This is a genomic window from Halobellus marinus (assembly GCF_032113415.1).
GTDB classification, from domain to species: domain Archaea; phylum Halobacteriota; class Halobacteria; order Halobacteriales; family Haloferacaceae; genus Haloquadratum; species Haloquadratum marinus.
This window is the reverse complement of the sequence record NZ_CP134946.1, coordinates 3,334,997-3,563,421: the sequence shown is the minus strand read 5'-3', so window position 1 is coordinate 3,563,421 and position 228,425 is coordinate 3,334,997. Positions and strand designations below refer to the sequence as shown.

General features: G+C 62.3%; 214 protein-coding genes, 5 tRNA genes and 2 pseudogenes (1 of these 221 cut by a window edge). 102 read left to right on the top strand and 119 right to left on the bottom strand.

What is annotated here, in order from left to right; translation table 11 throughout:
• A protein-coding gene (locus tag RJT37_RS17640; protein ID WP_313686530.1) for a hypothetical protein crosses the window boundary here: on the bottom strand, window positions 1-662 show its 5' end (the start). It extends 1,876 nt beyond the left edge of the window; the window shows 662 of its 2,538 coding nt (coding positions 1-662); it begins with the start codon at window positions 660-662; its stop codon lies off the left edge, out of view.
• A gap of 623 nt (window positions 663-1,285) precedes the next feature.
• On the opposite strand from RJT37_RS17640, the gene RJT37_RS17635 reads away from it, so the two are divergent.
• Entirely contained in the window at window positions 1,286-2,158 is an 873-nt protein-coding gene (locus tag RJT37_RS17635) for a ParA family protein (protein ID WP_313686528.1), read from the top strand.
• Window positions 2,155-2,700 carry a DUF8115 family protein gene (locus RJT37_RS17630; RefSeq protein ID WP_313686527.1) on the top strand — a complete coding sequence of 182 codons (546 nt, stop codon included), beginning with the start codon at window positions 2,155-2,157 and terminating at the stop codon, window positions 2,698-2,700. Before RJT37_RS17635 ends, RJT37_RS17630 begins: the two co-directional genes overlap by 4 nt.
• Before the next feature lie 371 nt (window positions 2,701-3,071).
• Here the strand turns inward: RJT37_RS17630 and RJT37_RS17625 are convergent, their stop codons facing one another.
• The 5 genes from RJT37_RS17625 to RJT37_RS17605 form a co-directional block, all read right to left on the bottom strand.
• The gene (locus RJT37_RS17625; protein ID WP_313686525.1) at window positions 3,072-3,938 is read right to left on the bottom strand and encodes a hypothetical protein; all 867 of its coding nucleotides are present in this window, start codon (window positions 3,936-3,938) and stop codon (window positions 3,072-3,074) included.
• 136 nt (window positions 3,939-4,074) lie between these two features.
• A complete protein-coding gene (locus tag RJT37_RS17620) occupies window positions 4,075-6,936 on the bottom strand; it encodes a UvrD-helicase domain-containing protein (protein ID WP_313686523.1) in 2,862 nt (953 codons plus the stop codon).
• Window positions 6,933-9,527, bottom strand: coding sequence for a PD-(D/E)XK nuclease family protein (locus tag RJT37_RS17615; RefSeq protein WP_313686521.1), 2,595 nt, complete (start codon window positions 9,525-9,527; stop codon window positions 6,933-6,935). Before RJT37_RS17615 ends, RJT37_RS17620 begins: the two co-directional genes overlap by 4 nt.
• 114 nt (window positions 9,528-9,641) lie before the next feature.
• Window positions 9,642-10,832 carry an AAA family ATPase gene (locus tag RJT37_RS17610; RefSeq protein ID WP_313686519.1) on the bottom strand — a complete coding sequence of 397 codons (1,191 nt, stop codon included), beginning with the start codon at window positions 10,830-10,832 and terminating at the stop codon, window positions 9,642-9,644.
• Window positions 10,825-12,582: a DEAD/DEAH box helicase gene (locus RJT37_RS17605; protein WP_313686518.1), complete on the bottom strand. Its 1,758-nt coding sequence runs from the start codon at window positions 12,580-12,582 to the stop codon at window positions 10,825-10,827. The genes RJT37_RS17610 and RJT37_RS17605 overlap by 8 nt, the downstream gene beginning before the upstream one ends.
• A 131-nt stretch (window positions 12,583-12,713) precedes the next feature.
• Between RJT37_RS17605 and RJT37_RS17600 the strand changes: the two genes are divergently transcribed.
• From RJT37_RS17600 to RJT37_RS17590, 3 genes are all read left to right on the top strand, one after another.
• Window positions 12,714-13,946, top strand: coding sequence for an AAA family ATPase (locus RJT37_RS17600; protein ID WP_313686516.1), 1,233 nt, complete (start codon window positions 12,714-12,716; stop codon window positions 13,944-13,946).
• Window positions 13,939-15,735: a 5-methylcytosine restriction system specificity protein McrC gene (locus RJT37_RS17595; RefSeq protein ID WP_313686515.1), complete on the top strand. Its 1,797-nt coding sequence runs from the start codon at window positions 13,939-13,941 to the stop codon at window positions 15,733-15,735. Before RJT37_RS17600 ends, RJT37_RS17595 begins: the two co-directional genes overlap by 8 nt.
• A 378-nt stretch (window positions 15,736-16,113) precedes the next feature.
• Entirely contained in the window at window positions 16,114-16,425 is a 312-nt protein-coding gene (locus tag RJT37_RS17590) for a hypothetical protein (RefSeq protein WP_313686513.1), read from the top strand.
• A gap of 165 nt (window positions 16,426-16,590) precedes the next feature.
• Here RJT37_RS17590 and RJT37_RS17585 read toward each other — a convergent pair whose 3' ends face one another.
• From RJT37_RS17585 to RJT37_RS17575, 3 genes are read right to left on the bottom strand one after another with little or no spacing between them, the layout of a single operon-like run.
• On the bottom strand, window positions 16,591-16,986 hold the full coding sequence (locus RJT37_RS17585; RefSeq protein ID WP_313686512.1) for a DUF8076 family protein: 396 nt from the start codon (window positions 16,984-16,986) through the stop codon (window positions 16,591-16,593).
• Between the two features lie 42 nt (window positions 16,987-17,028).
• On the bottom strand, window positions 17,029-19,647 hold the full coding sequence (locus RJT37_RS17580; protein ID WP_313686510.1) for a DUF1156 domain-containing protein: 2,619 nt from the start codon (window positions 19,645-19,647) through the stop codon (window positions 17,029-17,031).
• 39 nt (window positions 19,648-19,686) lie between these two features.
• On the bottom strand, window positions 19,687-22,911 hold the full coding sequence (locus tag RJT37_RS17575; protein WP_313686508.1) for a DUF499 family protein: 3,225 nt from the start codon (window positions 22,909-22,911) through the stop codon (window positions 19,687-19,689).
• A gap of 226 nt (window positions 22,912-23,137) precedes the next feature.
• Between RJT37_RS17575 and RJT37_RS17570 the strand changes: the two genes are divergently transcribed.
• Window positions 23,138-24,376 carry a hypothetical protein gene (locus tag RJT37_RS17570; RefSeq protein ID WP_313686506.1) on the top strand — a complete coding sequence of 413 codons (1,239 nt, stop codon included), beginning with the start codon at window positions 23,138-23,140 and terminating at the stop codon, window positions 24,374-24,376.
• Between the two features lie 38 nt (window positions 24,377-24,414).
• Here RJT37_RS17570 and RJT37_RS17565 read toward each other — a convergent pair whose 3' ends face one another.
• Entirely contained in the window at window positions 24,415-27,081 is a 2,667-nt protein-coding gene (locus RJT37_RS17565) for a DUF1156 domain-containing protein (protein ID WP_313686504.1), read from the bottom strand.
• A gap of 106 nt (window positions 27,082-27,187) precedes the next feature.
• Here RJT37_RS17565 and RJT37_RS17560 point away from each other — a divergent pair, with 106 nt between their 5' ends.
• On the top strand, window positions 27,188-28,081 hold the full coding sequence (locus tag RJT37_RS17560) for a hypothetical protein (RefSeq protein ID WP_313686502.1): 894 nt from the start codon (window positions 27,188-27,190) through the stop codon (window positions 28,079-28,081).
• Between the two features lie 216 nt (window positions 28,082-28,297).
• On the opposite strand, the gene RJT37_RS17555 is transcribed toward RJT37_RS17560, so the two are convergent.
• Window positions 28,298-28,819 carry a DUF8009 family protein gene (locus RJT37_RS17555; protein ID WP_313686500.1) on the bottom strand — a complete coding sequence of 174 codons (522 nt, stop codon included), beginning with the start codon at window positions 28,817-28,819 and terminating at the stop codon, window positions 28,298-28,300.
• A gap of 528 nt (window positions 28,820-29,347) precedes the next feature.
• On the opposite strand from RJT37_RS17555, the gene RJT37_RS17550 reads away from it, so the two are divergent.
• The 3 genes from RJT37_RS17550 to RJT37_RS17540 all read left to right on the top strand — a co-directional run bounded on the left by RJT37_RS17550 (window position 29,348) and on the right by RJT37_RS17540 (window position 31,473).
• Complete coding sequence (locus RJT37_RS17550; protein WP_313686498.1) at window positions 29,348-30,226, top strand: hypothetical protein; 879 nt, start codon at window positions 29,348-29,350, stop codon at window positions 30,224-30,226.
• Window positions 30,227-30,229: 3 nt separating this feature from the next.
• Entirely contained in the window at window positions 30,230-31,096 is an 867-nt protein-coding gene (locus RJT37_RS17545) for an ATP-binding protein (protein ID WP_313686497.1), read from the top strand.
• Window positions 31,097-31,188: 92 nt separating this feature from the next.
• Window positions 31,189-31,473 carry a hypothetical protein gene (locus RJT37_RS17540; protein WP_313686495.1) on the top strand — a complete coding sequence of 95 codons (285 nt, stop codon included), beginning with the start codon at window positions 31,189-31,191 and terminating at the stop codon, window positions 31,471-31,473.
• A gap of 52 nt (window positions 31,474-31,525) precedes the next feature.
• Here the strand turns inward: RJT37_RS17540 and RJT37_RS17535 are convergent, their stop codons facing one another.
• On the bottom strand, window positions 31,526-32,080 hold the full coding sequence (locus RJT37_RS17535; RefSeq protein ID WP_313686492.1) for a hypothetical protein: 555 nt from the start codon (window positions 32,078-32,080) through the stop codon (window positions 31,526-31,528).
• Window positions 32,081-32,175: 95 nt separating this feature from the next.
• Between RJT37_RS17535 and RJT37_RS17530 the strand changes: the two genes are divergently transcribed.
• On the top strand, window positions 32,176-33,066 hold the full coding sequence (locus RJT37_RS17530) for a hypothetical protein (protein WP_313686490.1): 891 nt from the start codon (window positions 32,176-32,178) through the stop codon (window positions 33,064-33,066).
• A gap of 64 nt (window positions 33,067-33,130) precedes the next feature.
• Here RJT37_RS17530 and RJT37_RS17525 read toward each other — a convergent pair whose 3' ends face one another.
• Window positions 33,131-33,490: a hypothetical protein gene (locus RJT37_RS17525; protein ID WP_313686488.1), complete on the bottom strand. Its 360-nt coding sequence runs from the start codon at window positions 33,488-33,490 to the stop codon at window positions 33,131-33,133.
• A gap of 104 nt (window positions 33,491-33,594) precedes the next feature.
• Between RJT37_RS17525 and RJT37_RS17520 the strand changes: the two genes are divergently transcribed.
• Window positions 33,595-35,700 (top strand): DUF262 domain-containing protein, encoded by a 2,106-nt coding sequence (locus RJT37_RS17520; protein WP_313686486.1) that lies wholly within the window; start codon window positions 33,595-33,597, stop codon window positions 35,698-35,700.
• A gap of 594 nt (window positions 35,701-36,294) precedes the next feature.
• On the opposite strand, the gene RJT37_RS17515 is transcribed toward RJT37_RS17520, so the two are convergent.
• Complete coding sequence (locus RJT37_RS17515) at window positions 36,295-36,690, bottom strand: hypothetical protein (protein WP_313686484.1); 396 nt, start codon at window positions 36,688-36,690, stop codon at window positions 36,295-36,297.
• A 132-nt stretch (window positions 36,691-36,822) separates the two neighbouring features.
• Between RJT37_RS17515 and RJT37_RS17510 the strand changes: the two genes are divergently transcribed.
• The 3 genes from RJT37_RS17510 to RJT37_RS17500 all read left to right on the top strand — a co-directional run bounded on the left by RJT37_RS17510 (window position 36,823) and on the right by RJT37_RS17500 (window position 39,305).
• Window positions 36,823-37,053, top strand: a complete 231-nt coding sequence (locus RJT37_RS17510; protein WP_313686482.1) for a winged helix-turn-helix transcriptional regulator — start codon at window positions 36,823-36,825, stop codon at window positions 37,051-37,053.
• 123 nt (window positions 37,054-37,176) lie between these two features.
• The gene (locus RJT37_RS17505) at window positions 37,177-38,352 is read left to right on the top strand and encodes a hypothetical protein (RefSeq protein ID WP_313686480.1); all 1,176 of its coding nucleotides are present in this window, start codon (window positions 37,177-37,179) and stop codon (window positions 38,350-38,352) included.
• Between the two features lie 2 nt (window positions 38,353-38,354).
• Window positions 38,355-39,305 (top strand): hypothetical protein, encoded by a 951-nt coding sequence (locus tag RJT37_RS17500; RefSeq protein ID WP_313686478.1) that lies wholly within the window; start codon window positions 38,355-38,357, stop codon window positions 39,303-39,305.
• A 6-nt stretch (window positions 39,306-39,311) separates the two neighbouring features.
• Here the strand turns inward: RJT37_RS17500 and RJT37_RS17495 are convergent, their stop codons facing one another.
• From RJT37_RS17495 to RJT37_RS17485, 3 genes are all read right to left on the bottom strand, one after another.
• Window positions 39,312-39,533 (bottom strand): DUF8139 family protein, encoded by a 222-nt coding sequence (locus RJT37_RS17495; protein WP_313686476.1) that lies wholly within the window; start codon window positions 39,531-39,533, stop codon window positions 39,312-39,314.
• A gap of 31 nt (window positions 39,534-39,564) precedes the next feature.
• Window positions 39,565-40,215 carry a ribonuclease H-like domain-containing protein gene (locus tag RJT37_RS17490; protein WP_313686474.1) on the bottom strand — a complete coding sequence of 217 codons (651 nt, stop codon included), beginning with the start codon at window positions 40,213-40,215 and terminating at the stop codon, window positions 39,565-39,567.
• Between the two features lie 71 nt (window positions 40,216-40,286).
• Window positions 40,287-40,709, bottom strand: coding sequence for a hypothetical protein (locus RJT37_RS17485; RefSeq protein ID WP_313686472.1), 423 nt, complete (start codon window positions 40,707-40,709; stop codon window positions 40,287-40,289).
• 273 nt (window positions 40,710-40,982) lie between these two features.
• Between RJT37_RS17485 and RJT37_RS20810 the strand changes: the two genes are divergently transcribed.
• The 3 genes from RJT37_RS20810 to RJT37_RS17480 all read left to right on the top strand — a co-directional run bounded on the left by RJT37_RS20810 (window position 40,983) and on the right by RJT37_RS17480 (window position 42,326).
• Complete coding sequence (locus RJT37_RS20810; protein ID WP_465260722.1) at window positions 40,983-41,144, top strand: DUF7837 family putative zinc-binding protein; 162 nt, start codon at window positions 40,983-40,985, stop codon at window positions 41,142-41,144.
• Window positions 41,145-41,200: 56 nt separating this feature from the next.
• On the top strand, window positions 41,201-41,317 hold the full coding sequence (locus tag RJT37_RS20725) for a hypothetical protein (protein WP_390209143.1): 117 nt from the start codon (window positions 41,201-41,203) through the stop codon (window positions 41,315-41,317).
• Between the two features lie 139 nt (window positions 41,318-41,456).
• Window positions 41,457-42,326 carry a hypothetical protein gene (locus tag RJT37_RS17480; RefSeq protein WP_313686471.1) on the top strand — a complete coding sequence of 290 codons (870 nt, stop codon included), beginning with the start codon at window positions 41,457-41,459 and terminating at the stop codon, window positions 42,324-42,326.
• 48 nt (window positions 42,327-42,374) lie between these two features.
• On the opposite strand, the gene RJT37_RS17475 is transcribed toward RJT37_RS17480, so the two are convergent.
• Window positions 42,375-42,902, bottom strand: a complete 528-nt coding sequence (locus tag RJT37_RS17475) for a hypothetical protein (protein WP_313686469.1) — start codon at window positions 42,900-42,902, stop codon at window positions 42,375-42,377.
• Between the two features lie 120 nt (window positions 42,903-43,022).
• A pseudogene (locus tag RJT37_RS20555) lies at window positions 43,023-43,193 on the bottom strand (HNH endonuclease); the annotation flags it as partial.
• Between the two features lie 206 nt (window positions 43,194-43,399).
• Between RJT37_RS20555 and RJT37_RS17470 the strand changes: the two are divergent.
• Window positions 43,400-44,425, top strand: a complete 1,026-nt coding sequence (locus RJT37_RS17470; protein ID WP_313686467.1) for a PDDEXK family nuclease — start codon at window positions 43,400-43,402, stop codon at window positions 44,423-44,425.
• Window positions 44,426-44,437: 12 nt separating this feature from the next.
• Here RJT37_RS17470 and RJT37_RS17465 read toward each other — a convergent pair whose 3' ends face one another.
• Complete coding sequence (locus RJT37_RS17465; RefSeq protein WP_313686465.1) at window positions 44,438-45,286, bottom strand: CBS domain-containing protein; 849 nt, start codon at window positions 45,284-45,286, stop codon at window positions 44,438-44,440.
• Between the two features lie 120 nt (window positions 45,287-45,406).
• On the opposite strand from RJT37_RS17465, the gene RJT37_RS17460 reads away from it, so the two are divergent.
• Both RJT37_RS17460 and RJT37_RS17455 read left to right on the top strand, forming a co-directional pair.
• The gene (locus RJT37_RS17460) at window positions 45,407-45,763 is read left to right on the top strand and encodes a DUF8165 family protein (RefSeq protein WP_313686463.1); all 357 of its coding nucleotides are present in this window, start codon (window positions 45,407-45,409) and stop codon (window positions 45,761-45,763) included.
• A 395-nt stretch (window positions 45,764-46,158) separates the two neighbouring features.
• Window positions 46,159-47,511 carry a tRNA (N(6)-L-threonylcarbamoyladenosine(37)-C(2))-methylthiotransferase gene (locus tag RJT37_RS17455; protein WP_313686461.1) on the top strand — a complete coding sequence of 451 codons (1,353 nt, stop codon included), beginning with the start codon at window positions 46,159-46,161 and terminating at the stop codon, window positions 47,509-47,511.
• A 140-nt stretch (window positions 47,512-47,651) separates the two neighbouring features.
• Here the strand turns inward: RJT37_RS17455 and RJT37_RS17450 are convergent.
• The 5 genes and pseudogenes from RJT37_RS17450 to RJT37_RS17430 all read right to left on the bottom strand — a co-directional run.
• Window positions 47,652-48,455 (bottom strand): annotated as a pseudogene (locus tag RJT37_RS17450) (cation diffusion facilitator family transporter); the annotation flags it as partial.
• 488 nt (window positions 48,456-48,943) lie between these two features.
• Window positions 48,944-49,507, bottom strand: a complete 564-nt coding sequence (locus RJT37_RS17445; RefSeq protein WP_313686459.1) for an HIT family protein — start codon at window positions 49,505-49,507, stop codon at window positions 48,944-48,946.
• Between the two features lie 3 nt (window positions 49,508-49,510).
• Window positions 49,511-50,401 (bottom strand): type II methionyl aminopeptidase, encoded by an 891-nt coding sequence (gene map, locus RJT37_RS17440; RefSeq protein ID WP_313686457.1) that lies wholly within the window; start codon window positions 50,399-50,401, stop codon window positions 49,511-49,513.
• 82 nt (window positions 50,402-50,483) lie between these two features.
• On the bottom strand, window positions 50,484-51,131 hold the full coding sequence (locus RJT37_RS17435) for an alpha/beta hydrolase (protein WP_313686455.1): 648 nt from the start codon (window positions 51,129-51,131) through the stop codon (window positions 50,484-50,486).
• A gap of 8 nt (window positions 51,132-51,139) precedes the next feature.
• Window positions 51,140-52,219, bottom strand: coding sequence for a ring-cleaving dioxygenase (locus RJT37_RS17430; RefSeq protein ID WP_313686453.1), 1,080 nt, complete (start codon window positions 52,217-52,219; stop codon window positions 51,140-51,142).
• Between the two features lie 98 nt (window positions 52,220-52,317).
• Between RJT37_RS17430 and RJT37_RS17425 the strand changes: the two genes are divergently transcribed.
• Window positions 52,318-52,725: a winged helix-turn-helix transcriptional regulator gene (locus RJT37_RS17425; protein ID WP_313690038.1), complete on the top strand. Its 408-nt coding sequence runs from the start codon at window positions 52,318-52,320 to the stop codon at window positions 52,723-52,725.
• Window positions 52,726-52,775: 50 nt separating this feature from the next.
• Here RJT37_RS17425 and RJT37_RS17420 read toward each other — a convergent pair whose 3' ends face one another.
• Entirely contained in the window at window positions 52,776-53,426 is a 651-nt protein-coding gene (locus RJT37_RS17420; RefSeq protein WP_313686452.1) for a DsbA family oxidoreductase, read from the bottom strand.
• A 255-nt stretch (window positions 53,427-53,681) separates the two neighbouring features.
• On the opposite strand from RJT37_RS17420, the gene icd reads away from it, so the two are divergent.
• From icd to RJT37_RS17400, 4 genes are all read left to right on the top strand, one after another.
• A complete protein-coding gene (gene icd / locus RJT37_RS17415) occupies window positions 53,682-54,944 on the top strand; it encodes an isocitrate dehydrogenase (NADP(+)) (RefSeq protein WP_313686451.1) in 1,263 nt (420 codons plus the stop codon).
• Window positions 54,945-55,103: 159 nt separating this feature from the next.
• Complete coding sequence (locus RJT37_RS17410; protein ID WP_313686450.1) at window positions 55,104-56,399, top strand: nickel pincer cofactor-dependent isomerase, group 22; 1,296 nt, start codon at window positions 55,104-55,106, stop codon at window positions 56,397-56,399.
• A 67-nt stretch (window positions 56,400-56,466) separates the two neighbouring features.
• A complete protein-coding gene (locus RJT37_RS17405; protein ID WP_313686448.1) occupies window positions 56,467-56,997 on the top strand; it encodes a DUF5817 domain-containing protein in 531 nt (176 codons plus the stop codon).
• A 3-nt stretch (window positions 56,998-57,000) separates the two neighbouring features.
• Window positions 57,001-57,390: a hypothetical protein gene (locus RJT37_RS17400; RefSeq protein ID WP_313686446.1), complete on the top strand. Its 390-nt coding sequence runs from the start codon at window positions 57,001-57,003 to the stop codon at window positions 57,388-57,390.
• A 31-nt stretch (window positions 57,391-57,421) separates the two neighbouring features.
• On the opposite strand, the gene hmgA is transcribed toward RJT37_RS17400, so the two are convergent.
• The gene (gene hmgA / locus RJT37_RS17395; RefSeq protein WP_313686444.1) at window positions 57,422-58,669 is read right to left on the bottom strand and encodes a hydroxymethylglutaryl-CoA reductase (NADPH); all 1,248 of its coding nucleotides are present in this window, start codon (window positions 58,667-58,669) and stop codon (window positions 57,422-57,424) included.
• An 80-nt stretch (window positions 58,670-58,749) separates the two neighbouring features.
• The gene (locus tag RJT37_RS17390) at window positions 58,750-58,962 is read right to left on the bottom strand and encodes a hypothetical protein (protein WP_313686442.1); all 213 of its coding nucleotides are present in this window, start codon (window positions 58,960-58,962) and stop codon (window positions 58,750-58,752) included.
• A 178-nt stretch (window positions 58,963-59,140) separates the two neighbouring features.
• On the opposite strand from RJT37_RS17390, the gene pyrF reads away from it, so the two are divergent.
• Entirely contained in the window at window positions 59,141-59,953 is an 813-nt protein-coding gene (pyrF, locus tag RJT37_RS17385) for an orotidine-5'-phosphate decarboxylase (protein WP_313686440.1), read from the top strand.
• A gap of 96 nt (window positions 59,954-60,049) precedes the next feature.
• On the opposite strand, the gene RJT37_RS17380 is transcribed toward pyrF, so the two are convergent.
• A complete protein-coding gene (locus tag RJT37_RS17380; RefSeq protein ID WP_313686439.1) occupies window positions 60,050-60,238 on the bottom strand; it encodes a zinc finger HIT domain-containing protein in 189 nt (62 codons plus the stop codon).
• A gap of 116 nt (window positions 60,239-60,354) precedes the next feature.
• Here RJT37_RS17380 and RJT37_RS17375 point away from each other — a divergent pair, with 116 nt between their 5' ends.
• The 3 genes from RJT37_RS17375 to RJT37_RS17365 all read left to right on the top strand — a co-directional run bounded on the left by RJT37_RS17375 (window position 60,355) and on the right by RJT37_RS17365 (window position 61,282).
• Complete coding sequence (locus RJT37_RS17375; RefSeq protein WP_313686437.1) at window positions 60,355-60,603, top strand: glutaredoxin family protein; 249 nt, start codon at window positions 60,355-60,357, stop codon at window positions 60,601-60,603.
• Window positions 60,600-61,133, top strand: coding sequence for a cob(I)yrinic acid a,c-diamide adenosyltransferase (locus tag RJT37_RS17370; protein WP_313686435.1), 534 nt, complete (start codon window positions 60,600-60,602; stop codon window positions 61,131-61,133). Before RJT37_RS17375 ends, RJT37_RS17370 begins: the two co-directional genes overlap by 4 nt.
• 74 nt (window positions 61,134-61,207) lie before the next feature.
• Window positions 61,208-61,282, top strand: a tRNA-Val gene (locus RJT37_RS17365).
• 722 nt (window positions 61,283-62,004) lie between these two features.
• Here RJT37_RS17365 and RJT37_RS17360 read toward each other — a convergent pair.
• From RJT37_RS17360 to RJT37_RS17325, 8 genes are all read right to left on the bottom strand, one after another.
• Window positions 62,005-63,141, bottom strand: a complete 1,137-nt coding sequence (locus RJT37_RS17360; protein ID WP_313686433.1) for a Gfo/Idh/MocA family protein — start codon at window positions 63,139-63,141, stop codon at window positions 62,005-62,007.
• 4 nt (window positions 63,142-63,145) lie between these two features.
• Entirely contained in the window at window positions 63,146-64,114 is a 969-nt protein-coding gene (locus RJT37_RS17355; RefSeq protein ID WP_313686431.1) for a sugar phosphate isomerase/epimerase family protein, read from the bottom strand.
• A gap of 186 nt (window positions 64,115-64,300) precedes the next feature.
• Window positions 64,301-65,998, bottom strand: a complete 1,698-nt coding sequence (locus tag RJT37_RS17350) for an ABC transporter permease (protein WP_313686429.1) — start codon at window positions 65,996-65,998, stop codon at window positions 64,301-64,303.
• Window positions 65,999-66,004: 6 nt separating this feature from the next.
• Complete coding sequence (locus RJT37_RS17345; protein WP_313686427.1) at window positions 66,005-66,874, bottom strand: ATP-binding cassette domain-containing protein; 870 nt, start codon at window positions 66,872-66,874, stop codon at window positions 66,005-66,007.
• Between the two features lie 50 nt (window positions 66,875-66,924).
• Window positions 66,925-68,244, bottom strand: a complete 1,320-nt coding sequence (locus RJT37_RS17340) for a substrate-binding domain-containing protein (protein WP_313686425.1) — start codon at window positions 68,242-68,244, stop codon at window positions 66,925-66,927.
• A gap of 80 nt (window positions 68,245-68,324) precedes the next feature.
• Window positions 68,325-69,404, bottom strand: coding sequence for a D-xylose 1-dehydrogenase Gfo6 (gfo6, locus tag RJT37_RS17335; protein WP_313686423.1), 1,080 nt, complete (start codon window positions 69,402-69,404; stop codon window positions 68,325-68,327).
• A gap of 106 nt (window positions 69,405-69,510) precedes the next feature.
• Window positions 69,511-70,374 carry a fumarylacetoacetate hydrolase family protein gene (locus RJT37_RS17330; protein ID WP_313686421.1) on the bottom strand — a complete coding sequence of 288 codons (864 nt, stop codon included), beginning with the start codon at window positions 70,372-70,374 and terminating at the stop codon, window positions 69,511-69,513.
• Between the two features lie 227 nt (window positions 70,375-70,601).
• Window positions 70,602-71,837, bottom strand: a complete 1,236-nt coding sequence (locus tag RJT37_RS17325) for a mandelate racemase/muconate lactonizing enzyme family protein (RefSeq protein ID WP_313686419.1) — start codon at window positions 71,835-71,837, stop codon at window positions 70,602-70,604.
• A gap of 247 nt (window positions 71,838-72,084) precedes the next feature.
• On the opposite strand from RJT37_RS17325, the gene RJT37_RS17320 reads away from it, so the two are divergent.
• Window positions 72,085-72,849, top strand: coding sequence for an IclR family transcriptional regulator (locus tag RJT37_RS17320; RefSeq protein ID WP_345785398.1), 765 nt, complete (start codon window positions 72,085-72,087; stop codon window positions 72,847-72,849).
• Between the two features lie 941 nt (window positions 72,850-73,790).
• On the opposite strand, the gene RJT37_RS17315 is transcribed toward RJT37_RS17320, so the two are convergent.
• From RJT37_RS17315 to RJT37_RS17305, 3 genes are all read right to left on the bottom strand, one after another.
• Window positions 73,791-74,477 carry a peroxiredoxin gene (locus tag RJT37_RS17315; RefSeq protein ID WP_313686415.1) on the bottom strand — a complete coding sequence of 229 codons (687 nt, stop codon included), beginning with the start codon at window positions 74,475-74,477 and terminating at the stop codon, window positions 73,791-73,793.
• A 137-nt stretch (window positions 74,478-74,614) separates the two neighbouring features.
• The gene (locus RJT37_RS17310) at window positions 74,615-75,484 is read right to left on the bottom strand and encodes a sulfurtransferase (protein ID WP_313686413.1); all 870 of its coding nucleotides are present in this window, start codon (window positions 75,482-75,484) and stop codon (window positions 74,615-74,617) included.
• Window positions 75,485-75,536: 52 nt separating this feature from the next.
• A complete protein-coding gene (locus RJT37_RS17305) occupies window positions 75,537-76,289 on the bottom strand; it encodes a helix-turn-helix domain-containing protein (RefSeq protein ID WP_313686412.1) in 753 nt (250 codons plus the stop codon).
• An 83-nt stretch (window positions 76,290-76,372) separates the two neighbouring features.
• On the opposite strand from RJT37_RS17305, the gene RJT37_RS17300 reads away from it, so the two are divergent.
• Complete coding sequence (locus RJT37_RS17300; RefSeq protein ID WP_313686410.1) at window positions 76,373-76,612, top strand: hypothetical protein; 240 nt, start codon at window positions 76,373-76,375, stop codon at window positions 76,610-76,612.
• A gap of 353 nt (window positions 76,613-76,965) precedes the next feature.
• On the opposite strand, the gene RJT37_RS17295 is transcribed toward RJT37_RS17300, so the two are convergent.
• Complete coding sequence (locus tag RJT37_RS17295; protein WP_313686408.1) at window positions 76,966-77,967, bottom strand: cytochrome d ubiquinol oxidase subunit II; 1,002 nt, start codon at window positions 77,965-77,967, stop codon at window positions 76,966-76,968.
• On the bottom strand, window positions 77,960-79,387 hold the full coding sequence (locus tag RJT37_RS17290; RefSeq protein WP_313686406.1) for a cytochrome ubiquinol oxidase subunit I: 1,428 nt from the start codon (window positions 79,385-79,387) through the stop codon (window positions 77,960-77,962). Before RJT37_RS17290 ends, RJT37_RS17295 begins: the two co-directional genes overlap by 8 nt.
• A gap of 267 nt (window positions 79,388-79,654) precedes the next feature.
• Here RJT37_RS17290 and RJT37_RS17285 point away from each other — a divergent pair, with 267 nt between their 5' ends.
• From RJT37_RS17285 to RJT37_RS17265, 5 genes are all read left to right on the top strand, one after another.
• The gene (locus RJT37_RS17285; protein WP_313686404.1) at window positions 79,655-79,897 is read left to right on the top strand and encodes a sulfurtransferase TusA family protein; all 243 of its coding nucleotides are present in this window, start codon (window positions 79,655-79,657) and stop codon (window positions 79,895-79,897) included.
• Window positions 79,894-81,039, top strand: a complete 1,146-nt coding sequence (locus RJT37_RS17280; RefSeq protein WP_313686402.1) for an NAD(P)/FAD-dependent oxidoreductase — start codon at window positions 79,894-79,896, stop codon at window positions 81,037-81,039. The genes RJT37_RS17285 and RJT37_RS17280 overlap by 4 nt, the downstream gene beginning before the upstream one ends.
• Window positions 81,036-81,677 carry a helical membrane plugin domain-containing protein gene (locus RJT37_RS17275; RefSeq protein WP_313686400.1) on the top strand — a complete coding sequence of 214 codons (642 nt, stop codon included), beginning with the start codon at window positions 81,036-81,038 and terminating at the stop codon, window positions 81,675-81,677. The genes RJT37_RS17280 and RJT37_RS17275 overlap by 4 nt, the downstream gene beginning before the upstream one ends.
• A gap of 66 nt (window positions 81,678-81,743) precedes the next feature.
• Window positions 81,744-82,934, top strand: coding sequence for an NAD(P)/FAD-dependent oxidoreductase (locus RJT37_RS17270; RefSeq protein WP_313686399.1), 1,191 nt, complete (start codon window positions 81,744-81,746; stop codon window positions 82,932-82,934).
• Between the two features lie 2 nt (window positions 82,935-82,936).
• Window positions 82,937-83,869, top strand: coding sequence for a DUF1641 domain-containing protein (locus tag RJT37_RS17265; protein WP_313686397.1), 933 nt, complete (start codon window positions 82,937-82,939; stop codon window positions 83,867-83,869).
• A 4-nt stretch (window positions 83,870-83,873) separates the two neighbouring features.
• Here RJT37_RS17265 and RJT37_RS17260 read toward each other — a convergent pair whose 3' ends face one another.
• The 4 genes from RJT37_RS17260 to RJT37_RS17245 form a co-directional block, all read right to left on the bottom strand.
• On the bottom strand, window positions 83,874-85,205 hold the full coding sequence (locus tag RJT37_RS17260; RefSeq protein ID WP_313686395.1) for an amidase: 1,332 nt from the start codon (window positions 85,203-85,205) through the stop codon (window positions 83,874-83,876).
• Between the two features lie 49 nt (window positions 85,206-85,254).
• Window positions 85,255-87,657, bottom strand: coding sequence for a hypothetical protein (locus tag RJT37_RS17255; protein WP_390209145.1), 2,403 nt, complete (start codon window positions 87,655-87,657; stop codon window positions 85,255-85,257).
• Window positions 87,658-87,667: 10 nt separating this feature from the next.
• The gene (locus tag RJT37_RS17250; protein ID WP_313686393.1) at window positions 87,668-88,069 is read right to left on the bottom strand and encodes a DoxX family protein; all 402 of its coding nucleotides are present in this window, start codon (window positions 88,067-88,069) and stop codon (window positions 87,668-87,670) included.
• Window positions 88,070-88,195: 126 nt separating this feature from the next.
• Window positions 88,196-88,957 (bottom strand): hypothetical protein, encoded by a 762-nt coding sequence (locus RJT37_RS17245; protein WP_313686391.1) that lies wholly within the window; start codon window positions 88,955-88,957, stop codon window positions 88,196-88,198.
• A gap of 153 nt (window positions 88,958-89,110) precedes the next feature.
• On the opposite strand from RJT37_RS17245, the gene RJT37_RS17240 reads away from it, so the two are divergent.
• The gene (locus RJT37_RS17240; RefSeq protein ID WP_313686390.1) at window positions 89,111-89,602 is read left to right on the top strand and encodes an FKBP-type peptidyl-prolyl cis-trans isomerase; all 492 of its coding nucleotides are present in this window, start codon (window positions 89,111-89,113) and stop codon (window positions 89,600-89,602) included.
• Window positions 89,603-89,701: 99 nt separating this feature from the next.
• On the top strand, window positions 89,702-90,451 hold the full coding sequence (locus RJT37_RS17235; RefSeq protein WP_313686388.1) for a CRISPR-associated protein Cas4: 750 nt from the start codon (window positions 89,702-89,704) through the stop codon (window positions 90,449-90,451).
• Between the two features lie 18 nt (window positions 90,452-90,469).
• Here RJT37_RS17235 and RJT37_RS17230 read toward each other — a convergent pair whose 3' ends face one another.
• The 3 genes from RJT37_RS17230 to RJT37_RS17220 all read right to left on the bottom strand — a co-directional run bounded on the left by RJT37_RS17230 (window position 90,470) and on the right by RJT37_RS17220 (window position 91,996).
• Window positions 90,470-91,111, bottom strand: a complete 642-nt coding sequence (locus tag RJT37_RS17230; RefSeq protein ID WP_313686386.1) for an L-threonylcarbamoyladenylate synthase — start codon at window positions 91,109-91,111, stop codon at window positions 90,470-90,472.
• Window positions 91,112-91,217: 106 nt separating this feature from the next.
• Window positions 91,218-91,727: a redoxin domain-containing protein gene (locus tag RJT37_RS17225; protein WP_313686384.1), complete on the bottom strand. Its 510-nt coding sequence runs from the start codon at window positions 91,725-91,727 to the stop codon at window positions 91,218-91,220.
• Complete coding sequence (locus tag RJT37_RS17220) at window positions 91,727-91,996, bottom strand: glutathione S-transferase N-terminal domain-containing protein (RefSeq protein WP_313686382.1); 270 nt, start codon at window positions 91,994-91,996, stop codon at window positions 91,727-91,729. The genes RJT37_RS17225 and RJT37_RS17220 overlap by 1 nt, the downstream gene beginning before the upstream one ends.
• A 199-nt stretch (window positions 91,997-92,195) precedes the next feature.
• On the opposite strand from RJT37_RS17220, the gene RJT37_RS17215 reads away from it, so the two are divergent.
• Window positions 92,196-93,653: a hemolysin family protein gene (locus RJT37_RS17215; protein WP_390209146.1), complete on the top strand. Its 1,458-nt coding sequence runs from the start codon at window positions 92,196-92,198 to the stop codon at window positions 93,651-93,653.
• 37 nt (window positions 93,654-93,690) lie between these two features.
• On the opposite strand, the gene RJT37_RS17210 is transcribed toward RJT37_RS17215, so the two are convergent.
• Together RJT37_RS17210 and RJT37_RS17205 are read right to left on the bottom strand one after the other, a co-directional pair.
• Window positions 93,691-94,893, bottom strand: a complete 1,203-nt coding sequence (locus tag RJT37_RS17210; protein WP_313686380.1) for an inorganic phosphate transporter — start codon at window positions 94,891-94,893, stop codon at window positions 93,691-93,693.
• Window positions 94,894-94,899: 6 nt separating this feature from the next.
• A complete protein-coding gene (locus tag RJT37_RS17205; RefSeq protein WP_311170854.1) occupies window positions 94,900-95,148 on the bottom strand; it encodes a DUF7859 family protein in 249 nt (82 codons plus the stop codon).
• A gap of 159 nt (window positions 95,149-95,307) precedes the next feature.
• Here RJT37_RS17205 and RJT37_RS17200 point away from each other — a divergent pair, with 159 nt between their 5' ends.
• The gene (locus tag RJT37_RS17200) at window positions 95,308-96,156 is read left to right on the top strand and encodes an ArsR/SmtB family transcription factor (RefSeq protein ID WP_313686378.1); all 849 of its coding nucleotides are present in this window, start codon (window positions 95,308-95,310) and stop codon (window positions 96,154-96,156) included.
• Between the two features lie 354 nt (window positions 96,157-96,510).
• On the opposite strand, the gene RJT37_RS17195 is transcribed toward RJT37_RS17200, so the two are convergent.
• Window positions 96,511-97,029 carry a metallophosphoesterase gene (locus RJT37_RS17195; protein ID WP_313686376.1) on the bottom strand — a complete coding sequence of 173 codons (519 nt, stop codon included), beginning with the start codon at window positions 97,027-97,029 and terminating at the stop codon, window positions 96,511-96,513.
• 99 nt (window positions 97,030-97,128) lie between these two features.
• Between RJT37_RS17195 and RJT37_RS17190 the strand changes: the two genes are divergently transcribed.
• Entirely contained in the window at window positions 97,129-98,070 is a 942-nt protein-coding gene (locus RJT37_RS17190; protein WP_313686374.1) for a cation diffusion facilitator family transporter, read from the top strand.
• Window positions 98,071-98,123: 53 nt separating this feature from the next.
• Here the strand turns inward: RJT37_RS17190 and RJT37_RS17185 are convergent, their stop codons facing one another.
• The 6 genes from RJT37_RS17185 to RJT37_RS17160 form a co-directional block, all read right to left on the bottom strand.
• A complete protein-coding gene (locus RJT37_RS17185; protein WP_313686372.1) occupies window positions 98,124-99,155 on the bottom strand; it encodes a threonine aldolase family protein in 1,032 nt (343 codons plus the stop codon).
• 98 nt (window positions 99,156-99,253) lie between these two features.
• Complete coding sequence (locus RJT37_RS17180) at window positions 99,254-99,808, bottom strand: DoxX family membrane protein (RefSeq protein ID WP_313686370.1); 555 nt, start codon at window positions 99,806-99,808, stop codon at window positions 99,254-99,256.
• 224 nt (window positions 99,809-100,032) lie between these two features.
• Window positions 100,033-100,665, bottom strand: coding sequence for a DUF2238 domain-containing protein (locus RJT37_RS17175; RefSeq protein ID WP_313686368.1), 633 nt, complete (start codon window positions 100,663-100,665; stop codon window positions 100,033-100,035).
• Window positions 100,662-101,300, bottom strand: coding sequence for a hypothetical protein (locus tag RJT37_RS17170; RefSeq protein WP_313686366.1), 639 nt, complete (start codon window positions 101,298-101,300; stop codon window positions 100,662-100,664). Before RJT37_RS17170 ends, RJT37_RS17175 begins: the two co-directional genes overlap by 4 nt.
• 471 nt (window positions 101,301-101,771) lie before the next feature.
• Window positions 101,772-102,989: a nucleotidyltransferase domain-containing protein gene (locus RJT37_RS17165; protein ID WP_313686364.1), complete on the bottom strand. Its 1,218-nt coding sequence runs from the start codon at window positions 102,987-102,989 to the stop codon at window positions 101,772-101,774.
• Window positions 102,973-103,881, bottom strand: a complete 909-nt coding sequence (locus RJT37_RS17160) for a serine/threonine protein kinase (RefSeq protein ID WP_313686362.1) — start codon at window positions 103,879-103,881, stop codon at window positions 102,973-102,975. Before RJT37_RS17160 ends, RJT37_RS17165 begins: the two co-directional genes overlap by 17 nt.
• A 484-nt stretch (window positions 103,882-104,365) precedes the next feature.
• On the opposite strand from RJT37_RS17160, the gene RJT37_RS17155 reads away from it, so the two are divergent.
• Window positions 104,366-106,156, top strand: coding sequence for an ABC transporter ATP-binding protein (locus RJT37_RS17155; RefSeq protein ID WP_313686360.1), 1,791 nt, complete (start codon window positions 104,366-104,368; stop codon window positions 106,154-106,156).
• Between the two features lie 343 nt (window positions 106,157-106,499).
• Here RJT37_RS17155 and RJT37_RS17150 read toward each other — a convergent pair whose 3' ends face one another.
• A complete protein-coding gene (locus RJT37_RS17150; RefSeq protein WP_313686358.1) occupies window positions 106,500-106,937 on the bottom strand; it encodes a lasso peptide biosynthesis B2 protein in 438 nt (145 codons plus the stop codon).
• The gene (locus RJT37_RS17145) at window positions 106,918-107,214 is read right to left on the bottom strand and encodes a PqqD family peptide modification chaperone (RefSeq protein ID WP_313686356.1); all 297 of its coding nucleotides are present in this window, start codon (window positions 107,212-107,214) and stop codon (window positions 106,918-106,920) included. Before RJT37_RS17145 ends, RJT37_RS17150 begins: the two co-directional genes overlap by 20 nt.
• Window positions 107,215-107,502: 288 nt before the next feature.
• On the opposite strand from RJT37_RS17145, the gene RJT37_RS17140 reads away from it, so the two are divergent.
• Window positions 107,503-108,645 carry a GNAT family N-acetyltransferase gene (locus RJT37_RS17140; protein WP_313686355.1) on the top strand — a complete coding sequence of 381 codons (1,143 nt, stop codon included), beginning with the start codon at window positions 107,503-107,505 and terminating at the stop codon, window positions 108,643-108,645.
• 53 nt (window positions 108,646-108,698) lie between these two features.
• Here RJT37_RS17140 and RJT37_RS17135 read toward each other — a convergent pair whose 3' ends face one another.
• The 7 genes from RJT37_RS17135 to RJT37_RS17105 all read right to left on the bottom strand — a co-directional run bounded on the left by RJT37_RS17135 (window position 108,699) and on the right by RJT37_RS17105 (window position 115,409).
• Window positions 108,699-108,911, bottom strand: coding sequence for a hypothetical protein (locus RJT37_RS17135; RefSeq protein WP_313686353.1), 213 nt, complete (start codon window positions 108,909-108,911; stop codon window positions 108,699-108,701).
• A gap of 40 nt (window positions 108,912-108,951) precedes the next feature.
• Window positions 108,952-109,788 (bottom strand): beta-keto acid cleavage family enzyme, encoded by an 837-nt coding sequence (locus tag RJT37_RS17130; protein WP_313686351.1) that lies wholly within the window; start codon window positions 109,786-109,788, stop codon window positions 108,952-108,954.
• Window positions 109,789-109,978: 190 nt separating this feature from the next.
• Complete coding sequence (locus tag RJT37_RS17125) at window positions 109,979-110,089, bottom strand: lasso RiPP family leader peptide-containing protein (protein WP_313686349.1); 111 nt, start codon at window positions 110,087-110,089, stop codon at window positions 109,979-109,981.
• 937 nt (window positions 110,090-111,026) lie between these two features.
• A complete protein-coding gene (locus RJT37_RS17120; RefSeq protein WP_313686348.1) occupies window positions 111,027-111,245 on the bottom strand; it encodes a hypothetical protein in 219 nt (72 codons plus the stop codon).
• Between the two features lie 7 nt (window positions 111,246-111,252).
• Window positions 111,253-112,089, bottom strand: a complete 837-nt coding sequence (locus tag RJT37_RS17115) for a hypothetical protein (RefSeq protein ID WP_313686346.1) — start codon at window positions 112,087-112,089, stop codon at window positions 111,253-111,255.
• Between the two features lie 94 nt (window positions 112,090-112,183).
• Window positions 112,184-113,170, bottom strand: a complete 987-nt coding sequence (locus tag RJT37_RS17110; protein WP_313686344.1) for a DUF7983 family protein — start codon at window positions 113,168-113,170, stop codon at window positions 112,184-112,186.
• A 1,423-nt stretch (window positions 113,171-114,593) separates the two neighbouring features.
• Entirely contained in the window at window positions 114,594-115,409 is an 816-nt protein-coding gene (locus tag RJT37_RS17105; protein WP_313684617.1) for an IS5 family transposase, read from the bottom strand.
• A 1,004-nt stretch (window positions 115,410-116,413) separates the two neighbouring features.
• Here RJT37_RS17105 and RJT37_RS17100 point away from each other — a divergent pair.
• The 4 genes from RJT37_RS17100 to RJT37_RS17085 are packed head-to-tail and all read left to right on the top strand — an operon-like array spanning window position 116,414 to window position 122,902.
• Window positions 116,414-117,925, top strand: a complete 1,512-nt coding sequence (locus RJT37_RS17100) for a type I restriction-modification system subunit M (protein WP_313686343.1) — start codon at window positions 116,414-116,416, stop codon at window positions 117,923-117,925.
• A complete protein-coding gene (locus RJT37_RS17095) occupies window positions 117,918-119,237 on the top strand; it encodes a restriction endonuclease subunit S (RefSeq protein WP_313686341.1) in 1,320 nt (439 codons plus the stop codon). Before RJT37_RS17100 ends, RJT37_RS17095 begins: the two co-directional genes overlap by 8 nt.
• A complete protein-coding gene (locus tag RJT37_RS17090) occupies window positions 119,230-122,190 on the top strand; it encodes a type I restriction endonuclease subunit R (RefSeq protein ID WP_313686339.1) in 2,961 nt (986 codons plus the stop codon). Before RJT37_RS17095 ends, RJT37_RS17090 begins: the two co-directional genes overlap by 8 nt.
• The gene (locus RJT37_RS17085; RefSeq protein ID WP_313686337.1) at window positions 122,183-122,902 is read left to right on the top strand and encodes a M48 family metallopeptidase; all 720 of its coding nucleotides are present in this window, start codon (window positions 122,183-122,185) and stop codon (window positions 122,900-122,902) included. Before RJT37_RS17090 ends, RJT37_RS17085 begins: the two co-directional genes overlap by 8 nt.
• Before the next feature lie 1,348 nt (window positions 122,903-124,250).
• Here RJT37_RS17085 and RJT37_RS17080 read toward each other — a convergent pair.
• From RJT37_RS17080 to RJT37_RS17065, 4 genes are all read right to left on the bottom strand, one after another.
• On the bottom strand, window positions 124,251-125,027 hold the full coding sequence (locus RJT37_RS17080; RefSeq protein ID WP_313686335.1) for a hypothetical protein: 777 nt from the start codon (window positions 125,025-125,027) through the stop codon (window positions 124,251-124,253).
• A 118-nt stretch (window positions 125,028-125,145) separates the two neighbouring features.
• Window positions 125,146-125,286 carry a hypothetical protein gene (locus RJT37_RS17075; protein WP_313686333.1) on the bottom strand — a complete coding sequence of 47 codons (141 nt, stop codon included), beginning with the start codon at window positions 125,284-125,286 and terminating at the stop codon, window positions 125,146-125,148.
• Between the two features lie 191 nt (window positions 125,287-125,477).
• Window positions 125,478-126,587, bottom strand: a complete 1,110-nt coding sequence (locus RJT37_RS17070) for a tyrosine-type recombinase/integrase (RefSeq protein ID WP_313686331.1) — start codon at window positions 126,585-126,587, stop codon at window positions 125,478-125,480.
• A 53-nt stretch (window positions 126,588-126,640) separates the two neighbouring features.
• Window positions 126,641-126,713: transfer RNA gene (locus RJT37_RS17065), tRNA-His, on the bottom strand.
• A 193-nt stretch (window positions 126,714-126,906) separates the two neighbouring features.
• Here RJT37_RS17065 and RJT37_RS17060 point away from each other — a divergent pair.
• On the top strand, window positions 126,907-127,362 hold the full coding sequence (locus tag RJT37_RS17060) for a DUF5814 domain-containing protein (RefSeq protein ID WP_313686329.1): 456 nt from the start codon (window positions 126,907-126,909) through the stop codon (window positions 127,360-127,362).
• A 31-nt stretch (window positions 127,363-127,393) separates the two neighbouring features.
• On the opposite strand, the gene RJT37_RS17055 is transcribed toward RJT37_RS17060, so the two are convergent.
• The 3 genes from RJT37_RS17055 to RJT37_RS17045 form a co-directional block, all read right to left on the bottom strand.
• Window positions 127,394-127,807, bottom strand: a complete 414-nt coding sequence (locus RJT37_RS17055) for a DUF8146 domain-containing protein (RefSeq protein WP_313686327.1) — start codon at window positions 127,805-127,807, stop codon at window positions 127,394-127,396.
• A gap of 119 nt (window positions 127,808-127,926) precedes the next feature.
• Window positions 127,927-128,589: an RPA family protein gene (locus RJT37_RS17050; protein WP_313686325.1), complete on the bottom strand. Its 663-nt coding sequence runs from the start codon at window positions 128,587-128,589 to the stop codon at window positions 127,927-127,929.
• Between the two features lies 1 nt (window position 128,590).
• Complete coding sequence (locus tag RJT37_RS17045; RefSeq protein WP_313686323.1) at window positions 128,591-129,520, bottom strand: replication factor A; 930 nt, start codon at window positions 129,518-129,520, stop codon at window positions 128,591-128,593.
• A 230-nt stretch (window positions 129,521-129,750) separates the two neighbouring features.
• On the opposite strand from RJT37_RS17045, the gene RJT37_RS17040 reads away from it, so the two are divergent.
• Together RJT37_RS17040 and RJT37_RS17035 are read left to right on the top strand one after the other, a co-directional pair.
• Window positions 129,751-130,059: a DUF7091 family protein gene (locus tag RJT37_RS17040; RefSeq protein ID WP_313686321.1), complete on the top strand. Its 309-nt coding sequence runs from the start codon at window positions 129,751-129,753 to the stop codon at window positions 130,057-130,059.
• On the top strand, window positions 130,059-131,237 hold the full coding sequence (locus RJT37_RS17035) for a mannose-1-phosphate guanylyltransferase (RefSeq protein WP_313686319.1): 1,179 nt from the start codon (window positions 130,059-130,061) through the stop codon (window positions 131,235-131,237). The genes RJT37_RS17040 and RJT37_RS17035 overlap by 1 nt, the downstream gene beginning before the upstream one ends.
• Here RJT37_RS17035 and RJT37_RS17030 read toward each other — a convergent pair.
• Complete coding sequence (locus RJT37_RS17030) at window positions 131,234-131,737, bottom strand: Tfx family DNA-binding protein (protein ID WP_313686318.1); 504 nt, start codon at window positions 131,735-131,737, stop codon at window positions 131,234-131,236. The two genes, RJT37_RS17035 and RJT37_RS17030, sit on opposite strands and share 4 nt — an antisense overlap.
• 81 nt (window positions 131,738-131,818) lie before the next feature.
• Complete coding sequence (locus RJT37_RS17025; RefSeq protein ID WP_313686317.1) at window positions 131,819-132,289, bottom strand: TRAM domain-containing protein; 471 nt, start codon at window positions 132,287-132,289, stop codon at window positions 131,819-131,821.
• 263 nt (window positions 132,290-132,552) lie between these two features.
• Here RJT37_RS17025 and RJT37_RS17020 point away from each other — a divergent pair, with 263 nt between their 5' ends.
• Window positions 132,553-133,248: a hypothetical protein gene (locus RJT37_RS17020; protein WP_313686315.1), complete on the top strand. Its 696-nt coding sequence runs from the start codon at window positions 132,553-132,555 to the stop codon at window positions 133,246-133,248.
• Between the two features lie 99 nt (window positions 133,249-133,347).
• On the opposite strand, the gene RJT37_RS17015 is transcribed toward RJT37_RS17020, so the two are convergent.
• Window positions 133,348-134,343: a radical SAM protein gene (locus RJT37_RS17015; RefSeq protein WP_313686313.1), complete on the bottom strand. Its 996-nt coding sequence runs from the start codon at window positions 134,341-134,343 to the stop codon at window positions 133,348-133,350.
• A gap of 112 nt (window positions 134,344-134,455) precedes the next feature.
• On the opposite strand from RJT37_RS17015, the gene RJT37_RS17010 reads away from it, so the two are divergent.
• Window positions 134,456-135,601 carry a DUF373 family protein gene (locus RJT37_RS17010; protein WP_313686311.1) on the top strand — a complete coding sequence of 382 codons (1,146 nt, stop codon included), beginning with the start codon at window positions 134,456-134,458 and terminating at the stop codon, window positions 135,599-135,601.
• Between the two features lie 28 nt (window positions 135,602-135,629).
• Here RJT37_RS17010 and RJT37_RS17005 read toward each other — a convergent pair whose 3' ends face one another.
• Both RJT37_RS17005 and RJT37_RS17000 read right to left on the bottom strand, forming a co-directional pair.
• Entirely contained in the window at window positions 135,630-136,472 is an 843-nt protein-coding gene (locus RJT37_RS17005) for a polyprenyl synthetase family protein (protein ID WP_313686309.1), read from the bottom strand.
• A 150-nt stretch (window positions 136,473-136,622) separates the two neighbouring features.
• The gene (locus RJT37_RS17000; protein ID WP_313686308.1) at window positions 136,623-137,894 is read right to left on the bottom strand and encodes a helix-turn-helix transcriptional regulator; all 1,272 of its coding nucleotides are present in this window, start codon (window positions 137,892-137,894) and stop codon (window positions 136,623-136,625) included.
• Window positions 137,895-138,032: 138 nt separating this feature from the next.
• Between RJT37_RS17000 and RJT37_RS16995 the strand changes: the two genes are divergently transcribed.
• Both RJT37_RS16995 and RJT37_RS16990 read left to right on the top strand, forming a co-directional pair.
• Window positions 138,033-139,364 (top strand): DUF7096 domain-containing protein, encoded by a 1,332-nt coding sequence (locus tag RJT37_RS16995; protein WP_313686307.1) that lies wholly within the window; start codon window positions 138,033-138,035, stop codon window positions 139,362-139,364.
• Between the two features lie 87 nt (window positions 139,365-139,451).
• On the top strand, window positions 139,452-139,946 hold the full coding sequence (locus RJT37_RS16990) for a type IV pilin (protein ID WP_313686305.1): 495 nt from the start codon (window positions 139,452-139,454) through the stop codon (window positions 139,944-139,946).
• Between the two features lie 26 nt (window positions 139,947-139,972).
• Here RJT37_RS16990 and RJT37_RS16985 read toward each other — a convergent pair whose 3' ends face one another.
• Entirely contained in the window at window positions 139,973-140,596 is a 624-nt protein-coding gene (locus RJT37_RS16985) for a methyltransferase domain-containing protein (RefSeq protein WP_313686303.1), read from the bottom strand.
• A gap of 185 nt (window positions 140,597-140,781) precedes the next feature.
• On the opposite strand from RJT37_RS16985, the gene ahaH reads away from it, so the two are divergent.
• From ahaH to RJT37_RS16910, 15 genes are all read left to right on the top strand, one after another.
• On the top strand, window positions 140,782-141,114 hold the full coding sequence (ahaH, locus tag RJT37_RS16980) for an ATP synthase archaeal subunit H (RefSeq protein WP_313686301.1): 333 nt from the start codon (window positions 140,782-140,784) through the stop codon (window positions 141,112-141,114).
• Window positions 141,101-143,377: a V-type ATP synthase subunit I gene (locus RJT37_RS16975; RefSeq protein WP_313686299.1), complete on the top strand. Its 2,277-nt coding sequence runs from the start codon at window positions 141,101-141,103 to the stop codon at window positions 143,375-143,377. The genes ahaH and RJT37_RS16975 overlap by 14 nt, the downstream gene beginning before the upstream one ends.
• A gap of 251 nt (window positions 143,378-143,628) precedes the next feature.
• Window positions 143,629-143,868: a hypothetical protein gene (locus RJT37_RS16970; RefSeq protein WP_311170755.1), complete on the top strand. Its 240-nt coding sequence runs from the start codon at window positions 143,629-143,631 to the stop codon at window positions 143,866-143,868.
• Window positions 143,869-143,889: 21 nt separating this feature from the next.
• Window positions 143,890-144,471 (top strand): V-type ATP synthase subunit E, encoded by a 582-nt coding sequence (locus RJT37_RS16965; protein WP_313686297.1) that lies wholly within the window; start codon window positions 143,890-143,892, stop codon window positions 144,469-144,471.
• The gene (locus RJT37_RS16960) at window positions 144,468-145,514 is read left to right on the top strand and encodes a V-type ATP synthase subunit C (protein ID WP_313686296.1); all 1,047 of its coding nucleotides are present in this window, start codon (window positions 144,468-144,470) and stop codon (window positions 145,512-145,514) included. Before RJT37_RS16965 ends, RJT37_RS16960 begins: the two co-directional genes overlap by 4 nt.
• On the top strand, window positions 145,511-145,837 hold the full coding sequence (locus RJT37_RS16955) for a V-type ATP synthase subunit F (protein WP_311170752.1): 327 nt from the start codon (window positions 145,511-145,513) through the stop codon (window positions 145,835-145,837). The genes RJT37_RS16960 and RJT37_RS16955 overlap by 4 nt, the downstream gene beginning before the upstream one ends.
• 3 nt (window positions 145,838-145,840) lie before the next feature.
• Complete coding sequence (locus RJT37_RS16950; protein ID WP_313686294.1) at window positions 145,841-147,598, top strand: ATP synthase subunit A; 1,758 nt, start codon at window positions 145,841-145,843, stop codon at window positions 147,596-147,598.
• A gap of 1 nt (window position 147,599) precedes the next feature.
• On the top strand, window positions 147,600-149,024 hold the full coding sequence (locus tag RJT37_RS16945; RefSeq protein ID WP_313686292.1) for a V-type ATP synthase subunit B: 1,425 nt from the start codon (window positions 147,600-147,602) through the stop codon (window positions 149,022-149,024).
• A 131-nt stretch (window positions 149,025-149,155) separates the two neighbouring features.
• A complete protein-coding gene (locus RJT37_RS16940; protein WP_313686290.1) occupies window positions 149,156-150,913 on the top strand; it encodes a PAS domain-containing protein in 1,758 nt (585 codons plus the stop codon).
• A 176-nt stretch (window positions 150,914-151,089) separates the two neighbouring features.
• Window positions 151,090-151,785, top strand: coding sequence for a bacteriorhodopsin (locus RJT37_RS16935; RefSeq protein WP_345785396.1), 696 nt, complete (start codon window positions 151,090-151,092; stop codon window positions 151,783-151,785).
• A 97-nt stretch (window positions 151,786-151,882) separates the two neighbouring features.
• Window positions 151,883-152,698, top strand: coding sequence for a lycopene cyclase domain-containing protein (locus tag RJT37_RS16930; RefSeq protein ID WP_313686286.1), 816 nt, complete (start codon window positions 151,883-151,885; stop codon window positions 152,696-152,698).
• A gap of 4 nt (window positions 152,699-152,702) precedes the next feature.
• Window positions 152,703-153,818, top strand: coding sequence for a Brp/Blh family beta-carotene 15,15'-dioxygenase (locus RJT37_RS16925; RefSeq protein WP_313686284.1), 1,116 nt, complete (start codon window positions 152,703-152,705; stop codon window positions 153,816-153,818).
• A 34-nt stretch (window positions 153,819-153,852) separates the two neighbouring features.
• Window positions 153,853-154,536, top strand: coding sequence for a V-type ATP synthase subunit D (locus RJT37_RS16920; RefSeq protein WP_313686283.1), 684 nt, complete (start codon window positions 153,853-153,855; stop codon window positions 154,534-154,536).
• A gap of 164 nt (window positions 154,537-154,700) precedes the next feature.
• Window positions 154,701-154,773, top strand: a tRNA-Asp gene (locus RJT37_RS16915).
• A gap of 19 nt (window positions 154,774-154,792) precedes the next feature.
• Window positions 154,793-154,865 (top strand) — tRNA-Asp (locus RJT37_RS16910).
• 235 nt (window positions 154,866-155,100) lie between these two features.
• Here RJT37_RS16910 and RJT37_RS16905 read toward each other — a convergent pair.
• The 5 genes from RJT37_RS16905 to RJT37_RS16885 form a co-directional block, all read right to left on the bottom strand.
• Complete coding sequence (locus tag RJT37_RS16905; RefSeq protein WP_313686281.1) at window positions 155,101-155,457, bottom strand: hypothetical protein; 357 nt, start codon at window positions 155,455-155,457, stop codon at window positions 155,101-155,103.
• 91 nt (window positions 155,458-155,548) lie between these two features.
• Window positions 155,549-155,902, bottom strand: a complete 354-nt coding sequence (locus tag RJT37_RS16900; RefSeq protein WP_313690032.1) for a fluoride efflux transporter FluC — start codon at window positions 155,900-155,902, stop codon at window positions 155,549-155,551.
• 44 nt (window positions 155,903-155,946) lie between these two features.
• Window positions 155,947-156,288, bottom strand: coding sequence for a CrcB family protein (locus RJT37_RS16895; RefSeq protein ID WP_313686279.1), 342 nt, complete (start codon window positions 156,286-156,288; stop codon window positions 155,947-155,949).
• 189 nt (window positions 156,289-156,477) lie between these two features.
• On the bottom strand, window positions 156,478-156,825 hold the full coding sequence (locus RJT37_RS16890; protein WP_313686278.1) for a DUF5658 family protein: 348 nt from the start codon (window positions 156,823-156,825) through the stop codon (window positions 156,478-156,480).
• A 118-nt stretch (window positions 156,826-156,943) separates the two neighbouring features.
• On the bottom strand, window positions 156,944-158,095 hold the full coding sequence (locus RJT37_RS16885) for an ATP-binding protein (RefSeq protein ID WP_313686276.1): 1,152 nt from the start codon (window positions 158,093-158,095) through the stop codon (window positions 156,944-156,946).
• Between the two features lie 75 nt (window positions 158,096-158,170).
• Here RJT37_RS16885 and RJT37_RS16880 point away from each other — a divergent pair, with 75 nt between their 5' ends.
• Window positions 158,171-158,623 (top strand): carboxypeptidase-like regulatory domain-containing protein, encoded by a 453-nt coding sequence (locus tag RJT37_RS16880; protein ID WP_313686274.1) that lies wholly within the window; start codon window positions 158,171-158,173, stop codon window positions 158,621-158,623.
• Between the two features lie 47 nt (window positions 158,624-158,670).
• On the opposite strand, the gene RJT37_RS16875 is transcribed toward RJT37_RS16880, so the two are convergent.
• Window positions 158,671-159,948, bottom strand: coding sequence for a TiaS agmantine-binding domain-containing protein (locus RJT37_RS16875; RefSeq protein WP_313686272.1), 1,278 nt, complete (start codon window positions 159,946-159,948; stop codon window positions 158,671-158,673).
• Window positions 159,949-160,088: 140 nt separating this feature from the next.
• Here RJT37_RS16875 and RJT37_RS16870 point away from each other — a divergent pair, with 140 nt between their 5' ends.
• On the top strand, window positions 160,089-161,066 hold the full coding sequence (locus RJT37_RS16870; protein WP_313686270.1) for a transcriptional regulator: 978 nt from the start codon (window positions 160,089-160,091) through the stop codon (window positions 161,064-161,066).
• A gap of 81 nt (window positions 161,067-161,147) precedes the next feature.
• Here the strand turns inward: RJT37_RS16870 and RJT37_RS16865 are convergent, their stop codons facing one another.
• The 5 genes from RJT37_RS16865 to pyrE form a co-directional block, all read right to left on the bottom strand.
• Window positions 161,148-161,405 (bottom strand): glutathione S-transferase N-terminal domain-containing protein, encoded by a 258-nt coding sequence (locus tag RJT37_RS16865; protein WP_313686268.1) that lies wholly within the window; start codon window positions 161,403-161,405, stop codon window positions 161,148-161,150.
• Window positions 161,406-161,492: 87 nt separating this feature from the next.
• Window positions 161,493-162,887, bottom strand: a complete 1,395-nt coding sequence (locus RJT37_RS16860) for an aryl-sulfate sulfotransferase (RefSeq protein ID WP_313686267.1) — start codon at window positions 162,885-162,887, stop codon at window positions 161,493-161,495.
• 90 nt (window positions 162,888-162,977) lie between these two features.
• On the bottom strand, window positions 162,978-164,366 hold the full coding sequence (locus RJT37_RS16855) for an NCS2 family permease (protein WP_313686265.1): 1,389 nt from the start codon (window positions 164,364-164,366) through the stop codon (window positions 162,978-162,980).
• Between the two features lie 206 nt (window positions 164,367-164,572).
• On the bottom strand, window positions 164,573-165,289 hold the full coding sequence (locus RJT37_RS16850) for a phosphoribosyltransferase family protein (RefSeq protein ID WP_313686264.1): 717 nt from the start codon (window positions 165,287-165,289) through the stop codon (window positions 164,573-164,575).
• A 115-nt stretch (window positions 165,290-165,404) separates the two neighbouring features.
• Complete coding sequence (gene pyrE, locus RJT37_RS16845; protein WP_313686262.1) at window positions 165,405-165,941, bottom strand: orotate phosphoribosyltransferase; 537 nt, start codon at window positions 165,939-165,941, stop codon at window positions 165,405-165,407.
• Window positions 165,942-166,427: 486 nt separating this feature from the next.
• Between pyrE and RJT37_RS16840 the strand changes: the two genes are divergently transcribed.
• The 3 genes from RJT37_RS16840 (at window position 166,428) to RJT37_RS16830 (ending at window position 170,401) form a co-directional block, all read left to right on the top strand.
• On the top strand, window positions 166,428-167,228 hold the full coding sequence (locus tag RJT37_RS16840; RefSeq protein ID WP_313686260.1) for a UbiA family prenyltransferase: 801 nt from the start codon (window positions 166,428-166,430) through the stop codon (window positions 167,226-167,228).
• 91 nt (window positions 167,229-167,319) lie between these two features.
• The gene (locus tag RJT37_RS16835) at window positions 167,320-168,975 is read left to right on the top strand and encodes a histidine kinase N-terminal 7TM domain-containing protein (protein WP_313686259.1); all 1,656 of its coding nucleotides are present in this window, start codon (window positions 167,320-167,322) and stop codon (window positions 168,973-168,975) included.
• A 157-nt stretch (window positions 168,976-169,132) separates the two neighbouring features.
• Window positions 169,133-170,401 carry an RNA-guided endonuclease InsQ/TnpB family protein gene (locus RJT37_RS16830; protein ID WP_313690030.1) on the top strand — a complete coding sequence of 423 codons (1,269 nt, stop codon included), beginning with the start codon at window positions 169,133-169,135 and terminating at the stop codon, window positions 170,399-170,401.
• A gap of 152 nt (window positions 170,402-170,553) precedes the next feature.
• Here RJT37_RS16830 and RJT37_RS16825 read toward each other — a convergent pair whose 3' ends face one another.
• The gene (locus RJT37_RS16825; RefSeq protein WP_313686258.1) at window positions 170,554-171,096 is read right to left on the bottom strand and encodes a CDP-2,3-bis-(O-geranylgeranyl)-sn-glycerol synthase; all 543 of its coding nucleotides are present in this window, start codon (window positions 171,094-171,096) and stop codon (window positions 170,554-170,556) included.
• Window positions 171,097-171,199: 103 nt separating this feature from the next.
• Here RJT37_RS16825 and RJT37_RS16820 point away from each other — a divergent pair, with 103 nt between their 5' ends.
• Window positions 171,200-171,787, top strand: a complete 588-nt coding sequence (locus RJT37_RS16820; protein ID WP_313686256.1) for a DUF502 domain-containing protein — start codon at window positions 171,200-171,202, stop codon at window positions 171,785-171,787.
• A 214-nt stretch (window positions 171,788-172,001) separates the two neighbouring features.
• Here RJT37_RS16820 and RJT37_RS16815 read toward each other — a convergent pair whose 3' ends face one another.
• A complete protein-coding gene (locus RJT37_RS16815) occupies window positions 172,002-172,931 on the bottom strand; it encodes a branched-chain amino acid transaminase (RefSeq protein WP_313686254.1) in 930 nt (309 codons plus the stop codon).
• Window positions 172,932-173,017: 86 nt separating this feature from the next.
• Between RJT37_RS16815 and RJT37_RS16810 the strand changes: the two genes are divergently transcribed.
• Window positions 173,018-173,908, top strand: a complete 891-nt coding sequence (locus tag RJT37_RS16810; RefSeq protein WP_313686252.1) for an NAD-dependent epimerase/dehydratase family protein — start codon at window positions 173,018-173,020, stop codon at window positions 173,906-173,908.
• Here the strand turns inward: RJT37_RS16810 and ribB are convergent, their stop codons facing one another.
• Window positions 173,909-174,616, bottom strand: a complete 708-nt coding sequence (gene ribB / locus RJT37_RS16805; protein WP_313686250.1) for a 3,4-dihydroxy-2-butanone-4-phosphate synthase — start codon at window positions 174,614-174,616, stop codon at window positions 173,909-173,911.
• On the bottom strand, window positions 174,613-175,323 hold the full coding sequence (locus RJT37_RS16800) for a DUF120 domain-containing protein (protein WP_313686248.1): 711 nt from the start codon (window positions 175,321-175,323) through the stop codon (window positions 174,613-174,615). Before RJT37_RS16800 ends, ribB begins: the two co-directional genes overlap by 4 nt.
• 303 nt (window positions 175,324-175,626) lie before the next feature.
• On the opposite strand from RJT37_RS16800, the gene argS reads away from it, so the two are divergent.
• On the top strand, window positions 175,627-177,381 hold the full coding sequence (argS, locus tag RJT37_RS16795; protein ID WP_313686247.1) for an arginine--tRNA ligase: 1,755 nt from the start codon (window positions 175,627-175,629) through the stop codon (window positions 177,379-177,381).
• Window positions 177,382-177,414: 33 nt separating this feature from the next.
• Here argS and RJT37_RS16790 read toward each other — a convergent pair whose 3' ends face one another.
• Both RJT37_RS16790 and minD read right to left on the bottom strand, forming a co-directional pair.
• Complete coding sequence (locus RJT37_RS16790) at window positions 177,415-177,549, bottom strand: hypothetical protein (RefSeq protein ID WP_313686245.1); 135 nt, start codon at window positions 177,547-177,549, stop codon at window positions 177,415-177,417.
• 56 nt (window positions 177,550-177,605) lie between these two features.
• Window positions 177,606-179,234: a cell division ATPase MinD gene (minD, locus tag RJT37_RS16785; RefSeq protein ID WP_313686244.1), complete on the bottom strand. Its 1,629-nt coding sequence runs from the start codon at window positions 179,232-179,234 to the stop codon at window positions 177,606-177,608.
• A 209-nt stretch (window positions 179,235-179,443) separates the two neighbouring features.
• On the opposite strand from minD, the gene prf1 reads away from it, so the two are divergent.
• Entirely contained in the window at window positions 179,444-180,694 is a 1,251-nt protein-coding gene (gene prf1 / locus RJT37_RS16780) for a peptide chain release factor aRF-1 (protein WP_313686243.1), read from the top strand.
• A gap of 23 nt (window positions 180,695-180,717) precedes the next feature.
• Here prf1 and RJT37_RS16775 read toward each other — a convergent pair whose 3' ends face one another.
• Window positions 180,718-181,131 carry a DUF6276 family protein gene (locus tag RJT37_RS16775; RefSeq protein WP_313686241.1) on the bottom strand — a complete coding sequence of 138 codons (414 nt, stop codon included), beginning with the start codon at window positions 181,129-181,131 and terminating at the stop codon, window positions 180,718-180,720.
• Window positions 181,132-181,411: 280 nt separating this feature from the next.
• Between RJT37_RS16775 and RJT37_RS16770 the strand changes: the two genes are divergently transcribed.
• Window positions 181,412-182,161: a CPBP family intramembrane glutamic endopeptidase gene (locus RJT37_RS16770; RefSeq protein ID WP_313686239.1), complete on the top strand. Its 750-nt coding sequence runs from the start codon at window positions 181,412-181,414 to the stop codon at window positions 182,159-182,161.
• Window positions 182,162-182,223: 62 nt separating this feature from the next.
• On the opposite strand, the gene RJT37_RS16765 is transcribed toward RJT37_RS16770, so the two are convergent.
• Window positions 182,224-182,682: an NOB1 family endonuclease gene (locus tag RJT37_RS16765; RefSeq protein WP_311170704.1), complete on the bottom strand. Its 459-nt coding sequence runs from the start codon at window positions 182,680-182,682 to the stop codon at window positions 182,224-182,226.
• A gap of 15 nt (window positions 182,683-182,697) precedes the next feature.
• Entirely contained in the window at window positions 182,698-182,952 is a 255-nt protein-coding gene (locus RJT37_RS16760) for a PRC-barrel domain-containing protein (protein WP_311170703.1), read from the bottom strand.
• Between the two features lie 192 nt (window positions 182,953-183,144).
• Between RJT37_RS16760 and infB the strand changes: the two genes are divergently transcribed.
• The gene (gene infB / locus RJT37_RS16755) at window positions 183,145-184,959 is read left to right on the top strand and encodes a translation initiation factor IF-2 (protein ID WP_313686237.1); all 1,815 of its coding nucleotides are present in this window, start codon (window positions 183,145-183,147) and stop codon (window positions 184,957-184,959) included.
• Between the two features lie 58 nt (window positions 184,960-185,017).
• Here infB and RJT37_RS16750 read toward each other — a convergent pair whose 3' ends face one another.
• The 7 genes from RJT37_RS16750 to RJT37_RS16720 form a co-directional block, all read right to left on the bottom strand.
• A complete protein-coding gene (locus tag RJT37_RS16750) occupies window positions 185,018-185,317 on the bottom strand; it encodes a hypothetical protein (RefSeq protein ID WP_313686235.1) in 300 nt (99 codons plus the stop codon).
• Window positions 185,318-185,330: 13 nt separating this feature from the next.
• Window positions 185,331-185,711, bottom strand: a complete 381-nt coding sequence (locus tag RJT37_RS16745) for a DUF5811 family protein (RefSeq protein ID WP_311170700.1) — start codon at window positions 185,709-185,711, stop codon at window positions 185,331-185,333.
• Window positions 185,712-185,854: 143 nt separating this feature from the next.
• Window positions 185,855-186,445: a hypothetical protein gene (locus RJT37_RS16740; protein WP_313686234.1), complete on the bottom strand. Its 591-nt coding sequence runs from the start codon at window positions 186,443-186,445 to the stop codon at window positions 185,855-185,857.
• Window positions 186,446-186,648: 203 nt separating this feature from the next.
• A complete protein-coding gene (locus RJT37_RS16735; RefSeq protein ID WP_313690028.1) occupies window positions 186,649-188,340 on the bottom strand; it encodes a Na+/H+ antiporter NhaC family protein in 1,692 nt (563 codons plus the stop codon).
• 256 nt (window positions 188,341-188,596) lie between these two features.
• Window positions 188,597-189,067 carry a pyruvoyl-dependent arginine decarboxylase gene (locus RJT37_RS16730; protein ID WP_313686233.1) on the bottom strand — a complete coding sequence of 157 codons (471 nt, stop codon included), beginning with the start codon at window positions 189,065-189,067 and terminating at the stop codon, window positions 188,597-188,599.
• A gap of 94 nt (window positions 189,068-189,161) precedes the next feature.
• A complete protein-coding gene (gene pan2 / locus RJT37_RS16725) occupies window positions 189,162-190,391 on the bottom strand; it encodes a proteasome-activating nucleotidase Pan2 (protein ID WP_313686231.1) in 1,230 nt (409 codons plus the stop codon).
• A gap of 139 nt (window positions 190,392-190,530) precedes the next feature.
• On the bottom strand, window positions 190,531-190,998 hold the full coding sequence (locus RJT37_RS16720; protein WP_313686229.1) for a deoxyuridine 5'-triphosphate nucleotidohydrolase: 468 nt from the start codon (window positions 190,996-190,998) through the stop codon (window positions 190,531-190,533).
• 265 nt (window positions 190,999-191,263) lie between these two features.
• On the opposite strand from RJT37_RS16720, the gene RJT37_RS16715 reads away from it, so the two are divergent.
• The 10 genes from RJT37_RS16715 to RJT37_RS16670 all read left to right on the top strand — a co-directional run bounded on the left by RJT37_RS16715 (window position 191,264) and on the right by RJT37_RS16670 (window position 203,430).
• Entirely contained in the window at window positions 191,264-193,243 is a 1,980-nt protein-coding gene (locus RJT37_RS16715) for an aconitate hydratase (RefSeq protein ID WP_313686227.1), read from the top strand.
• 152 nt (window positions 193,244-193,395) lie between these two features.
• Complete coding sequence (locus RJT37_RS16710) at window positions 193,396-193,608, top strand: YgaP family membrane protein (protein ID WP_313686225.1); 213 nt, start codon at window positions 193,396-193,398, stop codon at window positions 193,606-193,608.
• Between the two features lie 592 nt (window positions 193,609-194,200).
• Window positions 194,201-195,730, top strand: a complete 1,530-nt coding sequence (locus RJT37_RS16705) for a class I adenylate-forming enzyme family protein (RefSeq protein ID WP_313686223.1) — start codon at window positions 194,201-194,203, stop codon at window positions 195,728-195,730.
• Between the two features lie 233 nt (window positions 195,731-195,963).
• Complete coding sequence (locus tag RJT37_RS16700) at window positions 195,964-197,316, top strand: hypothetical protein (protein WP_313686222.1); 1,353 nt, start codon at window positions 195,964-195,966, stop codon at window positions 197,314-197,316.
• A 200-nt stretch (window positions 197,317-197,516) separates the two neighbouring features.
• Window positions 197,517-198,473, top strand: a complete 957-nt coding sequence (locus RJT37_RS16695; RefSeq protein WP_313686220.1) for an NAD(P)-dependent oxidoreductase — start codon at window positions 197,517-197,519, stop codon at window positions 198,471-198,473.
• Window positions 198,474-199,138: 665 nt separating this feature from the next.
• On the top strand, window positions 199,139-199,900 hold the full coding sequence (locus RJT37_RS16690) for an IclR family transcriptional regulator (RefSeq protein WP_313686218.1): 762 nt from the start codon (window positions 199,139-199,141) through the stop codon (window positions 199,898-199,900).
• Window positions 199,901-200,095: 195 nt separating this feature from the next.
• Window positions 200,096-200,953: a methylenetetrahydrofolate reductase gene (locus RJT37_RS16685; protein WP_313686216.1), complete on the top strand. Its 858-nt coding sequence runs from the start codon at window positions 200,096-200,098 to the stop codon at window positions 200,951-200,953.
• A gap of 144 nt (window positions 200,954-201,097) precedes the next feature.
• A complete protein-coding gene (locus RJT37_RS16680) occupies window positions 201,098-201,460 on the top strand; it encodes a VOC family protein (protein WP_313686214.1) in 363 nt (120 codons plus the stop codon).
• Between the two features lie 123 nt (window positions 201,461-201,583).
• A complete protein-coding gene (locus RJT37_RS16675) occupies window positions 201,584-202,369 on the top strand; it encodes an HpcH/HpaI aldolase family protein (RefSeq protein WP_313686213.1) in 786 nt (261 codons plus the stop codon).
• A gap of 128 nt (window positions 202,370-202,497) precedes the next feature.
• Entirely contained in the window at window positions 202,498-203,430 is a 933-nt protein-coding gene (locus tag RJT37_RS16670; RefSeq protein WP_313686211.1) for a VOC family protein, read from the top strand.
• A 644-nt stretch (window positions 203,431-204,074) separates the two neighbouring features.
• On the opposite strand, the gene RJT37_RS16665 is transcribed toward RJT37_RS16670, so the two are convergent.
• From RJT37_RS16665 to RJT37_RS16635, 7 genes are all read right to left on the bottom strand, one after another.
• Window positions 204,075-204,147, bottom strand: a tRNA-Pro gene (locus tag RJT37_RS16665).
• Window positions 204,148-204,232: 85 nt separating this feature from the next.
• On the bottom strand, window positions 204,233-204,640 hold the full coding sequence (locus RJT37_RS16660) for a CHY zinc finger protein (RefSeq protein WP_313686210.1): 408 nt from the start codon (window positions 204,638-204,640) through the stop codon (window positions 204,233-204,235).
• Window positions 204,641-204,643: 3 nt separating this feature from the next.
• A complete protein-coding gene (trmY, locus tag RJT37_RS16655; protein WP_313686209.1) occupies window positions 204,644-205,240 on the bottom strand; it encodes a tRNA (pseudouridine(54)-N(1))-methyltransferase TrmY in 597 nt (198 codons plus the stop codon).
• A 92-nt stretch (window positions 205,241-205,332) separates the two neighbouring features.
• Window positions 205,333-206,316 carry a motility-associated ABC transporter substrate-binding family protein gene (locus RJT37_RS16650; protein ID WP_313686207.1) on the bottom strand — a complete coding sequence of 328 codons (984 nt, stop codon included), beginning with the start codon at window positions 206,314-206,316 and terminating at the stop codon, window positions 205,333-205,335.
• Complete coding sequence (locus tag RJT37_RS16645) at window positions 206,303-207,208, bottom strand: S49 family peptidase (protein WP_313686206.1); 906 nt, start codon at window positions 207,206-207,208, stop codon at window positions 206,303-206,305. The genes RJT37_RS16650 and RJT37_RS16645 overlap by 14 nt, the downstream gene beginning before the upstream one ends.
• 119 nt (window positions 207,209-207,327) lie before the next feature.
• On the bottom strand, window positions 207,328-208,095 hold the full coding sequence (locus RJT37_RS16640; RefSeq protein ID WP_313686204.1) for an ABC transporter permease: 768 nt from the start codon (window positions 208,093-208,095) through the stop codon (window positions 207,328-207,330).
• A complete protein-coding gene (locus RJT37_RS16635; protein ID WP_313686202.1) occupies window positions 208,092-209,048 on the bottom strand; it encodes an ABC transporter ATP-binding protein in 957 nt (318 codons plus the stop codon). The genes RJT37_RS16640 and RJT37_RS16635 overlap by 4 nt, the downstream gene beginning before the upstream one ends.
• Before the next feature lie 145 nt (window positions 209,049-209,193).
• On the opposite strand from RJT37_RS16635, the gene RJT37_RS16630 reads away from it, so the two are divergent.
• From RJT37_RS16630 to rnhB, 3 genes are all read left to right on the top strand, one after another.
• The gene (locus RJT37_RS16630; RefSeq protein ID WP_390209069.1) at window positions 209,194-209,754 is read left to right on the top strand and encodes a DUF4112 domain-containing protein; all 561 of its coding nucleotides are present in this window, start codon (window positions 209,194-209,196) and stop codon (window positions 209,752-209,754) included.
• Window positions 209,755-210,025: 271 nt separating this feature from the next.
• Window positions 210,026-211,390 (top strand): tRNA pseudouridine(54/55) synthase Pus10, encoded by a 1,365-nt coding sequence (locus RJT37_RS16625; RefSeq protein WP_313686201.1) that lies wholly within the window; start codon window positions 210,026-210,028, stop codon window positions 211,388-211,390.
• The gene (gene rnhB / locus RJT37_RS16620) at window positions 211,387-212,058 is read left to right on the top strand and encodes a ribonuclease HII (protein ID WP_313686200.1); all 672 of its coding nucleotides are present in this window, start codon (window positions 211,387-211,389) and stop codon (window positions 212,056-212,058) included. Before RJT37_RS16625 ends, rnhB begins: the two co-directional genes overlap by 4 nt.
• 255 nt (window positions 212,059-212,313) lie before the next feature.
• On the opposite strand, the gene RJT37_RS16615 is transcribed toward rnhB, so the two are convergent.
• The 5 genes from RJT37_RS16615 to RJT37_RS16595 form a co-directional block, all read right to left on the bottom strand.
• Window positions 212,314-212,553 (bottom strand): DUF7511 domain-containing protein, encoded by a 240-nt coding sequence (locus tag RJT37_RS16615; protein ID WP_313686198.1) that lies wholly within the window; start codon window positions 212,551-212,553, stop codon window positions 212,314-212,316.
• 265 nt (window positions 212,554-212,818) lie between these two features.
• The gene (locus tag RJT37_RS16610) at window positions 212,819-214,423 is read right to left on the bottom strand and encodes a preprotein translocase subunit SecD (RefSeq protein ID WP_313686197.1); all 1,605 of its coding nucleotides are present in this window, start codon (window positions 214,421-214,423) and stop codon (window positions 212,819-212,821) included.
• Window positions 214,423-215,304 carry a protein translocase subunit SecF gene (gene secF, locus RJT37_RS16605; protein ID WP_313686196.1) on the bottom strand — a complete coding sequence of 294 codons (882 nt, stop codon included), beginning with the start codon at window positions 215,302-215,304 and terminating at the stop codon, window positions 214,423-214,425. Before secF ends, RJT37_RS16610 begins: the two co-directional genes overlap by 1 nt.
• A gap of 70 nt (window positions 215,305-215,374) precedes the next feature.
• A complete protein-coding gene (locus RJT37_RS16600; protein WP_311170675.1) occupies window positions 215,375-215,866 on the bottom strand; it encodes a DUF5812 family protein in 492 nt (163 codons plus the stop codon).
• A 142-nt stretch (window positions 215,867-216,008) separates the two neighbouring features.
• Window positions 216,009-216,542 carry a DUF8056 family protein gene (locus RJT37_RS16595; protein ID WP_313686194.1) on the bottom strand — a complete coding sequence of 178 codons (534 nt, stop codon included), beginning with the start codon at window positions 216,540-216,542 and terminating at the stop codon, window positions 216,009-216,011.
• A 122-nt stretch (window positions 216,543-216,664) separates the two neighbouring features.
• Between RJT37_RS16595 and RJT37_RS16590 the strand changes: the two genes are divergently transcribed.
• The 8 genes from RJT37_RS16590 (at window position 216,665) to RJT37_RS16545 (ending at window position 228,358) form a co-directional block, all read left to right on the top strand.
• Window positions 216,665-217,957: a glucose-6-phosphate isomerase gene (locus RJT37_RS16590; RefSeq protein ID WP_313686192.1), complete on the top strand. Its 1,293-nt coding sequence runs from the start codon at window positions 216,665-216,667 to the stop codon at window positions 217,955-217,957.
• Between the two features lie 537 nt (window positions 217,958-218,494).
• Window positions 218,495-218,722: a DNA-directed RNA polymerase subunit H gene (locus RJT37_RS16585; RefSeq protein ID WP_313686190.1), complete on the top strand. Its 228-nt coding sequence runs from the start codon at window positions 218,495-218,497 to the stop codon at window positions 218,720-218,722.
• The gene (locus tag RJT37_RS16580; RefSeq protein WP_311170671.1) at window positions 218,719-220,287 is read left to right on the top strand and encodes a DNA-directed RNA polymerase subunit B''; all 1,569 of its coding nucleotides are present in this window, start codon (window positions 218,719-218,721) and stop codon (window positions 220,285-220,287) included. Before RJT37_RS16585 ends, RJT37_RS16580 begins: the two co-directional genes overlap by 4 nt.
• Window positions 220,288-220,290: 3 nt before the next feature.
• Window positions 220,291-222,120, top strand: coding sequence for a DNA-directed RNA polymerase subunit B (rpoB, locus tag RJT37_RS16575; protein WP_313686188.1), 1,830 nt, complete (start codon window positions 220,291-220,293; stop codon window positions 222,118-222,120).
• A gap of 15 nt (window positions 222,121-222,135) precedes the next feature.
• Complete coding sequence (locus RJT37_RS16570; RefSeq protein ID WP_313686186.1) at window positions 222,136-225,060, top strand: DNA-directed RNA polymerase subunit A'; 2,925 nt, start codon at window positions 222,136-222,138, stop codon at window positions 225,058-225,060.
• On the top strand, window positions 225,053-226,897 hold the full coding sequence (gene rpoA2, locus RJT37_RS20550) for a DNA-directed RNA polymerase subunit A'' (protein WP_345785373.1): 1,845 nt from the start codon (window positions 225,053-225,055) through the stop codon (window positions 226,895-226,897). The genes RJT37_RS16570 and rpoA2 overlap by 8 nt, the downstream gene beginning before the upstream one ends.
• Window positions 226,898-226,900: 3 nt before the next feature.
• Window positions 226,901-227,323 (top strand): NusA-like transcription termination signal-binding factor, encoded by a 423-nt coding sequence (locus RJT37_RS16550; protein WP_313686185.1) that lies wholly within the window; start codon window positions 226,901-226,903, stop codon window positions 227,321-227,323.
• Window positions 227,324-227,428: 105 nt separating this feature from the next.
• Complete coding sequence (locus RJT37_RS16545) at window positions 227,429-228,358, top strand: mechanosensitive ion channel family protein (protein ID WP_313686183.1); 930 nt, start codon at window positions 227,429-227,431, stop codon at window positions 228,356-228,358.
• The last annotated feature ends 67 nt before the right edge of the window (window positions 228,359-228,425 follow it).

Genomic DNA, 228,425 nt, shown 5'->3' with positions numbered 1-228,425 from the left:
GGGAGATGTTGCTGATGGTGGTCACGAAGCCAGGCTTGATTCTGTGGCGATGCAATGATGGTGAGATTGACCGTTTCTGCGAGCCAAGTTAGAAGCTGACAAATCTCACGGCGATGATCGGCTCGCTGGTCTTTGAACTGATCACCAATCCGCACACCGAGAGACTGTGTTACTGAAGCTGCATCGATCAGAGCAAGCGGCCCATGCTTGATTTCATCAAGTCGAAGAGACCAGCCGAGAACACTGTTCCCGGGTGAACCGAATTGGGTGGTGAGTGTGAAGGCGTGGTTGATCTTCTCAGGGACTGTGAGGGGACGACCGTCGTCTGCTGGGATATCTGATTGGTTGGACGCGATGTATGCAAGACTTCGAACGACGTCCGCATATGCGCCATTGAGAGCAGTTATCCCGTGATCATGCAGAGTTCTATTCCATTGCGATGGGGGATCACCAGAGATGAGATCAAAAACTGCCTTTACGAGATTGAGGCGGAATGTGGTAGTCGTTGCAATTTCTGACCAAATTTCGGAAGGTGATTGTGCCTGAAGAGTAACAATGTAATCCGTATCCTCGGGAGTTGATGTAGTGACCGAGACGTTGAATTCTGCGAACTGGTTGTCCGAATCCAGGGTGTTGGCGGATTCAGACTCAGTGTCTGACATCAAGTGAAGGGTAATTGCAGACTCTAGGTGAGGGCGTCCCACACCCCGGGGTGAGAGTAACATTTTTTAGGAAGGAATCGTCAGAGGATTCCCTTCCCGTGGCATCGAAGCGATTATCGACAAAGTCGTCCCTATCCCTACATTGATCGAGTCCTCAAGCGTTGAAACCAAATTCACCTACGCGAGGGAACCGGCGACAACACGTGAGAAAAAGCAGTCTGTCAGATCACACCCTTGGCAGAGACGACCTTGATCAATATCCCCTAACTCTCTCCCTCGCTGCTATGTACCACACTTTCCGTAGTTCTCTGAATATCGTTTCCGGAACTGTCTCTTCGTATGTCTGCACGTTCTATGAAAATTATGAACGGATAGTGTGAGTGTAGAAACTCGTTTATGGGATTCAAATCCCACGAATTCGGAGATTTGGGTTGATGATTTATAGGAATCCAAATACTTAGTCAAGGCAACAGTCGGTTAGGGGTTTCAGAAGATGAGTACCCGGGGCTAGGGTATATACCAGAGCCATCGATACACAAGTGCGGAATGAGAGCCATTCCGCTCGGCGGGACGATTGGTCCCCCAAGAGAGAAAGCAATCGGGAGTATCGGAGGTGAACCAATATGAAGGACACTCTACGAGCAGCGACCTTCCTCAACAAGGGCGGGGTCGGAAAAACGACAGTAGCCGCTCATATCGGCGTTGCGTGCGCTCGTCAGGGCCACGAAGTACTGCTCATTGATCTTGCTGGGAAGCAAGGGGATCTCGCAAAGCAGTTCGGTACGTGGGAACGCTACCAGCAACAAATCGAGAACGACGACGATTGGCCAAATATCACGACGGTATTCCAACCGGAGTGGCCATCGATAGTAGAGAAGCTAGGTGATGATGTCGTCGAGGAATTCATCATCCCAACTGAGGAACACGTCGATATCATGCCGGCGCATCCAGGCCTTGATGCACTGGACGCGGAGTTGGGAAACATCGATGATGCCAGCGAGCGCTACTCTCGATTCAATAATTTCCTTGATGAATACGTCGATCCGCTCCGCTACGATGTCATCCTAATCGATTTGCCGGGGGTCACAAACAACATCTCCTACAACGGGTTGTGGGCCGCGCAAAATGTCATCGCCCCAGTACAGCCTGCGACCTTCGGCATACAACAGCTGGGAGAGTTGGAAGAAGATCTCAAACGGATGCAGACGCAGCTTGACGCCGAAATTGAATTGACGATGGTTCTCCCAACAGAAGTCGATCTGCGTACTAAGCTCTCTGACAGATATCTTGAGACAATCAAGGAGGAATATCCAAACACAGTCGCACCATTAGCGGTTCCGGAGTCTCAGGACATTCGGAATGCGGCGGCTGACGGGCACACAGCGTTCCGCCTTGAAACGCCCTCAGAGACGGCCAAGAAAGCGCGTCGCGCGTTCATCCGAAACTCCGAGGAACTCATCCAGCGGTTGCAAGAACCCGAGAGGCAGGTAATATGACTGACGACCAAGATGAGATAGAAGAACTCCGGCAGGGAACAGAGATGGGTGACCGGCTGGCCAGCGCTGGTAGCGAAGGGCGTCCTGCGGAGAACGAGCAGGAGGGGGAAGATACAACTCCAACTGGTGAGACAGCAACAACGAACGATTCGACATCTGGCGAGGGTAGTATTACAGCCGAGGATCTCTCGTCGGAGCAGACAGAAACCGAACAACAGGAGAGGGAGAGTAACAGCGAGGCCGTAGAGGAGGATCTCGTGGTTGCGATCGATAACGCGTTCGACAATCTCGAAGAAAACGATCGGGCCTTGCACATCTGGAATGAGGATCTCGCGGCTGTCTTCGCTGTTCTGAAAGAGCGTCCCGGACGAAAAGAGCAGCTCGCCGAGAAGTTGGATGAGCAATCACAAGGAAATGTCGAAGTTGGCAGTCAAAGCGAATTGCTCGGGTACATATTGTGGGTCGGTTTGAAGGAAATTGAGCCAGGACTTGTTGAAGCGCTTCGGGAGGCAAAGACCCGTCGTGTTCGCCGTGAGCTATAGGATACCCTCTCGATAATCCGTTTGAGCTTTTGAGAGGATACTCACTCGTAATAATGAGAGAGTGTCCGATTGATTGATCGATAGATGTCTTGAGAGGATTAACGATAGGTATTCCAAGAGAGGTTCTGAGAGTTTCTCTCTGCTTCCGCGCAGCAGCGATGATTACCCAATCCGGTGTAAAATCAGGCGGTGTAAACCGTGTGTCCCGGTGTAATCGGGGTGATTTACACCGACGATTTCTTACACCGACCCTTTCAGAGTTACACCGATGGTTTCCGCATCCTCCGGACTCCTATCTCGAGGTAACATACCGCGCGTCTCGGTGTAACTCCCAATATTATAGGGGGACGTACAACGGGTACACGTGGTTGTCACTCACCGTCGTCGAGCAGCTGATCGTACAGTCGGAGAATGGTGTTGATTTGGTGGATGCCAGGGGTAGGACGATCAGCGCTCTCGACGCTGCGCCGGACGTACTCGTAAGCGTCCTGCATTGACCGTTGTTCAGGATTGAGTGGATAGTTGACGATGTCGCACTGGACGTCGTCGGCTTCGGTCCACAGGTTCAGGCACTCGTTGGCCAGCCGTCGATTTTGGAAGACGTAGTAGATGCAACGATTCGTCTGGGCCGCCTGCTGGTACTTCCGCCGGTAGGCGTCCCGGTTGTTGTGGTCGCAGAGGATTTCGATCCCCCACGCCGTCCCCTGCCGAACTGCGTGGATGTCGAGTTGGGGTTCGGATCCGTCACCGGGGTACATCTCGAAGCCGCTGAACCGCTTTGCTGGGAATGCGGACCTGACCAATTCGACGCCGCATCGGTGCTTCATTCCTTCATTGAGGTCACCAACGAGCCCGCCGCTGTAGTCGTACGCGTCGGGGACGTACTTTGCCCAGGGGTCATCGACACTAAGGTCGTCGTCAAGGAATTGCCGCGCGGCGCGGCTGGGTGCCCAGTTGATGCGCTTGCGGAAGAGCATCACGGGTTGGAGCCAGCCATCGGTGTAGAGCCACTCGTAGGCTGGCCGGTACGTGTCTTCCCAAGCATCGAGCTCCAGACCTTCGACGTTGCCTAACCGGATGCGGACGAGGTTTTCGATGTCGAGAGGGATCGTTTCGCCGAGTCGGTAGGCGGTGTTATTCCAGGAGACCTGGACGCCATTGTACCACCATCCGATCGCTCGGAGCACGGTGCGTTGTGGCTCGGAGAGGGCCGAGGGGTCCAATTCGTGGAGCGACACATTTCCATCGAGGTAACTCAGTACAAAAGAGTTTAGGGGTGTTAGACTCTCTACTGCACACTGACAGTGAGTACGACACACTGGCAGTGACGCTAAAACTAAGCATAAATTCAGTACGCACCCGCCATCGGTGACTTCACTTGCTCTCGATGCGGTCAGAAATGGCCGATATCGATAGGGGATTGATTTCCACCTGTGTGCCTCTTTGCGTATAGAGTATCGATGGCGTAATCGTCCGGTCTGGGTACAGTTCGTCGAGTGCGTGGTAATAGACACTCAGTTGCTTCCGGTATTCGTCCTCAGCGTGACGCCCGCGGTCTGTTTTATAATCGACAATATCGATTGAATCGGCGGTAATGTGTAGGAGGTCGATCACCCCGGAGAGCGTCACCCGTCCGTTCGTGGTTTCGAGCGGGAGATAGACGTTCTCCTCAGGGCGAAGTTCGCCGGACAGCGAGTCGATAAACGACTGTACGTGTTGCTCATCAGAGTTCTGCGGTTCGACTTCTTCTCCCAGTACGTACTGCTCAGCGAAGTCGTGAACCTGTGAGCCGAACTCCTTGCCTGCGCCCCCTTCAACTTCCTCGTAGACTGTCTCGTCCATCAACGAGTGTGGCGAGTAACTTCTTGGCCCAACCTGCTCAGGCAGGGACACGTCCAGCGTCTTCTGCTCGTCGTCTGTGATAGCGAAGTCAGGGACTTCGTCGCTACCAGCGTCAACCCCGACAGGTAGCTCAGTGAGGAACGTGTTCGGGTCGTTCCCGGCTGTGAACACGACGTGATTCTCGGCTCGGGTAATGGCGACGTAGAGAAGTCGGCGTTCCTCATCGTAGTTCTGCGACAAGCACTTCCTGATGACGTCTGTCTTCCAGTTGTCGTAGATGTAGGGTTGCCCGTGGGCTTCGGCGAAGGTTTTGCGCTGTCGGAGCCCAGCAGCGTCATCGTACATGATGGCCGGACTATCCCCTCCCGACGGCGGGAATCGTCCAGCGTTCATATTCGCAAGGATGACGATTGGGTGCTCCAGGCCCTTCGTCGCGTGAATCGTTTGGACAGTGACCGAATTGTCGCCTGCTCCCGTGTTCACCTCGTGCGTACTCCCCTGCTCGATACCTTGCGTGATGAATCGGATGAGGTCGCCCCGGGTGAGGGTCGTTGTTTCTCGAATAGATTCGACCGTATGCAGCAGAACATCTGCCCGGTCACCAGTGAACCCGTAGCGGTCGAACACTTGGCGCATGACGCCGCCGAGGGTCTCTGTCTCTGCGAGCTTGTCCCGGAAGGCGACCATCTCATCCGGATACGACTCAGTCTCGAGGATGTGCTCGGTTTCGTCGAGAGTATAGCCAGCCCGTTCGAGAACCGGCGCCCACCCACGATCTGCATTCGACTCGAGAATACGAAGCCACGCGAGCAGTAGTTTCGCTTGGTCAGTGCGGAACAGTTCGATACCACCTTCGTAAGCCATCGGGAGATCGTGCTCATCAGCCGTTGCCTGGAGTTCGCGGCCGAAGTCTCGAGTCCGCGTCAACACGGCGACGTCCCGGTATTCCGGATCCCGGAGGCTGCCATCGTCAGCTTTGACTTGGTAGTTGGAGTTCCCGACAATCTCATGGATTTTCGCCAAGATGGCCTCGTGTTCATCGTCGTGCTGGAGCGCTTCGATGGTCGAATTGTCGTGATCAGCCGTCGAATTCAGGTGGACGATCCGGTCGCGGACGTCGGCTTCATCGACCGAGTCATAGTTCGCGGCAGGCGTGACGAGTGCTTCTTCCGAGAAATCGAGGATGCTCTGGGTAGACCGATAGTTCTTCTCGAGTTCGATCGTTTGGACGGTGGACGTATCGTACGTGATGCGCTGGTGGTCGGTATTGAGGTCGGCTGCGAACTCATCCAAGCGATCGCGGAACTCCAGAATGTTCTCGACAGCAGCGTACTGGAACGAGTAGATACTCTGTTTCCAGTCACCGACGACACAGAGGTTGTCCGTGTCAGCAAGCAGAAGAGCGAGCTTGAACTGGATCTCGCTGGAGTCCTGAAACTCGTCGATCATCACGTACTCGAAGCTCAGCTGCTCCCGGAGCTGATGATCCTCACAGAGAAGAACGAACGCGAACAACTGGAGAAACCCGAAGTTGAGGTAGTTCCGTGACAGCGCGAATTCGAGATACTCATAGTAGAGGTCGTGGACGAACGCCTTCAGGTGCTCACGGTTGTCGTCGAACACACGCGCGGCGAGATCGTCAGGGACTTGCTTTCCATCACCACGAATTTCGTACTTCGGCGGGGCGTCCGGAAGATAGCACTTGTCTTGTCCATAACGGTAGAGCTTTGAGCGAAGCCGGGACTGCTTGTTCCCGCCGTTCCGCGGTTGATTCAGCTCGTCGAACTGCTGTTTGAACGCGTCAAAGTCACCATCCAAATGGGATTCCCCATCTCGGTACCAACCCTCGCTCGTTGGGAACACGCCCTTTGCCGCGAGTTGATTGATGAGATCCAATAGCTCTGGTGGGGAAGAAACCGTCCGAAGAATGTCTGTATACTCTGGGTGATCGTCGGTAAACTGCTCGAAGAACTCCTGGAACAGCGCTTCCTCGACGATGTCGTCCTCAATAATGCGGGTCGTACTCGGGATACGGTCGTCGATCCCGAGCCGCGTCGGCGCGTCGAACCCGTATTCTTGGAGGATGTCGTGGCAGAGACTATGGAACGTTTGGATCGGGGCATCCGCGAGTTCCGCCATGCTGTAGTCGCAGTGGCTGACGATACGGTCTTTCATCTCCGTCGCAGCATTGCGAGTGAACGTGATCAGAAGGATGTCCTCGGGGGAGGCAGTCGTCGAATCGAGAATATTCGCATAGCGACGGGTCACGGCGAACGTTTTCCCCGTCCCGGCGCCAGCATCGACCAGATACGTGCCTTCGACGTTGTTGATGAGCCGTTGTTGTTTCGTGTTCGGACTCGGGCTATCGTCGTAGTCGGTGGCACTGTCGCTCATCGGTCTCCCTCCAGGAGGAGATCCCGGTGATCGACGCGTCGATAATTTGGCTCGTCAAGTAAGTCTGCCACGGGGAAGCGTTCTCCCCCAGCGCGTCGGTCGTTTAGTTCCGTGAGCCGTTCTTCGACGAACTCCTCAAAGGCATCGAGGTCATCTTCGAAGTAGTTCTGATTCCGGATCCGCATCAAGTCCCGCATCGCTTGCTCGCAGCCGTTCTGAACGTACTTGTAATCGCCCACGACGTCTTGCATCCTCTCCGTGAACGTCTCCCCGAATTCTGAGGCGATGAGTGCGTCGCTCTCTCGCGTCGACGGGAACTCAGCAGCCTCGAAGACAGTCAGGTAATCGTCGTAGGTTGCTTGGGAGAGAGTCTTCTGACAATCGTTCGAACCGTCATCCCGCAACTGGGCAAAGGTCGCCTTGCGTTTGATGTACTCGACGTACGGTGTTGGATAGTACGTGATTGTCGTGAGCGTATCCTCGAGGTTTGCCTCTCCACGCACGATGTCATCGATGTTCTCCAGAAAGTGGACAAAGACGAACTCGAGTTGTTCGTCTGGTTGCCGCGACCGTTGATGGGTGAGATACAGCAGCGCTTGGAAATTCGGTGTATCAGAGAGGTCTTCGAGCGCCGAGTTTTTCACCACTTGCGAGGCGGACTTCTGAGACCCACTCTTGTAATCTACGAGTCGCGTCGCGGACTGAACAAGATCGATTTTCCCATCGATGCTGATTTCCTCATTATCGAACTCCCGTTCAGTAATATCGGCACCGATGGGACGGTCATACGCGTTGGCGAACGTATTCTCAGCCGTTTGGTGGTCATTGATGGTGAAGTCACCGACATCGGGTGCGTGTTCATCGAGGAATGCAATGAGATTCGATAACCCGGCTCGGAAGCGCGTCCGATGAACCTCGCGGTCCACGTCTCGAACGAACGGCTCCATCTCTTCGACCATCACGTCAACCAAGTCCTCGAGTTGGTCTGTCGAGACGGCGTCAGGATGGTGCACGTAGAACTCGGCGAAATCGTGGAAGAGATTCCCTTCGCGGAAGTAATCCTTGTCCGGTGACTCGACGAGGCGGTCGAAGAAGTAGTCACGTGGTGAATTCACATACGTACTGAGACTGGATTGACTGATCGTCGAGACGGTCTCCGGCTGGACAGCTGTCGAATCAGCTTCGAAGCCGGACTCGGTGTCCTCCCGGTCAACGGTGTATCGTTCGGCACCGAGGTCGGAGAATCGATTGAAGGACTCCTCGAGTAGTTCTTCGAAGTAGAGACACGGTGTGACTGGGTCACCACCGACGGTGTCCCGGACGAGGTAGTACTGTGCCGCGCCGTTCTGGAGCAACAACTGGAACTGTCGGAGATGTCGTTCGAACTCCGTCTCTCGATCGACCCACGGGCGGTGGGGCGGCGTTCGTGTCCAGTCGTCATCCAGTCCAAGATAGAACACGAGCGGGCGATCGACGTGCGTCGCCGAAGTCGCATCAGCGAGCAGTACCCCTTCGTTCTCGTGCTCGACGGGGACTTCATACGACTGAAGATAGAACTCGAGGTCGTCAACGCGGGCTTCGGTCACGGGTTGCGTGGCGATACCGAGCGTCTCCAGTTCCTCACGGAACGCCTCGAACTCTGCGCCCCCACGGAGTGACTCGTATTCAGTCAGTGATGTTTCAAACGTCCAGTCCCCCCGTTGGATTGCGGCGCACCAGTCACTGAACTCCTCTGCTTCTGGGGCATCGAGCCTGTGGAGGCGCTTCTCATCGTGGTTAATCCCAAGATCGAGACCAAGGTGTTCGAGTATAGGCTGGACATCGCCGACGCGAACGTCGCGGCCACGGAAGGCTGCCCGCAGAAGGCGCAGGAAGGTTCGATGATCGCGGTCATCAAGGAACCCAGGGCCACCGTAGAATGGGACGTCTTCAGCGTCGAGTGCGGACTCGACCAGCGCGGAGAACTCACTCCCGGCGTCGAGGACGACTGCGATATCGTCGGCGTTCTCCGGAGTGACCGTGTTGAGCAGAGCATCGATGATGTCCGCGGAGGTATCGAACAGACGGAACGGTGGGCGGTCGAACGTCTGGTCTGTGAATCGGTCAACTCGATCGTGGTCGTCGGGAAGAATCGATCGCTCAAGTTCTGTCAATTGTGGGTATCCGATAACGGCGACCTCCTTCGCCCCGTCGATGGTATAGTCCGTCAGGTGACGCGACGTCGTGTCGAGTTCTCGGACGTATTCGACGGCCTGCTCAACGCTCGCTGTGTTGAACTGTTCGTATTCGAGGATAGCGTCGGGGCGGCCAGTATACTCCCAGCAGTGGATAATCTCCTCGCCGAGGTACGCGGCCTGCTTCCAAGAGAGATCCGTTTCGTGGAGAAGTTCGAGAAAGACGGTTCGCTCTTCGACCTGTTCGCGGCGGCCAGCAGCAGCACGGCGGGGCGTCGTTGCGAAGTCGCCTAGTCGTGGCCGCTCAAGGTGACGGTTGAGGGCACTAGCAAGCGGCGCATCCGGCACAATGACGAGGTCGTAGCCGTGAACCTCCTCGTAGAGTTGCTGGAGGGGCTTTGCTTGCTTAATAGACACAAGAAATCAATCAGATGTTTGCAGTATAAGGCTGTCGCAGAACTGAGTGACATATGGCCATCGCGTATCCGACCATACGACAGTCATTTTAATAACCCCAACAACAATCCCATTCTACCTACACTGATAACATTGGATCCCTGTAGGCCCTATCTGGACAGGATTACCAGACGAGAGCTTCGATTGACAGTTGATGCAGGTGACGGTATCTAAACACCCGGCACCTGCTCCGTAGGGGACTCGCATGGTCTCGCTTCGCTTGGAGTTAGCCAATTGGAGCTCGATTTCCCCGCGTTCGTATGAGACAAGGGTAGCAGCTACTGGTTTCGTTCGAACTTCGAGCTGATGTCGGTGATAGATCTCACGTCGCTTGTCTTCGAACCCCTGTTGTTTTGACTCGAGGATATCCGATCGCTTCTCCTCTAGTTCCTCTATCTTCGCTTGGAGTTCTTCCCGCTTTTCGAGAGCCTCAACTCGGTCTTCGTGGGACGACGCGGTATCGACATCATCCGCGACGTTCTGGAGTTGATTCGTCACCGACTCTATCTCCTCCCGAAGGTCGCCGAGTTGTTGATTCTGTAGCTGTCGGTATTCATCAAACTCGGCATCGGCTGCACGCGAGGCCGACTCACGGAGGTCGTCAATAGCTCCACGAACATTATCGAGTGCGGTTTGTTGACACTCAGTGACAATCTCCTCAAACGTATTCACCTCGATAGACCCACTTACGGCATTCTCTTCCGGGGTTCCGTCTCTGGGTGCGTTCTTCGGATCATAGAAGGATTGTAGGATCGTTTCCGACATCTCAGCCAATTCCTCCTGCGACGAAGCATCGATGGTGACGGCCTCGAGGAACTGCGTTTGGTACTCGCTCACCGTTTCGACCCCGACCTGCACGACCGCGAATACCGCCTCACGGTCGTAATACGGAGTGAACTCAGCATCAACGACTTGGAGGTCGCTTTCTATAATCCAGTCAGGGTACTGGTACTCGCCTCCTGAGAGTTCGTCGGTAACTGATAACCGACCGACGGAGGCCATTGAGATGGCTTCGTCGAGTAACTGTTGAGCGAATTCACTCTCGGGGGCCGGAACGAACTCATTCTGCCCGCTGTTCTCACTGGGGTTGGCTTCGAGGACGACATCGAACTCGCTCCCGTCGCCGAACGTGACGTCGATGTGGCCGGGAAGGTTGACGTGCCATCGAGATCCGTCTTCGTGGACGGACGCGCCAATGGTTTGCAGATAGTCTCGGGTGAACGCAGTTAGTCTCGACTGCGTGACGGAGAGTGTGGCATCAGTCATCGGTCGCACCCAGGTCGAAGTTCTCGAAGACGGCGCTGTTGAAGTTCTCTACCTTCTCGGAGAGTTCCTGTTGTTCCTCGAGATCAACCGCCATCGCTTCGAAGTCATTTTCGAGGTCCGCTTCGGAGTCCGCGTTGACGAGCCGTTCGAAGATCTCCTCTTCGAATCCCTGCCCGGAGTCTTCGAGGCGCGTAAGAATCGTGCTCAGTTCTCCGACGGTCTGTTGGAACAGGTCGATCTTGTGGTACAACCGCTCCAGCACGTACTCCTCGATCGTCCCTTCAAGCGCCATGTTGAACACGAACACCTCTCGCTTCTGGCCAATGCGGTGAATCCGACCGATGCGCTGTTCTACCTTCATCGGGTTCCACGGGAGGTCGTAATTCACCATGATGTTGCAGAACTGGAGGTTTCGCCCCTCGCTCATCGCGTCCGTCGAGACGAGAACCCCGCCTTCCTCCCGGAACCGATCCACGATGTCTTCTTTTTCCTGACTTGAGTGTCCGCCGTGGAAGGCGTGGGTCGTGTACCCTTGTTCCTGAAGCGATTCCAAGACCTGCTGTTGGGTCGCCCGGAACTGCGTGAACACGATGACCCTCCCCATCTCGACGTGTTCACGGGCTTCCTCGACGATATCGAAGAGCCGCTCCTGTTTCGTGACTGTCTCGATGGCATCGATCTTCTCCAGAATCGTCTCTAGTTCGCTTCGATGCGTGAGTTTGTTATTCTCGTCTAGCTGTTTTCGAATCGTTTTCTCGAGGGCCGCAGGACTGCTCACGACCTCCTTTTGCAGCATCATCAGAACCAACTTCTGCCCCCGATCCTCGCTGTACGCCTCTCGGACGTAGTCCGTCACCGCGTCGTATAGTTCGCGCTCGCTATTGCTCGGCTGGAACGTGCGCGTATCGATCTCTCGGTTCGTGAAATCGATGTCAGTTTCGGCCCGCCGGTTCCGGATCATCACTTGGTGCAGACGCTGCTGTAGCTCGTCGCGGTTCACCAGTGTGTCCTGGCCGTTGTCCACGAAGTAGTGGTGGAACGTTTCCCGGCTGCCGAACAACCCAGGCCGCAGTAGGGAGACGATGTTATAGAGGTCGGTCAGCTCGTTTTGAATCGGGGTGGCCGTGAGGAAGAACGCGTAGTCGTAGGTGAGCTTGTCGATGAGTTCGTACCGATCGGTGTCCTCGTTTTTGACGTAGTGAGCTTCGTCCAGTACGAGGACGTCCCAGTTTCGGGAGAGGACGCTGTGGCGGTATCGGTCGCTTTTCGCCGTGTCGATGCTCGAGATGATGCGGTCGTGGGTGTCGAATCCCTGGAACTCGTCGTCGTAGTTACAGACGAAGTTGAGACCGAACTTTTCCCGGAGTTCACCCTGCCACTGCTTTGCGAGTTGGGCGGGCGTCAAGATGAGGACCGAATCGTCCGTCGCCCGGTAATGCATCTCCTTCAGAATCATTCCGACCTCGATGGTCTTGCCGAGCCCAACCTCGTCGGCGAGCAAGGCCTTCCCGCCCATCTCGAACAGCGCTCGATGGGCGGCGTCAACTTGGTGTTCGAGCAGCTTGACCTGCTCTTCATCGACGCTCGAGAGCGACCGGAGTTCTGTGTCCGGCTGTCCTGCATTCAGTCGGTTCGCAATGACAGTGAGACGGTGAAACGGGAATTCCGAGGGTTCAGCAGAGAATGCCTCCGAGATATCGTCGGGGGCCTCGTGTGTGACCTCGACATCGACGAGGTCCTCATCATCCATACCTGCATAGATACCTCAGACTGTCAAATGCGTTGTGCAGTATAGGGATGACCACACCGGGTGAATGCTTCGTCGAACCGGCTCCTGCTTCAGGGGGCATTTTATAAGACATCGGTGATACCTTCCCCGTAATGAGCAGCGGGAAGCCTCAGTTCAAGGACTACGACCGTCAAGAGGCGGAAGAATTCAGCGGGTTCATTCTCGGCGGCGCGGCTCAAGCGAAAGAATTCATCAACAAGACCAACGACCCCGACGCCATCCGGTACTTAGTCGAAAACCGGAATATCGACGTAGATGTCCCGGGAAGCGGGGGTGAAATCAAGGAAACGATCTTAACGTCTCAGACGGCTCCCCTCTCGGTTAAGCAGACGGTGGCACAGCGGAACGACACCCTTGGCGACATTCGGGTTCCAAACACCGTCCAGAAGAATGCCGAAACTGCCCTTGAGGTCGGCAAACCGATTGTCCTCTACGGCCCAACCGGCACTGGGAAGACCTACTTCGCAAAGCAACTCGCCCTGAAAACCTGTATCAACTACTCTATCTCTACGGCGACGCCCAGCTGGACGCCTGCGGACATCACCGGTAGTATCCAGCCCGAGACCGACGACGGCGATATTAACTATGTTCGGCAGGCAGGCTGTGTCTCCCAGGGCATTCAGAAAGCGAACGAGTATCACGACAACTGGGGCGTCATCATTGACGAGATAACGCGGGCGGACATCTCCCAAGTCTTCGGGCCTCTGTACACGGCTATTGAGGACTACGATCAAGCGATCTTCCGCGACGAAGAGGGGAACCGACTCACTCTCAACGACAATGTCAAGATCATCTGTACGATGAACATGTCGGACCGGACGGTCAACGAACTCGATAACGCGATTACCCGCCGGTTTGCGATGATAGAGCTGAGCCGCTACGAGGAAGAACAACGAGCGGACTTATTCGACGACTGGATCGGCGAACTCGGGCCGGACATCGATATTGACCAGGAACGGCTTCACGACCTCTTCGAGAGCCACCACGACGGTGTCAACAACGGAACGACGACCAGCGGCGAAGGCGGGATCATGGAGTTCGGACCGATGCACTACGTGGACGTCACGAAGTTCCTCAAGAGTGCCTGTGAGGAAGGCGGGCCGTACGAAGGCGAAGAAGCAACAGCAGTCGGGCAGGCGTTTTCGACCTACATCGCTCCCCGGCTCTTGAATAGCGCGTCGCTCCCCCAAATCAACCAACTGGCGACGCACTACGAGACGCTCGACGACCAGTTCGAGGCCTTCGACCTGTCCTCGGCGATCGACCTCGCAGCCAGGGAGGCCAAGGCCGAAGAGCGCGAGATGGGCGTCAGCGCCTATGAGTAACGCAGTTCGATGTGAGTACGGAACGGAACTCTGTTCCGTCCAGGAAAATCGGAAGCTGATCGTCGAGGGCTGTGACCCGGAGAGTCTCCGGGACGAACTCCGAGCAGCGAACTTCGTCCAAGAAGGTAGCCGGTACGTGAAGAAACGCCCGCGACTCCGTGCGGAAGCAGACGACGGCGATTCTGGGCCGCTTCACGTCCTCTCCGCCCGAATCGTAGAAAACTCGCTCCACGTCGAACCCTCCGACGTCGTTGGGATCGTCAAACTCGTGCCCGGGATGAGCGTTCAGGTCGAGCCGAAAATCGAGTGGGAGAACGTCATCCGGATGCTCCTCACGGTCTACGATATCGACCGCACACAGTCACACTACGGTATCCCGCTCGAGGAGCTGATTGCCGGCGAGATCGAAGCGTCCCAGCTCATCGCTATACTAGCGATCAACTACGTACACGGCGTCAAGACCATCACGAAGAAGGGCTTCATCCGGGACCTCAATATCCGACGACGGGACGGGTACGAGGGACTCGGATCGGTTGACGTCGCTCAGACGCTGATGAATCACGCGACGGGAAACCCGGAGCCGACGTGGGTGGAAACGGAGGTCGATTACGCGAACCCGGTGAACGAAGCCATTCACATGGCGGGGAAGCTCCTGCTACGATTGCTTCAGCAGGAGCGTGACGGTCACCAACATCCGCGACAGGATCTCCTGCTGTCGATGGTCCACCAACAGGTGAAGGAAATTGAGGACCGCGGGATTCAGAGCAGTCAGAAGCAACTCGGGGAGTATCGACGGCTTTCTCTGGCTGATCTTCCGCGGCAACGTCACTACTACCGTCGAGCGGTCCATACGTCGCAGTCGATTCTCTCATCAGCTCTCTTGGGGCAGACCGGTGGCGGCCCCGAGGAGTTACTCGTGGATTACGCGCTGAGCATGAACTCGCTATTTCAGGACTATACGCAACGAGTTCTCCGACGGGAACTCGAATCACTGCGAGCGATCGACCACTTGGACCGGCTGTCTGATGTCGAGTGCGAGGATGAACCCCGTCTCTACCCTTTCGAGGGGAATGCGGAAGCCGCGCACGAGCCCGATCATCTGTTGACCGACGGCGACGAAACGTTGGCCGTTCTCGACTCGAAGTACTACCGGCAAGGAAAGAATCCGGCAAACGATTCGGCCTCGCGGTCGCGGATGTTCGCCTACGCGTATCTCACCGACACCGACCGGATGGCCTTTCTCTGCCCACAGTACCACCGGGATCGCCTCCCGGTGACTAATACTGGTGGGGAAGTCGAGGTGATCTCCCCCGATGAGGAGTTCACCTGTGATAAGTACGAACGACTCACACGGGAGTACCTACTCGAATCGCTCGCGCTCAAATATCCTGAGCTCAGTGTGTTCAGCGCGGTGCAGCATAGCCATCTCTGCCTAGAAGACGTCTCTGAAGACAACCTCTCCGAGGTCTACGACACGACGGGACCGTTCGCAATCAGTAATCCAGCAACCTTCGCTGCCCGTGTGATCAACGACATCGCGTTCTCGACGTACGGACCAAACAAGCCGGACCTCGAAAATCAGGGCCAGTGGACGAAATCCCGCATCAAGGACGCATGCGGTAAGACGGACGAGGACGATCGGCCGCGCTATCCGCAACACGAGACGACGTGTGTCCCCGTCTATACGACTGATACAGCCGATGACCATGGCCGGGTGACCTTGTACTTTCTCCGGCAGGGGGAGGGGGGAGTCACTGTCTCGAAGGAAGGTCCCTGGGCACTAATGTGATGGTAACATGGGAAAGGGGGGTCTGCCAGATATCCTCGAATCGGGAGGGTTTCAACAGCCGTGCGACATACAGGTAGTGTATCTTGTCCGCAATCGAGATTCCTCTGAATTCAACCGAGATAACCTCCATTCGAATCTTAAAAATGTTATGCTCACCCCCGGGTGAGGAACATCCTCACTGAGAGATTACACGAAATTGGGGGTGATGGCAAGCAAACAATGCCACCGACCGAATAACCCTGCGTGGATCGACTCAAACACAAACATACCGAATTCGGGACTGAGGGCATCGAAATCCACGAACTTGAAGACCCACTCTCGAAGAGATTGGGATGATTGTGACAGACTCGGATGGCTCGCCGATCACGGGGCAAAAATATGAACGGCGACGAACCTGGGGTCAGCGATCAGGACTCCAACGCTGATCAGGTCATCTTCGAAGTGGAGACTCTGACACATGGGTCGTTCCGTGTCGGTTACTCCCCGGAGTCGGCAAAGGAACTGGCTCAAAAACTTGACCGTGCAACGACGTTCGTCGCCTGCCCGGACGGTCACGATATCATCACAATCAGTGGTGGCATCCCGAACGTAATGCCGCAATGCGATCGCTGTGGCCGTGAAGCAGTTGGTGTCGTTAAAATTGAGGTTGTAGCTGTTCCAGACGGCGACGATGGTGAGAGTATAGCATAACTCTCCTTCACCCATCTGTCGAAGTAAATACTCCGTTTGGGCCTTTATACTCCCAGGTCGCGGTTCATCGGCGCCAACGAAGGGAAGACAACCTACTGAGTCTTATCTCTACTCAGCAGACTGGTTCTGTCAAGCCTAAGTACCTCACAGTTTGTGAAAACTAGATTACACTCGAAACGTCGTTACGAGCCAGCCTGGTTCTCGCTGTTTCATCTGCCGGCCGAATACGGACTCTAGCGCGTGGAATTCTCCGTTTATTTCGACGTCAAATGAATCACCGACGTTCTGGAACTCGCCGTCAACTGCGAACTGAACGGTTGGCAGTGGTCGCTGGCCGTTGAGATAGTCCATCTCCTGTCGCATTGTATCGACGAGCGACTCACGCAGTTCCTCGTCTCCGGAGAGGACATCACCGAGTCCAACGACACAGATCTCCTGTGGCAGATCGTGGTTTTCGAGCTTCGCTATGAACTCCCCGACGGGAACCTGATAGTCGGCAGTTTCCCTTCTCCTTCGATCGACGATATTGTACATCCCCGCGACGGCGTCGATATCACTCATGGTGTCGTCCTCGAATTACGGAGGTATCAAAGTGCACCAAGGTTAGAAGAGGGCCTCGTAGCCCTCGTCTCCAGTCAGCCTCGCCAACTCCTCCGCGACGTCGATCATTTCCGAGGTCACGTCGAGGTCACGCTGTTCGTCAGGTGGCTTCACGTCTTGCGCGTCCCGATAGCGAAGTAACTGTACCCCTTCGAGCGGCGTCAATTCCTCTGTGGACCGTCCGCGGAGGTATTCGATTCGCTCTTCTGTACGCCAGTCCGTCAACTCGAAACCGTCGTCAGTAACGAACAAGCCGCGTCGACGAAGATCATCGGGGTCGATATCGGTCCCCCGACAGAACCGAGTCACGTCGTCGAGGGTGGGCTCGTCCATCTCGAGGAGGTCGAGGTAGATCTCGTCCGGTGTGACGTTCCCGGAGATGATGTCGTAGATCTCGCTGACGATCTCCGTCGCAGACATCACTGTTCCCCCGCGATGTACCTTCCCGTGGTGGTTCGAGTACTCGCGGAAACAGCGACCCATTTCGACGATGCTGATATCCCCCTCAGAGAGCGTCTGTCCGGCCTGAATCTTTTCGCGCGTCTCGCTCGCGGCCCGGTGAGCACGGCGGCGGAGCGACGACCAACTGATTGGCTCTCGGTCCGTCGCCGGACGAGCGACGACGACGACACTGAAGTTGAGTTCGTCGCCGACGACGAACTCGCTGAGGTTCGCGGAAATCGGATACGTCGCGGTAACGTCGAAGCCTTCGTCGCACAGTGATTCCAGAAGCGCCCCCCAGGTGTCCTCGTCGCCGTGTCGATACGTGAACACGAGAACACCGTCGTCCGATAGAACGTCGCGCATCCGCGAAAACGCACTTCTGAGTTTTGACTCGAACGAATCTGAATCCATCCCTTCTGCCGGGTTGGCGACGATGCTCTCCTCGCGCGGGGTTGTTTCAGGCGTGAATCCCTCGTATTCGTCACCGAGTAATAGACGCTGCCAGACGTAGAAGAAGTCCGATACCTCGGAGTAGACAACGTTGTCGTAGTACGGGGGATCGGTGATGATAGCGTCGTATTCCGACTCCAGATCCACGTCGTGCAGGTCGCCTTGATGGATCGTGTACTCGCCACCAACAGGCTTCTCAAAGGGGGCTGTCTCTTCGGTTTCACCGTTCTCTATGTATCGTTCCGTTGGTGACTGAGCGAACTCAACGGCGTCAACAACCTTGTCCCAGGTATTTCGGAACGTTCCGCGGCCGGCCCGCGTTCCCCAGACGTTGTTTTCCGTGTATTCGACCTCCGGGGTGAATGAGTTCTGCCTGAATATCCCCTCTATCTTGTTTCCGTTGACGTTGTAGATGGAGAAGTTGTTCTGAAACATCAGCGAATCCGAAAACGCCAGCAGGAGGTACTCCTTGACGGTCTGATCGTCTACCTCCTCGTCAATCGAACGGAGGAGCGTTGATAGACAGTAGAGCTGGCGGTCATTGAACATGTCCTCCCACGACTCGTATCCGTGGCGGAAGACGTCGTTCCCGCTGATCGACGACGACGTCGTAATCGCGCCCTCAGGGATGTCTCCCTGCGGAACATAGTCGGCGAGGGCATTTTCGCTCTCCCAACTATCTGCTGCTTGCTCGAAACGCTTGACGTCTTCGTCCCTTGCACGCTTGTAGCCCTTGTACGTCGGGCGATCCCTCCCCTCGTCCTCACATTCCGTACAGTAGTACTCGAGGGCGTAGAGTGACTCTGCGTACGACTGCCCGTCAGCTATCGCATCCACAATCGGATATTTGAGGCCGCAAGAGGGACAGCCGTAATTACCGCCCCGTGAGACAGGGCCGTTCTCCGGGACGTATTCGTTGCCGCAGTCCGAGCAGACTGTCTCAGTCTGGTAATCGTCTGTCAGGAAGACGTTCCCGCAGTCAGGGCAGTAAACGTGGTACCTGTCGCTGTTTTCGTACCGGCCCTTGGCGACACGGTAGTCCTTGAACAGCGGGACCGTTTCTCCGCAGGATGTGCAGTCGAGTTCCCTGACCCAGAACGCGTAGACGACATCAGCGACGTGGCTTTCGTCGTTGGGACACGCCGTCTTGTACTGCGACTGGAGCTCCTCGGCGACCGCATCTTGGACGTTCTCGAAGGCGTCTCGAAGCGCCTCGGGATCAACGGTGTGGGCTTCGAGTTCTTTCTTCGTGATGAACCACGCGACGGGATTGAGATCGACGCCAGTCACGTCCGCGTCGAATCGAATTGCTTCGAGGAGACTCGTCCCGCCACCCATGAACGGGTCCAAGACATCGGTGTCTTCGACACGGATGTCTTTGGAGTAGAGCTCCCACATAGCGTCGGAGTTAGCCAAATCGACGTTCTCGATCATCTCCGAGACATCGACAGTATCCGCGTCCCCGGACGTTTCGTCGAAGTCTGTGAGGTCGTGGTCCTTCTCGTCCGGGTCACGAACGGTGACTCGATCGGGGTCGGAGACGAGGGAGTACAGCGAAATTGCACGAAAGACACTGCCGAGCCGTCGAGCCCACCACTTGTGCATGGTCGTCAACGGCCGGTAGTGGAGTTTCGCCCGGCCTTCGCGGTCGGCAAGATCGTTCACTTGCTCGATGGGAAAGCCGCGCTCGATAGGGAGATCAGACCGCGAACCGTTCGAATCAGGCATGGGAAATGATGGGATCGGTTTCGTATTTAGGTGTTCGCGTCACTGGAATTGAATCGTGATATCGATACCATTAGCAGATTCTGGAATGTTCTCTAGGACATCAGCAATAGTTTCGTGAGATTGGCCATGCTCTAGCTTGAGGTCAGTATGTGATTTTTGGAACTCGGCAACAGCTTGCAGGGCTCCAGGAGCGCCCCCTCCTCCGTCGGTATTGAATGATATCGACCCGAATGTGACGGTCCCTGACTCGTGAGAGTCCTGCCACTCTTCTCTGAGTTCAGCTGGGTCGTCACCTTGATATTCGAACGTCCATCCTCCTGGTGGAATGAGGAACCCGGCACCGGGGAACCAATCATCGAGATCTTCCGACCTAGTCGAGTGAACAATGTAGTGTGGATCGCTCTCGCCGAGGTGATCGAGGAGGAAATGTTTTACCGCGTCCTCGTCGTGGTCAGGAGCACACTCCTTCTTGATATCGCCGACTTGGAACGTTTCTTCTTCGTCCAAACCTCGGATGTACTCTAAAATACGTTCTCCCACATCGTCAGGAATCATAGGCACGACGGTCACAGTCGTCGGGTGGCGCTTGCCAAGTGAACCGACATAATCGCTGTCTGTTTTCAGTTTGTACTCCTCGGATAGCAGGGTGTTTACAGCGCCATGGAATGCGCTTTTTGTGTCGTCTTGTGGAAGATACACTTCGGTGTCGTTGCGGATTGTCGTGAGAACCTGAGAGGTATCCGCCTCTCCCGCGGCGTCGATCGTTTCTCGGATGCGTTCGCCTACTTCGGTGGCACCGATCGTTTGAGCGTCGGAGACATCTCGGAGCTTTGCATCGGATCGTGCTTTTGAAACAATCTCGTTGCCACTCACGAGGACGTAGTGGTCTTCGTTGGCGAGCCGACCGACAGCCCGCATTATTGCATCGTGGGGGTCATCATCGACGAGCCAGACATCGGTCCTTGTCGATATATCGCGTTCGAAAGAACCGATATCGACTTCTGTCGTTTCACCACTGAACTCGCGCTGGAGCGCGGTCGTAATTTCGTCTACTGACCACTGTTCCACATCGTCTTTTAAGACGAGGGTCGTGTCGCGGTCGAGGTTCCGGAGGTCGTCGCTGAACTGACTCCCGTCATGGGCTAGCACGGGCTTGTCGTCCAGACCGTCCTCGACGGCGTTGGCGACCGCTCCCACGCTGCCCGGAATCGGGTACGTCGGGTCCATCAGGAACTGCTCGTAGATGTCTTCGACGGAGGTTTCCGAGCGACTGTCGAGACGGTCGCGGACGATGTCCCAGGCGTGCCGCTGGAGGTCGAACGGGTCCGCTTCGGCGGCGGCCGCGATGTTCCCGGCATCGAGTTCGTCCTCCGCGGCGACGAAGTTCTCAAGTGTCATCTCGGCAGCGTACTCGAACTCGTTGAGGAGGTCGTCGCCGTCGATGACCTCGCCGTACGCGCCCTCCAGGCGGTCGAGGAGGTCGTCCTCGTACTCGCCTTTGAGCTCCGCGATATCCTCGCGTATCTCCTCGCTCAGGTTCTGGTCGTCCTCACGGAGCCGCGCCCCGATGACCTCCCTGGCCTTGCTGAGGAACTTCTCCTGCTGGGATGTCGTCGAGATGGTCTTGCCGTTCTTCGGCTGGACGAACACGAGCGTGTTGCGCCACTGGCGGCCGGCGGGCTGGTTCTTGATGATCTCGGCGACGCTGTCGGCGTCCCACGGCCCGTTCTTCACGACGACCTTGACGTTCTGGCTGTCGGGGACGCTCTCAAGTTCGCCGTCCTCGTTGAAGCCGACCGCGTACGCGTTGGAGCCGAACAGGCGTTCGACCGTGTCGCCGATGAGCTCAATCGCCTCCCCCGGCTCGACGTCGCGGGCGGCGTTCCGGATCAGCGACCGCGGGTTCTCGTCCTCTCGGATGACGAAGCGGTCGTCGGACTGCCACAGGTGGTAAACCTCGCCCTGGAGGCGCTCGAGATCGACGATGATGTCGTTGACGCGGTCGCCGGCGTGGAACGTGCCGACGACGATGTCCGACGTCGTCGCGCCCTCGTCGAGGCCGGGCGTGAGCGAGTAGATGAGGACCGTGCTGAGGATGTCGCGGCCGTAGTCGATGTCCGCGTCGGTGAGGCGTTCGACGATGTCGTCGTAGCAGCGGTCGGGGCGGGCGTGTTCGACGTTGATGCGGGTGAGCTCGTCGTTGTATTCGACGGCGTCAACCTCACCGTGAGTGATGAGGTCGGTCTGCTGGTGACGGTCAACGAGAACCTTCGCAAAGAGATAGAGCATTCCCCGGGTCGCGCCCGACTCGGTCTCGGCGAAGTACCGCGTCTTGAGCGCGTCGATGAGCTCGGGGTGGAAGGGGTACGTCTCGTACATTTCGTCGCGGAGGCCGTCCGGGAGGTCAACATAGTCAGTCTCGGCGTAGGCTTCGATGTACTCGTCCACCAGATCGCGCATCTTCGACTGGTCGATGGAACCGGGCTCGACGAGGCGGTGGCGGAGGACTTCCCGGATATCGACCTGGTTGGACATGTTGACCTCGACGCGCTCCTGGCGGGACAGGATGTCGTGGACGTCGGAGCCCTCGCGCAGCACGGAGATAATAGCGAAGAGATTCGTGCGCGAGGTCGCTTCGAGCAGCGCCTGGAGGAATCCCTTGTTCGCGCTCTTGCGGCGCCCCTCGAGCGAGCCGAACCAGTCTTCGAGCTCGTCCACGAGGAACGCGACCGTCCGGTCGCCGACCGCGTCGGTAATCGTGTCAATGTCGGGGTAACCGCCGTCCTCGTACTCCGACTCGTCGAGGTCGTAATCAAGCGCTTCGAAGAGCGGCTCCCACAGGTATTCGTACTGCTCCTTCTGGAGAGAGACAACAATCGGGACGGCGTCGCGGGGGAGCGTGCCGTCGAGTCCTTCGATCCGACCGTCAGCCCACTCCTCGACCATTCCGGGCGAGTCGAAGCAGTGGTACATCGCCACCATCTGGTGGGACTTCCCCGTCCCATAGGGCCCGTACATCTCGTGGATGCGGATGTTATCCTCACCTTCGAGGGTATCGCGCAGGCGTTTCAGCGAGTCTTCGAGGCCCTCTGTCAGGAGCGTCCGGTCGAAGAACCGTTCCGCATCGGACTCGAGGGTTCCCGCGTCGCTCTCAACGTCGTAGAGGCGAATCTGGCCCTTGACGAGGCTATCCCCCTCCGTGAGTTCCCGACTGAGCGTCAGGGTCTCGTCGATTGTCGTTTCAGGAATGGCGTCCGCACTCATCGTTGTTCGGTAAGATGTGGCATCGCCTTATGAATGTGCGACATCTCGGCCCTCTATTTGAGAACAACGTCAATCACTTTGACCCCTGATTCACGCGACCCTCGACACTTGGTGTCGTATTGCTATCAGTAGATTCAACACGTTTCTGAGAGCCGTAGTACGCATGATCGCCCGGAATCATCTTCCAAACCCTCGCTGCAAATATGCTATTCTCCCGTCTAGTCAGATGATCATTCGACGATACCGATCGATCGAAAAACAAAGAGATCTCTACACGTTTTTTGAGGAAGGACTATTTTCCAAGCAGCTGACCGAGTTCAACGACGACAACGAAGGTGTCGTAGAAAATTTCCAGCGTGAAAGTACGTTTCGAGGGGCACTCGCAGCGGCCTCTTATCGTAAGCGACAACGACTAGATGAGGATGTAGACACAGCTTCCGACGAAGAGTTTGTAGAAGGAGCCAAAGAGTATCACAAGAACGCACGGAAGCAGCACTTCGCAAACTGTTGGCGCATGGGAACTGACGAAGATAATGACATATGGGAAAGATATACTCGGAGTCCGAATCTTGCCGAGGGGTGTGCCATTGAGACGACCGTTGGTGAGTTCTTATCTGGTCTACTATGGGAACCCATTGACCCAGACGATAATAACCCGGCGGGCGGATTAACCGAAACTCCAGAGTGGGATCTGGCAATTGAGAATCCCAACTGCGATATCAAAGTTGGCGCCTGCCGCTACCAACAACGCTGGAAAGATGAGAGCCTTCAACCGGCTGGATGGCCTGCTACAGTCTCCTTCTTCAAAGGCGAAGACTTCGACATCGAGAAAGAATTCCGTCTGGTATTCAATCCGTTTTCACCGAATATACAGGTTGATTTCGACGCAAAGGGGATTCCACAAGCCGAAGACCCGAACGCATCCCAAATTTGGAGGAAATTCATTGCCGCGACAAAATGGATGGCAAATAGAATTATCATGGCTCCCAACTCTGGAGCCAAGCAACGTGAGAAGGTTGAGAAGTGGGTGGAAGACTTCGGGATCGAGACGGGGGATGATCCAGACCCTGACTTGGAAATAGTCGAATCAAGCAGCTGCGTGTCTCAGACTTCGACTCACGAATATCTTGCAGAGATCGGTGGTCAGGATAATTATGACGGATCTGACCAGTACTTGAGCGAGGTTGCAGATGAATTTTTAGCTAAAAGAGACTGGCAAGAGTGGCCAATTGTGGATATCGTTCTGCTCCTCCGTGAGGAAGCGGGAGCACTAGTGGAAGGATACTGGTATCAGGATGAGAAATCCGCGTTCCAGTTATCCGAATACGGCCACGAGTTTCAGAATGTATGGGCTGCGCGGTTCAAAAACGAGGGCGATGACTACGAGACATGGAGAAATGAAAATGCGAGAGAATACGATAAAGAACAGGGTACACGGACACTATCCTTCACCGATATAGACTGATTGTCGATTGCGATAGTGGAAAGTCCGCTAACGGTGGGTCAGTTGTCGCTGAACTCCGCCAGCGAGGTATCGACGCCGATCATCTTCAGGTACGTCCCGTCGCCGGTCGCTTCGGCCAACCCTTCGCAGAGTTCCCGGAGTTCGTCCATGTCCCACTCTTCGAGGTATTCGCTGGTGGACTTCCCCTGTTCGAAGCGGTAGCGGAGGAAGTGCGCTTTGTCCAGCGTCGTGAGGTCGCCGTTGCCCTCTTCGACCTTGCTCTGGACGTAGGCCTGACGCTTCTCGTCGTCCCAATGGGTGAGGACGAAGTCGCCTCCCTCCATACGGAACAGCCGCATGTCCTTCATCTGCTCCTCCGACGCGTCCGACCGCTTGAGATGTTTGTTCAAGTCGTTGTACGTCGGATTTGGCTCCTCAAGCAGGTCTCGATAGATGTCCTGCTCGCCGCGGTCGTTGTCCTGGATGATGCCGTAGATCTCATCGACAACTTCCTTCGCAGACATCACCTCGCCGGCTCGGTGAACCTCGCCGTGATGCTTGGAGTACTCCTGAAAGCACTTCCCCATCTCGATGACGCCGATGTCTCCGCTTGCGAGTTCTCGGCTCTCTTCGAGCGTTTCACGGGTTTCTCTGGCAGTTCGGACGATACGGCGGCGTAGCGAGTCCCATGAGATTGGCTGTCGGCTTTCTGTTGGTCTAGCGACGATGACGATGTCGAAAGCAACTGACTCACCTGCGATAAACTTGTTCAGATCGGAATTTATCGGATACGTTGCTGTCACCTCGAAGTTATTCTCACAGAGCGATGCGAGAAGTTCTCCCCAGGATTCCTCGTCGCTATGATGATAGGTGAACGCGAGTGTTCCGTCCTCCTTAAGGGCTTGATTGATAACATTAAGCGCCTCTCCCATCTCGTGCTCGAAATCTTCCGCAGTCTTATCGAAATATGGATTTGTGACAATAGATTCAGCACGTGGAGTCTGGTCCCTGTCAAATCCGGCATACTCATCCTCAAGGAGGATCTTCTGCCAGACGAAGAAGTAGTCTGACAGCTCAGAATAAATGATATTATCATAATATGGTGGGTCAGTAATAACCGCATCAAATTCGTTTTCCGCCGTGATATTTCGCATATCATCCTGGTAGATCTCCGCATTTTCACCGATTGGCTGTGCAAATTTCGGCGTTTTGTGGGTTTCCCCTTCTGAGATATACCGCTCTGTTGGAGAATTAGCGTATTCAACAGCCTTCAGAACCATATCTCGCATATTAGAGAATGTTCCTGTTCCCGAAACAGTCCCCCAAACGTTGTTCTCGACAGGTTTGGTTGGAGGATCAAAAGCGTTAGACTTGAAAATGTTCGCAAGAAGATTTTTCCCAGCATTGTACACGACCATATTACAGTTATAGTTTAACGTTTCTGTAAATGTAAGTAGTAAATATTCGCGTGCGTTCTCATCATTTATATCGTCAATCGATTTGAGAAGGGTCGAAAGAGAAAGCAACTGCCTCTCATTAAACATATCTGTCCATTTCTCAATGCCGTGTTGGAAGACATCACTACCGTCTACGGATGAAGCCGCCGTTTTTGCACCCTCTGGAATTTTACCTGCGGGTACATATTCGTGTAAATCGGTTCGAGTATTCCAGTCCCGCTTTGCCTGCTCGAATAGACGTTTATCCTCTGACTCGGCCTGCTTATACCCTTTATATTCACTCTTGCCCAAGCCCTGTTCCTCACACGTTTCACAGTAGTATTCGATTGCATACATTCGGGTATTAGGTTTCCCCTGTTCTGCAATCGCATCTACAATAGATTCTTTCTGGCCACACTCGGGACAATTATAGTACCCACCACGAGAGACATGACCATTCTTCGGAATAAACTCGTGATGACACTCAGTACACTCACTCTCGTCTTGCCAATTATCCACAAGCGTAACAGCGCCACAGTCCGGGCAGAGGACGTTATACTTGGCGTCATTCTCATAGCGGCCAGCAGCGACACGGTAGTCCTTAAATAGAGGTACAGTATGACCGCAGGATACGCAATCGAGTTCTTTGACCCAGAAATTATACATCACGTCGGCTTCGTGGTCGCCATTCGGACAAGGGGTTTTGTAGTATTGCTTGATCTCATCAGCGACATCCTCCTTGACCTGATCGAAGGCTTCCTCTAGGTCTTCAACGTCAGTCTGACCAGCATCGAGTTGCTTCTTCGTGACGAACCATGCGACCGGATTCAGGTCTACGCCGACCGAATCAACGCCGAAACGTGACGCTTCAACGAGTGACGTCCCGCCGCCCATGAACGGGTCGAGAATCTTTTTATCCTTGATCCGGACGTCCTTCGGGTAGAAGTTCCACAACGACTCGGGATCGTCCATATCAACGTCGCCGATTGCCTCAACGAGGTCGTCTTTGTCCAGTCCGTTGTTTCCGAGCTGCTGATTCTCGCCCGGTTCGTAGACTTTGACATCGTCCGCATTCGTGTTCTCGTCGAGTAACGAGTACAGGGAGATAGCACGGAAGAGACAACCCGGCCTGCGCGCCCACCATTTGTGCATAGTGTAGATGGGGCGGTAATACTGCTTAGCCCGACTCTCCTTCTCGGCAATCTCGTTGACGCGTTCGATGGGAAATCCGCGTTCGATAGGGAGATCGGGACGGCCTTCTTCCCGGTCACTCTGTTCCTGCTGAGACATTAGCTGTCCCTCTCTATCCGGACGAGCCATATAAAAATGCGGAACAGCGCGGCGTCGAGACTTACCAAGCAGAAGAATAACGAACCGGAGGAGAGATTTTCGAGATATGACCTTCCCTGTAAACCCGACCGCGGACGATGTGTCTCCAGTGGATCTCTTGTTGGAACTCCCCTCTCGTGCTGCGCTCTGCCGAGCGCTCGCTGCGGCCGACATCGCAGACGAACTCGACAACGATGACGATCCCGAGCGGTTCCTCGATGAACTCTCACAAGTCGATCTTCGCCAGGCGGCCGCCCAAGCGCGCTACGCGGCTCCACAAACGGTCCACTACTTCGGACTACCCGGGCTGACAGACGTGTCTCCGTCCGAACTCGACGACCTTACCGAGTCAGGTGGGTTCGGCGGACAAGTACGTACTGTAGAAGAGCTGCACGACCGCGTGTATGTCGTCTGTAGCGTCCCGGAGGGCGGAACGCAGGCACAGCTCTCCGTGTCGGAGGACGCGCGCGTCACGACCGTCGCCACCTTCGATCCGGGAACGGACCTTCTCGCGGTCCGGGCCGACGACAGTGACCTCGCCGCGGGAACCGTCCAGGCTCTCCGGGATCACCCCGACCTGTCCGAGTGGACTTCCGTCTCGTTCCGCGACGACGGGTTTCGGGGGCGGTTCGAGGACGCCGCCGTCGCGGCGTACGAACAGCTGTCTCTCGCGGTGACGTCCGTCGGGGCCGGAACAGAGCGTATCGACGTCACCGGCGAGGAACGGGGTGATTCGGGGCGCGAGGACGTACGTGGGGACGAGGTAGTTGACGACCTGCTCTCCAGGAGTGACACCAAGCGGAGTACCGCACAGGTACGACTCAACCTCCGGACGGGCGATACGATCCCCTCAAACCCGAGTGTCCGCATCGACTTCGACGAGAGTTCCGTCGAGTTCCGCCAATGGGTTCCGGAACAGACCCTAATACAACTCGATAGCGTGATTCGGCAGGCAGAGTAACAGTAAGGGGTGGCAGGAGAGGTGGTTCCCAGGAAGCGGTTGGGTAGTCTACTTGCTTCTCAGGAAACAGTGGTTGATTCGACGATCCAGAATTCGATAGGTAGAGTGTATTTCAGTCCCTCTCTCAGGAAATTGTGGGGGTATATCTCAGATCGCAGGTAGAGATGTACTCCCCGTCTCCTAAAGTGCTGAACCAACCGTCTAAATCATGTCACTCTATGTTTCTTCCTCGCGGTACTCGACTGAGATGCCCGCGAGAGCCTGTTCAGTATATCCGCATCGGTTATCCGGTGTTATTTCGTCGGCGAGCCGCTTCCGTATTTGCCGATGATAATCTTCAAGCGCAAGGTCGTAGTTCTCTTCGACAGCTTCTTCATCAACCTCTTCGGGTGTGGAATCTCGTGCTTCAGCAGTTTTTCGGCTTATTTCTAACCAGTTTGGGTAGGCTATTCGTTTCCGGAAGCCCGCGTCTTCGTTGAGAAATGCGAATGGCGAGATGTGTAGTGGCTGCTCGATGTTGGATGGGTAGCGCGTTGCGGCCTCATTAAAGAACACATCGGCTTTGACACATCCTTCGAAAGGAGGCCAGACGCGAAGTACTTTGGATCCTTGCGACATCTGGCTTCCATCCGGCTCCTCTGCATATGAGATCGCCTCAATAACGTCCTCAGGATCGACGACAATTCGATCGATATCGCCGTATTTCTCTTTGAGTCTGTCTACTGGTTCGCTTGTCATAATCGTCGTGTTGTTTGTTTGGTGGACCTGAGGTCCGAAGTTATGTATCGACAAGATTGACTTAAACGTAAGCCCCGATTCATACAGAAATCCGCCTACTAACTGGTTTCGTGTTCATTGGATGTGCAAGAGAGCCAAAATCGAAGGGTAGTGCTAAGGTCGGTCACAATTCTCAGGTTGTGCTAAGATAGATGAATTCGCGGGATAGGAGCAAGAGAAAGCGAAGTTGGACATCAATGAAAGATCGGGAGGACTGGTGAGCAACTCAATACGAGAGGAGGATGAGTGGACCGTTGACAATTCCGGTTGAGAGGATTTGGATTACCAGTTTCGAGAAGTACTGGTCTGCTGGGAACCATCCACCGTTACGGGAAGTCGCTTTTCTGCATCCGATGGGCAAAACTCCCGGCATTTATACTAGTCTAACCACTATGATAATCTGAGAAATCCGGTCCCCTCGGGGCGTATGAATGTGCCCGGGTGCTGGAGACACCCGGACTGGGTTTCTCTGATGGAGCAGATCCACCCATGAGCAAACAGGCTTCGCGTCCGTTTGAATCCAACGGACCCCAGTCGCAGACGCATCGGAATCCAGCGACGTCGACGCCCTCGTCCGACATCGGGATAGTCCTCGAAGAAGCGATCGAACAGGACCGCTTCGAGGACGGAGACTGTGTTGCCCTGTGTCCGGGATGCGGCGAGACGGTCGCGCGGTACCACGAAGGACTCCCAGAGCCGTTCGTCCGATTCGAACCGGACTGCAACGATTGCCGCGTGACGCTCCGCCGCTGGTCAGTCGTCATCTCTCCATGGATCAGAAAAGCGGCACCGCCCACTGACGAACTCCAGGATGTCGTCCAGTCGTATTGGGAGCAGCAGCTGCGCGTCGGCGTCGTCGATGACACCCTGCCGCACACGCGGGAATTTTCGGACGAGGCGCAGGCTCTTGCCGAGGCGTGGGGCTGGGACTGGGAGGTCACGTGCCCGCTGTGTGCCCGCCCCGTGTCGCAGCTCAAGGAGGACTACCTCGGCTACCACCACTGGGAGTACGAGGCCGACGTCGGAACGAGCGTTTGCCACGATTGCCATGACTTCCTGCACGGCGACGATAACGGTGACCAGGCAAACAAACAGGACTGGCGGGCGAAGGAGCTCGGGTTGGCGGATTTCCGGGACCTCGCCGTCATCCGGCTGGCGCTCCGGGATCGCGCCGTCCACGAACCCGGCCTCGAAGAAGACGACCCAGCCTACGCTGAGCGCCTGCGCCGCCGGTACAACGTCCCGCTGAGCCCCGCGCGGATCACGAAACTCGTCGCGGACGTCCGGCACCAAACCGACGTCGCCGACACCCTCCAAGCGCACGGTCCCAGTCCCGAAATCAAGGTTCGCGGCATCTACCCCGTCTAAACTATGACAACAACGACATCCACAGCGACCGACAGCAGCGTCAGTAACCCGGATGACATCCTGCCGGGATCCGACATCGAACTGTCGTTCCCGTGGCGGTCCGCCCCGGAGCGCACGCTAGACGATGTCGGCGGGATGGAGAACCTCAAGCAGGAGCTGCGTCGTTCGGTCATCCGGCCGCTCGGCCCGAAGCGCGACGAATACGAGCGCTTCGGCATCGACGTCCCGAACTTGCTGTTCGGCGGGCCGCCGGGCACGGGCAAGACGTACTCCGCGACAGCGCTCGCCGGCGAACTGGGATACCCGTTCGTCGTGCTGACTGCTGGCCGGCTCCAGAGCCGCTGGGTCAACGAGAGTACGGACCATGTCCAGCGTCTCTTCCGCGAAGCAGCGCGAATCGGTGAGGAACACGGGCAAGCGGTCATCATCGCGGACGAACTGGACACGCTGCTCCCGCGTCGCGGCGGCGACGAAAAACACCAGGAAGACAACAAGGTCGTCACGGAGTTCTTGGCGTACCTCGAACGCACGGCCGAGAATAACACGCTCTTCATCGGCGCGACGAATCGCCCCGACGAACTTGACGAGGCAGTCATCCGGAATGGACGCATCGACCGCCGGTTCAAATTCACGGCGCCGAACAAGCCAACGCGAACCGCGATCCTGGAACAACAGCTCGCGGACCGCCCCGCTCGCGTCTCCTCCGAGGAGTTGTCACGACTTGCAGCGGAAACGGAGGGGGCGACAGCCGCCACGCTCACGACGATCGTGAATGAAGCTGCTCGGAACGCGGTTGAACAAGGCGCAGCCGCGATCGCCCAGACACACCTCGACGAAGCAGTCGCGGAACACTTCGTCGACGGAGACTAGATCGCCCCGATTGAAGCGGGGAAGCGACAATTCGAACTGAAATCCGCTGATATCCAGCGCTCCACCTTCGAAATTGCGAGGCCCGATTCACTATGACGACAAAACGACCCTCCGAGAACTCAGAGAAAGATGGTACTTCTCCGTCGCTGGCAGCTGTCGAAGCCTTCGACATCGCCCTCATAACTGGCACTTTCGTCGCCTTGGTCGTCACCTACGGCTCGATCAAGTGGGGTGGCCTCCACAGTCCCGTCGCTCTCGTCACAATCATCGTGGCAGATGCGGTCTTCGTGTTTTTCATCGTTCCCCACGCGACTGCCTATTGGCTCGACTGCGACATCGACGCGCTCCTCACCAGCGACGCGACACACCGGAGATAAACGCCTCGGAGATAGCGAAGGTCACAGTGTTACTGGTCATCGAGACCTCGATTTATCCGGGCCAGTCTGGTAGATAGTCAGCCAGGTACCGCCGGCCAACGAACAGGATGAGAGTTGCGACAATCCCGCCAACGATTCCTGAGATACCGACCGCGATGGAATAGAGGCCAGCGACGAGGATGTCTTGCCTTGCGATAAGAGGTGGTTGCATACCGTGGGCGTCGAGACCGAGAAAGAGCATCACGGCGAACGCGCCAATCAGGCCGATTCCTGCACCGAGAACGGTAATGAAGATCTCCAACCGGTTTCGGACGTGTCGTAGTAACGGATAGCGAACGGTGAGTGGTTCTTCGACCTCGGCGACCAGCCACCAAATCCGGTCCCGAGATGGTTTTCGCGTCTCAAGGATTCCCTCGTCAACGAGGTCGTACAGCCGTCGCCGTGTCTGCTTCAGTCCGATGTGCTCGAGTTTGTCGGCGATCTCCTTGGTCGTCAGGACCGGCTGGTCAGCCTCCGAGAACACTTCGATAATCGCTGGATCCTGCTCTTTCTGGTACGGGCTCGGCGAATGTCGTCGTGACGACGCGTCGGATTCTGATTCAGACATACCTGATGTCGGCGTAGCGACGTCTGAAACTCCCTTGTCGTCATAACGACAGTCGCGCACCCCTATAATTCACTCCCCGCGCTTCATCCACGTGGATGTCCGACTCAGCCACCGTGTCCCAGACGGACAGTACAGCACCCGTTCGATTAGTCCGACTCCCACAGATCGCCGCTGCCCGGAGTCCATCTTTCATCAGAGACATCCTCATCCTCTTCATCGCCCCCGCACTCATCCTGACCACGATCTTTGTCACGACGGATCCCGCGACGTTCGAATACGACATCGCCAACCCCGGTCTGTGGGGGATTTACCTGTCCAATCTCTCGCACCGATCCTGGCTACACCTCGGGAGCAATCTCGTCGGCTTCTTCCTCATCGGCGGTCTCGAATACCTGCTCCTCACTGCCGCCGGCTATCGAGCCCACTATATCGGCGTGTTCCTCCTCTGTCTCCTCGTCGTCCCATTGTTCAGTCACCTGTTCCTCCAATTCGTCCTCATTCATCAACCTCTCTTCCACAGCTACGAGGCCGTCGGCTTCAGTGAGCCGATCGCTGCGATGGCGGCCTATCTCCCGCTCGCACTCACGACGTACTGTACCCGCGTAAGCGAATTCGAATGGCCGTTCTTCACCGCGCTCCTGATTTACTCAGGCGGCATCGCTTGGGCGATCAACCAGCTCTTCGGAACTGACCTCAGCACGATTCTCATCGGGATGTTGGGCGTCGTCGGGGTTTCCCTCATTGGGATTCACCTGTACCGCACGCGCACAGTTGACTCCTTGGAGCGACGCGAGTACGTTGTCACCAGTCTGTTCGCGCTCCTAACGTTCGGGACCGCCCTCGTCAGTCTATTCCCTGGCTCGAATGTTGGCACGATGGTCGGGCATCTCGCTGGCTTCTTCCCCGGATTCCTCCTCGCGTTGTTCATCTTGTGGGGATTCACGATCGCTAAGCCTGGTCACGAATACGCCCTCGAGGAGAAGTGATCGGTTTGGAGAGATTAGGCCTCCGGAATCCCGTTCTCTACTCAGAGACTGTCATTTGAGTGTCTCACCCGGAGTCGTTACTATTTTCGCTAGTCTCGATTGTCGTGACTTCTCCCAGTCGGGCTGTTGTCTCTTCATTTGTTTGGTCATATGCTGATGCTACTGGCTGATCCCAAGACCGGGGGGCGTCTTCCTCGGCGCTAATCACGATGTGACTAGTTGAGAGGTCGTTTTGCTCGACCGTCGTGCGGGTGAGTTCTAAATAGACTGCGAGGTATCCGGATTCCATAAAACCCTGATTCAGTTCGCACTTCTGGCGGGCAGTATCAATGACAGTCCCTTCGTATCGATAGTCATCAACGATGGCCGTGATGGCATCCCCGACGTCGAGGTCGGTTAGTTGCTCCCCGAGCGCATTGCTCATACGCGAGATACGGACGCGATGAATCAACAGTGTAGGGGGTGAATCATCCCTACTGGACTCCCCTCAAGCCAAACAACCAACAGGGCCCAATTTGATAATGGGGTATGGAAACACGAACCGTTTCCTTGGATTCGCTGTTCAAGGACGGCCTCTTCGACATCCCCGGGTACCAACGGAGCTATTCATGGGAGCGATCACAACTTCAGGATCTCTTCGAGGACTTACTGTATCTGCCCGAAGACACGACGCACTTCTTCGGAAACGTAATTCTCGATAGTCAGGACAGACAATTTCGCACGGACCGTGGTCGCCGATTTGAGGTCTTCGACGTTGTCGATGGCCAACAACGGCTGACATCAGCGCTGCTGTTCCTCTATGTGGCCTCCGAATACGATGATGTCGTCGCGGAGACGCTGGCGGAAGACAATCTTGTCTTTCCGGTGACTGAACGACCGCGACTACTTCCGCAGGATCAGGATACGGAGTATTTCCGGGACTGTCTGTTCGGGAGCGCGGATATCGAGACGAAGACGCCGTCGCAGAATCGCCTCCGGGCGGCCTACGAGTACTTCGAGAGCGAGTTTGCAGACCTCCCGGAGGACACGTCGGTACGTGACCTAGTAGAGCGGTTGCGGTATGATGTTCGCGTTAATGTCGTTGAGATTGATGCGGAAGCTGAGGCAGCGTCGATTTTCGAGAGCCTGAACGACCGGGGGAAGCCACTTTCTACGCTCGACAAAACGAAGAGCTTCCTCATGTACATGGATGACCGGTCGAGCGAGACGGGAGCGCTTGAGACCAAAATCAAGCAACGGTTCGGGAGTATCTACCGCGAGTTGTTCATTCTCTCGACCGGGCACGAACGTGTCGGTGACTTCGACGAGGACAGCTTCCAGCGCTTCCACTGGGGGATGTACGATGGGTACGACTCCGATACGTATTTCCAGAGCTTCGAGACGCTGAAGACGCGCCTCCGGGAGCAATACCGGGCTGGTGACTACGAGGCGGTGCAAGAGGAGATCGACAGCTACGTGCAGGATCTACGAGAGGCAGCATCGGCGTTCGCGGCTATCTTCGAGCCGGACAAGCATTCCGCGGAGGTTGAAGCGTCGTTGCGCCGGCTCTTGGAACTCGGTCGGTTAGCGAATATCTTGCCCGTGCTCATGGCGTCGTATCTGCGATTCGGTGATGAGGACGAGAAGCTGACTGCGATCATTGATGCGTGTGAAACGCTCGTGTTCCGGATGTACGCGATTGATAGCCGCCGGGCCGATACAGGTCGTGGCCGGTTAGTTCGTCTCGCTCACGATATTCATACGAAGCCATCGCTGGACCACGAAGACATCGTGTCTCGACTGGACGCGATTACGAATCGGTATACGTCGGATGAACGGTTTGAGCGGAATCTCCGGGACCCCGAATTCTATCAGACGAACTCCAGCCAGGATATCAAGTACCTCCTCTATTATTACGGCCAACAACTGGAACAGGAGATCGGCGAGGAGGTGCTCAAGAATCTCGCACAGATTCTCTCGAGTGAATTCTCGGTTGAGCACATCTTAGCGCGGCAACTTGACGACGCGTATATTCCCGCTGATCTGGAGGACGAGTTCGACGACTACGTGCATCGATTGGGGAATCTGACGATCGCCAGTCGGTACTGGAATAGCTCGTACGGGAATCTCCCGTTCGACGAGAAGAAGCACGCCGGCGAGGGACGAGAGAAGGACTACGCGTCGTCAGCGCTCCGCGTCCAGCGCGAACTGGTCGAGTACGATCAATTCGACAGGGCGGCGATCCAAGAGCGGCAGAATGCGCTTGTCGAATTTGCGCTTCAGGAATGGGCAATCACGCCCCCGGAACCCGAAGAACCGGAAGCTGATCATCCCGAAGAGGTGGCTGGGCACGTTCCGTCTGATTTCTTCGAGCGGTTGACAGCGAAGCAGGATGCCTTCCTTCGGATCTTGTGGAGCGAAGACGATTGGGTTCGTAATGAGGAAATCCTTCGCCGGATGGAGGAGGAGTACGGACTCTCAACGAATGGGAGTGGCACGACGTCAGGTCTCTTAGCCGGACTAACTCGGAAGCATTCAGAGGAGTTCCGCCGGTCGATTATCAAGGCGAACTGGGCGGATGACCAGTACCAGTTCCGGTTAAATCTTGACGACGAGCAAGAACAGCTGTTCACCGAAGCCTTCGGTGAACGGTAATAGCGACATCGGTGCAGCACCTCGTTAGTACCAGAGATTGAGACTATCAGTGACCGGAAACTCGGTGTGTGCGTCGTCGTGCTATACTCTCACAGCTACATAATCCGGGCGAAGGAGTACCGGTAGCCCAGGGAAAGTAGATAGACCTGTGACTAATCGGTGTGTATGTCCTGCTGCGGAAGCGTCACTCGTCTGTGTTGAGTTCGTACGTCAGGACATCGGCAGCTGCAATATCTACGTCTCGTTCCGCGAGAACCGTGTCTTGCTCCTCTTCTGTCATTGCTCCCCAGCTGATCGTGCCGTCCTCCATTTGGTGCTTGTCAAGGATGTCGTTATACGCCTCGAGGGGCTCACGGCTTGAGAGCGCGTGAACTTGGTATCCGTCTCGGTGTCGTTCTTGTACGACAAGGAGCAAACGCCCGTGGTTGTCGGTTGTGGGGCTGATTTCGGCGTACTGTTCTGGAGGAATATCTTGTCTCTGCGTCATGGTTGGAGGGGGTTGTTGTGTTAGTCTCGTGCCGTGGCGCGTCCCGAGGGTGACCTGGGTCGCGGCCGCGGGTTCACGGACCACCGGGACGTGAGTGTCCCGGAGCGTCACTCTTCGACGCTGTACTCGTCGGGGATTACGCTGCGTGGGATGACCATCATGTCCGCGGTAGCGGTGCTGAGTCCGTGTTTGCGCGCTGTGGCGTTGTGAGCGAGCCGCATCGCATCGACGGCCTCCTGACTTGCATCAACTTGGTCCTTGCATACGTCCCAATCATCGGGGTCCACGCTCACGATGGCGATGTCGTCATCGACGTGCTCCGGGTCGGTCCAGCTGAGGAGTTCGCCGACACCGTCGGCGATCCATTCGGCGACCGCGTTCGCGGCGCCCTGCATTCGCGTCGCCTTGATGTGTCCTGGTTTTACGTCCGTGATTTTCCGGGTAGGGATTGGTTGTGGTGCGTCGGTTGGGTGGATGTCACCCCGAGAGTTGGGTTGGCTCATTACATTCTATCGTAGTCCACCCGAATGTAAATACCTTTGTCGGACCTACCAAAGGTTTAAATAATTTCTACCAATTAAATACCCATTGGTAGATTAGACAAAGGTCTGCGAAGCCGGTCCATACTAATAGATATGCCAGAACGAAAACGAGCAGAAAGCGGAGAGTACACTCCTGAATACGATGACGAAGACATCCTCCAGTTACTCCCGGAGGACGACTACGTCACGATCCCGGGGCTACTCGACGGGGCGGATATTCCGAGAAGTACCTTGAACTATCATTTGAATCGGTTAGCTGAGGAGGGGAAAGTGATCAAGCGGAAGCCGAGTTCGAACGTCGTCCTCTGGTCGCGCGCGGAATGACCGACTACGCATATGTAAGACAATCGTGAATAATCTTATTGTCAATCACGGTGGCACGTCTAAACCAGAATCGTAGCATAAAACGGTTGCCGACAAAACCATCACACACGGAGCACCCCCAGTATGGACTTTGACCCCGCCGACTTCGAGGGTAAATCAAAACGCGATATTCTCCATAACCTCGTCGAATACGTCGTGAAAACCGACGAGGATATGGATGAGAAAGAAACACGGAGTGGGGGAGATACCGACCTTAATATCTATCTCTGCGACAACCAAGGATTCGAGATTGGGGACCTCGATTACTGGGTGCACCAACTCACCGAGGACGACCGTATCACCGGTCACGCTGCGAACTTCGCCAAAGAACACACCTTCTCCGAGGATATCGCCGATGACGATATCTCGATCGTCACCATCACTACCCCGGAGAAAGGTCGTGAAGACGAATTCCTCTTCGTCACCACGAACGGGCCGAGTGGAGAGGAAGACTATCTATGGGTTCTCACAACCGTACATTCCGATTGGCGAGACAAAACCATCGAACGGCTGTTAGACTATTTGCCAAGCATTGAACGCCTCTACCTCTCAGCAGACGACCTTGAGGACCTCACCGGCGATATCAGCGATTCACGCGTGTCCGGATTTACCGCGAAGTACCACGCTCCGAACCGGGAACGCGATGCAACACTTCGATTCACCGGCGCCGAACCGGGTGACTTAGAGAAAGCTGAGGAAGCGTTCGATGCGAAGCCCACACGCATCGACTTTGACCAAACGAACTCTCCGAGCACGGCGATACAGGGAGCGAACACAAACAACGGCCGGATCTCGATGCGCTCCGTTCGAGACGGGTCAGAACCGAAGGCCGTCGAAACCTTGCTCGGGATTACAGAAGGTTACCAGGAACTTGATCGTGCGCGTTTCGACGTCGAATTCCCGCCAGAACTCGACGCGCTGGATAACGGGTTCTCCGTGAATGGATTCACCGCTGTGGAGCTCACCAATCCGGATCGGGACGATGCCACGCCGGAAGAGCTCGTTGAGGAGCTTGAGGCACGCGTACTGAACGGGAACCGGTACCGGCATGGTATCCGGGATGGCGGAACGAAACTCCGCGTGTGGGACACTGAGCACGACGAGACATTCGACGTCGCTCTAGAGCCACCAGATATCGTGTTGTATGCACGTGATTCGACAACCGCTCTGAGTCTTCGTGAATTCGTGCGCGAAGTCTACGAGGAGCTTGATTCGACGTACTCGCTGCAAAAACGGCAGAATCCGGTGGCCGTCCAGTAGATATGACGATGACAGCTGGGGAGCGGCAACGGCGCGAAGTAAACACCTACAACCTGTTTTATTCAGCTGTCACCGCGCGTGCCGACCCCCCACTGTCGTCTCGCGGCGTCCGTATTCCGGTGATGTTCCCTGTCTTCGAAGACGAATCCGAAGGACGTGATATCGAAGCAGAGCCAGATATCGTGTTGTACGACGGATCAACGTGTGCGCTGTGCGAAATCAAGAGCGGGCACAATATCAATGAGCGCGATATCAGGCAGATGAAGGAGTGCGACAAGGTGACGATCGAGACCGCCGAGGAGGAACTGAAGAATGCGCAGGTCCGGGAGAAAACGGAATATGACGGCTCTGTGACCGCGGTGGAGTCAGTGATTGTCTACCAGGATATGGACGAGGAGTTCGTGGAGGAGACGCGGAGTGAGTCCGCGGATTTCCGTGACGCGCTTACCCGAGTCACCGAACACGCTGTCTTGATGACGCAGGATTACGGCGGTGACCTTCGGGTGCTCGCTGGAGAGTTCGACGACGATGGTGCGATGCAATCAGCGCTTCGCGCCGGTGTCTCGCTCCCGGAGAATCCGCCGGATGAAATTATGCTCACGGAGGGGATGGAACCGGAGATTCTGGCGGTTGCTGTGACGGATATTTGGGGTGAGCAGGCGTTGGATCACGACGATGGCGTGGTGGTTTCGCGGGAAGAGATACGTGACCATTTCGCGCCGCGGCATAACGTGAACCCCGGTGATTTAGACTTAGTCTTTGACTTTCTGGAGGATATCGATGCGTGCGAAGAGATTGGAACGCATCGATATGAATTCCGACGGGAACACATGGGCGCGATTCTTGGAGTAGAAGAAATGGTGATGGAGCAGCGCGTAGAGGATTACTTCCGAGAGGATGACCAAGAGACGTTCGAGTCGTTCACCGACGAAAATGAGGGAGGTGCTGGGTAATAGCGGCTATTTTGGTCGTAGGTCGCGCCAGCGGAAATCCATCCGGTCACCATTCTCGACTTCGACGCGGTATAGCACGTCGTCGCGCTCGTCTCCAGTCTCCTCGCCGGCGTCATCTCCGAGGACTTCCACGACCGTCGCGTGCCGCCCGTGCCAGCGGTCAAAGTCAGGGTCCGTCTCATCGGGAATATCGACTCGAACCGTGTCACCCTCAGAGAATCGCTGCATACGCGTACGGTGGCAGGCGGGGTCCTAATCGTCACCGGTCGAGATTGTCGTGTAGCCGGAAGAGCGGCTCAATGTCCGCGCGGATGTAGTTCTCCAGAGTATTCCGCAGTTGTGGTGCTCTGTCTCCGAGGTCAGCGAGCCCGCTGCGATGCGTGAGCCATTTCTGCGCCAGCCGCGGGATGTCACCATTCCCAATCGTTTCCCCGTTCCAGCTGAATGCGGGCGGTCGGGCGCCGGTGTGCTCTTCGACGGCGTCCTCTAGGGACATACGGTAGCCGTGTTGGGAGATGATGTCGTGCATCAAATCGCGGTGATACGACGGGCGCTGAAGCGCAACGTGGACGGCTTCCGGGAGGGTCTCGTCGCCGACTGCATCGGCGAGAATCTGTGCACGGCCGCGGATGTGCCGCAGATCAAAGTTCACACCGTTGTACGTGATTAGTTCGTCGGCGTGACGTTCGGTGAGCCAGTACACGAGCTCGCAGAGAAGTTCGTATTCATCCCCGTCTTCGATGCCGGAACGCCAAAGGACGTCTATTTCGATGTCGCTGTCGGGTGTGAGGCGATGCCCAACGCCGACCGCAACGAGCTGGAAGTCCCGCGAGTCCATGAAATCGACGTTTTCCCCGTCACCGAGGTTCGGGCTGATCGTTTCGATGTCGAGCGCTACTGTCCCTGTCATAGCGGATCACCAAAGTCGCAGGAATCTCTCACTTATGAACGGTTGGCATTTCGGGCGGCCCCCGGTCACGGCTACGGATGCTCAACGACTACGACGCGCCGATCTTCGCCTTGGTATTGGTCGCGTGCGTGGTCGAATGCGACGGTCGGATCAGACTCGGCGACGCGGCGCGCTGCGTGCAGGTAGATGCGGTGCGTCCACGAGCGGGCGTTGGCCCAGATTTCGCGGTCGGTGCAGAGATTCTCCCATTCGGGGAGGGGGAGGACGTACACGAGCATACCGTTATAGTAGGCGACGGGCCCGGTTGTGTCGAGTTCATGGAAGTCGCGCTGGAAGGCATGGTGGATTCGCGCGACGGCTTCGCGGAGTTCGTCGCGGCCCTTGCGTCCGGGGTTTTCGTCGTAGGCGTCGAGCGTAGCAGCAACGGCATTGTCGAGTGGTCCGGGGATGCCGTGGTCGTCGAGTGCTTTTCCGGAGTTTCTATCGCGCTGCATAGGTCCGTCGACGGGACAGGTTATGCGTAGATATGAACGCTCGGAGTTTCGAGAGATCCTCTTGTACTTGACGACTGGTGGATCGTGGCCTAATTTGCTCTGAAGGAAACACTCCCGACAGAAGACAGGGGTGATACGGCTAACTTCGAGTGGTTTCACTTTCAGCGCGGTTGGCTGGCCTATTTATCCCAGCCGGTACAAGTCCACATTCAGAGGGTGCAAACCCTCAACAAGTCACACGCTCGTTCCCTCTCTACTATCCAGAGGCTAAACATGGCAGCAACGTCCCCATCCGCAACAGATCTCGGAACATGCCCCGACTGCGGCGAAACAATCCGACGGATTGACGTCCTCATTGAATACGAGACAACGGACGGACAGCCCGCTGTCTGGGCAGAATGCCCGAACTGTAACACTGTCGTCCACCCAACCTGACGGCTATCGTTCACACGATCGTTCCCGCCGGTCGGAGCAGTGACTTTCTCCACGCGATGCTCGACTTCGTAGGCCAGGTGTGCACAGCGCGCTCCCCCGATTGCGACGACTGTCCGTTACGGCGACACTGTGAGTTCCCGAATCCCACTGGAGATGTCCCTGCGCGCGAGTGATGTTTATTTAATCCCCAAGACTGGTGCCAGAACGTCTGCATAACTTCAGTCATTCGTCAATAACGCCTCTGCGGACTCGAGTTCCGCGTAGAACCCCTCTCCTCAAATTTCATTACGTGGACGGCACTCATTTGAACCGATGAAGGCTATCGACCTCTATCTGCGCCCCCTGAGCGATTTTCATACGGGGACACTACCGTACGTGGAAGAGAAAGCAACGAGCGTCGAGGAGATAGAGGTCGAAACATCGGAAATTAGCATCGATCAGCAGAGCGAGATCCCGCTCAAAACCCCCGATGGAATCAAAAACCAAACCGTCCCCCACTCAGACCGCCACTGGTGGGCTGTCGTAGCAGAGGGGTGGTTCGATCACCTTGATAAGCCACTCCGACACTACGGCGACATCGTCGATTTCGTCACGACGTTGAATCTCTGTACTGACGACCCTGTAGTCTTTGCTCAGAATCCGGGGCGCGTTGTCAGCGGATATCACGAGGTCGATGAACGCGGTCGGTTCAATTACAAGGACCATCTTTCAGCGGGGGCATTGGGAATCCAGTCCGCACTGACGAAGGAGGTCCCCGACCGCGTTACGATCACTGGCGACGTTCCGAACGTCTACGAAAGAGTCCGTGCAGTTCGGGAGTCCGAAGCCGCATCTAATCCACAGGTCGATATGATGATAGCGCTTCATATGTACGACGACGCCCTGACCGGAACGCGGTGGACCTGTATTGCGAACCTCTTCTACGTCTGCGAGAATGTCTTGTGTTCCGGTTATAGCACGAGTCCCGAACACCGGATCGTAGAAGAAACTGATCTCGATCACGACGAAGCGGAGGCGTGGGGCAGTATGGTTAATCGACTGAAACACCCAGATACACCTAGCGACTCGGAAGAGCCCCCGACGACGTTACTGGAGATGATTGACGAGGGAACTTCCATTCCAACAGTTGCTAAGATGCGGCGTGCTGCGAACGCGGCACTGACCGCGAATATGAACGAGTAGCAGTGAGGTATCGAGAAAATATGTTTACAGAGCGTGTGTCTTCTATACTTAACAGCCCTGTACCTGATTTGTAATCGAATTGGTCACCTCAACAGAAGTATCACTCTTTTCTATGAATCTGTCTTCGAGTTCATTCAATTTCTGCCGAGTGGATCGAAAGTCGGTCCAGATATCCTCCTCGGGAACATTCAGTGTCGCCCCGCACTCGTCGCAGGTGCCATCTTCCCGAGCGATACCGACAGCACAGTTGGGACAAGATGCTTGGCGCGTAACCCCAAGTATGTCTATGATTTCTTCAGTTTGCTCAAGCCATTCAACGGCAAGTTCTAGTAGCTCCCTGTGGATACTGACGTAACGTTCGACGAGTTCCGCTAGTTTATCGTCTCGACGGTATAGTGGTTCGAAGTTCTCGAGTTGATTGAGATTCGACTTCAGCCGCGGGCTCCCCTGACGAAGGCTTTCTGCGTGTTCAGACAGTTTATCGAGCGTCCTCTCATCAGGTGCAACAGTCACGCCGTCAAGTGTTTGTGCTAATGTCGTCAGGTCATCAAAGAACTCTCCGGCTACTCTTCCCATGATATTGAGCGCTTCCTGTGTATCAGTGGCCTCAGCAACGGACTCTCGTGTGGATACAGTAGGAGCATCTGCCTCCGTGTGGATTGCTCGATGACAATGTTCGCACAAAGTAACAAGATTGGAAGTAGCGTGGTTGCCGCCACTATTAATCGGTACTATGTGATGCGCGTGCAATTCGGTGTCGCCCTTAGGTCCGCCAGATTGTCCACAGTTTGCGCACGTAAAATCATCCCGCCGATAGACACGTTTCCGGCGTTGATCCCAGTCGCTTGGATACCTTTCAGACGACATATGTTGTTTCTAGATTTAGATTATGTCTACTTCTTGCGGTTCAATGATTCGAACCAATTGTATGATTTCATGCGGGGAAAACCCCCTATATCGGTTATGCTGTTTGCGTCAGTATTGATTCCATCTGCTTGTGATGGCAGGACGCACTCACAAAGAGGTTGGGGCACCACACAGGCGTTATTACGACTCCGCGAAAATCACGGCCTATGAATATTGACTCAGCGGTTGAACGATTGCGAGCGGCGGAGAGGGATATGAGGGAAGATCCGCCGGAATCTATTGAACACAAAGACTCTGTTCTCGACGAATACCGCCCTCTCTTCCAGTCTGAGGAGATCGGGAGTCTCACCGAACAGGAGTTCAAAGAGTTCCTCCTATACGAGAACAACCGTCACTGGACCGGTCTCCATCGGAAACGCTCCATGATGACGGAGGACATGGAACAGCTCAGAGACGGATTGCAGACGCTCATAGATGAGGAGCAAGATCTTTCGTCGCGTGTCCAGGCCACCAAGGAGAAAGTCGATGGCATGGGGAAAGCGACGATCTCTGCGATTCTCGTGACTGCCTATCCCGGGAAATACGGTGTCTGGAACAACCGCTCGGAAGAGGCTCTCAAACAGTTGGACATCTGGCCTGATTTCGAGTACGGGAGCGATTTCGGTCAGCGATATGAGCGAGTGAACGAAGTTCTACTGGGCCTCAGCAATGAATTAGACCTCGATCTCTGGGATCTCGACGCGCTCCTCGGATATCTTGTAGAAATTGAGGAGGACCCCCGCGAGATGCGAGAGGATACGGAATCTACTGGAGAATTCGTCAAAGAGCGGCACCTCCAACAGTATCTCGTCAATCACTGGGATCAAATGGAACTCTCCGAGGAGTGGGAGATCTATAGCGATGCGGACGATCCAGAAGCCGGGGTCGAGTTCTCAACCGGTATCGGCCGACCGGATATACTGCTCGTGCATACGTCGAAAGAACTTGTCTGTGTCCTCGAATTGAAGAAAGGCAGTACCAGTGATCGAGCGGTGGGCCAACTTCTGCGTTATGTTGGCTGGGTTGATGAGCACCTCGAAGATCTGGAAGGCGTGAGCACTGACGCCGACGTTGAGGGGCGGCTCGTCGTGAGTGAACCATCGGAGAAACTCGAATATGCGATTTCCGCGGTTCCTGAGTTAACGATGTATGAATACGAGATGGAGGTCATTCTGAACCAACCGTCCTGGTGAACCGTTGCAATATTAGGGATCAGAATGTGATTGCGTGCCTTGTTGCTGAGTTGCTCCGGGATCGTACCCTGCGTCTTGTAGGTGGGTGAGGGCGTCGTTGATGGTTTCGAGCGTGTTGAGGAGGTTTTCTGTCGTACGGCCGCTGCTGAGGAAGTCGTTGCTGTCGGTGTTTTCGACGAGGAGGTTTGCGTGTGCGACGTCGTTGCGGAGTTCGGTCACTCCGTGGAGCCGAGACTCGGCAGCGCCTTTGGTGGAGAAGCCGCAGGTTTCCCAGCAGGCTTCGACACTGGTGACGATGGTTTCGAGGGTCGAAAATTGTGCGTAGTGGATTTCGTCTAAGGCGACGTTGGCGGCTTCCGCGTCTTCGTATCGGTCTTTGATGCCGTCGAGTTCCTCTGGCGTGACAGGGGCTTTTTTCCAGTCGGGCTTTTGATCGATGATGAGTTCGCGGAGGTGTTCTTCGAGGTAGGTGATGCGGTCAAAGAGGTAGATGCGTGCCGGGGAGGTGTTGAGGTCGGCTCGAGTGAGGATGCCGGTGACGTGGTTGTGGCCACCGAGGAAGTAGACAGGGTGCTCGATGAGGGCATCGAGGACGGCGGGGAATGCGGCGTCGCCGCTGATCATGTAGTCGATGGTCAGCGGGGTGATATAGTCGTCGAGGGTATCGCCGTCGTCGTCCGTGGTGACGTCGTCTGTGTGCAGGAACCCGACTGGGTCGTCTGCGTCGTAGATGGGGGCAGCGTCGTAGCCGTTCTCATCGAGCCACGCGGCGGCGACGTCTGGTGATGTGTCGCGGTCGAGGGACTCCACCGAGTGCGTGGCGAGTTCGGCCGCTGTGCACTCATACAAATCGCGGGGCATACCGACAGGTGAGGCGGCTGGGATGGTCAAGCTGTGGGAGCGAGAGCCGTTGGAGTCGAGAAGCATAGGGGCTATCCACCACAGGTTTAATGCGTGATGAGAATATATTTACTTTTAGTTATGCTCGAAGGGCATTTCGGGTCGGCGGGGGCGAGTATCGACTACGGGAATGCGGATGGGCTATTCCCCGTCGATGAACTCGATGCAACCGTGCTCCAGCATCGTGATGCCCAGCTCGCACTCGACGACATCGATGCCGCAGACGTCATCGTTATCGCCCCGACGAGCCTCGCTACCAGTTACTTCCTCACTCAGCACGCACTCACTGCGATTCTCGTCGATAGTCTCCCATCGACGGTTCAGGCACAACTCGGCGAGGAGGTTGAGGCTTCCCTCGACACTTACGACCTCATTCAGATCGGGAAGTGGAACACTGACAGCCCGAACCACTCAATTGCCGAATTTACAGACGCCTGACCTACGGTCACACTCGACAGTATCAGGAGTTCCCGTCATCAATAGTTTCCTCGCTCTCTGGGACAGCATTCGTTTCCTCAAGAACGTCCGGTTGGGAACCGCCAAGAGCATAGTTCTTCGTTCCGTCATTTTCTGCTGCCGTCAAGAATTATGACCCGACTGATCGGAGACGTCTTGACTTCGTTGCCTACGCCGACTGTCTATGTATACTATTTCTACATAGTATCCCGATGATGCGCCAGATGTTCAACTGACCCGGAGACGGGCCACCTTTTTCGACCGTCGAACGTCGGTAGATCGCCCATCGATTCCGAGCAGCCCCAGCCTCGGCGATCGGATCGCCGCCGAGAACCACCGTGTTTTTGCCCGCTGGTCTGGTAGAACCCACAGACCGAATGGCCCGATACCACATCGAGACGTACGGCTGTACCTCCAACCGCGGCGAGAGCCGGCAGATAGAGAGCGCGCTCCGCGATGCCGGCCACTACCCCGTGGAGGGACCGGAGGATGCCGACGTCGCCATTATGAACACCTGCACGGTGGTCGAGAAGACGGAGCAGAATATGCTCCGCCGGGCCAAAGAACTCGAATCTGACACGGCAGATCTCATCATCACCGGCTGTATGGCGCTCGCGCAGGGCGAGGAGTTCCGCGAGGAGGAAATCGACGCGCAGATCCTCCACTGGGACGACGTGCCCGCAGCGGTGACGAACGGCGAGTGTCCGACGCCCGGTCCGGGGACCGAACCCGTCTTAGACGGCGTCGTCGGGATCCTGCCGATCGCCCGCGGCTGTCTGTCGAACTGCTCGTACTGCATCACGAAGTTCGCGACCGGCCGCGTCGACTCCCCGCCGGTCGAGGAGAACGTCGAGAAGGCCCGCGCGCTCGTCCACGCCGGCGCGAAGGAACTCCGAATCACCGGCCAGGACACTGGTGTGTACGGCTGGGATACGGGCGAGCGGAAGCTCCCCGAGCTGCTCGATCGGATCTGTACAGAGATTGACGGCGACTTCCGAGTCCGACTGGGGATGGCAAACCCCGGTGGTGTCCACGGGATCCGCGAGAAGTTGGCTGATGTCTTCGCCCGCCACGACGAACTGTACAACTTCATCCACCTACCAGTCCAGTCGGGGTCGGACGAGGTGTTAGAGGAGATGCGCCGGCAGCACCGCGTCGAGAAATTCAGGGAGATCGTCGAGACGTTCGATTCGCGGCTGGACTACTGGACGCTCTCGACCGACTTCATCGTGGGGTTCCCCACGGAGACCGCCGAAGATCACGAACGGAGTATGGAGCTATTCCGCGAAATTCGACCGGAAAAGGTCAACATCACGCGCTTCTCGAAGCGCCCCGGCACCGACGCTGCCGACCTGAAGGGTCTCGGTGGAACGGTGAAGAAAGAGCGCTCGAAGGAGATGTCCGACCTGAAGATGGACGTTGTCGCCGAGGCCTACGAGTCGATGGTCGGCGAGACCCGCCGGGTGATGGCCGTCCGGGAGGGAACCGGCGACTCGATGAAGTGTCGCGACGGGGCCTACCGGCAGGTCATCGTCCGAAACGCGAGCGACCACGGGATCGATCCCGGGGACTTCCTGACCGTCGAGGTGACGAGCCACCAGACGGTCTACGCGTTCGGCGAGCCGCTCGAGTCAGTCGCGTCCGCGTCGGCATCGGCTACCTCCTCGTCTGCGGCGGACGGGGAGACGGAGTCGGCCGCCGTCGAGCGCCCGTCGGTGGACTCCGACTGAGAGACGTCGCCGCGATCCCGCGCGATGGCCGTGCCGATGAGCCGATCGGCCTCCGAATCCTCCTTCCACTCGCCGAGTTCCTTCGGATCCACGTGGACGAACACGTCGTCGATCTCCGGCATCTCCCGGATCGACTCGACGACCGCGGATTCGATGTCGTGGGCCTCGAAGAGGGTCATATCACCCTCCACCTCGATGTGGAGGCTCACGTCGACCTCCGGCCCGACGTAGTGGGCCACGACGTCGTGGGCGCCGCGGACCTGTGGGTGTTCGAGCGCGCGTTCGAGGATCTGAGAGCGGAGCTCCTCCGGCGGCGCCGCGCCGACGAGGTAGTTCACGTTGTCGCGGACGATCTCGTAGCCGGTGTAGAAGATGCCGATGGAGACGACCCCGGCGGCGATCGGGTCGAGGATCGGTGCGCCGAAGGAGGCACCAAGCACACCGACGAGCGCCGCACCGGCGGTGAGGATGTCGTTGCGGTTGTCCAAGGCAGCGGCGACGACCGCCGGCGAGTGCCGTTCCTCGCCGACCCGGAGACAGTACCGATAGAGGCCGTACTTCGCGACCGCTGTCCCGGCCAAGACGGCCACGCCCGCCACACCCGCCTCGACGCCGTAGGTCCCGTTCAGCACCGAGGTGACGGCGTTCCAGAGGACGGCCGCGCCCGCGGCGAAGACGCCGACAGCGACGAAAAGCGAGACGAACGGTTCGATCCGCTCGTGGCCGTGGGGGTGCTCGAAGTCCGGCGGCTGGGTCGTCAGGTACAGCCCCGCGAGGATCACGAGGCTGTAGACGGAGTCGGCGAGGCTGTTGACCGCCTCCGACCCGACAGCGAGGCTCCCGGTGACCCACCAGACACCGCCTTTCGCGAGCACGAGCGCCAGGTTGACTGCGAAGATGACCGCGCCCACGCGGCGCACGACGCGCCTCCGGTCGTCGCTCATCGTCCGAGCGTACCGCTCCCAGGGCTAAGGCGCTTCGGTCGCGAGACGAGTACTGGTTAGTTTGGAGTGAAGTCGTGGAATGAGGGACAGGTATGTCCTCGGAAGCCCCCGCTCGCTCGACTCGGGGCGCTCGGGGCGCTCGCTGCGCTCCTCGCTCACTCCGTTCGCTGCGGTGCTTGCATCGCGCGCCGTCGTCGAGCGAGCGGCCCCTTCCATTCCCGCCCGGGCGGTTCGTCGACAGCCGTCGCTTGCCGAGGCTGATCCCGCACCGTCGGATCCGTATATTTCGTGGCGTACAGTCGGCACCCGCGTCGACGACGCCCCCTCGCAGCGTCGTCGCCATCGATCCCGCGCCGACGTGCCGAACAACCGCGGCCCGACGCGGGGTTGTCGTCAGATCACGGAGCATCTGGGCGCGGATTCGTATATAAACCTCGGGCTAAGGGGAACGGTGAGCTAAAGCGTATTTTCCAGAGATGCCTGCCGACTCAGCCGTCGAGATCGAGTCTGACTGCCCGCTCCGGGTCAGCGTCCTCGCTCGTCGCAGTCGCCGTCGGCAGTCCAGCGAACGCCTCGTGGAGGCGATCGTAGGTGTCTTCGAGCGCCTCGACGATCACCTGCGTCTCGCCGATCACGGGCATAAAGTTCGTATCGCCGCTCCAGCGCGGCACGAGGTGGGTGTGGACGTGGTCGTCGATCGACCCGCCCGCGGCGTCGCCGCCGAGGTTCTCGCCCGCGTTGATGCCATCCGGGCCGAGTGCGGCGTCCAGCGCGTCGATCGTCGCGATCTTCAGGCGGGCGTGATCCAGCAGTTCGGCGTCCGAGAGCGTCCCCCACTCGCCGGTGTGCTGGCGGGGGATGACCATCACGTGCCCGGGGCTGTAGGGATAGTTGTTCAAAATCACGAACGAGTGCTCGCTGCGGGCGACGATCCGGCTCTCGCGGTCCTCGTCGCGTTCGGGCAGCACGCAGAACGGACAGCCCTCGACGTTCTTTTCTTCGGGGTCGCGTTCGACCCACTCGATCCGCCAGGGTGCGAATACCTGCTCCATCGGCTATGCGGTCAGGATCTCACAGCCGTCTTCGGTGACCACGACGGTGTGTTCCGCCTGGGCGACGAGTTCCCCGTCGTCCTCCTTTAGCACCGGATACCCGTGAAGGACACCCTGCTGCGACAGGCGCTTGACCGCCATCTCCGCGCGCCCCGACTCCAGCCAGCGGGCGGCGAAGGGCAGCGTCCGGTACTTTTCGGTCACCTGTTCGAGGACCTGGCGGGCGGCCCGGTTCCGGACCGACCGGTCGTTTTCGAGGCTGTAGATCTCCTCCTTCGAGCCCTCGGTGACCTTCCCGCGGCCGGTCGTCGCGAACGGTTCGATCGCGACCACATCGCCGACTTCGAGTTCGACGCCGCGGTCGGTCCCGCGGTTCGGGATCGTCGGCCCGGTGTGGGCGTCCCACTGGGCGACGCCGTGGCCCGAGAGGTTCAGGATCGGCGTGTAGCCGTAGCCGCGGATCACGTCCTCGATAGCGGCGCCGACCTCGCCGGTCTCGACGCCCGGGGCGACCGCATCGAGCGCCGCGTCCAGCGCTTCCTCGGCGGCCTCCACGAGTTCGGGGTTGCCGGAGAGGTCGACGGTCACGGCGGCGTCGGCGATGTAGCCGTCGATGTGGACGCCGCAGTCCAGACAGACCATCTCCTCGCCGAACTCCGTGTCGTCGTCGCGCCCGGGCGAGGCGTGGGAGGCTTCCTCGTCGACGCTGATGTTCGCCGGGAAGGCGGGGCCGTCGGCACGGTCGTAGATCTGCTCCTCGGCGAACTCCGCGACCTCGAGGTGGGTTGCGCCCGGTTCGACCAGTTCGGCCGCCTCGTCGAGTACCTGCCGGAGAACCGACCCGGCCTCTCTGTACTTCTCCATCGTCTCCTCGTCGAGAGGTCCGTCGCTCATACCCGGATAGTCGGTCGAACGGCCCAAAGAGGTTCCGAAGGAGCCGTTGCCGTGCAGTAATGCGATCGAGGAGATCACCGCCTTACTCGGCGACGCTCGCGACGAGTTCGCGGAGGTACTCGATCTCTTCGGGAAAGATCCCGTGGCCGCGGCCGCTGTAGCGATCGAAGCGCACGTCGGCGTCAAGCCGCTCGAAGACGTCGACGGTCTCCTCGGCCCGCGACATCGGGATATGTGAGTCGTCGTCGCTGACGCCGAGGAAAAATGGCATTCCGTCGACGTCGCCGTCGTAGTCGAACTCGCGACCTTCCTCGCCGATCAGTCCGCCCGAGAGGAGAACGACGCCGCCGTACCGGCGCGGATCGCGCGCGACGAAGTCGGAGACCAGACACGCGCCCTGCGAGAAGCCGACGAGGATGACCTTCTCGGCGGGTAGCCCGCCCGACCGCGCTTCCTCGACCGCGCGGCCGAGATGCGACAGTGCCGAGTCGAGATGCGGCTGGTTCGCGTCGGTCGGCGCGAGAAAACGGTTAGGGTACCAGGTGCCGCGCTGTGCCTGCGGCGCGGCGTAGTGGACTCCCTCGCGATCGATCTCGGTTGCGAACTGGAGCATCCCGTCGGCGCGGGCGCCGCGGCCGTGGGCGAGCACGACCGCGAGGTCGGCCTCGTCCGGCGCGGCGCCAGCGGTTCGAATCGGCTGATCCCCGTGAGGGTCGTCGCCTCCGGGCATCCGATGGCTCATCGGTTCTTCCCCCCGTTGAGCGCGGTCGTGGCGCTCGCGGCGGTCGCCGATTCCTCGTCCGACGCGACCGTATCGCTCGCCGAAGCCGCCGCTTCACCGTCCGGTGCGTCCGTTCCGGGGTCGGCATCGACACCGGACTCGGGCGGATCGAGCGACGGCAGCGCGGCCTCGATCCCCTCACGTTCGTCCGCCAGCCACTCGGGGAGTTTGAGTGCCGAGCCGAGCGCGTCGACGTCCTCGTCGACAGTGAAGCCCGGCCCGTCGGTCGCGATCTCGAAGAGGATCCCGCCGGGCTCCCGGAAGTAGATCGACTGGAAGTACTGCCGGTCCTTCTGCGGTGTCACGAACTGGCCGGCCTCCGAGAGGCGGTCACGCCACTGCAGTTGCTCCGTTTCGTCTTCGGCACGGAACGCGACGTGGTGCACGGTACCGACGCCGGGACGGCCCCGCGGCGGGTGCCGGTGGAGGACGTCGACGACGGTTGCGTGATCGCCGGCGGCGACGTAGCGGACCCGCTCTCCACCGTCGTCCTCGCTTCCGACGCGGTCGAAACCGAGGATGTCGAGCACGTTCGCGGTCGCCTCGGGCTTCGCGGAGTGCAACGTGACGCCGAAGAACCCGCGGATCGCCCGGTCGTCGGGTACGGGGCCACCGGTCCAGGGCTCGATCGGCAAATCGTCAGGGTCGGTCTCGACGAGTTCCAGGGGCTGGCCGTCGGGATCCTCGAACGGCAGCACGCCCGCGCCGAAGCGCGTCAGGCGGTCGCCGACGGTCGCCGGCGAGGCTGCGAGCCGTTCGCTCCAGTAGTCGAGGCTGCCGTCGGGGACGGCAAAGGCTGTCGCGACCGCCTGTCCCCGGCCGGGGCGTCCCGGTCGTGCTCCTGCGAAGGGGAAGAAGGTGAAGGCGGTGCCCGGCGAGCCCGTCTCGTCGCCGTAGTAGAGGTGATACGTCGTCGTGTCGTCGAAGTTGACCGTCCGCTTGACGAACCGCAGGCCGAGTGTTCCGGTGTAGAAATCCAGGTTCGCCTGGGGGTCGCCCGCGACGGCCGTAACATGGTGGAGTCCGTTGGTTTGCATTGTTGGTAGAAGGCGTAATCGTAGTAACGCTCTGTTACCTACTATAGAGGCGAAACCATTTGTAGGTTCGCGGACGAAGGAGTCACCAGGTGACATCAGTGCCCCCAGAGACGTCCGACGTCGACGACGCGTGTTCGGTGATCGACTCGCTGGAACAGATCGGCTCGCAGTGGCGGCTGATCGTCCTCCACGACCTCCAGGAGGGCGAAAAGCGGTTCAACGAACTCAAACGCTCGACGGACGCCAGTTCCCGGACGCTCTCCCGCGTCCTCGACGACCTCCAGGACCTCGGGTTCGTCAACCGGCGGCTGGAGGAGGACGCGCCGGTCGCGACGTTCTACTCGCTGACGCCGAAGGGACGGTCGCTCTGCCCGGTGTTCGACGAGATCGAGGAGTGGGCCGACGAGTGGCTGGAGGCGACGCCGACGGGCGAGGATCCGGCCTCCGTCGCGACCGACGGCGGCGCTGAAGGTGATTCGTCGGCCGCAAGCGACGCCGAGGAGTGAGTGCCCGGGCCGTCGGAGAGCTGTTTTTCCGCCGATCGTGCCGGCGCTGCTCAGACGCCGTCGACGAGCCGCTGTAGCTGCTCGGGCGGCACGGCCCCGCGGGCGGCGCGGCCGTCGTAGACGAACGTGGGCACGCCCGTAATCTTCGCCTCACGGGCCTCGCGGAACTGTTCTCTGAGCGCCGCCCGGCGTTCCTCGTCCGCGAGGGCGTCGCGGACGTCAGACTCGTCGACGCCGACGTCGTCGGCGAGGTCGACCAGCACGTCCGCATCGCCGATGTCGCGGCCGTCGTGCCAGAGGGCCGCGAAGACGGCCTCGTCGAAGTCGAGCCAGGTCTCGTGATCGTATTGCTCCCGGACCGCGACCGAGACGAGCTGTGCGGGCAGGGAGTCGACCTCGGTCGCGAGGTCCAGTTCCATCTCGTCGGCGCCGTACTCCTCCTGCAGGCGCCGGACGTTCTTTTTCGCCTGCTCGTAGTACGACTCGTCTTTCCCGTCGTCGACGTCGTGGTCGATCGTGCCGTCCGGGTTTCGCTTGCCCGCACGGAGATCGTAGGGCTGCCAGTCGATCCGCAGTTCTTCCTCGCGTCCGTCCTGGTACTCCGCGAGCGATCGTCGCCCGAGATAGCAGAACGGACAGACGTAATCGGAGTAGATCGTGATCCGCTCGGTCGTCGACTCCGCGTCGGCGTCAGTCATCATCTCCCCGAAGGGGACCTGCGCACAAGAACCCCACCCGTCATACTGATTACTCTCACTTTTTACCGCCGAGCGCCATCCCCGGTGGCGGCGCTCGGCGGGAAGAGACGAGAGTAATCAGTATCAGTGTTCGTCCCGGACACGACCGGCGCGGTGTCGGCAGAAGCGTCAAAACCTCGCAGGCTGCCGCAAGAATTGCGCGCGCTCGGAGCGATAACGGCAGTAATTTAGTGCCGGTGCGGAAAGAGCCGGATGTTTATGAGCTACGACCAGATCGAAGTCCCCGACACAGGGGAGAAGATCACGCTCGCCGACGAGGAGACCGGGGAACTCGACGTGCCGGACACGCCGATCATCCCGATCATCCACGGGGACGGAATCGGCACCGACGTCGGCCCGGCCGCACAGAAGGTTCTCGACGCCGCCGCGGAGGCGACGGGCCGCTCTGTCGCGTGGATGCGCCTCTACGCCGGTGGGTCTGCTCGGGAGAAGTACGGCGAAAACCTCCCCGAGGACACGGTGCAGGCGATCCGTGAGCACCGCGCCGCGATCAAGGGGCCGCTCACGACGCCGGTCGGCGCCGGCTTCCGCTCGCTGAACGTCGCGCTCCGCAAGAAACTCGACCTCTATGCGAACGTTCGCCCGACCTATCACATCGACGGCGTTCCCTCGCCCGTCAAGAACCCCGGCGAGATGGATATGGTCACGTTCCGGGAGAACACCGAGGACGTCTACGCCGGCATCGAGTGGGAGGCCGGCACCGACGAGGTCCAGCAGGTAAAGCAGTTCGTCGAAGAGGAGATGGGCGAAGACGACGTGATCCACGACGGCCCCGTCGGCATCGGCGTCAAGCCGATCACCGAGTTCGGCACGAAGCGGCTGGTCCGTGAGGCCATCGATTACGCACTCGAGAACGACCGCGACACCGTCACGCTGGTCCACAAGGGGAACATCATGAAGTTCACCGAGGGCGCGTTCCGCGACTGGGGCTACGAGGTCGCCGACGAGGAGTACGGCGACGACGTGATCGTCGAGGACGAACTCTGGGAGGAGTACGACGGCGAGGCGCCCGAGGGGACGCTCGTCGTCAACGACCGCATCGCGGACAACATGCTCCAGCAACTCCTCACCCGGACGAGCGAGTACGACGTCATCGCGACGATGAACCTCAACGGGGACTACATGTCCGACGCCGCCGGCGCGCAGATCGGTGGTCTCGGCATCGCGCCGGGCGCGAACTACGGCCAGGGTCTCTGTCTGGCCGAGCCGGTCCACGGCTCCGCGCCCAAGTACGCGGGCGAGGACAAGGTGAACCCGACGGCGATGATCCTCTCGGGCCGGGAGCTGTTCGAGTACCTCGGCTGGAAGGACGCCGGACAACTCATCCGTGACGCCGTCGAGGAGACCATCTCCTCGGGGGAGGTCACCTACGACCTCCACCGACAGATCGAGGGCGGCACGAAGCTCTCGACCTCCGAGTTCGCCGAGGCGGTCGTCGAGAACATTCACGGTCTGGCCTGATTACTCGGGCGGCCCGGCAGGCCGCAGTGTTCTCCCGGATCGACTCATACTGTCGGCTGTCCCTATTTCAAGATATTCGCGACCCCGGGATCGCGAAATTCTTCACAGACCGACAGCCGACAGTATCACTTTTTTTGCCGCCGTCGCAGACGTACACGTATGGATTTTCCCGACGCCGAAACGGTCGATGCGGCGCTTCCGGACCCGCCGCTGCCGACGTTCGCGAGGGTGACCTACGATCCGGACACCCCGGAAGTGGACGACGTACGCGGTGCCAGCCGCGACGCGGTCGGGTCCCTGCCGCTCTCGGAGGTCCCCGCGGGCGGCACCATCGCCGTCGGAGTTGGCAGCCGTGGCATTCACGACATTGCACTGATCGCCAGGACCGTCGTCGCGGAGCTTTCGGCAGCCGGGTACGATCCGGTGGTCGTACCGGCGATGGGGAGCCACGGCGGCGCATCCGCCGAGGGACAGCGGCGGACGCTCGCGGGGCTCGGGCTCACCGAGGAGACACTCGGCTGCCCCATTGACGCCCGGATGGATACCGTCACCCTCGGCACGACTGATCGCGGTCAGTCGATCCCCATCGCAAAGGCGGCGCTGGAAGCCGACGGGATCGTGGTTATCAACCGCGTGAAGCCTCACACGAACTTCTCCGGAACGCTCGAGAGCGGCCTCTGCAAGATGCTCACCGTCGGGCTGGGCAAACAGGCTGGTGCACGGGCGTTCCACGAAGCGGCGATAAGCCACGGCTACGTCGAAACGATCGAGCGTGCGCTCGACGTGGTTCGATCGAACGCCCCCGTGATCGGCGGGGTCGGGATTGTCGAGAACTTCCACGATCGGCCGGCACACATCGAGGGCATCCCTGCTCCGGATCTGCCGGAGACCGAGGCGGGCCTCCTGCGGCGGGCGAAAGAGTACCTCCCGACGCTGCCGTTCGACGACCTCGACGTGCTTGTCGTCGAGGAGATCGGCAAGGACGTCTCAGGCTCGGGGATGGACACGAACGTGGTCGGCCGGTATCGGGTGCTGAACGCGGTGGAACCGGGGTCACCCGACATCGATCGGATCGTCGCGCTCGGGTTGACCGACGCGACCCACGGGAACGGTCACGGGATCGGACTCGCGGATCTGACGACGACCGACGTCGCCGCGGAGCTGGATCTCGATCAGATGTACACCAACGCACTGACGAGCGGGTCGCTCTCACGATCCGCAATCCCGGTTGCGCTCCCGTCTCCGTCCCACGCTCTCCGGGCCGCAGTCGGTTCTCTCGGTCAGTACCGTCCCGACGAGGCGCGACTCGCGTGGATTCAGGATACCGCGCGTCTGTCGTCGTTTCGGGTGTCGGAGGCACTCGTTTCCGAAGTCGGGGAGGCAGTCACGATCGATCAGCGCGAGAAACTTACCTTCGAGGAAGGCGAGGCAGCGTTCGTTCCGGTCGAGAGCTAACCGCGTGTGTGACACACGGGGTCCCCGGAGCCGAAGGTTCAAATCCGATGCCGCGGAACCAACGGGTATGTACGCCGTCGTCGGGTGCAGCGACTGCGAGCACCTGTGGCTCCTGAAGGATGCGCGGGCCGCCGAGACGGCTACGTGTCCGCGGTGCGGGAAGACGCACCGGACGAAGAAGCTCCGGCGGTTCGTCGAGGACGAAGACCGGGAGGCCGCCCGGCAGGCGCGGGCCGCGCTGCTCGCGAAACGCGGCGGCAACAGCGAGGCGTTCGCGGAGACGGCCCACGTCGCGGAGATGGAACGGGAACTCGACGAGCGCGGCGTCGACGACCGGGAGTACCTCGACGGCTCCGGCCTCGATCCCGACGCGGTCGAAGCCGCAGGCGAACGCGCGACGAGCGGACAGCCGAAATCGAAGAGTCGCAAAGAGATCGTCCGCGAGGCAGTTCGCACCCAGGAGTCACCGACGACGGAGTCGATCGTGGCCTACGCCGAGGAGCGCGGGGTCCCGGCCGAGAACGCACAGGACCTGCTGACGAAACTGACACGCCGCGGCGAGGTATCGGAGTCGAACGGTACCTATCGGTTGCTCTGATCAATGACTGGACAGCGACCCGTCCGCAATTCGGAACTCGTGGGCACGCTCACACGCGCCGTCGCCATCGGGTGCTTTGGAGCCGGTGCGATCGCGGCGGCAATCACCCAACAGCTCGTGCTCGCGGGCGCCGCGTTCCTCGCCGGTCACACCATTCTTGCGACCGTGGCGATGAGCGCGGACCGACGGCGTCGCGGCGTCGGCCTCTCTCTGGCCGGCGTCGGCTGGCTCTCGCTGTCGGTCGGGCTCGCTGCGCAGCGGGGAGCCGACGTGGCCATCCCGGAAACACCGGCCCTGCTCGTCGGGGGCGTGCTGGTCGCTCTCGGAACGATGCTCGTCGTCGGCGAATCGGGCGGAGGTACGGAGCGGGACGTCGACGAGCGTGTCGAATAGGGGCACGACGGCTGCTGAGGCAAAGCAGCAGTCAGCGGCCCAGATCCGCGTGCGCACTGGAGAGGTGCCGCGACGCCAGCGCCGACAGAAGCGAGAGTTCGCCCGCGAGCGCACCGACGGCGATGTACTCCGCGAGGGCATCGGCGTTCGATCCCGGCGGGTCGCCGCCGCCGCGGATGCCCAGCACGTCGAGCGCTTCGGACTGCGTCGGGAGTTTCGTCCCGCCGCCGACGGTGCCGACCTCCAGCGACGCGAGCGACACCGACAGGTAGAGGTCGCCGCCGGACGCCGCCGAGTCGGCGGACCCGGAGCCCCCCTCGCGGACCTCCGCGGTCGTGATGGCGTTTGCGCCCTCGACGACCTGCGCCTCGTCCTGCCCGGTCGCGAGGAACATCGCCGCGACGACGTTGGCGACGTGGGCGTTGAAGCCGAGGCTGCCGGCCTTCGCCGACCCGACGAGGTTCTTCCGGGTGTTGAGTTCGGAAATATCCTCCGGCGTCGTGTGCAGGCGCTCCTCGACGACCTCGCGGGGGATCGTCACGTCCGCCGTCACCGAGCGGCCGCGCCCCTCGACCGCGTTGATCGCGGCGGGCTTCTTGTCCGTACAGAGGTTCCCGGAGAGCGCGACGAGGTCCGCACCGGTCTCCCCCTCGACGACGTCGCAGGCGGCCTCCGTCGCGATAGTGGCCATATTCATCCCCATCGCGTCCTTCGTGTCGTAGCGGAACCGGAGGTACACCGAGTTGCCGACGACGTACGGCGTCACGTCGAGCAGTTCGCCGTGGCTCGTCGTCGACTCGGCGGCATCGACGAGTTCGCCTCTGTTGTCGCGGACCCACGAGACGAGCGCCTCTGCCTCGACGACGTCGGCGACGCGGAACACCGGCGCGCGCGTCATTCCGGATTTGAGCACGCGCGCACTCGCGCCGCCGGCCGCCGAGAGCGTCGAGCAGCCGCGGTTGACGCTCGCGAGCAGGGCCCCCTCCGTGGTCGCAAGCGGCAGGTACGTCTCGCCGCTCGCGGCGCCGCCATCGACCGTGACCGGTCCGGCGACGCCCAGCGGGACCTGGACGGTCCCGAGCATATTCTCGATGTTCGACTCGGCGCGATCGGCCGGGAAGCCGTACTCCCCGACGGTTGCAAGCGACGTGTCCGCCTGCGATTCGACCACCAGCCGGCGAGCCGTGGCGGCGACATCGGCGTCCGCGTGGTCGTCCAGTTCGTGGAGCCGTAGCTCCCCCTCCCGCACGCGCTCGGCGAGGATCGCGGCGTCAGTCATACGCCCTCCTTCCGGGGGCCGGGCCTAACGGTTTCCGGTTCGGACGGGCCCCGAGAGAGTCGGGACTGCGAGGGTTCGGCTCACTCCAGATAGCCGAGTCGTTCGAGTCGTTCGCGGGTGTCGGCCCCGATCTCGACTTCGTCGAGAACCTGGCGGCCGGCGTCCTCCCGTTCCTGCAACAGGAGGAGGAGTTGCCGGGCCGTCCTGAGTTTGAAGACGAGATCCGGGTCAGCAACGTCCTCCTGCACGCTTTCGACCAGCGTATCGATCGTCTCGTAGGTCGTCTCGCCCATACGGAGGATAGGATCCGGAACGGGATAACCGCTCCATACTTCGCCAGGATCCGGTAATCGCCGGGTGATTCTTGACGGAGCGCCGGAAGGACGGCGTGGGAGTTGGCGAAATCGCGAATTGGCGAGGTCGCTCGAACCGAAGGGAAACCTACTCGGTAGCGGGCAGCGAGATTCGGGTATGTCCGCACCCTTCTTCGACCGGCTCGGGGACCGAATCGACCGTATCGACAGCGTCGTCTCCGTCGGCCTCGACGCCGACCGCTCGCGGCTTCCCGATCACCTCCGGGACAGAGAGCTCCCGCAGTGGGCGTTCAACCGCCGGATCATCGACGCGACCCACGAACACGCCGCCTGTTACAAGCCGAACGCCGCGTTCTACGAGAGTCCCGAGGGCTGGCGGGCGCTCCGCGAAACCATCGCGTACGCGAAGGGAAAGGACGTCCCGGTGCTCCTGGACGCAAAGCGCGCTGATATCGGGAACACCACGCGCCAGTACGCACAGTTGCTCGACGACGTCGACGCGATCACGGTCAATCCGTATATGGGCCGTGATTCCCTGCAGCCGTTTCTGGATCGGGAGGAGAAAGGCGTGTTCGTGCTCTGTCGGACCTCGAACCCCGGTGGTGCCGACCTGCAGGATCTGGAACTCGCCTCGGGCGAGGCGGTCTACGAGCGGGTCGCGGCGCTCGCAGATCTGTGGAACCAACACGGCAACGTCGGCCTCGTCGTGGGCGCGACCGCGCCGGACGAACTGGAATCGATCCGCAAACAGGTCCCCGACCTGCCGTTCCTCGTGCCCGGGATCGGCGCACAGGGGGGTGACGCCGAAGCCGCAGTCGAACACGGACTCGCCGACGGCGTCGGCCTCGTCAACTCATCCCGCGGCATCATCTTCGCCGGCGAGGATCGGGGCGAGGAGTTCGCGAAGGCCGCTGGCGCCGCCGCCCGGAAACTGAAGAAGCGACTGAACCAGTACCGGACCGAATCGTAGTCACAACAGACAGCGGCTCGTCGGCACAGCTGCCTCCCAAGTTCTCCGGCTGTCGGCGGATCCGACTCGACACACCGGCGACGGAAGCCGACCCGATCATCTGAACTCGGGGACGTCTTCCTCGCCCTCGGCGAAGACATCGTTTTTCCCGTCCGGATCCGCACAGTGGACGCAGAGCCCCTTGTCCTGATCGAAGTGAACCGTACAAACGGCGGCGCCGCACCGGTGACAGACGTACTCGGCTTCGCGCCGTTCGCACACCTGACAGACACCGGTCACGCTCATAGGTGAGTGTACGCGACGCGCCCACTTGATTCGGTGGGGTAGATCGGCCGCGACGGGGACCAGCAGGCGCCCCCACCCCGCGGAACCCTCTTTGCTCCGGCGAGCCACCGGGGTGTATGCGCATCACGCTGTACGCGCTCGACGGCTGTCCGTACTGTGAGACCGTCCACGACGCCCTGCGGGCCCACGGGATCGAATACGAGACCGTGTGGGTCGAGGCGCTACACTCTAAACGCGACGAGGTCAAGCGCGTGAGCGGCCAGCGGTCCGTTCCTGTGCTGATCGACGAGGGACGCGGCGTCACGATGAACGAGAGCGAGAACATCGTCGAGTACGTCGAACAGACGCTCGCGGCGGAGCAATGAAGATCTACACCGGCCGCGGCGACGAGGGGATGACGGACCTGCGCGATATGTCGCGCGTCTCGAAGACCAGTCCCCGAATCGAGGCCTACGGCACCGTCGACGAGGCGAACGCGCTGCTCGGCACGGCCCGTCCGACCGGCTACGACGACGTCGACGAGACGCTCGAATCGGTCCAGAACCACCTCCACATCGTCCAGGCAGACTTCGCCAATCCCGATCCGGACGAGGACGATCCAGTCATCACCGAGTCCCACGTCGTGGAGATAGAGGACGCGATCGACGACGCGGAGGCGGAACTCGACCCGCTGACGTCCTTCATCCTGCCCGGCGGCAGCGAGGCGGGCGCGACCCTGCATCACGCGCGGGCGGTGGTCCGACGGGCGGAGCGACGCGCGGTCGAACTCGCGGCCGACGAGCCAGTGAACGCGGAGGCGATCCGGTATCTCAACCGGCTCTCGGACGCGCTGTTCGTGTTCGGCCGGCTGGTCAACGCCCGCGATGGCATCCCCGAGGAGTCCCCGTCGTACTGATGCCGCAGGAACTGGATGCCGGCAAGGTGGCGAAGAAGAACGCTTAAGTCCGGCGACGGGGAATTTCGGCGTGCGGGTCGGTGGTCTAGTCCGGTTATGACGGCTCCTTCACACGGAGCAGGCCGGCGGTTCGAATCCGCCCCGACCCATACGCGGTGCGTACAATCTCCAACAGTCCCATTTTACAAGCGGTATAGGTGAATAACCCGGGGCTTGACTGCGCCACAGCGTTTGCCGGTACACCGGTCATTTCGTGGTCGTACTTCTGCCGATACCGCGTCTGCGGCACGTGACTATACTGTCGGACGAAAGTCCTGATACGCCTGCTCGCTCGCAGCGAGGCGAGCGACTGTATCAACAGTTTCCGCCGACAGTATACCATCGGGCCTCCGACAGTTGAGCCGTGCTGCTCCTGTAAAAATAATTATTCCGATAGTATTGCAGATTCATAAATTGCCTGTTAATTTTGACGGGCCGTCGCGTCCGTAATTTCGGTACAGTATAACTATACAATAAGAGTGAAGTTTTGAGCATTTAAGCGGAGGGTTTAGTTTTTAATTAATAAATGCATCTAGATTTCGAATCTATAGTTTCTATACCAGAGAGGGGGCTACAACGAACGGCAGTCGTCTGATCGTGAATTAAGCGGTTATTAGCGGATTCGATGTCGAAAATCGTGTATCGAGCAACGACCGAGCCGAACCGAGGACGAACGCGTAGTGCCAAAGTAATAGATTTGAATTATACACAGGATATTGATATATGTCGGTTCTACCCACAACGAGGAGTCATAAGGACTACTCTCGTCTCTGCTTGCTGATTGCCGCCCACGGGAGCGGCGAGCGGCGGTAAATAGTAAGAAGAGTAATTATCAGAGAGAAACCCACTCGCCGCGATCGTCGCTGCGTTCGATGGCGTCGAGGATGCGTTGAACGGCCAGCCCAGCCTCGAAGTCCGGCGAGTGTGATTCGTCGGACGCCACCGCAGTGAGGAACTCGTAGTTCTCGTGGATGAGCGTGTGTTCCCAGCCGAGGACGTGCCCCGGCGGCCACCAGTGGTCGACGTAGGGATCGCCGGGATCGGTGACCATCACGGTCTCGAATCCGCGGCTGTCGCCGGTGTGGACTTCGAGCTCGTTGAGGCGTTCGAGGTCGAACCTGAGTGAGCCCTCCGAGCCGTTGATTTCGATGACGTTGCTGTTCTTGTGCCCGGCGGCGTACCGCGACGCCTCGAAGACACCCATAGCGCCGTTCCCGAACTCGACCTGGGCCGTGTAGGCGTCGTCGACCGTGACCGGCCGGGTCTCCACGGCGTCCTGACCCTCGGCGTCCAGCGCCGACCCGGACTCGCCCGGAACGGGGCGCTCGTCGACGAACGTTTTCAGGTGGCCGGAGACGCGCGTGATCTGTTCGTCGAGGAGGTACTGCGCGAGGTCTAGCGAGTGCGCCCCCAGATCCCCGAGCGCGCCCGAGCCGGCAATCTCCTCAGAGTTGCGCCAGCTCCAGGGCGCTGTCGGGTCGACGAGCCAGTCCTGCAGGTACTCCGCGCGGACGTGGTGGATGTCGCCGAGTTCCCCCTCGTCGATGAGCCGTCTGGCGTACTGGATGGCGGGCACGAACCGGTAATTGAACGCAACGCCGGCGGTGGCATCGCTGTCCCTGGCGGCCTCAGTCATCCGCTCTGCGTCCTCCAGAGTATGTGCGAGCGGTTTCTCACAGAAGACGTGGGTGTCTGCCTCGAGGGCGGCGATCGAGGGATCGGCGTGGACGTTGTTCGGTCCCAGGTTGTAGAAGACGTCCACCTCATCGACGACTTCCCGCCAGTCGGTCGCATAGCGATCGAATCCGAGCTGGTCGACGGCCTCGGACAGCGCCTCCTCGTCGCGTCCCACGAGCACGTCGCGTTCGACGGCCGGGGCATCCGGGAAGAACATCCCAAGCCGGGCGAGCGCGTTCGCGTGGGCCGTGCCGATGAACCGGTAGCCCAGGAAGCCTACTGACAGTGTCATCGAATCACGCCCAGTAGGCATCGCCGGGTTGCGTCTCGAACACTGCGCGCTGGAGGATATCGACCGCCTTCTCCAGGCCCTCACGGCCGGATGTCAGGGAGTCTTCGTGCTCGATGGAGAGTGCGCCCTCGTAACCGACCATCCTGAGCGTCGAGACCACCTCCTTCCAGTGGGCCTCGTCGTGGCCGTAGCCGATCGATCGGAACAGCCACGATCGGTTCGGCTCGTCCGTGTACGGGTTGGTGTCGAGGTAGCCCTTCACGCGGGCGTTGTGTTCGTAGAGCCCAGTATCCTTGGCGTGGAAGTGGTGAATCGCGTCGTGGTCGCCGAGGAAGCGGATCGCCTCTGTGACGTCGATCCCCTGCCAGTAGAGGTGTGAGGGATCGAAGTTCGCGCCGATACGTTCGTTGGTCGCCTCTCGGAGCCGGACCAGGCCCGTCGGTTCGTAGACCAGCATGTTCGGGTGCATCTCGAGGCAGATATTCACGTCGTGCTCCGCGGCGTGGTCGGCGAGATCCCTCCACCGTGGGATGGCGACCTCCTCCCACTGGTACTCCAGCGCCTCGGCGTGTTCGGGCGGCCAGGGAGCCGTAATCCAGTTCGGAACCTCGCCCGCCGGACTCCCCGCGGGCAGTCCCGAGAACGTGTTGACACTGTCGACGCCGAGTTGGTCAGCGAGGCGGACCGCTTCCCTGATTTCGGTGACCGCACGCTCAGCGCGTTCCTCGTCGGGATGAAGCGGGTTGTTGTGAGTCGACAGAGCGCTGATGCGGAGGTCGTGTTCGTCGACGAGGTCGAGAAGATCGGCCTGGGCCTCTTCGTCGTCGAGGAACTCCTCGCGAGGGAGGTGGTCCTCGCCGACGAATCCACCGCAACCGAACTCTACCGCGTCGACGCCGATCCCCGAGAGGTACGACAGCGCCTCGTCTACCGGTTCACCACCGAGCGCAACAGTCAGGACTCCAATGTCCATACGGTCGACAACGCTAGGATCTAAAATAAATCTAGGGCTATCGATCATCCAGATCCTGTTGGCCTCCGGCACGCTCACAGAAGCCGGCTCCGGGCGAGCCGTCACTGTGTCGGAGTTGGCTCGACGCTCGTCGGCAGAGACGGCTCGGAAAACGCCGGATCGCCGCGTCAGGCTCGAGCGGGGCTGTCACCCGGTCGATAGCCCGGCAGCGACGATGCCGGCAACGACGAGCCAAAACACCATAGCTGTGGCGACGACGATAAGGGACCGCGAGCGGGGGAGCTCGTGACGCTCTGCGACGCCGGCGTACATCGTCCATCCGATCACAAGCAAAATAGGCACGGATACGAAGAGAGCGGAGACGATCGGAGAGACGAGGAAGAAGATGTCGTAGCCGACCATCACGATCGGGATCGCAAACAGCGGCGCGGCGGCCAGCCCGTAGCAGACCGTGACGAGTGTGTCCTCGTAGTCACCGGGGCTATCGACGGCTTGGGCTGCAATCTCGATCGCGGCGTACGCCACCAGTGCCATCAACATCAAGAAGAGGTACACCTGTGCGACCGTTTCGGGCCAGCCGCCGAGCAGGAACAGTTTGAACTCCCGGACGCCGAGTCCCACCACCGAATCCACCGTCTGGTTCCCCAGGAGCCACGCGAGGACGTTCGTCGCCACGGCCGTGACGCCGACCGTCAGGACGAGGAATCCGAACATATCGTCGGTCGTCTTCTGTTCGGCTCGCGTCCGGAAGAACTCACGCGGCGACCGGACGAGATTCCCCAGCGGTTCGGCGTACCACGCCCGCAGGAGGTCGTAGCTGAACCCTTTCAGGATGACGTCGAGCCCGATAGCGGCGATGATGAAGCCGCCGGTGATGACCCCCTGCCAGCCGCTGACGTTCAGTCCGGCAAGCGCCAGGACGTTGTTGGCCGTCGCGAGCACGAGCGCGCCGAACAGGACGCCGACCATCGATCCCTCACCGCCGGTGAGTTTCGTCCCGCCGAGGACCACCGCGGCGATGACGACAAGCGCCAGCCCGCTCCCGGATCCCGAGGAGACGGACCCGAAGCGCCCGAGGAAGGCAAGCCCCGCAAACGCTGCTGTCAGTCCGGCGAGACCGAAACACCCCAGTTTGACGATCTCGGGGTCGATTCCAGTCGTCTCGACCGATTCGATGTTGTCGCCGGTCGCGCGGGCGTGGAGGCCGAAGCGCGTGTAATGCAGGATGTAGTGAAACACCGCGAGCAGAACGAAGATCCAGACGATCATGATGGAGAACTGGTCGAACGTCTTCACCTCGGCGTGAACGAACGGGACCTGGTACGTGATCGGCCCGCTCAAGATCGGCATATCGGCGAGGATGATCGGGCCGCCGAGCCACTTCAGCAGCCCCACGTCTCCGGCCGACGCCGTCGTGCCGCCGATCAGAATCCGGTGAACGCCGCGCAACAGGGTCAGCGTCCCGATCGTGACGATCAGCGACGGCAGTTTGAGTTTCGTCACGACCAGCCCCTGGGTGACGCCGAAGATGACGGAGAACACCAGCACGACCGTGACCACGAAAAGTGGGCTGAAACCGAACGCGTCGCCGCCGATCAGGATCGCACCGATTCCCGCCGCGACGCCGTACATCGACCCGACGGACAGGTCGAACTCCCCCGTGACCATCAAAAGCGCCACGCCGTATCCGATGATAGCCGTCGTGGACGCCGACCGGAGAATCCGGGCCATATTGTCCAGGAGGAGGAACCGCGAGGCGTCGATGTAGACGCCCACGAAGAAGATCGCGATGAGACCGACGAGGACGCTTCCCTCCCGCCGCTCGAAGATCTTGCTTGCAGTCGTTCTGAACCGCGTACCCAGGCCGGCTGATTCCGTCGCCATTCTGGATCAGCGCTCCCGCTCTCTGTGCATCCGTTCGACGATGTCGATGCGTTCGATGTCGTCTTCGTTGGTGTCGAGCACTTCGATAACCTCTCCGTCGCGCATAACGGCGATCCGGTCGGCCACGTCGACGACGACGTCGATCTTGTGTGAGATGAGGATCACCGACTTCTCGCCGTCCGGGATCCCCCTGACGAGGTCGATTATCTTGTCGGTTCCGGTCGTCGACACCTCCGACGTCGGTTCGTCGAGGATGATGATCGGCGGGTCCCTGATGAGCGCGCGGGCCACCGCGACGGCCTGTTTCTGCCCGCCGGAGAGTTCGTTCACCTTCGAACGGGGGTCGAAGTCGAACCCGATCTCCGCGAGCAGTTTCCGGCTCTCCTCGATCATATACTCCTCGTCCGTCCGGCGGAACAGCCACCCCTCCGGTCCGTCTTTGAGCGGTTCCATCCCGAGAAAGATGTTGTTCGCGGCGGTGGCGTTCGGACTCAGGTGCTGTTCCTGGTAGACGGTCGCGATGCCGGCGTCCATCGCGTCCTTCGAAGACGAGAAGAACTGCTTGGCCAGCCGTCCGTCCTGCCGGAGGTAGATCGATCCGGCCGTCGGCTGGAGGACGCCCGAGAGCATCCTGATGAACGTGGTCTTGCCCGCGCCGTTGTCGCCGGCGATCGCCAGGATCTCGCCGGCGTTGACATCGAGGCTGACGTCCCTGACGGCCTCGAGCGCCCCGAAGAACTTCGTGAGATCCTTCGTCCGGAGGACGACGTTCTCGTCGGTTCCCTCGACGGTCGGTTCCGAACCGCGTTCGGTCTCCTGCCGCGGGGATCCGACTCCGTCTAACTCCGATTCGCCGTCCGATTTTGATTCAGACATATATTGAGTAAGCTCGATAGTGCGTTGTCAGTGCGTTCGGACGGGCTGGTTCACTGCAGGAACTCGTAGTTGCTCTCCTGCCACTGCAGGAGCCCGTTGTCGCCGGCCCACGACCTGCGTTCGAGCGCGAAGGGGACGTTGTCGTCGTCCCAGACCGAGACGCCCCACTCGAGGTCCTTCATCTCGATGCCGCGTTCGAGATACATCCACGCCATCGGGATGTTCTGGAACCCCTGGCTGTAGGGGTCCTGGCCGACGGTGAAGTCGACGTTGCCCGCCTCGATCTGGTTCAGCAGCGGGCGCAACAGGTCGAATCCGCAGACGACCATCGGACCTTCGAGCTCGCCCGCTTCGAGGGCCTGTCCCGCCCCGACCGCACCCCAGAACGCCGAACAGACCACCGCGTCGATGTCTTCCCCGGAGATCGTGTTGACGATCTGGCTCTGGGCGTCCGCGATGCTCGGGGGCGGGTTGATGATCTGGTCGTTGTAGAGGCTCACCGACGGATCGCTCTGGGCCTTGAAATACCGCTCGGCGGTTCCGAGGTCGGCGGCGTCCTGGTTGACTCGTCTGGTGACCGAGGGGTTGTCGGGGAGTTCGTTCGTAATCAACACGGTGTACTCGTCCTTGTCGGGCATCTTCTCCTGCATCCGGTCGTAGGCCTCCGCGGCCATCGCGGCCCCGCCCCGTGCGTCCCGGATGCCGACGTGCGGAATGATCATCGGCTCGTCCCGGTAGGAGAACCCGACCTCATCGGTCATGTAGTCGTAGTTCCAGTCTCTGGTTGCCGGCGTCGAGTGGCCGTTGATGACGGCGATGTCGTTGTCCAAGGCGTTCTGGATGGCGTCGTTGTAGGCCTCGTTGTTGAGTACCGTCGTCACCAGGACGTCGCCGGGATCCATATTCGAGACGTTCTGTTCGATGAGACTCACCTGGTCCGGGATGCCACCGTCCGCGGGCGGCCCGGTGACCTGGCCGTCCCAGCCGAACACGTTGAGCGCGTCGTGGAACCCACAGGTCATCGGAATGAAGAACGGATTGTCGATGTTCTGGAGGACGAACACCGCCGTGCGCTCGTTCTGGCCCGACCCCTCGCGGGTCTTCGAAGGCTCCCAGCCGGGCGGGGCGACGGCCGGGTGGCGGGAGAACTCGAAGTCGAAGTCGACCGTCCCGTCGCCGCTCTGTCCGCCCCCGTCTCCACTGTCACCGTTCCCGCTCGTGGTCGTGTTCTCGTCGTCCTGCGTCTGACACCCGGCCAGTCCGAGCGCCGCACCCACTGCCCCCATCTGTTTGACGACGGTCCGGCGTGAGACGTTCGTCCCCACGTCGATCGAAATACTACCATCGGAACCTCCATCTGGTGATGGCATACCACACCATCATTAGAGAAAGTATATAAAAGTACCTGATGGATTCGGTCCCCGATTCTCCGCACGCGCGCCAGGTTACATCACCGCGATTGGATCTCCACTGTCTGGTCCCGTCGGTCGGCGTCGTAGACCGCCTCCATCGTCAGCATATCGACGAAGCCGTGTTCGGCATCCGGGTATGGTTCGGTTCCGGTCAGCAGACAGTGTGCGAAGTAGTCGAACTCCTCGGTCATCTGATCGACCTGCGGGAAGTCGACATCGTAACGTTCTCCGCCCACCGAAATCCGGAATCCGCGGTCCTGAGAGTTGTAGAACGCGGGTTCGATCACCACCTCTCCCTCTGTGCCAGTCACCCGGAAGTGGCTAGATTTGTAGGCTCCCTGGCTGGCGGTACACGCCGCGGAGACACCGTCGGGAAAGAGGAGGGTGAACACGGCGTGCTCGTCCCCGACGTCTTCGAACTCCGCCCGGTCGTGGGTCGTTCGTGCCTGAACCGCCACGGGATCTTTGTCGAGGACGAACCGCGCGGTGTTGATGGGGTACAGCCCGAGGTCCATCACCGTGGCGCCACCCGAGAGGTCGGGGTCCAGACGCCACTGGTCGGGGTCCGGGATCATCTCCAGCAGCGGCTGGGACATATTCGCGTGGACCTGTACCGGGTCACCGATGAGTCCCGCCGCGACGACTTCCCTGGCCCGGCGGACGGCAGGTTCGGTCTGCATCCGGTAGGCGATCATCACGTCGACGTCGCTGTCGGCTGTAAGGTCGACGATCTCGCTCGCCCGGTCGACGGTCGCCTCCATCGGTTTCTCACAGAGGACGTCCTTCCCGAGTCGAACTGCGGTCTCGACGAACGGCAGGTGCAGTGCGTTCGGCGTACAGACGTAGATCGCGTCGTAGGCCTCCGACGCTTCGCCGTTGTGGAACTCCTCGTACGTTATCGCGTGTTCGATCGTCGGAGCGAGACCAGTCGCCTCCCGCGCTTTCCCCATCGAACCGCTCACGAGGACAGTTGTATCGACGAACGCTGACTCCCGGACCGCAGGAATCGCCTGCTCCCGCGTCCACCAGCCGATACCGATCATCGCGACCCGCACGGTCCCCGGATCCTCCGCCGTTTGCCAGTCCCTGAGAGTGAAGTCTTCGAACGGGAACTCCATACCGAAACAGGAACGACCACTCACTTAAATACACACGCCAGCGGGTCACTGGGGTTAAGAACGGATACCAGTCAGACGCTGACGACGGGGTTCGAGAAGATATCAGTCAGACGCTGACGACGGGGTTCGAGAGGATACCGATGTTCTCGATCTCGATAGTCACGTGGTCGTCCGCCCGGAGGGAGAACCCTTCCTCGGGAACCAGCGACGTCCCCGTCAGCAACACCGCAAGGTCGGGGACCGTGTTGTGCCGAGTGTAATAGGAGACGAGATCCTCGCAGGTTCGGACCATCCCGGCAGTGTTCGTCGATCCGTCGTAGACTGTCTCCCCGTCGCGTGAGATCTGCATAGACATATCGAGCGTCTGCGGGTCCTGAATGTCCGTCGCGATGCAGGGACCGAGCGAACAGCAACGGTCGTACACCTTCGCTTGCGGCAGGTACAGTGGGTTTTCCCCCTCGATTGAGCGGCTGCTCACGTCGTTGCCGACCGTGTACCCGACCGGTTCGCCACGGAACAGGACCACCCCGAGTTCGGGCTCGGGGACGTTCCAGTCCGAGTCGGCCCGAATCCCGATGGCGTCGTCCGGGCCGACGGTCCGATCCCGGGTCGATTTGAAGAACAGTTCGGGCCGCTCGGCGTCGTAGACGTTGACGTACATCTCGGGCATACTGCTTTCTCCCCTGCGGGCCTCCTCGCTGATCTGATAGGTTACCCCTGCTGCCCAGACTTCATCGACATCGATCGGGAGACCGCACGTCTCTCTCACCTCCTCCGTCGAAAGCGTGTCGGCACCACTCAGATGTGGCTCGGCCACTTCGTCGGGCGTGCGGTCGGTGATTTCGGCGGTCCGGACGAGCGCTCCGAACGAGTCGAGATCCGGCTTCACGGACGTGAGATCGTAGGCGCCCGAGTCTGTCTCGACGGCCAGTATAGACTGCCCTCGTCGGCTGAGCTGATAATACCGCATACCCCCAACTCTCCGTATCAACATATGAAAGTTACGCCGACAGAGCGTGTGTACCCGGTCGGACGGACATAGCGCGTCCTGGGACAGCGTCCGAATCCGCGGGCCTGCGGTCTCAACGCTGTGTTACCTGCGTCGCGGTGACACCTGTTCGCACTTTCGAAGCGGCTAGTTCACGCGATTCTTCGGTTCCGGTGACGGAGTTTGTCACAGACTTGTGTCTGAGAGTCTCACGCCTCGTCGAACAGTTCCGCGCCTTCGACGAGGTTCGCCTCGACAGCGTCCAAATCGAGGGTCAAACCGAGACCGGGTTCGTCCGGGACCGCCATCCGGCCATCTTCGATGAGTCCCGACTCCTCGACGAGGTCTTCCCACCACCCGAGTTGGTAGGAGTGGAACTCGACGGCCAGGGCGTTCGGGATGGCCGCTCCGAGATGCGCACTCGCCATCGTCCCGATCGGCGAGGACACGTTGTGCATAGCGACGGGCACGTAGAACACGTCGGCAAGGTTCGCGATCTTCATTCCCTCGCGCAGTCCACCGACTTTCGGGATGTCCGGTGCGACGATGTCGACGGCCTCCTCGGTCAGCAGGCGGCGGGTCCCGTGAGTTCGGTAGACGTTCTCGCCGGTGGCGATCGGCGTCGCTGTCGACTGTGTGACGGTCCGCTGGACATCGTGGTTCTCGGGCGGGATCGGATCCTCGAGCCACCAGACGTCGTACGCTTCGAGTTCGCGGGCGAGCCGTCGGGCGCTCCCGGCGCTGTAGGACCAGTGGCAGTCGAACGCGACGTCCGCGCGGTCGCCGACTCGCTCTGTGACGGCCGCGACGATCTCGGCTTTGTGCTCGATCTCCGCCGGCCGCAGATGCCGGTTCACCCGGTCGGTCTCGTGGCCCGAGGGAACGTCGAGATCGAATTTCAGTGCGTCGTACCCGAGTTCCTCGACGACGCGCTCGGCCTCGGCGGCGTTGGTGGCCGGTTCCGCTTCGTCGCCCGCGTGACAGTCACAGTAGACCCGGACCGCGTCGCGGTACTTGCCCCCGAGCAACTGGTAGACCGGCACCTCGAGGAGTTTGCCCGCCGCGTCGTGGAGCGCGATCTCGACGCCGGAGATCGCCGAGATCACTTTCCCGGAGATCGATCCCTCACCCGACATCTTCTGCACGAGGTGTTCGTACAGTCGGTCGACGTCGAGGGGGTTCTCCCCGAGCAAAAACGGTTTCATTCGGTCGATGATGGCGGTGTCGCCGCCGCCCCAGTACGACTCGCCGGTTCCGACGACGCCCGCATCGGTGTAGACCCGGACGAGGATCCACGGGTAGTTCCCGTCGACCATCGTCGTCTGGACGTCAGTGATTTCGGCGTCGCGTATCTCCCCACCGGACCCGAGCCCAAGGGTCCCTCGCGACAGGTCGCGCATAGTGTACTCCGCGTTCGGGTCGCTCAATCGGTCGTGACGAACCATTGCGTCAACCACATACCGGGTCTCCGACTTATACCTTCCCGCTACAGAGACACCCGGCCTGCGAACCGCACCCAAACATCAATATACGATGGTATAGAAAACCGAAGCGCCGATGCAAGCCGGGTCACCGACAGCCTTCCCGAGGCTAACCACTTCGTCGACGAGAGCGAGGCCCGCGTCGCGAAAATAAAGTCGCGTTCCACAATGTGGGATAACATTTAACAAGAAAACACAAAAAGACAGTATCATCGAAATGCCAGCAAAAAACCCAATCAAGTCGACCGAAACGACGTTCAGAATCGTCGAGGGGCTACAGGCGCTCGACGGTGCCGGCGTATCGGAGATCGCAGAACACACCGACCTCCCCAGAAGCACCGTGCACAACTACCTGAGCACGCTGGAACAGGAAGAGTACGTCGTCAACGACGACGGTCAGTACGAGGTCGGAATCCGGTTCCTGGAACTCGGCGCGTACGCCCGCAACCGACGGCAGATCTACGAGATCGCGGAACCCGAAGTGACAGGTCTCGCCGAGGAAACGGGGGAACTCGCGAATCTTCTGATTGAGGAGCACGGCCGCGGGACGTATCTGCAGCGGGCGCGCGGCGAACAGGCGGTCCAGGTCGAGGCACACGTCGGCACGCGGGTCTCACTGCACTCGACGGCGCTCGGCAAGTCGATTCTGGCACACCTCCCCGAGTCCCGAGTGGACGAAATCATCGAGCGGCACGGACTCGAACCGACGACGCCGCGGACGGTCACCGACCGAGGAGAACTGTTCGATCAACTCGAGGAGATCAGAGAGCGCGGGTACGCGCTTGACGACGAGGAGCGACTGGAGGGACTCCGCTGCGTCGCAGCGCCGATTCTGAGCAATGAAGACCGCATCCTCGGCGCGGTGAGCGTGTCCGGTCCTTCCCATCGCATCCGAGACGAACACTTCCGGAAGTCACTGCCCAAGCGGGTACTCGAAACCGTCAACGTCATCGAACTCAACGTCACCTACTCGTAGTACCCACGACTTGGGGGGGATTCCACATATTCGAATTGCGCTCTCGTCGCAGTCAGAAAAAAATTCCGGGAATAATGGGCAAAAATCTCAGACTTCCACCTCGAATCGGGGGCCTGAATCGGATATACCGGAAAAAGGAACCGAATTCGGCTATCAATCAGGCGAACAGTTATCCCACAATGTGGAATTGCGTTAGTCATTTTCAAATACACCGGGGGTGGTGGAACTGGCCGTCGGGATCATCCCGGCTCGATAGCGATTTGACCTCCGGCCCCCAAGTCGTCTGCCGGCCTGTGCGATTGCAATAACAAACGTACGTCTGTTCCTTTTTGCGGGTGGAGCGGGCGACAGACACTCCTGTCACTCGAAGCGACGTCCGTAGTCGACCGGAAAATTGTGTCTCAGGGGGGGAGTAATCGTAAGTATAATTTTTCTTAGTATATAGTAGATTTCTTTGTTGGGAAATATAAAGTGGATCGAAGCCAGGCCACCCGAGACTCTGTCAGTTTGTGTCGAACCTTACAGTCGAATTACTCTTTTTGCGGGCCGATTGGACGAATACGATGAATTCAAGATGATATATTTGCCGCGTAGGAGAGGAATACCGGCTCTATGTCGATCGGTTTGTATCGTATACTAGTTTGGTATCAATTTAGTTACCGAATATTCAGTCGTCTAAAAGATCGTAGATAAATTATTTACCAGTATAGTTAAATATCGGGTTATCGGTAAATGTGCTCCTGCCTGGACCGGAATTTTATATAAAATTGCAAAATATAATTTATCAATATATTATAGAAATTTTATAATAAGGTGCGCTGGAATCGGATACACCGGTGAGGCTCGGCCGACAGGACCGAGTATCAGTGACCCACGACTGAAATCGTGGGCTTGTCGGTGGACTCCCTTTCTGCCGTCGTGGTGACGGAGGGATCCGTGATTTACTGCGCTTTCGTGACGAACCACCAGTCGTAATAGTCGAGGGCGTCGTCGTCAGCCGCCTCGGCCCGGCGCGCTTTGGCGCCCTCCTCTGTGCCCGGAGGAGGCAAGAGGACGCGGTCACCGAACGTTTCGTTTTCCGGCCAGTCGGCCGGTGCTGCGACCCCGTCGGCGTCGCTCTTCTGAAGCGCACGTAGCGAGCGGAGGATTTCGTCGATGTTGCGCCCGATCTCCATCGGATACGTCAACACGAGGCGGGTCGTGCCCTCGGGATCGACGATGAAGACGCTACGGACTGTCGAGGTGCCGGCTTCCGGGTGAATCATCCCGAGCCGCTCACCGACCGAGCCCTGATCGTCGGCGATAATCGGAAACTGGATGTCGACGTCGAGATTCTCGGCGATCCACTCGGTCCACTTGATGTGTGAGTGGACGCGATCGACCGACAGCCCGAGGAGTTCGGCGTCGAGTGCCTCGAACTCGTCACGGCGCTGCTCGAAGGCGACGAACTCCGAGGTACACACCGGAGTGAAATCGCCGGGGTGACTGAACAGCACGAGCCACTGCCCCGCGTAGTCGTCGGGGATCGTCAGTTCACCGTGGCTCGTCTGCACGGTAAGTTGTGGAAACGGTTCGCCGATACCAGGCGGCCTCGCGGCATCGCCCGCCTCTGTTGTGGAGCCTGTCATTGCGTTTTGTCCAACGGTATTGGAGCAAATAAACAATACTGCGATGTCTACATTCTGAATGACAAAGAAAGATTTTTATTTTGCGAATATTTTTCCAGCGATTGCCATTTCGCAGAGGTATGCCAATGACCGGAGGTTCACTCGCTGGTCTCGATCGGCATCCCGATCATATTCCCCCACTCGGTCCACGAACCGTCGTAGTTGCGAACCGACTCGTAGCCGAGGAGTTCCGAGAGGGCAAACCACGTGAGCGACGACCGTTCGCCGATCCGGCAGTAGACGATGATATCCTCGCTCGGCTCGATACCGCGCGAGCGGTACACTTCCCGAAGTTTGGCGGGCGGTTTGAATCGCATATCCGGTCGGATGTTATCGGCCCAGAACACGTTTTCCGCCCCAGGAATGTGGCCGCCACGCATCGCCATCTCGTTCATCCCCGGCGGGGCCGTGATGTCGCCCCGGTACTCTTCGGGGAGCCGAACATCGATGAACGTGGTGTCGGTCTCGATCGCGTCCAGTACCTCTTCCCGGGAGGCCCTGACTGATGGGTTCGCCGGCGGCGACAACGATCTGCCGTACGACACCGTCGGTGGGGTGACTGGCTCTCTCGACAGCGGATAATCGTGGTCGACCCAGTAGCCGCGGCCGCCGTCCATAATCCTGACGTCGGGGTGCCCGTAGTAGGTGAGCTGCCAGTACATATGGGCGGCGAACCAGTTGGAGTCGTCGCCGTAGACGACCACAGTCGTCTCGTCGGTGATACCGCAGGATCCGAGGAGCTGTTCGAGTTCGGTCGGACCGACGATGTCGTGGTAATCGTCCGATCGAAGATCCGTCTCCCAGTCGATTTTCACGGCCCCGGGCGCGTGCCCGTAGTCGTAAAACGACGTGTTGACGTCGACCTCCAGGAGCCGGTACCCGGGATCGGCGGACTCGAACCGATCGAGCCGGTCTGCGACCCAGTCGGGGGAGACCAACACGGACGATGGATAGGGAGACGTGCTCATACTGTTCCTCTCAGGGGGCCACTCTCGGGTTCCGGGCTGGGCGTTCTCGTGATCATAGGTCTTGATCGACAAAGGCTTTTGCGAGTTCGGCAGTCGCACGACGGAGCCGGTAGGAGACCGTCGATCGCGGGAGCTCGAGGTCGGCTGCGAGTTCGTCCAGTGTGATTTCACGGGGCGTCTCGAAGTAGCCGCGGTTCACCGCCGCGGTCAGGACCTCCCGTTGCTCGGCGCGGATCCCGCTCGGCGACAACAGCCGACTTTCCCACTGGTCGAGTTCGGTCAGATAGTCGAACGAGAACTGGAGGCCGTCGGCGAGTCGCCCACTCACCGTATCGTACACCATTCCCACGTTCTCGTCGTCCTGAACGAGGATATGCCACTGGGCCGTTTCGCCGGAGCGGGTCTGCCTGAACAGGAGGCCATCGGTAAAGTATTTGACTGCGATCAGCGGGATAGCATCACAGTACGACACGTCGGAGACGTAGGTGTACGTCATCCGCTGGCGGTTCTTCTCCGTGATTTGACTCGTGTGGCGGGTCGCTTCGCAGGATCGACCACTGACCGAGTAGCGATCGAGCGACTCGTCGAGTAGCAGTTCATCGAGGGCCGTCAGATCCTCCGGATCGCCGGTGACCAGTTCCAGCACCCACATCTTCGAGGGATCCAGACACGCGTAGAGTGCTTCGGAGCGGAGCGACTCCCGATCGATGAACTGGTCGGTATACTCGTCAGCACCGGTGTCGTACGTGATTGTGAAGCTAAAATCGTACATATTCGAGCCTGCGAGGCGAGGCGATGCTGCCATCACTTCCAGCGACTGTCGGACGGTCGGATGTTGTACTACGCCAACTTGCAGTGTATGTTCCTTCGGTCCGTAGCTGCCCCTGTATGCGTTTGCGTGACGTATTCGATCGGCGAATCGCCCCGGCGCTCCGGTGTCGCCTCTGCGTCCCGGCGGTTCTCGCGCTGCTCGTCGCGACCGCAGGGATCGCGTACGGAGTGACGAACGACGACATCGTGACGGCGTTGGGTGCGACGCTCTTCGTCCCCAGTGCCGTTATCCTATTCGGTATCGGCCTCAGACGGAGCGGGGTGCTGTCCGGTCGCAACGGACACCGGCCGAGTTGATCGGGCCGGGCCTCAGAGCAACGGGCAACGGCGCCCGGGCTGCCGGAACGATCGGGAGTACCGACCCGGCGGTCCCGCTTCGGGCGAACACGCGCGGGACAACACGGGTGGCAGTCCTCACTGAACATCGGTAACCCGACCGAGGACCAGCCTGTCCACGTTGTACAGCAAGACTCCGACCAGTGCGAGGACCGTCAGTAGGTAGCCGATCAACTGCGGTGGGCCGGAGACGAACTCTCCGAATAGCGCTCCCGCAAACCCGACAGCGACTAGTTCGACCCAAGTGATGAGGATCCGTGACGCCAACCGGACGCGGGTATCGGAGCCGACACCTGAAACAGGACCCGACACGGTCAGTACGCCTCCTCCGGTCCGATCGGACCGCTGAACGCCGAGTAGAGCACGATGAAGTACACCGTGACCAGCGGCAACAACAGCGCCGCACCGAGCGACATCAGATTCAGCGGCAGCGTCGAGACGATCGCATCGCGAACCGTCACTCCGGTCGCAGGATCGATTGCGGGGTACATCACGACAGCGACGACTGTGACCAGTCCGTAGGTGAGCCCGGCGGCCGCGCCGAGCGCGAGCAGATTTGCGTCCCGGCGGAGGGCGAGGACATAGCCGACAGCGAGGCCGATCGATGCGACCACCAGCCCGACGACGGGAAGCGTCAGCAGCATCTCCAGCCCGTTCGGCAGTCGGATGGCAAGCACGGCGAGCGTCGCCACCACCGCGAGGAGGTAGCCACCGGCCGCAAAGACGCCGTACCGGACGATCCTGTCGGGAAGCCGCTGTTCGGTCTTGAGTCGGAGGAACGCGGCACCGGAGACGACGGTCAGAAGCGTGACGGCCGTCCCGACCACAACTCCGACAAGCGTGAACGAGCGGGCGCTCCCGGCGAGCCAGTTGCCGGCGAAGGCGCCGAGCAGAAACGGGGCGAGGACGCTCCCGGCGACGAACAGCCGCCCCCACCAGCGCTGCCACGCCGGATCGTGGCGCTGTTCGTACATCTCGGGAGCGAGGCCGCGCATAATGAGCGCCCCCAGAATCCCGAACATCAGGAGGTAATGACGGCTGAACAGGTCGGCGTACACCGAGGGAAAGGAGGCGAACAGCGCGCCGCCGAAGACCACGAGCCACACCTCGTTGCCGTCCCAGAACGGGCCGATGGCCGAAAGTACCGTCTCGCGTTCCGACTCGTCGTCGAGTGTCGCGAATATCGCGCCGGCCCCGAAGTCGAAGCCGTCGAGGAACAGGAACGTCCCGAGCATCGCAAACAAAAGCGCGAACCACAGTTCCGGCAACGGGAGACCGAACAGCGGGCCGTCACCGAGCGCAGCGAGACTAGTCATCGTCACTCACCCCCACAGACGGCGTCTCCGGCGTCGGCCGCTGTTTTTGCCGCGACAGTTCGCTCGGTGGCCCGCTCCGGATGATCCGGGCGACGACGTAGGTGTACAGCGCGAGGAGGCCGAGATACACGGTCGCGAAGCCGGCGAGCGTGATCGTCGCCTCGGTCGCGGTCAGCCCCGACGACACGCCGTCGCTCGTCCGCATCACCCCCTGGATGATCCACGGTTGCCGGCCGACCTCCGTGACGATCCACCCGAGTTCGGTGGCGGCGATTCCCAAAAGCGACGACGCCATCAACGCCTTGTGCAGGAGGTCGTCCTCGAACAGTTCTCCGGAGTACCACCGGTAGCCACCCCAGAACGCGAGCAGGATGAACCAGAAGCCGAGGCCGACCATCGCCCGGAAGGCCCAGAACACGATCGCGACCGGTGGTGCCTCGGTCTCGAAGGAGTTCAACCCGCGTATCTCCGCGGTGGGATCACCGCCGCTTGCGAGCCACGACGCGCCGCCGGGAATCCCGATCCCGAACAGTTCCTTGGCCCGCGGATTCGTGATGTCTTCGAGGTTCGTCGGCACCGCGATGATGTACTCGGGGACGTACGAGTCGGTCTCCCAGACCGCCTCCATCGCGGCGAACTTCTGCGGTTGGGTCTCAGCGACGTGCCGGCCGTACATATCGCCGTGGAGCACCTGCAGCGGCGCTGTGATGAGAAGCGCGACGAGAGCGATTTTGAGCGTCGTCTCCCAGAAATCGATGTCCTCGATCTGGTACCCCCAGACGTGATGCCGAAAGACGTAGTACGCCGCGACACCGGCCATAAACAGCGCGACCGACTCGACCGCCGCGTTCTGCATATGGACGAACATATACCCGAAGCGCGGGTTGAAGTACGCCGCCAGCGGATCGACGAGATGGACGACCATCTGCCCGTTTTCGGTGACGAGTTCGTAGCCGCGGGGAGTCTGCATCCACGAGTTGGCGATGAGGATCCAGACGGCCGACAGCCACGTTCCCAGCCCGACGGCGACCGCGGAGATCATATAGAGCGTGTCGCCGACCTTCTCGCGGCCGAAGACGAAGACGCCCAGGAACGTCGCCTCCAGCATAAACGCCATCATCCCCTCGACGGCGAGCGGCCCGCCGAACAGTTCGCCCGCCGTCGTCGAGAACGCCGCGAAGTTGGTGCCGAACTCGAACTCGAGGACGATGCCGGTCACCGTCCCGACGACGAACGAGACCGCGAAAATTCTGGTCCAGAAACGACGCAACTGTTCGTATATCGGCTCGCCAGTTCGAATATCTTTCCACGTGAAATAGACGAGGAAGGGTGCCAAGCCCATACTCATCACCGGAAAGATGATGTGAACAATCGTGGTGAGGGCGAACTGGAGCCGGCTTGCGATGACTGGGTCGATCATTGTTGGGTCGGTGACGGCACTCGTGCTGACAGTCGCAGGTACGGAGCAAACGGAGTTAACCGCCACTTTGTCGTGAGACAAGCCCCCGGCTGTGTATCGATTTTAGCTCAAAGCTACCTACTGTTATCCTCAACCCGGACCGGCGGCAGGAGTCACCTCGACGGGAGGGGCTCGTCCGTCCGCTGACAGTGCTCGCCCGGAAGAGCAGGGGTGACTTGTCGCACGACAAATTCACAATTATTGATTCATATCCCGAACTCCGGGGTGATGTCGGAAACTGAACCGGACGCCGATGTGACAGTCAACGCGGTCGGATCGTCCTGTCCCGGGCCGCTGATGGATCTTATCGGGAAAGTGAAATCGGTCGACCCCGGGACAGTGATCCGACTGCAAAGCTCGAACGAACGGACGCAAGACGACCTCGCCGAGTGGGCCGACGAATCGGGGAACGAACTCCTACAGGTCGTCGATCAGGGCGACCACTGGGATCTCTACGTCAAAGTACAATGAGCGAACGCATTCTCATCGTCGGCGGAGGCACAGCGGGATCCGTGCTGGCGAACAACCTGAGCGACCGCCTCGCCGGCGAGATCGACGCCGGCGAGGTCGAGGTCACGCTCGTCAACGATACCGAAGACCACGTCTACAAGCCAACGTGGCTGTACGTCCCGTTCGGCGAGAAGACGCCGGCGGACGCGCGCCGTCCGCTGTCCGACCTGATCGACCGACGTGTCGACCTCGAGATCGACCGGGTGACGGCCGTCGACACCGACGCGAAACGCGTGTCATTCGAGCGCAAAGACGAGGAACTGGCGTACGACCATCTCGTCCTCGCGATGGGGACAAGCGTCTCCCCGGAGGAGACTCCCGGACTCGCCGAGGGCGGACACCACTTCTACAATCCGGAGGGAGCAACCGCGCTGCGCGAGGAACTGGCGTCGTTCACCGAGGGCCACCTCGTCCTCTCGGTCATCGGCGTGCCGCATATGTGCCCGGTCGCGCCGCTGGAGTTCGTCCTGATCGCCGACGACTGGTTCCGTGAACGCGGTCTCCGCGACGACGTGGAGATCACGTACACGTATCCAATCGGGCGCGCACACGGCATCGAGTCGGTCGCCGAGTGGTCCGGGCCCCTGATGGAGGACCGCGACATCAACGTCGAGACGTTCTTCAATCCCGAGGAGGTCGATCCGGACGAGGGCGTCCTGCACACGGTCGAGGGACGCAGCCTCGAGTACGACACGCTCGTGGCGATTCCTCCCCACGAGGGCAGCGATCTCGTTCGGGAGGCGGGACTCGGCGAGGACGGCTGGGTCGACGTCGATCCCCACACCCTCGAAGCCACGAACGCCGAGGACGTCTACGCACTCGGTGACGTCGCCGACCTCCCGACCAGCAAGGCGGGCAGCGCTGCCCACTACGCCGCCGGAGCGCTCGCGAAACGGCTGGCCAGCGTCGCGCGTGGCGAGCAGCCGACGACCCGCTACGACGGCAAGACCGTCTGCTTCATCGAGAGCGGGCGGGACGAGGGCACGTACATCTCCTTTGATTACGACGAGGAGCCGGTGCCGAAGGAGCCCTCGCGGCTGCTCCACTGGTCGAAACTCGGCTACAACCAGTCGTACTGGCTCACCGCCAGGGGGGTCTTATGAGTACACCCGCAGAGAGCGACAGCGAGACGACGGTTCCACCCGAGGTCGAGCGAGCCATCGCGGAGAACCCCGAGGCCGTCGCGTCGCTGCTCGAACGGTCTGGACAGCTCGGGCAACTCCTCGATGCCCTCGCGCTGGTCGAAGACGGGCTCGACGACGAGATGGTCGAACGACTCACGGGCGACGCGACCACGCTCGGGATGGCCGCCTCGGAGCTTGCAGAGCCCGAAACCGCGAGACTGACGGCGTCTGTCGGACAGCACGGCGACGAGCTGGCGACGACCGTCGAACGCCTGGCCGCGCTCGAACGGACCGGGACGCTGGACCGGCTGTTCGAGCTCGCGGACGCGCTCGCGCTCGTGACCGACGCTGCAGACGACGAGATGATCGAGACGCTCACCGAGACCGGTACGGCACTCGGGGAGGTCGCGGACACCGCCGCCGACGACGAGGTGCGGACAACCCTGACACACCTGCTTGCCGGCATCGGACAGGCAGACACGGACGCAGCCGAGCCGGTCGGGGCGGTCGGGCTCCTGCGTGCACTTCGCGATCCGGAAGTGAAAGCGGGGATGGGCTATCTCGTCGCCCTCGCACGCGGCGTCGGGAACGAGACTATCGAGGGCAGTGGCGGATGAGCCATCCAGAGAGCGATTCTGCGTCGCACCGTTCGAACAGTACGAGACAGCGGATCCACGAGACAGATGACAACAACCACTTCTTCGAGCGCTGAACCGGACGTTCTGGTCCTCGGGGCGGGTGCCGGGGGGACGATGACAGCGAACATCCTCCGGCGCCGTCTCGACGCAAACATCACGGTCGTCGACAAATCGCGGACACACCACTACCAGCCGTCGTACTATCTGGTCCCGTTCGACTACCTCGACGTGGCCGACCAGACGCGCGACGCCCGGGACCTGCTCCACGACGAGATTTCCTTCGTCGAAGACACCGTGACAGGCGTCGATCCCGAAACGCGGACCGTCACGGGCGAGGCCGGCGACTACGAGTACGACATCCTCGTCGTCGCTGCCGGCAACAACCGACGGCCGGACGCCGTCCCCGGGATGGAGGAGGGATGGAACCGAACCGACAGCGTTTATCCCTTCTACCACGCCTCGGCGGCCGAGGCGCTCGGCGACGCAGTCGACACCTTCGACGGCGGTACCTTCCTCGTTACCGTCCCGGACACGCCGATCAAGTGCGGTGGCGCCCCGCTGAAACTCTCGATGCTGATGGAGGAGTATCTCCGGAAGCGCGGAATCAGAGACGACGCGGAGATCGTGATGACCAAACCGGGCTCGGAGGTGTTCGGCACGGGACCGAAAGCACCGTACCAGGAGCGGGTCCAGGAGATATGGGCCGACAGAGACATCACTTTCGTTCCGGAGTTCACCGTCTCGGAGGTCGACTACGAGAACCAGGTGGTCCACTCCGCGGAAGGCGAGCAACTGTCGTACGATCTCTACGCCCCGGTCCCGCCGCAGTACGGTCACGAGTTCCTCGTCGAAGGGTCGCCGTTGACCGACGGCGGCGAGTACGTCTCCGTCGACAATCACACCTTACAGCACGAGACGTACCCGGAGATCTTTGCCGTCGGCGACTGTGCTGACGTCCCGACGTCGCGGACGGCGTCTGCGGCCCGCAAACAGTCGCACGTCGTCGCAGAGAACGTCGAGGCGTTTCTCGAAGATCGGCGGCTGAACGACGGCTACGACGGCTACACGGCCTGTCCGATCCTCACCGAGAAGGGGAAGGCGATGATCGCCGAGTTCGACTACGAGGAGTCGATCTCGGCGCCCGTCGTGAGCCGGCTGAACTGGATCCTCGACGTGAACGTGATCCCCTCGCTGTACTGGAACGTCTGGATGCGCGGTTACGACCCGGTGCCCTGACGATGAGCGATACGTCCGACACGATCGGCGATGCGGTATCGACAGGCGAAACAGCCGAGATGGAGCGACTGGTCGCCCGCGTCGAGGCCAACGCCGACGACCTGGCGGAACTGCTGGACTTGCTAGCCGCGATCCAGGGGTTGCGCGAGGATCTCACACCGGAGCTTCGCTCTGCGGCCGCGGAGAACCGCGAACCGCTGGCCGATCTCAGGGCGTCTCTCGAACAGGAGGAGACGCTGGTGTTGCTCCAGCGCGTCGGGGAGAACGCCGACGCGCTCGCCGACCTCCTCGATTTGCTCTCGGTCGCGAGAGATCTCTCGGCGGACCTCGCTCCGGAACTGCGATCGGTCGCCGTCGAGCAGCGCGGCGAGATCGAGGCCCTTCGGCTCGCCTTCGAACGGGAGGAGACCCTCACCCTGTTGCGCCGCCTCGGCCACAACACCGATACGTTCCTCGACCTGCTGGCTGTACTCGAGGTTACGAGCGAAACCATCGGTGACCTGGCGCCGGAGAGCGACGAGGAGCTCGCGGCTCTCCGGGGCGATATCGAGCAGTTGGCGGGCGCGTTCGATCGGAGCGAGACCGTCGATACGCTGACGCGAGTCGGCGAGAATATGGAGACGCTCCACGGGCTGGCGGCCCTGCTCGAGGGGTTCGGTGACGCCGCCGATCGGAGTGTGGCCGACTACTACGAACTCGGCCAAAAACTCGGGGAGGCGGCGGACGCCGCGGAACGGGTATCTGATCCGAAGGTGCTCGGAGCCGTCGAAGCGGGCGCGAGCGCGGTTGCCGACGAGGATGCGGCCGATCGGAAGGTCGGGATGCTTGGGCTTCTGTCCGCGCTCAGGGACGACGACGTCCAGCGGACACTCGGGACCGTCGTCGAGGCCGCAGAACGGGTGGGTAAGCAGCGGCGTCAATCGATTGAACGGTGACGTGTTAGGGCGCCGCTGGCAGCGCGGCGGCGAGCCCCTCGGCCCACGAAAGGAGATCCTCGTCGGCGCCGAACCGCGCGACACACTGCACGCCGAGCGGGAGCCCCTCGTCAGTTTTCCCCGCCGGCAGCGAGACGGCCGGGAGTCCCGCGTGCGTCCACGGGAGATTCATCACCGGGTCGCCCGTGTCGTCGATGCCCGACGGCGCCGGTCCCGGAGCCGCGGGGGCGAGCCAGACGTCGACAGCGCGGTCGTCCATCCGATTCTCCAGCGCGTCGCGGAGCTCGTGTCGGCTGCGTCGGGCGCGGGCGACCGCTCGAACGGTCGTCTTCCGTCCGCGTTCGACGAGGTCACGGGTCGACGATGCATATCGATCGGCGTACTCGGAGAACCACGTCTCGTGGGCGAGCGCCATCTCGCCGGCGACGAGGTCAGTGTGACGCTCGTTGAGGGCCGCGATGTCGTCCAGTATGCTCACCCGCTCGACGTCGTAGCCGGCCGCCGAAAGCCGGTCGACCTGCGCCGCAAACGCCTGCCGCCCTGGTTCGTCGGCCTGTTCGAGATACGGGCCTTCGGGAACGCCGAGCGTCGGCCGCTCGGGAGGCGTCGGGAGCGCGCGCCAGTCGTCGTAGAGCACGCCGGCCGCAACCTTCGCCCCCGCGACGTCCTGCGTGAAGTAGCCGACCGTGTCGACCGACGGCGCGGCCGGGATGACGCCATCCGTGGGTACCCGTCCGTAGCTCGGCTTGACGCCGACGACGCCGCAGTACGCCGCCGGCCGGATGACGGAACCGATGGTCTGGGTCCCGAGCGCGAGCGGACAGAGCCCGGCAGCGACCGCGGCGGCCGACCCGCTGCTGGAGCCACCCGGTGTGTGACCAGTGTCGTGGGGGTTCCGCGTCGCCCCGGGGTCGAAGTACGCGAACTCCGCGGTCACTGTCTTTCCGAGCACGATCGCCCCGGCGTCGACGAGCCGCGACACGGCTGTCGCTTGCGGGCCCGAGAGCACGTCCGGGGGCAGGTCGGAGCCCGCGCGGGTCTCGAAGCCGTCGACGTGAAAGATGTCTTTTACCCCCACCGGGATGCCGTACAGCGGCGGCCGAGTCGCCGGCCGAGAGTTCGCTTTCGTGAGTTCGTTCGCACGCTCGCGGGCACGCGCCCACCGGTCGGTCCCCCCGCTCTCCGAACGGAACGCGTGGATCTCGGCGTCGACCGTTGCAGCGCGTCCCTGTAGCGTCTCGACGTACGCGGCCGGATCCGTGTGCCCGCGGCGCAGGTCGGCGGCGACCGCCGCGAGCGGCGCGTCCCGAAGCACGAGCGGTGGATGTGCCGCCACTGCCTTGACTGCTTCCGTCCGCCGGGGGTACAGCGGGAAGCCTTCCGCACTACAACCGATTGGCCGCCTTCGCCTGCTCGGTCCGTCGGGTCGCCTGCTCGACGCGATTGCGTGCCGCGTTCGTGAGCGGATCGGGAAGGTCCTCGCTCGCCGCCTCGATCCGTTCGACGACGGTTTCGAGACCGTTCGCGACGGCGTCGAGCCTCCGGTCCGCGCGCTGACCGTTACCGTTGCGGGCGTTTTCGGCCGCGCGCTCGGCTGCCGTGACGATGGCTTCGAGGGCTCGAACCAGCCCGCGGAGGGAGTTCTCGCGGCCGTCGAGCGCGGTCCCACCGCCGTCACCGCCGGTGTCGTCGGTGTCGTCGTCGAGCAGTTCGGCCGTCTCGTCGCGGGTCTCGGCGGCGATCGACGCGAGGAACGACGAGAGCGACGCCTTCCCCGTATCGGGGCGGTCGATCCGAACCGACGGAGGGGTCGCCGCGTCGTCGTCATCAGCGTCGGGGTCGGGATCGGGGTTCACGCGGAACGCGCCGATCTCGCCCTCGGTGTCGCGCACCTCGGTCGTGTACGCGCCGCCGCGGTGGACGTAGACGGCATCGGGGCCGTCCATCGGGGCGTCGTACAGCCGCCCGGCGAAGTCGTCCTCCACTGCGAGATCCGAGAGGTCCGCGTCGGTCCCCTCGGCGTCGACTTCGAGTTTTTGGGCGTTCTCCCGCGCGACGAGCGGAATCTCGGTATCGACGCCCGCAGTCGTGATACGCTGGGCGGGGTCCGATCCGTCGCTCGTCGACTGCTCGCTGCCGGATGTCGCGGTCGCGTCCGTCGTTGCTGTCGCCGTGTCGGTCTCGCTTGCTGTCGCCGTGTCGTCGCTCCCGCTTGCCGTCGCCGTGTCGTCGCTCCCGCTTGCTGTCGCCGTGTCGTCGCTTCCCCCGCCGACGGTCAGCCGTTGGCTGTGGGGTGCCTGTCCGGCGGCGTTGACGGTGAGTCGGTGTTCTCCCTCGGGCACGTCGCGGGCGACGGCGACGCCGCCGAACGTCGGCACCATCGCGGGTTCGCTTTCGAGGAGTGCGATGGCCTCGACGGTTCCCGCCTGGGTCGTCAGTCCCTCCCCCTCGGGGGCGTCGTCGGTCGGGATCGCCTCCGTGATTCGCGTCACGACGGTGTTGGTGGCTGCTGCGTCACCGATGGCGTCGTACCGGTTCGAAAGCTCTCGCCGGTGGTTCGGGTCGGTGATGTCCGCGGCGGGGTTCTCGACGCGGGGCTGGTCCCACGGCGCCCCCGTCGTCGTGATGTGCCCTGCGACGGCGTCTTCGGCGAACTGCGGGACTGCGAACTCGAAGCTGAGCTGCGGCCCCGTGTAATCCGTGATGTCCTGGACCTCACTCGCCGGGAGGAGTTCGTAGTCGTAGCTGGTCGCCTCTTCGTCGGCGACAGCGTCCTCGGCGGCCGGTTCCTCCCGCTCGGCGTGCCGGAGGACTATCCCGGTCGAGCGCTCGGGGAGGTCCGTCGGCGGCGACGTAAGCGCCTCGAAGGAACGTATCGTCAGCTCCTCGTCGACCAGCGACTCGCTGTCGACGTTCGGCAGCCGGTCGTGTTCGTACACCGGCGCGCCCTCGTACTCCGGAACGACGAACGGGAGTCGACCGCCCTCGTCGCGCGGGAGCCCGTACGCCAGCGGCAGCTCCGAAAGCGCTTCCAGGCTCTCGATGGCGGAGTTCGTGATGTCGGCGGCGAGATCCCCGCCCGCCAGCCGCTGGAACCGGTTGGGTTCGTCGTTGACCGACAGCGCACTGGAGTGAGAGCCGAGCTCCGAGAGGATCCGCGGGACCATCTCGGGCTCGGGGTCGAGGAACTCGTTGTTGGGTATCTTCCGCGAGTGCGAGCTGGCGACGTAGAGCTGCGGACGGTCGGTCTCGGTGTCGACGTAGACGTGCAGCACCTCCCAGTCGTGCCAGTGGAAGTTCGCGGTGAACTGATCGAACGCCGAGTACATCCAGAACTGCACGACGACGAGCGGAGACTCGTCGTACTCGACGGCCCTGTAGAACACCGCCGGGTCCGGCGGCTCGCCCATCTCGGCGTACCGCTCGTGGTAGCCGTCGAGAGCGTCGAACCCGTCGACGATCGACTCGCCGTCGACCTCGCTTGCGTACGGGCGCGGGTCCGTCGGCAGCCACGGCTCGGCCTGATCGAAGTACAGCGTGGGTGCAAATCGGGTCGCCAACTCCTTGGCCGTCTCGTCGGCGACTTCGGTCGTCTCGCTGTCTTCCCCCCGTTCAGTGGCCGAACAGCCGGCGAGGGCGCCTACTCCGGCGCCCGCGATGGCGGACAGAAGCGTCCGTCGGTCGATGTCGGAGCCTGAGCCCGCAACAGCGTCGGAGCCAGGGGTGGCGCCGGAACCGGGGACAGCGTCGGAGTCTGAACCGGCGCTGCCCCCAGTCGGATCTGTCACGTATCGAGCCTCATTTGAAGGCCTCCCGGAGGAACACGAGCGCCGCGCCGAACATCGCCAGGTTGCCGAAAAAGGCCAGCCGTTCGCCGCTCGCCGACCCCTCTTCGGCGTTCCAGAAGTCGTGCATCGTCGGCGTCACCGCCGCCAGGAACGTGACGACGGCGCCGGTCGCGATCCGCGGGAACCGCCACAGGGCGACGCCGAGGCCGCCGACGAGCATCATCCCCGAAGCGAACGGCGCCGCGAGATCCGGCATCGGGACGCCGGCCGATTCGGCGTACTCGATGGTGTCTTCCATATCGCGGAAATCTTCCGATGCCTGCAGCGCGAGGCCCAGGCCGAACAGCAGCCGGCCGAGCCGGGACGGGGCCCGGCGGCCGCCAGCGTCGGTGCTCTCGGTGTCTTCAGCCATACCCCTGTTCACGGACGAGCGCGCATAAGCGTTCTGTCGGGGCCGGGCCGACTCCATTCGGACGTGGCGGTCGGTACCGGGGTGATCTCACTCACGGACGTGGCGGTCGGAGCGTCTCCCGGCGGCCTATCCGTCCGCGGACAACGCCGCTTTGGCCGCGTCGACGACCTCCTCGTCGTCGCTCTTCGTACGGGCGGTTTCGAGCGCGTCGCGTCGGTCCTCGATCGCATCGTCGTCGAGCGTCGCGGCGGTGAACGAGGAAAGCAGGTCAATATAGCCCGTCGTCGCCATCGGCTGCAGGCTGACGTTCTCCCAGTCGCCGCCGGGCTCGTCGGCCGGTTCGACCGCTCCGCGGAGCGCGTCCGCGACGAGTTCGACGAACGGCTCCGGCGGAATGTCGACGCTGTCGGGCGCGTCGGCGACGACGGACGCGAGCGCGAGTAAAGACATCGGGTCGATGGTGTCGTCCTCGTACCGTTCGACGAGGTCGTCGACGACCGGATCGAGCGCTTCGGGCTTCTCCTGGGCGACCCAAAGCAAGATCGAACCGCGGGCGAGGTCGTTCAGAAACGACTGCGACGCGTCGCCGAGGGTAGTGGAGTACCACTCCGCCTCCGGTCGCTCGGAGAGGCCCTCGGCGACGGGCGACAGTGCCGGTTCGACGAGGCTCGGCCGTTCGTCCGCGAGCGATTTGAGCGCGCCCAGTGCGTCGCCGACGACGTCGGGATCGTCGGCATCGAGCAGTTCGATCAGCGACTCGACGTCGGCATCGTCGAGCGCGGTCGGGTCCTCCCGGGCGCGCTCGGCGAGCGTCTCGGCCTGTTCCGCAGGTTTCGGTCCGGAAATCGTCCGGCGAACGCGATCGAACACCGAGTCGTCGTCGGTCATAGCCGCGTCTTTCCTCCCCCGTCAACATCAAATCTCGGGACGAAACACTCCCGCAGTGAGCCGATCCCGAACGAGGCAACCACGAGCATACCGGGCAGGCTGGCCCGACCGAGACCCGACAGCGTATTCCGCGTCGCTCCCACAGCCCTGCGTATGGGCATCGAGGTTGGCGACCGGGTCACTATCGAATACGTCGGGCGGTTCGAGGACGGCACGGTTTTCGGGACCTCGAAGTACGCCGTGGCCGCCGAGCACGATCTCACGGCGGCTGAGGGCCGCGAGGAGAGCGAGTACGAACCGCTCTCGTTTATCGTCGGCGACGAGGACGTGATCGAGGGACTCGACGCGGCCGTTCGTGGGATGGGAGTCGACGAGACGGCGACGGTGACCATCCCGCCCGAATCGGCCTACGGGGAGATTCGCGAGGACCGCATCCGCGAGTACGACCGCGAGACGTTCGAGGGGATGGTCGGCGAACCGCCGAGCGTCGGGCTTCACGTCCACGCGCAGAACGGCCTTCACGGCGACGTCGTCGCCGTCCGGGAGGACACCGTCGAGGTCGACTTCAACCACGAACTCGCGGGGCGGACGCTGGTCTTCGAGATCGAGATCGAGATCGTCGACCGACAGCCCGGCGACAGGTGACGGGAAGGTGACAACGGACCACCGGAACAGGCGGTAACGGGCGACATCGGTGCCGTCCCACGGCGATCCTTCAAATAGGAAGCCGCGGCCACGGCCACCGTGCCGCCACCCGAGGACTCGATTCCGATCGCACAGCTCGCGCGGGCCGCCTACTGCCCGCGGCAACTCCACTACGCCCGGCGGGAGGACGATCACGAACCGCCGCCGGGCGTCGTCGCCGCGAGAGAACTCGCGTTCGAGTACGAACGGCTCCGCACGGCGCGGGACGAGACGCTCCGGGACCGCCCGATCGACGTCGATCCGGAAACCTACCGGTCGAACCTCGGGCGGGTGGCCGAGCGCGACGATTACGACCGCCTCGTCGATCCCGGGATTCGGGAACGGTTCCTCGTCGGCCGCGACTGCCACGGCGTCGCACACAAGGTCCTCGAACCGGTCGACGCGGCGGTGTCGGAAGCGTCACCGAACGGGAGCCAGAAATCAGCCAGCGGCGACGGGGCGCCACCCCCGGCGCCGACGCCGACGGTTATCTCGCCCGGTGACCCGCCGCCGCGCGGTGTCTGGGAGCCGCAGCGCGTGCGGGCCGTTGCCGTCGCGAAGGCGCTCGCGTGGGAGCGAGAGCGCCCCGTCCCGCGAGCACTCGTCGAGTATCCGACGCACGGGGTCATTCGCACCGTCCGGCTGACGACGCGGAACAAGAGCGCCTACCGCCGGACGCTGTGGACTGTCCGGTCGCTGTCAGGCGTTCCGTCACGGATCGGCGACGAGTCGAAGTGCGCCGCCTGCGAGTATCGGGAGCAGTGCGGAACGAAGACGCGCTCGCTCAAGACGATGCTCGGACTGGGGTAGACCCGACGCTCCGCGGCGTCACCCGTCGTCGACGGTCGGATCGGCGCCGGTCTCCTCGGTCAGCCAGGCGACGATCGCGTCGGCCATCGCGCCGCGGCGGTGGATCATGTTCCGCTCGGGGTCGACGACTGTGCTCTCCGTGCCGGGAGTTCGACCGCCGTCGACAACCACGCCGACGGCGTCACGGAGCCCCGGATCGAGCGCGGAGACGTCGGTAACGCTCGGCGCGCCGCTTCGGTTCGCGCTCGTCGCCGTCACGGGCGTCGGGGCGACCCGATCGAACAGCGCCTGCGCGACCGCGTGGTCGGGAATGCGGACGCCGACCCGGTCGCTGCCGGCGGTGAGGACGTCAGGCAACGACGGCCCGCGCTCGACGACGACCGTCACGGGGCCGGGGAGAAACGCCCGCATAAACCGAAGCGCGCGATCGGTCGGACGGGTGTGCCGCTGCGCGACAGCGATGCTCGGGACGCCCGCCGAAAGCGGGTTGCCGCGGTCCCGGCCTTTGATCTCGAAGACCCGCTCGACTGCCGCAGGGTCGGTGGCGTCCGCGCCGAGGCCATAGACCGTCTCGGTCGGGTAGACGACGGGCTCACCGTCGTCGATTGCGCGCGCCGCCGCCGCAAGCGCATCCTCCGTAGTCGCGTCGAACTCTGCCATCTATCGGATAGTCCGAGGCTGACGGTCAAGAGGGCATCGCCTCGGTGTCGCAAGCGACGACCACGCGGCGGCGGGAAGGAGTCAGCCGGGGCCGTCGTAACCGTGATCAGACGAGGTCGTCGATCGCCGCCGCGAGGTCGTCGTATTCGGGGAACGCGGGCCACTCGGGGGCGACCCACGCGTACTGGACCGTTCGGTCAGTATCGAGCAGGAACGTCGCAGGGCGATGTTCGGTCACGCCGGTCATCCCGTCGAGGTCGTTCACGACGCCGTATTCGGCGGCCACCTCGGCCGCAGGGTCCGAAAAGAGCCGAGCGTCCTCCGCACGCGCTTCGAGTAGGTCCTTGTGCTCGTACGGCGAGGAGACGGAGACGCCGACGACTTGGACGTCCGCGGCGAACCCGCGGTCGTCGATCTCGTTCCAGATGTACGTCGTCGGGAACGCGCCGTCCATCGGGTGGAAGACGAGCAGTGTCGGTCCGTCCTCGGTGACCGTCGAAAGCGCGGTGTCCTCCCAGTACTCTCCGTTCACGAGCGGCCGGGTGAAGTCCGGCGCGACGTCGCCGACGTCGGGGTGATCGGACTCGGGCAGGGAGACGACCTCGAAGTCGACCATTATGCGGCCCCCTCCGCGCCGTAGGTGTTCTCCAGGTATTCGACGATGTTCGCCGACTCGGACATCGTCACGCCCGTGTTCTCGTCGACGATGGCGGGGACTGTTCGCTTCCCGGAGATTCGCTTCACCACGTTCCGCTCGGAGTGCATCGGCTCGACGAAGCGGGACTGATACGACAGGTCGAGTTCGTTCAGCACGCGAACCACGCGCTCACAAAACGGGCACGCCTGGAGCCGATACAACGTGATCGAAGGTTCGGAACCGCTCATAACCGTCTCTATGTACGACGTACCCCTAAGCGCTTCGTCCACGTCGTTCCCTTATGCTTCGTCCACGTCTTCCGGTCTCCGGGCTCCGAAACGACTGCCGGCAGGGAGCCGAGGCGTCGTCACCGACGCGGGCAGTCGTACCGATTGCCGGCGTGAGAGTAACTCTTAATTCCGGGGCCGGACAACGTGCCGTCGCTCTATGGGTTTGTCTCCGCTACTCACAGCTTTCGAGACGCAGGGGCGCCGGGGAATCGACGCCGGGAGCGCCGCCGGGGTGGTGGACCCCGCGGCGGCCGGCGCGGCCGGGGTGCTCCAGTCCGTCCCGATCACCAACACGACGGTCACGATCGGGGGCGCGGTCGCGATCCTCGTGCTCATCGCCCTCTCGGCGTTCTTCTCTTCCTCGGAGATCGCGATGTTCTCGCTGGCGAAACACCGCGTCGACTCCCTTGTCGAGGACAACGTCCCCAGAGCGGAGACCGTCAGCGAACTCAAGTCGAACCCCCATCGGCTCCTGGTCACGATCCTGGTGGGAAACAACATCGTCAACATCGCGATGTCGTCGATCGCGACCGCGATCGTGGGGATCTACTTCGATCCCGGGACCGCGGTTTTGGCCTCGACGTTCGGGATCACGACGCTCGTGTTGCTCTTCGGCGAGAGCGCGCCGAAGTCCTACGCCGTCGAGAACACCGAGTCGTGGGCGCTCCGCATCTCCCGCCCGCTGAAGTACTCAGAGTACGCGCTCTTGCCGCTGGTCGTCGTCTTCGATTACCTGACCCGCGTGATCAACAAGGTGACCGGCGGCCGGTCGGCGATCGAGACCTCCTATATCACCCGCGATGAGATCCAGGATCTCATCCAGACGGGCGAACGCGAGGGCGTCATCGAGGAAGAGGAACGGGAGATGCTCGACCGCATCTTCCGCTTCAACCAGACCATCGCCAAGGAGGTGATGACACCGCGGCTCGACATGACGGCCGTCTCGAAGGACGCCACCATCGACGAGGCGATCGAGACCTGTACCCAGTCGGACCACGAACGAGTCCCGGTCTACGACGGCAACCTCGACAACATCATCGGGGTCGTCACGATCCGCGATCTCGTCCGGGAGAAGTACTACGGTGAGGGTACGGCAGATCTTATCGACCTCGTCCAGCCGACCCTGCACGTCCCAGAGTCGAAGAACGTCGACGAACTGCTGACCGAGATCCAGGACAACCGCCTGCGGATGGTCATCGTCATCGACGAGTTCGGAACCACCGAAGGCCTGGTCACGCTCGAAGATATGGTCGAGGAGATCGTCGGCGACATCCTCGAAGACGACGAGGAGGAGGCCTTCGAGCCCGTCGACGACCGCGAGACGCTCGTCCGAGGCGAGGTGAACATCGACGAGGTCAACGAGGAACTGGGCTTAGAACTCCCGGAGGGCGAGGAGTTCGAGACGCTCGCGGGGTTCATCTTCAATCGCGCCGGCAGACTCGTCGAGGAGGGCGAAGAGATCACCTACGACGGGATCACGATCCGCGTCGAACAGGTCGACAACACGCGGATTATGAAAGCGCGGATCACGATCCCCGAGATGCTGGATTCCGAGCAGGGAGACGGCGTCGAGGGAGCGGTCTCGGAGTCCGCCGAGTCGACGGCGGACGAGTAGCCGATCGCTGTCTCGATCGTCGCGGGAATCCGAACCCCTACACCGACAGCACGGCGTCGACTGCGGTGAACCCGGCGTAAGCGACGCCGAACGCCAACGCGAGCGAGCCGACCCACGCGAGGACGGTCTTCAGCATCTTCTCGCGGCTGACCCCGGCACCCCCGGCGGCGTAGCCGCTCCCGATGATCGCGCTCACGATGATCTCGTTGAAGGAGACCGGGATGCCGAACGCGACCGCCGCCTGCGCGATGGCGAAAGAGGGGATCATCGCCGCGATCGAGCGCCGCGGTCCCAGCGAGGAGTAGTCCTGTGAGATCGCCTTGATCATCCGCGGGGCGCCGGTCCACGAACCGACAAGCAGGCCGATACCCCCACCGACGAGCAGCGCCGGCAGGGGGACCGCGACCGCATCGAGCAGGGGGACGAGCGGGCCGATCGCGAGGCCGACCTGACTCCCGCCCGCCGAGAAGGCGACGAGCCCGCCCAGCGCGAGGAGAAACCGACGCTGCCCGCGCGCTGCGTCGATCTGAATCTCCCGCCGGACGAGCACAAAGGAGGCGACGACGAACAGTCCGGTGACGGCGGCGACGCCGAGATCGATCCCGACGACCGGGAGCACGATCGCCAGTGTCGACGCGGCGCCGACCTCCGCCAGCGAGCGCCCGCCCTCGCCGCCGAGCGCGGCGAACCGGATGTTCGCGACGAGCAGACCGATCAGTCCCCCGAGTGCGGGCACGGCGACACGTTCGGGGACAGACTCGTTCCGGAGAAAGCGCGCCGTCCCGTAGGCGATCCCGCCGCCGACGAACGGCGTGAGCACCCACAGCGCGAGGATCTGCTGGTACTTGGCGATCGCTGGTCCGCCGCCGTTCGCGAGGCCGACGCCGACGACCGCCCCGGTCACGGTGAAGGCCGTCGCGATCGGGTAGCCCGCGAAGACGCCGATCGCGACGAGCGCGGCGGCCACGAGCAGCGCGACCGTCGACGCGGTCGCCGTGAGTACAGAGCCGACGACGAGTTCCGTCCCGACGGCCTCGGTCACGTTCGCCCCCTGGAGGACGGCGCCCGAAAGCCCGAGCACCCCGACGATAAAGCCGGCGCGCATCACCGAGATGGCGTTCGCGCCGACCGCGGGGGCGAAGGGCGTCGACCCCGAAGAGCCCGCTCCGATCGACCACGCCATAAACAGGCTCGCGAGCGCGGCGACGACGAGCGTGACGAGGGTGCCTGTAGCGACCATCGCCGATTATTTCCCCCGATACCCGTCGTCGAAACCGTCGCGGAGCCCCGTCAGCGTCCGCCTGACGAAGAGGTACGCGAAGAAGACGAAACCGAGCAAGAAGAGCAAAAGCAGTACCAACGCGGGGTTGCTGGTGACGAAATCGACGGCGACGTCGATCTGTGCGACCTCGCCGTCGGGAGGGAGTGTCTGCGCCCGGGGCGACAGTGTCGACGGTCGCAGTCGGTCGACGAAACCCGGCTCACGGGGGGGCATAGCCCGGGCTTTCCCCGGCGCGAGTAAAACCGTTTCGCCGTGTCCCCGTGCGGAACGCGGGATTTCGAGGTGGGTTCGTTCCCCGGCGGGGCCACCGAGGGGGGTTGCGACTCGGAGAGAAGAAGACTCATCACAGATGCGCGGAAAGTACTTCGAGAAATGGCCGACATTCTGCCCTCCCGGCCAGAGTTGCCTGACGACGAGGACAAGGAGCCGCGAGTCGTCGGGCTCGACAGCGACGAGGTCGACGAACTTCTCGCGGCGATCTCCTCGGAGACCGCCCGCGGGATCCTCGCTGAACTCCACGAGGAGCCAGCCACCCCCTCCGAGATCGCGACGCGGGTCGATACCACAATCCAGAACGCGCAGTATCACCTCGAACGGCTCGAAACCGCCGGACTGATCGAATCCGCCGGCACCGCCTACTCCGAGAAGGGACGGGAGATGACGGTGTATGCACCGTCGGATCGCGCGCTCGTGGTTGTCGCCGGCGACGAAGACGACACGAGCGGCCTCCAGTCGGCGCTGACACAGTTACTCGGCGGACTCGGCGCCGTCGCCCTCGGGAGCGTCATCGTCGACCGCCTGGTTCGACGGGGCACCGGGCCGACGCTGTCTGCGGGAGGCGGCGACGGAGGTGCCGGGGGAGATGCGGCGGACGTCGATGGCGCGACGAACGCCACCGCCGAGCCGACAGCAACGGAGACGCCGATCGAGGAGGATGCGGCGACGCCCACGGAGACGCCGAGCGACGGCGGCGAGGTCGGCGTCGCGGAGGTGACCGAGACGCCCACCCCGGAGGCGACGCCGACAGAGACGCCGATGGGAACCGTCGCGGACGCGGTGGAGACGACCGTCGAGACAACGCGGACGGTCACAGAAAGCGGGGGCGGGGCTGGACCGGTTGACGCGGTCGCCTCGGCGGTCGCCGGACTCCCGCCCGGCGTGCTGTTCTTCCTCGGCGGCGTCGTCGCTCTCGCGTTCGTCGCGCTCGTCTGGCGGCAGTAGCGCCCGGTTCGGGGAGAGCTATCGCGCTCGCGCCCCGGCAAACGCCGTGGCTGAAACGACAGTTTGAGTCAACGTCGCCTATATTATCTCCGGGGCCACAGTACAGCGTGCAGGGTCGTCGTCGCTTCGGCTCTCCACCCGGATTGCCTCCCTTTCCGGGGTGCAACAAGGCCAGCGTTTGCAAATCCACACTCACACGATCGCTCGATAGCGTGCGATCGGACGGGAGAGCGGTTACAAACGCGCCTACACTCCCCCTCGATGGTCGCGGCGGACATCCCCATCCCCCTTGCCCCCCAGGGGGTGTCCGGACGCGACCGGCCGACCGGCGACGGCCCGACTCTCCCCGCTTTTTTACTCCCCCTCTTCGACGACGAACGACTCGAAGGGTTCGCCGTCGACGGTGACGAGTCGCCCCTCGAGGCCACCGCCCGGCCGTTCCTCGAACTCCGCGTGTGCCGCACGGTAGCCGCGGGGTTGGGCGTGACTCCCGGGGTTGACGAGGACGACCTCACCCGAGGCGTCGTACGTCGGGCGGTGGCTGTGTCCGAACAGGACGACGTCGGCGCCGCGCTCCCGGCCGAAAAGCGAGAGCGCCGTCGGTCCGCCCCGCCGCGTGTGGGTCATCGCGAACGTGAGGCCGGCGAACGTGAAGGTGCGCGCCGCCGGAAGCCGCTCGCGGATCGCTGCGCCGTCGTTGTTGCCGGTGACGGCGAACAGCCGGGACGCCTCGCGCTGGAAGTCGTCCAGGACGGATTCGCGCATAAAATCGCCCGCGTGGGCGACGACGTCGGCCTCGCGGACGGCCGTCAGCGTGCGCCCGGAGAGGCGGTGGGAGTCGGTACTGTGGGTGTCGGAGACGACGGTGAGCATAGAGGAGGCTACGAGCGCTGCCGACAAGAACCGTCCGCCCCGAAGGGGGCTGGAACGAGCGGTGAAAACCACTTTACCGCCGTCGCCAGTGTAGCACGTATGGCCGGAAGCAAAGGCGTCGTCCTCGCGGCTCTCTTCGCGAACGGCGCCATCGCGATCCTGAAGTTCGGCGGATTCCTCCTCACCGGCAGCCCATCGATGCTGTCGGAGACGTACCACTCCATCTCCGACACCGGCAACCAGGTGTTCCTGCTGGTCGGCATCCGCTACAGCGAGAAAGAGCGGAGCCGCGAACACCCGTTCGGCTACGGCAAGGCACAGTTCTTCTACTCGTTTCTCGTCGCCGTGCTGCTCTTCGGGATCGCCGGCTGGGAGTCGGTGAAACACGGGTACGACGCCGTCTTCCACGGCGGCCACGCCCTCCCAGGGACACTCTCTTTCGCCGGCGCGACGTTTCCCTCCTGGTACGTCAACATCGTCGTCCTCCTCGGGGCGATCGGCTTCGAGAGCTACGCCTTAGCGAAGGCGAACGCGGAGGTCCGACGGCAGATCGACAAGTACGGCTGGAGCGGTCTCCGGGAAGCGTTCCGGAAGATGAGCGACGTCACGACGCTGACGGCCTTCACCGAGGACGCGATCGCGCTCCTGGGCGCGGGGATCGCGCTCGTCGGCATCCTCCTCTCGAAGGCCACCGGCAACGAGGTCTACGACGCCATCGCTGCGGTGCTCATCGGACTGCTGCTGATGGGGTTTGCCCTGGCGCTCGCCTGGGAGAACAAGCGGCTGCTCCTCGGCGAGAGTCTCGCGTCCGACGTCGAGGGGGATCTCAGGGACGCCGTCCGGGAGACGCCCCGCGTCGTCCACGTCGAGACCTTCCGGACGGTGTTCGTCGGCCCCGAGAACGTGCTCGTCACCGCCGACGTGAGTTTCGACCCGGAGGTGGAGACAGCGGAGATCGACGAACTGATCGGCGAGATCGAAACGCGACTGCGGGACGTCGACGACCGGGTGACGGACGTCTTCATCGAGCCGGAAGTCTAGGCCGCCGCGTCGGGACTGCCGTCGTTGCGGCGGCGGCCCACAGCCCCGTTCCGTCAGTCGCGCAGTTCTTCGACCGCCGCGGCGACCCGCTCGACTGCCGTCTCGATATCCGCGCGGTCGACGTCCAGATGCGTGCAGAACCGCGTGAGCGTCGGCCCGTGGGCGCCGCCGCGGACACCGTGGTCCTCGCAGGTAGCGACGAATTCCTCGGCGTCGACGCCGAGGGCGTCGGTGTGGACCTGGACGATGTTCGTGTCCGGTTCGGGGGCGCGGAGGCCGTCGATCGCATCGAGGCCGGCCGCCAGTCGGGCCGCGTTGTCGTGGTCCGTCGAGAGCCGTTCGACGTTTTCCAGGGCCACCAGGCCGGGCGCGGCGATCAACCCCGCCTGCCGCATCCCGCCGCCGAAGAGCTTCCGGACGCGGCGGGCGGCCGCGACGAACTCGGCGTCGCCAGCGAGAATCGACCCGACGGGCGCACCGAGCCCCTTCGAGAGGCAGAACAGGACCGAATCGACGTCGCGGACCATCCGTTCCGGCGCGACGTCGAGCGCGACGCAGGCGTTGAACAGCCGCGCACCGTCGAGATGCACCGGGACGTCGCGGTCGTGGGCGGCCGCCGCGGCCGCCGAGATCGACTCGGGCGGAACCGCGACGCCGCCGCGGGCGTTGTGCGTGTTTTCGAGCGTGAGCAGCCCGGTCCCGGGACGATGGAGGCTCTCTTCGACGTACGCGGCCGCGACGTCCTCGGGTGTGGGGACGCCGTCGGCGGTATCGACGGTTCGGGGTTGCACCTCCGAAAGCTGCGCCAGCCCGCCGAGTTCCCAGCGGTAGATGTGCGATTCGCGGTCGAGGATCACCTCCTGGCCGCGCTCGGTGTGGACGCGCGCGGCGATCTGGTTTCCCATCGTCCCCGTCGGGACGTACAGCGCGTCCTCGGTGCCGACGCGATCGGCCGCAGCGGCTTCGAGATCGTTCACCGTCGGATCCTCGCCGTAGACGTCGTCGCCGACGTCGGCGTCGGCCGCGGCCGTACGCATCGCCTCGGAGGGGCGCGTCACCGTATCGCTCCGTAGATCGATCGCCATACTGGCACGTCGGCGGCGAGAACGAAATACTCCCGGATCAAAACGCGGTCGAAACAGGACGGCGGCGAGGGATTAAAAAAAGCGCTCCGGCGGATCGCCTACCCGAGGAGGAACTTCGCGATCTTCGAGTCGGCGAGATCGAGTTGCTCGATGTAGGCGTCGAGGCCGAGGATCCGGCCCGCGCCGAGTGTCGCCACCGTGACGAACAGGAGCAGCCCCATCAGGTCGCCGTTGACCAGGCCGTGGGCCCAGTCGGCGTTCCCCAGGTAGAAGAATGTCATCAGGACGACGCCGAAAAACGACGCCAGCCTGACGAACGCGCCGACGATCAGCCCGAGGCCGATGAGGAACTCGCCGGCCGGGATCGCGAGGTTCGTGAACTCGATCAGCCACGGCGTGCTCGCGACCCACGCAAAGAGACCGTGGATCGGACTGCCACCGGTCCCCTGCAGCAGGTACCCGGTCGCGTCGAACGGCTCGCCCGCGACGAAGCTGAATTTGGTGAAGCCGGCGTGCAGGAACCAGTAGCCGGTGATCACGCGCAGGACAGCGAGCCAGTAGCCCGCGAACGTGCCTCCGAGATCGAAGTCGAGGACGTCACCGAGGGTTGTCTCTGTCGCGGCGGTTCGGGTCGTTTCCGTTGTTGTGCTCATCGTGGTTCACCTTACAGATCTACAGTCGCACGACGGAGCGATATAACGGGGCTACGGTTCCCGAAGTTCCGGAAATCGAGAGGAACAGTGTCTACCGCAAGGTGTTCGGTATCGTCCGTCCCGCTTCAGAACAGGGCCCGTCCCTGGAGTTGCGGAGAGTCGTCGTCCCGCGGTTGGGACTGCTCCGGCGTGAGCGGCGATTGTCGGGTGTCGGGCCGCGAGCCTCAGGGGTCCGTCGTGAGGAACCGTTCCCGAACCGTCTCGGCGAGATTCGTCAGGTGGACCTGCCCGAAGACGGCGACGATCAGGGCGCCGAGGGAGTTGAACATCGAGTCGCGGACCGTATCGTCGAGGCCGTGCTGGGCCAGCGGCATCGTCAGCCCGGTCGCATCCGCGGCGATGTCGAGGCCGAACTCGAACAGTTCCCAGACGACGCCGAAGGCGAGCACGACGATGAAGATGTACACGAAGAAGAACCGCCGCGGGATGTGGATCTCGTCGTGGTGGAGGTCGATCGCGCGGGCCGCCGTGTATCCGACGGCCGCGATGAGCGACGCCGACATCGCGTGGGTGAGGTTGTCCCACCAGAAGATCTGCCCGTAGAGCCCGGCAGACCCGAGCGTGTGGAGGAACACCGAACTCGTGATCCAGAGGGCGAGCCAGGGGTCGAGCGGGAAGTCGTATGTCCGCTGCAGCCCCGCGGGGAGGAACGTGATGACGAGCGCGATGCCGCCGTTCGTGATCGCCTTCGGCTGGCCGGCGAGGAAGCCGTAGGCGACGAGCCCGACGAGCACCAGCTGCATCCCGCGGGTGAGCCGTCGCTGGTTCCGGAGCGAGGGGCGGGGCAGCAGCGTCATCGGCGTATCACCCGCCGGATAGCCCGCCAGAGCGCCTTGTCGCGTCGTCTGAAGTAGCCATCGAACAGCAGGCCCGCGACGTGGCCGGCGAGGGTGACGTACAGCCACTCCATCATCAGCGCCTCGTTGTCGACGAGATAGGAGGTCCCGAGCAGCCGGTCGGCGTTCCACCGGAAGATCGTCCACGCTGCGACCGTCGCCATCGTCGTCAGCACGACGAGGCCGATCGCGAACCAGTGGGTGACACGTAGCGTAGTAAACATCTGCAGTTCCACGATGACGATCAACGCGAGCGCAGCCAACGCGAGATAGGTCGCGAAAGTGCCGACCGTCCCGCCGAAGAGTCCGCGGACCAAGATCGGGAGCAGCGCGAGGACGAGCAGCTCCCAGGGCAGCATCACGTGCCAGTCCCGGTGCGCGACAGGCGGGATGAGAACGACAGCGCCGACGACCGCGACGAACAGGATCCAGCCGTAGTCGAGGTCCAGCACGCTCTCGACGAACACCACGGCAAGGATACCGACGAGCAGCCACGCGATCATCGCGTTCGTCCGCCCGTCGCGAAAGAGTCGTTTCAGGGCGTCCTCAGCGGTAGATGGCAGCTTTCCATCCCCGTCCCGAGTGCGATCAGCCATTGGAGGCGTGACGGTCTCTCATCGCATAAGTTCAGTGGCATCAGTACTGAGTGAGCGACGCGCGCTCTAGTGGCGTTTGCAAGGCGACACTCAGATGATCGCCCCACGGCGTGGGATCGGCTGAGAAATCAGCTGCAAACGCTCCGAGAGGAGAAACTGTGGCTGCGGGCCAAACCGGCGGCCTCGTCGAGAGAAAAGGAGGGCCCACGCCGGTCGTCCGCGAAGGAGAGACCATCTGTCCGGTCAAAGACTCTTCCGCACCGAAGAATACGTCCTCGAGGCGCAGTCCACCGGATTCTCGTCGGCGTCGTCAAAAGACTCTGTCACGCTCCCCGGACACGCTCTCTGCCACTTGGCCCGGATCGATACCGGGAGCCACGCGGAAATCCAATGCGAGGTCGAACAAGACGAGTTCGACCGCTGCCGGATGCGCAGTCTGCCGTGGATGAGCGACAGCGATGACGCGGGCGATCACCGGAGCGCTTTCATCAGCTTTTGGACAGTCAAACGGATCGGGACGACAGAGTAATACAGGGGATGGAACGCTCCCGGAAGCGGGAGACACTCGTATTCCAGCACCATCGGGTGCAGGCTATCACGGTGGAGGAGCATCCGGAAAGCGTCCCTCGGTGAATCGGATGCCGTGGCGTTGTAAACCAGGCGCTCAGTCGCACTTGGTCGTTCGGGCTCATCTTCGATCGCCGCCGCGACGGATGCTGCGAGTTTTTCGGCAACGCTGTCGTTTCGGACCCGTCGATCGACCCACTCGGGGACCGTATAATCGAGTATCGAGGACACCAGAGCGGTTCCGATCAGTAACTTCCGCTCGACGCCATATGTTCTAGCTCGGGTGAAAAGCCGTGACCACTCGATGTCCGTTCCCTCGAGCGATACTGCAAAATCGCTGATCCACTTCAGCAGATGCCACCGGTGTTTCGTGCCGTGATATGCGAGCATCAATAGTCTGTCTTCGGGATCGAGCGCGGGAAGGTCGACCCCAGCGACGGAGACGGTGTCGTGGCGGTCCCACATCGTTTCGAACCCAAGTCCGAATGGGAGTTGCGATTGGCCGACACGCCATCGGACCTCGACCTTCAAATCTGCACGTTCTAACTTGTACTCACAGACCAACGGCATCGTATACGGACCGCCGAGAAGTGGCGAATCGTCGAGACGTGGTGCATTACGGACCCACTCATAGCCACGAGCTTCGAGAAGATCGACGGCGGCCGGGATATCCTGTCTGTGGACGAGTACGTCGAGATCGTGGAACTCCCGCAGCGACAGATCGTCGTATGAGACCGCGGCCAGTATCGGGCCTTTGAACGGCATCGCACGGATCGACTCTTCCTCGAATTTCTCGAAGATCCCGTGTAGCTCGTCGGTGTACTGGAGGTTTCGTATCGTGGTCGAGTGGGCCCGATCGCGGAGTCGCTGTACCACGGCGTCCGGGACGTCGTGTCCAGGAGTGCTCTCGATGTGACGGTACAGTAACGGGAGTATCCCGTGACTGCCGCCGAGTTCGAGTACTCGGTCCCACGAGAGGTCCTCTTCGAGGAGGACTCGGATCCGGGCGGGTTCCGCTTGCATCGATGGGGGAAGCAAACAGCGTCGGAGGAGTTCGACCTCCGGGGCAGACTCTTCGACGGCCGGATTCCGTGTATCCTCTTGCTTAATCCGTGTCCGCATCTATATCCTCCTCCACTAATTCGACGAGCTGTGGGAGTTTCCCGAGATCCCGTTCCCGACGTAACCGGCGAACGTGAACCGATTCTGCGAGGGCAGTACACCGAACGAAGTTCGATTCGATCTCCTCGGAGTCATCGGTGCGAGGGACCGTGTAGGTATGTCGAACCAACTCGGGAGGTTGCTTTCGTGGTTCGATTGGAAGAACCGCCGCGTTCGTGCCGTCAGAAAGGACATAAATACGTTTCAGGGGGACGGGCGATTCGGGCTGTTCGTGTCTGAGTCCGTGGAAGTGACGATTTCGCAGCCGACTGGTTCGATGCGGTTTTTCGACCGGTACGTCAAGCCGGTCGACGATCGACGGGTCCAGTTTGATCGACGGATAGCCGCTTTGGACGCGCGGCCCCGCAGAACCGAGTTCGATGGCGGCGACGTCGTCGCTCAAGACGCGGTGACCGGCACACAGAAACGCCGTGGCAGTCGTGGTCTTTCCCATTCCCGACTCGCCCACGAATGCGACGGCCGTGTCCCCGATTGCGACGGTGCTCGCGTGTAACACGAGGTAGCCGCGCTGGTGGAGGAGATAGTTGAACGCAGGACCGATGATGACGTGTCGGATGACTTCCTCCGGTACCGTCGGATCGGGGTCGACGGATATCTCGCGGCCTCCGCGGATCGAGATGTTCGCCGCTTCGTACAGGAGCAACTGTTCGTCAGTGCCTTTCTGATAAACAGTCTGGTCGTCTCGGGCGTCCGCCGGTCGGTCGATCGATCGCCGCGTGACGACGACATCCGCCCCATCGGAACTCTTCGAGTCCGGGAGTTCGGGTATCTCGAACGCCGAGGCGACCGTCAATCCGAACGCGTTCAGACGGTGACGGGGTTCGGTCGACACGGTCACGTCTCCACGCTTCGGCTCTTCAGGTCCCGATTCGGGCTGTCGCGGGCTGTCCTCGTGGCGTGGGTCCGATCGACCGCTTCGCTACACATACTGCCGACTACCTGAGATACCTCCATTAGTATTCTCTCTATAACGGGCTGCTGGGGTGGTCGAGAAAAAACGACACTGACGGGTGGAAGCTTACCGAAACGTCCGCGGCCGACACTCGATGCGACCGGTCAGCCACCCACGACGAACGTCGTGGACTTCCGCCTTGCAAATCCGTGAACGGATGGGCTGCTGCTCGTTATGTGTCGCTGGTATCTGTGACCCCTCGGTGTCAAGTGGTTCGAGACGACGGAGACGGCTCGTCAGCACGAGAGAGCGGAGCTCTCTCGAACGACCCCCCGAGGCGCTCGCCTCGTCCATCTGTGGAATCGGACGACAGTATCCGGTAAACGGCTCATAATTTTGTTCGATGGGGCTGCCTATCGGAATAATGGAAGAGACGTACGCGATACGTCGAAAACTCCGGGGGCTCTACCGGGTGGCGATGTATCGGCCGGGACACGCGTTGGCGATTGTCTTCCTGAGTATCGTGGCGGCGGCACTCGAGGGAATCGGTCTCGGATTTCTCGTTCCGATCGTCGAAACGGTCCAGGCCGGCGGCAGCGTCGGGGACGCCGGTGGCGTCATCCAGCTTTTCGAACGGATCTACGCGACGCTCGGTATCCCGTTTACGATCGGGTTTCTCGTCGCCGGAGTTATGGGAGTGATGACGGTTCGATATACGCTCAGTTTTTTCGTGGCCTGGCTCCGTGCCGGTCTGAGAGCGCAGTATATCACAGCACTCCGGGTCACCGCACTGGAGCGAGCCCTTGACGCACGGATCGGATACTTCGACGAGGAGGGGTCCGACGAGATACTGAACACGATCATCACGGAAGCGAAGTACGCGGGCCGAACGATCAACACTATCGTCGAGCTCATCAAACAGACGTTTCTCGCCCTCGTGTATCTCGGAGTCGCGTTCTACTTCGCGCCGCGTCTCACGGCGGGTGGTATCGTGCTTTTCGGTTCACTCGTCGTCCTTTCCCGCCTTTTCATCGAGTCCGGATATTCGGTCGGAGAGCGGGTTGCCCGGGCCAACGAGCGAATCCAGCGCGCGGCCCAGGAGGGAACACAGGGGATCGGTGCAGTGAAATTGTTCGGTCTCAAGCAGCAGGTTCTGTCGCGGTTTCGAGACGCCTCACAGCAGTTCACGTCCGCGAAGACCAAAGTCGATCGGAACAAGGCGGCGATTGCGAACGGCTACAGGCTCGCTGCTTCCGTTGCGATGTTTCTGTTGATCTACGTGGCGTTCGTCATCGCGAATCTCTCCTTAGCTGCGATGAGCGCCTTCCTGTTTGCGATGTTTCGCTTCATTCCGATGGTGAACGGAATCAACAGAACGGTCTACAATCTCGAACAGGGGCTCCCACATCTCATCCGCGTTCAGGAGTTCATCGACGATATCGAGCGTGAACGCGAGCCCAAAGACGGTTCCCGGACGCCTCCGAAGTCCATAGAGAACGTCACCTTTGACGACGTCTCGTTCTCGTACGATTCGACGCAGCAGGTTCTCTCGAACGTCTCCTTTGAGTTCACCACTGACGAGTTCGTCGCGTTCGTCGGTCCGTCCGGAGCCGGTAAGTCGACCATCGCCTCGCTCCTCTGTCGGCTGTACGAACCCGAAAGTGGTCGAATCACCGCCAACGGCGTCCCGATTAACGAGATCGATCTCAGTGACTGGCGAGAGCAGGTATCGATCGTCAGGCAGCAACCCCACATCTTCAACACGACGCTGGCAGAGAACGTGGCTATCGGACAGGCAGACGCCAGTCGGTCGGATATCGAGTGGGCCTGTGAGCTGTCGCGTGTCACGGAGTTCGTCGACGAGCTGCCCTGCGGGTACGATACCGAACTCGGCGACGACGGTGTCCGTCTTTCGGGTGGTCAGCGACAGCGTGTCGCCATCGCCAGGGCGCTACTGAAAGACGCGGATCTGTTGATTCTGGACGAGGCGACGAGTGACCTCGACTCCAGCCTCGAACAGCAGGTCCACGATGCCATCGAGGGAATCGACCGGGACTGTGCCCTGGTGGTTATCGCCCACCGACTCTCGACGGTTACCGACGCCGACCGGATCTACACCGTCGAAAACGGCACGATCACGCAGACGGGGAGCCACAGTGAACTGCTCGCGGAGGACGGTCAGTACGCGTCCCTCTACAGGATGCAGGTCGGATAAGGGTAGTCGGATCCGCGACTGACTATTACCGGGATGGGACGCGTATCTCACGGCTGTTACGACGTGCCGGGGACGCTCTATCCGGGGAGAAACGCGGGGGAATCGCGTCGTTCAGCGGGCAGTTCGCAGGCGACGACGGCTATCGTAGCACGTCGTTCTTTCCGTATCCGCCGTCGTAAGAGTCCTGCGTTAGCTCCTCGACGCTACCGTACGTCTCGACCGCCGGAGGGCCGTAGTCAGCCATTGGGTGTAGCACCCATCGGCTCCTTCGTTAAATATTCGTATTGTTATATATACTTTGCCAGCTCGTTATATATGAGCTACTGTACACCCGAAATTTAAGTTATGCACTAACGGTCCAACTCGAGATTCGCCGATACCGATCGAGATCCGTCAGATCCCCGACGACGACGGTTCCCTCCCGCTCTACCCACGCGTGGGCCTCGAAGGCCGTCTCGGGGTTCGCAACCCCGAGTCGGACGGTCGCAGGAAAGCCGTGGGCCGCAAGGAGTGTGGCGCCGACGATGGCCTGGGAGAGACAGGTGCCGCTCCCCGGGAGAACGGTGTTCGCAGACGTCACTGCCCACGTGATCTGATCCGGATCCTCGACGCTCGTAACCGCCGGCGACGCCCTCACGAGCCGGGAAATACCCCGTCGCGTCCGGTCGAGTTCAAACAGCGCCAGTAGCACCCGGCACGAAAGGAGCAGCACCGTCGAGATACACAGCAGGAATCGCTCTTCCCAAGACAGCGAGGCGAACCTACAGAACAGATTGATCATCGATCTCGATGAGACGTTCGGCGGCCATCTCCCGGAGGAACTCGCGAATGTCCCGCTCGCATCGCTGGGGCGCGACGTCGTACTCGCTGGAAACGGTTTCGACGAGTGTCCCGACTGTCGTCGGCTCCTGAATCAGCTCCCAGATTCGGGGCCCAACGCCGGAGAGCCCCTGATACGCTCCCTTCTCCTTGTTCAGGAGGATCGTCTCCCCGTCCACGGTAGTCGCGACGTGCTCCTCCTTGGCGACCACGGTCGTCTGTGTGTTGAGCGCTGCCATAGTCACCCCTTCCGGCGACCGGAGTATGAGTATAGACCGCCTAACCCCGCAAGACCGACAATAGCCGTTTGGGACGGCCTTCGAAGGGTCTCGGGGTGGCTCGGCGGAGACTATCGAGCTTGGGTTCGTGGCTGGTTGATGCAGACGATTTGGACTCCGTAAGGGACTACGGGCGATAGGGTGGGCGGCTGTCGGGCTTCACTCTCGCCCCCGGTGGGTCGGAGTACTCGCCCTCGTTTCTCTAGTACAGACAACATAACAAACCAATCCATTGCGCTGCGACAAGGTATGGCGACGAAATCGGTCTCCGGCCCGGACGGGTCGCATATGGAGACGACGCGCAAGGGCGTCACCTACCGGATCCGACCGTACGAAAGGAAAGACACCGCAAAAGTCGTCGATCTCCTCTCGACCCATCAGTATGCGGGCATCGACGAGGAGTGGTTCCGGCAAACGTACGTTGCGAACCCGTACGTCGATCACGTGCCGCTTTTCGTGGTCGAAAGCGACGGCGACATAGTCGGGGTACGGCCGTTCACCGCGTTTCGGGTACGAGCCGGCGAGGCGAGCGAACTGGCCTTGCTGACGCGAGACACGCTGATTCATCCCGATCACAGACGTCGCGGGCTGTTCACCGCGATGACCGAATTAGCGCTCCAGCACTACGAAACCGCCGAGCCAGCATTCCTATTCAGCCACTCCAACCACAGATCGTTCCCTGGATACCGGAAGATGGGGTGGTCGTCGCTGGGACATCACGAGACGTACTGCCGGGTACAAACCGCCAGTGCGCTCGTGGATGCCAAAACACGAGATACGGTTACAACGCTTTTATCGCCGGTCGCATCGGTCCTCTCACGAACGCATCTCGCAGTCCGCGATCGGACTTCGGGGTCACCTGCGGAGATAACTGTGACACGAACCGAAACCGTTCCGGAGAAAACCTTAGCCTCGCTTTACCGGCAGCGACGCCCCAAGAAACCCCGCATCGTGCGCGACGAGGCGTTCTACCGCTGGCGGTTCCGGAGTCCCGAGTGGCAACCCAGTAGAACCTACATCGCCCGGCGCGATGGGGAGCCACTGGCTGGTATCATCGCTCTCAAAAACGACGGGAAACTGTCCGTCACGTCGATAGTCGACGTCGTGCCTCGGACCGGAGGCGAGAACTGGACGACTGCCGTTGCGTGTGCCCTCGACCGCCTCGTCGCCGACTACAGCGAGAGCGACGTACTGAGAGCACCCGAACCGGTGTTTCCCCCCCGTATCCTCCGGAAGCGTGGGTTTCTCTCGTCGAGTCGGCTTCCGTTATCAGTTCTGGCCGACCAAAGCCGCCAGCTCACGCTGGGACTCCGTTCGTTCCGTGACGGAGTGAGTATAGACGGCTATCCGGTCGACCAGGCTGCGCGGGAACTGTGGTCGGTCTCACATTAATTGCGAGGGCAGAAGCCAACGACTGTAGCCGTGGGTAACTCACACAATCCCGGTCAATCGAGCGTCCCAACCGCAGCATCGGCCGTCCGTTCTGCGACCCGTTGGTAGATCTCACAGTGTGTCGTATGGGAGAAGTCGTGCCGGTCGTTGCAGATGTCGGCACGCATCGGAGAGACAAAACTCCCCGTGGCGGTGCAGTAGGGCCGTTCGTGGTCGAAGTCGTGCTTCCCGTCGCTGGACCGATAGCGGAGGTAGCTGCAGGTCATACACGGATCCCCACGCCTGATTCACTTTGTTAGGACCCGTTTACGCTATTCCGAGGATTTCCCGCGCCTCGTCGGGTGTCGCGATGTCTCGCCCGAGGGGTTCGGCGATCTCTACGGCTCGTTCCACGAGTTCGGCGTTGCTCCTCGCAAGCCGATCCTCCGCGTAGTAGAGATTGTCCTCGAGGCCGACCCGAATGTGCCCGCCGAGGAGGATACTCAATGTCGTCAGCGGAATCTGGTGAGCCCCGGTCGCGAGGACGTTGAACTCCGCCGTCGGCGGAAGGTTGTCGACCAGGTTGACCACGTTCTTCGGCCGTGGGATCGTGAACGCCGATCCGCCAAAGATCAGGTTGACGTAATAGGGCGGTTCGAGCAGTCCCTTCTCGATCAGTCGGAAGGCCTCGTTCAGTTGTCCGCCGTTGAACACTTCAAGTTCCGGCTTGATACCCCGTTCGCGCATCTCGAGGGCGAGCGTCTCGATATTTTGACGGGTGTGTTCGGTGATGATATGCCGATCCCGTTTGAACGGTCCCAGATCGAGTGACGCCATCTCCGGGGGTGGATCCGTTCGGATCCCTTCGATCCGTTCCTCGATCGGACCCTGTCCGCCGGTCGTGTTCTGGATGATGATGTCGTCACAGCGATCACTGATCGCGTCGTTGACGTCCTGCAGCCGGGAGGCATCGTTCTCTCCGTGCTCGTCACGACCGTGAACGTGAACGATGGAGGCTCCGAGTTCCTCACAGGCACGAACGTCGGCGGCGATTTCCTCGGGTTGTTCCGGAAGGTTCGGGTTCGCATCCTTGCCGTGAACGCCGCCCGTCGTCGCGACAGTGACGATGAGTTTCTCGTTATCGTGGTAGTCTTCGTATGCCATAGGGCACTGCGTGTCTCACCAAACTATTGTTATGATTAGTTTAAACCGGTCGACCGGCCGTATTCTCAAGCGATTCGAAGCGCCTCGGGTGACGCCGTGGGCGGTTTCGCGACCGGTACGATGCACTGTTTGGCGAGGAACGCGGTAGGGGAACCGCGTCCTTCAGCGGGCAGTTCTCGGGCGACAACTACTAGTCGAGTATTTCACCGCCGTTCTTTCCGTATCCGCCGTCGTGGCCGCGTTGCGTCAGTTCCTCGACGTTACCATACGTCTCGACCGTCGGTGGGTCGTAGTCAGCCATTGGGTGTAGCACCCGTTGGCACCTTCAAGAAGTGTTTGTATTGTTATGTGCACTTTGACGGATGAGTATTGTATCGCTATTGTAGCGTTCGCAACCGATTGTGCATCCGATCGCACGCAGTCGTGCGACCGTGTGAGCGAAGACTCGCGAACGCCACGATAGTATTCGATCGGGATGTTAGCCGGAACGTGAGGCGTGTCTCACAGCGGCCACGACGTACCCTGGGATGACCGCCGGTCCCGTGAGTCATCCCCTGTTTGGACGCAACAGCCTCACGACGCTCGGCAAGGCGCTATGATTCCGCTCCCGTCTCGCATATTCATAGACAGGAAAACGGCTAGGCTATAGATCCGGACGTGAGAACCGAATCACGGTCGTTCAGTTCGCTTCACGCTCTGATTCGATTCTTTGTCGGATCTTCCGCTCCTCACGTCCGTTCGTCGCGAGAAGGTCCGGGTGCGAGAATCGAACCCGCGTCTCAGCCTCCACAAGCGCTGTTTTACGCACTTGCGCAAAACACGCGCTTAGGCCATAGTTGGACCCTAACCCGGTTCTCACTAACACCCACGGTGCCACCCCATATAAACACCCCCCTCGAAGCCGCGAGGGTCAACGGAGGTTCACTGAGTCCCGATCCCCAGCCGGACACCCAGAAACAACACCCCAAACTGGCGAGAAAGGGCGCGTAACACTACCCGATCAGCGTTAAGATCCCGAAGACCACTTCACGCGGATTATTTTCACTATGTAACGGGCGAATCGGCCGTCAGGGTTTGTATGCGTGTGGTTTTCGGATTAATGCTATGTGGTGGGGATTTCGTGTCTTCCGAACCGAAATTCCTACCGGAAAGTTATAGTAGTGGTTGGGGTTGAAGACCGTCTCAGGCTACTGGACCCTGCTCGTATTGTTATTGGAGAGCAGATAGGTGTAGAAGATTTATTCTTCAGATTCAATCGCGTCCAAATTTGGTATTTCGTCGGCTATCAACTCTTCCAAATCGATCTCTTCTTGGGGTGGTGGATTACTTGGTGTTCCCAAACCCATAGCTATGCGTTTTTCAAGGGCTGATGGTCCTGATTTTGGTGCCTCGTTTTCTTGCAACATACGCTTTACAGTTTGACTATTACTTCTCTTGTTTAATTGTTTTACTTTCACTACGGCTCTATTCGAGAGAGTAGTCACGGTCTTCGATGACACTCTGCCGAGCAGACTGTTCCTTTTTGATTACCTCTTCGTATACTTCCCGCAGGTGTTCGATTTCGTCGTCATCGAGATCCCGGCGGCCCGATTGGTCGAGAACAGCGAGGTCCATCTTCCGACCAACTCCCTGAGCCTCCTCTGCTTGGGCCTTCGCTTCGGTGACATCAAGGAGAGCGTCGTCGAGTTCACAGGTGTCGTCGTATCTGTTACGGATAAATGTGGAATTTGCTGGCTCTGCACCACTTCCGACTGTGAGATAGCCGATCGTATCGTTGCGGGCCAGGTCATTCTGCCGAATGTTGTACAGGTGAGCTCCTTCTGAATCGACCGCTGCCAGAAGAATATTCACCTGCTGGAGTACCTCGTCCTTCTTCTGTGTGATTTCTTGGTAGATTCCTTGGACAACCTGGGGGTTCATCTGTCCTTGAGTCTGGTTGAATGTCTGGAGATTCAGGTTGTGAGGACTGAGCACTTGACGATTGATTGTTTCTTGGACAACCTCTTGGAGCGACAACATACCGTACTGAGCCAGTGAACGAGCAGACTCAGGTGGCGCTCCTGCAACCTTCTGATCAACTTTGTAGAATACCTCGTCAGCTAATGATACCGATCCAGCGCCGATACCAACAGCACACACTGAATTGTCTCCATTTGTGCCGTGTATAGAGAGCATTTTGCTGCTCGTGTGTTCGTATTCTCGACGTGCAGCTTGTCCGCTCGTAACGAGCCGGTCTGCCGCTACGACGACTTTTGGATTATCAGTGTCCGCTTCGCAAACCGCGCCAATTCCTACAGTCATTTAGTTACGAATTTCCTACGTTTTGTCATAAACCTTCTTTAACCGGAGTGAAAGTAAACCGGTGGACCGATAGTCTGTATTGAGCGATTGGCCGTTACAGATCGCCTCTTGATTGCGTGTGGTAGGATGACGCCGAGTCGAAACTGGTGAGGTCCGCAATCCGCTGTTCCAGTTCCTCGATCTCCGCCTGTAGTTCCTCAGTGTCTTCGTCGGTCGCGGCCAGTTGATCTTTCAATCCTTGGAGGCGTGTCTCTTTGCTTTCTTCGTCTACGTCGGCCTTCCGGACATATTCACTCTCATCGATCTCGTACACGTCGGTCTCGCTGAGTTCCGTCACTTCAAGCGTATCATCTACCTTACTGGCGTCAACGCTCGTTACACGCTCTCGGCCGATCCCGGCTTCTTCCAGTACATCCAGTACTTCAGCATCGTCTTTTAGCGACCGATTCCGCCGCGTGGTCCGTTGGACAGAGCCGTACTGACCAGAGACGGGCTGATCGTGGTGGAGCCGGTCAAGGAGAACACTCCGTACCTCTTGCCGGAGATCGTTGGCGTTCCGCTGTACGTCCGAGAGAAGCGTGTAGAGGTTCACAAGTGCGGGTGTCTCCATCCCGTCGAGGTCGGTTGGATCGTGCCGTTCGAGCGCGTCGATGAGCAAGAGTGCGTCGGCATAGACCGGAATATCCGGCTCCTCACGCTCGTCTTCATCACGCTGGGCCTCGTGGGAATCAACTAACCGGGAACTCGTTGGTGTATCACTCTCAGTGAGCATCCCCTCTCGGTCGTCAATCGAAAACCGTGGATGGAGACTCAAGACGGTCGCGTAGGGTCCGGCGTCCGGAGGGAGATTGTCGAGGTCGAAGCCACCCCATCCATCGGTGACTTGTTCGTAAAGCGTCTCGAACTGGTCTCGCTTGAGCGGGACTGTTCCATCGTCGTCGCGGTACTCAATGAGGATGCGGTGTTCCTGTACGTCGGTGATTCGGAACGGTTTTCGAGAGAGTGGTGTAAGGAGTGTCGCGTCCGCTGGGAGTTCCTCCGCGTTTTCGAGGAGATTGTGCCAACTCGCGGTGAATGTCATATCAGGGAGGTACATCCCCACCGATCAAAAACTCACGGACGGGTTCATCGAGAATAGTGTCTCTATCTGTATGAACAACTTTCGTCATTCTTTGTCTGAAACCAGAAGAGTGTACGCGACGAGAACCCCGCGCCATCCCAACACCCCCCTTCTCGTCGGTCCCGTCTCTCCGGGGTACAGACCCAGACGGACTCTCCGTTCCAGACTCTGAATCGCCAAGTATCCTACTTATGATATATACAAGTGGAGTAGTTGGCGGTTGAGCCTGAATCAAGCCTGTCAGGGCGACAGCCCACTGTATCCGGAGTCGTAATCCAACGAGAAAGGGGCTATATAACCACGTTAGGCTCTCCGAGAAGTCCTTAACGGACCGAAACACACCTTCTTGAACTCCTCCTCCAACTAAACCGGATGATTATATTTTACTCGGCCCGCTTCAACGAGTGGCGCCCCGAGAGGACTTCATCGGGAGATCCACAGAAATATTTATTGTCTAATCGACTAAAGTAGTATATAGTTGACAAGTTTGCCAGCCCTCGAAAACTTCGGTACTTTTCAGCACTACTCATAACAGCCGTCTTTGGAGCCGTCATTTCGACAATACTGGCTCAATTCTACGGAATCACCTTTCTCAAACCCGTTATGTGGTGGTTCACAGAAAATCCGATGGCCCTGTTTGACCTTGCGGGGAGACTGGCGATGATCGTATTGATACTCACAGTGGGTCCGAAGCTAATACGACTGGCCGACGACAGTGGTTTCTAACTCGACAAGAAAGGCCCTACTCCCAGCATCATCCGACTGTATCTTTCTAAAATCGATTTTGACACGAGTCAAGATCTCCGATAACTAAATGCCGTTACCCGGTTCCCGAGATGATCGGAGTCTTCGGGCGCGCAAGGGGCCTTCCAGACAACGCAAATCGCACGACAACGACCGGTAGAACTAACACAGTCGTTGAGACTAAGATGGGGGAGACAGCGGAGCGCGGCAACTGTGGACATTTCTTCTGAACTCAATTCCCAAAGCGGCGGGAAGGTCGCGTCCTAACCAATGACTGTTGTTCCCACCCCAGAGAACCCAATGTACGACGAAAACAACCCAGAGCCGAGAACAGAACGAGATACGCACAATGCTACAATATTCTGGTATCAAGATATGTACGACACGGGAAAACGGATGGACGAGAGCCGATTCTTCTGGAAATTTTATGCCTTGTTGAACGCAAGACAGCGACGGGGTAGGGTCGATTGTTTGTAGTCTCACGCTGTCAGAGGTGCGTTCTTACAGTCAGAAGATACAGCGGCTGTTACTGACAGCGGTTGCCGAAGGGTCAAAACTATGGTATCTTGCTTCGTTGTTTCGGTGACGACGGCGATGCCTCTCCCGGATACGTCCGGAGAAGGGGAGCAGGCGGCGAGCCCTAACTCGCCGCCTGCGTTAGGTTATGGACGATGCACTTCCGAGTCAGCTCCCGGAACTGGCCGTGCCAGCTCCGGGAGCGGAGCTTCTCGCCGTCGTCTTCTTTCAACTGCGAGAAGCCCGTCTCACTCATCCAGCGTTGGTTGTAATCCTCGGTCATTCGGGCGTTGTGGGCCTTCTGCAACGGTGTTTGTTCCCTGTGCTTGATCAGTGGTCGCGTTGAGTTCGAGCGACACTCCTCACGGAGTTCGCCCCACGAGTAGTTCGCGTCAGCAGACAATACACGCAGGTCTTCCGCGTTCCGGCGGAAGACCTGCATCCCGATGTGGCCGTCCCACGCCTTCTGTGTCGTGAAATGAACGTCTTTGATCGCTAGCGAGTTCACGTCGATCAAGATGGTTGTCTTCATCGACTGGAACGAGTAGTTCGCACGGTCACGGTAGTGATAGCTGGTCTGATCACGCTGGAAGCCACTTGCATCGATTGCGGCTTCACCACTCCAGCCCGCCTGCTCCGCCGAAGCGCGGAGCAGGCGGCGGAGTTCACGCATCCGATACTCGTCTTCCCACCGGCAGAACGAACTGTAGTGTGGTGCCTCGTTGAGATCAAATACGGCGAGGATACCGGGCATCTCGTTGAGGTAGTCTTCAGTCTCACGAAGACTCTTCTCCAACTCAACGCGGAACAAAATCAACGCAATCTGTGTCCACTTGGCGTACCCGTCCGCGCCGTTCGGCGCGGCGGGTACGTCAGGGTCATCTACGTGCTGTTTGGCAAGATCTCGACACATCCGAGCGAGCCGTCTGAGCGATCCCATATCGCCAGACGGCGTCCAATTCCCGGTTAGCTTGACGGTATTTTCCTGTGAGAGCGTCTGAAACTACAGTCAGCTAGCGGCAAAACAAGGCAAAATTTTATAGAGATCTCTCAAAGTACAATAGCGGAAGATGGAACCTCAACTGGAGAGATGAGAACCACGAGCGTCTGATTGAGAACTTAGCGATGTACGACAGTATCGCCTCCCAGCTTCATCTCACGGATCGTCAGAAAGGAATCGGTCGTAGTCGGTTCACAATCCCGGACTTCCGGAAGTATAGCCAGCTCGGTGGCGTTCGGATGGCCGCCTTCTGTATGTGTGCGCTTGTCTGTGCCGAAGACGGTCGGAAATACTACCCGACGATGAAACCGGAGGACAACGATCCAGAGTTCGTCCGTATGGCTGAGGAGTTAGGATTGAAACTGGATTACATAGCGAAGGCGATTGAGAAGCTTCGTAGTGAACTGAAACCTTACCATTCAGGACGAAAGTCACGCCAGACGAATATGTCTCATCGGTATCTGTAGTCCGACCTACCCCCCTATATAAGACGACGTGTATTACTGGTAGTGAGGAGAGTCAATAACGGAGCCGGGTCAGATCCTAATCGGTACTTCTACCGATCCTGTATCGATCTTGATTCAAGCGCAAGGGTCCGAAGTTGATAGCCAGTTCCTTCGGAACAGAAAACGACTTGAACAGAGTCCCGCGCTTCCCGCCGATACCGGAGTCCTGACCGACAAGAACGGGGGGACAAACGAACAGCACCCGAACCGAGATACAGAATCGGAGGTGCGGTCAAGATAGAGTCGCGGCGTTCTCGTCGTATCCGGGTGGTTTGGAATACTTCTGAAAAATCCTGATCCAACCTCGAAAGAGGAGTGTGGGATTCTTTATCGTGAACAGATACTCAGAAACTTCCCCCCTTCTCGCCGAATACTGATCCAGATGCGATCCCACTCCCCACCATAGCAAATATACGGGTTGGACATAACCGATACCCTATGCCCGTCTCGTTGGATGACCTCGAATCTCATCTGTTCAAGTGTGCCGATATAATCCGCGACGCCGTCGATCCGACCGACTACAAGGAATACATCCTTCCCCTTGTCTACTACAAGTCGATCTCCGACGAGTTCGAGAAACAGTACGAACAGAACCTCGAAGAATACGGCGAGGAGTTCGCCCGTCGGAACAACCTCTACGATATTCCTGTTGTCCCGGAAGGCTACTTGTGGGAAGATATTCGGAATGTCAGCGATAGGGTTGATCAGGCACTAAACGACGCTTTCGAGGCGCTTGTGGAGGAGAATCCCGAACTGAAAGGGGTCTTCCGCGCGAACTATATCGAAGCCGACGCCCTCGGTGACGACCGGCTCGGGAGACTCGTAGAACACCTCTCGAAAGACGGCTACGACCTTGACCGGGACAGCGTCCCTCCGGATATGCTCGGCGAGGCCTATATGGATCTCGTGCGGCACTTCGCCGAGGAGGAGGGCAAGTCCGGCGGCCAGTTCTTCACTCCGCCCCACATCGTCAATCTCTGTGTCCGGCTCGTGGACGAGTTCGAGGATGGGATGGACTTCCACGACCCGACCGTTGGCTCTGGCGGGATGCTGATCGAGGCCGCCCGGTACTACCGTGAGGAACAGGGCGGCGATCCGACGAAACTCACGTTCACCGGACAGGAGATCAATCCCGATATTGCGGCGATTGCGAAAATGAACCTCTCCATTCACGGACTGGAAGGAGAGATTGAGCGGGAAGACTCCTTGTCGAGTCCGGCGTTCACCGACGACGACGAGAACAGCGAACTCACTCGCTTCGACCGTGTCCTCGCCAATTTCCCGTTCTCGGCTGATTGGGCGAAAGACGAACTCCAAGACGATCCGTGGGGACGGTTCGATTGGCACGACAAACTCCCGCGTGCGGATCGGGGTGACTACGCCTTCATTATGCATATGGCGAAGCAACTCAAGCGCCCCGAGCGCGATGAGGCGGGGGGCAAGGCCGCGATCGTCATCCCTCACGGCGTGCTGTTCCGGAAACACGAGAGTCGGTATCGGGAGCCGATGCTGGAGAGCGATATAGTGGAGGCCATCGTCGGGCTTCCCGAGAATCTATTCCAGAACAATTCGATCCCCTCGGCGGTCCTCGTGCTGAACACGGACAAGCCCGCCGAGCGAGAGGGTGAAGTACAGTTCATTCACGCCGCTGACGAAGACTTCTATGAGGAACTGTCGAATCAGAACGAACTCACTGAGGACGGGCTTGACCACATCGTAGAGAACTTCCGTGGGTGGACGACTGAGGAGCGCGTGAGCCGGACAGTGTCGATAGAGGAGATCCGAGAGAACGATTACAATCTCAATATCGCGCTGTATGTGGACACGACCGAGCCGGAGGAAGATATTGATGTGGAGGAGGAACTGGCGAGATTGCGCGAATTACAGAATGAGCGGGAGGAGATCGAGGCGACAATAAACGAACATATGGAGGCGTTGAATTATGACTGAGGAGGCGACGTTAGATGAGTTCGTTAACGACGACGAACACGAGATGGAATGGGAGACCATCCAATTAGGTGATGAATCATACTTTACCCGGTACTCTGGAGATACTCCTACTAAGAGCAATTCTGATTATTGGAATGGAGAGATTCCTTGGCTGTCGAATAGCGAGGTACAAGATGGCAAAGTCAATTTAATCTATAATACAGAAGAATCCATAACAGAAAGTGGATTAGAAAATTGTACGGCAAAAATAGTGCCTGAAAAGTCTGTTATTTTGAGTTGTACGGCCTCTATTGGGAAAGTCGGCATCAATCAAAAAAGAATGGCGACAAACCAGCAATTCAATTCTTTTGGGATTAAGCGAGGCTTCAATTCCTACTATTTAGCGAATAAGTTCCTATCAATGAAGAACGAACTTGAGACGATTGGTGGGTCAACCACCCATAACCACCTTTCTGTATATCTCTTAGATAAAGTAGAGATTGAAAAACCACCACTCCCAGAACAGCGCAAAATCGCCACCATACTCTACACGATTGATCGGGCAATTAAGAATACTGAGTCGATTATTGAACAGATTGGTACTGTGCAAAGTGGATTGCTCCGAAATCTGTTCGGGAAACGAAAAACAACTACAGATTCTAATTCCGGAACAAAGGTGGAAAGGCTTGGTCCGAAGGTTTTCCGAGTTCCGGCCTCTTGGGAAGTAACCGAAATAGATTCTATCGGAAGGGTGGTCACCGGAGATACTCCGTCAACAGAGAATGAGGACAACTTCGGTGGTGACCTACCATTTGTATCTCCTGAAACACTCTCTCAAAGAAAATATGTGAGAACCTCTGAGAGAACGCTTTCTGAGAAGGGTCGTAACGAAGCCAAGCCAATACCAGAAGGTTCGGTGATGACGAGTTGTATCGGGAATATTGGTAGAGTTGCTATCGCTGACCGTGAAGTTACAACTAATCAGCAAATAAATTCTGTAGTTATAGAAAAGTCCGAATATCTTCCTGAGTTTCTCTATTACCATCTTCAACTATTATCTGGGTTTATTGAATCACAAGCCGGGCAAACAACAATACCAATAGTCAATAAAAGCAGTTTCCAGTCTTTCGACATATTCAAACCACCAATTGAGGAACAACAGAGGGTTGTAGATGTTCTTTCGGCATATGATGAGGGACGACGAATAAATCGACAACACCTATCCGTATTAAAACGCCTCAAGCGTGGCCTAATGCAAGACCTTCTCTCGGGTACAGTCAGGACAACCGTCACTAACATAGAGGTGCCAGACGAAATCGCCCAATATGGTTAGCATCCCATCCGAGGGGGGAGTCGAACGCTCGCTTCTCTCGTGGCTTGACGGCGTCGGATGGGAGACACACGGACAGGACAGCGGCTATGGTGCGAAGGTTCTCGATGAAAACTACGAACGCGACAGCCACGAAGTTATTTACTGGGATCTTCTCGCCGAACAGGTCGTCGCACTCAACGATCCTGTAACCGAAGACAACGTCGGGAAATTCATCTCCTCACTTCGTCGCGATCTCGACGCCGACAACCTGATGGACGGCAATCAGGACTTCTATGACCTACTCGACAAGGGAAAGACGTTCACCGTCCAGCGCAACGACGGCACCACCGATACGGTCTACGTTGACCTGATAGACTACGAGAATCCCGAGAATAATCGATTCCACGCAGTAAACCAGTTCTCTGTCTCCCGAGAGACGACCATCCGACCGGACGTGAATCTGTTCGTCAACGGGATTCCGTTGGTAACGATGGAACTCAAGAGTCTCGCACAGGACAACGACTGGCACGACGCCGTCAGCGACCTCAAAGCCTACGAGGAGGACGTACCCCGGCTGTTCGTTCCCGGTCTGTTCAATATCGCCGCCGATACGATGGAACTCCGCTACGGTGCTGTCGGTGCCCCAAAAGAGTTCTACGAACCGTGGAACGACGCCCCCGAGCGGTTCCAAGACGACAACGAGATGCGGCAAGCCGTCACCGCACTCTGTAACCCCGAGACGATCCTGGATCTCCTGAAACACTTCGTCTTTTTCGAGCGGCGGGCCGGCGGCAACGCCAAGATCGTCCCCCGGTATATGCAATACTACGCGGTCAACCGAATCCTTGAGAGAGTCCGAGAGGGCGTCCACGACCGGGGGCTGATCTGGCACACCCAAGGGTCAGGGAAGTCCTTCACGATGCTGTACGCCGCTGAGAACCTATTGTCCCGACCGACCGTGGCCCGCAATCCGCAAGTCTTCGTGATCGTGGATACCGACAAACTGAACTCCCAGATGCGGGACCAACTGGCGAACCTCTCGCTGGAACAGTGGACGGAAGCCGAGAGCATCAATCATCTCCAACAGCTCATCGAGGAAGGTCAGAGCCAGCTCGTTCTCACGACGATCCAGAAGTTCGAGGACGTTGATCCCGACGTACAGGGAAGTGACGAGGTGGTCGTAATGTCCGACGAGGCCCACCGGTTTATGGAAGCCGACCTCGGAAGCCGGCTCGACGCCGCCCTTCCCGATTGTACCCACTTCGGGTTTACTGGCACACCGGTCAGAGAGGGCGAGAAACACGAGGACCGTAACACGTTCCGTGAGTTCTCCCCAGAGGGCGAAGACTACCTCCACCGGTACTCGGTCAAACAGGGGATCGATGACGGCCTGATCCTTCCCGTGTACTTCACACTCCGTCACCAGATGGAATGGGAGATCGACGAGGCCGGGCTGGACGAGGAATTTGAACAGAGATTCCGGGGGATGACAACCGACGAGAAGCGCGAAGCCATCCGGGAGAACGTCACCGCGACCACGCTGGCCGAAATCAAACCCCGTGTTAATCGGGCGGTCGAAGAAATCGACTCCCACTACAACGAGAAGGTGGCCCCCAACGGCTGGAAGGGAATGGTCGTCACTCCGAGCCGGCGTTCGGCGGCGATGTACGGAGAGCGGCTGATCGAACGACGCGGCGAGGATGAAGTCGAAGTCCTATACACTTCTACCAAGGACGATCCCGACCTCATCAATCAGTTCCACACGGATTCAGAGGAGCGGGACAGCATCGTCAAGGCGTTCAAACAGGACGAGAACCCCAAACTCCTCGTCGTCCATAATATGCTTCTCACCGGCTTCGACGCGCCGATACTCAAGACGATGTACTTGGATCGGAATCTGAAGAATCACAATCTGATGCAAGCCATCGCCCGGACCAACCGGCCGGCCTCCGGGAAGGAGAACGGCGAGATCGTGGACTTCCAAGGGGTCTTCGAGAATATCGATGAGGCGCTTGATTACGACGCCGAGACGAAAGCCTACGCCGCCCGGGACAAGGACGAACTCTACGAGGATCTTGTCGAACAGACCGAAAGGGTACTGGATATTTTCGACGGGATTCCGAAGGAGGACACGCAAGAGGCAACGTCGGCGGCTGTCGAACGGGTAAGTACACATCCAGAGCGTAGGGAGTTCAAACAGAACTTCCGCCGGCTCCAGAATCTCTACGAGGCGGTTGCCCCCGATGGACGGCTGGTGAGTGAGGGGATCGAACGGGACTACAAGTGGCTAAGTCGGATTCACGTCGCCTTCAAACGGACCACGTCGGGAGAGAACAGCCCCGAAGACGAGATGCGGGAGAAAACCCGCGAGATCATCGACAAACACGTTGACATTCCCGAGATCAAGCGGGACTTCCCCACGTACGAACTCGGTGAGGAGTATCTGGAGGACGTTGAGGAACTGGATAATCCGGGGGTCAAAGCCTCCCAGATTGCCCACGCCACCCGTGAACACCTCCACCCCCGGGAGAACCAAAACCCCCGATACAAGCGGCTCAGTGAGCGGGTGACTGATATTGTTGAACGGTGGCAAGGTGACCAGATTGATGATCCCGAAGCGGTTGAAGCCCTGAAATCAGTCGAGGAAGCGGTCTTGGAGGTGGAGGAGGAGGCCGCCGAACAGGGAATGAATGATGCCGAGTTCGCTATCTATACGCACTTGACAGAGGAGACTCCTGACGCAATCGAATCCGATGAACAGGCGGAGAAGGTCGCCGAGGAGATCGTCACCAACTTCCGGGATCGAGTTGATCGTGGATACCCCGGCTGGAAGACGAACAAACAGACCATCGGGGAGATCGAGCGGATCTTGTTGGACGTGCTGGTGAAGAACCACGACCTCGGTCACTTGATTCGGGATGACGACGAGTTCGTAGACAATATTCGGAATTACCTCATTCAGAACTATGGCTAAGAGCCGCCAGTCAGTAGAACTGTTGGGAGATACTGTCGAGTACGACGTACAACGGAGCCGGGAAGCGTCCAAACCCCGGATCGACGTGGACATTCACGGTGTCAAGGTCGTGCTTCCTGAATCCGACGAGACACTACCTTCGGAACTTCTGAAACAGAACGCGGTATGGGTTATCGAGAAGAAACGAGAGTACGACGAGTACCGTGAACAGATTCCGGACCGGGAGTTCGTCGCCGGAGAAACATTCCCGTACCTTGGCGAACCGTTTGAGGTTGTTGTCGAGAAGCGGTCTTCCTCGGCGGTGATTGAGTCCGAGTTCCGATTAGCGAAACACCACGTTGACCAGACTTCGATACAGCGGGCATTGGAAACCCTGTACCGACGAGAAGCGCGCGACTATTTCGAGGACCGTGCTGAACACTTCGCCGACAAGATGGATGTAGAGTATGAACAGATTGAGGTCCGAAACCAACGGACGAAGTGGGGTAGTTGTTCAACGACGGGGACCCTTGGCCTGAATTGGCGGTTGATGATGGCTCCGCCCGACGTAGTCGATTATATCGTGATTCACGAACTGGCACACCTTCGAGAACAGAACCATACTGACGATTTCTGGGCGCTTGTCGCCGAGTATGATCCTGAATACAAATCACACTCGGAGTGGTTAGCCGAAAACAGTACCCGATTAATTTTCACGGATCAGGATTTATAGAAACGAGATCCAGTTTATTCGTATCATCTTTCGATAGCGGCGAGAACAGGCACGTCTCGGCCAACCGGCAATAACAAACTGATCCTTGACTTATCCCCTGATATATACTAATCCAGACATTTACTACATCTACCTTATCAAATACCCGGGATTCCTATTAGACCACCGTAGGAACCACCGAGGGGAACGTTTAGGTTCGACATAGGGAGGTTTACGTATTTTAGATGAAAGCCCCTACACGAGCCGTAATAGGACGACACGGGTATGTCCGACTGGTCCCACTATTGATGTATGGGGTCTGTATGTGCTTCTCTACAGTGATAACAGGAACAGGAGCCGTATGCTGTCCGTAGTCTCCCTTTCTTGTCGAACCGGGAACCTCTGGAGCCCGAACAGCGGTACCCAAAGGGACAAGCGGTATCCAATAGGTGTTGTACGTACCCTTCGTTCTCGTTGAGCCGGAACCTCTGAAACCAGACAGCGGTGCGGTTGCGGTAGCGGTAAGCGGTGCTGTGCTGTACGGTATGGTATAGGTTGCTGGGTTCTCGCCGGATAGGAACTTCTGGACCCAAACCTTCTGGAACCGGACAGCGGTTCCCAATTAGGACCCTCCGCACTCCAATCAATCCTACCCCCACTGTAAGTCTCCCCCTTCCTTTCTTTCCCGGAGCTTTCTTTGATGACGGAAGATCCCGATTTCTTTCGGCATTTTAGTCAGAATGTGTAACTGAGGGTATAGAGTAGGGACCACCAGACCCTCGGTCGCACGAGGATGTCTCCAGTTTGATTTTTAATTGTTTTGAGGGGTAATGTTCATCCAACATTGAAAACCTCACCACGAGCCGCACAGGAGCATATAGGCTATGCCGAATTTACAGAAATTATTGAGATAGTATTTTGGAAACATCTAAAGAGCATATCACAGGCCTAAATGAAACATACTATACGATAAACAGATAGTAATTTATTCTGTTATATTTGTCGGTCACTGGTCCTGAAACTCAGTCTGTGCTGGTTAAGTAAAACCGCCCTATGAGGGATGTTTGAGAGTGATATTTTGAGAGTCGGTAAGGCCCCTTACGGAATCCCGTAGCCAGCCGATCTACGTTCCCCGACGTCGCCTTGCCTTCCTGTCCATCAAAGATTCTCCGTAAGGGAGGTTTTGACACCATTCGATTTGCCGGATCGCTGAGAGGCCTTACCCGGCTCGTGAACTGGGACGATTTCCCGCGTGTGTAAGGATTCAGGAAGGCCCCTTACCGGGAATCATTCCTACAATTGGGACAGTACCGATTAGATTCCCTCACCGAGTAGAGTCGGGATCCCAGTAACAGCTACGGTAGTACTTTCAAAAGTTACTGTAACTCACCTGTGCAAGTCCGTATTCGGCGGATGTACTGGATTCTTTAACCACTTCTCCGTTTTCGAGAATTTGAACGGTCAGAGTATCGGAACTGTCGTCCTGTTTCTGGGCATTAGCCGAGATAATGTCAGGACTACCTTCTATGTCAAATGTCTCGGTCCCACTTCCATCAACTGATCGGATAGAGCCTCCACTACCAACACTTCCTTGCCACTCCCCGCTGTATTGAATCCTAACTGAGAAGGACGACTCAGAGCCACCGCCGTCGCCCCCACCACTTGTATCGTCTTCTGAGGTGACTTGGGCAATCCCGTACTCAGAGGTGGTGCTTTCGTCGGCAATTACCTCGCCGTCCTGTAAGATTTGAACCGTCAATTCCCTTGAACTATCGTCATTCTTCTGGGCATTTGCCGAAACGATGAACGGGTCTCCATCAATATCGTAAGTATCTGTACCGGAGCCATCTATTGAGCGCGAGGTGCTTCCAGCACTGATACTTCCTTGCCACTCTCCATCGTAGACTATTCTAACTTGATACGAAACATCCTCGGATTCGGTGGGTTCCGGCGTTGGTGAATCTGTTGGCGTCTCTGTTTGTGTGGAGGTGGCCGTATCTGTCGGTGTGTCTGTTGGTGTACTTGTTGGGGTATCTGTTGGCGACTGTGTTTGATCCCCACCAGAGTCGGTATCGGGATCTCCGCTACAGCCCGCAAGTCCAACCGCAAGTCCAAGTGAGATAATGAATTGTCGGCGTTTAGCCATACTCTTTTAGTTCAATTGAAACTTTAAAAGTATGAAGGAGCTACTGAGGATGTTGTTTATCCGAAGGGATCGCGCCCCCTCCCTCCCGACGGTTTCGGCTCGGTCCCCGATGCGCTATCTATTCCAAGTAGCGATCAAGGTCGGCGTCGAACTCCCGTAGTAGCTCCTGTTCCTCACGGGGGAGTCGGTCACTATGGAGGGCCTCTTTGACACGCTCTTGGATGATGACGGCTTGGCGTGGAGATGGTTTCAGACCCATACCCTACGTTTCTTTTGTAGTCGTATAAATATATCGGTTAAATTATATTTCTCAGAAGGGTACTTGTCGAATCTGGATTTCTTATTGCTCAATTAGCCCGAAGAAGTGCGTTGAAGCCGTTTCCGAACCGTCGATTTAGCCCCGTATATATATCAAATATATATTGTATTCTTAGAAAGGAGGCTTGTGGCTTATCCCATCCTATTCAGTGCGTCCCGCCTATCTTCGACCGGTGCTTGGTCGTATCTCATCGTAGTTTGCGGACTCTTGTGCCGTAGTTGAGCCTGAGCCGCCGCCAAGTCCTCCTCGCGGGCCATATAGGTCGCCGTTGAGTGTCGGATCGAGTAGAAGGTCCGTCCCTCCGATGGAATACTTGCGGTCGTACAGACCTTCTGAAACAAACGGTTCAGTGAGTGGTGATTGTACGGGTTCCCGGACCGATTGAGCCATATCGAGTCCGAATCCTGATACTTGTCGTATGTGGCTCGTTCCGTAAGCCACCGGTCAAGAGCGTTCGCGGTACGGTCCGTTAATGAGACGGTCCAGTTGTCGCTGTTCTTGCTGGAATCCTGTTTCGGGATCCGGAGGAGCGCGTTCTGTATATCCAACCACTGGACTTTCGACCGCTGGACCTCGATGGGCCTCAGACCGGCATCGAGTGCGGTCCAGAACAGGCTCGGGACCTTCCACGAGTTGGCTCGCTTGAACTCGTCGGGTCCTACGTCCTTCTTCGGCATCTCGAAGCGCTGTGCGAGGTGTATCTTCCATCTATCGCGTTGTTCGGGCGTGAGTGCGTTGTAACTCGGGACGCTCCCGTGTTCAAGTACAGCCTCTCTGACGGCCCCGCGCTCCTCCCGGGTGAGGAAGTCCTTGGGGTTCGTGTTCCCGGTGTTGGGACTGAATGTGATTTCCGGCTCCCACTCCTCGCCGTCAAGGGCGTATGCCCGCCACCGGAACAGCATTTTGACCGCTTTGAGGTGGCTCGCCTTGTTTTCCTGTGAAGTGTCCCCGTAGGCGAGTTCTTTCATATAGGCGTCGGCGTGATCGTGGGTGATCTCGGTCGTGTAGCGCCCTTCTTGCTCTTTCCAGACGTTCCGATAAAAGAGATCGAGTCGGTAGGCGCGGCCGTTTGCGGTGTCGTATGCGTATCCGTCTCCGTGTTCGGGGTCTTTCCCGATGTTTACCATCCAGTCGATGAGGCGTTCTCGATGCTCGCGATAGTCCGTCAACTGACGTTCTGACAGGTAGTCCTCAGCCGGCTTGGTGACCAGTCGGATACCCGCCTTTTTGACTTGAGACATTTGGTTCTCCGTGGTGTGAGAACCGGAAAACCGCATCACGGCGGAGCCGTGAGGTCCGGGTGCGAGAATCGAACCCGCGTCTCAGCCTCCACAAGGCTGAAGGATAGTCCACTACCCTAACCCGGACACGCACCCTGAGGTACCCCCGTCGGAGCCAAATACGTTACGACTCTCGGGTGGAGTGCGTCGGCGTCACACAGCGCCGGTCCCCACCTGTTCAGCAGGCGGTGACTCGACCTGTTCGCCTGCGAGCGGTCGACCGGACGCTCCGCTCGCATCGGGATGCTTTTGCCGCCCAGCAGCCTACGACGAGCCACGCGTGGCCATCACGGACAAGATATACCTGAAGAACCACCGACAGATCGTCTCCCAGCTGGACGTGAATATCCCGAAGGGGGCGTTCAAGGGGGCGACGATGGACGTCCTCTATTCCGGGGAGGGACTCGCGAAACTCGACGACGCGACCCGCGACCGGCTGCTCGACTTCGCGGAGGACTTCCTCGACCCGGAGAACCCCGACGACTTGTATACGGGCTACCCGGAGCGGCAGTTCATCCGGTATCTGCTGGAACTGCGCGCCCAGGGGCTCGGCCCCGACGCCATCGTCGACGTGATGAGCGACGAGTACCTGCTGTATGCGTACCCCGGCGACGTGCTGTCGTTCCTCGACAACGCGGTCCGGACGCTCGAAGCGGCCGAGACGCTCGCGGGCGTCGAGGGCAACGAGGAGATGGAACAGAAGCTGCGGCGGGCGCGGAAGGCGCTGTCGGGCTAGGCGGAAGGAAAGCCCCGCCCGCACACGACCCTCACCCGAGTCGGAAGGAGGGTTCGTCGGCCTCGCTCTGGTCGAGGTCCTCGAGCTGGATGACTTCCTCGTCTTCGTCTTCGAGCTGCTCGCGGAGGTAGTTCACGTACCGCTTGTGCTCTTCGAGCTGCTCGCGGAGGTGGTCGGCCTCCAGTTCGAGGCGCTCGTGCTCCCGGATGAAGCTCTTCGGGACCTTCACCTTCGGCGGGAAGCTCTCCTCTTCGTCGCCTTTCCGGAGCTGTTCGAGTTCGTGCTCGGGGACGACCTGGACCTGGCCGTCGTGGGCAACGAGCGTGTCGACGTAATCGCGGAAGACCGCAGACAGAGAGATGTCGCGCTCCTCGGCGATCTCGCGGAGCGTCTCGAACGCGTCCTCGTTGACGCGGAACGAGATTGTCTTGTTTTTGTTGCCCATAGCGTATCCGACAGTTCGTCGGCCGATCCACTTAATGGTTCGTCAGACATTCCCCCGATCTCCGGAATCGAGCCCGGTGCATCGAGGGAACGCGACTCCGGCGCTCGGAGGTCGGGACCCTACGGCTCGGGCTGGAGGTCGTCCGCGGTATCCCCGGGACCGGCGCCACTATCCGTGGTGCCACCGCCGAGGCCGAGTTCGTCGCTGTCGGACTCTTCGAGGCTCTCCAGTGCCGAGATCGTCGATTCGGTGTACCGCTCGATCGGCAGGTCGTACTCCTCGCGAGCCATCCGCGCGTACTCGTTGCCCTCGGCGTCGAACGCCTCAATCCGTTCGAGGGTCCGTTCGGCGGTCTCGACGACCCACCGGTCGCGAGTGGCGGCGTCGACGACGACGATCGACTCCGGCCGGACGGAGACGTTGACCGACCCGTCGTCGGTCTCGTAGGTCCGGGGCTTGCCGGCAACGGCGACGTACGCCGGGGGCTCCAGATCCCGGAGGGTACTCGCGGCCTCCGGCTGGTACTGCCCGGCGTAGACGAAGAAGGTCCCCGTCGGATCGACGATCCGGCCGCGCCAGTACTCGTTGTCCTCGCCGACGTCGTCTTTCTCCGTCAGCGTCCCGACGAAGAACACGCGGTTGGCCTTCGCCCCCGTCGGCAGCAGGACGTAGACCGGCGCGCGGTCGTCGTCGGACTCTTTGAAGGTGAAGGCGGCGTCGTTGAACTCGTCTGCGAACACACGGCGTGCGACCTCTCGTGAGGGGATGTCGTTTGCGCTCATTTCAGATCGACCTCGCTTTGATCAGGACCGCTTCGGGATCCGCCGGTTCGGTGAGTCGTTCGACCTCGTCGGCGAGGACGTACCGGCCGAGTTCCGGGCCCGACACCCGATAGTACCGGCCGACCAGGTCCTGCCGCATCTCGTCGACGACGACCGAGGTATCGAGGGCGTCCATCGCCAGCTGCTGGGCTTCCTCGAGTTCGATTCCGGTGAGTTCCTCGGTCGTCTCGCGGCCGAAGATCACCTCGTGGACCGCGGCGCCGTCGTCGAGGACGCCCTTGATCCGCAGGTCGAACTCGCCTTCGACGTCGCCGTGCTCCGAGCAGCGCCCGTTCTGCAGGACGCGCGTACAGCCCTCCGCGGGACAGCGCTTGATCAGCCCGCTGCCGGACTGGATGTCGACGAGCGCCCCCTCCACGGTGACGGCGTCGTCGCCGACCTCGATGTCCTCGTCGAGCTTTTCGATCGTCGTGGTGCGGTTGAGCTTCACCGAGAAGTTGCCCTGGTACTCGTCGGTGACAACGTTCCCGAGGCGGTAGACCGCTCCCTCCTCTAAGTCGGGGAGGTCCGAGGTTTCGAAGGCGACGAACTTGGTCCGCCCGGACTCGTCGCCGAGCAGGCCGACCTGGGCGATCGCCTCGTTCTGGGGCTCCCATAGCTCGACGACCTTCGCGGTCACGTCGATCCACTGTTCGTCCTCGTCGATGTCGGTGAGATGGACCTCGTCGTTGCCGCCGCGACCGATCTCGTCGCGTTCGAGGTCGGCCTCGTCGAGGTAGCTGTTGACGACCGACCGTCGCGCCTCTTCGACTGGGACCCGGTACTCCTCGACGAGGTTCCGCAGTCGCTCTTCGACCTCGTCTTCGCTCACGTCGAGGTGGTCCGAGAACTGTTCTGCAATCTCCGCTGCGTGTGTTCGCAGGTCTGACATAGTTTCACTCGCCTCCACCTTGGTTTTCGTTGGGAGGCACACGCCGGTTGGTTCCCGATGAGTAATAAAGTGTCGTGACCGGGGTGAAAGTGGAATAGCACGCGATATCGGGCGGCTTCGGCCGTCCAATCCGGATTTGACGTTCGGTGACGAGACGATTCCGAGGGCGCCGCAAACCCGCGACCAGACCACCAACGGATCTATACCGGTTCCGGCCCCAGTTTCCCCCGATGGAGGACCGGCTCGAACGCCTCGTCCGGCAGAAGTTCCGCGAGGCCGGCCGCAAGTACGCCCAGGCACGCGACGCCTACCGCGAGGGTCGCGAGGAGTCCGGCGGCGACAAGTCCGCGAGCGGAGCAGTGCCGCCGTCGCTCCCGCGCGACGAGGCAGGCCGCGTCAGGCTCGTCTGCCGCCGCGACGCCGACAAGCGGACCGTGCACGTCGACGACGACGGCCATCCCGAGTGTTTCGAGGCAGGTCACCCCGACTGCGAGGGATGTGTCGAAGACGTCCGCGACGGCATCGTGGAGACGTGGTGATGACCGACGCGGAACCACCCGTCGCGCCCCAGCCGGATCCCGTCGTCGCCGTCGTTCTCGCCGGCGGCACCGGCACCCGGCTGTATCCCGCCAGCCGCTCTGATCGTCCGAAGCAGTTCCTCCCGCTGGCCGGCGAGAAGTCGCTCCTCGAACGGACTGTCTCGCGGGCGCGAGAGGTTACAGACGAGGTAGTCGTCGTCACCCGCGACACGTACGTCGATGGCGTGCGCGAGCGCGTGCCCGAAGCCACAGTACTCGTCGAACCAGTCGGGCGGGACACCGGACCGGCCCTTCTGTATGCGACCCACTGGATCGATCGCACGTACGACGACCCTGTCGTCGTTGCGCTCCCGAGCGACCACCTCGTCGGCGAGGGGTTCGCTCCGGCGATCGAACGCGGCGTCGCCGTCGCCGCAGCGACAGACCGGCTCGTCACGTTCGGCGTCGAGCCGACGCGGCCGGAGACCGGCTACGGCTACATCGAGGCCGCGATCGACGACGCCGACGAATCCACCGAGGCCGGGGAGTCCGTCGGCGACGCCGACGGATCTACTGAGGCATCGACCGACCGCGACGTCGAGTGGTACCCCGTCCGGTCGTTCCACGAGAAACCCGACGCCGACACCGCGGAAGCGTACGTCGCCGCCGGCCACTACTGGAACGCCGGCCTGTTCGCCTGGCGACCCGCCGCGTTCCTCGAAGCGGCCGCGGCGTCGCCGCTTGCCGAGTTGGTCGACGCGCTTCGTACCGCCGAAGCGGCGGCCGGTGACGGTGAAGATACGGCCGACAGCGCAGGCGACCTGGGCGACGACCCGACCGTGACCGCGGCGTTCGAGGCCGCCGATCCGGTGAGCGTCGACAACGCGGTCTTCGAGACGTGGGACCGGATCGCGGTCGTGCCGGTCTCCTTCACGTGGGACGACATCGGCGCCTGGGACGCCCTGCAGCGAGTGCTCCCCGCGGACGAAGACGGCAACGTGGTCGCCGGTGATGTCACGCTCCGGACGCTCGACGCCGGGGACAACGTCGTCGCGGCCGACAGAAAACACGTTTCGCTTGTGGGCGTCTCCGAGTTGGCGGTGGTGGCCTGGGACGACCGCGTGCTCGTAGTCCCGAAAGCGCGCGCTCAGGCCGTCAAATCGCTGGTCGGCGCGCTACGGGACCACGGCGAGTTTTAGTCGTCGGCCGTCGCGACCGACGAGTGGCGGACCTCGACGCGGCCGTTCGTGGTCACCCCGACGAGCAGCGATTTACGGACTTCGCGCCCCTGGACGGCGTCGCCAGCGGCATCCGACACTGCCTTCATCAGCTCCGGCGCCGTGCGGTTGGCCTTCACGCCGGCCTCGTCGCAGGCGTCGTAGACCAGTTTCGGGACGTCGTAGAGGTCCGTTCCCGCCTCGACGGACACCTGAACCGGCGCGGCCAGCGCTTCGGCGAACGCGACGGTCTCGCGTGCCTTCTCGACGTTGCGCCGCGCGCTCGATTCGACGCTGGAGACGTTCGCCCGGGACGTTCCCAGCATCGAGGCGATCTTGGACTGGCGGATGTCACGCTCTCTGAGCGCCAGCACCTCCGCCTGTCGTCGCGTGAGCACGCTCTCCTCGGGATCGAACCCCGTCTCCGAGAGGATCGCGTCGACGTCTACGTCTACGGCTTCGCCGTCATCGACCTCGTCCATACCGTTGCCTACGCGGCCACGCGCAAAAAAGTCCCCAGAAGAACGGCTGTCCGAACCGTCTGCCCCGGATGTGCGGGCGTACTACCCGCCCCAGAAGTTGTCGCGGCTGCCGAGCGCCGTCCGGCGGTCGAGTCCGTCGCCGGTCTCCGTGTCGTCATCGTCGTCGGCTTCCTCCTCGTCGGCGGTATCGACGTCCGTGTCCGCGTCGTCCTCGTCGAGCGGCAGCCGCTCGACGACTTCCTTCGCGGTGGCGTGGTTCGACTTCACACGGTGGATCCGGACGACCGCGCGCGCCTCCGGCAAAAGGCCGTCGACGAGGACGATGAACCCGTCGTCCGTCCGGCCGACGCCCGCGCCGCTCTCGTGGATGTCGTCGACCTCGACGACGACTTCCTCCCCGGGCTTGACGGGCTGGGCCTTCAGGTCGCGGATCGGCTGGTCGTAGTTGTTACACCACTCCGCGCCCCCACGGTCGCCGTAGTACTGGCACCCCATCCCGTCGATGCGCTCCGAGTACCGGGGGCAGTCGTCGGCCAGCGGACAGTCGGACATAGTGGCAGTTACTCCGCGGCCTGTCTAAACGCTTGTGGGTTTAAGTGGACGGCCCTGATCGGCCGGAGAGTGAGACAGTTCCGGCCACGCGAGCGACGGACCGTTCCCGCCGTCGGATTGCCGAACCGACCCTACTGATTACTCTCGTCTCTTCCCACCGAGCGCCGCCAACGGGGATGGCGCTCGGCGGGAAACAGTGAGAGTAATCAGTACCGTTCTCCCGCGACCGCAACGCTTTCACTCGACTCGTCCCGAGTCCGGGTATGAGCCGTCGCGTCCCCGAGTTCGCGGTCGTCACGGGCGTCTTTCTGGGCCTTTCGGCCCTCGTCACCGGTGTGACCCTTGGGTGGGGCCTCTACGCGACGGTCGTCATCGGGGCCGGCGTCTCCTACCCCTTCGTCGCCTTCGGGATCGTCCGCGACGACGACCCCGCGGCGACGATCCGGCCCCGACCCGTGCTCGCTGCCGGTGGTCTCGTCGCCGCACTCGGTGCGCTCGGGGCCCTCCTCGGCAATCCGACGCCTGCTGGCGTACTCTTCGCGCTCCTCGTTGGAGTCGTGCTCTTCGTTCCCCCGGCTGCCTATGCCACGCGCTACGGCGCGGACGTCAATCCGCTCCCGCCGCAGACGACGGTCCTCGCCGGCGCCGCGACCGGATTCCTCCTGCTCGTCGCGGGATTGTTCGTCGACCGGCCGCTCGTAGGCGTCGCCGTCGGCGGCGCCGTGGCTCTCGGGTGCGCGCTCTACGGGAACGAACGCGGCCTCGCCGTCGGCGTCCGGACGAAACGCCGCGCCGCAGTCGCAGGCGGACTCTTGGGCGTCGGCCTCGTCGGCGTCGGGGTGCTCGACGGCGGTCCGCTGACGGAGTGGCTGCTCGCCGGGGCGGCGACCGCGTTGCTCCCGAGTGTCTTTCTGGCGTTGACCGCGGATGGGGACCGTCGATCCCCGCGCTCCCGCTGAAAATCCGGCGTGGGCGGCTTACGCCAGCGGCGTCCGCTCGACGACCTACGCCAACGGCGTCCGCTCGACGACCTACGCCAACGGCGTCCGTTCGACGACCTACGCCAACGGTGTCCGCTCGACGACGGTCCCGTCGACGGTCGGGTACTGTTCGATGATCTCACCTTCCGGGACGTCACCCTCTTCGATCATCTCCTCTAGGAGCCACCACGCGACCTCGACGTGATCGGATTTGGCCGTGTAGAACTCCTCGTCGACGCCGAGGGCGTCGAGTTCCGCCGGCGAGACCCACGTCTTGCCGTAGACGATCGTCCCGTCGTCGGTCACCTCGTCGAACGGCCGCCGGACGATCTTTGCCATCCGCTTGAGGCGGTTCCGGTGCTGGGCGGCGTCTTTGAACACCGAGGTGCAGAAGTACACCCGCTCGTGGTCGCCCATCTCCTCTAAGATCGCCTCTTTCGAGCCGTCGACGGCGGACATGTGGCCCTCCTGGAGTTCGTAGCCCGCCTCCTGCATCCGGCGGTAGTTGCCGTCGCTCATCTCGAACTCGTTGACGTTACAGAACTCGGCGGCGCCCTCGTCGAGGAATTCGAGGAACTCCGGTTCGGCGCGGATGCCGGGGATCTCGAAGGCGGGTGTGAGCCCTTCCTCGCGGGCGATATAGAGGATCTCCTCCCACTCGGTGCCGTGGAGATCGCCCCACAGGTCGTACGGCGGGTGGAATCGGATCTCGTCGAGACCGGCCTCCGAGAGGCGGCGCATGTTCTCCCGGCCGCCCGTGATGCCGGTGTAGAGGTGGGTGTGGTGGTCCTCGCCGAACTCGTCTTTCAGAAGCGAGAGGTATCGGCAGGTCTTTTCGAGGGCCTCCTGGGGCTCCCCGCCCGTGATGGAGGTCCCGAGCGCGTCCATCCGTTTCGCCTCGTCGACGACGTCCTGGTCCGATTCGACGAGGCGCTCGTTGGCGTAGACGTCGGTGACGTTCTTCCGGTTCTCGCCGAGCGGGCAGTAGAAACAGTCGCGCTGGTCGCAGTAGCCGTAGACGAAGAGCACCATCTTGCCCCCTTTCGCGCACTGTTCACAGCCCTTCGAGATCATTCTCTCGAAACATACCGGCCCGAGACTCAAAAGTCGTGCTACTTGGGTTCGGTCCTGCTTCCGCTCGCGCGCTCCCGAAAGCAGATATACGTCGACGGCCTACGTCCGCCAAATGCTCTTGGTCCTCTGTGTCGACCTCGACGACGACCTGGGCCGCAAGACGGGCCATCCAACGCCCGTCGTCGGCCGGGACGCGGTCGAGGCGGCCGCCGTCGATCTCGCGGAGGCCGACCCGGAGGACTCCGACGTGAACGTGCTGTTCCAGGGGATCCACGAGTACGATGCGCTCTGCGCCGACCCGGACGTCGAGGAGGCGGTGACGGTTGCGGCGGTCACGGGAACGCAGAGTGGCGACGTGAAGGCCAACCGCGCGATCGGTGAGGAGATCGACCGGGTGCTTGCGGGCCTCTCGACCGGCGAGAACGTCAGCGCGATCGTCATCACCGATGGCGCACAGGACGAGTCGGTCCTGCCGATCGTCCGCTCGCGCGTCCCTATCGACAGCGTGCGCCGCGTCGTCGTCCGGCAGGCGCAGGACCTGGAGTCGATCTACTACACGATGAAGCAGGTGCTCGCGGACCCGGAGACCCGCGGGACGATCCTGGTACCGCTCGGGATCCTGCTTCTCATCTATCCGTTTCTCACGATCGCCAGCCTCTTCGAGGTGCCCGGGGCCGTCGTGCTGGGGATCATCTCAGCGCTTTTGGGACTGTACACGCTCTTCCGTGGGCTCGGACTGGAGGACGCCATCGACGACACCGCCGATCGGATCCGCGACGTGCTCTACGAGGGCCGGGTCACGCTCATCACCTACGTCGCCGCCGCGGCGCTCCTGATTGTCGGCGGATTCCGGGGAATCGCCCTGCTCGAAACGGTCCGCGCGAGCGTCAGCGACCCCACGCCGCCGATCGTCCTGGCAGCGCTCGTCCACGGAGCCGTGCAGTGGTTCGCAGCCGCCGGCGTCACCTCCAGCCTCGGACAGGTGACCGACGAGTATCTCGCTGACCGGTTCAAGTGGCGCTACCTCAACGCCCCCTTCTACGTCGTCGCGATTTCGATCGTTCTCTACGTCGTCTCTGGGTTCTTCCTGCCGAGCGGTATCGGTGGCGTCCAGTCTTTCTCGCTAACGGGGCTTGCGGTCGGGCTCACGGTCGGGACGCTTCTGGGCGTGTTCAGCACACTCGCCTTCGCGATCGCAGAATCGCGATTCCCGACCGCCGCGGAAACAGAGACCGAAGCGGACGCCGAGGCGACGTAGAGACTCCCGGACCGGTTCCGGCCTCCGATCAGCGTTCGCGAACGACGACAAACTCCGCGAGGTCCTGCAGATACCCCAGCGGTTCGCTGTCGTCGACGTTCGAGGCCGCGAGCGCCTCCAGCGCCCGATCGGACTGATCGTGGGCCCGCTGGTTGGCCTCCTCGACGGAGAGGTCGGTGACCTGGACCAGCGAGGGCCGGTCCATCTCGGCGTCCTGGCCGGTCGGCTTCCCCAGTTCGTCGGCGTCGGCGGTGGCGTCGAGGACGTCGTCGCGGATCTGAAACGCCACGCCGACCCGCTCGGCGTACTCGCCGAAGGCCTCGACGGTGAACGGATCCGCCTCGGCCGCGACGGCACCGAGTTCGGCGGCCGCGCGGAACAACGCGCCCGTCTTCCGGCGGGCCAGTTCGACGTACTCCCGCTCGTCGGTCGGGCGGGCGACAAGTTCAGTCGCCTCGCCCTCCCCGAGTTCGACCATCGATTCGGCGACGATCTGGGTCGCGTGGTCGTTCCGCGAGAGCAGGGCGAAGGCCTCCCCCAGCAGACCGTCGGAGGCGATGATCGCTGGACCGTATCCGTACTCGGCCCACGCACTGGCGGTCCCGCGCCGGACGTCCGAGCGGTCGATGATGTCGTCGATGACGAGCGAGGCGTTGTGCACCAACTCGACGGCGACCGCGAAGTCGACCGCGTCCGACGGCTCCCCGCCGCAGGCCTCGCAGGCGAGCACCGTCACGGCCGGTCTGACGCGCTTGCCCCCCGCGAGGGCGACGTGGGCGACCTCGTCGGATAGCTCCGGGGGATCGACGGCCTCGATGACCTCCTCGAGGCGGGCCTCCACCATCGAGACCCGACGCTCCAGATACTCCATTACCCGCCTCTGAGGATGCGCCGGCAAAAGAGGTTCCGGAACTACGAGTCGGAAGTGGTTGACGGCCGCCGTCGTCTCCCCGCGCAGGCCGGCTGTGCCTCACGTTAGTGGCCACCGTCGTCTTCCCGTTCAGACCGCCTTTGCCTCACGTCACTGGCCGCTGTCGCTCTCGTCATCGGCCGCCTCCTCGGGGAGGGAGATGACGTTCTCGCGGCCGAGTCGGAGTTTGTTGATCCGCCCCTCTTCGGCCATCGTCGACAGCAACTGCGAGACCTTCGCGTCCGACCACCCGGTCTCGTCGACGATCGTCGCCTGCTTCATCCGGCCGTTGTTCTGCGACAGCAGGCGTTCGACGCGCTCCTCGTCGGAGAGGAGAGAGGGATCGATTCCCGAGGCGGCACCGCCTTCCGTGTCGGGAGCGTCGTCCGGAGCGGAACCACCAACCGTTGCCGCCGCCTCAGTCCCCCCAGCGGATCCTTCGGCCAGGGATTCGTCACCCTCCGCCGCCCCATTCGACGACGCCGGCGTCCCGCTGTCGCCGTTCGATACCGTGGTGGACGCGCCGCCCGGGAGGTCGTCCCGTCCGCGGAGCAGCCACGCACCGCCGAGGAGTGCTGCGAGCAGGATCAACCCGCCGCCGGCGAGGACGCCGATCGGGAGTTGCTCGGCGGGACCGACCGTCCTGTAGGTGACGCGGAGTTCCCGCTCGCCCTCGAAGTCGCTGGGCTCTGCGAGGACGATCGCGCTCTCCTGCTGCTGGACGGCGATGCTCGTGCCCGTCACCGTGTAGCCGTCCGGCGGCCGGATGAGGATCTCCTGGTCGGCGTCGAACACCGACAGCCACGTGCGGCGGTCGTCGCTCTCGGCAGTGGGGAGCCGGAACACGTCGTCGAGGACGAGCGTCTCGTTGTCGCCGCGCCGCAGGAAGTTCGTCCACTGGAAAGTAAGCGCGAGCGTCCCGCGGCCGGCCGCCTCGTCGAGTGAACCGTGGTACGTGACGTTCCGGATCGCCATCTCTCGTCCGGTCGCCTCGCTGGCGCGTCGGTTGAGAGATCTGAAGAGCGTGGCGTCGGGTCCCGCGTCAGCCTCGCCCGCCTCGTAGCGCTCGGCGATCGTTCGGAAGGCCTCCGTCTCGTTCGCGGAATCGAGAGCGTAGTGTGTCTCGATGCGCCATCGTGCGCTCCGATCTGGTTGCAACGAGATTTCCACGGTCGTCCGCGGCGGCGTCTCCTCGTCCACCTGTGCACGGACAGCCGACCCGTCAAGCGCGGCCGGTCCGTCTGCAGCGGGGAACACTGGCGACGCGACAGCGCCGTCGGCAGCAGCTCCCGCCCCGGCCCCAGCGCCCACAGCGAGCGCAGAGGCTGGCGCGACGGCGGCGACGAAGAGGAGGAGGGCAGCCACGAGCGCGGGCATCCGCATTTGACGAGGACTGCACGTGGAACGCTCAAAACGCTTTCCATCGGTCCGATGTCGACGCGACTCCGTCGGCTCCTTTGCCGAACAGCCGACAGGATCGATGATGGCGTTTTTAATACCGGCCCGTCAAAGATTTCGCGTATGCGTGCCGTCCCGATCGCACTCGCCCTCCTCCTCGTGCTCTCGGCGGTCGCCGGTGCCGTCCCGGGCGCCGCCGACAGCGACAGGGCCCAGCCGAGGGCCCCAGCCGTGTCAGCGACGTCGGCCGCGACACCGGCACAGACCGACGACCCGAACGTGAACGGGTCGAAAATCAACGTCCTGGGCATCCCGACCGAGGCGACGGATCGGAGTACACTCGAAACCGAGTACGTCGAACTCGGCAGCGGCCTCTCCTTCTCGACGACGACGACGGACGCCCGTCTCGCAACCGAGAGCATCGTCGAGCGGATCGAGTCCGCGGAAACCACGGAAGTCCGCCAGCAGTACCTGCTTCAGGAGGTCAGCGCCATCGAACAGCAAATCGTCTCGCTGCGTGCCGAACAGCGGGGAGTCATCGCATCGTACGGCCGCGGGGAGATCTCTCCCCGACGGCTCCTGTACGATCTGGCGCTGATCGACGCCGAGGCGCGGGAACTAGAACGGCGGCGCGCGCGCCTCCAGTCGCTTTCGGAGTCGACGCCGGGGTTCAGTATCTCCTCGTCGCGCTTCGGGAACATCGAACTGGAGCTGAACACGCTGACCGGGCCGATCCGCGGGCACGCGGCGGCGGTCCTGCGCGGCGAGGTCAAGTCGGCGCGCTTCTTCGTCCAGTCGGGCGATAACAGCATCACGCTGGGCGTCATCCGCGACGGGACGTACGTCCGTGAAACGTACCGGGGACCGCTCAGGGGCACGAACGACGGTGGGTTCTCTCTCGGAGACGCGGTCAACGCGACCGAAACGGCGTATCCGACGATCGCAGACCGGCGGCTCCGCGACGACACGCTCGGTAACCCCGACAGCGACAGCGCGCGCGTCACCATCGAGCACGAACGTGGTCGCCTCGTCGCCTTCGTCGACAGCGGAAGCCGCCGCGTCTTCAAGGAGTACCAGTACCGGCCGCTAGACCAGGTCTCGACGGGATTACCGACGTCGGCGGTCAAAGACGGACTCCGGCTGACCGCCTACCGGACGTACCCCGGCGGGCCCGTCCGGCTCCAGCTCAACAGCACCGACACTGACGACCCGGTGGACGCACAGATCACCGTCGGGCCCGCCGGCGGCCGCAGTTCCGTCGTCGGGACGACCGGCGCGGACGGCTCGCTGTGGACGCTGGCGCCGGCCGGCACCTACGAGGTGACCGCGATCGACGGCAGTTCGGTGGTCCTGTTGACCGTCGAGCCGACGGCGACGCCGCTGGTCTACGGAACAGTAAACGGGAGTTCGGCGTCGGACGGCGCTGAGACGGTGTCGACGACGCCGACCGAGTGAAACCGGCGGAAAACGGCGTCCGCCGACCTGGGCCGAGCACGAAACCGGTCCCGGAGGTTCTTATCCGATGCCGCGACCAGACGGCCCGTGACAGCACGCGCGGCCGCGCCGGTGATCGGTGTCGTCGTCCTCCTCCTCGTCGGCGTCACTCTGGGGAGCGCCGTCGCCGCCGGCGCAGAGGCAGTCGCGGAGGCGACTGAAACCGACCAGATCGGCGGTGGCGGGCCAGCAGATCCAGGCGGGATGGTCGCGCTCTCGCTCCGCCTCGACGGCGACGAGGTCGCGCTGACACACGAGGCGGGGCCGACGCTCCGGATGGACGACGTTCGGCTCGTCGTGAAAATCAACGGCGAGCGCCTCGATCACCAGCCGCCGGTGCCGTTCTTCGCGGCGGAAGGCTTTCGCGGCGGGCCGACGGGACCGTTCAACGTCGCGAGCGACGGCCGCTGGTCGGCGGGAGAGTCGGGCGCGTTTCGGATCGCCGCGACGAACGATCCGACGCTAACCCCCGGGGCGGTCGTGTCGGTTTCGGTGTCCGCCGATGGTCGCCGGGTTGGCCAGGTACGAGGGATCGTGGGGTGAGCACCGACTCGCCGGGCGGTTTTCCCTTACTCTTCGGGTGCGCGCGCGATGGTCGTGATCGCCTTGGGGCTCCACGGGTACGCCTGCTGGATGTGGTGTTCGATGTCGACGAAGCCAGCCTCCTCGAACATCCGCTGGGCCTCCGTCTCGTCGTAGAACAGCATAATCGCGTCTGCGAGCTGCTGGAACAGCGGGTTCTTGGGGTAATCCGGGCCGACGACGAGGACGCGCCCGCCGGGTTCGACGACCCGCCGGAACTCCGCGAGCGCGTCGACCGGGTTCGGCCAGTATTCGATCGATCCGGACGACCAGAGGGCATCGAAGGAGTTGTCGGCGAAGGGGAGTCGCTCGGCGTCGCCGCGGTAAAAGCGCACCCGATCGCGGGTGCCGAACTTGTCGAACGCCTTTTCGAGCTGGTGGGGGCTCTGGTCGAGCCCGTGCACGTTGTCGGTGTAGCGAAGCAACCCCTCGGTGGCGAATCCGGTCCCGCAGCCGACGTCGAGAACGCGGTCGCCCGCCTCGAGGCCGAACCACTCCAGTGCCTCGTCGCGCATCTCCTCGTTCCAGATGAACGGGTTGATCCGGTCGTACACCTGCGAGAGGTACTTGTAGAACAACCGCGCGTTGGCCTTGTCTTCGAGGACACCCATCGATCGGGGCTTGGAACGGGAGAATCATAACGCTGCGGATCCACCCCCGTCTGGGCCCCTGTGGCGCTACAACCCGAAGAGACAGCCGTATCGAGATCGACAGAGTGCGCGTTTTGGGTGGCGCTGGCGGACGTGTTCCGCAAACACCTTATACGGCGCTTCCGCTACGTTTCGGTGATACGAGTATGCCGAGACCAGAGGTTCTCGAACGGATCAAAACGGTCGAATCCGAGGCCGAAGACATCATCGCGGAGGCCGAGGAAGAGCGCGACGAGCGCATCGAGGAGGCTCGTCGCGAGGCCGAGGAGATCCGCGCAGAAGCAGAAGCGGAGGCCGACGAGTACGAGCAAGAACGGCTCGCCGAGGCCCGCGAGGAGATCGAAGCCGAGCGCGAGAAACGCCTCGAGGAGGGTCGCGAGGCTCGGGAAGAACTGATCGCGGCGGCCGAAGAAAACACCGAGGAGGCCGTCGAGTACGCGATCAGCAGGTTCGAGGAGGCGGTACATGCTCAGACCTGAGCAGATGAGCAAAGTCTCGGTGACGGGCGCAAAAACGGTGATGGAGCCCGTCGTCGAGGCAGTCCACGAACTGAACCTGCTGCACGTCACCGAATACGACGGCTCCTGGGAGGGGTTCGAGCCGGGGAACCCGACCGAGGGTGCCGAGGAGTCCTCCGATCGGCTCGTCACGGTCCGCTCGCTTGAGAGCATCCTCGACGTCGATGCCGAGGACGCCGGACCGACCCGGATCGTCACCGACGACGCGGTGGAGGAAGAACTCGAAGAGATCCGGACCCGAGTGAACGAACTCGACGACCGGAAGGCCGACCTCCGGGGGGAGATCAGAGACATCGAAGAGCGGCTCGACGCGCTCGATCCCTTCGTCGATCTGGGAATCGACCTGGACCTGCTGTCGGGCTACGACTCGCTGACCGTCGCCGTCGGGAGCGGCGACCGCGAGGCCATCGAGCGCGCAGTCGCCGACAGCGAGGACCTCCAGGAGTACGAGATTTTCGCCGGAGACGACACGCTGGCCGTCTTCGCGCGGCCGGCCGAGGACGCGGACGATTCGGCACTCGACGAAGCGCTCGTCGGTGCGGACTTCGCCTCCATCGACGTGCCGGACGCGGAGGGAAGCCCCACCGAGTACGCCGAGGAGCTCGAATACGAGAAACGACAGCTCGAATCGAAGCTCACGACCGTCGAGAACGAACTCGAAGACGAACGGCGGGAGGCCGCCGGCTTCCTGCTTGCGGCCGAGGAGAAGCTCTCGATCGACGTCCAGAAGACCGAGGCACCGTTGTCGTTTGCGACGACCGAGAACGCCTTCATCGCCGAGGGCTGGATCCCGAGCGAGCGGTACGACGAGTTCGAGGCCGCGATCGCCGATGCGGTCGGCGACCGCGTCGAGGTCGAGGAACTGGAACGCGCGACGTTCTCCCGCGACGGCACCGACAGCGTCCGCGAGTCGTTCCCCGAAGAGGGGGCTGGCTCGGCGGCGACCGCGGCGACCGACGGCGGCACCGCGGGGGCGGCCCGCGCCGACGGCGGTAGTCCGGTCGTGATGGCCGACGACGAACCCCCGACCGTCCAGGACAACCCCGGAGCGGTCAAGCCCTTCGAGATACTGGTCAAGGCGGTCAACCGACCGAACTACTACGAGTTCGACCCGACGGTTATTCTGTTCCTGACGTTCCCGGCGTTCTTCGGCTTCATGATCGGGGATCTCGGATACGGCATCATTTACACGGCGATCGGCTACTACCTCTACACCAGCTTCGCCGACCGTCCGGCGTTCCGGAGTATGGGCGGCGTGACGCTTGCGGCCGGGATCTTCACGATGCTCTTCGGCGTCCTCTACGGCGAACTGTTCGGCCTCCACGTCATCGCGACGTACTTCTGGGAGGGCGTCGTCGGCCTGAGCCACGCCCCGATCGAGAAAGGTCTCTCGCCCGAGGGCGTCGACTGGGCCCGCGGCTGGCTCGTCGTGAGCATCCTCATCGGCATCTTCCACCTCAACGTCGCGTGGATCTTCGGCTTCATCGAGGACTTCGAGCTGCACGACCTCAAACACGCCGTCTACGAGAACGGCTCGTGGCTCCTGATGATGAACGGCCTGTGGGTATGGGTCTTCAGCGACGCGCTCCGAAGCGTCGCGCCCGAGTTCATCTACACGACGTTCTCCAGCGAGGGCGTGATCCCCCTCGGATTCAACGGGTTCCCGGCGATGGAACTGTTCACCATCCCGGTCGTCAACGGCCCGTTCACGCTCCCGCTGCTCGTGTTCCTCGTCGGCTTCATCCTCCTCGCGGTCGGTGAACCCATCGAGGCCGTCGAGTTCCTGAACGTGCTGGTCAACGTCCTCTCCTATACCCGGATCGCCGCGGTGCTGCTCGCGAAGGCGGGGATGGCCTTCACGGTCAATCTCCTCTTCTTCGGCGTGTACGTCGACAGCCACGGCGGGTGGCACTTCGGTCTCGGCGGGATGCCGGACGCCGAAGCGGTGGCCGCGCTCGGACCGGGCGAGACACTGAGCTATCACGGCTACGAGGTGACCGAGATTATGTTCGGCGGACTCGTCCACGGCGACGCCGCCACGATCCTGATCGGCCTCCTCGTGCTCGTGCTCGGGCACCTGCTCGTGCTCGCGCTCGGCGTCACGAGCGCCGGCCTGCAGGCGGTGCGTCTCGAGTACGTCGAGTTCTTCAACAAGTTCTTCGACGGCGGCGGCCGCGAGTACGAGCCGTTCGGCTACGAGCGACGCTTTACCACCGAGGATTAGGCTCGTTCGACGGCCGATTTTTACCGTTCCGACGACCAAAGGCGCGGTTCTCCGCGCTCAGGAGTCAAAAGCGGACGACCGGTCTACGGTCACCTCGACAGGGGGTGTGTCTAACGTTCGCAAACGTCGAATATCGCCGAATGCGGCCGCTTCTCTCCGGATCCGTCGACTCCGTTTGGGAAGCTTTATGAGAAGCGTCTGTTCAATTACGCACGTTCGGAGACGACTATCCGGTCAACCAACGCAAAACAATGTTCGAAGCACTCCTACAGCAGTCGCAGTCAGCTGCCCCGGCTCTTGAACCGTCCGCCGCCGCCGCACTCGCGGTCGGCCTCGCCGCCTTCGGCGCAGGGTATGCCGAGCGCGGAATCGGCGCCGCCGCGATGGGTGCCATCGCGGAAGACAACGACCTCTTCGTGAACGGTCTGATCCTGACCGTGCTCCCGGAGACGCTCGTTATCCTCGCGCTGGTCGTCGTATTCCTGGTCTAACCGCCCCCGCTCTTTCCACCTATGAGTTTGGACAACGTCGTCGAAGACATCCGAGACGAAGCCCGCGCGCGTGCGGACGAAATACGCGAGCAGGGTGAGCGCCGCGCCGACGAGATCATCGAGACGGCCGAGGCGGACGCCGAGGAGCTGTTGGAGGCTCGCGAGGCCGACGTCGAACGCCGGATCGAACAGGAGCGCGAGCAGGCGCTTTCCAGCGCGAAGCTCGAAGCCAAACAGGAGCGGCTCGAAGCTCGTCGCGACGTTCTCGAAGACGTCCGTTCGGGCGTCGAAGAGCAGCTCGTCGAGCTCCCCGAGGAGACGCGCGAGGAGCTCACGCGGGCGCTGCTCGAAGCCGCCGTCCCCGAATTCGAAGACGAAGAGGCCGTGTCGGTGTACGGCCGCGCCGACGACGCGGAGCTGCTCGAAGCGCTCGTCAGCGAGTTCGACGGCTTCGAGTACGCCGGGGAGTACGACTGTCTCGGCGGCGTCGTCGTCGAGGGGGCCGACTCCCGCGTTCGGGTGAACAACACCTTCGACTCCGTTCTGGAAGGCGTCTGGGAGGACAACCTCAAGGACGTGAGCGAGATCCTGTTCGACCAATGAGCACAGCCGGCGGTTCCAACCCCGAGTACGTGACGGCCCGCGTCGGGGCGCGTCGGAGCGCCCTGTACGGGGACGAGGAGTACCGCAAGCTGATTCGGATGGGGCCGGCCGAGATCGCCCGTTTCATGGAGGAATCCGACTACGAGGCCGAGATCAACGCGCTCGGCGCCCGACACTCGGGCGTCGATCTGATCGAGTACGCGCTCAACCGGAACCTCGCAAAGCAGTTCGAGGACCTCCTCCGGTGGGCCGACGGTCGGCTGTACGACCTCATCGCCCGCTACCTCCGGAAGTTCGACGCCTGGAACATCAAGACGGTCATCCGCGGCCTCTACTCGGAGGCCGACCGGGAGGCGATCGAGGACGACCTCATCCGCGCCGGCGAGTTCGACGAGGAACTGCTCGACCAACTGCTTGACTCGCCGAGCATCGAAGACGTCGTCGAACGGCTCTCGGGAACGATGTTCGGCGACAGCCTCGAGGCGGCGTACGACGACTACGAGGAGACCGGCGTCCTCGTCCCGCTCGAGAACGCCGTCGATCGGACGTACTACGAGCACCTCCTCGAGGATCTCGCGGTCGACGAAGCGACGGCGCAGTACCGGGAGTTCCTGGAGGCGGAGATCGACTTCCGGAACGCCCGGAACGCATTGCGGCTGGCACAGAGCGGCGCCGATATCGACCCGGCCGAGTACTACATCGACGGCGGCTCGCTGTTTACGGCGAGCGAACTCGCGACGCTCTCGCAGAACCGCGAGGAACTCGTGGCCGCGATCCGCGAGTCGAAGTACGGCGATGAACTCTCCGAGGCGCTCGACGAACTCGAGGCCGCAGAGAGCCTCATCGGCTTCGAGCGGGCGCTCGACGAGATCCTGCTGGAGTACACGAGCGCACTCGGGAACGTGTTCCCGCTTTCGATCACGCCGATCGTCTCGTACATCCTCGCAAAGGAGCGGGAGGTCGACAACATCCGCGCGATCGCGCGCGGTCGCGAGGCGGGGCTGTCGGAAGAACAGATCCAAGAGGAGCTGGTGAACATATGAGCCAGGAGATAGCCGTCGTCGGGAGCCCGGACTTCACGACCGGGTTCCGCCTCGCGGGCGTCCGGAAGTTCGAGACCGTTCCCGACGATGCAAAGGACGAACAGCTCGACGAGGCCGTCACCGCAGTGTTCGAAGACGAGGACGTCGGTATCGTCGTGATGTACAACGACGACCTCGAATATCTCTCGCGAGACGTCCGCGAAACCGCCGAGACGAGCATCGAGCCGACGCTCGTGACCCTCGGCGGCGGCGCGGGCGCCGGCGGCCTCCGCGACCAGATCAAGCGAGCCATCGGTATCGATCTGATGGAGGAGGACAACTAATACATGAGTCAGACAGCACAAACCGTCCGCGAGGACGGTGTTATTGCGAGCGTGAGTGGTCCCGTCGTGACCGCCCGCGATCTCGACGCCCGGATGAACGACGTCGTCTACGTCGGCCACGAGGGCCTGATGGGCGAAGTCATCGAGATCGAAGGCGATATCACGACGGTACAGGTGTACGAAGAGACCTCGGGGATCAGTCCCGGCGAACCCGTCGAGAACACGGGCGAACCGCTGACTGTCGACCTCGGTCCAGGCCTGCTGGACACCATCTACGACGGCGTCCAGCGGCCGCTGGATATCCTCGAAGACAAGATGGGTAGCCCGTATCTCGACCGCGGCGTCGACGCGCCGGGGATCGAACTCGACAAACAGTGGGAGTTCGAGCCCGAAGTCGAGGAGGGCGACGCCGTCGAGCCCGGCGACGTCGTCGGGACCGTCGAGGAGACGATCACCATCGACCACAAGGTGATGGTGCCGCCCGACTACGAGGGCGGCGAGGTCGTCGAGATCAACTCGGGATCGTACACCGTCGAGGAGACGGTCGTCGCACTCGATTCCGGCGAAGAGATCAAGATGCGGCAGGAGTGGCCGGTCCGTGAGGCCCGGCCGACTGTCGAGAAGAAGACCCCGCGGACGCCGCTCGTCTCCGGGCAGCGAATCCTCGATGGCCTCTTCCCGATCGCGAAGGGCGGGACGGCCGCGATTCCGGGGCCGTTCGGCTCCGGGAAGACCGTCACCCAGCACCAGCTCGCGAAGTACGCCGACGCCGACATCATCATCTACGTCGGCTGCGGCGAGCGCGGCAATGAGATGACCGAGGTCATCGACGACTTCCCCGAACTCGAGGACCCCTCGACGGGGAACCCGCTGATGGCCCGGACGTCGCTGATCGCGAACACGTCGAATATGCCCGTCGCCGCGCGGGAATCCTGTGTCTACACGGGGATCACCATCGCGGAGTTCTACCGCGATATGGGCTACGACGTGGCGCTGATGGCCGACTCCACCTCGCGGTGGGCCGAGGCGATGCGCGAGATCTCCTCCCGACTCGAGGAGATGCCCGGCGAAGAGGGCTATCCCGCGTATCTCGCCGCTCGGCTCGCGCAGTTCTACGAGCGCGCCGGCTACTTCGAGAACATCAACGGCACCGAGGGATCGGTGTCCGCCATCGGCGCGGTGTCGCCGCCCGGCGGCGACTTCTCGGAGCCGGTCACCCAGAACACCCTGCGCATCGTCAAGACGTTCTGGGCGCTCGACGCCGACCTCGCGGAACGGCGGCACTTCCCGTCGATCAACTGGAACGAGTCGTACTCGCTGTATCGGGAACAGCTCGATCCGTGGTTCCAAGAGGAAGTCGCCGAGGACTGGCCGGAGGTCCGACAGTGGGCAATCGACGTCCTCGACGAAGAGACGGAACTGCAGGAGATCGTCCAGCTCGTCGGGAAGGACGCCCTCCCCGAGGACCAGCAGCTGACCCTGGAGGTCGCCCGCTACCTGCGCGAGGCGTACCTCCAGCAGAACGCGTTCCACCCGGTCGACACCTACTGTCCGCCGGAGAAGACGTACCTGATGCTGACGACGATCAAGACGCTCAACGACGAGGCGTTCGACGCCCTCGACGCAGGCGTTCCGATCGAAGAGATCATCGACATCGACGCCGCGCCGGACATCAACCGGATCGGCGTCCAAGAGGACTACGAGGAGTACGTCGACGATCTCAAATCCAGAATCACCGACCAGCTCCGGAATCTCTACTAACATGAAAGAGTACCAGACAATCACCGAGATCAGCGGCCCGCTGGTGTTCGCCGAGGTCGACGAGGCCATCGGCTACGACGAGATCGTCGAGATCGAGACGGCACAGGGGGAGACGCTGCGCGGACAGGTCCTCGAATCCTCCGACGGCCTCGTGGCCATCCAGGTGTTCGAGGGCACGAGTGGTATCGACCAGAACGCGTCGGTTCGCTTCCTCGATGAGACGATGAAGATGCCCGTCACCGAGGACCTCCTCGGGCGGGTGCTCGACGGCTCCGGCCGGCCGATCGACGGCGGGCCGGACATCGTTCCGGACGAGCGACGCGACATCGTCGGCGCGGCGATCAACCCCTACTCCCGGGAGTACCCCGAGGAGTTCATCGAGACGGGCGTCTCCGCCATCGACGGGATGAACACGCTCGTCCGCGGCCAGAAGCTCCCGATCTTCTCCAGTTCGGGCCAGCCGCACAGCGAACTGGCGATGCAGATCGCCCGGCAGGCGAGCGTCCCCGAAGAGGAGGAGGGCGACGACGACGAGGGATCGGAGTTCGCCGTCATCTTCGGCGCGATGGGGATCACCGCCGAGGAGGCAAACGAGTTTATGGACGACTTCGAGCGCACGGGCGCGCTGGAACGCTCCGTCGTCTTCATGAACCTCGCAGACGACCCCGCCGTCGAACGGACGGTCACCCCGCGGATGGTGCTGACCACCGCGGAGTACCTCGCCTTCGACAAGGGGTATCACGTCCTCGTCATCCTCACGGACATGACCAACTACTGCGAGGCGCTCCGGGAGATCGGCGCAGCTCGCGAAGAGGTGCCCGGCCGACGTGGGTACCCCGGATATATGTACACGGACCTGGCGCAGCTCTACGAGCGCGCCGGCCGGATCCAGGGGCGCGAGGGCTCGGTCACGCAGATTCCGATCCTCACGATGCCCGGCGACGACGACACGCACCCGATCCCGGACCTGACCGGGTACATCACCGAGGGACAGATCTACGTCGACCCCGACCTCAACAGCCAGGGCCTGCAGCCCCCGGTGAACGTCCTGCCCAGCCTCTCGCGGCTGATGGACGACGGGATCGGCGAGGGCCTCACCCGCGAGGACCACTCCGACGTCTCCGACCAGATGTACGCCGCCTACGCCGAGGGTGAGGACCTTCGGGACCTGGTGAACATCGTCGGTCGCGAGGCGCTGTCGGAACGCGACAACAAGTATCTCGACTTCGCCGACCGGTTCGAGGCGGAGTTCATCGACCAGGGCTTCCAGACCAACCGCCCGCTCGAGGACACCCTCGATATCGGCTGGGATCTCCTGTCGATGCTACCGAAGACCGAACTCAACCGCGTCGACGAGGAGTTCATCGAAAAGTACTACCGCGAGGACGAAGGCGAAGCGACCGAGACCGAAGCGACGGCCGACTAACCGCCGAGCGCCGGGGCTCTTTGCCGATCACAGCCCTCGAAACGACCGATCAGCATCGCTGACAGTCAATTTTTCGGGATCTCGACCCCGCTGGCCACATTTGTTTTGTATCTCCGGGTGGAGTTTGTTCTATGGCACAGCGCGGGAAGCCGGAGATCGGCGAGGCGGCGGACGCAGAACGGACGTCGCGAATCGGGTCCGACTCGCCGGCAGCGTCGGCGAGCACGGATGCCGTCGACGAGGCGCTGAAGACCCGGGCGATGGACGAGGCGCCGGTCGGGATCACCATCGCCGACGCGACGGCACCGGATATGCCGCTCGTGTACGTCAACGCGGCGTTCGAGCGGGTCACCGGCTACTCTCCCGAGTACGCGATCGGCCGGAACTGCCGGTTCCTGCAGGGCGACGACACGCGTGAAGCGCCCGTCGCAGAGATGCGGGCGGCGATCGAAGCGGGGCGTGCGACGTCGGTGGAGATCCGGAACTACCGGAAGGACGGGGAGATGTTCTGGAACGAGGTGACGATCGCGCCGCTCCGCGACGAGGACGGCACTGTCGTCAACTACGTCGGGTTCCAGCGGGACATCACGCGGCGAAAGCGGGCCGAGCGCGCAGCAAAGCGCCGTGCGTCGCGGATCGAACGGGAGCTGACGGTCCAGGAACACCTCCTGGAACGGCTCGACGGAGTCGTCGCAGACGTGACAGAGGCCGTAACTCGCGCGGACTCTCGGCGGGATCTCGAAGAGCAGGTCGCCGAAATCGTCGGCAAGACGTACGCCGGGGCGTGGATCGGCACGTACGATCCGGCGACAGACACAGTCGTCCCGGAGGTGGTCGCCGGCGAGACGGACTGCGACGTCAGGGACTGTCAGTTCTCCACCCGCTCGGCGGAGCCGTCGGACGAATCGACCGCTGATCGGACGGCAGACGGCTCTCGGGAGCACGAAGCGGGGGAGCAAAGCAAGGATTCGGCGAGCGCAACCGCGGCAGCGGTTCGAGAAACCCTGGACGATCGATACGTCCACATCGAACCGATCGACGACGGGATAGAAGATCCACTGAGTGCGGTCGCTGCGGTCCCGCTTCACTACGGGGACGTGATGTACGGGATGATCGGCGTCTATGCCCGCAAGGACGGGGAGTTCGACAGCCACGAGCGCGCAGTCCTGACGGCTCTCGGCCGGACGGTCGCGACGGGGATCAACGCCCTGGAAAGCCAGCGGACGCTCCAGAGCGAAGAGCGGATCGAAGTCCGGCTCGCGATCGGCGACCATCCGCTGGTCGGGTTCGCCTCCGCGCTCGGGTGTCGACTGCAGTACGCCGGCAGCGTCGGCGACCGGCGAGAACCGACGATGCTCTTCGAGACGGAGATAAGCGTCGACGAAGACGCCGTTCGAACGGCGGCAGACGGCGCGATCGAGATCCACACCGTCCTCGCCGGCGAGGCGGGGTCGGTCCTGGAACTGTCGATCACCGGTTCGACACTTCGGACGCTGCTGTCCGACTACGGCGGGGAACTCCGGAACATCCAGGTCGAAGACGGGATCGCACAGGTCACGGTCGAAGTCGGACGGGAGACGATGGCGCAGTCGCTCGCAGACGCCGCGACCAACGCGTTCGAACGTGTGGAACTGACTGGCTACCGGCGCCGCGAGCAGCGGAACGAAACCCACCGGGAGTTCGTCGCCGACCTGAAAGCCCGCCTGACTGATCGGCAACACGCTGCGCTGGTCAGAGCCTACAGTTCGGGGTACTTCGAGTGGCCCCACGAGAAAAGTGGTGAGGAAATCGCCGAAACGATGGGCGTCTCCCGATCGACGTTTCACCAGCACCTGCGGGCAGCCCAGCGAAAGCTGGTCGGCGCGATCCTCGAACGGGACGGAAGCTGAACACGGTCCGGTAGCGACTCCCGAGCGACGCGGGGACGGGACAGTGGACGAGGGGACGGCGGGAGAATACCCAACTAGTTGTGTACGTCACTTATCATTGTCACCCTCTTATTACCGAATGTACTATGCCGCAACCCGGTAGTGAAGGAATATGGCTGTGGATCGGAACGCTCGGAATGTTCCTGGGGATGCTGTACTTCATCGCCAGGGGCTGGGGCGAAACAAACAGACGGCGACAGGAGTTCTATATTGTAACGATATTCATTACCGCCATCGCGTTCACCAACTATCTCGCGATGGCGTTGGGCTTCGGGCTCACGAACGTGATGATCGGCGGCGAGGAGTTGCCGATATACTGGGCCCGGTACACTGACTGGTTCTTCACCACGCCGCTCCTGCTTATCGACCTCGGCCTGCTCGCCGGGGCAGATCGGAACCAGCTGTCAGCGCTCGTCGGCCTCGACATGCTGATGATCGCGACGGGCGCCGTGGCGACGCTGTCGGCCGGTCCGGGCGCGCTGTCGGAGGGTGCACGCCGGCTGATCTGGTGGGGCGTCTCCACGGGCTTCCTGCTCGTGCTGCTGTACATGCTGTACGGCTCGCTCGGGGACAAGGCCAGCCGGCTGTCCGGTGATGCGGCCTCGACGTTCAGCACGCTCCGGACGCTGATCGTCGTGATCTGGCTGGTGTACCCGGTCTGGTGGCTCATCGGCACCGAGGGCCTCCAACTCGTCAGCCTGTACATCGAGACGGCCGGCTTCATGGTGCTCGACCTGGTCGCGAAGGTCGGCTTCGGTATCATCCTGCTGTCGAGTCGTGAAGTCCTCGACGCCGCCGGCTCGGCTGTCGGCGACGCCGAAGCAGCAGACTAATCGAACGGATCGACGCGAAACCACACCCGACTCGTTCCCGCACTTTTTCGGCCGTCGGCCCGAACAACAAAAGCGTGGGGACCCTGGAGTGTATCCAATGACATCCCAGCTGACCTACTTGCAGTTTCACCTCGCCTTTCTGGTGCCCGTAGCGATGTTTCTGATCGCGACCGGGTTCGTGAGCCGATCGCGGCTCGACGGCCTCTCGACGATCCGTTCGACGGGCCGACACTCCTACTGGGTCGGCGTCGCGATCATCACCGTCATCGCGCTGGCGTACACGACGCCGTGGGACAACTACCTCATCGCCCGCGGTGTGTGGCGGTACGGCGACGGCTCGACGCTCGCCACCATCGGCTACGCGCCGATCGGCGAGTACCTGTTCATCCTCGTGCAGCCGTGGGTGACGGCGCTGTGGCTGGCGCATCTGTCGCTGCCGGCGACGTGGCCGTCGATAACCCGCCCGATCAGGAGTCGAATCGCGGCCGTCGTCCTCGCCGCCGGCATCGGCATCGGCGGCTTGTGGCTGCTCGGCACCGACGCGACGTTCTACCTCGGGGCGATCCTCGCGTGGGCGGCACCGGTCCTGGCGCTCCAGTGGGCCGTCGGCGCGCCGCAGCTTTTGGCTCGCCGTCGCCTCGTCGTCCTCGGGGTCGCGGTCCCGACGCTGTATCTCAGTATCGTCGACCGGATCGCCATCGAATACGGGATCTGGATCCTCTCGCCGGAGTACACCACCGGAATCTCCGTCGCCGGACTGCCGATCGAGGAGGGGCTGTTTTTCCTCGTGACGAACCTGTTCGTCGTGCAGGGGCTCGTCCTCTACGGCTGGGTGACCGACCGGTGGCTGGCCCCCGACGGCGAGCGGCGGTCGATCCCGCGGCTCCGATCGTGGACCGACCGCGAGGTGTGACAGAATGGACGGGTCGCCGTCGGAGGAGGCCGTGGCCGGTCGAAGCATCCGTAGCCCGGAAGCAGGGTCGAACCGCGGGTTCGAGGCCCAGGCACTCCTGGCCGCAGTGGCCTGCCGTCCCGCCTGGCTCGTCATCGGTGTACTGACGCTCGGTGCGGCGGTCGCGACGGTGACGGGGCTTTCGGTCTCGTATCCACCCTGGGTGCGGTACGTGCCGCTGGCGGCCAGCCTGCTCGTCTTCGGGCTTCCGCACGGCGCCGTCGACCACTTGGCGCCGGCCCGTGCCGCGGGGGAACAGCCGACCGTACGGTGGTTGCTCGGCGTCGGTGCGGTCTATCTCGTCCTCGGCGTCGGGTACGCGGCGCTGTGGGCACTGGCCCCCGCCGTCTCCGCGGGCCTGTTCGTGGCGCTGACCTGGCTCCACTGGGGGCAGGGCGATCTGTACCTCCTCGATGCGCTCGGGAGCACCCATCTGGATGGCGCCGGCGTTCGCCTCGGGACGCTTCTGGTCCGGGGCGGACTGCCGATGCTCGTCCCAGTATTGCGGTTTCCGGGACGATACCGGGAGGTCGTCGATGCGTGGGTCGCGCTGTTCGGCGGCGACCTCGGCGCGTCGTGGCTGCTCTCCGTCGACGTTCGTGCGGCGCTCGGCGTCGGCTTCGTCCTCGTGACCGTTGGAACCCTCATCGCCGGTCGACGGCGAGCGGCCGACGATGGCTGGCGACGCGACGCCGCCGAGACAGCTCTGCTGTGGGCGTTCTTCCTGCTCGTCCCGCCGCTTCTTGCAGTTGGAATCTACTTCTGCGTGTGGCACTCGTTGCGGCATATCGCGCGGTTGATCCTGATCGACGACGGTGCACGGCAGGCCTTCGCCGAGGCCGGGGCCCTCGCCGCGCTGTTCCGGACCGGGCGGGACGCTGCACCGCTTTCGGCCGTCTCGATCGTCCTCCTCGTGGGCGTCGCAGTCGGCGGCGGCGTCGGGAGCGGCGCCGAGGTCCGGACGCTTGCGGCGCTGTATCTGGTATTTATTTCGGTGTTGACGCTCCCGCACGTGGCGATCGTGACGTGGATGGACGGCGCGGAGAACGCCGGTCTGGCGCGGTTCGCCGGCAATAAATAAAAGGTTAACAGGCCCCGCCCACAACCCTCCGGCAATGGCCGAAGACGTCAAACCGACCCGCAAGAACCTGATGGCGATCGAGGATCGCATCCAGCTTTCGGAGCGGGGCCACGACACGCTCGAACAGAAGCGTGACGGCCTCATTATGGAGTTTATGGATATTCTCGATCAGGCCCAGGACGTCCGCTCGGAACTGAACGAAGAGTACGAGACCGCCCAGGAGAAGATCAATATGGCGCGGGCGATGGAGGGCGACGTCGCCGTCCGCGGTGCCGCCGCCGCGCTGAAGGAGCACCCGGAGATCACGACCCAATCGAAGAATATTATGGGCGTCGTCGTCCCGCAGATCGAGTCCTCACGCGTCCGGAAGAACCTCGACCAGCGCGGCTACGGACTGCTGGGCTCCTCGGCGCGGATCGACGAGGCCGCCGACGCCTACGAGGAACTGCTCGAGACGATCATCCTCGCCGCGGAGGTCGAAACCGCGATGAAGAAGATCCTCAAGGAGATCGAGACCACAAAGCGGCGGGTCAACGCCCTCGAGTTCAAACTGCTCCCCGATCTGTACGAGAACAAAGAGTACATCGAGCAGAAACTCGAAGAGCAGGAACGCGAAGAGATCTTCCGGATGAAGAAGATCAAGAACAAAAAGGAAGAGGAGGAGGCCGAAGAGAAAGCGGCCGCCGAAGAAGCAGCCGCGACCCCGGCCGACGACTAAACCGGAATCTCTTTTCGAGTCTTCGACGACGCGGGTCTTCTCTCCTCGCCTCATCCGATTCTCGTCCCGACGCCGCACCACAGCCACGGGACGGCGCGGGCGATTCCGCTGCCATCAGATGGCAAGTCTTAATTATGCCACCGGGCAACGAAGAAGTGGAGCAAGCCCGGGTGGTGTAGTGGCCCATCATACGACCCTGTCACGGTCGTGACGCGGGTTCAAATCCCGCCTCGGGCGTTTCTGTGCTCCGTTGTCTGCCCGGGTGGTGTAGTGGCCCATCATACGACCCTGTCACGGTCGTGACGCGGGTTCAAATCCCGCCTCGGGCGCTTCTTCGATTTCACACGTCGCGGAGTTTCATCTCCGCGGCTCACTCGTGAAATCGGGGTACGACGAACGCGGGATTTGAACACCAGCAGTCGCACGCCCGCGCAGCGAACGGAGTGAGCGAGCAGGAACGTCTGTGCAGGGTTCAAATCCCGCCTCGGCACTCTGTACTCCATTCGGCTGACAAAATTTCGTCTCCGCGGCCTGTCGGTTGCGAAGCTCTATGATGAGCGGGATTCAGTCCTCGACCGTGACCCACCCGGGACTCTCCCACCCGCAGTTCGGACACGCCAGTCGACGACGGCCGCTGGAGAGCCAGCCGTCGCCGCCCTTCAGCCCCACGACGCCCAGGTCGCAGCCGGGACACCGGCCGCGGCGGATCCGCTCTTCGACGTACTCCGCGTCGAGGTCCGTCCCCCGGTCGGCGCGCGCCTCGGCCGGCCGGGTCTCGATGCGGATGTTCCAGGGGCTGTCGACGCGCTCTGTCGGGACCGTCCCGGAGACGCCGTGTCCCTCGCCCTCCATCCGGCGGACGTGGGACGTCAAACTCGTGACGTCGACCTCGACATCGCAGTAGGGACACTCGACGCGCATACGTACCGATACGGCTCCTCGGAGAAGGAGGTTGTGGCCGGTCTCGAACGAGTTCGAGCGGGGTTCGCGACCTCGGAGGGGTCCACAGACGTCACAGGCCGACGATCAGTCCCCCGATGCCGACGCCGAGCAACGCCATCAGGAGCGTGCCGGCCGCATCCGCGACGGCGACACCGTAGCGGCCGTCTGTGGCCGCGTCTGCAACGTTGATCGCGAACGAGGAGAACGTGGTGAACGCGCCGCAGAATCCGGTCCCGGCAAATGCGAGCGTCGGTGCGGCCGGCGAGGCGGCGACGAGCGCCCCGAGCGCGATGCTCCCGAGAACGTTGACCGCGAAGGTGCTCGGCCGGCCGCCGTCGAGGGCAACGTCGACCGCGTACCGGCAGAGTGCGCCCGCGGCCCCGCCAAGGCCGACGAGGAGCGGCGTCGGAAGCGAAGCGAGAATGTCGCCGAACAGCGCGAGCGGGAGCCACCCGACCAGCGTGGGTGTCACGCGTACCGCCTCCCGACTTCGAGACCCGCGAACGCCGCGGCGAACCCGAGCGCGTAGGTGGCGCCGACGTTCGCGAACGCCGGCAGTGGTGCACGTGTTGCCGTCTCGACGGCAAACGTGCTGTAGGTCGTAAACGAGGAGAGCAATCCGGTCGCGAGAAACAGGCGAAGCCGCGACGAGCGGACGACCCCGATCACGGCAGCGAGGACGAAACTCCCGGCGACGTTGACCGCGAGCGTTCCAGCCGAGCCAGCAACGAGCAGACCGACAGCATAGCGCGAGGTCGCGCCGAAGAAGCCGCCGACCGCGACGAGCACCGGCACGAGCCTGTCTGCCATCACTGCCGTATCGGGTGAGGGGCTACTCGTCGGTTTCGGTCCCGTGATCGGGCGGCTTTCGGGTGAGTCGGAAGTCGACGACCAGACCGTGCTCACGGCCCTTCCAGTCGGGGCGGATCTCGGGATCGCCCGCGCAGCGTCGCAGCGAGGAGTCGTTCCGTCGGCGACCGCAGCGTCCGCAAGGACCGCTCAAAAGAGGATTGCAACGGTCTTCACCGACAGATTCCACCAGACCACGATCACGCCGAGGAGGGCCAGTCCGAGCGGGACACCGACCCGATGCGGCCGCGGCGTCAACCGCCAGAGCAGATAGAACACGGCGAGGAGAGCGAGTTTCACGGCGACCATCGAAACCAAGCCGTACTGTTCGACGAGAAAGCCAGACACGACACCCGCCTCATACACTCCGGCAATGCTGAGTCCGACCGTGGTCGTCACCAAATCGCCGATTCCGAAGAACGCGACCGCGACCGCCCACAGTCGCGTCTCCGCGAACTGCAGTCGTTCGACCGATCCGGGGACCTCGGATTGCCCCATATCCCTCCGGTTGGCCGAGGATGTGCTTCGTAAATGACCGCTTGTGACGAGTAGCGTCCAGTTACCGCTATCGCCCCTGTTCGACGGGAGAAACGGCGTCGGCCGCGACAGGGGAAGGTTAGTCACCGAGGCAGCGCTCGGTGGGCGGAAACGACACCGACGACGCCCGCGGACTCGCTCCGCCGTGTGGCGTGTCGCGTTCACGAATCGCGACCGTCCGAACCGCCTCGGCAGTGTCGTCGACCACCAGCGCCTCACCCGGCGCGGTCGGCATCGCGTCGGTGACGTCGCCATCGAGATATGCCGGATCGGCCGAGGCGAGCGCACGGACATCCGGCCCGGCGGTCAGCCGGTGGACGATGCGGAGATCCGACTGCGAGACGGCGACCGAGGGGAGCGCACTCGGCCGCTGCGTAGCGGTGACAAGGGAGACGCCCGGCGCGCGCCCGCGAGTGAGTATCGTACGGAGGGCTGCGGCGGCGACGCCCTCGAAAAAGACGTGCGCCTCGTCGACGAAGAGCCACGGGAGTCGGTCGATCCGGGACGGGTCGGTGTTCGTTTTCGAGTCTGTCCCCGTTTCCGGCGAGGAGAGCCCATCGGATCGGTCGACTCGCCCGTCGTACAGTGCGGCCGCAACGCCCGCAACAACCGCGTTTGCGGCTGCGTCGTCGAGCCCGGAACAGTCGAGAACGGTCGCCCCGCCCCCGGCGAGCGATCCTGCGTCGAGTCCGTCGGGATCGAACACGTCCCACGATTCAGCCCGCCGGAGCCGGTTATCGGCCGCGCGCCGGGCGTCGTCGGCAGCCTCGGCGTCCCCGACGACGGTTCGCATCTCCGCGAGGGTGTCGGCCGCGGCGGCTGCGTCCCAGACGAGCGCGCCCACCGCACCGTCCGGATCGGCACCGACGAGACGCGGCCAGCGGCCTGGCGGGATGGCATCCGCGCGGACCGAGGGAGCATCGATCACCCGCGCAGGCACGGGATCGTCAGCCGCCTCGGCTGCGAGACCGCCGAAGACGCCCATCGGATCGACGACCACGGGTGCAATCCCACGGGCTCGCGCCGCCTCCTCCGCGAGGACGCCGAGCGTGTAGGACTTCCCGTAGCCGCGTTTGCCCACGACGAGCGCGGCGTGCGGCCGGTCGAGATCGATTCCGACCGGTGCTCCAGGGCTCCCGTCGCGGGCGCGGTGGTTCCCGAAGCGCCCGATCGGCGCGTCGGAATCGGCTGTGGTGTCCGCATCGCGTCGTCCGAGGACCTCGGCGTGCATCGAAGAGTGTGGCCGCTCCATCCGGAATAAACGTCCGGGCGAGCGTTTATATACGGAGACGGGACCACGGGCGGTATGCTCGAAGAACTCGGGCGGTTCGCCGCGGACGACCGGGCGATCGAGGGACTGCCGATCAGACTCGTCATCGCACTTGTGGTGGGCGTCGCCACGATGAGCGTGATGCTGAATATGGTCTCGGGGATACAGGGGCTCGCCGTTTCGGAACTGGACGTCCAGCCCACGCCGGACGTCGTCGAACCCGGCGAGCACGAACTTGAACTGCGCGTCGTCGACGACGACGGCGATCCGGTGGAGGGAGCGACCGTGATTGTCAAGGACGGCAGCGCCGAGATGGCGGGGGTGGTGACGGCGAAATCGGACGCCGATGGCGTGGCGACCGTCACTGTCGAGGCCGACACGCGCGCAAACCAGGAGACCGGCACGCTCGTCGTCGACGTGAAGCCGCCGTCGGGGAGCCAGTTCGTCGACCGACGGGAGAACACGGAGATCCTGGTGGTCGCAAAGTAGGCGGGAGGCGGGGAATCATCCGACAGCCAGGGCGTGGCCGCGACCTCTCATCGTTCGGGATGGACCGGCGCGTCGAAGCCACCGCGGACAAGCGGCTTGGCGATGTGCCGACGCGCACACGGCGGCACCTCGTACCACCCGCGTTCGAGGTCGCGGTCAAGATCGACGGTCTCGGGTCCCGGCGCCGACGTCCCGCAGTCCCGACAGCGATAGCCCTGCCCGCGTCCGGCGCTCTCCATCGAGCGGCCGCACTCGTCGCAGGTAGGTGTCGTCTCCGCCGTCCACTGTAGCGACCGGACGGCGAACTTCTCCAGTTTCACCGTCCCGTTGCTCACCTCCCCACAGGCGGTGATCTCGTCGCCGAGACGGAGCGCCCGGACGCGATCGCGGAACCGCTTTGTCGGCTCGAAGGCGACGCAGTCGACCCGTTCCTCCGAGCAGTCCCGGCCGGAGAGCGTGAAGAAGACGTGGCCGCCGGTCCGAGTCTCCGGTTCGGTCGAAACGGTGCCGTCGACGCGGTAGGCGTGACCGTCCGAGAGGTCGCCGATAGTGCCGTCCCGGAGGTGCGCGTCGGTGCCCTGATTCGTCACGAACGTGGCCGCTCGCTCAATTGGCTCGCTCTCGATCCGTCCCGCCAGTTCCCGTACTGCGTCGGGATCGTCGCCGCGGATGCCGTAGAGGATCGGCCCGGGCGCGCTGGGAATGCAGACTGCTTGCCGTTCGACCCGATCGACCGTGTCCCACGCGGTCGGATACCACTCGTCCGCGGCCGCGAAAACCGACGCTTCGTCGACGTCGCGGAGAGAGCCGCAGCGCTCGAATTCGCGGTAGGCGATATGTTCGTACGTCCACTCGTCGAACGCGCGCCACGCGCCGACGGCGGCGAGCGCGCCGATCCGCCCGCGGCCGCCCGCCCAGCCGCGGTGGCGGTAGCCGGCGGTATCGGCCAGATCCGTCGCCTCCGCGGGGTCCAGGAGGTCCGTAACCGCCCGCCGCGCGAAATCGGCCACTGACCGCGGGACCGCCTCGGGCGGATCGTCGGCGACCACAACTCCCGGGCTCGTCCGGGGATCGTCGGTTTCGGCCAGCGGCTCCAGTTCGGCCGCGGCGAGATTCAGCGCCCGGTCGGGATCGATGTCTGTGTGGAGCGCAAGCGCCGCGTTCCCCCGGGTTTTGTGCTCGACTGCCGGATTGAGCCGTACCAGTAGCCGCCGTTCGACCCTCCCGCCGTCGTCGACGATCGCCTCGGCGACCCGCGTCGCGAGGTACGTCGTACACATCCCTCGCTCACGGGAGTCGGTGTCGTCGAGGCCGATGATCGCCATCGATATCTCGTAATCGACGCGTGGGCTAACCGCTTTCGGGATAGTGAGAGCGTGGAGCCGAAACCGGGGTCGAACTGGTCACTCAGCCGACGAACCCGACGGCACAACGCATATATGGGCTGAATCGCGTATTTTCGGGTATGTCGCGGTCCGCGCTAGTCGGAAACGTCACGGCGATGCTCGAGGACGCCGGGTTCATCGTCAGCGACCGCTGTGAGATCCGACCGAAGAGTTTTGATATCGCCGCGCGCCGTGGTGAGGACCTAGTACTCCTGAAGATCCTGGGGAACATCGACGCGTTCGACGGGACGACTGGCGAGGAGATGCGGCGGCTGGGGACCTATCTCAACGCGACGCCGATGGTCGTCGGACTGCGAACGCGTGACGAGGACCTGAAACCGGGCGTTGTGTACTTCCGCCACGGTGTCCCGGTGTTCAATCCGGATACGGCGCTGGATCTGTTCGTCGAGGGCGTCCCGCCGCTCATCTACGCCGCGCCGGGCGGCCTCTACGTCAACATCGACGGTGACCTCCTCGCGGACGAACGCGAGGAACGTGGCTGGAGTCTCGGCCAGCTGGCGTCGGAACTCGGCGTCTCGCGGCGCACCGTCTCGAAGTACGAAGACGGGATGAACGCGAGCATCGAAGTGGCGATCCAACTCGAAGAGATGTTCGACCAGCCCTTTTCCAGCCCGGTCGAAGTGATGGACGGCGCCGGAGACGTCCGGGACGCGGAGCCGATGCCGGACGATCCAGATCCCGACTCCGACGACGAACACGTGGTCCACGTGCTGACGCGGGCGGGGTTCACCGTCCACCCGACGGCACGTGCCCCGTTCAAAGCCGTCAGCGAGGACGACGGCCGGCGCCGGGATTTCACCCCGATGCTCACCGGCCATTCGGCGTTCACCCGGAGCGCCGAGAAACGAGCCCGGATCATGTCCTCGCTCGGGGAAGTGACACAGACGCGGTCGGTGTACTTCACCGAGGACGACTCCAAGCGCGACGCCGTCGAGGGGACCGCCCTCGTCAGCTGTGAGGAGCTGGCCGCCATCGACGACCCCGAAGCGATCCGCGAACTCATCCGCGATCGCTCGCAGGAACCGTCAGAAGCGTAGGTGCCGGCGTCGCTATCGTCGTCGCGCAGGACCGTTTTGGCCGAAAATAGCGAGTGGGGAAAGAGTCCGCAGCCGACCGGCTCAGTTCGCGGCGGCGCCGTAGGTTTCTTCGAGATACTCGACGATATCGTCGCTCTCCGGCATCCCCTCGACGCCGTTGGCTTCGTCGACGAGGACCGGAACGCCCGTCTGACCGCTAATCTCCTTCACTTCGGTCCGGTCGCTGTGCGCGGAAGGTACCTTCACCGATTCGTACTTCAGATCGAGTTCGTTCAGCTTGGTAACGACTTTCGCGCAGTACGGACAGCCGTCCAGTTCGTACAGGGTGAGATCTGACATCACGCTCAGTACGCGATTCCGCTTAAAGAGTCACGTGGTCGCGTGCACGGGAGACGCATCACAGAGCGTTCGTCGACCCGGGATCGGTCAGCGATCTAACAGCTGCCTGACCCCGGCCACGATCCGCCGCCGTCCCGCGATCACCTCGCCGCTGACCCAGGTGATCCCGACGAGTCCCGCGGTGATGGCCCACGCGAAGTCCCAGCCGGACATCCAGACCGGGCGGATCCACGGCGTCACGTGCGCCCAGCGGGTCGCAAACTCGTGCATCGGCCCTTCGAGCGGCGTCCCCGCGAACGTGGCACGGACCCGGCCCGCGAAGCCGACGCTGCCGTTCCCCCCGGCAGTGAGGTTCGCACTCCCCGTGATGGCGTAGGAGCCGCTCTTGTTGAGATCGCGGATCGTGGGCCCCGACGACTCCGGTTCAGTCCCCATCCGTTCGGCGTCGTACGGCCCCCACGTCGCGTAGTACTCCCAGACGACCTCGCCCGTCGGCGTAATCTCCATCACGCGGTGGTTGAGGGTGTCGGTAACGAGGGTGTTGCCGTTGGGGAGTCGGTCGGCGTCACGCGGCCAGGTGAGTGTCTCCGAACCGACCTCCCACGTCCGAATCCACTCGCCGTCCTCCTTCGCGTACTCGACGACGCGGTTGTTCTCGCTGTCGGCGACCAGGATCGTCGGCGTCCCGTTCTCGCTTTCCAGCCAGTCGGGGTTGTGCTGTTCGCGCATCACGGAGTAGTTGCCGTCGCTGCCGAGGCGCTCGACGATCTCCTTGGATTCCATATCGACGACGATGGCCTGATCGAAGTTCCGCGGCGAAAGCAGGAGTCGATCGTCGCCGACCGGGTCGACGTCGTTGACGTGCGTCCAGTCCTCGCTGTAGCCGCCGTCGGTGTCTTCGGGGTAGTGGTTCCGGAAGTACCACTCCCAGGTGAACTCCCCGCTCGAACGGTTGTAGATGACGACCCGGTCGTCGCTTCTGCCCGCCGATTCGTTCCACTCCCGCATATTCGCGATGGCGATGCGGTCGTCACCGAGATATGCGACGTCGTGGGTGTCGGTCATATTGAACCGCTCCTGCCAGACGCGTTCTTGGGTGTCTGGATCCAGCTCGAAGAGGACAGTGTCACCCGCCCGCGGCGAGGAGACGAGCAGATTGCCGTTCGGCAGCGGATCGACGTCGAAGAACCAGGCGTTCCCGCCGACCGTGTCGTTGTGGATCCATTCGAGGTCTCCGCGCGGCCCGATCGAGACGAGCCTGGCGGGCTTTTTCGCGTTCGTTTGCCCCTGGAACGTGAAGCCCTGGACGCTGACGACAGTCGAGTCGTTCGCTGGGCTCGTGATCGTGCCCTGTTCGAGGCTCGTGTCCTCAGCGGGATCGTACGTCACCGCCGAGACGACTGAGGGCGCAAGGAGGGAGACGACGACGACGAGTGCCACGAGCCGAACTGCGTTCGCGCGGGAGAGGGGCGGAAGAGTCACACGCGAATGATGAGCGGGTCATCGATGAATCTCTTGCGGTCCACGGAGAGCGATTCGCCGGCGAAGGAAAGCGGCGCCAGCAGCGCGGCGCTACACCTGCGCGGTCAGGATGCCGCCCGTCCGAACGACGAAGTAGAGGACGAACGCACCCGCCAGCACCCAGTGGCCGACGCGGACGTCCTTACGCTCGCCGGCGGCGAGTTTCACCAGCGGGTAGGAGACGATGCCCGCGGCGATGCCGTAGGCGATCGAGTAGGTGAAGGGCATCACCAGAATCGTCAAGCCCGCAGGGATCACGTTCGTGATGTCGTCCCAGTCGAGGTCGACGACGTTCTTGAGCATCACGACGCCGATCACGACCAGCGCAATGTGGGAGGCGTACAGCGGGATGATCGTCGCGAGCGGGACGATCGCGAGCGAGGCGACAAACAGCGTCGCGATGGTGAGCGCCGTCAGGCCGGTCCGACCGCCCTCCTCGACGCCCGAGGCGGACTCGATGTACGTGGTAACAGTCGAGGTCCCGAGCATCCCACCGACGGTCGTCCCGATCGCGTCGGCCATCAGCGGCCGGTCGATGCCGGGGAGGTTCCCGTCCTCGTCGAGGAAGTCCCCCGCCTGACCGACGCCGACGAGCGTGCCGGCGGTGTCGAAGAAGTCCACGAAGAAGAACGTGAACACGATGAGCGCGAAGGTGAACGCCTCGATGCCGGCGAACCCTGAGACGAACGCACCCGCAAGCGGCGTGATATCGTAACTGACCGTGGCCGCACCGGCGACGAGTCCCGCGTCCGGGGCGACGGGGCCGAACGCCGTGATCAACCAGCCGAGAAGGGTCGTCGCGAGGATGCCGATGATGATCGACCCGGGGACGTTCCGCGCGTAGAGCACGAACGTAAAGAAGAGCCCGACGATCGAGACGATCGCGACCGGATTCGACGCGAGTGACCCCATCCCGACGAGCGTCGCGGGATCGTCGACGACGACGCCCATCGCCTGGAGGCCGATGATCGCCAGAAACAGCCCGATACCGGTTCCCACCGCGAACTTCACCGGTTCCGGGAAGAGCCCGATCACGTACTCCCGGGCGCCGACGGCCGTGAGGATGATGAAGAGGATCCCCTCGACGACGACGGCAGCGAGCGCGGTTTGCCAGGGAACCCCGAGCGCGCCGACGACGGTGAACGCGAAGAAGGCGTTCAGCCCCAGCCCGGGCGCCTGCGCGAACGGGCGGTTGGCGTACACCGCCATCACGAACGTCGCCGTCGCCGCCGCAATGATCGTCACGACGGCGAGCATCGACTGGATCTGGCCCGAGGATATGCCCTCGATCGAGATGGCCTGCGCCAGGATCGCGGGGTTGACGATGACGATGTAGGACATCGTCAGGAATGTCGTCAATCCGGCAAGCAGTTCAGTTCTGACCGACGAATCGTGCGCCTGAACGTCGAAGTATCCACCCAGGGAGTCCGAAAGTCCCATTATTTACGTCGGCACATCACACATCCGGTCGATAAACGTTTTCATCGACTGTGGGACGTCGCCGACCTACGCCTCGAAAGTGGTCGTCGCCGACCTACGCCTCGAAAGGGGCCGTCAGTGATCTACGCCTCGAAAGTGGTCGTCGCCGACCTACGCCTCGAAGGGGGATACCGCCGACCTACGCCTCGGAGGGGGATATCGCCGATCTACGCCTCGAACGTCGAGAGCGCGCCGACGGGTGCGTCGGTGCGTTCGCGGGCCCGCGCGATGCCGTCGTCGCCGACGGCGATCAGCGCGAAGACGCCCGCGACGTCCGCGTTCGCCTGGATAGCGATGTCCAAAAGCAACTCCTGGGTCTCGCCGGAGCGGATGAGGTCATCGACGACCAGCACGCGCTCGCCGCCCGAGAGCGCCCGCTCGGGAAGGTAGTACGTCAGTTCGATTCCGGAGGCGAGCCGCTGCCGCGATTCGATGAACTCCTCGACGGCCGTCTCCTTCGATTTCTTGGCGTAGGCGACGCGGGCGTCGAAGTAACTCGCCATCGCGGCGCCGAGCGTGATCCCGTCGGTCGCGGCGGTCAGGACGACGTCAGGGCGCTCGAAGCCCAACGAGTTGGCCGCCACGGGCGCGACGAGGTCCAGAAACGACTGATCGAAGACGATATCTGAGTTGTCGAGATAGCCACCGTCGTCGAACTCGACGCGGTCGCGGAGTTCCGAGGCGAGGGCGTCGCGGCCGACGCCGGTAACGACCTCGCGGGCGCGCTCTGCGCCCGGGAGCACGTGGCCGTTGACGTACCGGTTGAGGTCGCCGGCGGGGAGACCGGTCAACTCCGCGAGTTGGTCGTACGTGCGCGTCTCTTTGAGCATCCGAAGGACTGCAACTGCCTGCAACTGGAGGGCCGCTTTCTCCGCTCTGTTCATATTTCGATGTGCGATGTTACGCAAGTATGAATATATCGATACGTATAGTCGCCAAAGAAACCACGAACGTGGAATACAGTTTGAACGCCCCGTAGCAGACAGTGAAACGCCGGAGTCAGGCGCCGTTCGCGTCCGTATCGTCGAGGAGATCCGCGGCGGTCACGAGCGCGTCGAGTTCGACGTCGGCTTCCGCGAGTCGTTCGCGTGCGCCCTCCTGTCGATCGACGACGACTAACACGCGGTCGACGATAGCGCCCGCGTCCCGAAGCGCCTCGACGGCGTCGAGCGCGCTCTTGCCGGTCGTGGCGATGTCCTCCAAGACGACGACCTCCTCGCCCGCCGAGAGTCGGCCCTCGATCCGGTTGCCGGTGCCGTACTCCTTGGCTTCCTTCCGTGCGATGACGTACGGCGTGTCGGTCTCGGCGCTCGTGACGGCGACGAGCGGGACCGCGCCGAGGGCGACGCCGGCGAGCTTTTCGCCCGACAGTTTCGCCGCAAACGCCTCGGCGATCAGGCGGAGACAGCCCGGGTCGGTCTCGAAGAGGTACTTGTCGACGTAGTATTCGGAGGTGCCGCCGTGTGAGAGTTCGAACTCCCCGAACTGGATCGCGTCGGCGTCGCGCAGCGCCGCGATGAGTTCGTCGTTGGTCATCAAGTGAGCGAGCGCGCGGAAGGCGCTTAAACGGGACGGTTCAACACGGGATTGTGGCCGGAGCGGCGTGAAGCGCATCGGAGAGAAAGTATGACGCCACGGACACCTCCCAGGTTGCCGGAACGGCGGCGGGTATCGTGAATCAGCGGCCCATCGAGGCAAACGAGGGTCCACGCCAGGGTCGGCTACCACCGTCAGAGATGGCAGGTGTCCGGGGGAATGGTGACTTACCAGTCGCCGTCACCAAACCGATATTTTCAGTTGATGTTTATTATCAGGTGGCTATAAATCGTATTTGGCGTCCGAGGGACAACAGCGCGTGTTCTCTCGGGGTGCCATTCCGAAGTTATGTCAAGTGAAACACCAGAGTCACCGATAAACTCCGGTGGGGCGTCCACCGTAAATCGGCGAAGTTTTTGGCCGTCTTCCGGCCTGGGGCAACGAATCAAACAAGTATGCATCTTCACGCAACTCGATATTGTGGGGATGGGCGTCGCTGGAACGCTCATTACGATGGTGATGCTCTCGCTGTCACCGAATCCAGCGCCCGTCGTCGTCGGGCTGGTCGCCTACGGCGTGTACGTCGGCGACAGAATCAGCGATGTGAAGTACGATCCCGAAGCGACGTCCGAGCGAAGCGCCTTCATCGGCCGGCACAGGCGTTTACTCTCGATCACGTCCGCAGGGGCGTACGGACTCGCAATCGCGATCTCCACGCTCGGTGGCCCGCTCGCACTCGCGATCACCTTGATCCCCGGCGCGACGTGGGTCGTGTATGCCGTGGATCTGCCTGGATCCTCGATTGTACCGATCAAGCGGCTGAAGTCGGTCTTCATCCTCAACTCGACTCTCGTCGCGCTGGCGTGGGCGACAGCGATGGTCTTCCTGCCCCTCGTGTTCGCTGGGGCCACGATCACCCCTGTCGTCGTCGTACTCGCCGTCTACTTCTTCATCGACATCTTCGCCAATACGGAGATCCCGAACGTCCGCGACATCGGCGACGACGCCCGAAACGGTGTGTCGACGTTCCCGACGGTCGTGGGCGTCCGTCGAACTCGACACCTGTTGTACGTGATCAACTCCCTGTCAGTGCTCGTCGTGATCTGGGCGTACGTCGGTGGACACCTGCCGGCGCTCTTCGCTTCCGTCCTCCTCGCCGGCCGCGCACTTGCAGTCCTCCTCAACAGTCGCGTCGGGCGCAGCGAGAACTACCGTCGACTGGAACTGCTGGGCGAGATGAACCACGTCGTCGTCGCCGGCGGACTACTGGTTGTACTCTTCGCCTAGCTGTCTCCGAAACAATTTTTTCGAGGTCGCTCACGCAAGTTGTCTTTGTAGTGACAGAAGTTTCGTATACAAAGAGCAAAATTGGAAGACTGTGTCGGAACCAATCCCGTTGCTCCTCTCGCTACTCCTTTCGGTCGTGCTTGGCTCCGCCTCGGCCATCCTGGCGTGGAGGGAAGGATCGAAGCCGGGAGCGAGAGCGCTCGTGCTGCTATTGAGTGGGCAGGTACTCTGGTCGATTACGCTTATTTTCCGCCTCCAGGCACCGACTGTCGAGGCGAAATTGTTCTGGATGCACGCAATGTGGGTCGGCGTCGTGGCAGTCCCGCTCGGGTGGATCCTCTTCGCTTTGGAGTACACCGGTCGGGATCGGTATATGCATCCACGATACGTGGCGACGCTCGCCGCGATTCCGGTCGTGACAGTCGTCCTCGTCGCTCTCGGACCGTATCAGGACCTGTTACGAATCGGAATCACCGGCTCTATAGACGCCGGCACCATCCAAAACGAGAACGGAGGTGTCTGGTATTGGATCGTGGCGATCTACACGTATCTGGTGGGTGCTGCGGGCGGCGTCCTGTTGCTCGAACTGGTTTTGAGCCAGATGTTCACGTTTCGAAAACAGGCGTACGCCCTCATCGGCGCGCTCATCGCCCCGTGGGCCACGAACCTGGGGTACCTCGCGGATATTCTCGCCACGCCCATCGATCCGACGCCGATCGCCTTCTCGTTTTCCGGCGTCATCTACCTGTTCGCGCTCCGGCATTTCGACCTGTTGCGGACGAATCCGGCGCCGAACAATAGAGCCCGAAAGCTGGTGTTCGATGGGGTTCAAGAGGGCGTGATCGTCCTCGATATCGGTGATACCGTGATCGACATCAACGAACCGGCGCTCGAAATGCTCCAGGAGACGAGAGACGAAGTACTCGGGTCGCCGGCGCCGAAAAAGATCCCGGACTACGAGGAATTCCCCGAGTCCGGATCGTTCGGCGATTTCCTCACGGTCGAGACCCGGTCGGGTGACCGAAGTTTCGAGGTCGAAGTCACTCCGATCACGTCCGACCGGGGAAAAACGATCGGGCGCGTCGTGACGTTCAAAGAGATCACCGAGTTTCTGCGACAGGAACAGCGCCTGGAGGTCCTCAATCGTGTCCTCCGACACAACATCAAAACGGAGACGAACCTGCTACTCGGATACGCCGAGGACCTGTCGGGCGAGAACGCCGAGCGAATGAAAGAAAGCGTCCTCCGGATCGACGAGTTGGGGCAGAAGGGACGCGAGGCGATCCGGCTCTTCAGTCGGGCCCGGGAGGAATCCGACTTCCGATCGCTGCACACGATCGGCGAAGAGTGTGTCAGGGAGGCCAGATCGCGGTTCCCGGACGTGACAGTCGAGTATCGACGTGCTGGTCGGGACGCGTCGGTCAACAGCGTCCTCGATTCGGTGCTTCTGAACGCCATCGAAAACGCGGCCGAGCACAACGACAGCGACGACCCCAGAATCGAAATTGTCACCGGCGTCACAGACGAGCAGGTAACCGTCGAGATCCGGGACAACGGGCCGGGGATATCCGATTACGAACTGGCTGTGCTTTCTGCGGGGGCCGAATCGTCGCTCAAACACGGCAGCGGGATCGGACTCTGGATAATCAAGTGGGGGGCCGAACTCCTCGGCGGCAGGGTGCAGTTCAGCGACAACGATCCGACCGGTACGGTCATCGAGATCGCAGTCCCGCCAAGGGAGGCGTGAGTTATGGAAGTTGCAAGGCTAAAACCCCGCCCTTCAGGGCGGGGATACAGCCGACAACCCCTCAACTGACTCCGTTTGACGGCACGGCTGGATATTCCACGCTCAGTCGTCACTTTTAATATTGAATTCCACATAACTGGTTATGAACACAGTTTCGATGCTGGAGACAACCCGCACCTATCGAGCGAAAATCGTCAACCACTCCCAAGTGAGTGACGACCTCGACCAGTGCGGGTTCGCAGCGTCGAAACTGTGGAACGTCGCCCGATACTACACGCAAGGCCGATGGGACGAAGACAGGGAAATCCCCGACGACGGCGAACTCAAATCCGAACTCAAGGAACACGAACGATACAGTGACCTCCATTCTCAGTCAAGTCAGCGAGTTCTCGAAGAGCTTGCTGAGTCGTTCACCAGTTGGTACAAAGCACGCCAACGCGGAGACGAGACCGCCAACCCACCCGGCTACCGCAAACACGGCGACAACCACCCACGCTCCACCGTGACGTGGAAACAGAAAGGCATCAAACACGACGCCAAACACAACAAACTCCGCCTGAGCAAAGGCTTCAACCTCAAACAGCACCGCTCAGACTTCATCCTCGCAGAGTACGAGACGCGACCAGACGTGACCGTGGAAAACATCCAGCAAGTTCGGGCCGTCTGGAACGGCGACCGCTGGGAACTCCACCTCGTCTGCAAGGTCGAAATCCCTGTCGAGGATGCACCCGGTGACAACACCGCTGGCATCGACCTCGGAATCAAGAACTACCTCACCATCGCCTACGACGACGGTGACGCCGAGTTGTACCCCGGAAACGTGCTGAAACAGGACAAGCACTACTTCACCCGCGACGAGTACGATACAGAGGGCGAGAACGGCCCGTCACGTCGTGCGCTTCGTGCCCGTCAGAAACTCTCGCGTCGAAAAGACCACTTCCTTCACGCACTCGCTAAACACGTCGTAGAGCAGTGCATCGACCACGAGGTTGGTCGCATCGCCATCGGTGACTTGAGCAAGATTCGCGAGGACGAGAACGGTGACTCGCGGAATTGGGGTCGAAGTGGGAACAAGAAACTCCACGGATGGGAGTTCGAGCGGTTCACCACGTTGCTCGAATACAAGGCGGAGGAACACGGAGTCCTCGTAGACCGTAAGAGCGAGCGCGACACGTCGAAGACGTGTTCGTGTTGTGGTCGGAAGCGTGATGCGAATCGCGTGGAGCGTGGTTTGTACGTCTGTGCGTCGTGCGGTGCGACGATGAACGCGGACGTGAATGGAGCAGTGAACATTCGCAGAAAGATAACTCAGAATCCTCCGACGGAGGATATGAGTAACGGTCGTTTGGCACGGCCAGTAGCCTACCTGTTCAACCAAACCTCTGGGTCGTTCCACCCGAGGGGACAGGTAGGTTGCGAACCTTAATATCCCAACGCTCGGGAATCCTCGCGCTTCAGCGCGGGGAGGATGTCAACGGGATTCGACTACCGGCCCGACCGCAAAACGGCGTCGCGTATGCGGTATCCGAGCGGAAGTTCCGGTCGCACGCAACGCGACTCAGGGTAGATAAAGATTGGTTAGTACGGCTCGTCTTTCAGGCCCAACACGTACGCGATGCCGTTCGTCGCGACGTGGAGCACGGGCGTGAGAACGACGACGACGGCGACGACGGGCAGCGTGAACGTCGCCAGAAACCACCCGGGAGCCAAAAGGCCAGCACACGCGAGCGCGCCGACGACGAAGTCGAGCTGGTCGACGACAGGAAACGCCGCGCCGCGCTTTCGCCCCGTGCGACGTTTGACGAAGGAGGCGCCGATATCACCGAGCATCGCACCGAGGGCGAGCCCGACGGCGGCAGCAAGCGGGAACGCGGGGACGGGGGCGCCGATCGCATCGGCGACGACGGGTTCGACGTAGTTCAGGAGCTGCGCGAGCGCCACCCCGCCAAGAGTGCCGACCGCGGTCCCACGCCACGTTTTCCCGTCACCGAGCAGGCGACGGCCGCCCATCGTCCGGCCGCCGTCGATCGGAGCGCCCCCGCCAGCCAGCACCGCAATGTTGTTCGGCACGTAGGCGGGGAGCATCACCCAGAACGCGACAGCAACGAGATCGAAGACCATACTCGCCCGTCCCGCGGCGGCGACAAAAGTGTGGCCGGTCTCGCCGCACGACCGTCGGGAAAGCGGTCACTTTAATCCCAGCGGGGAACGTATCGCCTGACAAATGTCTTCGTGGAGGCGCGATTTCGCCAGCGGGCTCGTCGTCCTGACGCCGATCCTCGTGATCCTGTTCGTCCTGAACTACCTCTACTCGCAGATCGTCGACCTCCCGGTCATCCGACGGCTGGCCGAGCCGTTCGGCTTCTTTGTCGCCGTTCTCGTCTTCGTGATGCTCGTGCTCTCGGTCGGCTACCTGATGCGGACGACCGTCGGTCGGTTGTTCGAGACGTACCTCGACGCCGCGATGAACCGCGTCCCGTTGATTCGGGTGCTCTACAACGCCTCGAAACTGGCCGTCGAGACCGCCGTGTCCGGAACTGACGACCTCCAGAAGCCGGTGAAGATCGAACCCTGGGACGGGATGCGGATGACGGCGTTCAAGACGGGAAAGATCACGGAAGACGGTCGCGTCGTCCTGTTTATGCCCACCGCGCCGAACATCACCACGGGGTTCGTGATGGAAGTCGACCCCGACGACATCGTCGAGACCGACGAGACTGTCGAGGAGGCACTGACCCGGGTGCTGTCGGCGGGCTTCGGCGACGAGGAACGACCGTCGCCGATCGATATCGACACCCGCTCGGAGGACTGATCGGCGGCCTACGGATAGCCGGCCGCAATCGTCGCCGTGGGGTCGCTTCTTGCCTCCGGGATCGCGTTTGAGGCGTGTTAACGCGGTCGTCGGTTGTTTCACTGAATTGTACCGCGAGGCGAGCGAACGCGAGCCTCGCGGCCCGTTTTTGATCCAGCTTTTTGCAAGGAGCGGTCGCGCGTAGCGCGACCCGACGCAGCAAAAAGGTGGGTTCCTAGACGTAGGTAAACCACTCGTCGTGGGCGTCGGTCCGCCGCTCGACGAGATCGAAGAAGGCCTGCTGGAGCTCCTCGGTGACCGGGCCGCGCGAACCGTCGCCGATGACGACATTGTCGACCTTCCGAATCGGCGTCACCTCCGCAGCGGTGCCGGAGAAGAACAGTTCGTCGGCGGTGTTGAGTTCGCCGCGGGAGATGACCGCCTGGTCGTGGACCGTGTAGCCGCGCTCGCGGGCAAGTTCGATCACGGTCTGGCGGGTGATGCCGTCGAGGATGCTCTCGGAGAGGCCGGGCGTGTAGATCTCGCCGTCGCGAACCAGGAAGATGTTCTCGCCGGGACCCTCGGCGACGTTGCCTTCCTTGTTCAGGACGATCGCTTCCGTATAGCCGTTCCGCCGGGCCTCCTCGCCGGCCAGAAGCGAGTTGACGTAGAGGCCGGTCGTCTTCGCGTTCGTCGGGATCTGGCTGGAGGCGTGCTTGCGCCACGAGGAGATCATCACTTCGACGCCGTTCTCCAGAGCCTCCTCGCCGAGGTACGCGCCCCACGGCCACGCCGCAATCGCGACGTTCACCGGGTTTTCCTTGGGGCTGACCCCCAGCGAGCCGTAGCCGTAGAACGCGACCGGGCGGATGTAGCACGACTCCAGTTCCTGCCGGCGGAGCAACTCAAGCGTCGCCTCGGTGAGTTCCTCCCGGGAGAACGGGAGTTCCATATCGTACGGCTTCGTCGACTGATAGAAGCGGTCGAGGTGTTCGTCCCAGCGGAAGATCGCCGGCCCGTTTTCGGTGTCGTAACAGCGGACGCCCTCGAAGACGCCAGTGCCGTAGTGCAAACCGTGCGTGAGAACGTGAACCGTCGCGTCGTCCCAGTCGACGAACGAACCGTCCTGCCAGATCGTGTCGACGTCCATCTCGTCGAATCCCATACGTCCTGCGTTGCACCCTAGGGTATAAAACAGTAGGCGAACTGGATTCACGAACTTCTTCCGCGAGAGGGGCGTAGGCGGACGTGATGAGCGATCCGGCTGTCGCGGTCACGGGCGGGACCGGACGAATCGGGCCGTCCGTCGTCGAGACGCTCCAAGAAGCGGGATACGAGGTCGTCAACGTCTCCCGGCGCGGCGGTTCCGAGATCGCCGACCGGGACGTTCGGGCGGACACGACGGACGCGGGCGACCTGTACGGGGCGCTCGCGACCGCCCGTCCCGACGCTGTCGTCCACCTCGGGATGCTGTCGGAACCAGGCGGCGCTCCCGACCACGTCGTCTTCGAGAGCAACGCCCAGAGCGCGTACGTCGTTCTCGAAGCCGCGGAGGCACTCGGTATCGACACCGTCGTCCTCGCGTCGAGCCTCTCGGTGATCGGCGGCGCGTTCGAGCCCGATCCGGCCCGAATCGACGCCCTGCCGGTTGGGGAGTCCCATCGACTCACCCCGTCGAACCCGTACGGCATCGGCAAGCAGACGCTCGAAATCGTCGCCGACGGCTTCGCCCGCCGGGCCGGTGCGCCGGAGACGATCGCCTCGCTGCGGTTTCCGTGGATGCCCAGCGAGTCCCAGATGCGGGCGGAGTTCATCGAGCCCGATCGCACGGTGTCGGCCATCCGCGACGGCGGTGACTTCCACGTCGCGCGCAACACGCTGTTTGCGTATCTACACCGTGCCGACGCCGCAGCCCTGATCCGGGACTGCGTCGAAGCAACGTTCGCGGGCCACGAGCGGTTCTGGGCCGTCGCGGCCGACACGACCACGTCCACGCCGACAGCCGAACTGGTCGAGTCGGTGTACCCGGACGCGGACACGAACCGGTCGTTCGAGGATCACGAGTCGCTGGTCTCGACGACGAAGGCCCAGCGGCTGGTCGGCTGGGAGCCCGAACGGAGCTGGCGGGAACTGGACCGCTGACTATGCCAGTCGCTCGGTGAGGTCTGCGCCCTCGACGTAGACGAGGTCGTTGCGGCGGGCGTACTCGCGTGCGCTCGTGGGCGTTCGGGCGCCCCCAGAATCGGCGTCGAGCATCTCGCAGACGACCACAGCAGGTGGCAGGTCGGCAGCGTCCGCGAGCGCCAACCCCAGTTCAGTGTGACCACGGCGGTCCGCAAGTAGTCCGGGCGCGCCACGGAGGACGTGGACGTGGCCGGGCGTCCGGAATTCAGCGGCGAAGTCCGAGGAGTCGTACTCGACGCCGGGGGTTCGGGCTGTCTTGGCCGCGGCAGCCAGCTGCCGGATCGTGAGCGCCCGGTCGTCGTCGGTGATCCCCGTGAACGTCTCGCGGTGGTTCACCGGTAGGGAAAACGAGGATCGATCGTCGTAGGTGAGGTCGTGATCCGCCGCCGCCGGGTGATCGATTTCGTCTTCGAGGAACGGCAGGCCCACGGCTTCCGCTACGGGGTCGGAGACGGCAGTGCAGATCAGCCCGCCCGCGTCACGGCGGAGTCGGGCGACCGCTTCGGAATCGACCGCACCTGCGGGATAGACGATGTCCGTTTCGCCCTCGCGGTCGGCGGCGTCGTGGATCAACACCGGCTCCCCCGCACCGAACGCGGCAATCGCGCGCTCGACAGCGTCGTCGGCCCCGGAGTCGACCGCGACGTCAGTCGTCGTTCGCGTCATCGAACCGCCTCCACGCAGATGGTGACCTCGTCGCCGTCCTCGACGGCGAGTTCGTCCCGGAGCCGTACGGGGGCGATGATCTCGAGTTGCGTCTCGTCGTGGTGGGTGCGCTCGGGCACGATGATGTGCGTCGGTTCCGCGACGGTCTCCCCGTCGGCAACGGTCGCAGCGTAGCAGGTGGCCGGGCCGAACGTCCGCTCGTCGTCCTCCCAGCCGTCGATCGCGACGCCCGAAAGCGACGACATCGCCGAACGGGCCCGGACGCTCTCCTCGTCGAGGTCGACGTTGAACGTGCCGGGGAACGGCTCGTAGCCGAGCCGCTCTTCGAACTGCTCCATATAGCCCGACAGGGAGATGTAGTGGCGGCCCTCGCCCATCCCGCTCGTGAGCGTCCCGGTCAGTTCCACCGTCGAAGGATCGGTCCCCTCGAAGATCCGTCGGTAGTGTGAGTATTCGCGGTGGAGCGCCGCCTCGCCGGACTCGGTCAGCGACACCCACTGTCCGTCGGCCACGACGTCCCGTTCGAGATGCCCCGCATCCTCGAGTCGTTGCAGACGGCGCGAAGCGGTCTGGTTCGAGGCGTCGAGCCGCTCGGCGAGCCCGGAACAGGAGATCTTGACCGGGCCCGACCGGGCGCCCTCGAGGGCGACGATCTTCAGCGCCGTCAGTTCGTCGTTGCCGACGGCGGTGACTGCCGATTCTGACATTACGAGAAGGTAGTTCCGGGGCCGTGTTAAGGATAACGGCTATGGAATGCATACCAGAAGTGAGATAAAGGCGGACAGGACCACTCGGGGAGTAACGAGTACAGGACCTATCTCGAATCTGTGATCTCCGGAGCCTAAAAGCGTCGGTGTCGATCTCGGATAGCGAGAACGACGGATAGACACCGTGAACGATGTCCATACTCCGGCTTCGGGCACCTGAGGAGGAAGGCGGTGGTAAAATTAAAACAAAAACGGACGGCGTGGTTCGGAAAGGCCTTTAGTTGGCGTTCCGGAACGAGGAGTATGTTCAGAGCCTTCCGCTCGGAGGTCGAGACGGCGGTCGAGGCGGCGCTGACCGCCCTCGACCTCCCGGTCGACGACCTGGGTGTCGAGGAACCGCCCGAGGACGTCCCGGCGACGCTGGCGTCGAGCGTCGCGTTCCGACTGGCCGGCGACGTCGACGCAGCGCCACCCGCGGTCGCCGAGGACCTCGCCGCCGAGATCGACCCCGGAGCGTACGATTACATCGCCCGCGTCGACACGCAGGGTCCGTACGTGAACTTCTACGTCTCGGAGGCGTACTACGCAGACACGCTGACGACAGCCCGCGAGGAGACCTACGGGACGCTCCCCGCGACGGGGCAGTCGGTAGTCGTCGAACACACGAGCGCGAACCCGACCGGCCCGGTCCACGTCGGTCGCGCCCGGAACCCGATCTACGGGGACGCCGTCGCCCGTCTGCTCGAATACGCCGGGAACGACGTCGAGACGCACTACTACGTCAACGACGCCGGACGGCAGGTGGCCGTCTTCACGTGGGCCTACGAGACGTTCGACGAGTCGGATCTCCCGGAGCCGGAACGGGAGGGCGCCGACTACGACCTCGTGCGCTACTACCGGAAAGGGAACGCCTTCCTCGACTCGGCCGACGAGGCGGCAGTCGAGGCCGCAGAAGCGGAGATCGCCGACATTATGCAGGGACTGGAATCGGGCGACGAGGCGACGTTCGAGCGAGTCGCTGCCGTCGTCGACCAGGTGCTCGAAGGAATGCAGGAGTCTCTCGGACGACTGCCCGCGGAGTTCGATCGCTTCGTCAAGGAGACGAAATTCATCCGCAACGGCGACGCCGACGAGGTCGTCCAGCGGCTGAAAGACTCGGAACACGCCGTCTACGAGGACGAGGCCTGGCAGCTGGATCTCTCGCCGTTCGGCCTGGAGAAGAACCTCGTGTTCCTTCGCTCGGACGGCACCACGCTGTATACGACCCGGGACCTGGCTCACCACGAGTGGAAGTTCGCGAACTTCGACGAGGCGGTCACGGTGCTGGGTGAAGACCACAAGCTCCAGGCGGAACAGCTCGAAGCGGCGCTGGAGATCCTGGGCAACGACACCGAGAAGCTCAGACAGACCTTCTACTCGTGGGTCAACCTCCCCGAGGGCGGAATGTCGACCCGCGAGGGGACCGGCGTCGACCTCGACGACCTCTTAGAGGAGTCGGTCCGTCGGGCCCGCGAGGAGGTCGAAGCACGGCTGGGGTCGCGCATCCGGAACGACGAACTCGACGACGAGGACATCGACCGCATCGCTCGGCAGGTCGGGATCGGCGCCGTCCGCTACGATATCGTCTCGAAGCAGCCGACGAAGGGGATCACCTTCGAGTGGGAACGCGCGCTCGACTTCGAGGCGCAGTCGGCCCCGTACGTCCAGTACGTCCACGCACGCTGTTGTGGCATCGAAGGCGAGGCGGCCGAGGCCGGAATCGAGCCCGTGGCCGACGTCTCGGTCCTCGATACCGACGCCGAACGCGCGCTCCTCCGCGAGATCGCGCGGTTCCCTGGCGTCATCGAAGAAAGCGCCGCGGACCTCGAACCGCACGTCGTCGCGACGTTTGCCCGCGAGTTCGCCGAGATCTTCAACACCTTCTATCGGGAGTGCTCGGTGCTCAACGCCGACGACGAGGCGGTCGCGGCCGCGCGGCTGGCGCTGGTCGAAGCGTCCCGGCACACCGTCGCGAACGCACTCGATGTACTCGGGATCGAAGCTCCCGAATCGATGTAGGCGGATTCAGCGGTTGCGCTTTCAAGCCAGGTGCTACACGAAGGGAAGGAGAATACTTCCCATCAGATCACCGCCGACCGCCATCACTGCTCCGACCCCGGCGCCGATCGCCAAAATGAGGAACAGCACGAGCCACCAGAAAGGAACGCGCGTATCTTTCGCTGCCATATCGACGACTCACCACACCCGGATAAAAGAAGCTCCCGCTTCGTCGCGTCGAGGTGTCAACCGAAAAACCGGCTGAACAGGCCTTTCTTCTTTTTGCCGTCGCCGTTGTCCTCGTCTGTCTCTGCCGCGGCGCCGTCGGTCTCGCCGGAATCGGCCTCAGTGTCAGGAGACTCGTCATCGGGGTCGGACTCTTCGCCACCGACATCGTCGGATTCGGGGGTCTCCGACGATTCCGCATCCTCAAGCGACGTGGTGTAAACACCGCTCTCGCCACTCCCGACGTCCGGTTTGCCTGCCATCACCTCGTCGGGGTCGGCGGGTTCGACGAGCGGATCCTCGTCTTCCGGTACCTCAGTGACAGCAGATGCCTCGGCTGCGGCACTGATGAGGTCCTCGCCTGATTTCGTGTCGTCAGTCTCGACTGCGGAATCGTCGTCAGTCTCGGCTGCGGAATCGTCGTCAGTCTCAGCTGCAGAATCGTCGTCAGTCTCGGCTGCGGAATCGTCGTCAGTCTCGGCTGCGGAATCGTCGTCAGTCTCGACCGCGACATCCTCTGTCGTTTCGTCGCTGTCGGCAGTGGACTCCTCGGAGGCTGGCTCCGCGTCCGGGGCGGCGGGTTCCGCGTCTTCGTCGTCCTCGGCGTCGGAACCCGGCTCAGGCGGAGACTCTTCAGCATCCACCTCGTCCTCCGGTGCGGTCGCGTCCGGCGGCAGGTCCTCTTCGTGGGTGCCCGCAACGACGATATCCTCATTCGGATCTACCTCCGACGCGGGCTCTTCTGACACCGAAGCGTCCGAACCCGGGTCTTCCGAAGCCGAAGCATCAGCGACCGCAGGTTCGGATCCCGTCGATTCACCAGGTGCGTCGGACTCTGCCGACGTCTCCGTCGCTTCGACATCGGGCGACTCCGTCGATTCCGGGTCGCTTTCGGCATCGGCCGCGGCCGATTCGGCCCCGGTCTCGGGAAGTGAGTCGGATTCCACGCTCTCGCCGGTGAGCGCGGCGGCAAGCGAGCGGAAGGCGGCGGCCGCCTCGCTCCCCGGTGCGAACGTCGTGAGCGGTTCGCCGGCGTCCGACGCGCGGGCGACGATCGGCGCGTCGGGAATCGTCGCCAGGACCGCGGCGTCGAGCAGTTCAACCACAGCATCGTCGTCGACGGCCGACGGATCAGCGCGAGTGAGCGCGGCGCCCGCCACAGCCACGTTGAGTCGATCCGCCACCTGTCGCGTCTTGTCGGTGTCGCCGAGCGCGTCGCGGGTCGGCGTCGAGACGAGCAGCGCCTCGTCGACGTACGTGAGGGGCACGACAGTATCGTTGCTGAGCCCCGCGCCCGTATCGAGGATTACGTACTCGTACCGGTCGCGGAGTTCTGCGAGCACCGGTTCGAGCCCTTCCGGATCCGCGCCCGCGAAGGCGTCGAGATCCGTAGCTCCCGGGATCACGGCCATCCCGTGTGGTCCCTCGTGGATCGCCGCCTCGACGTCGGCCGTTCCGGCCAGCACGTCGTGGAGCGTCACGTCCCCGACGGCGACCCCGAGGGAGTTCGCAAGGTTTGCCATCCCGAGGTCGGCGTCGACGGCGACGACGCTCGACCCCGCGGCGGCTAACGACGCGGCGACGTTCGCCGCCGTCGTCGTCTTGCCGACCCCCCCTTTCGCGCTGACGACTGCGTACACGCGTCCCATAGTTTCGAGACTCCCGCGTCGGGCTTATAAATCTGTCCGGAAATCGGGCGTTTCGACCGGGCGGTCTCGTTGATTGACGTTTCGCTCCGGACAGGAGAAAGCTGCCCCAGCGAGGAAGGTCGGCTGGACAGGTCTGGGGCCGCCGAAGACGGTCGATCGATCAGGGCCGACCGACACAAACTTACCTCCCGGCAGGACTAGAACGGGTAATGAGTACCGACGCCGACGAGGTGAACGATGACCGCCGGAAGTACGAGTTCCGGAAGGTCATCGAGGAACTCAAAGATTACGAGGGTTCCGGCACACAGCTCGTCACGATCTACATCCCCCCGGACAAGCAGATCTCTTCCGTCGTCGCCCACGTCACCCAGGAACACTCGGAGGCGTCCAACATCAAGTCCAAGCAGACGCGGACGAACGTCCAGGACGCGCTGACGTCGATCAAAGACCGCCTCCGCTACTACGACACCTACCCGCCGGACAACGGGCTGGTGATCTTCTCCGGCGCGGTCGACGCCGGCGGCGGCCAGACGGATATGGTGACGCGCGTGCTCGAAAGCCCGCCGGAGCCGATCCAGTCATTCCGCTATCACTGCGACTCGAACTTCCTCACCCAGCCGTTAGAGGATATGCTGACGGACAAGGGCCTGTTCGGCCTGATCGTCCTCGACCGGCGGGAGGCGAACGTCGGGTGGCTGAAGGGCAAGCGCGTCGAGCCGGTCAAGTCCGCGTCGTCGCTCGTCCCGGGCAAACAGCGGAAGGGCGGACAGTCCGCCCAGCGGTTCGCCCGCCTGCGCCTGGAGGCGATCGACAACTTCTATCAGGAGGTCGCCGGGATGGCCGACGACCTGTACGTCCCGAAGCGCCACGAGATGGACGGCATCCTCGTCGGCGGTCCCTCGCCGACCAAAGACGAGTTCCTCGACGGCGACTACCTCCACCACGAACTGCAGGATCTGGTAATCGGGAAGTTCGACGTCTCCTACACCGACGAGTCGGGGCTCTACGACCTCGTCGACGCCGCCCAGGACGTCCTCGCCGACCAGGAGGTGATGAAGGACAAAGCCGAGATGGAGGAGTTCTTCGAGAACCTCCACACCGGTGAGCAGGCGACCTACGGGTTCGAGCCGACCCGCAAGAACCTGATGATGGGCTCGGTCGATCGGCTCCTCCTCTCGGAGGACCTCCGCTCGGACGTCGTGATCTACGAGTGTCCGAACGGCCACGAGGAGTACGAGGTCGTCGACAGCCGCCACAGCGACCCCGGACACGTCTGTAGCGAGTGCGGCGAGGAGGCCGAAAAGAAAGGGCGCGAGGACGTCATCGAACACCTGATGGCGATCGCCGAACAGCGCGGCACCGAGACGAAGTTCATCTCGACGGACTTCGAGAAGGGCGAACAGCTCTACGACGCCTTCGGCGGGATCGCCGGCATTCTGCGGTACTCGACCGGCGTCTGATCGGCGTCGGGGAGCCCAGCGGACTATTCCAGCAGCGATTCGAGTTGTCGCCGACGACGCCCCAGATCGGCGTGTGCGTCGACCGACTCGTCGGCCGCGAGTCGATCGAGGGCGAGGAAGACGTCGACACCTGCGGCCTCGGCGGCTTCGACCAGCGACTGGATCGCCGGGCGGTTCGTCGCCAGCGAATCGAGCCGACCGAGCGCGAGCAGCAGGGCGACGCCGCCGTCACCGTCGGGGATCGCCGGCGGCAGATCAGCGCTGTCTCCGCTGTCGTCGTCCGCGTCGGTGTCCGTTTTGGCATCCGCCGGGAACGTCCGGAGGCAGCGCGGGCAACACCCGACCACTGGCGCGCCGTCGGGGGCGAACTCGCGGAGGTCAGCGGGAACCTCGATCCGGGCGAGGGGGCGCTCGCACTCGGGGCAATCCTCGGGCATAGATCCGGATAGGGTGGACGCGGGCAAGATGCTGTCGCTCCGGCCGGAGAGGTACCGACGTCGACGACGCATCGCTGACTGTCCGGCGGGACGTAGGTGGGCGAGCAGTCGGCACACTCTCCGCTCCCCGCGTCGACGTGCCGAGCAACCGCTTCCCGACGCGGGGCGATAGCTACGTCACAGGGTGGGTGGCCCCGGCATCGTTGATAAACCCTCGGCGGCCACGGCACAGCAGAGATCGGCATCCCTATTCGCGCCGACGGCCTATCTCGACCAACCAATGGCACCGGACGCTCACACGAGTTCGAGCGGCGGCCTGCGAACCCACCTCCGCGCGCTCGGGGGCGCTTTCGTCGTCGTCGCGCTGGTGGTCCTGTTCGCCGCGATCGCCGTCTCCCTGGGAACACCGCTGCTCGACGCGGCGGGAATCGCCCGCGAGAGCGCACTCGGGCTTGCGCTGCGGAGCGCCTTCCAGTTCGTCGGATTCGGAATCGCAGGTGTCGGCTTTCTCCTCGTGACCGATCAGGTCAATCTCGTCCCGGTCCGCACGCCGACGCGCGCGGATCTGAAGTGGCTCGCCGGCGGGTTTGCCGGCCTCATCGCGCTGTACGTGGTCGTCGCCGCGGGACTGAGCGCGCTGGGTATCGAGGGCGCCGACAGCGCGATCGTCGCACAGGGCAGCGATCAGCCGATCTACTTCCTGTATCTGATTCCGGTGACGATCCTGCTCGTCGGGCCGACCGAGGAACTGATCTTCCGGGGGATCGTCCAGGGGTTGTTCCGCCGCGCGTACGGCCCCGCGGTCGCGGTCGCGGGCGCCAGCGCGGTGTTCGCAGCGATCCACGTGACCTCCTACAGCGGCGACGGCCTGCTGGCGACCCTTGCGACCGTGCTCGTCCTCGGGGGCGTCCTCGGGGTCGTCTACGAGAAAAGCGAGAACCTCGTCGTCCCAGCCGTCGTCCACGGACTGTTCAACACCGTTCAGTTCGCCGCCGTCTACGCGACGACGACGGGGCTCGTCGCGTGGTAGGCTTCGGTCCGATCGCGGGAGACCTGGTAGATTCGACCGCGGCGGCAGAGAACGGACCCCTCTCACGCGGGATTCTTCCGCGCCAGTTCCGTCCCGCAGATCGGACACCGGTCGCGTTCCTCGTCGAACTCGCGGCCGCAGCCCTGACACTGGAACGTCCACTCGCGGGTCTCCGAGATGCCCTCCCGGGCGATGATCTGGACGTCGACCTCGACCCGGTCGGCGACGTTCTGCATCGCGTAGTCGTCGGTGACGAGGACGCCGTCGAGCTCGAACGCGGCCGCGAGGAGTCGCACGTCGGTCTCCGAGAGCGTCTCCTCGTCGCCCGTCTCGCGGGCGGCCCGTTTGATCTTCTCGACAGTGCCGGAGGCGGGGATGTGGATGTGCATCCCGGACCCCTCGTCGGCGTCGAAGCGATAGGACGCCTCTCCCTCCAGTTCCTCGCGGACCATCGGGATCGACGCGATGTCGTCTGTCGTGTGGTACTCGTGGATGAACGCCGAAGAATCTAGAACGTGCATCTGACCTCGCTCGCGTTACTGTTCTACGACAATGCAGTCGTCGACGCTTCGGACGCGCGAAACGGGGATATTGAACTTCCGCTCGCCGTCGTCTTCAGCCGTCTCGAAGCGGTGCTTGTCAGTGTCGACGTCGTCGTACGGCGAGACGAACAGGTCGCTGATCGTCCCGGTTTTGACGTTCATCTCGATGTTGTGCAGGACCCCGATGTAGGTGCCGTTCGAGGTCATCACTTCTTTCCCGGAGAGGTTCTCCGCGAGTTCGTCCGGCATACTCTCCGATACTGCGTACGATTACATAAACTCCACGGGCGTCTGACGCGGTCGCGGGCGAATCGGTGGCCCGGCCCGCGTCGGCATCGATCAGCGAAACCCGGCCAGACGACGCCGTCCGTGGATGACGATGGACTTAACTACAGTCCAGCAGTCTACTACAGACAAGGAACTTTTCCGGGGTGATTCTCTATGTCTGACACTGACGCCGACGCTGCCTCGACGGCCGAACCGACCGCGTTACGGACACCGATCGTCGCCGTCCTCGGGCACGTCGATCACGGCAAGACGACGCTGCTCGATACCATCCGCGGATCGGCGGTGAGCGAGGGCGAGGCAGGGTCGATCACCCAGCACATCGGCGCCACCGCGGTGCCGCTGGAAACCGTCTCGGAGATGGCCGGGAGCCTCGTCGACCCCACGGACTTTGATCTGCCCGGCCTGCTCTTCATCGACACCCCCGGGCACCACTCGTTCACAACGCTCCGCTCCCGCGGCGGCGCGTTGGCCGACATCGCGGTCGTCGTCGTCGACGTCAACGACGGCTTCCAGCCGCAGACGGTCGAGGCCCTGGAGATCCTCCAGCGGACCGGCACCCCCTTCGTCGTCGCCGCCAACAAGATCGACACGACACCCGGGTGGAATCCGAACGACGGGCAGCCGATCCAGAAGACCTACGACGAACAGTCGGACAGCGCCCGGAGTCGTCTCGACGAGAACCTCTATGAGATCATCGGCGAACTCTCAGATAAGGGGTTCTCGGCGGACCTCTACTGGCGCGTCCAGAACTTCGCGAAAAACGTCGGCGTCGTTCCCCTCTCGGCGATCACGAGCGAGGGCGTCCCGGATCTGCTTGCGGTCCTGATGGGTCTCTCCCAGCGGTATATGAAAGACCAGATGGCCGTCGACGTCGACGGGCCGGGGGCGGGGACGGTCCTCGAAGTGAAAGACGAACGCGGCTTCGGAGCGACCGTCGACGTCGTGCTCTACGATGGAAGTATCCGCGCGGACGATACGGTCGTCGTCGGCGGTCTCGACGGACCGATTGTGACCGAGGTGCGGGCGCTGCTTCAGCCCCGGCCGAACGCGGAAATCCGGGTGGAGAAGCGCTTCGAGAAGGTCGAGGAAGCCCGCGCCGCCGCCGGGGTCAAGGTCGCCGCGCCCGACCTCGACGACGCGATGGCGGGCGCACCGATCCGGGTGATCCGCGACCGGGACCGCAGCGAAGTCATCGACGAGGTGGAGGCCGAACTCGCGGATATCCAGGTCTCGACCGAGGAGGAGGGCGTCGTCGTCAAGGCCGACACGCTCGGCAGCCTCGAAGCGATCGCGAACGCCCTGCGGGAAGCGGAGGTGCCGATCCTCCGGGCGGAGGTCGGCGACGTCGCCCCGCGTGACGTCACCGTCGCCTCGACTGCGAACGAGGACAAACACCAGGTCATCCTCGGCTTCAACGTCGACGTCCTCTCGAACGCCGAAGACGAACTGGAGGACAGCGAGGTGACGCTGTTCGCCGACGACGTGATCTATCAGCTCGTCGAAGAGTACGAGGCCTTCGTCGAGGATATCGAACGGGCCCAACAGGAGACGGTCCTCGACAAGATCGTTCGACCGGGACGCTTCCGGATCCTCGAGGACCACACCTTCCGGCAGTCGGACCCGGCGGTCGTCGGCGTCGAGGTCGTCTCGGGGACGGTGAAGAACAACCAGAACGTCGTGAAGTGGGAGGGCAACGAACCGACCCGCGTCGGCCAGCTATCGGGGATTCAAGAGCAGGGCGAGGACGTCTCGGAGGCCCGGTCCGGCACGCGGGTCTCCGTCGCCATCGACGGGCCGACGGTCGGTCGCCAGATCGAGGAGGGCGACGAACTGTGGATCGAACTCCCCGAGAAGCACGCGAAGATCCTCGAACAGGAACTGAAAGACGAGATCCCTGCCGACGAACTGGAGGCGCTGACGAACTACCTCGATATGCATCGGAAGCGGGACCCCTTCTGGGGGAAGTGAGCGTGACTCGTCGGTGATTTTCGAACAGCCGTAAGACGCGGACTCTCCCGGAGAGACCTCAGAACTGCGGATCGTAGTCGTCGCAGACGTCGGCCACGAACGCCTGGTGTTCGGTGTCGATCCGCTTGCGGACCGTATTCTCGTTCGTTCGATTCCGGTACATCCGCTTGATGTGTTCGGCGTGAGCGCGAACGGTCTCGAAGGAGAGCGGATACGTGTTGACGAGGTGGTCGATGTTGGCCACGAAGTCCCGGCGATCGGTGGCGTCGACCGGCCCCGCCTCGTGACGTTCGGCCAGATCGATCGCGGCGGCCTCGAGCGCTGCGAGATCGGCGTCGAACGCCGCGGAGTACTCCATCCGCCGACTGCGACTACCGCGCTGTCGGCGTCAGGCCGTCGCCGACGGTGTTCATCACCTGGAGCGCCGCCGAGGCAGCGAGGCCGCGGGCGACCTCGTCGCGGTCCTCGTCGGTGAGGCCCGATTCGAGATCCTCTTCGTCGGGCGTAAAGCCCGCACTGACCGGGCGACCGGCGGGCGGTCGGACCGCGACCGTCGCCTGCGGCCCGTTGGCGCCGTAGGTGAGTTCCGACCCGACCGCGTAGCCATCCGGGAGGTACGTCTCGGTCCGGGAGACGATGCCCGCGACGGCGGTTCGAAGCCGTCGTACCTGCGCCGCGGAGAGTTCGACGTCCTCGGGCCGGCCGGCGTCGACGACACCGGGAGCGCCCGCGTATGGGTTGTTTCCGTTCATTTCGATGAGTGGCGGACATAGGGGGGCACGTGTTATAAAGCCGTTGGCGTCATCAAAACCTCGGGCGGGATTCTCCCGCTCACCGCTCGACGAACTGCCCACTTTCGGTCTTCCGCACGTCATCGTGGGGTACACTCTGCCGCTCATCGCGACGTACGTCCCGGGATCGAGCGGCTGCACGGCACCGATCGCGGTCCCGAGATTGAATTCGGCGTCGGACCCCCGCATCCGCTGTGGCCGGACCGCACCAGTGATACTGTCGGACACAAGTCTATGAAGAATTTCGCCGCCCCGTGCGGCAAATATCTTGAAACAGTTGTGTCCGACAGTATGAGGACGATCGTCGGCCCTTCGGGTAACTCCCGTGCGGTGTCGACGATCGTGTCGGTGCCGTGGGTGATGACGATCCGCGAGCTCGGAGCCCCCTCGCAAGCCGCGGCGATCGCCGCCCGGTCGTCGTCGTCCAGGTCGAGGGTGTCCTTCCTCACCGGTGATTCGACGCTGTACTCGAAGTTCGGCGGCGGAGTCAACGACTCATACTGTCGGACGTACGTTCGTGGAATATTTCGGCACCTCGGGGTGCCGAGAATTTCCAGATAGTTACGTCCGACAGTATCAAGCATCCGCTCGACGGCCGGCTCGCCGATCACGAAGTTCCGCACACCCCGACCAGCCTCGTAATCCTTGTCGATCGTCCCGCCTGTCGTGATGAAGTGGATGTGCTGGTCGCTCATCGGCTGTGGCTACACCGACGGCGATCAAAACTCTACGGCCGGTCGGCGTGTGCAGCCTGCGCCCCGTCATCGCTCCAGTCGGTCAGAGGTGCGGACGGCGATCGGTCGCTACCGGTTCCATCGACCGAAATTGGACGTTTCCCAGGGAGCCGACCCTAGATGTCGCGGCTTCCCGTGTTATGAAAGGCGGCTGTCGAAAAGGCTCAGCCCCCGAGCGTCGCGAACGCGAAGACGAGGGCGAGATACGCGAGCACGACGACGACCGCGACCACCGGGACCAGCGAGAGGTGATCGTGACTGACGTCGACCCCGTCGACGTCCCCGCGGTTGACGGCGTCGACGTCCACCGCGCCGGACTCGATGTCCTCGCTCGTCGGCATCACCTCGGGGAGTCCCTTGCGTTTCGCGTCGAGTTTGTTGAGCGCGAACACCGCGACAGCCGTCAGCACGAACGCGAGCGGGAGCGCGACGTAGGGCGTCTGGAGTCCGATCCCGTACAGCACGAGGACGATGAGCGTGACGCCGGCGGCCGTTCCGGCAAAGGGAATCTGGGTGTTGACGTGGTCGATGTGGTCCGAGCCCGCAAAGATCGAGGACATCACCGTCGTGTCGCTGATCGGCGAACTGTGGTCACCCCAGATGGCGCCGCCGAACAGCACCCCGATCAGGACCGGCAGGACCGAGGGGCCGACCAGTTCGTACCCCAGCGGGATCGCGAGCGGGGTGAGGATGGCCATTGTCCCCCACGACGTGCCGGTCGTGAACGCGACGAACATCGCCGCGAGGAAGATGATCACCGGGAGGAACGAGCCGGGCAGGCCGCTGCCGACCATCGTGTCCACGATGAACTGCGCGGTGCCGACCTGTTCGGCCGCGAGGCCGATGGCCCACGCGAGTACGATGATGGCGATGGCGATGTTCATCGTTTTGAAGCCGTCGATGATCGTTTCGCCCGCCTCGTCGAGATCCATCGTCCGGTAGCCGAGGGAGCCGACGAAGCCCGCGAGCATAAACGCGAACGCCCCGTACAGCAGTCCCAGGGCGACGTCCGTCTCCTGGAACGCCGTCGCGATGTCGACGTCGGGCTGATAGCCGCCGCCGAGCCACCACATCGAGACGAGGCCGACGACGAGCAACACCACGATCGGAACGAAGAAGTTCACGAGCGAGGGGTTCTTTTCGCTCGGCTCACCCACGTCCTGGGAGACGTCCGAGAGCGGGGTGGCGTCTTCCCGGATCGTCTGTCCGGTGGAGCGCGACCGCCACTCGGCGTCGAGCATCGGGCCGAAGAACCGCTGGGTGATGGAGATGAGCCCGACCATGAAGAACGCCATAAAGCAGTAGATGTTCCACGGGATGCTCTGTAAGAACAGTCCGAAGGGAGTCATCCCGAGTTCCGAGGCCGTCACCGCTGCCGCCTCGAAGCCGGCGATGATCATCGACACCTGAAAGCCGATCCAGTTCGAGACCGGCCCGAACGTCGTCACCGGCGACGTCGTCGAGTCGAGGACGTAGGAGTGCATCTCCCGGGAGGAACGGTTCTCCTGGGAGAGTTCCCGGGTTGCGTTCCCGGTGACGACGGTGCTGGTGTAGGAGTCGAAGAAGATGAACACGCCGATGAGCCAGGTGAGAATCTGCGATTCGCGCGCCGTGTCGACTCGGTCGCCGATCCACCGTTCCAGCGCGAGAATCCCACCCGACCGGTAGATGAAGGCCGCGCCGGCGCCCATAAACATAATCAGCAGGATGAATTTCGTGTCGAACGGGGACCGAACCACCTCCACGAGCCAGTCCATCGTGAGCGCGGTGGCGGCGATCGGGTTCCATTCTGCCACGATCAATGCGCCGATCCAGACGCCCGCAAACAGCGACACCAGTACCTGCCGCGTGGTCATCGCGAGGACGATCGCCAGGAGTGGTGGCGCCAGTGCGAGCAGGCCGTAACTTGCACTGGCCATATTCGAACCAGTCAGAGTATGTATAATAAGTGTTTATTTCACCTTAGTTGATTAAATTTATATGAATTTTCGTCCGGCGAAAATGCCGTCTGTGAACTAATCAAGCAGAATCAGCGGTAGAACTGCCGAATCAGTAGATTCGGAGAGGCAAGGAAGCCCGGCGGAGACGGCTAGCGGACGTCCCTCACGGGTGTCAGATGATCGGTTCGCTCTGCCCGTAGACGGCGAGCGTGACGGCGGTCGTGTAGCCCTCGCCGTCGGCCTCGGCGGTCGTGACGGTGACTCGCTCGTCGTCGAACTGCCACTCGCGGAGGTCGCGGCCGGCGTCGAGTCCGACCTCCACGCTCCGCCGGACCGCGGCCGGATCCCCGCCGGTCGCCTCGTAGAACAGACCCGGCCCCGGACCGGTCGTCCAGCCGAGTCCCGCCGAGACGGTGCCGACTCCCCCGGTGGTCGCGCGTGCTTCCACCACCGTGAGGCGGTTGCCCGCCGGTCCCAGATCCGGCGCGGTGTCGTCCGCCTCGACCGTCGCGTCGGCCGGGATCACCGAGGAGACGGGGACGAGGTTGTAGTTGTGGACGTTCGCGGCGGCGAGTGCGGCGTCGTACGACGCCATTTTGGTGGGCGCATCGCCCACACCGCGAACGATCCGGATGGTGCTCATACACGACATCGACGGCGGAGCGAATAAGCGGTTACGGATTGGGACGGGAGAAAGCGATCCCGGTAGTCGGTGGAGCGACGCTTCGGCACCCGCGTCAGTACTGGTATGGCCGCGGGCCCGGAATCGTCGGGCCGGCCTCGACGTCCTCGATCTTCTCGTAGGCGTTGTCGAAGTCCGACCGCCTGATTTCGGTGCGGCCGTCGCGGATCGCGAACATCCCGGCCTCCGTGGCCAGCGCGGCGATGTCGGCGCCGGAGTAATCCTCGAGCGACGCCGCGAGGTCGGCGAAGTCGACGTCGTCGGCGACGTTCATCTCGCGGGTGTGGATCTCGAGGATGTGTTTGCGGCCCGCCTCGTCGGGCTTCGGCACCTCGATGAGGCGGTCGAAGCGACCGGGCCGGAGGATCGCCTCGTCGAGCATATCGAAGCGGTTCGTCGCGGCCATAATCCGGACGTCGCCGCGGTCGTCGAAGCCGTCCATCTCCGAGAGCAACTGCATCATCGTCCGCTGGACCTCCGCGTCACCGGAAGTCTTCGAGTCCGTCCGCTTCGAGGCGACGGCGTCGATCTCGTCGATGAAGATGACTGCTGGCTCGCGTTCGGCAGCCAGATTGAACAGGTCGCGGACGAGCCGCGAGCCCTCGCCGATGAACTTCCGGACGAGTTCGGAGCCGGCCATCTTGATGAACGTCGCGTCGGTCTCGTTGGCGACGGCCTTCGCGAGCATCGTCTTGCCCGTCCCGGGCGGTCCGTACAGGAGCACGCCCGAGGGCGGTTCGACGCCGACCTTCTCGAACATCTCGGGGTTCGTCAGCGGATCCTCGACGGCTTCGCGGACCTCTCGAACCTGCTCGTCGATCCCGCCGATATCGTCGTAGGAGACCATCGGCGAGGCGTCGATCTCCATCGCCTGCGCGCGGGAGTCGGTCTCGTCGTCTAACAGCTGCTGGATCGCGAAGGAGTCGTTGATCGCGACCCGATCGCCCGCTTCGAGTTCGCTGTCGAGGTGGGGCGACGCCTCGGTCAACACTTCCTGGTTGTTGCCGTGCTGTTTGATCACGACGCCGTCCTCGGTCAGTTCCTCGACGGTCGCGAGATACAGAGAGGAGGTCTTCAGCGTCTCGTTGCGGCGCTTCAGCTGCTCGACTTCCTCCTGCAGTTCCTCGCGGCGATCGGTCGCCGTCGAGAGGCGCTCGTCGAGCTCCTCGTTGACGCTGAGGAGGCGTTCGAAATGTTGGCGGATCGCCGAGAGACGCTCAGCGTCCGACATCTCAGGATCGAGGTCCAGACGTGGGCGGTCTGGGAGCGACGGACTCCGGGACATCAGTTAACAGCACTTAGACTCGGGCGTAAATGTGCCTTTGGGTATCCCCGTTCGATTGTCGATGTCGGCTGTGCGAGGCGCACGGCTGGTCCGGCCTCGGGGATGATCCCCGCTCATCGTCCGTGCGCTCGGCCTACGTTCACTCCTCCGTTCGCTCGCCCTGATACGTCCCCTCGTAGACGTCGTCGTGATCGGCCACAGCGAGGACGAGTTGCGCGACGCGGGCGCCGCATTCGAGCCGGATCGGGTGATGCACCTGCAGCAGCCCCTCGCCTTTGCCTTCGTACCCAGCGTCCCAGACCGCCGTATTGAGCATACAGGAGTTGCGCATCAGGGTCGATCGGGGGTACAGAAAGCCGACGTGCTCGTCGGGGATCGCGATCGTCTCGGCGTACTGAAGGATGTACCCGCCCGGATCGAGGTGGAAGACGTCGTCGTCGGCACCGACCGATTCGCGTTCGCCGACGGTCTTGTCGTCAGTGCCAATTCGCCCGGGAGCGATCTGTTCGAAGACGTCGGCGAGCGTGAGATCGACGCCGTTCGGCTGGATCTGTGCGTCGTCGACGGGGTCGATACACCTCGCGACGAACGAACCGGCGCGGAACATATCGGAACGGCCGCACCCACGCGCAAAACCGTATCGTTCTCGATGCCGGATCGTGTTCCACAGCAACGCTACGATACCTCTCGCGGGTTGAAACGCCGTGAGCAGGGTTCCGACCCGTCTATGCGGTCCGTTTCCCGAACGTCGGCGGAACTGGCGGAGCGCGTTTTCTTGATATCAAATTAGGACAGAGTATGTGTATAAGGTGCATATATCTGACCTCAAACACGCGGGATTTATACTTGTAGACGGTCGATTCACGGACGTTATGGGACAGACGCTTACGGAGAAAATCCTCGATGATCACCTCATAGAGGGCGAACTCGAACCCGGAGCGGAGATCGGGATCGAGATCGACCAGGTCCTCGCACAGGACACGACCGGAACGATGGTCTGGCTGCAGTTCGAGGCGCTGGACCTCGATGAAGTCCAGACAGAACTGGCGGCGCAGTACTGCGACCACCAGACCTACCAGTTCGACTTCAAGAACACCGACGACCACCGCTTCCTACGGTCGGCGGCCGGCACCTACGGCGCGTACTTCTCCCGCCCGGGCAACGGCATCTGCCACAACGTCCACAAGGAGAACTTCGCCGCGCCCGGCAAGACGCTGCTCGGCTCGGACTCCCACACCCCGACGCCCGGCGGCCTCGGCCAGCTCGCGATCGGCGCCGGCGGCCTCGATATCTCCGTCGCGATGGGCGGCGGGCCCTACTACGTCGAGATGCCGGAGGTCGTCAACGTCCGCCTCGAAGGGGAACTCCCCGAGTGGGCGACCGCGAAGGACGTCATCCTCGAGATGCTCCGCCGGCTCTCGGTGAAGGGCGGCGTCGGCAAGGTCTTCGAGTACACCGGCCCCGGCGTCGAGACGCTCTCGGTGCCCGAGCGGACGACGATCACCAATATGGGCACGGAACTCGGCGCGACGTCTTCGATCTTCCCGACCGACGAGGAGACCCGCGATTACCTCGCCCGGCAGGGCCGCGAGGACGAGTACGTCGAACTCGCTCCCGACGAGGACGCCGAGTACGCCGACGAGGTCGTCATCGACCTCTCGGAACTCGAACCGCTCATCGCCACCCCGTCGATGCCCGACAACGTCGTGCCCGTCCGCGAGGTCGCGGGCGAGTCCGTCGAGCAGGTCATCGTCGGCTCCTGTACCAACGGCGGCTACGAGGACATCCTCCCGGCCGCGAAGATGCTGAAGGGCCGCGAGATCGATATGAAGACCGAGATGATCGTCGCACCCGGCTCCAAGCAGGCTTCGGAGATCCTCGCCCGCGAGGGCTGGACCGCCGAGATGATGGCGGCCGGCGTCAACTTCTCGGAGGCGACGTGTGGTGCCTGTATCGGCATCGGGCACGTTCCTTCCTCCGACTCCGTCTCGCTGCGGACGTTCAACCGCAACTTCGAGGGGCGCTCGGGGATCGAAGACGACTCCGTGTACCTCTGCTCGCCGGAGGTCGCCGCCGCGGCGGCCATCAAAGGCGAGATCGTCGACCCGCGTGACCTCGCAGAGGAACTCGGCGATCTGGAGGCGCCCGGCATCGAACTGCCGGACCAGTACGACGGCTCGAAGACCGACATCATCGAGCCCGAGGAGGCCGTCGACGATGGACTCGTCAAGGGGCCGAACATCGGCTCGGCGCCGATCGGCGAGCCGCTCGAGTCCGACATCCAGGGTGAGGTCCTCCTGAAGATGGCGGACAACATCACGACGGACCACATCATCCCGGCCACCTCGGACATCCTGATGTACCGCTCGAACATCGAGAAGCTCTCGGAGTTCACCCTCTCGCGCGTCGACGACACCTTCGCCGAGCGCGCGCTCGACGCCGACGGCGGCGTCCTCGTGGCCGGCGAGAACTACGGCCAGGGCTCCTCACGAGAGCACGCGGCGATGTGTCCGCTGTACCTCGGAATCGAGGCCGTTCTCGCTCAGTCCTTTGCCCGCATTCACAAGGCGAACCTGTTCAACTTCGGGATCGTCCCACTCTCGATCGACGAGGAGACCTACGAGAAGATCGACCAGGGCGACGACGTCGAGATCGTGACCGACGTCGCAGAGGCCGTCGCCGCCGGCGAAACCGAGTTCACCATCCGCGTGAACGACGACTGGGAGGCGACCGCCGAACTGGACGCCTCCGAGCGCGAACGCGGCATCCTCAAAGCGGGCGGCAAACTCCGCCTGACCAAAGAGCAGTACGCCGACGACGGCGGTAGCGGTGCGACCCCCGCCGACGACTGAAAGACACGCTGCATCCTATTGTAGCGTTTGCAAGTCTTCGCTCACACGATCGCACGCAGTCATACGATCGGATGAGCAATCAGTTGCAAACGCTACTATAGCAGTCCTCGTCTCCCGACGCGCTTTTTTTCGTGCCACCCCACCGGGCGAGTATGAACCTCGAACAGAACGTCGGTGGTCGCGATCGACTCGTCCGTGGACTGCTCGCAGCCCTCCTGACCGTCGTCGCCGTGCAGGCGCTGCGGCGCGGCAAGCGGAAAACCGGCCTGCTGGCCGGCGTCGGCGCGCTCGGCTTCGGCTTCAACGCGACGACCTGTTTCTGCGGCCTGAACGAAACCCTCGGCCTCGACACTACTGAGGAGTGAACGCGCCGAATCGACATCCTCACGCTATCTTCCGCCGTTGGACGTGCAGAATTCGGGCGGCACATCACACACGGGATAGTTCGAAAATTCGATAATTTTTATCTGTTTAATAACCACCAAAATAATAGTAATAATAAATATCTTTTCTATTTATTATAAGGAAATTTATAAACAGCCAAGAAGATCACTTCCAGCGGTTCGGTAGGGCAAAGCAGCAATCTTGATACTCATATATTCACGTGTTAGCGCCCAATTTGGGCCGAGAAATCGAACCAAAGCACAGCTAGGTAGCCTCGTCAAGTACAGGAATAGCTTGTCAATCCATTATAATACAATGTATATAGATTATTTTATATATTATTTTTTCACTCTGAGTCCGCGAACAGAATCGGCCTCACTATGTCGTCGAGAACGCCTGCGGCGATGGTACGGGGCGGACGAGTTCCCGCCCTACGGCTCAATGGATTTTGCGAAGCTACAGCCCATTAGACGGATCTGACGACTTCGGCGTGTATGACTTTCTGAAAGTATAACAACGATGATTGCGAACTCCCCGGTTATGCACCACAGTTCGACCGTCGAGGTGCCGGTAGTGAAGGATCTTTCCCGGATCGCGGCGGAAAACAACCCGGACAAGGTCGCCTTCGGTAACGACGTCGACGGCGAAACGGTCACGTGGTCCGAATTCGACGACCTGAGCAACCGGGCCGCAAACGCGTTCGGCCAGTACGTCGGACAGGGCGATCGAGTTGCGCTCCTGTGTGAGAACTCACTCAGACATACGGTCCTCTGGAACGGCGGCCTGAAGGCGGGCTGTACAGTCTCGAATCTCCACATCCGCGCGTCGGCGAACACGCTCGAACACTGTATCGACACGCTCAGGCCGAAGGTCCTGGTCGTCGACGAATCGACTTCCAAAATATACGAGGAGAAACTCCAGGACAAGATCACGACCGACCTCGACGCCGTCGTCACCGTCGGGGACGCACAGACTGACTACGAGGAAGGGTACGACTCGTTCCTCGACGGGCAGCCGGCGACGGAACCGGACGTGCGCGTGCGCGAAGACGACGTTGCAGTCGTGATGTGGACGTCGGGAACGACGGGCGAACCGAAGGGCTGGTGTCACACGAACCGCGGGCTGTACTTCCGCGCGAACACCCTGGTGAGCGTCTACGAACTCCACCGATCGGCCCGACAGCCACACGTCTTCACCCCGTCGTTCGCGGCGTGGTATTCGGTCGTGTTACCCGCGCTCGTCTCGGGGGCGACCACCTACTTCCTCCGTTCGTGGGACCCCGAGGACTATCTCCGGATGATCGAGGCCCACGATCTGACGTCGGCACTGCTGGTGCCGACGATGTGGCGCGAGATCCTGAACCTCGACAACTTCGAGGAGTTCGATCTGGGTTCACTCGGGGCCATTATGTCTGCCGGGGAAGTCTTAGACGCGACGACGCTCACGCGCCTCCGGGAGAACGTCTGCGAGGTGGTGAAAAACTCCTACGCGGCAACTGAGGCGTACGCGACGGTGATGGAAAACGCGGAACTGACAGAGGAACGCGTCGAGAGCGTCGGCAAGCCCGTCCCCGGCGTCCAGCTCCGGATCATCGACGAGGACGGCAGTTACAACAACACCAAGCCGCCGGGGGAGGTCGGGGAGATCGCGGTCAAAGCCCCCGACTGTCCGGTCTGGGCCTGGGGGCGGACCGAGAAGACCGAACAGGTGTTCGAGGACGGCTGGTGGTACTCCGGCGACCTCGGCTACAAGGACGAGGAGGGGTTCGTCTACCTCGAAGGGCGGACGGACCTGATGATCATGTCGAAGGGGATCAAGGTCTACCCATCGCCGGTCGAAGAAGTGCTCAACGCCCATCCCGCTGTCAACGAATCGGCGGTCGTCGGCGTCGAGGACGACGAGTACGGCGAGAAGGTGACGGCGTACATCTACGCGTCGGACCCGGATCTCACCGCCGAGGAACTGGACGAGTGGTGTCTCGACAGCGACGAGATCGCGCGGATGGAGCGGCCGCGCGAGTACCGCTTCGTCGAGGAGTCGCTACCGAGAACCTCCACCGGCAAACTCGATCGACTGAGTGCCAAAGACGAGGATCTCGAATGAGACTGCCAGCCGTTGCACGGCCATCCCAGATAGCCCGGGGGCGCGGATTTCTCTCCCCCGCATACTCTCTCGTGAGAGGCATCTCGGCGCGGTGATACTCCGGGCTCGATATTGGCGAGTGGTTCCATCTACAGAGAAGATTTTTATATTATGAACTTGCTTGCCGGGATCGGCCGGCTTCGCTACCGAAATCTTAAGTAGTGAACGCGAGTCCAGTGGAGTGGAATCCTACGATGAGCGAACGAGCGTGGTCTTTCAGCGATAGTATGGCAGCGGCCGTCGAGAAGGCGGGCAGTCCCGTCGAACTGACCCGTGACCTCGGTGTCGGACAGTTCACCAAGGTCCCGGACGAGATTACAAACTGGATCGAGGAGCAGCGCTCCTGGCGGGAGACCGTCGCCTTCGCCGACCAGTCGTATCATATGACGGACCACTACGTGGAGGGGCCGGACGCCCTCGAACTGTACTCCGACGTCGCCGTCAACAACTTCGACAACACCGAACCCGGCAAGGCGAAGCAACTCGTCGTCGCCAACCCCAACGGGAAGCACATCGGCGACGCGATCTGGTTCCATCTCGACGACGAGACGTTCCTGAGTGTCGGCAGTCGCCCGGCTCACAACTGGCTCCAGTATCAGATCGAGACCGGTGAGTACGACGTCACCGGCGAGATTCAGGGCCGACCGGTCGCGACCGGCGACGATCCGAACAACTTCCGGTTCCAGGTCCAGGGCCCCGAGGCCATCGACGTGATGAAAGAGGTCGCCGACGACCCGCTCCCGGATCTCGGCTTCTTTAATTTCGATTCCATCTCTATCGAGGGCCACGAGGTCCACCTCCTCCGCCACGGGATGGCGGGCGAGGCCGGCTTCGAGTTCTGGGGCCCCTACGACATCAGCGACGAGATCAAGGAGATCGTGATGGACGCCGGCGAGGAGTACGGCATCGAGCACCTGGGCGCAGAGTCCTACCAGACGCCGAACGCGATCCTCGGCTGGATCCCGCTCGTCGTGCCCGCGATCTTCGACGAGGGAATGGAAGAGTACCTCGAGTGGCTGGACGTCGGCGACGGACTCCTGTCGATCGGCGGGAGCTACGAGTCCGACGACATCACGGACTACTACTTCACCCCGATCGAACTGGGCTACGGCCACATCATCGACTTCGATCACGACTTCATCGGCAAAGAGGCCCTCGAAGCCGAGATCGATGATCCCGCGCGCCAGAAGGTCACGCTGGTCTGGGACCCCGAGGACGTCGTCGACGTCTTCGCCTCGCTCTTCCGGGAAGGCGAGACCTACCAGTTTATGGACTTCCCACACCCGCGGTCGGCCGCCTGTCCCTACGACACGGTGCTGAAGAACGGCGAGCAGGTCGGCGTCTCGACGGACAAGAGTTACATCTACAACGAGCGGGACTTCATCTCGCTTGCCGTCATCGACACCGAGTACAGCGAACCAGGCACGGAGGTCTCCCTCATCTGGGGCGACCCCGAAGACAACGACAACAAGCGGGTCGAACGCCACACGCAGAAGGAGATCACCGCGACCGTCGCAAACGCACCGTACAGCGAAGACAAGCGCTAAACGACCCGGACTGACCTCCGGCGTCGCGTCTGTCCCACTCGACTCCGTTTTTCGGCTGCATCCACGCAGCCTTCGATATCTCGCAGGCGGATGCTATCGTCATCGATACGCCCGAGCGTGCGAACGATGCACGATCGGGAGCCGTCGATCGGCAGTTCGATCGAGTAACTGCAAAGTACCCCGAAGGTCTCGGAACCGATATGACACGCGCACTCGTCGATCAGGATATCACGCCGACGGATCGGTTGCTCGACCAGCTGGACGACTCCTGGGAGGTGACCGTCGGAATCGACGACGATCCGGCGACGCTCCGGGAGGAACTCCCGCAGTACGACGTCGTGTTCGTAACGTCGCGGATCCCGCTTTCACAGGAGGTCATAGCGAGCGCGCCCCGGCTGTCGTTGATCGGGAAGCTCGGAACCGGCATCGACTCGATCGACCTGGATGCGGCGCGCGAGGCGGGGATCACGGTGACACACACGCCCGGCCACAACGCCCTCTCGGTCGCGGAACACGCGCTCGGGCTGACGCTTGCGATCGCGCGACGGCTCCCGACCGCGGAGGCGCTCATCGAGGAGGGTCGGTGGCGTGACGAGTACCCGCTCGGGACCCGAATTTCCGGCTCCACGGTCGGCATCGTCGGGTTCGGGAACGTCGGCAAACGCGTCGGGATGCTCTTTTCGGGGTTCGACGTCGACGTCCTGATGTCGGACCCGTACGTTCCGAGCATCGACGCCGAGTTCGTCCACGGCGAGCAGACCGATCTGGAGAGCCTGCTGTCCGAGAGCGATGTCGTGATCCTGACCCCGGAACTGACCGAGGAGACGTGGGGGCTGATCGGCACAGCAGAACTCGACCGGATGGACTCCGCGGCGCTTTTAGTGAACGTCTCCCGCGGCCCGGTCATCGACGAGGACGCACTCGTCGACGCGCTTTCCGCCGGCAGGATCGGCGGTGCGGCCCTGGACGTGTTCGCGAGCGAGCCCCTCGGCTCCGAATCACCCCTCGTTGCCCTCGACAACGTCGTCACGACGCCCCACATCGCTGCGATGACCGGCGAGTGTCGCGCAGGCAACATCGACCAGCTCGTCGAGAACGTTACCCGACTGCGACAGGGTGAGGCCATCCTCGACCGGTACGTCGCGGTCGACGCCTGATACGCTCGGTCGTCGTTCTCGTCTCCGGCTTCCGAAGAGCCCAGAAAGCAGACTATCAGCCCTGATACGCCCGATCGCATCCCATCTTGGGATGGTGTCGCGTATCCAACCGACTCGGGCAGAGGCTGCAGCCGACAGGCGGTCGACACGTAACAGATCCCGCCATCGATAATTCTGCTCTGTTGTTACATCCGACATTGTCGGTATTCTGCTTCAACCCTCCAGCGGAGCGTCACGCATCCGATCGAGCGTGCGGTCACATAACGGACGTACAAATGTTATTGTAAATTCGCATCTCTGCCCGTCCGAGCGCGTCGAAGGACGGGGCAGGGTGATCAGACCGACAGCGCCGACTGAGGTCCCGGTGTCATTCCTTACTTGCGAAAAGTAATCCGATATGCTCGTAAATAAAAGTCAGATGGACAGCACAAACCGTTGCTCGATCCCCGCTTCGCGCACTGGACAGCACACCGATATCACCCCGTCACCGAGCCATCAGCAGCTTTCGGAGCCGACCGGTCACGAGACGAGGGACATCGGCCGGGGAATCGAATACATCCGTGTACCGCAGTGAAGCCGCTGTGTCGCCCAGGACAAACCCATCAGCTCACGGATATATCCGAGTAAATCGGGAGATTCACGTCGGTCGAACGCGACGCACTAGTATGGCCACCGACCGTACTTCGCTGACCACTGTCACGCGGGCGTTCGAGGTACTCGATCTCCTCTGGGAACTCGACGGGGCAGGACCATCCGAGGTCGCCCAACGAATGGAGATGCCGGACAGTACGGTGTACGATTATCTTCGATCACTCAGCGAGACCCAGTACGTGACGCGCGTCGATGGCGAGTACCGGTTGAGTTCGTACTTCCTCACGATCGGCGGGAAAATGAAGTACCGAAACCGCCTGTTTCAGGTCGCAAAGCCGGAAATGAAGCGGGTCGTCTCCGAAACCGACGAACTGGTCGGGCTGACGATCGAAAACGAGGGGCGGGCGATCGTCTATCACCAGGAGGAGGGCAGACAGGCACTCAATCTCGGAACCTACACCGGAGTCGCGACGCCGATGCACACCGTCGCAACCGGTAAAGTGATCCTAGCGCATCTGCCGGAGGAGCGAGTCGACGAGATCATCGCCGAGCGAGGGCTCGAACAGCGGACCGAGCACACCATCACGGACCCCGAGGTACTGAAGACGGAACTCGACCAGATCCGTGAGGACGGGTATGCAGTCGACTGGGACGAGCAGGTGATCGGGATGGGGATGGCTGCAGTCCCGATCCTCGTCGAGGACGGCGTCCTCGGGTCGTTCGGACTCGTCGCCCCCACGGGCCGCATCCGCGAGGAGGAGTACCAGGCGGAGTTCCTCCAGAAACTCCGGGAGATGGCGAACACGGTCTCGATCAACTACCAGTACGGGAACTGATCGCCACGGAGACGATGCCCCATCCTGTCGGACTGCTGATAACCGGCAGCGACGTCGGAGGCGAAATTTTATCAGGACAGTACTCCAACTCGAAGTATATGAAATTCCTTTCAAAGATTCGTTCCGCCGTCCTGCGTATCGCGGCAGCCGGTATCGAGACACGACCGTCCTCAAACACGCCTTCGTATTCCACCAATGGCTTCTAAGGGACTCACGGGATCGGAATCGCGGGCAGCCGCCGAATCACTTCTCTCGGATCCGCGGTTCGAGTTGATGCCGTTCGATAGCTTCGGCGAACAGGTCGCCCACCTCCCGGACGGCGCGACGGTGACGATCACCGCCTCACCGCAGTTGGAACTCGAAGCGACAATCGCGACCGCCGAGGAGGCTGCCGAAGCGGGCTACGAGGTCGTCCCGCACGTCTCCGCGCGGTACGTTCGCGGACCCGACCACCTCGCAGAGATCTGTGAGCGACTGCGCGCTGTCGGGATCACGGACATCTTCGTGCCGGGCGGCGATCGCGAGGAGCCGATCGGCGAGTTCGAGTCGGCCTACGATATGCTCGTCGCACTCGACGACCTCGACTACGAGTTCGAGGAGATCGGGATCACGGGCTACCCGGAGGGCCACGATTTCCTCTCGGAGGAGACGCTCGCCGACGCGATGGAAAAGAAGGCACCGTACGCGACCTACATCGCGACGCAACTCTGTTATGACCCGAACGCGGTCTTAGCGTGGATCGACGGAGTCCGCGACCGCGGCATCGACCTTCCGATCGAGGTCGGCATCCCGGGCGTGATGAAATACGAGAAGCTCCTGAGCATCTCCCAGAAGGTCGGCGTCGGCGACTCGGTCCGCTTCCTCCAGAAGACGACGGGCATCGTGGGATTCATCAAGCAGTTCATCGGCTCCCGCGGACGGTACAGACCGGACGAACTCGTCGATGGGCTCGCGCCGCACGCCGAGGAGTACGGGATCCGTGGCCTCCACATCTACACGTTCAATCAGGTTTCCGATACCGAAGAGTGGCGACTGGGCCGGCTCGACGCGTAGGCGACGAGAAGCACCAACCGCGGGGAGACGGTCGCCTCTCCCGGGCCAGCCGCCGGGCATCGGTATCCACCGTCACTTCCAGTTGTGCCGTGCTGCTCCGGATGTACCGGAATGTTTACCAGCGTCGGAGTGGAGATATCGGGTATGATTGGAGAGATCGACCACATCGAGATCGAGGCGAGCGACGCAACCGAGATGGCCGACTTCCTGAAGAAACTCGGCTACGAGGAACTGCGCCGCACCGAACACCACGGCGAATCGTTCGAGCTCGAACCCACAGACGGCGAGGGTCCGATCTTCGAGATCCACACCGTCGAGGGAGAGGAGGTCCCCGGCATCAACCACATCGCGTTCGCGGTCGAGGACATCGAAGGCATCACCGGGGACTTAGAGGAGAAGGACGTCGATTCCATCGTCGGCCCGTACGACGTCGAGGCGACCGGGCGGAGGATCACGAACTTCCGCGACCCCGACGGCCGCCGCTTCCAGATCGTCGACGACGAGTAACTACGGCTCTACAGCGGTCTTTTTGCGGCCAGTAGACCGCAGCACTGGGTCGACGAGATTTCCGTAGCAGGCGGCGTCGCCGCCATCGGAACGTATAACCACGTCGCTGCCGCACCGGGGCCTATGCAGCAACAGAACGGCTTTCGGGCGGCAATCGAGAACGGTGACGTCGTCTTCGGGGCGCGCTCGTCGACGTTCTCGCCGGCAGTGATCGAAATCTACGGGGAACTCGGCATCGACTTCGTCTGGCTCGACTTCGAGCACATGGGACCGAGCCCCTGGGACAGCACGGTCTTCGAGGAGTTGACGCGGGCCGCGGAGGTCGGCGGCACGGAACTGTTCGTTCGGCTGCCGAGCGGCGATCCATCCCTCGTGCGGAAAGTCCTCGACGCCGGCGTCCGGAACATCTTCGTTCCGCGTGTCGACACCGCCGAGGAGGTCCGCAGCGCGGTGAAGGCCACACGGTTCGAGTACGACGGCGACGCCGGCGAACGGGGGATGGCCAGCGGCCGCTCGCGGACCTGGGGTCTCGGCGGCGAGGACTACATTGCGACCGAAGACGAGGAGGTGTGTCTCGGCGCGATGATCGAGAAGACCAGTGCAGTCGAGAACCTGGACGAGATCCTCTCGGTCCCCGATCTGGGGTTCGTGTTCATCGGTCCCTCCGATCTCTCCGTGCAGCTGGGTCACCCCGGCGACAAGACCCACCCGGACGTCACGGAAACGATCACCGAGATCCGCGAGGCGGCCCACGACGCCGGAATCCCCACGGGCGTGATCGCCAGCGACCCGGACGCTATCGAAACGGCCGTCGAAGACGGCCATCAGATCATCCGGATCGGCGGCGACCTCTCGTCGGTGACGTCGGTGATAGGCGAGCGGCTAGAGGCAGTCGAGCAGCTCCGGTAGTCGGATCCGGAGTAACCGTTTTTTCACCGAACCTCATAGCGGGTGCTAATCGAGCCCGACAAATGGCTTCTCGCAGACACTTCCTCGTCGAAGGAATTATTATACGCGAAGACAGCTACACTGGACGTATGTCCTCAAACCTAGCCAGACTCGGTCACGTAGCGCTCGAAACCCCGGACCTCGACGGCTCGCTCGAATTTTTCGTCGATGCCGTGGGGTTCGAGGAGGTTGTTCGCGACGGCGACACCTCGTATCTGCGCGCCGTCGACGAGTTCGATCATCACTCGATCGTCCTCTCGGAGGCCGCAGAATCCGGTGTCGACCACATCGGCTGGCAGACCGAAGCCCCGGAGTACCTCTCGGAGTTCGAAACGATCCTCGAAGACGAGGGAATCGAGGTGACCTGGGTCGACGCCGGCACGGAGCTCGGCCAGGGGGAGGCGATCCGCTTTACCACGCCGACCGGCCACGAGTTCGAGTTCTACTACGAGATGGAAAAGCCCGATCCGCCGGCCGAGCGCCGCTCGAAACTGAAGAACAAGACCTACTCGCGAACGACGACGAACCCCATCGCCCCGCGTCGGATCGACCACACTCAACTGTGGGATCCCGAGGCCAACGACTTCCGCGAGTGGCTGCAGAATACACTCGGCTTCCGCGTGCAAGAGCGCTACAACCGCGCAGACGGCTCCCGGTGGGGGACGTTCCTCAGCGCCAACGGCAACAAGATCGAAGCGGCCGTGATCGAAGACGAGGACGCGAGCAACGAACCCGCGCTCCACCACATCGCCTACAAGGTGGACTCCGCCGACGACCTCTTCGGTGCCCACGACGCGATGAACGAACACGGGATTCCGACGGACGGGATCGGCCAGCACTCGATCTCCCGCGGGAAGTTCCTCTACGTGCGTGACCCCGTCAGCGGCCACCGGATCGAATTCAACGCCGGCGGTTATCTCGTCTTCGACCCCGAGTGGGAGCCGATCGAATGGGAGGAGGGCGATCTGGAGGACCGGCAGTGGATCGGCCAGATCGAGTCGAAAAAGCGGGTCGAGTATTAGAGTACGGCGCCACGCGTCTTCCGAGTTTCGGGCCCGTTCACAAGATCGGGTTCGTTTCTACGACACGCAGACCAGCAATCTGAGGAGACCAAATAAATTGGAATTGACATACACATTCAAATTATATTTATAGGAGATATAGATAGAATCAGGAATCGAAAACGGGAGGATCCGTCCTGCTGATTGGAAAGGAAGTCTGAATAGTCTCCTCTTAAAGAAATTATCCCACAGTATTTGCGGATATATTTCTGATATTTCTTTAATATGAGCTATAATTTATATCTGTCATCAGATTGACTACCGATACATCCACTAGAATCTCGCACAGTATAACTTACACTTTTACGACTAATTCATCCAATTATATTTTATTTGTTATATCTGCAGACACCAACTCCGCCCGCTGATTGTTCGACACGAAAAGAGTCTGCAGGCCGTCGGCACGAGCGCAGGACGTCCGATTCGATCGATCAGAGGGTTCGAGGATCAAAAGCAGTCGCTGAGGTGCTGGAATGCGGGAGAAGTGGGCCGGCGCAGATTCGAACCACGCGAGACCGCAGGTCTCGCTGGCCCTCGCTCGCTTCGCTCGCGAGGATGCGGTTACGGCCACCTGTCGATCGAATGAGAACGAAACGCGGGAGAAGTGGGCCGGCGCAGATTCGAACTGCGGTTACGGCCACCCGAAGGCCGAAGGATACCAAGCTACCCCACCGGCCCGCACTCGTTACGTCGCCGTTCGTTCTTTTAACGCTTCCGAACACGCGCGGCGTCGGGCGACACTGGAGCCTGCGCCGTCCTCTCGTCACTCGAAGTACCGGTCCCGGTGGCGACGACAGCCGGGGTTGAACGCTGCACCACATTCCGGGCAGGCGTCGTCGCCATCGAGATACCGTCTGGCGGTCAGGGTCGACCCGCAGACGCCACACAGCACGGCGGGTTCGTCGAACCGGTCCCGTGGCCACGGTTCCGTGTCGTGATCCGCCGTCTCGGCGTGACAGGCGTCGCAGGGCGAAAACGTCTCACAGCACCCGAACCGGAGCGCGACGACGTCGACGTCGTCGTCCCAGTGTGAGCACCGCGTCTCGGGATCCACGGCGATCCCACAGAGCGGGACGGGAAAGCGGTCATCGAACTCGGGGAAACGCGTCGTCCGGCGTGAGCCCCCACTTTCGTCGACGGTTTCGCGGTCGCGGTTCTCGTCGTCGCGCATCCGTCAGTACGTTGTGTACCCCTCAGTATCAAGATAATTGTGCGCGACAGTGATCGCGTGGTCGGCGTGAAGTACTTCCGGACCGAGGCGGACCCGCTCGTCGGCGGCGTCCGAAAGGAGCGCGGCCTCCTGATCGGTGAAGTTCCGGTGATCTGAGAGCACGAACAGGGGTTCGTCGGGTGGATCGACGGCTGCGACGGGAGTACCGTTTTCGTGCAGTTCGACGACGGTCGCCTCGGAAGCGAGATCTTCGAGCGTCGCCTCGAATCCCATCCGTCGGACCGAGACACCCGGCGAGCTTTCGGCCGGCAGATGGCCGATGGCGTCCTGGCGCTCAGCCAGTGCGCCGCGGATGAGCGCCGCCGTACTCCGTTCGTCGGGATTCAGACGCCTGAGCTCCTGCCCGTCGAACTGGATGGTGAACGTATCGTCGAGGACCAGATGCACCCGCACGTCCTCGCGAATCGCGTGCGAGAGGAAGAAAGCGCTCGTGACACACCGACAGAGGACGTCGAGCCGACCCGCGCCGCCCGCGAGATCGTCGAGCGAGAACTCGGGTGTCGTCGGGGCGTCGTGACCGACGAGGAGGAACTGTCGCATAGGCCTGCTCTGCGCTCGATCGGCAAGAGTGGTCCGTTCGCGGCCGGCGCGATATGCAGTCGAAAAAAGTCTTCGGGGACGTTCGAGTCGGTCTACGGGGTCGCTGTCGGTCGCGTCGGCGCGCTCCCGCTCTGTTCGGACGACGGCGGCGAGGGCGCGTTCGACGTCTTCTCGCCGCTCACGAGGAAGTCCGCGAGGTTGCCGATGAGCGCCTCATTGTCGGCGACGTAAGCGTTCGTCGGCGCGAGGAAGTCGGTGTCGCCGACGATGGCGGCGTCACCGGACTGTGCCGCGACGGCGTAGGTGTCGGCGCGGCGCGTCGTCGAGAGGCGGGTCTGCTCGACTGTCGAGAGCGCGGTCTGACCGCCTGCTGAGCTAACCGCGACCGCATCGTCGACGACGACTCTCTCGACGCCCTCCGAGAGCGACCCGCTGCCAGGCGTCGCGTAGACGCGCTTGAAGTTGTGCTGGTACTCCTGCATATTGAACAGGTAGCCCGAGTGGGCCGACACGCCGAATGTCGAGCCTATCCCGGGGCCTCCGTTCGACGGCTGGGGGCCCCCGAATCCGAAGAGGCTGAACACCGATCCGCCGGCGGAGGCCGGATCCGAGAGCAGCACGACGCGTCCGCCAGCCTCGTTGAACGCGCGGACGCCAGCGAGCTGCTCCGGGGTGTACGGCTCCTCCGGGTTCGCGACGAGGAGCGCGTCGGCGTTCCGAAGCGACTTGTTCCAGGCCTGCCCGCGGGCCTGCTCTCGGGTCACGAACCGGACCTCGTGACCGTTCTCGACCAGCGTGGTCACGAGTGTCGAGAGCTTCTCCTCCGAGAGCTGGTTCCCGTGCGCTCGGTCGACGAGAACCGTCTTGCCCGATGCGTCGCTGTCCATCGTGATCTCGCCGCTCTCCTCGGCAGGAGCGACGCGAACTGCATCGAGGTCGGTCTGTCGCTCGGCGAGGTTTGTCACCTCGGGGTCGTCGCCGCCGGAGACGAGCGGTATCACCGCAGCACCGCCGACGATGACGGCGACGATCACGACGAACGCGACCGTAGGTGCGACGAAATCACGCGCTTGCATTGGCTGTCACCTCCGGATCGTGAATGGGGATTTCGTCCACCATCAACGGTTGCGTGACGGGGGCGAGGCCGTTCGTCCGATCGCTTCGCTTGTAGATTTCCGTTCCATCATCGGTCTGGCTGGCGAGGAAGATGAGACCGAACGAGTTCGGTGGCTCCTGCCTGACCACGTCGTAGTCTTCCATTCCGGCCAGCTCCGCGGCGCGATCGATCGCTGCCGGAAGCGCGCCGATCCGGTCGGCGTAGCCGTTCTCGACGGCCTCCGGACCGAGGTAGGTCTTCGCGTAGGCGACCTCCTCACGCGAGAGGGAGATGTCCTCGCCCCGGTGCTCCATCACACGGCCCACGAACTGCCGCTTGAGGGACTCGACCGTTCGGAGCCGCTGGTCCGAGGTCGGCTGTGCCTTGTCGGGGCCGGTTCTGATCACCGAGTCCGGGAAGGGGACGCTGCCGCCCGAGCCGATCACGCCGACGCTACCCACCTGCGCCGAGGAGAGAACGTAGATCTCGTCAGCCGGGAGCATTCCGTAGTAGGCCCCGGACGCGCCGACGCCCTGTACGGAGGCGACGACCGGCATCTGTTCTGCCGTTCGCAATACTTCGAGGTACAATCGCTCGCTGGGAGCGACGGCCCCACCACCGCTGTCGACTTTGAGGACGACCGCCTTCACGGACTCGTTGGTCCGTGCGTTGCGGAGGTCCTCGGAGATTCCGTCCACCGTTGTCGCAGAGATAGTGCCGGAGATCGTGATCACCGACACTGTCCCGTCGGAGCTGGCGGACGTCGCGTAGTCGTGTGCAACGGGGGCGAGTACCGCACTCACCAGGACGGCCGCGACGACGGCCACGACGAAAAGCGCCCTGGCCGACGCCACGGGTGAGTTGCTTTGCATACTGCGTCTCGACCGAGTCACCAGGAGGGTAAATCGGTTCCCGTAACCAAAACAGTGATTTGAGTCAATTCGCCCGACTGCGCGGCGTGTGGGCGTCGACAGGAGCCGGGAATCCGAGGTCAGTTTGCCAGCCCGTACCCCCGGCGAAAGAGCGCCACGTCGAGGGCGACGACGGCGATCGTGAGTCCCGAGAGCACGGCCAAGGAGATGTTCGGGTCGACCTCGCTGACGCCGAGGAAGCCGAACCGGATCCCGTTGACCATATAGATCATCGGATTCAGAAGCGACACCTGCTGGAGCGTCGCGGGGAGTTCGTTCAGCGAGTAGAACACCCCGCCGAAGAAGACCAGCGGGCGGAGGATGAACTGGTTCAGCATCGTCAGGTCGTCGAAGTCGTCGGCCCAGAGCCCGGCGATCACGCCCAGGGCCGCGAAAAGCAGCGTAATCACGGCGCCGAACGCGACGAGATAGAACGGCCGGACCACGCCGACCGACGTGAAAAAGGCGCCGATGAGCGCAATGAGAGTTCCGACGATTGCGCCGCGGATCGCGGCTGCCAGGACGTACGCACCGACCATCGTCCGGTACGGGAGCGGCGAGGTCAGAACCTCCTCGATGTACCGGTTCCACCGGCCGTGGAAGATGTTGAACGACGTGTTCTCGAAGGCGTTGGAGATCGCTCCCAGGACGACGAGTCCCGGGAGAATAAACAGGATGTACGGGACGCCGATTATCGTGTCGATCCGCTCGCCGAGGATGACACCGAACACCGAGAAGTACAGCACATTGGTGATAAAGGGCGGGAGAAAGGTGTTCTTCGGGCGACGGACGAACCGGAGGATCTCGCGGCGGAGCAACGCGAGAAACCCCGTGAACTCGGTGCTCACTGCGAGGCCACCTCTGGTGTTGCACGTCCCTGCCCGCTCCGCGTCATTTCGACGAACACCTCTTCGAGCGACGTGCGCTGGATCTCCAGGTCGACGATCTCGTGGCCGTCCTCGTCGAGTCGGCGGACGATATCGGGCGCCACTAGTCCGCCCTGCCTGGCAGTGACGACGAGTCGCGTTCCGTCAAGGTCGACAGACTCCACCCGGTCGTCGTCGGCCCCGAAGTCCGGGACTGCTGTCGGTTCCTCGCGCAACTGGACGACGACGTCGTCGGTGCCGCGGTCCATCAGCTCCTCGGGGCTGGCGACGTCGAGCACCCGGCCGGAATCGAGGATCGCGACCTCGTCGCAGAGCCGCTCGGCTTCCTCGATGTAGTGGGTGGTCAGCAGGATCGTCGTCCCGCGCCGGTTCAGGTCGACGATTGTCTCCCAGAGTTCGTGGCGGAGCTGGACGTCGACGCCGGCGGTCGGCTCATCGAGGATGAGGAGGTCCGGATCCGTGATGAGCGCTCGCGCGAGCATAAACCGCCGCTTCATCCCGCCTGAGAGCCAATCGAAGCGGGTGTCGCGCTTGTCGTAGATGCCGACCCGCTTGAGCACTTCGTCAGCCCGTTCCTCGGCGCGGTCCGCGGATATCCCGTGATAGCCGGCCTTGTGTTCGAGGACCTCGTGGATCGGGAAGAAGCGATCGACGTTGAACTCCTGGGGCGCGAGACCGATACAGTCGCGCGCCGCCTGGTAATCGTCCTCCACGTCGTGGCCGAATACGCGGGCCTCGCCGCCGCTCTTGCGGACGAGTCCGACGAGGACGTTGATGAACGTCGTCTTTCCCGCGCCGTTGGGGCCGAGGAGCCCGAAGAACGACCCCGACGGCACGGTGAGGTCGATCCCGTCCAGCGCCTCGACGTCGCCGTATGACTTCCGTAAATCGCGTGTCTGGATCGCAGACTCCATTCTCCTCGGACTCCGTCCTGCGCGGACCTAAGGTCACCGAAGGCGGCGCGAGTTTCTCGTTGTCCACGGTGACTCGTGGATTTCGTAGCGCGCGCGACTCATCGGCCGACGAAACACCGATACGAGTCGGTCACGAGAGACAGGCGTGGACGAGCCAACGACTACCCGGAACGGCGGTCCCGACGACGACCCCGGAACCGTCGAAATCGTCGACGGCGACGAACCGGGCCCTGCGGTCGAGCCGGCGCCCGCAGAGCGAGTAGCGCGGCTACGCCGGGTCAGCCACGCACTCGACAGCGCGGTCGAGATCCCGTACATCCACGTCCGGATCGGCCTCGATCCCCTCCTCGGGCTACTCCCCGTCGTCGGCGACGCGACCGCGACGGCGGCCGCGGCGTACATCGTCGTGGAAGCCGCGGCGCTCGGCGTCCCGCGGGCGACCCTCGCGCGAATGTGCCTGAACCTCCTCGTCGACGCGGTTGTCGGCTCGATCCCGCTCGTCGGCGACGCGTTCGACGTCGTCTGGCGGGCCAACGACCGGAACGTCCGCCTTCTCGAAGCCCGACTGGACGACCCCGGCGGCGAGCGTCGGGACCGTCGCGTCGTCGCCGCACTCGGCGTCGTCCTCCTCGGTTTTGTTCTCATCGTCGGCGCGGGAGCCGCCGTGGCGGTCTGGTGGCTGCTGGGGCTGACGGGCCTCGTCTGAGTGTCCTCGTGGGGACCGGCGGCACGGTCGCGTCGGGGCCGTCGGACACACAGTAGCGAACAGTCGGCACAGTAGTCGCGTTCGGAGTTCGGGACGGACGCGATTTTTCCCACGCCGATGTGCCGAACACCCGCTATCCGGCGCAGGGCAGTTCTTACGTCACAGGGCCGCTGGCCTCGCCTTCGTATATAAACGCTCGCCGGTTCCCGAGCCGGGACGCTGCCGACGCTGGAAGGGCAAGACAGAAGCGGCGGCCGCGAGTGTATCCCGTATGAGCATTCTCGCCGACGCCCGCGCGCTCGTAGCGCAGGATCCGGTCTGTGACGCCTGTCTCGGCCGGGTCTTCGCCGAGCGGAGCCACGGGCTGACGAACGACGAGCGGGGGAAAAGCCTCCGCATCGCCGCTGAACTCGACGACGACGAGCCACACACCCCGGTCGACACCGCGGACTGCTGGGTGTGTGAGGGACTCTGTGCGGAGTTCGACGAGTGGGCCGAGCGATGTGCGGCGGCCGTCGAGGGTGTCGAATTCGACACGTACCAGGTCGGCACGCGCCCGTCGCCGCTCCTCGAAGAGAACGAGGTGTTGCTCCGAGAGACCGCCGGTCTCGCCGAGGATGCCGGAGAGCTATTCAAATCCGAGTTCAACCGCGAGGTCGGCAAGCGGGTCGGACGACTCACCGACACGACCGTCGACTTCGGCCGGCCGGACGTCCAGTTCACGCTGGATCTCGAAGCCGACACTGTCGAGGTGGACGTCCACTCGGCGTTCGTCTACGGCCGGTACCGGAAGCTCGAACGCGACATCCCACAGACCGAGTGGCCCTGTAACGCCTGTCAGGGGTCGGGATACATCGGCAAACAGCCATGCGAGAAGTGCGACGGCACCGGCTACCTCTACGAGGACAGCGTCGAGGGACTGACCGCGCCGGTCGTCCGCGACGTGATGGACGGCACCGACGCCAAGTTCCACGGTGCCGGCCGGGAGGACGTCGACGCGCGGATGCTCGGCACCGGCCGCCCGTTCGTGATCGAGGTGATGGAACCGCGCCGCCGCGACGTCGACGTCGAGCGGCTCGAGGGCGACATCAACGCCTTCGCCGAGGGACGCGTCGAGGTCGAGGGGCTCCGGCTCGCCACCTACGAGATGGTCGAGCGCACCAAGGGACTGGACGCCTCGAAGCGCTACCGCGCGACCGTCGCGTTCGGCGCCCCCATCGGCGCAGACGAATTAACGGCCGCTCTCGAAGCACTCGAAGGCGCGACGGTCGAGCAGTACACTCCCCAGCGCGTCGACCACCGGCGGGCGAATCTCACCCGGACACGCGAGGTGTACGAAGCGACCGGTGAACTTGAGGATGCCACCCACGCGACCGTCGAGATCCACGGCGCCGGCGGGCTCTACATTAAGGAACTTATCTCCGGGGACGACGGGCGGACGGAGCCGAGCCTCGCAGGCCTGCTGGACGTCGACGCCGAAGTGACCGCCCTCGACGTCGTCGGCGTCTACGGCGAATCGGAGCCCTTCGAGGACGAAGCCTACTTCCGGGACGAACCGGCCGAGGCCGCGGTCGACGCTGCAGTCGAGGATAAGGAGACGACCGAGGCGGACGACCAAGAGACAGCGGAGGAATGACGGCCGACGCCACGAGCATCGGCAGCGACGAGGCCGGCAAAGGGCCCGTTCTCGGTCCGATGGTCGCCGCCGCAGTGCGTGGGGCCCCCGAGCAGATTCCGGACCGCGTCGACGACTCCAAGCAGCTTTCGGTGGCCGTCCGCGAGGAGATTGCCCGGACGCTGCGGGGGCAGTCGGACGTCGCGGTCGGCGTCGCCGTGATCGGGACCGAACGGATCGACGACGCGGAGACGGATATGAACTCCTTGACTGTCGCCGCCCACGCCGAGGCGGTGGCTGCGGTGGCGCAGGAAGGCGACGCGCTCCTCGCGGACGCCGGCGACGTCAGCGAATCGCGGTTCGCCGAGCGCCTCCGTGACGGTGTCGCGGATGCCGGCACGTCGATCGACGTCCGTGCCGAACACGGTGCTGACACGAGGGACCCATTGGTGGCAGCAGCCTCTGTCGTCGCGAAAGTCCGGCGCGACGCACTGATCGGCGAACTCGATGCCGAGTACGACGAGTACGGGCCGATCGGGAGCGGCTACCCGAGCGATCCGCAGACGCGCTCGTTCCTCCGGAGATACGTCGGCGAGACGGGCGAACTGCCGGCGTGTGCGCGGTCTTCGTGGTCGACATCAGCGGACGTGCTCGCGGCCGCAGAGCAGTCGTCGCTCTCGGAGTTCTGATTTTCGATTCGGCCCCGGTGGGTGCGCAACGACAGCCTTCTGCTGTGGATCGCCCGCCCGAGTAAGACCGTCGACGGGCGCCTCAACGCCGGGGTTCGGATTCGTCGCGGCAGCCGTTGCGCTCCTCGTGTCAATCGCCGGAGTCCGGTTACGGGCGTAAGCGGCTCGATTAAGCGGGGCCTACTCGCGCACGCTGTTCGCTTGTCGGCTCTGGTCCGGGTTTCGTACTGGCCGAGCGGAAAATCAGCGGGAAGCCTAACGCATCGCATCCAGCGCGACGTACGACTCCTCTGTCGCAGAGATCCACGTCGTTGTGAGTTCCGTCGGCGTCGCGTCAGCGGGATAGATCGTACACTCGTCGGGCGCGTCGTCGTACTCCTCGATCCGCGCGAGGCAAGTCTGTTCGGGCAGGTCGACCTCGCTTACGGGGCCGACGCGGGGAACGTCGACGTCGTGTGGGCCGTCGGTATCAGGGAGATTAGTGTCGGTGGACATCTGTCGGACCTCGTTTTCCCGTTTCGGGATGCGGCGAACGGTCATCGCTTCGGTACACTTCGCTATTGATGCGGGTTTGTATTTAAATAGTCGCCTATTACCGTAGGCTGAGAGTCGTTTCTCTGCCGGGATCCGTTGTCGTCGCCGAACGTGAAACCCCCATCGAAGCGGGCTCGCGCGCCTCATACTGATTACTCTCGTCTCTTCCCGCCGAGCGCCGCTAACGGGGATGGCGCTCGGGCATAAACAGTGAGAGTAATCAGTATCAGCGGTTGATCGTCGTCAGCGACCGGAGGATGTCGCCGTACGCCGGCCGGGTTACGAGGACCCCGACGAGCACACCGAGGATGGTGAAGATCGCGAAGCCCTGGAGGTCGCCCAGAGAGAGGATCGCCAGCGGCGACATCGCGATGATGGTGGTCGCCGCGGCCGCGCCGATCACCCAGAACGCCTTCCGGAAGCGCGAGCGGAACACGCGTCTGGAGTTGATCTCGCCTTCGGCCATCACCTCGTCGGCGATGATGATCAGGTCGTCGACGCCGGTCCCGATGACCGCGATGAACCCGGCGATGACCGACAGATCCAGCGGGTAGCCGATGCCGGCGGCGAACCCGAGGAGGATGACGACCTCCGAGAGCGCCGTCAGGACCATCGGTGCCGCGATGCGGACGTCACGGTATCGAAGGAAGACGACGCCGCTGACAGCGAGGACCGCGATGATTCCCGTGAGAAGCGAGTTGACCCGGAAGTCGGCCCCCTGTGTCGGGGAGATGTACGAGGTCGTCCCCCCGCTCTCACGCGAGAAATCGAGTTGTGCCGGCAGCGCGCCGGCGCGGAGGTTGATCGAAACCTCCTGCGCTTCGGAGATGTTCGTCGTCTGCAGTTGGAAGACGGGGTCCTGTGACCACTCGCCACTCCGGAGGCTATCCGCGAGACCGGGACTCATCCCGAAGGCGTTGGTCACCTCGCCGTTGACGACGAGGAGGAGACACGGGTCGGTGCCGTTCGGATTCTGTTCGTAGGTGCAGCGCGTTCCTCCCGGTTGGGCGAGCCCGGTCTGCTGCATCGACTCCTGAAATTCGGGAGCCGCCGACTGAGCGACCGTCACCGGGACGTACGCGCCGCCCCTGTCGTCTTCTTGTGCCGGGCCCTCGTTCATATCCTCCTGCTGAAGGACGACTTCCTGGGCATATCCGTCCCCGTTCTCTTCGGGATAGTACGCCTCGACGACGACTGTCCCGCGCTCACTGACGAGTTCTCGTACGGATTCAGTGTCCTGGTTCGGGACTTCGATCAGGACGTAGTTGTCGCCCTGTGCGGTCGTCACTTGCTGTACCGTTCCGCCGGAGAGGCCGGCCGCGTTGACCTTCTCCTGCAGGACGTTGACGACTCTGTTCCGCGTCGTCTCGGTGACGCCCTCGCGGACCGTCTCGTACTCGTAGCCGGCGTCGTCGAGCGCCGCGGCGAGATCGTCGGGACTGACGTTCTGGGCCGTCACCTCAACGGTGTTCTCCGTCCCCGACTGGGGCTGGGCCGTGGTCTGCTGTCCGGCCGGCCCCCCTGAACGGGCGATCACGTCCACGGGGGAGACACCCTCCAGTTCCGCAGCGACCGCTTGCTCGACCGCCGCCGTATCGTCCCCGCCGAAGTCGACTTCCTCGGCTGTGACGCCGACGAGCGGGGCTCGGACGCGTGTGCCGCCCGATAGTTCCAGCCCGTACTGGAGGTTCGTCGTGCTGCTCTGGGCTGCGATGTCGCCGCCGGCCGCGCCGTCGTCTGCCGCGAGCGTCGGTGAGAAGAGGGCGAAAAGCGAGATCAAAAGGAAGACGACGAGCAGAATCACCCGCCAGTTTTCACGTATATTGACCATCAGCGGTTCACCCCCTCGTACTTGTACCAGCGGAGCAGGCTCAGGTTCAGCATATAGGTGTTCATAAGGTCAGTCGCGAGTCCGAAGACGAGCACCGTCCCGATGGCCGCAAGCAGTTGGATACCGAACAACGTCGCGGTGATCGTCATCACGATCATTGCCACGATGGACGTCAGCGTCATCGTGACACCGGTCCGCATCGCCCGGTACGTCGACTCGTAGAAGTCACCCGAGCGGCGGAGGATGTGGTTGTTCAGCAGGATGTCGGAGTCGACCGAGTACCCGATGAGCATCAAAAGCGCAGCGACGGTCCCCAAGGAGAGTTCGATCCCCAAGACGTTCATCAGCGCCAGGGGGATCGCGATGTCGGAGAACGCCGAGATCACGATCGCAATCGACGGGACGAACACCCGGAACATCGCGAACACGAGCAGGCTCATTCCGAGGAATGCGACCCCGAGACCGCCGAGCGCGAGGATCTGCGTGTCGCCGCCGAAGCTCGCCGAAACCGACGAAATCGACCGCACGTCGAGTCCGGCGTCCTCGGCTTGGCGCTCCAACTCAGTAGCACCGACCGAGCCCCCGTCGGACTGGAACGTCACGACGTAGACGTTCTGTGCCGGGACGGATCGGATCGATTCCGGCTCCGCGGAGAACGCTTCACGGATCTGTTGTTCGGCCTCCTGCTGTGGGCCGTCGATCGCGATCTGGACCTCGGTGCCCCCGGTGAACGCGATGCCCTGGTTCACGGGTGAGCCAGTCATCACGAACCACCCCGCGATGATGAGGAGCGCCACCGCCAGGATGGCGAGCGGGATCGCCGCGAGCTGGCGGTTCGTGTACCGGGTGTAATCGACCTCCGGTACCGTAAACTCGACCATAGGTGCCGGTGGAGAGCCGCGCCGAATAAGCCTTCTTATACCTCGCCGTGGACAGTCCGGATTCGACTCGCTACGGGAGATAGCGGACCGAGAGGACGCCCGGTGCCGACCGGACTTCGACGCGGTTGACACCCAGACGCGCGGCTCGCGCGAGTACCTGTTCGTCGTCGAGGACGTCTTCCACGGCCGCTTCGATCTCGCCCTCGGGGACAGTAATCACGTGGACCTCGCCCGTTCCGGCGCGCGGTTCGCGGGTGAGACCACCGACGTCCTGTGCGGCCGCCAGTTCCTTCGAGTGCGCCGTCGGCGGTTCCTCGCTCCGCTCGACGGACAGCGAGCGTCGCGACTCCGTCTCCACCAGCTGGTAGGAGACGTTCATCGGCGGATCGGGCGCGACAGCGCCCTCGACGACGTCGTCGCGCTCGACGCCGGGGTTCGACGAGAGCGTGTGTACCTGTCCGGTCTCGACGTCTTTGAGCACCGCCGAGGCGTCGTCGGCAGCAGTCACCAGAAACGTGCCCTCGACGCGCGTCTCCGCCGTGTCGGGGTCGGTGTCGGTCATTACCGGCCGTTCTCGTTCGGTGCACTTGCGGGTTTCGTCGCAGGGCTATCCGAATGCGAGACCGCTTCGCTCGTCCGAAGAGGCAACGGGGGACGACGAAGGCCGCTCACCCGAAGAGGCAACGGGGGACGACGAAGGCCGCTCACCCGAAGACCTGGTGGACGATAGCGACGAGCGCCGCTCCCACGAGCGGCACGCTCCACGACAGAGCAGGCGGGATCGCATAGAGGACCGCGATCACCGGCGCGAAGAGGCCGCTCGGCTGTGGCCGCATCACGGTCTCGCCGTCGAGGACGAACGTCTCCGGCATCGACGCGACGATGCCGAGATAGACGGAGAGCAGGAAGACGAACCCCGCGATCGCGAGTGTGGTCTCGTGGCGGACGGAGGATTCGCTCCCGCGTCGTCGTCGACGAGCGACGATCAGGACCGGCGCGACCGCCGGCAGCACGACCAGGAGGCCGACCACGACGTAGAAGGACCGCGAGAGCGTGAGTGAACCACCCTGCCCACCGGTGGTTCCAGCGATCAGCACGACGAGTGCGATGGTGACGAGAATGCCGACGAGCGCGCTCGCGACCGCGCTCGCGAGGACGTAGAGTTTGAACACCCGCGACTCGCTTTCCCGAAACGCGTAGGGGAACGCCCCGAAGACGCCGTTGTAGCCCGATGCCATCAGTTCGGCTTGGATGTGCGGTGATTTGATCCTGTCGGCCCTGCGACGGCGGTGACAGCGCACCGTAGCCACGACCAGACGGGACCGACCGCTTTTTCGTTGCGGCCCGCGGTCGGGTAGGTATGCACGTCGATCTCGGCAGCGCTCTCGGCGCGACGCCCGGTGTCTCCCGGGAGTCGCTGGAACGGCTCGACGAACAGGTGGCGATCGCCCACGAGCGGATCGAGGCCGGCCGCAACGACCACGAGCACGGCTATGCAGCCCTGAATCTTCCCGAGACAGTCGATCTCGATGCGATCCGATCAGCCGTGGAACCGTTCAACGATCCCGCGGCGGTCCTGACGGTCGGCATCGGTGGGAGCGCGCTCGGAGCGGCGACATTCGCCGACGCCTTGGCCGGGCCGGACGATCCGGACGCGTACTTTCTCGACAACGTCGACCCCGAACACGTCTCCCGGCTGTTGGATTCGCTTCCGCTGGACCGGACGGTCGTCAACGTCGTCTCGAAGTCGGGGACGACCGCCGAGACGCTCGCGAACTTCCTGGTCGTCCGCGAGGCGATGGCCGACGCCGGCGTCGACTGGACCGAGCGGACGTTCGTGACTACCGGCGAGTCGGGCAACCTCCGGGCGCTGGCAGAGACACAGGACCTGCCCGCACTGCCGGTGCCGGAGGGCGTCCCCGGCCGGTTCTCCGCGCTGTCGACCGTCGGACTGACGATGGCGGCGATCCAGGGGCACGACCTCGACGCGATCCGGGCCGGCGCTGCCGACGCCGCCGGCGACCTCTCGGGATCGCTGTTCGAGACGCCCGCGTACGCCTACGGCGCGACGACGTACGCGCTGGCCGAACGCGGCGCGGACACGAACGCGGTGATGCCCTACGCCGAGCGACTGGAGACGTTCGCCGAGTGGTTCGCCCAGCTGTGGGCCGAGAGCCTCGGCAAGGACGGGATCGGACAGACGCCGGCGCGGGCGCTCGGGGCGACCGACCAGCACTCACAGCTCCAACTGTACCGTGCCGGGCCACACGACAAGCTCGTGACCCTCCTGCGGCCGCGGGAGCGCCCCGACCGTGCGATCCCGGAGACGGATCTCGACGGCCTCTCGTATCTCGGGGGCGCGTCGCTCGGCGAGTTGCTCGACGCAGAGTTCGAGGCGACGGAGGCGAGCCTCGCGGCGTCGAACGTGCCGGCCATCCGCGTCGAGATCGACGCGGTCGACGAGGAAAGCCTCGGGGCGTTGCTCTACGAGATGGAGGCGGCGTGCATCCTCTACGGCGAACTCGCGGCGGTCTCGACGTTCACCCAGCCGGCCGTCGAGTGGGGGAAACGCGCAGCCCGCGGGCTGCTCGGCGGCGGCGACTTCGAGGAGGCCGCGGCTGTCGAGGGACGGACGAGCCTCGTCGTGGAATAGCGGTTGGAGGGAACGAGCGGACGGAGGGGCCGCTTTGCGAGAACGAACAGTCGGCACAATTCTGGGCTCGCGTCGGGTTCACGCCGGCGTAGCGCCCGTCGTTCCCACGTCGTCGTGCCGAACTATCGCCGCGTTTGCAACTGGTAGCGCATTCGGTCGCACGTCCCCGTGCGATCGATCGCGCGTAGACTTGCAAACGCGACGATACCGCTGCCCGACGCGGGGCAGTCCTCAGCGCACACGGCCGCTGGCCCCGGTATCGGATATAAATCTTCGTCGGCTGTCGGCGTTGTTCGCGAGGCTCCCTCGTCGCCTGCGGCGTTATCCTCGTGGTCACGCCGTTTCTCATGGACCTCGCCACAACACCTTTATCGGAGACGGTCGTGGGTGAGCGTGACACGAGTGCAGAGAACACTCGTGACGGTGAGCCGTGCTTCCGCGATCCGAAGTTGGCAAGGATTAAATGGCTGCCTTTCCAACCGGGCTGTAGTATCCCGTGACCACTTCTTCCCCACCAAACACACAGCATACCCAGCTATGGTAGACGTAAACCAACACGAGCTCGTCCCCGAGCACACGCTCATCGACGAGGAGGAGGTCGAATCGGTGTTACAGCAGTACGACACCGAACGAGCCAATCTCCCGAAGATCAAGCGGAAAGATCCCGCGCTGCCCGACGAGGCGGAGATCGGTGACGTCGTGAAGATCGTTCGCGACTCCCGAACCACAGACCGAGCAGTCTCTTACCGACTGGTGATCGAATGAACCGACAGGACCGACGCGTCGTCTCGCGCGAATACTTCTCGGAGGAACGGCTCGCAGAACACCACTTCCGCTCGTTCAACAACTTCCTCGAACGGGGGATGCAGGAGGTCGTCACCGAAAAGGAGCGGATCGAGACCGACATCGGCGACAAGGAGGGCGAGGAGCCCGTTTTCGTCGAGCTCGGGGACGTCCGCATCGAGACCCCGCGCGTCCGCGAGGCCGACGGCTCCGAGGAACTCCTGTTCCCGCAGGAAGCCCGGCTCCGAAACATCACCTACGCCGCGCCCGTCTTTATGGAGATGTCCATCGTGCGCGGCGGCGAGGAAGAGGAGGAGATCGTCGTCGACACCACCGAGACAAAGGTGGGTCGGATGCCCATTATGGTGGGCTCGACCAAGTGCAACATCCACGGCCTCACCGACGAGGAGCTGATCGAGATCGGCGAGGACCCCGTCGACCCCGGCGGCTACTTCATCGTCAACGGCTCCGAGCGGGTGCTGATGACGAGCGAGGACCTCGCGCCGAACAAGATCCTCGCCGAGTACGACTCGAAGTACGGCGACGAGATCCAGGTCGCCAAGACGTTCTCCCAGCGCCGCGGGTACCGCGCGCTCGTCCTCTGTGAGCGCAACCGCGAAGGCCTGCTGGAGGTCTCGTTCCCCTCCGTCTCGGGCAGCGTCGACTTCGTGACGCTCGTCCGCGCCCTCGGACTCGAATCCGACGAGGAGATCGTCCACCGCGTCTCCGACGACCCCGAGATCGTGAAGTTCATGCTCGAAAATCTGGAGGAGGCCGACGTCCAGACCGAGCAGGAGGCAATCGAGACCCTCGGGGAGCGCGTCGCGGGCGGCCAGGGCAAGAACTACCAGCTGAAGCGGGCGAACTACGTCATCGACCGCTACCTCCTGCCGCACCTCCACGAGGACGGCGTCGAGGACGAGGACGTCCGCATCAACAAGGCGTACTACCTCTGTCGGATGGCCGAGGCGTGCTTCGAGCTCGCCTTAGAGCGCCGCGAGTCGGACGACAAGGACCACTACGCCAACAAGCGCCTGAAGGTCTCCGGCGACCTGATGAAGGACCTCTTCCGGACGGCGCTGAACAAGCTGGCCCGCGACGTGAAGTACCAGCTCGAACGGGCGAACATGCGTAACCGCGACCTGACCGTCAGCACCGTAGTCCGCTCGGACGTGCTGACCGAACGGCTCGAACACCCGATCGCGACGGGCAACTGGGTGGGCGGCCGGTCGGGCGTCTCACAGCTCGTCGACCGGACCGACTACATGGGCGTGCTGTCGCACCTGCGTCGGCTCCGCAGCCCGCTGTCGCGGAGTCAGCCGCACTTCGAGGCCCGCGACCTGCACGCGACCCAGTGGGGCCGCATCTGTCCCTCCGAGACCCCCGAGGGACCGAACTGCGGCCTGGTGAAGAACTTCGCGCAGGCGATGGAGCTCTCCCAGAACGTCGAGGACGAACAGTCGCTCAAGCGCGAACTCGCGTCGATGGGCGTCGAAGGAATTCCCGGTATCGAGGGACCGGCAGCCGGCACACCCGCGGACGATTAAAAAATGGCTCAGGCACAACGAGAGGCGAAAGTCTACGTCAACGGCAGTTTGGTCGGGACGCATCCCGACCCAGAGCAGCTCGCAGAACAGATCAGAGAGGCGCGCCGCCGCGGCGACGTCAGCGACATGGTGAACGTGTCGGTCAAAGAGCGGACCCGCGAGGTCATCGTCAACGCCGATTCGGGACGCGCACGGCGTCCGCTGATCGTCGTCGAGGACGGCGAACCGCTCCTCGGCGACGAGGAGATCGAGGCAGTTGAATCAGACGCCTTAGACTTCGAGGACCTCGTCGAGCGCGGCTACGTCGAGTTCATCGACGCCGAGGAGGAAGAGGACATCTACGTCGCGGTCGACGAAGACGAGGTCACCGACGAGCACACCCACCTCGAGATCGACCCGCAGCTCATCTTCGGGATCGGCGCGGGGATGATCCCCTACCCCGAACACAACGCCTCGCCCCGCATTACGATGGGCGCTGGGATGATGAAGCAGTCACTCGGGCTGCCCGCGGCGAACTACCGCATCCGCCCCGACACGCGGCAGCACCTCCTGCATTACCCGCAGCTATCGATGGTCAAGACGCAGACCACAGAACAGATCGGCTTCGACGAGCGCCCAGCGGCGCAGAACTTCGTCGTCGCCGTGATGTCCTACGAGGGCTTCAACATCGAGGACGCCCTGGTGATGAATCAGGGCTCGGTCGACCGGGCGATGGCCCGCTCGCACTTCTTCCGGACCTACGAGGGCGAGGAACGCCGGTACCCCGGCGGCCAGGAGGACCGCTTCGAGATCCCGAGTCAGGACGTCCGCGGCGCCCGCGGCGAGGACGCGTACACCCACCTCGACGAGGACGGCCTCGTCAACCCCGAGACACGGGTCGACGAGAACTCGGTGCTGCTCGGGAAGACGTCCCCGCCGCGGTTCCTCGAAGAGCCCGACGATATGGGCGGGCTCTCCCCGCAGAAGCGGCGTGAGACCTCCGTGACGATGCGCTCCGGCGAGTCCGGGGTCGTCGACACGGTTACCCTGATGGAGGGCGAGGACGGCTCCAAACTGGCAAAGGTGTCGGTCCGCGACCAGCGGGTCCCCGAACTCGGCGACAAGTTCGCGTCCCGGCACGGCCAGAAGGGCGTCGTCGGCCACCTCGCACCCCAGGAGGACATGCCGTTCACCGAGGAGGGCGTCGTGCCCGATCTCGTGTTGAACCCGCACGCGCTGCCATCGCGGATGACTGTCGGCCACGTCCTGGAGATGCTCGGCGGCAAGGTCGGCTCCCTCGAAGGCCGGCGCGTCGACGGCACTGCCTTCCAGGGTGAGTCCGAGGACGAGCTCCGGGACGCCCTGGAGGACCACGGCTTCAAGTCCTCCGGCAAGGAGGTGATGTACTCCGGCGTCACCGGCGAACAGATCGAGGCGGAGATCTTCGTCGGGACGATCTTCTATCACAAACTCTACCATATGGTGAGCAACAAGCTGCACGCCCGCTCCCGCGGGCCGGTGCAGGTGCTCACCCGCCAGCCCACCGAGGGGCGCGCCCGCGAGGGCGGCCTCCGACTGGGCGAGATGGAGCGCGACACCGTCATCGGCCACGGCGCCGCGATGGTCCTGCAGGAACGCCTGCTGGACTCCTCCGACAAGGAGACGGTGTACATCTCCGCGGACACCGGGATGGTCGCCGTCGAGGACCGCGGCCAGCGCCGCATCTACGACCCCGTTACGGGCGATGAAGACGATATCCACGAGATCGAGATCAGCTACGCGTTCAAACTTCTCCTCGACGAGATGATCGCGCTGGGCATCCGACCACGCCTCGACCTCGAAGACGCAGTCTAACCACACACAATGTCAATGCAGACACCCAAAGAGATCGGAGCCATCCAGTTCGGGCTGATGGACCCCGAGACGTACCGAGATATGTCCGCGACGAAGGTCATCACCGCGGACACGTACGACGACGACGGCTACCCAATCGATATGGGGCTGATGGACCCCCGCCTGGGCGTTATCGACCCGGGCCTGGAGTGTCGGACCTGCGGGTCGCACTCGGGGTCGTGTAACGGCCACTTCGGCCACATCGAACTGGCCGCACCCGTCATCCACGTCGGGTTCACCAAGCTCATCCGGCGGCTGCTCCGGTCGACCTGCCGCGACTGCGGGCGACTCTCCCTGACCGCCGAGGAACAAGACGAGTTCCGCGAGGGGCTCCAGCGCAACGAGGAACTCGGCGAGGACTGGACCGACGTGCTCAAAGCGGCGGTCCGCCAGGCACGGAAGGCGAGCCGCTGTCCGCACTGCGGTGCCCAGCAGCACGACATCAAACACGAGAAGCCGACGACCTACTACGAGGTCCAGGACGTCCTCGCGGGCGACTACTCCGAGCGCATCGCCTCGGCGATGCAGCCCGACCCCGATTCCGACGACGACGGCATCTCGCCTGCGGGACTGGCCGAGGAGGCCGGCCTCGACGTGGGCCGCGTCAACGAGATCCTCTCCGGGGAGTTCCGGCCGGTCGGCGAAGATAGGAAAAAGCTGGAGAAGGCGCTCGACGTCGACCTGACCGAGGAGGACATGAACAAGCTCATGCCCTCGGACATCCGCGACTGGTTCGAGGACATCCCCGACGAGGACATCGAGACGCTCGGGATCGACCCCAGTCGGTCGCGCCCCGAGTGGATGATCCTCACCGTCCTGCCGGTCCCGCCGGTCACCGCGCGGCCGTCGATCACGCTCGACAACGGCCAGCGCTCCGAGGACGACCTCACGCACAAGCTCGTCGACATCATCCGCATCAACCAGCGGTTCATGGAGAACCGCGAGGCGGGCGCGCCACAGCTGATCATCGAGGACCTCTGGGAACTGCTGCAGTACCACGTCACGACCTTCATCGACAACGAGATCAGCGGCACGCCCCCGGCGCGACACCGCTCCGGCCGACCGCTGAAGACCCTCAGCCAGCGGCTGAAGGGCAAGGAAGGTCGCTTCCGGGGTTCGCTCTCCGGGAAGCGCGTGAACTTCTCGGCGCGGACCGTCATCTCGCCGGACCCGACGCTATCGCTGAACGAGGTGGGCGTCCCCGAGCGGGTCGCCCGCGAGATGACCCAGACGATGAACGTCTCCGAGCGGAACCTCGGTCGGGCCAAGCAGTACGTCCAGAACGGTCCCGAGGGTCACCCCGGCGCGAACTACGTCAAGCGGCCCGACGGCCGCCGGCTGAAGGTCACCGAGAAGAACTGCGAGGAACTCGCCGAGAAGATCGACGCCGGCTGGGAGGTCAACCGGCACCTGATCGACGGCGACATCGTGATCTTCAACCGCCAGCCGTCGCTGCACCGGATGTCGATCATGGCACACGAGGTCGTCGTGATGCCGTACAAGACGTTCCGGCTCAACACCGTCGTCTGTCCGCCGTACAACGCCGACTTCGACGGCGACGAGATGAACATGCACGCGCTCCAGACCGAGGAGTCGCGGGCGGAAGCGCGCGTGCTGATGCGCGTGCAGGAACAGATGCTCAGCCCGCGCTTCGGCGAGAACATCATCGGGGCGATCCAGGACCACATCTCCGGGACGTATCTCCTGACGAACGGCAACCCCGAGTTCACCGAGACGCAGGCGCTGGATCTCCTCCGTGCGACGAGCATCGACACGCTGCCGGAGCCCACGGGCGAGGCCGACGGAGAGCCCTACTGGACCGGCCGGCAGCTCTTCAGCGAACTGCTCCCGGCGGATCTGAACCTCGAGTTCACCTCCTCTGCGGGCGACGAGGTGCGGATCGTCGACGGCCAGCTCGTTTCGGGCACCATCGACGAGGACGCCGTCGGCGCGTTCGGCGGCGAGGTCGTCGACACGCTCGCGAAGACGCACTCGAAGACCCGAGCCCGCGTGTTCGTCAACGAGGTCGCCTCGCTGGCGATGCGGGCGATTATGCACTTCGGGTTCTCGATCGGGATCGACGACGAGTCGATCCCCGACGAGGCCACTGCACAGGTCGACGAGGCAATCGGCGGCGCCTACGACCGCGTCGACGAGCTCATCGACATCTACGAGAACGGCGAACTCGAATCGCTGCCGGGCCGGACGGTCGACGAGACCCTGGAGATGAAGATCATGCAGCAGCTCGGAAAGGCCCGGGACTCGGCCGGCGAGATCGCCGAGGACCACTTCCGCGACGACAACCCGGCCGTGGTGATGGCCCGCTCCGGCGCACGTGGGTCGATGCTGAACCTCACGCAGATGGCCGGCTGTGTCGGTCAGCAGGCCGTCCGCGGCGAGCGGATCAACCGCGGGTACGAGGGCCGGACGCTCAGCCACTACCAGAAGGACGACCTCTCGGCGGAGGCACACGGGTTCGTCGAGAACAGCTACCGCGGCGGGCTGACCCCGCGGGAGTTCTTCTTCCACGCGATGGGCGGCCGTGAGGGCCTGGTCGACACCGCAGTCCGGACGTCGAAGTCCGGCTACCTGCAGCGTCGGCTGATCAACGCCCTCTCGGAACTGGAGGCGCAGTACGACGGCACCGTCCGCGACACCTCGGGGACGGTCGTCCAGTTCGAGTTCGGCGAGGACGGCACCTCGCCCGTGAAGGTGTCCTCCTCGGAGGAGAACCCGATCGACGTCGAAGCGGTCACCGACCGGATCATCGAGGCAGAGTTCGACTCCGAAGCGGAGAAAGAGCGGTTCCTCGGTCGGGAGCAGCGGCCGACCAACATCTCCGAGTACGCCGGGCCAGGACTCGACAAGGCCCAGAGCCTGGGGGTGGAATCCGATGACTGACGAATACGAACACGTCGGCGACGACATCGCGGCGATCGTGCGGGACCACAACCTGCCCGAGAGCCTCCAGCACCGCATCTACGAGACGATCGAAGAGCGGGAGGGAGTCACCCTCGAACAGGCCGACGAGATCGCACAGGCGGTCTCCTCGCGCTACGAGGACAACCGCGTCGACGCCCACGACCCCGTCGGGACCGTCTCGGCGCAGTCGATCGGCGAACCCGGAACGCAGATGTCGATTCCGGCCGACGAGGAGATCCTCGTTCGACGCAACGGATCGACTGATACCGTCGCGATCGGCTCGTTCGTCGACTCGCTCCTCGAAGGGCGGGAGACGCGGACGATCGAGGACCACGAGGTCGCGCTCGCCCCCGACGGGATCGAGGTGCCGAGTCTCGGCGAAGACGAGCAGGTCCGCTGGAAACCAGTCGAAGAGATCAGTCGCCACGAGACGCCCGACGAACTCCTTCGGTTCGAGTTGGAGTCCGGACGGACTATTCGTGCGACGAAGGCACACTCGTTCGTGACGCTGAGAGAAGGCGACATCGTGCCGGTTGCGGGCGATTCGCTCTCGCCCGGAGACGTGCTACCGACTATTGGCTCGTTCGACCGATCTGTGGGTGAAATCGAGCTTCCGATCGGATCAGGTCAAACACTTGCATCAGATGGTGGAACTGCGGCGACTCGTTCAGATGAATCCACTATTCAATCTGACGTGATCGAGGCGGCAACGTGGGACCGCATCGAATCCATCGAGACCATCGAAAGCGACCACGAGTACGTCTACGACCTCTCGGTCGCCGGACTGGAGACGTTCACGACGGCTGAAGGCGTCGTCACGCACAACACGATGAACACGTTCCACTACGCGGGCGTCGCCGAGATCGACGTCACCCAGGGCCTGCCGCGGCTGATCGAACTGGTCGACGCGCGGAAGACGCCCGACACGCCGATGATGACGGTTCATCTCGAAGACGAGTACGCCGAGAACCGCGAACGCGCCCACGAGGTCGTCTGGCAGATGGAGGCGACGAAGATCCTCGCCTTAGGCGACATCTCCACCAACGTGGCGGACATGGTCGTCCAGGTCGACCTCAACGAGGGGACGCTCGACGAGCGGTGGCCGACCGTCGACGACGTCGACACCGTCGCCCAGGAGATCGCCGAGACCATCGAGGACGCCCTCGGCGTCAGTACGCGGCGGTCGGGGACGCTCATCGAGTTCGGCCCCGACGAACCCAGCTACCGCCGGCTGCTCCAGCTCGTCGAGGAACTGCGCGAAATCGTCTTCAAGGGCCTCGAGGACATCTCTCGGGTCGTCATCCGGAAGGAAGACAACGAGGACACAGAGGGCGAGGAGTTCGTCCTCTACACCGAGGGGTCGGCCTTCGGCGACGTGCTCTCGATCGAGGGCGTCGACGCCTCCCGGACGACGAGTAACAACATCCACGAGGTCTACCGGAACCTCGGCGTCGAGGCCGCACGCGAGACCATCATCAACGAGACGATGGAGACGCTCGAAGAGCAGGGGCTCGACGACGTGAACATCCGGCACTTGATGCTGGTCGCAGACATCATGACGAACCGCGGCGAGATCGAATCGATCGGTCGCCACGGCATCTCGGGGTCGAAAGACTCCGTGCTCGCCCGCGCGGCCTTCGAGGTGACGGTCAACCACCTGCTCGATGCGGCGGTCCACGGCGAGGAGGACGACCTCGACGGCGTCATCGAGAACGTCATCGTCGGCAAGCCCGTCTCGATCGGGACAGGCGACGTCGACCTGCGGATGGGGTCGCTCGAGACCGACGGCGGGAATCCCTCCGCGACCGACGACTGACCGATGCGAGTCACGCTGTCGGACGCCGCACGCCAGTATATCGCCCGGTTCGAGGAGGAAACAGGCGCGCGGGCCCGCGACTGTCTCGTCTACGACGAACGGATCGTCATCCTCGTCGCGGCGGGCGATATGGGTACCGCGATCGGGCCCGGCGGCGCACACGTTCAGGCCGTCGAGGAGGCCGTCGGCCGCGACGTCGAACTCGTCGAGGACGCCGACACCCCCACGGCGTTCGTCGAGAGCGCGCTCGCGCCCGCGGCGGTCCGGCACGTAACGCTCTCCGAACAGGGCGGCGAGACGGTCGCGTACGTCGAGGTCCCAGACGGGGATCGCGGCGTCGCGATCGGTACCGAAGGGGCCAACATCGAAACAGCGCGGACGCTGGCGAGTCGGCACCACGACATCGACGACATTCAGTTGACGTGAACTGACGGGATCCGATTCCCCGCCTGCGCTCTGACACTGCTTCGGCAGGAGCGCGGGACGCTTCAGCGACGATCCTTTTTGTATCGGTGACCCGTCTCCGGGAGTATGCACGACGGACTGGCTGCTCCCGGGTTCTCCGTTCGTGGCCAGATCCTTCCACCGGAGGTGTTCAGTGGCATCGTCGGGGGACCGTACGACGACATCGTTCGGGTAGCGGGCGGGTTCTTCATCGGCCTGGTGGTGGCGTACATGGTGGGACGGATCCTCATCGTGCCCGCGGTTACCCGAGTTGTCGCCGCGCGGAACCGCAACAACCCCACGCTGGAGACCGCTGTCACGACGTATTCCCGCGTTTTCGTCGTTATCGTGGCCCTCATTGTCGGGATCGCGAGTGCGGGGCTGTGGTCGCTTCTGACGAACCTCTCGATCGTCGTCGCCGCCGTGACGCTCGTGGCCGGCGCGGCGAGTCAGGACGTCGTCGGATCGCTCGTCAGCGGCCTCTTCCTGATCGCGGATCCCGAGTTCAACGTCGGCGACTGGATCGCCTGGCCGGGCGGCGAAGGCATCATCGAGGCGGTGGACTTCCGCGTGACGAGAGTCCGGACCCCGAACAACGAGACGATCTCAGTCCCGAACACGCAGTTGACCTCGAACACGCTCACGCGGCCGTACGGGCGCGATCGATTCCGCGTGGTCGAGCCGTTCGAGGTGGCCTACGGCGACGACGTCGAACTGGCGCTCCGAGAACTCGTCGCGGTCGCCCACGACGACGATCGGATCCTCGAGGACCCCTCTTCGACCGCGACGCTCGCCGCCTTCGAGGGGAGTTCCGTCCGTATCCGAGCGGAGTTCTGGGTCGACGATCCGATGGACGTCGACATCGTGACCCTCCAGTCGGACTACCGACGCAGGGTGAAAGCTCGCTTCGACGACGTCGGACTGACACTCGGGCCAGCGTCGGGACGCGAACTCAGCGGCTCTCTGGACGTCGACCTCAGTGGGGCGTCGCCGTCGAGTGAGGACGACGGCCAGTGACCACGCGCCGGAAAACGACACGTTCTCCGCCCCGTTCAGTCGCTCTTCACCGTCGAACGGCCGTCAG

Coding starts and splice junctions, on each gene's coding strand:
- RJT37_RS17635 (WP_313686528.1), top strand. CDS start 1,286: ATGAAGGACACTCTACGAGCAGCGACCTTCCTCAACAAGGGCGGGGTC.
- RJT37_RS17330 (WP_313686421.1), bottom strand. CDS start 70,374: ATGCGGTATTATCAGCTCAGCCGACGAGGGCAGTCTATACTGGCCGTC.
- RJT37_RS16870 (WP_313686270.1), top strand. CDS start 160,089: ATGTCGCGGTCCGCGCTAGTCGGAAACGTCACGGCGATGCTCGAGGAC.
- RJT37_RS16880 (WP_313686274.1), top strand. CDS start 158,171: ATGCTCGAAGAACTCGGGCGGTTCGCCGCGGACGACCGGGCGATCGAG.
- RJT37_RS16670 (WP_313686211.1), top strand. CDS start 202,498: ATGTCCTCAAACCTAGCCAGACTCGGTCACGTAGCGCTCGAAACCCCG.
- RJT37_RS17605 (WP_313686518.1), bottom strand. CDS start 12,582: ATGGATGATGAGGACCTCGTCGATGTCGAGGTCACACACGAGGCCCCC.
- RJT37_RS17565 (WP_313686504.1), bottom strand. CDS start 27,081: ATGTCTCAGCAGGAACAGAGTGACCGGGAAGAAGGCCGTCCCGATCTC.
- RJT37_RS16675 (WP_313686213.1), top strand. CDS start 201,584: ATGCAGCAACAGAACGGCTTTCGGGCGGCAATCGAGAACGGTGACGTC.
- RJT37_RS16625 (WP_313686201.1), top strand. CDS start 210,026: ATGAGCATTCTCGCCGACGCCCGCGCGCTCGTAGCGCAGGATCCGGTC.
- RJT37_RS16930 (WP_313686286.1), top strand. CDS start 151,883: ATGACATCCCAGCTGACCTACTTGCAGTTTCACCTCGCCTTTCTGGTG.
- RJT37_RS17045 (WP_313686323.1), bottom strand. CDS start 129,520: ATGTCAGACCTGCGAACACACGCAGCGGAGATTGCAGAACAGTTCTCG.
- RJT37_RS17400 (WP_313686446.1), top strand. CDS start 57,001: ATGACTGGACAGCGACCCGTCCGCAATTCGGAACTCGTGGGCACGCTC.
- RJT37_RS16690 (WP_313686218.1), top strand. CDS start 199,139: ATGGCCACCGACCGTACTTCGCTGACCACTGTCACGCGGGCGTTCGAG.
- RJT37_RS16940 (WP_313686290.1), top strand. CDS start 149,156: ATGGCACAGCGCGGGAAGCCGGAGATCGGCGAGGCGGCGGACGCAGAA.
- RJT37_RS16840 (WP_313686260.1), top strand. CDS start 166,428: ATGGGCGTCGCTGGAACGCTCATTACGATGGTGATGCTCTCGCTGTCA.
- RJT37_RS17600 (WP_313686516.1), top strand. CDS start 12,714: ATGAGCAGCGGGAAGCCTCAGTTCAAGGACTACGACCGTCAAGAGGCG.
- RJT37_RS17295 (WP_313686408.1), bottom strand. CDS start 77,967: ATGACTAGTCTCGCTGCGCTCGGTGACGGCCCGCTGTTCGGTCTCCCG.
- RJT37_RS16815 (WP_313686254.1), bottom strand. CDS start 172,931: ATGGGATTCGACGAGATGGACGTCGACACGATCTGGCAGGACGGTTCG.
- pyrF (WP_313686440.1), top strand. CDS start 59,141: ATGTCCGCACCCTTCTTCGACCGGCTCGGGGACCGAATCGACCGTATC.
- RJT37_RS16710 (WP_313686225.1), top strand. CDS start 193,396: ATGAACCTCGAACAGAACGTCGGTGGTCGCGATCGACTCGTCCGTGGA.
- RJT37_RS16850 (WP_313686264.1), bottom strand. CDS start 165,289: ATGAACAGAGCGGAGAAAGCGGCCCTCCAGTTGCAGGCAGTTGCAGTC.
- prf1 (WP_313686243.1), top strand. CDS start 179,444: ATGAGTACCGACGCCGACGAGGTGAACGATGACCGCCGGAAGTACGAG.
- RJT37_RS16615 (WP_313686198.1), bottom strand. CDS start 212,553: ATGTCCACCGACACTAATCTCCCTGATACCGACGGCCCACACGACGTC.
- RJT37_RS17270 (WP_313686399.1), top strand. CDS start 81,744: ATGACAACAACCACTTCTTCGAGCGCTGAACCGGACGTTCTGGTCCTC.
- RJT37_RS17205 (WP_311170854.1), bottom strand. CDS start 95,148: ATGCCCCCCCGTGAGCCGGGTTTCGTCGACCGACTGCGACCGTCGACA.
- RJT37_RS17090 (WP_313686339.1), top strand. CDS start 119,230: ATGGTTAGCATCCCATCCGAGGGGGGAGTCGAACGCTCGCTTCTCTCG.
- RJT37_RS17005 (WP_313686309.1), bottom strand. CDS start 136,472: ATGGAGTATCTGGAGCGTCGGGTCTCGATGGTGGAGGCCCGCCTCGAG.
- RJT37_RS16720 (WP_313686229.1), bottom strand. CDS start 190,998: ATGTTCCGCGCCGGTTCGTTCGTCGCGAGGTGTATCGACCCCGTCGAC.
- RJT37_RS16955 (WP_311170752.1), top strand. CDS start 145,511: ATGAGCCAGGAGATAGCCGTCGTCGGGAGCCCGGACTTCACGACCGGG.
- RJT37_RS17305 (WP_313686412.1), bottom strand. CDS start 76,289: ATGGCAGCATCGCCTCGCCTCGCAGGCTCGAATATGTACGATTTTAGC.
- RJT37_RS17250 (WP_313686393.1), bottom strand. CDS start 88,069: ATGGCTGAAGACACCGAGAGCACCGACGCTGGCGGCCGCCGGGCCCCG.
- RJT37_RS16695 (WP_313686220.1), top strand. CDS start 197,517: ATGACACGCGCACTCGTCGATCAGGATATCACGCCGACGGATCGGTTG.
- RJT37_RS17135 (WP_313686353.1), bottom strand. CDS start 108,911: ATGACCTGCAGCTACCTCCGCTATCGGTCCAGCGACGGGAAGCACGAC.
- RJT37_RS17535 (WP_313686492.1), bottom strand. CDS start 32,080: ATGTCTGAATCAGAATCCGACGCGTCGTCACGACGACATTCGCCGAGC.
- RJT37_RS16595 (WP_313686194.1), bottom strand. CDS start 216,542: ATGGCATCGGGCTACAACGGCGTCTTCGGGGCGTTCCCCTACGCGTTT.
- RJT37_RS16660 (WP_313686210.1), bottom strand. CDS start 204,640: ATGCGCGACGACGAGAACCGCGACCGCGAAACCGTCGACGAAAGTGGG.
- RJT37_RS17375 (WP_313686437.1), top strand. CDS start 60,355: ATGCGCATCACGCTGTACGCGCTCGACGGCTGTCCGTACTGTGAGACC.
- RJT37_RS17050 (WP_313686325.1), bottom strand. CDS start 128,589: ATGAGCGCAAACGACATCCCCTCACGAGAGGTCGCACGCCGTGTGTTC.
- map (WP_313686457.1), bottom strand. CDS start 50,401: ATGAGCGACGGACCTCTCGACGAGGAGACGATGGAGAAGTACAGAGAG.
- RJT37_RS17100 (WP_313686343.1), top strand. CDS start 116,414: ATGCCCGTCTCGTTGGATGACCTCGAATCTCATCTGTTCAAGTGTGCC.
- RJT37_RS17010 (WP_313686311.1), top strand. CDS start 134,456: ATGCTCTTGGTCCTCTGTGTCGACCTCGACGACGACCTGGGCCGCAAG.
- rpoB (WP_313686188.1), top strand. CDS start 220,291: ATGGCTCAGGCACAACGAGAGGCGAAAGTCTACGTCAACGGCAGTTTG.
- RJT37_RS17225 (WP_313686384.1), bottom strand. CDS start 91,727: ATGGTCGACTTCGAGGTCGTCTCCCTGCCCGAGTCCGATCACCCCGAC.
- RJT37_RS16875 (WP_313686272.1), bottom strand. CDS start 159,948: ATGGCGATCATCGGCCTCGACGACACCGACTCCCGTGAGCGAGGGATG.
- RJT37_RS17410 (WP_313686450.1), top strand. CDS start 55,104: ATGGATTTTCCCGACGCCGAAACGGTCGATGCGGCGCTTCCGGACCCG.
- RJT37_RS17610 (WP_313686519.1), bottom strand. CDS start 10,832: ATGACTGATGCCACACTCTCCGTCACGCAGTCGAGACTAACTGCGTTC.
- RJT37_RS16740 (WP_313686234.1), bottom strand. CDS start 186,445: ATGAGCGACCAGCACATCCACTTCATCACGACAGGCGGGACGATCGAC.
- rnhB (WP_313686200.1), top strand. CDS start 211,387: ATGACGGCCGACGCCACGAGCATCGGCAGCGACGAGGCCGGCAAAGGG.
- RJT37_RS17180 (WP_313686370.1), bottom strand. CDS start 99,808: ATGAGCACAACAACGGAAACGACCCGAACCGCCGCGACAGAGACAACC.
- RJT37_RS17460 (WP_313686463.1), top strand. CDS start 45,407: ATGCTCGAAGGGCATTTCGGGTCGGCGGGGGCGAGTATCGACTACGGG.
- RJT37_RS16730 (WP_313686233.1), bottom strand. CDS start 189,067: ATGAGCACCATCCGGATCGTTCGCGGTGTGGGCGATGCGCCCACCAAA.
- RJT37_RS16685 (WP_313686216.1), top strand. CDS start 200,096: ATGGCTTCTAAGGGACTCACGGGATCGGAATCGCGGGCAGCCGCCGAA.
- RJT37_RS16700 (WP_313686222.1), top strand. CDS start 195,964: ATGAGCGAACGAGCGTGGTCTTTCAGCGATAGTATGGCAGCGGCCGTC.
- RJT37_RS17545 (WP_313686497.1), top strand. CDS start 30,230: ATGACAACAACGACATCCACAGCGACCGACAGCAGCGTCAGTAACCCG.
- RJT37_RS20725 (WP_390209143.1), top strand. CDS start 41,201: ATGCTCGACTTCGTAGGCCAGGTGTGCACAGCGCGCTCCCCCGATTGC.
- rpoA2 (WP_345785373.1), top strand. CDS start 225,053: ATGACTGACGAATACGAACACGTCGGCGACGACATCGCGGCGATCGTG.
- RJT37_RS17470 (WP_313686467.1), top strand. CDS start 43,400: ATGAATATTGACTCAGCGGTTGAACGATTGCGAGCGGCGGAGAGGGAT.
- RJT37_RS17420 (WP_313686452.1), bottom strand. CDS start 53,426: ATGATGACTGACGCCGACGCGGAGTCGACGACCGAGCGGATCACGATC.
- RJT37_RS17190 (WP_313686374.1), top strand. CDS start 97,129: ATGGCCGGAAGCAAAGGCGTCGTCCTCGCGGCTCTCTTCGCGAACGGC.
- RJT37_RS17140 (WP_313686355.1), top strand. CDS start 107,503: ATGGCGACGAAATCGGTCTCCGGCCCGGACGGGTCGCATATGGAGACG.
- ribB (WP_313686250.1), bottom strand. CDS start 174,616: ATGACGCGAACGACGACTGACGTCGCGGTCGACTCCGGGGCCGACGAC.
- RJT37_RS16750 (WP_313686235.1), bottom strand. CDS start 185,317: ATGGAGTACTCCGCGGCGTTCGACGCCGATCTCGCAGCGCTCGAGGCC.
- RJT37_RS16635 (WP_313686202.1), bottom strand. CDS start 209,048: ATGGAGTCTGCGATCCAGACACGCGATTTACGGAAGTCATACGGCGAC.
- RJT37_RS17210 (WP_313686380.1), bottom strand. CDS start 94,893: ATGGTCGCTACAGGCACCCTCGTCACGCTCGTCGTCGCCGCGCTCGCG.
- RJT37_RS17370 (WP_313686435.1), top strand. CDS start 60,600: ATGAAGATCTACACCGGCCGCGGCGACGAGGGGATGACGGACCTGCGC.
- RJT37_RS17085 (WP_313686337.1), top strand. CDS start 122,183: ATGGCTAAGAGCCGCCAGTCAGTAGAACTGTTGGGAGATACTGTCGAG.
- argS (WP_313686247.1), top strand. CDS start 175,627: ATGTTCAGAGCCTTCCGCTCGGAGGTCGAGACGGCGGTCGAGGCGGCG.
- RJT37_RS17105 (WP_313684617.1), bottom strand. CDS start 115,409: ATGGGATCGCTCAGACGGCTCGCTCGGATGTGTCGAGATCTTGCCAAA.
- RJT37_RS17115 (WP_313686346.1), bottom strand. CDS start 112,089: ATGACTGTAGGAATTGGCGCGGTTTGCGAAGCGGACACTGATAATCCA.
- minD (WP_313686244.1), bottom strand. CDS start 179,234: ATGGGACGCGTGTACGCAGTCGTCAGCGCGAAAGGGGGGGTCGGCAAG.
- RJT37_RS16865 (WP_313686268.1), bottom strand. CDS start 161,405: ATGTCAGATCTCACCCTGTACGAACTGGACGGCTGTCCGTACTGCGCG.
- ahaH (WP_313686301.1), top strand. CDS start 140,782: ATGCCGAGACCAGAGGTTCTCGAACGGATCAAAACGGTCGAATCCGAG.
- RJT37_RS17285 (WP_313686404.1), top strand. CDS start 79,655: ATGTCGGAAACTGAACCGGACGCCGATGTGACAGTCAACGCGGTCGGA.
- RJT37_RS16770 (WP_313686239.1), top strand. CDS start 181,412: ATGGCACCGGACGCTCACACGAGTTCGAGCGGCGGCCTGCGAACCCAC.
- RJT37_RS17500 (WP_313686478.1), top strand. CDS start 38,355: ATGACGATGACAGCTGGGGAGCGGCAACGGCGCGAAGTAAACACCTAC.
- RJT37_RS17080 (WP_313686335.1), bottom strand. CDS start 125,027: ATGGCTAAACGCCGACAATTCATTATCTCACTTGGACTTGCGGTTGGA.
- RJT37_RS17095 (WP_313686341.1), top strand. CDS start 117,918: ATGACTGAGGAGGCGACGTTAGATGAGTTCGTTAACGACGACGAACAC.
- RJT37_RS16925 (WP_313686284.1), top strand. CDS start 152,703: ATGGACGGGTCGCCGTCGGAGGAGGCCGTGGCCGGTCGAAGCATCCGT.
- RJT37_RS17495 (WP_313686476.1), bottom strand. CDS start 39,533: ATGCAGCGATTCTCTGAGGGTGACACGGTTCGAGTCGATATTCCCGAT.
- RJT37_RS17340 (WP_313686425.1), bottom strand. CDS start 68,244: ATGCCATCACCAGATGGAGGTTCCGATGGTAGTATTTCGATCGACGTG.
- RJT37_RS16960 (WP_313686296.1), top strand. CDS start 144,468: ATGAGCACAGCCGGCGGTTCCAACCCCGAGTACGTGACGGCCCGCGTC.
- RJT37_RS17515 (WP_313686484.1), bottom strand. CDS start 36,690: ATGAGCCAACCCAACTCTCGGGGTGACATCCACCCAACCGACGCACCA.
- RJT37_RS16550 (WP_313686185.1), top strand. CDS start 226,901: ATGCGAGTCACGCTGTCGGACGCCGCACGCCAGTATATCGCCCGGTTC.
- RJT37_RS17070 (WP_313686331.1), bottom strand. CDS start 126,587: ATGTCTCAAGTCAAAAAGGCGGGTATCCGACTGGTCACCAAGCCGGCT.
- RJT37_RS16950 (WP_313686294.1), top strand. CDS start 145,841: ATGAGTCAGACAGCACAAACCGTCCGCGAGGACGGTGTTATTGCGAGC.
- RJT37_RS16760 (WP_311170703.1), bottom strand. CDS start 182,952: ATGCCGGACGAACTCGCGGAGAACCTCTCCGGGAAAGAAGTGATGACC.
- RJT37_RS16645 (WP_313686206.1), bottom strand. CDS start 207,208: ATGCAAAGCAACTCACCCGTGGCGTCGGCCAGGGCGCTTTTCGTCGTG.
- RJT37_RS16745 (WP_311170700.1), bottom strand. CDS start 185,711: ATGAACGGAAACAACCCATACGCGGGCGCTCCCGGTGTCGTCGACGCC.
- RJT37_RS17435 (WP_313686455.1), bottom strand. CDS start 51,131: ATGCCCGGAGGCGACGACCCTCACGGGGATCAGCCGATTCGAACCGCT.
- RJT37_RS16975 (WP_313686299.1), top strand. CDS start 141,101: ATGCTCAGACCTGAGCAGATGAGCAAAGTCTCGGTGACGGGCGCAAAA.
- RJT37_RS16830 (WP_313690030.1), top strand. CDS start 169,133: ATGCTGGAGACAACCCGCACCTATCGAGCGAAAATCGTCAACCACTCC.
- RJT37_RS16855 (WP_313686265.1), bottom strand. CDS start 164,366: ATGGGACTTTCGGACTCCCTGGGTGGATACTTCGACGTTCAGGCGCAC.
- RJT37_RS17215 (WP_390209146.1), top strand. CDS start 92,196: ATGGGTTTGTCTCCGCTACTCACAGCTTTCGAGACGCAGGGGCGCCGG.
- RJT37_RS17405 (WP_313686448.1), top strand. CDS start 56,467: ATGTACGCCGTCGTCGGGTGCAGCGACTGCGAGCACCTGTGGCTCCTG.
- RJT37_RS17035 (WP_313686319.1), top strand. CDS start 130,059: ATGACCGACGCGGAACCACCCGTCGCGCCCCAGCCGGATCCCGTCGTC.
- RJT37_RS17110 (WP_313686344.1), bottom strand. CDS start 113,170: ATGACATTCACCGCGAGTTGGCACAATCTCCTCGAAAACGCGGAGGAA.
- RJT37_RS16885 (WP_313686276.1), bottom strand. CDS start 158,095: ATGCACGCCGAGGTCCTCGGACGACGCGATGCGGACACCACAGCCGAT.
- trmY (WP_313686209.1), bottom strand. CDS start 205,240: ATGCGACAGTTCCTCCTCGTCGGTCACGACGCCCCGACGACACCCGAG.
- RJT37_RS17155 (WP_313686360.1), top strand. CDS start 104,366: ATGGAAGAGACGTACGCGATACGTCGAAAACTCCGGGGGCTCTACCGG.
- RJT37_RS17300 (WP_313686410.1), top strand. CDS start 76,373: ATGCGTTTGCGTGACGTATTCGATCGGCGAATCGCCCCGGCGCTCCGG.
- RJT37_RS17590 (WP_313686513.1), top strand. CDS start 16,114: ATGAACGGCGACGAACCTGGGGTCAGCGATCAGGACTCCAACGCTGAT.
- RJT37_RS17530 (WP_313686490.1), top strand. CDS start 32,176: ATGTCCGACTCAGCCACCGTGTCCCAGACGGACAGTACAGCACCCGTT.
- RJT37_RS17240 (WP_313686390.1), top strand. CDS start 89,111: ATGGGCATCGAGGTTGGCGACCGGGTCACTATCGAATACGTCGGGCGG.
- RJT37_RS17025 (WP_313686317.1), bottom strand. CDS start 132,289: ATGTCCGACTGTCCGCTGGCCGACGACTGCCCCCGGTACTCGGAGCGC.
- RJT37_RS17430 (WP_313686453.1), bottom strand. CDS start 52,219: ATGCAAACCAACGGACTCCACCATGTTACGGCCGTCGCGGGCGACCCC.
- RJT37_RS16610 (WP_313686197.1), bottom strand. CDS start 214,423: ATGGTCAATATACGTGAAAACTGGCGGGTGATTCTGCTCGTCGTCTTC.
- RJT37_RS17585 (WP_313686512.1), bottom strand. CDS start 16,986: ATGAGTGATATCGACGCCGTCGCGGGGATGTACAATATCGTCGATCGA.
- RJT37_RS16945 (WP_313686292.1), top strand. CDS start 147,600: ATGAAAGAGTACCAGACAATCACCGAGATCAGCGGCCCGCTGGTGTTC.
- icd (WP_313686451.1), top strand. CDS start 53,682: ATGAGCTACGACCAGATCGAAGTCCCCGACACAGGGGAGAAGATCACG.
- RJT37_RS16970 (WP_311170755.1), top strand. CDS start 143,629: ATGTTCGAAGCACTCCTACAGCAGTCGCAGTCAGCTGCCCCGGCTCTT.
- RJT37_RS16965 (WP_313686297.1), top strand. CDS start 143,890: ATGAGTTTGGACAACGTCGTCGAAGACATCCGAGACGAAGCCCGCGCG.
- RJT37_RS16820 (WP_313686256.1), top strand. CDS start 171,200: ATGTCTTCGTGGAGGCGCGATTTCGCCAGCGGGCTCGTCGTCCTGACG.
- RJT37_RS16545 (WP_313686183.1), top strand. CDS start 227,429: ATGCACGACGGACTGGCTGCTCCCGGGTTCTCCGTTCGTGGCCAGATC.
- RJT37_RS16905 (WP_313686281.1), bottom strand. CDS start 155,457: ATGCGCGTCGAGTGTCCCTACTGCGATGTCGAGGTCGACGTCACGAGT.
- RJT37_RS17125 (WP_313686349.1), bottom strand. CDS start 110,089: ATGGCTGACTACGACCCACCGACGGTCGAGACGTATGGTAACGTCGAG.
- RJT37_RS16895 (WP_313686279.1), bottom strand. CDS start 156,288: ATGGCAGACAGGCTCGTGCCGGTGCTCGTCGCGGTCGGCGGCTTCTTC.
- RJT37_RS17480 (WP_313686471.1), top strand. CDS start 41,457: ATGAAGGCTATCGACCTCTATCTGCGCCCCCTGAGCGATTTTCATACG.
- RJT37_RS17560 (WP_313686502.1), top strand. CDS start 27,188: ATGACCTTCCCTGTAAACCCGACCGCGGACGATGTGTCTCCAGTGGAT.
- pan2 (WP_313686231.1), bottom strand. CDS start 190,391: ATGTCCCGGAGTCCGTCGCTCCCAGACCGCCCACGTCTGGACCTCGAT.
- RJT37_RS17055 (WP_313686327.1), bottom strand. CDS start 127,807: ATGGGCAACAAAAACAAGACAATCTCGTTCCGCGTCAACGAGGACGCG.
- RJT37_RS16650 (WP_313686207.1), bottom strand. CDS start 206,316: ATGCAAGCGCGTGATTTCGTCGCACCTACGGTCGCGTTCGTCGTGATC.
- RJT37_RS17575 (WP_313686508.1), bottom strand. CDS start 22,911: ATGAGTGCGGACGCCATTCCTGAAACGACAATCGACGAGACCCTGACG.
- RJT37_RS17310 (WP_313686413.1), bottom strand. CDS start 75,484: ATGAGCACGTCTCCCTATCCATCGTCCGTGTTGGTCTCCCCCGACTGG.
- RJT37_RS16585 (WP_313686190.1), top strand. CDS start 218,495: ATGGTAGACGTAAACCAACACGAGCTCGTCCCCGAGCACACGCTCATC.
- RJT37_RS17015 (WP_313686313.1), bottom strand. CDS start 134,343: ATGATCTCGAAGGGCTGTGAACAGTGCGCGAAAGGGGGCAAGATGGTG.
- RJT37_RS16590 (WP_313686192.1), top strand. CDS start 216,665: ATGCACGTCGATCTCGGCAGCGCTCTCGGCGCGACGCCCGGTGTCTCC.
- RJT37_RS17555 (WP_313686500.1), bottom strand. CDS start 28,819: ATGACAAGCGAACCAGTAGACAGACTCAAAGAGAAATACGGCGATATC.
- RJT37_RS16810 (WP_313686252.1), top strand. CDS start 173,018: ATGAGCGATCCGGCTGTCGCGGTCACGGGCGGGACCGGACGAATCGGG.
- secF (WP_313686196.1), bottom strand. CDS start 215,304: ATGGTCGAGTTTACGGTACCGGAGGTCGATTACACCCGGTACACGAAC.
- RJT37_RS17505 (WP_313686480.1), top strand. CDS start 37,177: ATGGACTTTGACCCCGCCGACTTCGAGGGTAAATCAAAACGCGATATT.
- RJT37_RS16825 (WP_313686258.1), bottom strand. CDS start 171,096: ATGGTCTTCGATCTCGTTGCTGTCGCGTTCTGGGTGATGCTCCCCGCC.
- RJT37_RS17355 (WP_313686431.1), bottom strand. CDS start 64,114: ATGGACATTGGAGTCCTGACTGTTGCGCTCGGTGGTGAACCGGTAGAC.
- RJT37_RS17075 (WP_313686333.1), bottom strand. CDS start 125,286: ATGGGTCTGAAACCATCTCCACGCCAAGCCGTCATCATCCAAGAGCGT.
- RJT37_RS17020 (WP_313686315.1), top strand. CDS start 132,553: ATGAGCCGTCGCGTCCCCGAGTTCGCGGTCGTCACGGGCGTCTTTCTG.
- RJT37_RS16890 (WP_313686278.1), bottom strand. CDS start 156,825: ATGGGGCAATCCGAGGTCCCCGGATCGGTCGAACGACTGCAGTTCGCG.
- RJT37_RS17520 (WP_313686486.1), top strand. CDS start 33,595: ATGGAAACACGAACCGTTTCCTTGGATTCGCTGTTCAAGGACGGCCTC.
- RJT37_RS17165 (WP_313686364.1), bottom strand. CDS start 102,989: ATGCGGACACGGATTAAGCAAGAGGATACACGGAATCCGGCCGTCGAA.
- RJT37_RS17620 (WP_313686523.1), bottom strand. CDS start 6,936: ATGAGCGACAGTGCCACCGACTACGACGATAGCCCGAGTCCGAACACG.
- RJT37_RS17275 (WP_313686400.1), top strand. CDS start 81,036: ATGAGTACACCCGCAGAGAGCGACAGCGAGACGACGGTTCCACCCGAG.
- RJT37_RS17475 (WP_313686469.1), bottom strand. CDS start 42,902: ATGGGAAGAGTAGCCGGAGAGTTCTTTGATGACCTGACGACATTAGCA.
- RJT37_RS17150 (WP_313686358.1), bottom strand. CDS start 106,937: ATGATCAATCTGTTCTGTAGGTTCGCCTCGCTGTCTTGGGAAGAGCGA.
- RJT37_RS17595 (WP_313686515.1), top strand. CDS start 13,939: ATGAGTAACGCAGTTCGATGTGAGTACGGAACGGAACTCTGTTCCGTC.
- RJT37_RS16775 (WP_313686241.1), bottom strand. CDS start 181,131: ATGCCCGAGGATTGCCCCGAGTGCGAGCGCCCCCTCGCCCGGATCGAG.
- RJT37_RS16580 (WP_311170671.1), top strand. CDS start 218,719: ATGAACCGACAGGACCGACGCGTCGTCTCGCGCGAATACTTCTCGGAG.
- RJT37_RS17510 (WP_313686482.1), top strand. CDS start 36,823: ATGCCAGAACGAAAACGAGCAGAAAGCGGAGAGTACACTCCTGAATAC.
- RJT37_RS16715 (WP_313686227.1), top strand. CDS start 191,264: ATGGGACAGACGCTTACGGAGAAAATCCTCGATGATCACCTCATAGAG.
- RJT37_RS17220 (WP_313686382.1), bottom strand. CDS start 91,996: ATGAGCGGTTCCGAACCTTCGATCACGTTGTATCGGCTCCAGGCGTGC.
- RJT37_RS17040 (WP_313686321.1), top strand. CDS start 129,751: ATGGAGGACCGGCTCGAACGCCTCGTCCGGCAGAAGTTCCGCGAGGCC.
- RJT37_RS17170 (WP_313686366.1), bottom strand. CDS start 101,300: ATGGCTGATCGCACTCGGGACGGGGATGGAAAGCTGCCATCTACCGCT.
- RJT37_RS16600 (WP_311170675.1), bottom strand. CDS start 215,866: ATGACCGACACCGACCCCGACACGGCGGAGACGCGCGTCGAGGGCACG.
- RJT37_RS17550 (WP_313686498.1), top strand. CDS start 29,348: ATGAGCAAACAGGCTTCGCGTCCGTTTGAATCCAACGGACCCCAGTCG.
- RJT37_RS17580 (WP_313686510.1), bottom strand. CDS start 19,647: ATGCCTGATTCGAACGGTTCGCGGTCTGATCTCCCTATCGAGCGCGGC.
- gfo6 (WP_313686423.1), bottom strand. CDS start 69,404: ATGGAGTTCCCGTTCGAAGACTTCACTCTCAGGGACTGGCAAACGGCG.
- RJT37_RS17525 (WP_313686488.1), bottom strand. CDS start 33,490: ATGAGCAATGCGCTCGGGGAGCAACTAACCGACCTCGACGTCGGGGAT.
- RJT37_RS17315 (WP_313686415.1), bottom strand. CDS start 74,477: ATGACAGGCTCCACAACAGAGGCGGGCGATGCCGCGAGGCCGCCTGGT.
- RJT37_RS17570 (WP_313686506.1), top strand. CDS start 23,138: ATGATCATTCGACGATACCGATCGATCGAAAAACAAAGAGATCTCTAC.
- RJT37_RS17280 (WP_313686402.1), top strand. CDS start 79,894: ATGAGCGAACGCATTCTCATCGTCGGCGGAGGCACAGCGGGATCCGTG.
- RJT37_RS17290 (WP_313686406.1), bottom strand. CDS start 79,387: ATGATCGACCCAGTCATCGCAAGCCGGCTCCAGTTCGCCCTCACCACG.
- RJT37_RS17230 (WP_313686386.1), bottom strand. CDS start 91,111: ATGGCAGAGTTCGACGCGACTACGGAGGATGCGCTTGCGGCGGCGGCG.
- pyrE (WP_313686262.1), bottom strand. CDS start 165,941: ATGACCAACGACGAACTCATCGCGGCGCTGCGCGACGCCGACGCGATC.
- RJT37_RS17030 (WP_313686318.1), bottom strand. CDS start 131,737: ATGGACGAGGTCGATGACGGCGAAGCCGTAGACGTAGACGTCGACGCG.
- RJT37_RS17455 (WP_313686461.1), top strand. CDS start 46,159: ATGGCCCGATACCACATCGAGACGTACGGCTGTACCTCCAACCGCGGC.
- RJT37_RS17175 (WP_313686368.1), bottom strand. CDS start 100,665: ATGACGCTGCTGCCCCGCCCCTCGCTCCGGAACCAGCGACGGCTCACC.
- RJT37_RS17360 (WP_313686433.1), bottom strand. CDS start 63,141: ATGACACTGTCAGTAGGCTTCCTGGGCTACCGGTTCATCGGCACGGCC.
- RJT37_RS17195 (WP_313686376.1), bottom strand. CDS start 97,029: ATGCTCACCGTCGTCTCCGACACCCACAGTACCGACTCCCACCGCCTC.
- RJT37_RS16800 (WP_313686248.1), bottom strand. CDS start 175,323: ATGTCAGAATCGGCAGTCACCGCCGTCGGCAACGACGAACTGACGGCG.
- RJT37_RS17540 (WP_313686495.1), top strand. CDS start 31,189: ATGACGACAAAACGACCCTCCGAGAACTCAGAGAAAGATGGTACTTCT.
- RJT37_RS17345 (WP_313686427.1), bottom strand. CDS start 66,874: ATGTCTGAATCAAAATCGGACGGCGAATCGGAGTTAGACGGAGTCGGA.
- RJT37_RS17130 (WP_313686351.1), bottom strand. CDS start 109,788: ATGGCATACGAAGACTACCACGATAACGAGAAACTCATCGTCACTGTC.
- RJT37_RS17630 (WP_313686527.1), top strand. CDS start 2,155: ATGACTGACGACCAAGATGAGATAGAAGAACTCCGGCAGGGAACAGAG.
- RJT37_RS17380 (WP_313686439.1), bottom strand. CDS start 60,238: ATGAGCGTGACCGGTGTCTGTCAGGTGTGCGAACGGCGCGAAGCCGAG.
- RJT37_RS17265 (WP_313686397.1), top strand. CDS start 82,937: ATGAGCGATACGTCCGACACGATCGGCGATGCGGTATCGACAGGCGAA.
- RJT37_RS16790 (WP_313686245.1), bottom strand. CDS start 177,549: ATGGCAGCGAAAGATACGCGCGTTCCTTTCTGGTGGCTCGTGCTGTTC.
- RJT37_RS16570 (WP_313686186.1), top strand. CDS start 222,136: ATGCAGACACCCAAAGAGATCGGAGCCATCCAGTTCGGGCTGATGGAC.
- RJT37_RS17185 (WP_313686372.1), bottom strand. CDS start 99,155: ATGGCGATCGATCTACGGAGCGATACGGTGACGCGCCCCTCCGAGGCG.
- RJT37_RS17000 (WP_313686308.1), bottom strand. CDS start 137,894: ATGCGGATGCCCGCGCTCGTGGCTGCCCTCCTCCTCTTCGTCGCCGCC.
- RJT37_RS17145 (WP_313686356.1), bottom strand. CDS start 107,214: ATGGCAGCGCTCAACACACAGACGACCGTGGTCGCCAAGGAGGAGCAC.
- hmgA (WP_313686444.1), bottom strand. CDS start 58,669: ATGACTGACGCCGCGATCCTCGCCGAGCGCGTGCGGGAGGGGGAGCTA.
- RJT37_RS16920 (WP_313686283.1), top strand. CDS start 153,853: ATGGCCGAAGACGTCAAACCGACCCGCAAGAACCTGATGGCGATCGAG.
- RJT37_RS17465 (WP_313686465.1), bottom strand. CDS start 45,286: ATGCCCCGCGATTTGTATGAGTGCACAGCGGCCGAACTCGCCACGCAC.
- RJT37_RS17445 (WP_313686459.1), bottom strand. CDS start 49,507: ATGGAGCAGGTATTCGCACCCTGGCGGATCGAGTGGGTCGAACGCGAC.
- RJT37_RS17245 (WP_313686391.1), bottom strand. CDS start 88,957: ATGACCGACGACGACTCGGTGTTCGATCGCGTTCGCCGGACGATTTCC.
- RJT37_RS17485 (WP_313686472.1), bottom strand. CDS start 40,709: ATGCAGCGCGATAGAAACTCCGGAAAAGCACTCGACGACCACGGCATC.
- RJT37_RS16995 (WP_313686307.1), top strand. CDS start 138,033: ATGCGTGCCGTCCCGATCGCACTCGCCCTCCTCCTCGTGCTCTCGGCG.
- RJT37_RS17390 (WP_313686442.1), bottom strand. CDS start 58,962: ATGGGCGAGACGACCTACGAGACGATCGATACGCTGGTCGAAAGCGTG.
- RJT37_RS16935 (WP_345785396.1), top strand. CDS start 151,090: ATGTTCCTGGGGATGCTGTACTTCATCGCCAGGGGCTGGGGCGAAACA.
- RJT37_RS16765 (WP_311170704.1), bottom strand. CDS start 182,682: ATGCACGTTCTAGATTCTTCGGCGTTCATCCACGAGTACCACACGACA.
- RJT37_RS20810 (WP_465260722.1), top strand. CDS start 40,983: ATGGCAGCAACGTCCCCATCCGCAACAGATCTCGGAACATGCCCCGAC.
- RJT37_RS16680 (WP_313686214.1), top strand. CDS start 201,098: ATGATTGGAGAGATCGACCACATCGAGATCGAGGCGAGCGACGCAACC.
- RJT37_RS17490 (WP_313686474.1), bottom strand. CDS start 40,215: ATGACAGGGACAGTAGCGCTCGACATCGAAACGATCAGCCCGAACCTC.
- RJT37_RS16985 (WP_313686303.1), bottom strand. CDS start 140,596: ATGGGTGTCCTCGAAGACAAGGCCAACGCGCGGTTGTTCTACAAGTAC.
- RJT37_RS16735 (WP_313690028.1), bottom strand. CDS start 188,340: ATGACCACGCGGCAGGTACTGGTGTCGCTGTTTGCGGGCGTCTGGATC.
- RJT37_RS17350 (WP_313686429.1), bottom strand. CDS start 65,998: ATGGCGACGGAATCAGCCGGCCTGGGTACGCGGTTCAGAACGACTGCA.
- RJT37_RS17325 (WP_313686419.1), bottom strand. CDS start 71,837: ATGGTTCGTCACGACCGATTGAGCGACCCGAACGCGGAGTACACTATG.
- infB (WP_313686237.1), top strand. CDS start 183,145: ATGTCTGACACTGACGCCGACGCTGCCTCGACGGCCGAACCGACCGCG.
- RJT37_RS17200 (WP_313686378.1), top strand. CDS start 95,308: ATGGCCGACATTCTGCCCTCCCGGCCAGAGTTGCCTGACGACGAGGAC.